The following is a 230,686-nucleotide window of genomic DNA, read 5'->3' as shown; positions in this document are numbered from 1 at the left end:
GGAGGCGGGGTCAACGCGCTGCGCGGGCACTCCAATATCCAGGGGTTAACCGATTTAGGCCTGCTTTCGACCAGCCTGCCGGGCTACCTGACGCTGCCGTCGGAACAGCAGGTTGATCTGCAAAGCTATCTCGCTGCCAATACGCCGAAGGCGACGCTGCCCGAACAGGTGAACTACTGGAGCAACTACCCGAAGTTCTTCGTCAGCCTGATGAAATCTTTCTATGGCGACGCGGCGCAAAAAGAGAACGACTGGGGCTTCCACTGGCTGCCGAAATGGGACCAGGCTTATGACGTTATCAAGTATTTCAATATGATGGATAACGGCAACGTCACGGGCTATATCTGTCAGGGATTCAATCCGGTGGCGTCCTTCCCGGACAAAAACAAGGTGGTCCGCAGCCTGAGCAAGCTGAAGTACATGGTGGTTATCGACCCGCTGGTGACCGAAACCTCGACCTTCTGGCAAAACCACGGCGAGTCGAACGATGTTGACCCGGCAGCGATTCAGACCGAGGTCTTCCGCCTGCCGTCCACCTGCTTTGCCGAAGAGGATGGTTCCATCGCCAACTCCGGGCGCTGGCTACAGTGGCACTGGAAGGGCCAGGACGCGCCGGGCGAAGCGCGCAACGACGGCGAAATTCTGGCCGGGATTTACCACCGCCTGCGCGAGATGTATCGCACCGAGGGCGGCAGAGGCGTCGAGCCGCTGCTGAAGATGGGGTGGCACTACAAGCAGCCGGATCGTCCGGAATCAGAAGAGGTCGCGAAAGAGAACAACGGCTACGCGCTGGCGGATCTCTACGACGCTAAAGGCGCGCCGCTGGCGAAGAAAGGCCAGCTGTTGAACAGCTTCGCGCTGCTGCGCGATGACGGTACCACCGCGTCGTCTTGTTGGATCTATACCGGCAGCTGGACCGAGCAGGGCAATCAGATGGCTAACCGCGATAACGCCGACCCGTCAGGTCTTGGCAATACGCTCGGCTGGGCATGGGCGTGGCCGCTCAACCGGCGGGTGCTGTACAACCGCGCGTCGGCGGATATGAACGGCAAGCCGTGGGATGCGAAGCGAATGCTGATCCAGTGGAACGGTAGCAAGTGGGTTGGCAACGATATTCCGGACTTCAATACCGCGCCTCCGGGCAGCAAAACCGGGCCGTTTATTATGCAGCCGGAAGGTCTGGGGCGTCTGTTTGCCCTGAATAAGCTGGCGGAAGGTCCGTTCCCGGAACACTACGAACCGATGGAAACGCCGCTTGGCACCAATCCGCTGCACCCGAGCGTGGTCTCCAGCCCGGTGGTACGTCTGTATGAAGAAGATGCCCTGCGTTTAGGTAAGAAGGACAAATTCCCGTACGTCGGCACCACCTATCGTCTGACCGAGCATTTTCATACCTGGACCAAGCATGCGCGGCTCAATGCGATTGCGCAGCCGGAGCAGTTTGTCGAAATCAGCGAAGGCCTGGCGAAAGCGAAAGGGATCGCCAATGGCGATCGGGTGACGGTCAGCAGCATGCGCGGCTTTATTCGCGCGGTGGCGGTGGTGACGCGTCGTCTGCAAACGCTCAACGTCAACGGTCAGCAGGTGGAAACCGTCGGTATTCCGCTGCACTGGGGTTTTGAAGGAGTGGCCCGCAAAGGTTACATCGCCAATACCCTGACGCCGAACGTCGGGGATTCCAACTCGCAGACGCCGGAGTATAAGGCGTTTCTGGTCAACATCGAGAAAGCGTAAGGAGCGAAGCAATGGCGATGGAAACCCAGGACATCATTAAACGCTCCGCCACCAATCCGATCACCCCCGCGCCGCGCGCGCGGGATTTTAAGGCGGAAGTGGCAAAGCTGATTGATGTCTCCTCCTGCGTAGGCTGCAAAGCCTGCCAGGTGGCCTGTTCCGAGTGGAACGATATCCGCGATGAAGTCGGGCACTGCGTCGGGGTTTACGACAATCCCGCCGATCTGAGCGCCAAATCCTGGACGGTAATGCGCTTTAGCGAAACCGAGCAGAACGGCAAGCTGGAGTGGCTGATTCGCAAAGACGGCTGTATGCACTGTGAGGATCCGGGCTGCCTGAAGGCGTGCCCGTCCGCCGGAGCGATTATTCAGTACGCAAACGGCATCGTCGACTTTCAGCAGGAAAACTGCATCGGCTGCGGCTACTGCATTGCCGGATGCCCTTTTAACGTCCCGCGCCTCAATAAAGAGGATAACCGGGTCTATAAGTGCACCCTGTGCGTCGATCGGGTCAGCGTTGGCCAGGAACCGGCCTGCGTGAAAACCTGCCCAACCGGCGCGATTCACTTCGGCAGCAAGCAAGAGATGCTGGAAGTGGCCAACGAGCGTGTGGAAAAACTGAAGAAACGCGGCTATTCCCATGCCGGGGTGTATAACCCGCCTGGCGTCGGCGGCACCCACGTGATGTACGTGCTGCATCATGCGGACCAGCCGGAGCTGTACCATAACCTGCCGAAGGAGCCGCAGATAGATACCTCGATAAATCTGTGGAAAGGCGCGCTGAAGCCGCTCTCCGCCGTTGGCTTTATCGCCACCTTTGCCGGGCTGATCTATCACTACATCGGGATTGGGCCGAACAAGGAAGCGGATGACGATGAGGAGGAGCATGATGAGTAAATCGAAAATGATTGTGCGCACGAAGTTTATTGACCGCGCCTGTCACTGGACGGTGGTCATCTGCTTTTTCCTGGTGGCGCTGTCGGGGATCTCGTTTTTCTTCCCGACGCTGCAGTGGCTGACCGAAACCTTCGGTACCCCGCAGATGGGGCGTATTCTGCATCCGTTCTTCGGGGTTCTGATTTTCGTGGCCCTGATGTTTATGTTCGTGCGCTTTGTCCACCATAATATTCCCGACAAACAGGATATTCCCTGGCTGAAAGGGATTATCGAGGTGCTTAAGGGCAATGAGCATAAAGTGGCGCGGGTAGGGAAATACAACGCTGGCCAGAAAATGATGTTCTGGACGATCATGAGCATGATATTTGTGCTGCTGGTCACCGGGGTGATTATCTGGCGGCCTTATTTTGCCCACTATTTCCCGATTCAGGTTATTCGCTATAGTCTGCTGATTCACGCAACGTCGGCCATTATTCTTATCCATGCGATTCTGATCCATATGTATATGGCATTCTGGGTTAAAGGATCGATTAAAGGCATGATTGAAGGTAAGGTGAGCCGACGCTGGGCGAAGAAGCATCATCCGCGCTGGTATCGCGACGTGGAGCGCCTGGAAGCGAAAAGGGAAAATCGCGAAGGGCTGAAGTAAGCCTTAACGTATTACCCGTTCCGGTTAATGCCGGAACGGGGGTTAATATCCTCAGGGGCATCAATTAGCTCACCTCTGACAGCGTTGAAAACATTGTCTCATCTATTTATGCCCGGGCGCGCGCTCTGACGGGCTCTCTTTTTCTGACGACAGATATTTCCCTTTTTCCCATTAAGTCAGTTGGGTCGCTGTTTCAACGTAGCGCTATTAACGTCATTATCCGTTGTCTCTATAAAAAACGCTATCATTCAGGCGGATTCTTGCGTATTTTGCGCGGCGGCTTCCACAGAAAAGAAAATTACTGAAATTAATATTGTGGGTTGTCTTTACGCAGCGATAAAGAGTAAGCTGTATACGGTTCAAGGAATTCCGGGTTATATTTGAGTAAAAAATGGAAGATGCTAAATTAATAAAAATCATGCATGAAAGTGGCTTTACAGATAAGCAGATCGACAAGTTAACGGCGAGATATAAGACGCTTTTATACTGTGCCGTTGACGAAGCGGCATCGCGCTTGCCCAGGGCAATATTTGTCCATGTATTCGTTCTTTTAATTATCGGGATCGGCATCCTGAAAGCGGTACATGAAGGGACCTGGCATCCTGCGCAGCTCATTATTTTCGCGCTACCGCTGGTCGTCGCCTGTGGAGTATCGCATCACTTCGCTCCGCTAAGTGAGGTATACAAAGCAGCAAAGGTGATGAAAAAGATCAAACATCAGCAGGTTCACTAATTCACTTGCGGATGAAGCGTTAACGGCGACTGACTGCCCGAGGCAATAAAATCATGAAAGCCATGCTTCGCTATTTTTTAAAGGATATTTATGACGGCATTCGCACTCACGTAATATTAATCTGCGCAATAGTACTTACAGGGCTTATTTACCGGGCTTTCGATTTTGACGTTTGGTTCACGCCTGTCGTTGTCATTGTTATATTGGTTGCCCATTGGGTATTAAGCCAATTCAGGATTTAATGATTGCTGTTTTTATGAACGTTCGATATGAAGTAATCACGCTGTTTTATGGATAAACAGGTTGCGGAAGGTTTTAAACTGGTTTACCGCCAGAGAATGCATAATAATGCGACCGGTAAAATCCATAACAAGTGATTAGATGTATGAAAAAGACTATTTTTTCGTTAGCGCTTGGCACTTTTGGTCTCGGAATGGCGGAATTTGGCATCATGGGGGTATTACCTGAAATTGCCCGTGATGTCGGCATATCCATTCCTGCCGCAGGCAACATGATTTCATATTATGCGTCCGGCGTCGTGATCGGCGCGCCGGTGATGGCGATATTCTCCAGCCGCTTTTCACTAAAATCAGTGATGCTGTTTCTCGTAGCGCTATGCATTATCGGCAACGCCATCTTCACGTTCTCCTCCAGCTACTCGATGCTGGCGCTGGGGCGCCTCATCTCCGGGTTTCCGCACGGCGCATTCTTTGGCGTGGGCGCGATCATTCTGTCGAAAATTGCGCCGCCAGGCAAGGTTACCGCAGCGGTGGCGGGGATGATCGCCGGGATGACCGTCGCCAACCTGCTGGGGGTACCGGGAGGAACCTGGCTTGGCCATCAGTTCAGCTGGCGCTATACCTTCCTGGCGATTGCGGTCTTTGACGTCGCGGTGCTGGTGTCCATCGCCTGGTGGGTGCCGACGTTATTTGATAAATCAACCACGCGCTTGCGCTCGCAATTTCATTTTTTAACCTCGCCTGCGCCGTGGTTAATTTTTGCCGCCACCCTGTTCGGCAATGCCGGCGTCTTCGCGTGGTTTAGCTATATTAAGCCGTTTATGATCAACGTCTCCGGCTTCGGTGAAAGCGCCATCATAATGATTATGATGCTGGTGGGTCTGGGGATGGTTCTGGGGAATTTATTTAGCGGTAAAGTTTCCGCACGCTACAGTCCGTTACGTATTGCCGCCGTGACGGATGGCGTTATCGTTTTGACCTTATTACTCCTGTTCCTGCTGGGTCAGAATAAAACCGCCTCACTAACCCTGGCGTTTATCTGCTGCGCGGCGCTGTTTGCCCTGTCGGCGCCGCTGCAAATCATGCTGCTGCAAAATGCCAAAGGCGGCGAGATGCTGGGCGCGGCGGGGGGCCAGATCGCCTTTAATCTTGGTAGCGCCATCGGGGCGCTGTTCGGCGGGATGATGATTACGGCCGGCCTTGGCTGGCGTTCTGTTGCCTTACCGGCCGCGCTGCTTTCGTTTCTTGCGCTCAGTTCACTGCTGATTTATGCCCGCTATCAGCAGCGTTCTGTCTGACGAAATCCGCAGGCGGCTAATCCTGCCACGGCTCCCCGAGGGTCAGCATTAACCGGTTGGCCCAGGCGAAGAAGGCTGCCGATTGCAGCAGATCCAGTTGGGCGAGGGTATCCAGCTGTTGCTGTTCGACGGCCGCAAGGTGGCTCGCGGCCAGGGCGGGAGGGGTAACGGAAATCGCTGCGGCAAAATCAATGAGCGCCTGCCAGCGCGGCGTCTGCCCATCGCTCAGCTTCTCTCCCGGGGTCACCGCCAGCAGGGTCTCTACCGCCGTTTCATCTTTCGCTAACTGCGCGGCCTTGCGAGCATGCACCGAGGCGCAATAAATACAACCGTTGATTTTACTCGCTACCGTCGCCGCCAGCTCGCGTTCGGCGCGCGGCAGGCCGCCGGGAGTATAAAAAATCCCTTTATCGGTTAACGTACGCTGCTCCAGCACCGGCTGGTTGCGCGCCAGCAGGCGGAAGTAGGGCGAGTCGCTGTGGCCGAATTTCGCCAGCAGCGCCTGCTCATCCGGGGTAAATTCCGCCAGCGGTTTAGCCGCCAGCCAGGGTTCCCAGTGCAGTTCATCGCGGGTGAAGCGCACCGGCGCGCGTTTACCGCTGAGGGTTTGCGGTGAGGTATGCCAGAATCCGGCTACGACCGGGGTCCCGGCAACCGGGGCGCTTTTACCGTTGAGCAGGCGTAGACCGTTCAGCAGACGACTCTGGAAGCTGACAAACGCAATCAGCTGGGCCAGCGTCACGATAGCGCGCGGGCTCCATCCGGCGCGGGTTAATACCTCCAGAGCCGAAGGCGTGGCTTCTACCGGCGCGAAGGTCAACAGCCGGGCAAAGGCCTGCGCCGGAACCAGCCGCGGCGAGGTCGGATCGGCAATCCCAAACCCGGCATAGTGGGCGGCCAGCGCATCGCTCTCATGCAGCTTCGCTACCCTGGCGGCAACGGCAAAACGTTCGTCGAGCGGAAAGTCGTTATCCTGCTGACCGAACAGCGCTTCATAGCTTCCCTGAGCATGATGGGTGGCTGCCTCGCGCACGGCTCTCGCCGCCGCTAAGGCGGAATCGGGGGCAATTTCTGCCAGTTCGGCCAATATATCCTGACTGAGCGTCATGGTGACTCCTTATCGTATCTGCGGGGCAATATGCTGAGCGATCAGTTCAATGGAACGAAGCGTGTCGCGGTGCGAGGGTTCAACGGAGTGCACCTGGAACGAAATATCGGTTACCCGCCGTAGGACGCTATCGCGCCCAAGCGAAGCGGCGACGTGCTGCGGGTCGCCAACGTGCGCGTCAAGCTGCGGCAAAAAATCAGTGACAGTGTCACCAATAATATGATGACCTGCGGCGCGATGCTGGGCCGCCTGCTGGCGCAGACCGGGTTCTGCGACCTGCAGCGCATACTGCTGGCTATCGGCGACAAAGGCCGTCCGCGAGGCGAGGATCCGTGGCTCGACGCCCGGCGGCAGCGCGGCGAGATAGGCGTCAATAATCGGATTCTGGATAGCGTCCAGCGGCAGCGTGGGCTGCCCTGAAGGACGCGGCTGGGTACGCGAAAGCATCAGGCCGTGTCCGGCCTGAGCCGCGCGCACCGCGCCCTCAACGGAAAAGGTGGCAATCCAGATACGCTCCGCCAACTGCGGTGCCTGGGGATAAAGATGATTATCCGGATGCGAAAGTGAATCTCCGCGCCAGGCGCTTTGAATCAGATGCAGGTGTTCGGCAAAGACTGCGCTGCGCTGGTCGATGGTCAATCCAAAGGGTAAAAACGAGGTCGGCGTGCCGCCAGACCCGAAGCCCACCTCCAGTCGTCCATCGGCGAGCAGATCCAGCACCGCCGCATCCTCGGCAACCCGCAGCGGGTTTTCCATCGGCAGGGTGATAATGGCGGTTCCCAGGCGAATGCGCTCCGTATGCGCTGCCGCGTGGGCGAGAAAGACCAGCGGCGACGGCAGGCCGCCTTCGTGCTCATGAAAATGGTGCTGAGCGACCCAGGCGCTGTCAAAACCCAGTCGTTCGGCGTGGCGAATTTGTTCGGTAGCCAGCCGATAGCGCTCACCTGGCGCGACGTGGTCCAGCAGGCGAGTGAAAAAACCCAGTCGTTTACGCGTCATGCGACCTCCTTGTTCGAGGGGGAAAAGTGGGGAATAGCGGCAATAAGCTCGCGGGTATACTCATGCTGCGGAGCGCTGAACAGTCGGCCGACATCGCCATGTTCAATAACCTGGCCCGCCCGCAGTACCGTCACGCTGTGGGCGATACGGCGAACCGTCGCCAAATCGTGGGTGATAAACAGATAGGTCAATCCCAGCTGTTGCTGCAGCTGCTGCAGCAAGGCGAGAATTTGCGCCTGGACGGTAACGTCCAGCGCCGAAGTCGCTTCATCGAGGACAAGGATCGTCGGTTCAAGGATTAGGGCGCGGGCGATAGCCACCCGCTGCCGCTGCCCGCCGGATAGCTCACGGGCGGTTCGCGACAGCAGCTCCGGAGCGAGCGCCACGCGAGCGGCGACCGTTTCGACGCGCTGGCGTCGTATTCCGGCGCTGAAGCGGTCGAAGTTCTTTAACGGCTCTTCAATGATTTCAAACAGCGTTTGCCGTGGATCAAGAGAGGCAAAGGGGTTCTGATAGACAAACTGAATTTTACGCCGTAGCTGGCGGAGCGCCTCCCGACTGAGATGCCCGGCATCAATACCATCGATGGCAATCTGGCCGCTATCCGCCTTTTCGAATCCCAGCAGGATCCGCGCAAGTGTCGTTTTGCCAGAACCGGACTCACCAACCAGCGCGTGCGTGCAGCCGCGCTTAACCTCAAAACTCACGGCGTCCAGCGCCTGCAAATGCGCCCGGCCTAATGAGAAGCGCTTGCTGATGTCGTCGACGCGAATCGCCGGCGTAGCCAGTACGCGACCGCCGGAGGGAGCCATGGTCAGCGTCGGGCCGTGAAGATCGCTGAGCAGCTGGCGAGTATAGGCATGCTGCGGCGTCCGTACCACATCGCGGGTCGCGCCTTGCTCCTGAATTTCGCCATGACGAAAGACCAGCAGGCGGTCGGCACGCTCGGCTGCCAGCGCCAGATCGTGAGTGACGAACAGCACCGCCGTGCCGGATTCCCGGCGCAGGGTATCCAGCAGATCGAGGATCCGCTTCTGTACCGTCACGTCAAGGGCGCTGGTTGGCTCATCAGCAATGATTAAATCCGGTTTCAGAGCGATGGCGATGGCAATCAGCACTCGCTGCTTCATGCCGCCTGAAAGCTGGTGCGGATATTGATCGAAGCGCTGCTCCGGGTGGCTCAGTCCAACCTTCGCCAGCAGCGCCAGTACCTGCGTTTTACGTTCCGCGGCGCTGCGTTTCTGATGGAGGCGCAGAATTTCACCTACCTGCGCGCCGATGGTTTTCACCGGATTGAGGGAGTTGCCTGGATCCTGGGGCACCAGGCTAATTCGCGCGCCGCGCAGGCCGTCGAGGCGTTTATCTGACCAGCCGCTAATATCTTCGCCGTTAATACTGATGCGCCCGCTGTCGCGCCGGGCATTCTCCGCCAGCAGACCCATTATCGCCTGGGCGGTAGTGGTTTTGCCCGAGCCGGATTCGCCGACGAACGCCAGCATTTCGCCGCGTTTTACCTGAAAACTGACGTTATGCACGACTTCACGCCATTCACTCTGCGAACGATAGCTGATGCGTAGGTTTTCTACGGTTAAAACATTCATCGGCGTTCTCCGCTAAATTGTCGGCTAATACGGTTGGCGGCAAGCACGACCGCAATCACCGCCATACCGGGAAGGGTCGTTAGCCACCAGGCGGTGGAGAGGTAGTTACGGCCTTCGGCGATCAGTAATCCCCACTCTGGTACCGGCGGCGGCGTGCCGTAGCCGAGAAAACTCAGGGTTGAGAGCGCCAGAACGGCCTGGCCGAACTGGAGCGTGGCGAAGGCCAGTACCGCGGTGAGCGAGTTGGGTAAAATATGCCGCCAGAAGACGGCAAAAAAGGTGCCGCCGCTGCCGTAGGCCGCTTCGACGTAATCGCTGCGCCGTACGCGTACGACTTCCGCGCGCGCCAGGCGGGCAAAGCTGGCTATTGCCGCCACCCCGACCGCGACGGCGGCGTTGAGGGTGCCGAAGCCGAGCAGAATAATGACCGTTAGGGACAGCAACAGGGATGGAATCGCCAGCAGTACGTCGACCAGCCGCATGACGATCGACTCCACGCGTCCCGCCAGCGCGCCGGCCAGCGTACCCAGCGCGGTTCCGATGATCAGGCCAATCGCCACTGCCGCCAGCGCAGCGGAGAGCGAATGGGCAGCGCCATAGACGATTCGACTCCACAGATCGCGACCAAGCTGGTCGGTGCCCAGCCAGTGACCCGCCTGGGGGGCCAGGCGCTGGGCGCCGGGGAAACCTTCCAACGGGTTATAAGCGGTAAACAGCTGCGGGACAACGGCCATCAGCGCAGCAACGATCATAATTGCCCAGGCCAGCAGCAGGCCGGGCTGGAAGCGTAGCGTGCGCCAGTCTGGCGAGCGGCGGCGGGCGGCGATTGCGTAATCAACCAGACTCATAGCGCACCTCCTTCAGCGGTTTTCAGGCGCGGGTCGAGCAGCGGCATCAGCAGGTCGACCAGCAGATTAATCAGGATAAAACCAAGGGCTGAGATCATCACCACCGCCTGCAGTACCGCGATATCCTGATTATTGACCGCCTGCTGCGTCAGCAGACCCAGCCCGCCGCGGCCAAACACGGTTTCAGTAATCAGAGCTCCGGCGATCAGTTCCCCTAGCAGCAGCCCGGCCATATTGAGCACCGGTAGTAGGGCATTGCCGGTAACGTGCCGCCACAGCACGCCGGTCTCGCTCATGCCTTTAGCACGAGCAACGGCCACAAACGGCAGCGCGGCGACCTGATCCAGACTGCGCATCAGAATCTGCGCCAGCGGAGCGGAAATCGGTACCGCGACGGCGACGACGGGCAGAATGAGTCCCTCAATCGGTCCCGGATTGATCACCGGTATCCAGCGCAGCTGAAAGGAGAAAAGCTGTATCAGGGCGATAGCGAGCCAGAACGTCGGCAGGGAGATAAACAGCACCGGCAGCGATTGCAGCGTATTGCTTAGCCAGCGCAGACCCGGCAGCCGTGAGGCGAAGGCGAGGGTAAAAGCCAGCGCCACCGCCAGCGCAAAGGCGGGGAGCGCGAGGCTTAGTGTCTGCGGCAGATTGCTGGCGATCAGCGCGCTCACCGGCAGTCCGGCCTGCAGCGAATAACCAAAATCCCCGCGCAGCATGGCGAAGAGGGTGTGGAGATACTGCTTCCACACCGGGCTATCGGCCCCCCAGGCGAGGCGCATTTCGGCGATCTGCTCAGGGCTGAGCCCCAGATCCGGATTCTGAAACTTGATCAGTACCGCATCGCCGGGCAGCACCTGTAAAAGGATGAAGGAGAGGGTAAATGCCGCCCATAGCACCAGTAAACCCTGGCCGGTTCGCCGCAGAAGATAATGGCTCATCGCAGGCTCCTCAGTGCTTTTCCAGCCACGCGCCATAGAACGACGGGCGGCCTACCGCTTCAAAACTGACGCCTTTCACCCACGGGGCGCCGGCGAAGACCTGCGGTTCTTCAAATATCGGGATCACGTAGGCATTATCCAGCAGATAGCGTTGGGCATCGCCGGTGAGCTGGAGCCGTTTTTGCGGTTCAACTTCGGCTGAAATCGCGCTCAGCAATGCGTTGAGCTTATCGTCGCGGAAGTCCTGTACTTTGTCGCTGGAGCCGCCTTTTTGCAGCAGCGCGTCGCGGTTAGTGGGGAAAAACATGCTTTTCACCACGTCGGGGTCGGCGCGGCCCACTTCCGACACGGTGAGCGGCGTTTTCAGCGGATCGAGGTTATCCAGCGTGCGGCTGCCGGCATCGCCGGCTTTGACCGCCAGCGCGACGCCGACCTGACGCCACTGCTGAGCGACAAGCTGCAAAACTTCTTTATTTTGCGGTTGCGGCAGAGATTCATAGACGGTTAAGGCCAGCCGCTGGCCATCTTTGACCCGAATACCATCGGCAGCCGGTTTCCAGCCTGCATCATCAAGCAGTTGTTTTGCTTTGGCCGGATCGAAAGCCAGCTTGTCGCTGAGGTTAACGTACCCGGCGGCGGTACTGGCGACGACGGAGGTCGCCTGCGGATAGTTGGCGGAGAACAGCGTTTCGACTATCTGCCTGGCGTCGGTGGCGTGCAGCAGCGCCTGACGAACGCGCAGGTCGGCAACCAGCGGATTATCCGGCCGGAAGCTCAGGCTATCGTTAACGCCGCGCGTGGGGGCAGCATAAATTTTAAAGCCCTGCCCGGTGGCCTGCTTTTCATCGTAGGCCTGTACCTGACGGATAAAGTCAGCCTGGCCCGCCAGCAGAGCGCCAATGCGCACGCCATCTTCAGGGGTAACGATGTAAGTGATGCCATCGAGATTAGCTGGCCCCTGCTGGGTGAGATTTTTCGGTCCCCATTGATAATCTTTGCGCGCGACCAGAGTGAGTTCGCGCCCCGGCTTTTCATCTTTTACCGTAAAAGGTCCGGAGCCAATAATATGGCGGGCATCGCCCAGCTCTTCAAAATTACGCGCCAGGGTACTGAGGGATACCAGCCCGGAGCCGATGGTGGCGGTGCCCTGCAGAAATCCCGGCGAGGGCTTTTTAAAGTAGAACTTTACCGTCAGCGGATCGATGACTTCGCTGCGATCGTAGTTATTAATGACCTCAGACACCGGCAGGCGGTGCGCTTTATCACCGAGGCCGTAGGTATCAAAGTTTTTGGCGACCGCCCTGGCGTCAAGCGGGGTGCCATCTGAGAAGGTCACCCCGGGGCGAAGCTTAAAGGTATATTCGGTTTTATCCGCGTTGGCGCTCCAGCTTTCGGCGATCCACGGCTCCACCTGCAGCGTTTTCGGGTTCTGCCAGGTGAGCTTATCGGTTATTTGATTAAGAATGCCGCCGTTGGGGTAGAAGCCACCGGCCGGTGGGTAAAGATTAGTATGCGGCTGCTGCTCCAGATAGATTAACGTACCGCCTTTAACCGGGGCGTCGGCGGCCCAGGCGGAAAACGCGCCGGTTAAAAATAGCGCCGCCAGCGCGGGCAGGCGAAAACGGATGTGCATGGTGAATTCCTTTGTTATCTCTTGTTTAGTCATCATCGGGCGCGCGTTTTAACAAAGGAAGTAAGGATTTGCGCTAAGCATTTGCGTAAAAAGCATTTATATCCTGCATACCACAGGCTGCGCATAGCGGGGAGAGCGTTGTTAATGAAGGTGGTAGCCGGTTCGATATTTATCGGCTGAACGATGATGAGCGTAAGAAAGGATTTCTGCCGGGCATCATGTAAATATGCGCAGCAGAGCTACGTGCATAAGGGGATAAATGGAACCTCTCCCGTAGCGAGAGAGGCGAGAAAATTAACGGCGGAAATCAATCACCATACGACCGCGAATTTGTCCCTGTTCCATCTCCTTAAAGATGGCGTTGATATCACCCAGCGGGCGCAGGGTGACCTTCGGTGCCACCTTACCCTCGGCGGCAAACTGGAAGGCTTCGGCCAGATCCTGGCGCGTACCCACCAGAGAACCAACCACCTCGATACCGTCCAGTACCAGGCGCGGAATATCCAGGCTCATGGCTTCCGGAGGCAGGCCGACGGCCACTACGCGTCCGCCGGCGCGAACCGCATCCACCGCAGAGTTAAACGCCGCTTTGGCGACCGCCGTCACGACTGCGGCATGGGCGCCGCCGGTTTTCTCGTGGATAATTTTGGCCGCGTCTTCGCTGCGGGAATTGATGGTCAGATCTGCGCCCATTTCTGCGGCCAGTTTCAGCTGTTCATCATTAACGTCAAGGGCGATGACCTTGGCGTTAAAAACGTTTTTCGCATATTGCAGGGCCAGGTTACCCAACCCGCCGAGGCCATAAATGGCGATCCACTGGCCGGGTTTGATATGGGAAACTTTTACCGCTTTATAGGTGGTGACCCCTGCGCAGGTGATGCTGCTGGCTGCCGCAGAATCAAGACCATCCGGCACTTTGACCGCGTAATCGGCAATGACGATACACTCTTCGGCCATCCCGCCATCAACGGTGTAGCCCGCATTTTTTACCGAACGGCACAGCGTTTCGTTACCGCTGTTACAATATTCACAGTGACCGCAGCCTTCGAAGAACCATGCGACGCTGGCGCGATCGCCCGGCTTGAGCGAGTGCACGCCAGGGCCGACCTGCTGCACCACGCCCACGCCTTCATGGCCCAGAATGACGCCGGTTTTATCGCCAAAATCGCCGTTCTTAACGTGCAGGTCGGTATGGCAGACGCCGCAGCAGTCCATTTTTAAAAGGGCTTCGCCGTGCTGTAATGGGCGAAGTGTTTTTTCCGTAACATTGACCTGATGATCTTGCGTGACGACGGCAGCTTTCATTCTGTTCTCCTTATTAAACATAAGCGTATTAACACAATATTTGTTTTTACGCATGTTAACCAATAGCTTAAATTGCCAATAAATCAAGGTAATAATAGATTTTTATGCTGGTTAAAGGTTCCTTTTGTTTGTTTTTCGAACAGTTTTTCTTATGTTTCTGCGCGTCATATTTATGTCACTTGCATGTCATGAAATTTTCATCCGCGATCTCTATCGTTCTGTTTTTCAATTTCTTATTAACGTAGAGCGACATGACAATGCATCTGGCGAAAACCCTCCTGGCCGCAGGCCTTCTGCTTTCTACCGCCGTTGAGGCGCAAAACGTGCTGGATTTTCCGCAGCCGAACAACAACCCTGAAGAGTTTTACGCCGTAACCGAAATCCCGGCAGGCGGCATTATCAAATACGAAACGGACGCCAAAACCGGCTTTCTTATCGCCGATCGTTTCCAGTCGATGCCGGTGGCCTATCCGGCTAACTACGGCTCGCTCACTCAATCGCTGGCAGGGGATGGCGATCCGCTGGACGTGGTGTTTTATACCCGCGCGCCGATGGCCCCGGGAACGCTGATTAAGCTGCGCGCGATTGGCGTGCTGAAGATGATTGATGGCGGCGAGAAGGACGACAAAATCATTGCCGTTCCGGCAAGTAAAATCGATCCAACCTACGATGACGTGATTAACATCAGCGATCTGCCGAAAATTGAGCAGGAGCGTCTGCAGGCTTTCTTCCGGGTTTACAAACAGCTGCCGGACGGACGCAAAAAAGTCGAGCTGGACGGCTTTAACGATGCCGCCGCCGCGAAACAGGAAATCAAAGCGGCATGGGAAGCGTGGAAAGAGAAAAATCCGCAATAAGTACAAAAGCGGGTAAAGCCGGCAAGCCTCTTTTTTCCCCGTAAGATGGGTATCGGCATGGTGTCACGCGCGAGTAAAGTGCAAGTATTCACCCCGTTCAGTTGAGGCCAGTTCAGGGAGGAGACAACACGGCGGCTTGACAGCACGCAGCGGAAAATGGTTGTATCATGCAACTATTGCTGAAAGAGCTGACCTCAGATGAACTCACCCGCGCTTGTTGATGAAATTCGTACCGCTTCCCGCCTGATGGTGCGTGAACTGGGCTTTATGAGCACCACGCTGGCCGCTACGGCGTACTCACCTTCGGCGGTACATACGCTTGTGGAAATTTCACTACGCGGCGCGATGACGGCCGCGCAGCTGGTGCAGATCCTGGGGCTGGAAAAGTCTAGCGTCAGCAGGATGCTTTCCCGTCTGCTTGCCGCCGGCGAACTTCAGGAAAAAACGTCCTCCCGCGACGGGCGGATTAAGCAGCTTGCGTTAACGGCGCAAGGTGCGGCTACGGTCGAAAAAATTAACGCCTACGGCGCTATGCGGGTAGTGGATGCGCTGGAACACCTGAGCGATGCGCAAAGACAGTGCGTCGCTCAGGGCCTCACAACCTGGGCCTGGGCGTTGGAAAAATGCCGCGACGTCGAGGCTACAGGCTCGAAAAAGACGATTGATATCGCTACCGGCTATCGGCCTGGAATGATTGGCCGCATAGCGCAAATGCACGGCGAGTATTATGCAAAACATTATCAGTTTGGTGCTTTTTTCGAGAGTAAAGTCGCCAGCGGGCTGGCGGAATTTTCAGCTCGTCTCGATAAACCGTGCAACCGTGTTTGGCTGGCCGTTCAGGGCGAGCAAATTGTCGGATCGGTAGCGATTGACGGCGAGGATCTGGGGAATAACCAGGCGCATCTGCGCTGGTTTATTCTCGACGATAGCTGCCGGGGTAGCGGCATTGGTCGGCGCCTGCTGAGCGAAGCCATGGCTTTTTGCGATAGCCGGGACTTTGCATCAGTACAGCTATGGACCTTCAGCGGCCTGCACGCCGCCCGCAGGCTGTATGAATCCTTTAGTTTCACGCTGGATAAAGAGTGGCAGGGCGAACAGTGGGGCAGGACGATGACCGAGCAGCAGTTTAGTCGAATCAAACCGCGACCGGCGACTCATGCTAAGTAAAACCCCGGCGCAGCGGGCTGCGCCGGGGAACAAACATTTAGCTTAGCAAAGCGTTGAGGGTGGCTATCTCCTTACGCCACTGCGCCTGCAGCTGCGGTTTTTGATGTTTTGGTTTACGGGCCAGATCGTCGGCCAGCAGTTGCTCAAGCGACACTAACCGTTCCAGCAGCGTATCATGGTCTTCCTCCGCTTCGCGGCGGTTCTCCGCCACGACCTCCGGGGCCGGACAACGAACGGCGGTGCGTAAAACCTCATACACCTCTTCGGCGCTGTGCCATTCGCTCAGCCCGCGCTCGTCAATAAGCCAGAAGCGATTGCAGCTATGGTTAATGAGTTCGCGGTCGTGGCTCACCAGCAGCAGTCCGCCTGGGTAGTCGCACAACGTTCTTGCCAGCGCTGTTTTGCCGTCCATATCCAGATGGTTGGTTGGCTCATCCAGAAGCAGCAGGCTATAGCAGGCCAGAGACAGGCCGACAAATAGCAGACGCGAACGCTCGCCGCCGCTTAAGGTGGCGACCTTTTGCCCGTGACGAGCCCAGCTAAATCCGGCTGAGATCAGCGCCCGCTTGCGCGCGTCCGCCGCCGGCTCAAAAGGCTCCAGCGCGTCGAGAAGCGTGTCGTCATCCGCAAGCTGATGCAGGGTCTGATCGTAATAACCCGGTTTCAGCCGCGGGTGCAGGCGTAAGCCGTCCTCCGCTGATTCCTGCTGCATATGTCGCCACAGTAGACGCAGCAGGGAGGATTTCCCGCCGCCGTTACGGCCCATTACCGCGACCCGATCGCCGCTTTTCAGACGAGCCAGACCCGCAGTAAACAGGACCGGCAGACCCGGCGCGGGCGGGACGGGAAGCTGATCCATCTCCAGCAGCCTGTCTGCCCGCAGCATGTCGCCGCGCAGCGTTAGCCGCCAGGGTGTTCCGGCGGTGAGATCGGTTTGGCTCTCCTTCAGGCGCTGAACCTGCTTTTCCATCTGCTTAGCTTTACGCGAGAGATCTTCGTTGTCATAGGTGCGCCCCCAGATAGCCAGTCGTTTGGCGCTGGCGGCGACCCGGTCAATCTCTTTTTGCTCGGCTTTATGGCGCAGCGCATCGCTGGCATCTCGCTCATCCAGCGCCTGACGGGCAGCGCTGCAGGGCAGGGAGAAGGCATGCAGGGTTTTGTCGCGCAGGATCCAACTCGCATTAGTTACAGCATCCAGTAAGATGTTGTCATGAGACACCAGAATGAAACTCCCCTGCCAGGTTTGCAAGAAGCTTTCCAGCCACAGGAGGGTCGGCAGGTCGAGGTGGTTTCCCGGTTCGTCCAACAGCAGGAGATCCGGTTGCTGAATCAGCGCCCTGGCAAGCAGCAGCCGGGTATGCTGACCGCCGCTCAGGGTTGATGCCCGCTGCCGGGCTTCATCGGCCGTAAAGCCCATCTCCGCCAGCAGCCGCTCCGCTTGCCAGCGCTGGTTCTCTCGCTCAAGGGCGGGAAGTTTTTCCAGGACCACCTGTAGCAGAGGTTGCGCTAACAGCGTATCGGGTAGATGCTGTTCCACCCGTGCCATCAGGCAGTGGCTGGCCAGCGCCACGCTGCCCCCATTCGGAATCATCGTGCCGTCCAGCACTCTAAGCAGGGTACTTTTTCCGCAGCCGTTATAGCCAATCAGGCCAATGCGGTCGCCTTTTTTGAGGGTAAAGGAGAGGTTTGTGAACAGCGGGCCAAACGCCGTATCAACATGGAGAGATTGTGCAGTTAGTAATGTACTCATGGTGAACTTACTCAAGAGTTACAGGCATGTTTATGCCTCGTCAAACATCGCTGACGATAACCCGGTAAGCCCGAGGGAAGGGATTCAGTCTTTGGTTTCTTCGCTCAAGCTGAAGTTATCGCAGCACGATACCGATAACGCTTGAGCAGGTGCGATCGCCAAATGCACGTGAAAAAAACATTTCACGGTACGACATGGGATCCTCCTTTTTTTATTCAGTAAGTTGATAGGTGCAGGCAGTGTAATGGGTGAAATCCGTTTTGGCTAGCGATCCGTTTACGCCGGGCACGCTTTTGCCACTAACATCCTGGGCGCTTGAACCCTATCAGGCTTAGCAGCGCTGCTTTGGCGCAACGCAAAAGCGATAACGCAGAAGAATTATTCATGGAATCAATATAACTTATGTAATCTCGCTCATTTCATAATCGATTCGACAGAAAAGAAGAATATTTCCGCTACCAATTGATATATATCATTATTTCTCTGCAAACTGTAATGGTTCAAAACCAATTATTTGTCATACCTATAGCTATTTATGCTTCAGATACAATGAATATCGGGTTTATATACTTTAAAAACCGGGTTCGCTGTTTTCATGCTGCTAAATAAATCTGTTTGCTTAGATTTTGATCATCAATAGCTAACGTTGAATAAGCCACGGCATGTGGTTTAATATTTGTTTCGTCTGTATAAGCCTGGCGAGATAATCTGACAGCAGGACTGATTATCCTCAATAAACGTTAGCCAGGCCGTTTCCTGAGATAACTATATCAATTGTCTGGTGCTTTATATCCTTATAAAGCGCTTTGGATTTTTATTCGCCGTGAGCCGGGTTTATGAAAATTTAATTATCACCGCTAAAAACTATTTATTAGCGTTTTTAATGCCGCATGCTACTTAACGTACAGCAACAGCCGCACAATATAGTTATTAAAAAATAAAAAGGTCACGCCTGTTAATTACTATCGAAATAGGGGGGGAGATGCGCATACTTGTCTTTGCGGATAAGGCTCTGCTGCGTCATCATTTGAAAGTACAGCTAACGCAGCAAGGGCATATCGTCGATGATGCACAAAACGTCAAGGAAGCGAATTACTATATCGTAGAGTATCCGCCTGACATCGCAATTATTGATCTGGACGCGACAAGTGAAGCGGGTCTGGCTCTGATCCGCGACTGGCGCGGCCAGGGGGTTTCTGTACCGATATTGGTTATGAGCGCAGGCGAGTGCTGGCAGGATTGCGTTAACGCCCTCAACGCCGGTGCGGACAACCACATCCGTAAGCCATTTCATATTGATATTATGGTTGCGCGTATCAATGCGCTTTTTCGCCGCAACTATGGATTGTCATCAGAATTAATCTCAATACCGCCATTTCTGCTAAATCTTTCGCGTCGGGAATTGTCGGTAAATGGTGTTACGTTAAATCTGACCGCTTTTGAATATATTATTATGGAAACATTAATCCGCAACTGCGGTAAAGTTACCAGCAAGGATGATCTTATGCGCCAGCTGTATGCAGAAGGAGAGCTATATTGCAGCAGTTCACTAATGGTCCTTATTGGGCGGATACGTAAAAAGATTCGGGCGTGTTATTCATCTGAGTCCATCGTGACGATTCGCCGGCAGGGCTATAGATTTGATATCAAAAAATAGCGAACCAGAGAATTATTTCCCAGGTAACCAGGAGCATTAACGCTCCCGGTTACGCTAGTGGTTATATTGACGTCCGGCGATAGTTGCGATATTCCGGCTGCCAGAAGTTATCGGCGATCGCCTGCAGCAGCGCTTCGGCGGAGGTTTTCACCGCCACGCCTTGCTCCTGGGCAATTTTACCCACCGCAAAAGCGATAGCGCGCGAAACGCTCTGGATATCTTTCAGTTCCGGCAGAACCGGACCTTCACCGTTATTCACCAGCGGCGAATGTTTCGCCAGCGTTTCGCTGGCGGCCATCAGCATCTCATCGGTCACGCGCGAAGCGCCTGAAGCGATAACCCCAAGGCCGATCCCCGGGAAGATATAGGAGTTGTTACACTGGGCGATGACGTACTGCTTGCCTTTGAGCGTTACCGGAGCGAACGGACTGCCGGTAGCGACCAGCGCTTCTCCGTCGGTCCAACTGAGGATATTTTGCGGCGTGGCTTCCACCCTTGAGGTCGGGTTTGACAGCGGCATCACGATTGGTCGTGGGCAATGCTTATGCATCTCGCGGATAATCTCTTCGGTGAACAGCCCAGGCTGCCCGGAGACGCCGATCAGGATATCCGGTTTTACATTTCGCACCACGTCAAGCAGCGACAGCATGTCACTGGTGGTGTCCCACTCTTGCAGGTGTTCGCGTTTCTGCACCAGTTTGCTCTGGAACGGCAGAAGATTTGGCATCGCATCCGTGAGCAGACCGAAACGGTCAACCATAAATACGCGTTTGCGGGCTTCTTCTTCGCTTAACCCTTCGCGCTGGATCTGGGCGACGATCTGCTCCGCGATACCGCAGCCTGCGGAACCGGCGCCGAGGAAGACAATTTTCTGCTCGCTCAGCTGACTGCCCGCGCCGCGGCTGGCGGCAATCAGCGTACCGACGGTGACCGAGGCGGTGCCCTGGATATCATCGTTGAAGGAGCAGATTTCGTGGCGATAGCGGTTAAGCAGCGGCATAGCGTTTTTCTGCGCGAAGTCTTCGAACTGCAGCAGCACATCCGGCCAGCGGGCTTTAATCGCCTGAATAACATCGTCAACAAACTGGTAATACTCATCGTCGGTAATACGCGGGTGGCGCCAGCCCATGTATAACGGATCGTCGAGCAGTTGCTGATTATTGGTGCCCACGTCAAGAACGACCGGCAGGGTGTAGGCCGGGCTGATCCCCCCGCAGGTGGTATACAGCGACAGTTTGCCGATAGGAATGCCCATTCCGCCGATGCCCTGGTCGCCGAGGCCGAGAATACGTTCGCCATCGGTCATCACGATAACCTTAACGTTATGGTTCGGTACGTTTTGCAGAATATCGTCGAGATTATTGCGGTTCTGGTAAGAGATAAACACGCCGCGGGCGCGACGATAGATCTCAGAGAAGCGTTCACAGGCGGCGCCGACGGTCGGGGTATAGATGACCGGCATCATTTCATCGAGGTGGTTGCCGACCAGACGGTAGAACAGGGTTTCGTTGGTATCCTGAATGTTGCGCAGGTAAATGTGCTTGTCGATCTCGGTTTTAAATCCCTGGTATTGGATCCACGCGCGTTCGGCCTGCTCTTCGATGGTTTCGACCACTTCCGGCAGCAGGCCCAGCAGATTAAAGCTGCTGCGCTCTTCCATGCTGAAGGCGCTGCCCTTATTGAGCAGCGGAAATTCAAGCAGCACGGGGCCGGCGTAAGGGATGTAAAGAGAGCGGTTTTTCTTATGAGTGAATTGCATCGCACTAACTCCTTGATAATCGCTTCAGCCCGGGCGCGGCGACAGGCGGGGGGCTGGCAGGGAATGGCAGCGGGCAGAGTATAAAGCAGAAGACATCAAAGGAGGGTAAACATGAGGGGGATAGTCTTAAAAAAACACCATCCTGGAGAAAGGACGGTGTTTTTATCATCACTTAGCTGAAAGATTAGCCACCGCGGCGCTTGCGGCCGGTGGCGCGAACATGGTTAACCGTGGTTTCCGCATCGCCTTCCAGCAGGACCTTTTTCTGCTGAGAAAGTTTGTAGTTCAGACCAAGAAGATGACGTGCCTGTTGGTTCGATTTCATTCTTACTCCTTTATCCTGTGTCGGTTTCAAGGACAAGCCCGACGACTGTCGGACGAAATTTAACCCTCAATACGCCGCTTATTTTTCACGCGGCGATCATTAGCGTGGCCCATTTTGCCGGGATTGGCAACATTGAGACGGCACAATCAGCCTCATTTTCAGAGTGGTCCGGGGTCACTCTGCTTCTGCGGATCGTGCCCGGTAAGGCGTTCGCCTTTCCGGGCCGACGGGCGGGTGGCGGGTTTACCCCCTGGATATAGCATTAACCTTCACCAGGCAGAAATCCCCGCGTAATACCCAGACTTACCACTTCATTTCGCCGGTATTCACTTTGGCGCTCAGCTCCAGCGAACTCTCTTCCGCGAGCCCCGGCCAGCGCTGTTTCATCGCCTTAATGACGACAGCGGAATCTTTATGCTCTTTGAGCGCCTGCTCAAACTGGGTCAAATAATCGCGAGTAAAAGTAATCGCCCGGTCACCGGCTGGCGGCGTGCCGAGATAATGGCCGGGGATCACCTGCTGCGGATGCAACGCGGCCATCTCGTCGAGCGTATTTATCCACTGCTGACGGCTTTCGACGCTCTGAGTGTCCGCCGTCCAGACGTGCATACCCCACGCCACGCCGGTACCGCCAAGAATGGCTTTATTCGCCGGGATCCACACATAGGCGGCATAATTTTGCGGCTGGCGGATCTCAACCTTTTCGCCGTCGATAGTGAAGGTATTAGCCGTCAGCTCCTGCGGGACATAAACCAGGGTCGGCGCGCCGTCCTTCATCTGCGGGCCCCAGTACGCCAGTTTGGCCTGCTTGGTGGCGTTAATGTGTTTAACCACTTCTGCGGTTGCCACCACTTTGGCTTCCGGGAACGCTTTGACCAGCGGCTGCAGGCCAAAATAGAAATCCGGATCGCCGGAAGTAATCACGATGCGGGTCAGTTTTTTACCGCTTTTCTGAATCATTTCAACCAGCTTCTCGCCATCCTTCACGCTGAACTGAGCGTCAAACAACACCGCTTCATGCGGGCCGGAGGCGAGGGTGGAGTTAACCGCGAAAATACCGTTCTCCTGCGGGTTATAGGTTTGCAACGTTAAAGGGGCTGCCAGAACTGAAGCGCTGAACAGCGTAGTGGCGATGGCAAGGGCAGATAATTTCATGTTCGTTTCTCTTCGTCAGGTGAATAAGCGCTATTTTACGGATTTCCTGATTTGCGAAAATTCCTGAAAAAAGAGATGCTGAGTTTCATAAAACGTGCAGATGGAATCAAGTTATGGATCGAGTCATTGCCGCGCAGGTCTATATGCGTATTTGTGAGCTGGGAAGCTTAAGCGCCGCTGCGCGGGCGCTGGGGATGTCGCGGCCGATGGTGAGCCGCTATCTTGAACAGATGGAGCAGTGGGCTGGCACCCGGCTGGTTCATCGCTCTACCCGCAAGCTGACGCTCACGGCTGCGGGGGAAAAGGTACTGCAAAAAACGCGCACCCTGACGCAGCTGTCGGATGAGATCGCCGGGCAGAGTGAACGAGCGATCCCCAGCGGAACGCTGCGCGTAGCCTGCGCTCATTTTACCGCGATGCAGCTGATTTCTCCGCTTTTGCCCGATTTTCTCGCCCGCTATCCGCAGCTGCGTCTTGAGCTGGATATCAACAATCATCCGGTAAGCCTGATAGGCGAAAGGATCGACGTGGCGATTCGGATCACCGACAATCCGGAGCCGGGAGCTATCGCCCGCCGTCTCGGCGTTTGCCGTTCGGTGCTGTGCGCGTCGCCGCGCTGGCTACAGCAGAATGGGCCGCTGCAAACGCCGGACGATCTCACTCGCCACAACTGCCTGCATTACAGCCATTTTGCCAGTCAGACCTGGCAGTTTAGCGACCCCAGCGGCGAAAGCGTGGCGGTGGCGGTTTCCGGCAACCTTAGCGCCGGGATCTCCTCGCTGTTGATGGAGGCGGCGGTAGCCGGCTGCGGCATCGCAATGCTGCCGGAGCTGGAGGCGCAGCGGGCGCTCAACAGCGGGGCGCTGAAACAGGTTTTACCGACCTGGCGGCCAAAAGCCTTAAACGTGTATGGGATTTATCTCTCGCGGGACTACCAGCCGAGCGCGCTGCCGCTGTTTCTTGAAGAGATTCAGCAAAAACTGGCGCAACCTAACGATATAGAAGGACCCTTGTGATGATTGTTATTCGCCCAATGCGCGATGAAGAGTACGCCGCGTACCTGAACTATTTTATTGCCGATTATGCGGCGGAGATCGCGACCAATTACGCGCTTTCTCCGGAGGCGGCATTGGCCCAGGCGCAGCGCGAAATTGCCGAGGATCTGCCCGATGGCGTCAATACTCACGGCCAGGCTTTACGCTGCTTATTCGATGAAATTGACGGTATAGAAAAGCGGGTTGGCTATCTCTGGTATAAGCCTGACGCAGAAATACGCTCCGCCTTTATCTGTGATTTTTATATTTTTCCGTCCTTGCAGGGGCAGGGATTGGGTAAACAAGCGATGGCGGCTTTTGAGCATGAATTAAAAAACCTGGGTATCCGCCAAATAAAACTGCGCGTCGCCGGCGATAATCCGCGCGCTCGCCGACTCTATGAAGTCACCGGGTTTCGCGTTACCGGCATCAATATGAGTAAAAATATCGCTGCGGATTGATCCTAAAATCGCCGCGTGCCGCCCAAATGCGTAAGGGAGTCTATACTTAACCCTTTCATGTCACAAAAGGAGCGATATCATGGCAATCCATAAGAAAGGTCAGGCGCATTGGGAAGGGGATCTAAAAAGCGGTAAAGGAACCGTCTCTACCGAGAGCGGCGCGCTGAACCAGCAGCCTTATGGTTTTAACACCCGGTTTGAGGGTGTGAAGGGGACTAACCCGGAAGAGCTTATCGGCGCCGCCCATGCCGCCTGTTTTTCCATGGCGCTATCGCTGATGCTGAGCGAAGAGGGCTACACCGCGACCTCCATTGATACCGTGGCAGTGGTAACGCTGGATAAATCCGGCGGCGGTTTCGCCATTACCCAGATCGCGCTACAGAGCAAAATCGTGCTGCCAGGCATTGAGGCCGACGCGTTTGACAGCATTATTCAGAAAGCAAAAGCCGGTTGTCCGGTTTCTCAGGTGTTGAATGCTGAGATAACCCTCGATTATCAGCTCAATTCCTGACCTCTCGGGTGCCCGCGTTCAGCGGGCGCTCTCCTTTAAAGCTGTTTCAGGACAATGCCCCCGCCGTTGATTAATGTTATCTTTCTTGCTCACGAATGAGAGCAGGTGGGTCATGATCAGCATACGCGGAACGATTGAAGCTCAGGTTCTGGGCTTAACCGGCATGGCGCTAAAAGAGATCGATTTTGAACATCCCAAAGGCGAACCGGGGCTTTTTGGGCCGCAGTCGGCTATCTGGCAGGTTCACGGCGATTTCACTTCCATGCTCTGCGGCGGGGTCAGCGCGCTGTTGTTACAAATGCTGCATCCGCTGGCCCTGGCGGGCGTCTGGGATCACTCAAATTTCCGTGAAGATATCTTTGGCCGCCTGCGCCGCACCAGCCAGTTTATTTCCGCCACCACCTTTGGCACCACCGCCGATGCCGAACGGTTGATTGCAAAAGTACAGGAGATCCATCTGCGGGTAGGCGGCCAGGACAAAGACGGCACGCCCTATCAGGCCAGCGATCCACACTTGCTGACCTGGGTACACGTCGCCGAATGCAGCAGCTTTATGGCCTCGCATCTGCGCTACAAGCGGACCGTGGTCAGCGCCGCGCGTCAGGAGCAATACTATGAGGAAGCGGCCGAAGTTGCCCGTCGCCTCGGGGCGCGGGATATCCCGCAGACGCCGCGGCAGATTGCTGATTACCTGCAGGATATGCGGCCGGCGCTGCGCTGCGATGAGCGAACCCAGGAAGTTGCCCACGTTCTGCTGTCGACCCGTCTGCCGGGCCTTATGAGCCGGCCGGTGGGGCGAATAATGATGCGCGCCGGAATTGACCTGCTGCCGCCGTGGGCGCAGGAGATGCTTAATTTGCCGATGAGTACGCTACAGCGGCACAGCGCGCGGTTTGCGGTTCACGGCGTCGCTCGCATACTGCGCGCCTCGGTGCGCAACGGCGCGTATCATTGCGCAATGCGCCGGATGAATCAGTTTTAATTTTGCCCCTTTGTTGAATACGCGAAAACATAGCCATGGCTATTATTGATATGGCTATGTTGTTTAAAAACAAACTATTCTCATTTATATATTTAAGGTAAGAAGAAATAATTAAACACTCTCTTAATGGCGGCGACTTATTCAGGAAAAATTAAGCCTGAACGCGTAGTCTGGCTCTTTTTCTTCGGGGAAGTGTCGGTAATGAAAATAAGTAACGATAAGCAGCGTTCCCAGGTTGCGCGTAAAACGACGCTGGTCAGCGTGATGGTCAATCTCTTTTTATCCAGTTTTCAGATACTGGCCGGGATATTCTCCGGCTCGCAGGGCTTAATCGCCGATGGTATTCACTCTCTTTCCGATTTGGTGGCCGATTTCGTTGTGCTGTTGGCCAATAAAAAAAGCGGCAAACCTTCGGATAGCGACCATCACTACGGGCACCGGCGCTATGAAAACGGCGCTTCACTGGTGATTGGCGCGCTGCTGTTACTGGTTGGTGCGGGTATGCTGTGGTCTGCTTGCGGCAAACTACTGCAACCGGAATCTATTCAGAGTGTGCATATTACCGCGCTGTGGGTGGCGCTCGCCGCGCTGACCGCCAAAGAGATTTTATTCCGCTATATGCTAAGGGCGGCTAAGCAAATCCAGTCCTCTATGCTAATTGCCAACGCCTGGCACGCCCGCTCGGACGCCGCGTCTTCGGTAGTCGTTGCGGTCGGCATCATCGGTAATCTGGCCGGTTACGCCTGGTTTGACCCGGTGGCCGCACTGGTTGTCGGCGCGCTGGTCACCCGCATGGGCTATACCTTTTCGTCTGACGCCCTCCATGACCTGATGGATCGGTCAGTGGATAGCGATAGCGAGCGGCAAATAATCGCCACTATCCTGGCAACGCCCGGCGTCGTGGCGCTGCACGACCTGAAAACCCGTCGTGCCGGGGATTTGATCCTGGTCGATGTGCATGTCGAAGTACCCGGGCATTTATCGGTAGCGGAGGGGCACGATATTGCGCTGCTGGTGCGGACCCGGGTGCTAAGCCACCATAACGTTCTGCATATGATGATTCATATTGACCCGTGTCGCGCAGAGAGCGACGCGATTGTCGCGTAAATTATTCCCCTGGATATTCGAGGGTTATGTCGGATTGCGGATAATATTGCCTGCGAAATAAAAAAGGACCATAATTCAGCGGCTATTCTTTCATCGCTGATAAATAGCCGGCTGACACAATGTCGTGTTTTTAAACAATATAAGAAACCAATCGGTTAATAGAAACGCTCTATAGCCTGAATAATTCAAGTTACAGGAAGACGGCGGCGCAGGGAGTCCCCAGAATCTGACTTCTGTCAGCGAATGGGGTGCGAGGAAAGCCAATGTCCAGGTAACTTGCCGTTTGACAGGGATATTAACCGTGCGAAATTTCAGGAAGTAATACAATGATTATCCGGCCAGAACAACACTGGTTCCTTCGCTTGTTTGACTGGCACGGCTCCGTGCTGTCTAAAATTGTTTTTCGCCTGCTGCTTAACGTAATGATGTCGATTATCGCCATCATTAGCTATCAATGGTATGAGCGGCTGGGGATCCATCTTACCGTCGCGCCGTTTAGCCTGCTGGGGATCGCCATCGCTATTTTCCTCGGATTTCGCAATAGCGCCGGATATAACCGCTTTGTTGAAGCGCGCAATTTATGGGGGACGGTGCTGATTGCCCAGAGAACGCTGGTGCGCCAGCTGAAAAATATTCTGCCGACGGAAAGCGCAGCCCATCAACGCCTGGTGAGCTATCTGGTGGCGTTTAGCTGGAGTCTGAAGCATCAGCTGCGTAAGACGGATCCGAGCGCTGATTTAGCACGTCTGCTGCCGCCGCACAGCGTGAAGGAAATTCTCGCCAGCTCGATGCCGACCAACCGTATTCTGCTGCTGGCAGGTGATGAGCTGGGGCGTCTGCGCGCAGAAGGGAAGATTGGCGATATCACCTTCAACCTGATGGACAATAAACTTGATGAGCTGGGCCACGCGCTGGGGGCTGCGAGCGGCTGGCCAGCACCCCGGTGCCCTTTGCCTATACGCTTATTTTGCAGCGCACGGTGTATCTGTTCTGCGCGCTGCTGCCGTTTGCGCTGGTCGGCGATCTTCACTATATGACGCCGTTCGTGTCGGTGTTTATCTCCTACACCTTCCTGTCGTGGGATTCGCTGGCGGAGGAACTGGAAGATCCGTTCGGTACCGCCGCTAACGATTTGCCGCTGAACGCGATGTGTAACAACATTGAGCGCAACCTGCTGGATATGACCGGACAGTATCCTTTACCCGATAAGCTTGAGCCGGATCGTTACTACAATCTGACCTGATTTTGTATGTTTATTATTCGTTAAATAAGTTAAATCTAACGCGTGATAGATAACATTGATTATACAGTAATGGCCCTGATTGTTATGCTTTCGTTAATAAAACGCCCGCTATTTTGACGGATAGCGGGTGATAAGACATCAGGCGGAATTTCACCTGCAATCCGCCGCCGAAAGCGCATCAGGAGTTAACATGAGTAATAGAAGACGCGTCGTTCCCGGCGTCCATCCCTATGATGGTCCGGCGGGCGGCTGGGGTGCCTTAAAAGCCACCGCGATCGCCGTGCGTACGCAAATGGACGCGCTCGATGCTCCCGCCACGCTGCTGCGGACCAATCAGCCGGATGGTTTTGATTGCCCTGGCTGCGCCTGGCCCGACAAAGAGCATAAATCGACGTTTCAGTTCTGCGAAAACGGCGCCAAAGCGGTGACCTGGGAAGCCACCAGTAAACGGGTCACGGCTGAGTTTCTCGCGGCTAACACCGTGACGTCGCTGCTGGCGAGGAGTGATTTCGAGCTGGAAGGCTACGGGCGATTAACTCAGCCTCTGGCCTATGATAAGGACAGCGATACCCTGCGTCCTGTCTCATGGGAAGCGGCGTTTGCCCGTATCGGCGCCATTCTCCGGACGCTGCAGCCTCATGAAGTCGAGTTCTATACCTCCGGACGCGCCTCTAACGAAGCGGCCTTCCTGTTCCAGCTGTTCGCCCGCGAATATGGCACCAACAACTTTCCGGACTGCTCCAATATGTGCCATGAGTCGACCAGCGTCGGCCTGCCGCAGTCCATCGGTATCGGTAAAGGGACGGTCTCACTTGATGATTTTGAAAAGACCGAGCTGGTGATTTCTATCGGCCACAATCCCGGAACCAACCATCCGCGCATGATGGGCACGCTGCACGAACTGGCGCGCCGGGGCGTGCCGATTATCGTCTTCAATCCGCTAAAAGAGCGGGCGCTGGAACGTTTCGCCGATCCGCAGAACGTCATTGAGATGGCGACCTACAGCTCAACCAACATTGCATCGACTTACTTCCAGGTCAAAGCGGGAGGCGACGCGGCGGCGCTTAAGGGCATCGCGAAGGCGCTGCTGCAGCTGGAAGCAGAGCAGGGCAAAGTGCTGGATCGGGCGTTTATCGATGAGCATACGCTGGGCTTTACCGACTTTGCGCAGGATCTACAGGCGACGCAGTGGCAGGATATCGAGCGCGAGTCGGGTTTAACGCGGGGCGATCTTGAACGGGTAGCGGCGGCCTATGCCAAATCTCACGCCACCATTATCACCTACGGCATGGGCATTACCCAGCATAATAAGGGCACCGCTAACGTCCGCCTGATAGCCGACCTGCTGTTGATGCGCGGCAATATCGGTAAGCCGGGTGCCGGAATCTGCCCGCTGCGCGGACACTCCAACGTGCAGGGTAACCGCACCGTCGGCATCACGGAAAAGCCGAGCCCCCAGTTTCTGGCCAACCTGCAGCGGGTGTTTAGTTTTACGCCGCCGCAGGAGCATGGTCATGATGCGGTAAAAGCGCTGCAGGCGATGATCGAGGGTGAATCGAAAGCGCTTCTCTGCCTGGGTGGTAACTTCGCGGTGGCTATGCCGGATAGCGAACGGGCTTTTCCGGCGATGCGGGGACTGGATTTGAGCGTGCATATTGGCACCAAGCTCAATCGTTCGCATCTTCTGGTGGCGAAAGAGACAATCATCCTGCCGTGTCTTGGGCGAACCGAACTCGATCTGCAGGAGACGGGACGGCAGTCGATCACCGTCGAAGATTCGATGTCGATGGTGCATGCATCGTCGGGCAAACTGAAACCCGGTTCGCCTGAACTGCGCTCGGAACCGGCGATTGTTGCCGGGATGGCCATGGCGACGCTGACGGAGAGCAAAATTAACTGGCTGGCGCTGGTCGCCGACTACGATCGGATCCGCGATCTGATTGAACAGACCATCCCCGGCTTTGACCACTACAATCAGCGCATTCGCCATCCCGGCGGCTTTCGCATGCCGCTGCCGCCGACGGAGCGTATCTGGCCCACGCCGACCGGCAAAGCGATGTTTTCCGTTTTCGACGGGGTGCACGAAAACCAGCAGGTAGAAGGGTATGAGGTGATGCGCCTGGTGACGCTGCGCAGCCACGATCAATACAACACCACCATCTATGCCATGGACGATCGCTATCGCGGCGTGTTTGGCCGTCGCGACGTGCTCTTTATGAACGAACAGGATATGGCTGAGCTGGGATTTGAACACGGCGACCGGGTGGATATCCGCTCCGCGCTGCCGGGCCACCATCAGCGGCTGGAAGATATCACGCTGGTTGCCTACAACATCGCCCCGGGCACCGTTGCGGCCTACTACCCTGAAGCTAACGTTCTGGTTCCTCTGGATTACCTTGATAAAGAGAGTGGAACGCCATCGTATAAATCGGCGCCCGTGCGCTTAACCTTGCGCTCGAAAGAGATTCGCGCGCTGACAGGGCTTCGCTAACCCTTTTTGCCCACGGCGATCGTCGCGTCGTGGGCAAAATCGCTACCTCTGCGCCAGAATGAGCTTAACCCCCAGCCCGACGAAACCGGCGGCAAAGCAGGCTCTCAGCCCCTGTAAAACCCCCGGACGCGTCAGCACGTATCCGCGCATCGCCGCAGAAAAGGCGCCGTAGAGCAGAAAAATCAGCAGCGTCATCAGCATAAACACAGCGCTCAGGATCAGCATTTCGCCGATCGGCGACGTCGAGTTGCGCTGGATAAACTGCGGCAGAAAGGCGAGAAAGAAGAGCGGTAGTTTGGGGTTGAGCAAATTGATCAGGATCGCGTGGCTGATGACCTGACGCGAGTTGCGTTGCTCGATGCCTGTCACGCTCAGGCTCCCGCGCTGGGTCAGGGTGGCCCACGCCAGATACAGCAGCCAGGCAACGCCGGCGTACTTAACCAGCTCGAATGCGCCTGGCGTACTGTGGAGGATGGCCGCCAGCCCGGTTATCGCCGCCAGCATATGTGGAATAATGCCCAGCGTGCAGCCGACGGCCGCGGCAAAACTCATGCGTCTGCCCGCCGTCAGGCCGGTGGCAATGGTGTAAAGCGTCCCGGTACCGGGAGCGATGACGACGATAAGCGACGTTAAGAGAAACTCAGGGCTGATAAATGCCATGATGTCTTCCTGTGGGAGAGAATCGAGGCCCTGAGTATTTCGCAAAGCGCCGCGCGGGTATTGAACAAAATTGCACAGTTTCAGCTAGCGGCTCGCCTGAACGATAGCCTGGTAGCTGCCCGGCGTGACGGCAAACTGTTTTTGAAATGCGCGGGTCAGGTGGCTTTGGTCGGCGAAACCGGCCATGAAGGCGGTATCGGCGAGGGAGTGACCCTCCATCAGCAGACAACGCGCCAGACGAACGCGGGACTGTATCAGATAGGCGTGCGGCGTGATGCCGGTCGCGCGCGCGAAGCCGCGGATCAGCTGAAAGCGGCTGAGACCGCAAAGCCTGGCAAGCGCCTCAAGAGAGATTTTCTCTTCGGGGGCATCATCGAGATATTGTCTGGCCAGCACGATGGCGGGGGAGCCGATTTTGCCCGGCCGCCTGGCGCAGAGATGAAATTGGCAAACCTGCATCAGGCAGAGCAGCAGCGCTTCTTCCACGGCGGCGTCATCCGGCGCGCTGGCAACGATCTCGCGAAACAGCCGCTGCATTTGCCCGCGCAGCATCGGGTCTCCGACTACCGGGCGCAGGAGGATCTCTTCAGCCTTCATCTCTCCCTGCAACTCGTCAACGAGACGCTCAGGATCGAGATAGACCATCTGCCAGCTGCGCGGGCCATCCAGCGGAATACCATCGTGCATCTCGCCCGGATTAACCATAATGATATCTCCGGCGACGGCCTCAATTTTGCCCAGATGGCTCCATGAATGCTGCGCGCCCTGAGTGAAAATCCCGATACCGAACTGGTCGTGGGAATGGCGCGGAAAGCGCTGATCCGTGACTAACGATATGGCTTCCAGGCCTGGCATGGCCAGCCGGTGCTGCTGAACGTAATGAAGGCGAGTTTTCAACGGTTTCTCCTGCCGGTGCATCCCATGAGTGTAGCCTCAGGCACGCAGGACGAGCAACGGTCGACCGGCGCTTGAATTTCATCAACGCTGAACATAACATTTAACTAACATTTTGCCTGCTGCACCGGCAGCAGATTGCGCAAACAGTGGATGATAATGGATATTAAACAGCTTAAGTACCTGATTGCGCTCGACAGAACACGACATTTTGGCCAGGCCGCAGCGGCGTGCCACATTACTCAGCCTACGTTATCAATGCGTATTCGAAATCTCGAAGAAGAGCTCAATTTAACCCTTATCCAGCGCGGACAGCGCTTTGAAGGATTTACCCCGGAGGGCGAGCGTATTCTGGCCTGGGCGCGAGCGCTGCTGGCGGCGCATGACGGGTTAGAAGCCGAGGCGGCTATCTGTCGGGGGCAGATGGTCGGCCAGCTAAGGGTGGGGATGGTGCCTTTAGCCAGCCTTAATCCGATGCAGTTGATAAAACCGCTGGCGGAGAACTATCCGGAGCTGCAGTTCAGCCTGCTGTCCATGACGTCGGAACAGATTATCGACGGCGTCAGCCGCAACCAGCTGGATTTAGGGATCTGCTACCTGCACCACGTCGATAGCCAACTGTTCAACGTGCTCTGGCTGCCGCATACGCGTATGGGGCTGCTGCATGATAAACGTCATTATCAGTTTACCGATGCGACGCCGGAGTGGGAGACGCTGGCCGCGCTGCCGCTGGGCTTTCTGACCAAGGGCATGTACTACCGAGAATCGATTGAAATGAGCTTTAAGGCCAAGGGACTGGCGCCAAAATACGTTTTTGAAAGCGATTCAACGTTTCAGATCATCCAGGCGGTGCAGGCCGGGATCTGCTGCGCGATTATGCCGCTGAATAACGGACTGGAAGCGTTAAGCGATAACCTGGAAATCAGGCCGATCGCCGAAACGGAGGTCGACTCGATGCTGGCGCTGATCATGCGCAACAAAGAGCCGGTGTCGTCGCTGGCGGAAAAATGCTTTGCCGATGCCCAGGCGATTTTTAGCGAACGCCAGCAGGATGAAGGCGCTTAGCCTGCCATCTGCCTCTGGATAAATTCAAGCCAGGCGCGCATTCTGGCGGGCATAAAATGGCGCTCCCGATAGAGGGCTGAAAGCTGTAACGGCGCCGGCGGTAACTCAAGCGTGACTTCCTGTAGCTCCCCGCGATTAATAAACGGGCGGCAGGGTTGTTCCCCCAGAATAGCGAATCCGACACCGGCAAGAGCGGCATGCAGCGCCATTTCGCCGCTGTTGACGCGATAGTGCCCGTTGACGTTAACCTTTTTAAAGCTCCCGTCCGCCGCGGCAAACTGCCAGGCTTGCCCCGCGAGGGCGCTGACGGTGGTTATACAGGGTAGCGAGGTTAATTGCTCGCTGTCTGTCGGCATACCCGTTCTGGCGATCAGCTGCGGAGAAGCGACCACGCAGCAGGGAAACGAAAAGAGCGGGCGCGCAATAACGCTGATGTCTTCCATTTTGCCGCGAGTGATGATCACCGCAATATCCACATCCTCTTTTAACACCTCCATGCCCGCCAGATTAGTCGTACAGCTCACGGTTATTTTTGGATAGCGCAGGGCAAATTGCGCCATTAGCGGCGCAAACAGCGAGGGGCCAATTTCGTTAGGGAGACACAGGCGTAGGAGCCCTTCGGGTTCAGCCTGCTGTTGCGTTAGCTCAGCTTCCGTAGCGGCTAGCTGCTCCAGCACGGGTCGCATACTGGCGAGCAGCGTCTGACCGGCAGAGGTCAGCTTCATATGTCGGGTACTGCGCTGTATCAAGCGCAGCTGAAGGCTCTGCTCAAGCTGGGATATCTGTCGGCTCACGTTCGATGAGGGCATCTGCAGCGCTTTTGCGCCGGCGCTAAACGAGCCATTTTCCGCCACGGTGACGAAGACCCGTAGGGCGTTGAGATCCAATCTTTTCACTCTCGATTATCCCAATTTTGATAACTAACAACCCCATTTTTACCGTCTTATGTCCGGTTTTACCAGACGCTAGACTCCCCGTATTACACAGTCAGGAGTGTTACATGCCCGGATATCTGGTACGAATAACGTTGATCATGGCTTTTGTTCAATTCATCAACGCGCTCGAATATATGATTTTTAATCCCTTATTTGCCTGGATGGCGGCGACGTTTCAGGTGCCGGTAAGCCAGGCGGGTTACGTCACCGGCATTTATACGCTGGCTTCCGTCATTGCGGGGGTCAGCGTCTGGCGATGGGTCGGTAACGTTAAACCGCAGCGCTTTTTGCTCTGCAACATGGCCCTGCTGGGAGGGTTAACGATAATGACGCTGACCACCACCAGTTTTAGCGGATTGTTGTTTTGGCGTTTTCTCGCCGGTCTGGTCGGCGGAACAACGATGGGGGTGGGCAGCAGTTTGCTGGTCAACATTATGCCAGCACACCTGCGTCCTCGGGCGTTGGCCTCAACGATTGCCGCATTCTCGCTGGTCAGCATCGTCGGCATGCCGACGATGTTATTTCTCAGTGAAAAAATCGGCTGGCAGATAGCCCCCGCGACGATCGGCGGACTCTGCCTGATTGCGTTGCCACTGATAAAACTCGCGCTGCCGGAACAGCCCGTTGCGGCGAACCGTCAGGCAGATTTGCGCTGGTCTTCATCGGTGCTGTTTTACGCCTCCGGCAACGCCCTCGCGCAGTTCAGTGCGATGTTAATCATTCCGCTGCTGGTTCCGTTACTGACGGCGAAAATGGGGGTCAGCGGCGATCAATTACCGTGGATCTTTTTCGCTGGCGGACTGGCGGGGCTGTGCGCCACTAAACTCACCGGCAAGCTATGCCAGCATTACAGCGGCTACTGCATCAGCCTGCTGGCCAGTCTGCTGTTTATACTGAGCCTGAGCATCGCTTTTACCTTCAACCACGGCGGCGGGCTGTTTATGGTGTTGTTTCTGGCGGCCGCCTACTGTCGCCTGGTGGCCTCATCGGCAGTGGCGATGCGTTTTCCAGAGGATGGCGCCAGGGCGGGGTTTACCCTTTTACAGAATACCCTGATGTCATTAAGTACGGCGGCGGCTTTTCTGCTTTCGTCATGGTTGTTATCGGTTGCCGGGAACGGCGTGCGGGCGATGAATGGGATATTGCTGCTCTGCGCCCTGAGCGCATTGCCGCTGCCGTGGCTACTACGGGTTCAGGAGAAAAAATTAGCCGCGCGCGCCGCCGGTTAAACCGGCGGCGGCAGTCATCAAATATTCTCCAGGCTAATCCCTCGGGTTTTTGGTCCAAAGATGCCTACTGAAAGCATCACCATCAGCATGCTGGCGACGATAAAGCTAATTACCCCGGGTGTACCGGCGTATTGCAGAATAATGCCGATCAAAATGCTGGTGATCGCCGTGGACAGGCGGCTAAAGGAGTAGCAAAAGCCGACCGCCCGCGCGCGAATATGGGTCGGGAAAACTTCGGCCTGGTAGGCGTGATAGCTAATGGTCAGCCAGGCGTTTGACCAGGTGATCATAAACCCGCAGATCACCAGCAGCACCGGACTGTTCTGAAGCGCAAACAGGGTACCAAATACCACCGTCATCAGCGCGGAAAACACAATTTGCCATTTGTTTTCAAAACGATGGACGAAGCGGGTACAAAACAGGCAGCCAATCGGATAGGCGAGGGTAATAAAAAACGCATACAGCAGGCTGTGGGTGATGCTCGCTCCCTGGCCGGAAAGCAGGGCCGGTAGCCAGTTGCCGAAGCCAAAGAAGCCGATGGCCTGGAAGAAGTTCATCACCATCAGCATAATCGTGCGTTTGCGGTACTGCGGCGCCCAGATCGCTTTAAAACTTCCCAGCCTGCGCGGATGATCCTGCGTCTGCACCTGATGGCGCGGCGAGGGAGAAACGCCGCAGCGCTGTTCCATTTCGCACATGACCTTATGGGCCTCATCATGGCGGCCCTTTTCCTCCAGCCAGCGCGCCGATTCCGGCAGCTTCTTGCGGATGACCCAGATGATCAATGAGCAGAGCGCGCCGAAGATAATCACCCAGCGCCAGCCGGTCAGGCCAAAAAGGGTAATCGGCACCAGCATCCACGACATCAGCGCCACGGCGGGAACCGATAAAAACTGAATAAAGAAGGCGAAAGCGAAGGCTTTATTGCGCAGATGCGTCGGCACCCATTCGCTTAAGTAAGTGTCGATGGTCACCAGCTCAATACCGAGACCGATGCCCACCAGAAAGCGGCAGAAGATAACCCCTTCAGCGCTGCTTTGCAGGGCCATCATCAGGGAAAACACGCCGTACCAGGCGAGGGCGAACATAAACGTCAGGCGGCGGCCCAGTTTGTCCGCCAGCGGCGCAAGCAGGCTGGCGCCGATAAACAGCCCCATAAAGGTGGACGAGGCGAAGGCGGCCTGGTCTGAAATCCCGAAAATACCCTGTTCGCCGGTATGGAAAATATTCTCTGCCAGCAGCCCGGTACTGATATAACCGGTCTGAAAAAGATCGTAGAGCTCGAAGAAACCGCCCAGCGCCAGAAGGGTGATAAAAGACCACAGGCCAACGGAGGCGGGCAGCGCATCAATGCGAGCGGTCAGGCTGGAGTGGGAGCGTCCCGGAGAGGCGAACGCGGCGTCGCCCAGGACCTGGGTGGTAGACATATTATTATTTTCCTTAGATGAAATGTTTGCCTGCTAATGTTATTTGATTGTTAATGGTTTTAAATTTTTAATCGCATCGGGGAAAAGGCATTTGCAGAATAAAATAATGTGAATATGGTTTGGTTGGCGTTGTATGCTGGTTTCTGCGTTTGACCCGCCCGCAGGTTGAAGGAATTCACCATCATGCCGCTAAGTTTTGACCAGGATTTCATTTAGGAAAACGAGAAATTGTTGCGCTGAGGTTATTCATCTACATTCAAAGCGAGTACTCCCACTCAGGAAAAAAATCATGTCCAGAAAGCAAGTTCTGCAAGCGGCGCTGGCGGCGGCGCTTTCGCTGACCATGATAGCGACGCCTGTTTTCGCCAATCCCGGTAACGGCAATGGCGGCGGTAATCATGGTAATAGCGGTAACCATGGGAATAACGGTAACAACGGCAATAGCGGTAAAAACAACGTTGATAAGGGCAACCTGGGTCATAAAGAAGGAAACCCGGGGCAGAGAAAAAATTACGGCAAACCCGATCATGTCTCTGCCGATATCAGCTTCTCCAGAGCGCGCTCGCTGGCGGTTAATTATGGCTTAACCGGCTATCAGTCGCTGCCGCCGGGAATCGCCAAAAATCTGGCTCGCGGAAAACCTCTGCCGCCGGGGATTGCCAAAAAAGCGGTTCCGGCATCGATGCTTAACGAACTGCCGTACTATCCTGGCTATGAATGGCGCGTGGTGGGCCAGGATTTGGTGCTAATCGCGCTGAGTACGGCGATCGTGACGTCGATAATTAATGGCGTCTTTGATTAGTAAATTAACCCCGGTTCGCGCCGGGGTTAAGGTTATCGTGGCGGGAGTTGCGCATTAAGGTCATTCTAAACAAATCGTCACTAAAGCGAGATTTTAACTTTACTCGAATAATTGAATGACTATAATGAGCACAAATTCACACAGGAGAAATATGTTGGACAGTCACCCTTACTTAAACATCAAGGCAAGCTGACGCTATTTTTTCTGCGCTGCTTGCCAACCGGCGGGCAGCAATCTCCTCATCCAGACGATTGCATCCCATAAAAAATAACGCAGCATGGCTGCGAGGATAATCGTCATGTTCATGTTTAAAAATACATTATTCCCTCCACCGTCAACACGACGTTAATCGCCTTCCGGGCGACAATTTGTCGTGTGCTTAATGAAGCACATAGTTAATTCTTCCAGCAAAAATGGAGGAAACTATGTTGATGTTTCCTTATATCGCAAATTTACTCGCCGCGATGCTGTTGGGCGCGCTGATTGGCGCTGAAAGACAGTGGCGTCAGCGTATGGCCGGCCTGCGCACCAACTCGCTGGTCGCCACCGGCGCGGCGGTTTTTATTCTGAGCTCCATTTCAACATCGCCGGACAGCCCCGGACGTATTGCCGCGCAGGTGGTATCCGGAATTGGTTTTCTCGGCGCCGGCGTCATCATGCGTGAAGGCATGAACGTGCGCGGCCTGAATACCGCCGCAACCCTGTGGTGCTCTGCGGCGATTGGTGTACTATGCGGTTTAGGCCAGTTCTGGCAAGCAGCGGCGGCAACGCTGATAATCCTCTGCGCCAATATTCTACTGCGCGAAGCGGCGCAGAGAATTAATCAGATCCCCGGCGCGACAGAAGAAGAGAAATGCTACGTTCTGAATATTGTCTGTCAAAGCGAATATGAAAACGCGATTCGTCAGCTATTGCTTAATATCAGTAAAGAGATGACGCTCAGCCTTCAGGGACTGGTGTCGACGGCAGCAAAAGAACAAGGGCATAAAGAAATCCGCATCGAACTGGTGGGAAATACCGACTGTCGAAAAGCGCGAGATCTCATTATGACAAGAATTGGCGGGGACGAAAAGATTACGTCAGTCCGCTGGTGCGTCGAGGGGAGTTAACTTCGTGACTATTTCACTCTGACAATCATTTGTCTAAGGAGGGAATGATGGATATTCCCAGGCGATTAAAGTAATAAGCGTTTAATAACGTAAAAATGAATTATGCATAAGTCATTTATGCAGGGATAACGACGTCTTAAATTTGAGGATTAATCATGACTGACATGAAAATAGAAAACCGGAAAATAAACCGGTCTGCGTCAGAAAATGATAAGCAGCATAAAAATAGCTTCGCCATTGAAACCGAGGCATTTAACAGCCCGGATCATACGCTGGCGCGGTTAAACAGCAGTCGCCACGGGCTCACCACCGAAGATGCCCTTGAACGACTGGATGAATACGGCCGCAATGAAGTGGCGCATGAGCAGGCGCCGCCGGCGTTGATCCAGCTTTTTCAGGCATTCAATAACCCGTTTATCTATGTCCTGATGGCGCTGGCCGCCGTCAGCTTCGTGACCGATTACTGGCTACCGCTGCGTAACGGCGAAGAGACCGATCTGACCGGGATCATCATTATCGTCACGATGGTTAGCCTGAGCGGGTTATTGCGTTTCTGGCAGGAGTTTCGCACCAACAAAGCGGCGCAGGCGCTGAAATCCATGGTCCGCACCACGGCGACGGTGCTGCGTCGCGGTCCCGGGAATATGGGGCCGGTGCAGGAAGAAATTGCCATTGAGGAGCTGGTGCCCGGGGATATCATCTTCCTGGCGGCGGGGGATCTGGTTCCGGCAGACGTCCGCCTGCTGGAATCCCGGGACCTGTTTGTCAGCCAGTCGATACTCAGCGGCGAGTCGCTGCCGGTTGAAAAGTATGACGTTCTGGCCAGCGTTTCCGGTAAAGGATGCGACAGGCTTCCCGAGCCGAACAAAGATAAAAGCCTGCTGGAGATGGGCAATATCTGTCTGATGGGCACTAACGTGACCAGCGGCAGGGCACAGGCGGTGGTGGTGGCCACCGGAAACCGTACCTGGTTTGGTTCGCTGGCGAAATCCATCGTCGGCACGCGTACTCAGACGGCGTTCGACCGCGGGGTAAACAGCGTCAGCTGGCTGCTGATCCGCTTTATGCTGGTGATGGTACCGATTGTGCTGCTGATTAACGGCTTCAGCAAAGGTGATTGGGTTGAAGCCTCGCTGTTCGCCCTGGCGGTAGCGGTTGGCCTGACGCCGGAAATGCTGCCGATGATCGTCAGCTCCAACCTGGCGAAAGGCGCTATCGCCATGTCGCGGCGCAAAGTGATCGTCAAGCGGCTGAACGCCATCCAGAACTTTGGCGCTATGGACGTGCTGTGTACCGATAAAACCGGTACGCTAACTCAGGACAATATCATCCTTGAGCATCACCTTGATGTCAGCGGTCATGAGAGCGACCGGGTGCTGACGCTGGCCTGGCTTAACAGCAGCAGCCAGAGCGGGGCGCGCAACCTGATGGACCGGGCGGTGCTGCGCTTTGGCGAGGGGCGGATTGCGCCAGCGACCAAAGAGCGTTTTGTCAAACTTGATGAACTGCCGTTTGATTTTGTCCGCCGTCGGGTCTCGGTGTCGGTGGAAGATGTCCGCCACGGTGACAAAAGCCTGATCTGCAAAGGCGCGGTCGAAGAGATGCTGATGGTCGCCACGCATCTTCGTGAAGGCGATAACGTTGTGGCGCTGGATGAAACCCGACGCGATCTGCTGTTAGCCAAAACGAAGGACTATAACGCCCAGGGCTTCCGCGTGCTGCTGGTCGCAACCCGCAAGCTGGATGACTCCGCGCTGACCACGCCGCTATGCACCGCCGATGAGCAGGGATTGACGGTTGAAGGGATGCTGACTTTCCTCGATCCGCCGAAAGAGAGCGCGGGAAAAGCCATTACCGCGCTGCGCGATAACGGCGTGGCGGTGAAAGTGCTGACCGGCGATAACCCGGTGGTTACGGCGCGTATTTGCCTGGAAGTGGGTATCGATGCCCACGGTATTCTGACCGGCGCCCAGATTGAAGCGATGACGGATCGCGACCTGGAGCGAGAAGTGGAAACGCGCTCGGTATTCGCGAAGCTGACGCCGCTGCAGAAGTCGCGCATCCTGAAAACGCTGCAGAAAAACGGCCACACCGTCGGTTTTCTCGGCGACGGCATCAACGATGCGCCAGCCCTGCGCGATGCGGACGTCGGCATTTCGGTTGACAGCGCGGCGGATATCGCCAAAGAGGCATCGGATATCATCCTGCTGGAAAAGGATCTGATGGTGCTGGAAGAAGGGGTGATCAAAGGACGTGAGACGTTCGGCAATATCATTAAGTACCTGAATATGACTGCCAGTTCTAACTTCGGCAACGTCTTCTCGGTACTGGTGGCCAGCGCGTTTATTCCGTTCCTGCCGATGCTGGCGATTCATCTGCTGATTCAGAACCTGATGTACGATCTCTCCCAGCTCTCGCTGCCGTGGGACAAAATGGACAAAGAGTTTCTGCGCAAGCCGCGCAAGTGGGATGCGAAGAATATCGGCCGTTTTATGCTGTGGATTGGCCCAACCTCGTCCATTTTTGATATCACCACCTTCGCGCTGATGTGGTACGTGTTTGCAGCAAATCACGTCGAAGCCCAGGCGCTGTTCCAGTCCGGGTGGTTTATTGAAGGACTGCTGTCGCAAACGCTGGTGGTGCATATGCTGAGAACGCAGAAAATTCCGTTTATCCAGAGCCGGGCGACCTTGCCGGTGCTGCTCACCACCGCGGTGATTATGGCTATCGGGATCTACATTCCGTTCTCGCCGCTGGGAGCGATGGTCGGACTGGAGCCGCTACCGCTGAGCTACTTCCCATGGCTGGTCGCGACGCTGCTCAGCTATTGCCTGGTAGCGCAGGGCATGAAGCGTTTCTATATCAAACGTTTCGGTCAGTGGTTCTGATGATAAGGAGGCGCAGAGATGAATCGTTCTCCGGACACCATCATCGCGCTGATATTTTTCCTGATGGGTTTGCTGGTGCTGCTGTTAGCAATCTGGCAAATCCTGTTCTGAAAGGGGGCGCGATGCGCAGAGGATCGCTGGATAAAGTCTTTATTCAGGTGGCGATTATTGCGGCCATCATTATTCTGCTGACAATCTGGATTAGATAAGAGGATTTTTGTCTCGTCTGTTTGTCGGGCAGCGGCTGACGTCTTGCCCGGCAAACCGTTCAGGTCAGATATTTTCCCTGGCCCGGTATAGCGCAAACTACCACCGGGCAATTTTACAGAGCTGCCCCTTATGCGATACGAGAAACAGGACGCTACTCCCGGAACTTCTCCGCAATACGCCGCTATTTCATCAAAGGTAATTCGGCAAGCATCTGCTTAAGGTTAATGGCGTCCCAAGGCAAATGTTCAGCCACGGTAACGCCGACGGGCGCCGCCAGCGCGATAGCCTGATTAACCAACCTGACCACCTCCGCCATTGTCAGTTTTCCTTCCGCTACATCGCCGAAATCATGTTCACCGCGTCCAGGTTTGGCAAAGAGCACCGAGCGGAATAGCTCGGGATTCAGCACATCGAGATCAAGATGGATTGCCAGATATTGAATATCTTCGCGCCTTATCCATTCATCCACCGTCTGAGCGCCTTCTCTCACTGCTTGCGGCTCGCAACAGGCAATAGCGTGGTCGGCAATAAACTGAGCTTCGTATTCCAGAGGACGATGAATCCCCGCAATCATGACTTTGTCTGGCGACAACGGAGTTTTAACGCTGCAGGTCAGTTCGCTATCACCGACCCCCATCAGAGCGCCAAGAACGTGCGCGTGGGAATGGGGATATTGAGCCGGGGTCATCACATCAGGGTGGGAGTCTATCCACAGAACGCCGAGTTTATCGCCATATTTTTCCAGCAACCAGGTGAAAGGGGCCAATGATACCAGACAGTCACCGCCGAGCGTGACGATAGTGTCCGGACGATATTCGGCGATTTCCTCGCGCGCGTGGCGCAATTGTTCGACAACCTGACTGCGCCCCACAATGCCACGCTCATTTTCCAACGATTCTGCGGTTGGCGGCTTGACAGGTATTTCAACAATCGCTCCAGGCGACGGCGGCGCGAGCCACGCGAGCAGATGAGCGCCAAAATAATAGGGCGCATTGTTGCCCCCTTGCCACTGCGGGAAGATAAGACGGAGATTACGGTTGATTGAATGCGTCATGGCGTCCTCATATGAATGACGAATATATATGAGACATTGCTGCCGGGAATTTCCAGCGTTACCTCAAGGCTCTACAAATGAAGCGCCGTAAGGAACGATGGAAACAGCTACGGGTCAATGTTTTATGAATGAACGTTCATTCACTTTAAATCACATCGTCACTCTCTGCAAGTAAACCGGCGCATCATCTAGCCAGTATGGCGTAAAAGAGGCTAGAATCGCCTATCGCTGGAGGAGACATAAATGTCTAAAGATTCAGAAACGTACCATAAACTGATCGTCGCGGCTGCGGCCTGTTTCTCTGAAAAGGGCTTTAACGGCACCAGCGTGCGGGAGATTGCTCAGCGGGCTGGGATCAGCCAGGGGGCGATGTACACTTATTTCAAAGGTAAAGATGAGCTGATTGAAGCCATTATTCTGGAGGAGCAGAAATCCGCGCTGGCAAAGCAGCAAGAATCGCAGAAGGGAACCTGCTTTGAACTGATTTGTCGTCTTGCCATTTCCTGTATCCAGGATGTCGGCTATCCCTCATCCCATTCGCTGTGGGTGGAGATTATTGCGGAGTCAGCCAGAAAAGAGAACCTGCGCGCGACGTTTGTCGCCAGCGATATCGTGATGCGTGAGGGCATTGGGCAGATTATTCGCCAGGGCATCGCTGCCGGGGAGTTCAGCAAGCAGGTCGATCCTGAAGAAGCCACGATGACCATTTTTGCGCTAATTGATGGTTTTATCGGACGTAAGGCTATGACGCCTTCATTCAACGTTGAAACGGAGATTCCCCGCTTTAGCGAAGTAATGGCGGCGATTTTACAGAAAACTCCCGGAACCAGCGACGAGAGATATGGGGGATTAAAGCCCCAGCGGGCGTGAAGCCTGCCGGGGTAATCTCTTACAGATCGAAGCGGTCGAGGTTCATCACTTTGGTCCATGCGGCGACAAAGTCACTAACGAACTTTTGCCGCGCATCGCTGCAGGCATACACTTCTGCCAGTGCACGCAGGACGGAGTTAGATCCAAAGACCAGGTCAACGCGGGTCGCGGTGTATTTCTCTTCGCCGCTCTTACGGTCGCGACCGATAAACAGCTCAGCGTGCTCATCAGCGGCTTTCCAGACGGTGCCCATATCGAGCAGATTGACGAAGAAATCATTGCTCAATACGCCCACGCGGTCGGTAAACACGCCGTGACGGCTGCCGTCGAAGTTAGCGCCCAGCACGCGCAGGCCGCCCACCAGTACCGTCATTTCCGGCGCCGTCAGCGTTAACTGCTGCGCCTTATCAATCAGCAGCGTTTCGGTGGAAATGCCGCCGCCAATGCGGCGATAGTTGCGGAAACCATCGGCCAGCGGCTGCAGCAGATCCATCGCTTCGACATCGGTCTGATCCTGGCGCGAATCGACGCGGCCTGGAGCAAAGGGGACGCTAACCTGAACGCCCGCCGCAGCGGCAGCCTGCTCAATGCCCACTACGCCAGCCAGAACGATAATATCGGCCAGCGAAGCTTTACCGGACGCCTGCTGAATCGCCTGCAGGGTCGGCAGCACGCGGGTTGCGATAGCGTTCACCGGCCAGGCATTCTGCGGTTCCAGCGCCAGACGTGCGCCGTTGGCGCCGCCGCGTTTATCGCCACCGCGGAAGGTGGAAGCCGACGCCCAGGCCACGGAAACCAGCTCGCTGACCGACAGACCAGCATCGGCAATAGCGGTTTTCAGCGCGGCGATGTCTTCTGCGCCCGGATTGTGGATCGCTGCCGGTAACGGGTCTTGCCAGATCAAATCTTCTTTCGGTACTTCCGGACCCATATAGCGGGATTTCGGCCCCATATCGCGATGGATCAGTTTAAACCACGCGCGGGCGAAAGCCTCGTTAAAGGCCTGCGGATCGTTAAGGAAGCGACGGCAAATTTTATCGAATTCCGGGTCAAAGCGCAGCGTCAGGTCAGTCACCAGCATGGTCGGCTTACGTTTTATCTCTGGATTAAAAGGATCAGGGATAATTTCGGGGCCGTCTTTCGCTTCGAACTGAATCGCGCCTGCCGGGCTACGGGTTTGTACCCATTCATATTTGTACAGGTTTTCTAAGAAGTAGTTGCTCCACTGAGTCGGCGTTTGCGTCCAGACAACCTCAAGACCAGAGGTGATGGCATCCGCGCCTGCGCCGCTATTGTAGCTGTTCGCCCAACCGAGACCCTGCGCTTCAATCGGCGCCGCTTCCGGCTCTGCGCCTACGTGGGTGGTCACCGCAGCACCGTGCGTTTTACCCAGCGTATGGCCACCGGCGATCAGCGCGACGATCTCTTCATCATTCATCGCCATATTACCGAAGGTAGCGCGAATCGCTGCGGCTGCGGAGAGCGGGTCGCCGCTGGCGTTGGGGCCTTCCGGGTTAACGTAAATCAGACCCATTTCAGTGGCGCCAATGGCCTGCTGATTCAGGCTTTCCGGATGGCGGTGAGCCAGCCATTCGGTTTCATTACCCCAGTCAACATCCAGATCCGGTTCCCAAACATCTTCGCGGCCGGCACCGAAGCCAAAAGTACGGAAGCCGGAATTTTCCAGCGCCACGTTGCCCGCCAGCATATAGAGGTCGGCCCAGGAGATTTTCTGACCGTATTTCTGTTTTATCGGCCACAGCAGGCGACGGGCCTTATCGAGGCTGACGTTATCCGGCCAGGAGTTGAGCGGAGCGAAACGCTGCTGACCGCGTCCGGCGCCGCCGCGACCGTCAACGGTGCGGTAGGTACCGGCGCCGTGCCATGCCATACGAATAAACAGCCCGATATAGCTGCCCCAGTCCGCTGGCCACCACTCCTGCGAGTCATTGAGCAGGGCATGCAGGTCGGCTTTCAGCGCTGAATAGTCGAGCTTTTTAAACTCTTCCCGATAGTTAAAGTTCTCCCCCAGCGGGTTAGAGCGATTGGAGTGCTGGTTCAGCAAATCGACGCGTAGCTGATTGGGCCACCAGTCGCGGTTGCCGGTACCACCGCCCGCGCTCTGCGTTGGCGTTGGCGTTTCGGCGTGAAAAGGGCATTTCCCTGCGGATGGGGTGTTCGATGGATCGTTTGACGTGCTCATATCAGGCTCCGTTTGCTTTTGTGAATGCCATTACGATATACACTGCTTCGAGTAAACGATATGTGAATAAAACTACGGATTTAATAGATAATTCCGTTCAATTGCTCTTGTAAAAACCGAACATATGTCATTGTTGAATGATTAGTTTTCGGTATTAACGCGAACACAATAATAGGAACCTCAGGGTAAAGGAATCGTTAAAACCGCTTCAGCGCCGGGGAAGACGCATTGTTTGCGTTACGACAATTTTCATGCGTAAAAAAGCTTAGCGCTGCCAGTATAAAGGCGTACCAAAAACGTCGACAAAATAGTCAATTACCGTCCGTACGTTTAGCGAAGGGTGGCGAGCGTGAGGATAAATCGCCGACACTGGCGAAGGCGTGCTGCTAATTGCGGCGGTGTAATGAGGCATCAAATGAATCAGTCTTCCCGCGCCAATGGCTTCGTTGACCATCCAGTCGGGAAAAAGTACTACCCCCATGCCGCCCAGCGCGGCGGTCAGCAACGCATCGGCGTTATTGGATGCCAGCTGCGGGGTTTGCGGATAGTGAACCCATTCGCCTTCCGCGAGGCGAAATAACCAGCGGTTAGGCCCGTTTGAACCGCTGTACACCAGCGTACTGTGCTGGCGAAGATCTTCCGGCCGCTGCGGAACACCGCGACGCTGCAGATAGCGCGGGGCGGCAACCAGATAGTGATGCTGCATCCCCAGCACTCTGGCATGAACGCTGGAGTCGGGCAGGCTACCGATGCGGAAAATAACATCGGTCGCCTCCCGGTGCGGATCGATAAAATCATCGGTCAGCGCCAGCTCAATTTGCATTTGTGGATAACGTTCGCTCAGACCCGGTAGCCATGGCGCAATATGGCGCTGGCCAAAGTAGACCGGGGCGTTGATTCGCACCAGCCCCCCAGGCTCAAGGCTCCGATCCTGCAGGTCGCGTCTGGCGGCGCTGAACTGTTCGCTGATGCCTCTGGCATGTTCGGCAAAAAGACGTCCGGCTTCGGTGGGCACCACTGCGCGGGTATTACGATAAAACAGCTGTTGGCCGAGGGAGTCTTCAAGCTGATGAATGACGCGCGACACCATGGACGGGGAAACGCCTTCCCGTCGCGCCACCACGGAAAAGCTCTGGCTGTCGTACACGGCGATGAACAGCTGTAGCGCCCGAAAATTCACATTACCCGCATCGCTCATTTATGCAATATCCGCAAAAGTGTTTCCCTGATTGTACCGTTTTTCACACTACTTCGCTGTTTTATGCTCTGCCGCCTGATTAATAAGCGGAATTTAATGATGCAGTTATTACTGATTTTTCTGGTGATTGCCGGCGGCATGGGTCTGTCCGTCGAAGCCGGGCTACTGGGACCGCTGGCCGGTCAGGTAGGGGATTTATGGGCGACGTTCAGTATATTTGGCGTCGGGAGCGCCCTCACGTTTTTGCTGATGCTGCTGTTTGGCCCGCGCCAGAGCCCCTCATTTTTCTCTTTACCCGGCTGGCAGCTCACCGGAGGCGTGCTGGGACCCATTTACGTCGTCATTTTAACCGTTGCCGTACCGGTGATCGGTATCGCTATGACCATGATCGGCATTCTTGCCGGCCAGGTCTGTAAAAGCCTGCTGATCGACCATTACGGTCTGTTCGGTTCGCCAAAACGTAAAATCGATGGGCGGCGGCTTATTGCTCTGCTGTTAATCGTTGTCGCCCTGGTTCTGATTGCCACAAGCTGAGGTTGTAAAATGAGTAGCATAATGATTTTGTTGGCGCTGGTCGGCGGCGCGATGCTGAGTATGCAGGCGGCGATCAACGGCCGTTTAGGCAGTCAGGTTGGCGTGTTTCGTAGCGCATTTCTCACCTTCGCCGTGGGAGGATTGATCACCGCGCTGCTGATTTTGTATTTCGAGCCTCACCAGACGATGACGCTGCTCGATGTGCCGAAATGGCAGCTGCTGGGGGCGTTTTGCGGTGTACCCTATATCGTGATTATGGTGCTGGCGGTTCAGCGTATCGGCACCGCGACGGCCACGGTAGCGGTGATTTTTGGCCAACTGGCCATGAGCCTGCTGATTGATAATTTCGGCTGGCTGGGAAATGACGCCATCGCTTTCTCCCCGGGCAGGCTGGGGGCGATCGTCTGTCTGGGGCTGGCGTTGTTCTTTATTTATCGCTCCAGTTCAGTAGCCGCAGCGGAAGATAAGCAGTAGAGAGACATCTGTTTTGCCCGGTAGCGATACGCTACCGGGCGCCCCCTGTCAGCCAGACGTCGGCCGTTATCAACTGCGAATGCATTTTCGCTTCGGGCATCATCGACAGTAGACCGGCCATCAGCATTTCTCCCGCCTCATGAAGCGCGCTAAGCGGCATTTCCGGCAGACTTTCAAGAATAAACCACATCCGCGGACTCTCTACGCTCAGGCGAGTGCGTACTCCCTGTCGCCAGTTCCAGCGTCGGCAGGTCACCCCTGCGTCATCGCACCAGACCACTTCACCCGCGTCGGGGTTTTCGAAGACGATCTTTCCCTCTTTGACGGTATCGAACGGCTCGCTGCCGTCGGCAATCTTCAGTTGCGGGACGCCAACGTAAGCCGCCAGGTTTTCCCCACCGACCGGCACGGCGTAGCGCAGGCTCACCGCATTATAGAGATCGACGATCGGATCGAGCGCTGCCATTTCGCCATCGCGCAGCACCCGCCTGCGCAAGGCTTCCGCCGAGCAGGGCGTGCGCTTAGGCTTTGCGCCAAAGGCGCGGAATACCTCGTTCCAGGCCTGCAAATGTGCTTCCGCCCACTGCGGCTCACCGGCGATAACCGCACGGCAGGCGGAATGGAGCGCTTCTGCACCAACCTGCGGCGCGCGTACGGGAGCAGAGATAACATCAATGCTCAGGGCGCGAAAGCCGGGAGCCAGCGCCGACACCTGTGGGCTGATTGACGGTAATACGTTATTCATTGGATAATCCTTTAACGACTATTTTAAAGCATGATATCGACCGATGACCAAAAAAGTCAATATAACGACCGGGGCGGGCGCTGATGCCGCCAGCATCAATGAAGCCGTTGCGGCGCGCATTAAGCGCTATCGGGCGGAAAAGAAGATCTCCCTCGACGAGCTATCAAGGCGCGCGGGCGTCAGCAAAGGGATGCTGGTAGACATTGAAGCCTGCCGGGCTAACCCGAGCATTGCGCTGTTATGCCGTCTGGCGTCAGCCATGGGCGTTGCGGTGGCCGATTTCGTCAATGTTGCCACCGCGCCGCCGGTAAAGGCGATCGCCGCAGGCGATATCCCCACGCTGTGGCAGGGTGAACAGGGCGGCCACGCGCGACTGCTGGCCGGAACCAGCGGTCCTGATATGGTGGAACTCTGGCAGTGGAGTCTTTATCCGGGCGAAATTTTTACTTCTCCAGGCCACGGAGAAGGGACCACGGAGCTGCTTTTTGTGACCGAGGGCGCCCTGACATTAACGGTGAACGACAGCCTCTATTTGATTCCCGCCGGTGATTCAGCCGTCGCACGTACCGACGCCCCGCATAGCTACGCTAACGCCGGCGAGACGGTGACGCGATTCACCATGACGGTCAGTGAAAAAGCGCGCTAGCCATTCGCCTCCGTCGATCTTACGATGGAGGTTATTTCAGTGACAGTGTCACTTTAAATCTCTAACATGCTGATACATTTCTGCCAAATCATTAGCAACCTTTCGGTAGGGCTCCCGCTGCGATAACGCTATTCTTCCCCGCTTTTCCTTTTTCAGGCCCTTTGTAACCCAGGTAAATGACCGCTAATGTCCCTTATGAGAGATGAAATTCGCGACCATTCAGCGGAAGAGATGTTATTTATCCGCCGTGCTGTCATTGCGTTTCTACTGGTGGTGGTCTGCTTTGCTGTCCTGATTGTTAACCTCTACCGCCTGCAGGTAGAGCAGCACGACTTTTATCAGACCCGTTCAAACCAGAACGACATTAAAATGCTGCCCATCGCGCCGAGCCGCGGGCTGATTTTCGACCGCAACGGCATCCCGCTGGTACAAAATATTACCCTCTACCGTTTACAGGTGATCCCGAGCAAAATCGCCGATATGACGGCGCTGCTGCAGCAGCTGACGCCGATTGTTGATTTAACCCCGCAGGATATCGCCGACTTCCGCGACGATATGCACCACACCAGCCGCTACAAAGAGGTGACCTTAAAATCGGACCTGAGCGATATTGAGGTGGCGCGTTTTGCCGTCAATGAGTTCCATTTTCCCGGCGTTACCGTAGAGAGCTACCAGCAGCGCGCTTATCCCTACGGCGCCGAGCTGGCGCACGTGGTTGGCTATGTCTCGAAGATCAACGACAGCGATTTGCAAAAGCTGGCCAAAGCCGGCGAAGAAGAGAACTACGCCGCCGACCATAATATCGGTAAGCAGGGCATCGAAGGCTACTATGAGAAAGCGCTGCACGGCACCACCGGTTATCAGGAGGTTGAGGTGGATAACCACGGGCGGGTGGTGCGTCTGCTAAAAGAGGTGCCACCGGTGGCCGGGAAGAACATCTACCTGACGCTGGATTTGCATCTGCAGCAGTATATCGAGTCGGTGCTGAAGGGGCAGCGCGCGGCGGTGGTCGCCGTCGATCCGCGCGACGGCGGCGTGCTGGCGATGGTTTCCAGCCCCAGCTATGACCCGAATCCCTTTGTCAGAGGCATTGGCTACCAGGCCTATCGTTCGCTGCTCGAAAACCCCGACCGTCCGCTGATTAACCGTGTCACCCAGGGGCTCTATCCGCCCGCGTCGACGGTGAAGCCCTACATGGCGCTGTCGGCGCTATCGGCGGGCGTAATCACGCCAACCACCTCCTTCTTCGGCGCGCCGACGTGGACGCTGCCGGGAACCCAGCGCCGCTACCGCGACTGGCTGAAGAGCGGCCACGGCATGCTTAACGTCACCAAAGCGATCGAAGAGTCGGCGGATACGTTTTTCTATCAGGTGGCGTTTGAGATGGGGATCGACCGTATTCACGAGTGGCTGAGCAAGTTCGGTTACGGTCAGTCTACCGGTATCGATCTTAACGAAGAGTATGCCGGGGTGCTACCGAGCCGGGAGTGGAAACAGCGGGTGCATAAAAAACCGTGGTATCAGGGGGATACCATTTCCGTCGGCATCGGCCAGGGCTACTGGATTGCCACGCCGATCCAGATGGTTAAAGCGCTGACGACCCTGATAAATAACGGCAAAGTGCAAAATCCGCATCTGCTTTACTCCATGAAGCAGGGGAATAGGGTCGAGCGCTATCAGCCACCGCAGAATCTGCCGCAGATTGGCGATCCGCATTCGCCATACTGGGACGTGGTGCGCAACGGTATGTACGGCATGGCGAACCTGCCAAACGGCACCGGCTATAAGCTGTTCCATTCCGCGCCGTACCAGATCGCCGCAAAATCGGGGACGTCCCAGGTCTTCAGCCTGAAGGAGAATCAGACCTACAACGCGAAGATGATCCCGGTGCGCCTGCGCGACCATATCTTCTACACCCTGTTTGCGCCGTATCAGCATCCGAAGGTGGCGATGGCGCTGATTCTGGAGAACGGCGGCGGCGATGGCGTAGTGGCAGGACCGACGGCACGCGCCATCCTCGACCATATCTTTGACCCGGCCAACGCGCCGGCTGAACAGGGTGCTGCGGCTGCGGTGCCGCAGGTGGAGAGCGCGGACGCGCAGTAGACGTTATTCGCCCGGAGCATAAGCGTTAGCGGATTGGTTATTTGCCGCCGCTGGCGCTTTTGCTCATAGTAGGGCTCTGTGTTGTTGTGAAAAAAGGCCCTCCGATGTCGTTAAGCCGAAATACGCTTCTTATTGTGCAGACCGGCACCCCGCCGGATGAAATCGCCTCCGACCACGGCGATCTTCCCTCCTGGTTTGCTCATTTACTGGCGCCGTGGCGCAATAAAATCAGCGTGGCGCGAGTGTTTGCCGGGGAGACGCTTCCCGCCCCGGATAACGCGACCGTCGCGGTGATTACCGGCTCATGGGATATGGTGACCGAACGCCTGCCGTGGAGCGAAATGACCGCGGCCTGGATCCGCGAGGCAATGGCAATAGAGATGCCGCTGTTCGGCGTCTGCTACGGGCATCAGCTGATGGCGCATGCGCTGGGCGGCGAGGTGGATTACCATCCTGCCGGGCGCGAGGCCGGAAGCAAAACCATTTCGCTGTCAGAAAGCGGGCGGGGGGATCGTCTTCTGGCCGATCATCCGGCGCCGTTCAGCGCGCATCTTACCCATATGCAAACGGTCACCCGATTACCGCCGGGGGCGACGGTGCTGGCCTCGTCGCAGCACGATCCGCACCAGATTGTGCGCTACGGCGCCCATGCCGTCTCCACCCAGTTCCACCCGGAAATCACGCCGGCGATTGCCCGCTCGCTGATCGCGTACCGTCAGGCGGCACTGCGCAACGAGGGTATTGACCCGGATAAGCTGAGCCTTGAGGTTGAGGAAAGCCCGGTGGCCTCGGCGATTTTGACCCGCTTTGTTGCCGGCTATCTGCCGCCGGATCGGGAAACGGCGTAACGTTAGCGCTGGTTTTCCTCAAGCCAGGCCGCTGTTTCTCGCAGGATTTCATCTGAAAACGCCGAATCAGCGGTCATTCGCGCCAGAATCAACGCCCCGACCATGGCAGACCAGTTGCCAATCGCCGCACGACGGCTATTTTCCGGGTTTTTCTCATTAATCGCTTCGCTGAGATAAGCTATCTGCTGCTGCAGTCGCGCGGTCATTTCATCGCGTGCGGATTCAGACTGGCGGATGGTCTCCGCCGCCAGCGCTGCCAGCGGGCAACCGCTGGCAAAATTATCCCGGTGCTCGGGTGAGAGATAACGTGCGATAAGCGATTCGACGTCGTTATCCGCCGCTTCGCTCTCTATCTTCAGTTCAGCAAGGGTTTGTGCGATCAGGTCATCCTTCGATTTAAAGTAGCCGTAAAATCCGCCGTGGGTCAGACCGGCTGATTTCATAATATCGGTGACCGTGACCGCGTCAAAACCGCGCTCACGAAACAACCGGCCGGCGGCGGTCAGGATTGTCTGCTTATTCTCTTCAACCTGTTTTCTGCTCACTCTCATGGCGCGTTCCTGCGATAAATTATTTATGATGACCATCATATAACAATATTTACAGCTTACCCAGCTCGTGCCATTATACATGACGACCATCATGTATAATTCAGGAGTGTCGTTATGAGTAGTCAATCAGCAGTACTGGTGACCGGGGCATCGACAGGTATTGGCGCAGTCTATGCCGAACGTTTTGCTCGCCGCGGTCATGACCTGGTACTCGTTGCGCGTCATCTCGAGCGGCTGACGGCGCTGGCCGAGCGGCTGCGCGGTGAAACCGGCGTTCAGGTCGACATCCTGCAGGCCGACTTAACTCAGGATAGCGACATTACCGCCCTCGAGCAGCGACTGCGGGAAGACGCACAAATTGGGATTCTGATTAACAATGCCGGCACGTCGATACCCGGCGATTTTCTTAACCAGAGCAGCGCCGATATCACTCGGCTGATTACCCTCAACGTTACTGCCGTGACCCGCCTGGCAAACGCTATCGCACCGCGTCTGACCCGGGCCGGAGCAGGGGCCATCGTCAATATTGCATCGGTGGTTGGGCTGGGCCCGGAAATGGGCCTGACCGTATACGGCGCGACAAAAGCGTTTGTGCTGTTTCTTTCGCAGGGGCTCGACGTTGAGCTAAGCGCGAAGGGCGTATACGTGCAGGCGGTTCTGCCTGCGGCCACCCGTACCGAAATCTGGCAGCATAGCGGTAAAGATGTCAACGCCATTCCCGGCGTTATGGAGGTGGAGAAACTGGTGGATGCCGCCCTGGTCGGTTTTGACCGCCGCGAATTGGTCACCATACCGCCGCTGCAGGACGAAACGAAGTGGCAAATGCTTAACGCGATGCGTCAGGCTATGCTGCCCGCTTTCGTGCAATCTGAGCCAGCGGCACGTTATCTCGCCTGATCGTTTGTTTGTCTCACCGTGTATCGGAAAGGAGAGTCGATACACGGTGCGACAACATCGCGCCATCGCACGTCCGGCGCAGATATAACGCCTCGGGGAAAGCGCCCGAAGTGGCAGAATTTCCCGGAGGCGATGCTGCTTATCTGTCCGGGCTATGCGTCCTCAGCAGTCTGCGGGGCTGTAGCCCGGGCAGACGCCTTGCGCCGCCCCCGGGAAATGACGTGACAACGTCACAAGATCAGGGCGAAACCCAATAAAAAAGCCGATAAGGTAAGTTATCGGCTTTCGTGGTCAATGCGAAAAGCTTACTGCGCCAGCAGCTCCTGGGCGGTGCGATCGACCAGGCTCAGTAGCACCTTCACGTCATCTAACGTGACGATCGGGTTCAGCAAGGTCAGCTTCAGGCAGGTAACGCCGTTGTGCTCGGTCACCCCGACGTTAGCGCGGCCGGAGGCCAGCAGCGCATCGCCTACCCGCTGGTTGAGCAGGGCGATGGCGGCGTCGTCACTGCCCGCCATTTGCTGCGGACGGGAACGGAACAGCACGCTCGCCAGCTGCGGCTGCATCACCAGTTCCAGCGTCGGCTGCGTTTCGACATAATCCGCTACGTTCAGCGCCATCGTCACGCCGTGATCGATGATTTCCGCATACTGCTTCTGGCCCAGCGCCTCAAGACCCATCCACAGCTTCAGCGCGTCGAAGCGGCGGGTGGTCTGCAGCGATTTGGACACCAGGTTCGGTACGCCATGCTCTTCATCGAACTCAGAGTTCAGATAGGCCGCCTGATAGCGCATCAGCTCGTAGTGACGGGCTTCTTTTAACAGAAACGCGCCGCAGCTGATGGTCTGGAAGAACTGCTTATGGAAATCCAGAGTGATGGAATCCACTAAGTCAATGCCGTCCAGACGATCGCGATACTTCTCAGACATCAGCAGCGCGCCGCCCCAGGCTGCGTCAACGTGCAGCCAGATCTGATGCTCTGCCGCGACAGCCGCGATTTCTCGCAGCGGGTCAATGGCCCCCGCGTCGGTAGTACCAGCGGTAGCGACAATCGCCATAATCTGCTCGCCGTTAGCCTGAGCCTCGGCGATTTTCGCTTTCAGGTCCGCCACGTCCATCCGCGCGAATTGGTCGGTTTTCACCAGCGTCACGGAACGGTAGCCGAGGCCCATCAGCGCCATATTCTTCTGCACCGAGAAGTGGGCGTTTTCAGAACACAGTACTTTGTAGCGACGAACATCGCCCGGCAGACCATCCTGCTGGATGGAGTGGCCCTGGCGGGCAAAGAAGGCATCGCGCGCCAGCATCAGGCCCATCATGTTGCTCTGGGTACCGCCGCTGGTGAACACGCCCGCATCGCCAGCGCCGTAGCCGACCTGCGCACGCAGCCATTCAATAAGCTTGATCTCAATGATGGTGGCTGACGGGCTTTGATCCCAGGAGTCCATGCTCTGGTTGGTGGCGTTAATCAGCACTTCCGCCGCCTGGCTAATCACCAGGCTCGGGCAGTGTAGATGCGCCACGCACTGCGGGTGATGTACCGACAGACTGTCTTTCAGGAAGTACTCGATCGCACGTTCAATCGCCGCCTGGTTGCCCAGACCCTGTTCGTTGAAATCAAGGGTGATGCGCTCACGCAGTTCGTCAACGCTTTTCCCCTGATACATTTCAGGCTGCTGCAACCACTGCGCGACAGCCTGGCTGGTCTGGGCGATCGCTTGCTGATAGGCATCAATACTCTGTGCGGAACCAGCAAGAATCGGATTCAACTTGGACATTGCGGTCACTTACTCCACTCAGACCGGTTTTACGCCGGCGGCCAGCAGGGCCTGTTCAAATTTGTCGAAGAAAATTTCCAGCTCAGCGTTGCTGATCAGCAGGGACGGCAGCAGACGCAGCACGCAGCCGTGGCGACCGCCGCGCTCGAGGATCACGCCCGCTTCGAAGCATTTCTTCTGCAGCAGGGCGGAGAGTTCGCCGTCCGCCGGGTAGCAGCCCATGTGATCCGGCGCTTCGTTCGGTTTAACGATCTCAATACCGATCATCAGGCCCAGACCGCGAACGTGGCCAATCACCGGATAGCGTTTCTGCATCTCGGCCAGCTTGCCCTTCAGCCATTCGCCCTGAGCGGCGGTTTTATCCGCAATGTTATTGTCCTTCAGGTGGCGCAGGGTGGTCAGGCCGGTCGCCATCGCCAGCTGGTTGCCGCGGAAGGTGCCGGTGTGGTGACCCGGTTCCCAGGCGTCGAACTGCTTTTTGATACCGAGAACGGCCAGCGGCAGACCGCCGCCGACGGCTTTCGACATCACGATAATGTCCGGCTCGATGCCCGCGTGTTCGAAGGCGAAGAATTTACCGGTACGTGCAAAGCCAGCCTGAACTTCATCGACGATCAGCAGAATGCCGTGTTCCTGAGTCACTTTACGGATGCGCTGCAGCCACTCGACCGGAGCCGGGTTCACGCCGCCTTCACCCTGAACGGCTTCAAGGATCACCGCCGCCGGTTTACGCACGCCGCTTTCAACGTCGTTGATCAGGTTTTCGAAGTAGTAGGTCAGCGCTTTTACGCCGGCTTCACCGCCGATACCCAGCGGGCAGCGGTACTGGTGCGGGTAAGGCATAAACTGCACTTCCGGCATCATGCCGTTAACCGCCGCTTTGGGCGACAGGTTACCGGTGACGGACAGCGCGCCGTGGGTCATCCCGTGGTAGCCGCCGGAGAAGCTGATCACGGAAGTACGGCCGGTGTATTTTTTCGCCAGCTTCAGCGCCGCTTCTACGGCGTCAGCGCCGGAGGGACCGGTGAACTGCAGGCAGTATTCTTTACCTTCGCCCGGCAGCAGGGAAAGCAGGTATTCAGAGAAGCGATCTTTTAACGGAGTGGTGAGATCGAGAGTATGTAACGGCAAGCCGCTGGTAATGACACTTTGGATGCTCTGCAGCACATCAGGGTGGTTGTGACCGAGAGCCAGAGTACCTGCGCCGGCAAGGCAGTCGAGATACTGTTTGTTATCCGCATCGGTCAGCCAGACGCCTTCCGCTTTAGTAATCGCAAGGGGCAGCTTGCGCGGGTAGCTCCTGACATTCGATTCGAATTCAGCCTGACGGGCCAAAAAGGTATCGTTGTTTGCATCTAATAAATCTGCGCCTAAAGTATCAATACGGACTTTATCCGTCATCATATCACTCCCACAACCAGCGTTACGGTTGAGCGCTGGTTGAATAAAATGGTGTAAGAAAATGAATCGCCATGCATTAAAGCGGGCACAATATATGGCTTTTTAGAACCGCGTTCAACGTTTTATTGATTAAGCTATATTTACGTTATTTTTACACTGCAAAATTAACGCATAAAGCATTGATAAAAAAGAAGTGTTTTAAAGGATGAAAGACCTTTAAAATTGTAATTATTAGTGAGGGATTCTCGCAATTTTTATTACTGCCGCCTGGCTATTGCTGGCGAAAGATTTCCGCCAGCAATGGTATGACTTAGTGCAGTTCAACCGCATAATTCGTTAAAGGTGTGACTTTTTTCACCAACTTGTTGTTATATAAAAACTGTTCATAAGCTTCATAACGAGGTTTATCCAGCGCTGCCGGATCGCTGGCAAACAGAGGAAGAGTTTTCAGCCAGGCCTGCTTGTTCAGCTCCGTGTTAAGTTCCGGATGCGCGGCGGCAAACGCCTGCCAGGTTTCCTGCGGATGAGCGCGAAGGTAAGCAACGCCTTTTTGCAGCGCTTTCAGGAACGTCCTGATTTTCGGTGCGTTGACGTCGTCCCGGTTGGCGACAATCACCAGCTCATCGTAGGCCGGGACGCCGTAATCCTCGACGTTCATCACCTGCGGATCTTTCCCCTGAAGCTGCAGTTCCAGCGCTTCGATATTACGATAGCCGCCAATCACCGCATCGACCTGTCCGGCCAGCAGGGCGCTGGTCAGCTGAAAGTTAACATTGATGAGCTTGATGCTTTTGGGATCGATTTTCGCGTGCTGTGCCATAGTGGCCAGCGTCGCCTGTTCGATTCCGCTTACCGAATACCCCACTTTTTTGCCCTGCAGATCGGCGGGAGATTTGATGCTTTTATCCAGCGCGATCACCGTGTTCAGCGGCGAATTAATCAGCGTGCCGACGCGGACCAGCGGCAGACCTTCATCGGCAAAAAAATGCACCTGCGGCTGGTAGGTAATCGCCAGGTCCGCCTGGCGGGCGGCGACTAATCGCGGCGGCAGCGCCGGGTCGGACGGTGGCACAATTTTAACGTCCAGCCCCGCCTCTTTAAAGGCGCCAATCTGTTCAGCCACCACGATCGGCGCGTGGTCGGGATTGATATACCAGTCCAGCACCAGGGTGAGTTTTTCATTGGCCAGCGCCTGCCCGCTGAACAGCGCGGCAAGCGTGATACCGGCATAAACACGTTTACGCATGGTTAGTCCTTTTATTTAAGAGCGTCATTCCGGCGTCCAGTTAATCAGCCGGTGTAAAAAAGCATCCACCGCCAGCCACAGCAGGACGGTCAGTAGCACCAGAATAAACAGGGCTGCAAAGCAGATATCGGTTTGTAGACGGGCATTGGCGTTAAGCATGACGTAGCCCAGTCCTTCGGCTGAACCGACCCATTCGCCGATAATCGCCCCGATGGGCGCGACGGCGGCCGCCATCCGCAGACCGGAACCGAGGGCCGGAAGGGCAGCCATCATGCGGATGTGGCGCAGCTGCGCGCCAAAAGAGGCGCCCATGGTGCGCGCGAGGTCAAGATAGTCCTGGTTAACCCGGCGCAGGCCGTCAAAAAACGCCGAGGTGACGGGAAAGAAGATCACCAGCACCGCCATCATAACCTTGGCGCTCATCCCGAAGCCGAACCACAGCACCAGCAGCGGGGCAAGGGCAAAGACCGGGATCGCCTGGCTGGTCAGCACCAACGGCATCAGCCAACGCTGAAGGCGCGGCGAAACAATCATGCACAGCGCCAGTATCACGCCGAGCAGAACGCCGAGCGCGAGACCGCTGAGGATCTCGCTTAATGTGATCAGCGTGTGCCCACCGAGGTAGGCGCGGTTGACCCACAGGGCGCTTGCCACCGCCGAAGGTGAAGGCAGCAGAAAGGCGGGAATGCCGCTGCGGGTCACCAGCCACCAAATCAGGAGCAGGCCGCAGAACACCACGGCGGCGCGAAACAGTTTTGCGCTCATTCGTTAGCCCTTATCAGCTGTTGCAGCAACTCCGCCTGACCGGCTAATAGCGCCGGATCGTCCGGCGCGCGCGGCGGTATGCCGGACAAGCGATGCGTGTCGTCAATCCCGCCGGGGGCCGGGGAAAGGACGAGCAGACGGTGGCTCAGACGGCAGGCTTCCATCGGATCGTGGGTGATCAGTACAACGGTCCGGTTCACCAATAGCCGGGCGGCCAGGGACTGAATACGCGTGCGGGTAATCGTGTCGAGCGCGGAAAAGGGCTCGTCCATCAGCACGATGGGCCGGTCTTCGTAGAGCGTACGCGCCAGCGCCGCACGCTGTCGCATGCCGCCGGAGAGAGCGGCAGGGCGGTCATCGGCGCAGTGTTCAAGCCCAACCTGCTGTAGCAGCGTGGTGACGCGCAGGTGATCGATGCGCTCCCCGCGCAGGCGCGCCCCCAGCGAGACGTTGTCGCGCACGCTTAGCCACGGGTAAAGCAGATCTTTTTGCCCCATCCACGCCAGGCGTCCGGCAATCGGCAGGCCATCGCTGGCGCGAACTTCGCCCCCAGAGGCTTTCGCCAGCCCGGAGATGATGCGCAGGAGGCTGGTTTTACCGGCGCCGCTGGCCCCCAGCAGCGAGCTCCACTGGCCGCCGGGAATAGAAAACGTCAAATTGTCGAAGATCGGTCGCAAACCAAAGCGCAGGCTCAGTCCGCGTACTTCGATGCCGGGAGCCATCACGCCTGGCGCTCCGCGAGGACGTTAAGGCCCATTTGCCAGAAGTTAGCCTCCAGGCGCGTAGCGGTCGTGAAAATGGCGCTGAGTTCGGCAAAACGCGCTTCGCCGCCGCGCTGCTGCCAGAGGGTTTCCAGCAGGTTTAAGGCTGCATTGACGCCGTTAAGGTAGCCCTCATCACCGTAGTTGCGGATCCACGAGGCATACGGGTTGGCAGTCAGCCGGGTCGCCGGGTCGTGCAGCAGACCGAGGCCGATTTCCGCATAGCCGGCCACGCAGGGCATCAGCGCCGCCAGTAGATCCAGCGCATCGCCGGCGTGGCCAATGTCCAGTACGTAGCGGGTATAATTTACCGTTTCAGCGGCTTCCTCTTCAGCCGCCATCGTCGCTTCATCCAGCCCCCATCCCGTACAGTAGCCGACGTGCAGCGGCAGTTCGTCGAGAATGGCGTTCATGGACGCGGCGGCAACGCGCATTTCCGCGAGGGTACGCAGCTTGCTCACCAGCAGCGCGTAGCTGCGGGCAAAGTGGATCAGGAACAGGTAGTCCTGCGTCAGATAGCGACGAAAAGCGGGTTCGGGAAGGGTGCCGTCGGCAAGCTGGCGCAGGAAGGGATGGGCGACGTAGCGCTGCCAGTCAGCACCGGCCTGCAGGCGCAGACGACCATAAATACCCTGAGTAAATGCGGGAAGAATCACAGGACCTCCTGATAATAGGGAGATCCGGGCGTGCTGAATGAAGTGTGAACAGGCAATGGCGCAAAACTGGCGGAAATGCCGACCCGTCCCTTCGCTGGCATGACCCAGATCAGGTTCAAAGGGTTCGGCTTACGCCATCTCAGCCCTCACGGGACACCCCTCGGTTTGGCACCTGTTATACGACATTCGCTTTTTGATTACAATGCTGTGAACTTGCCGAAAATTGGTGACACTGTCACGTTAAGACACTGCGATAAATGGCCGTTGTGCGTCATTTTGGCCCGGTGGCGGCTGGCGTCTTGCCGGGCGCAGAACGGCCCGATTCTCTTTGGCCGGGCAAGGCGTCAGCCGCCCCCCCGGCAAATATTATTTATGGATTAATGGAAATCGACCCAGCGGGCGCCACTGTCTGCTGAACGTACGCAGTTCTCAACCCAATGCACGCCGAGCGCACCGGCTTTGGCATCCGGGTACCAGAAGTTTTCCAGCAAAGCTGCGTCGCAACGATCGGTAGCATCCATGGCGATGGCGAAGCGGCGGTACAAATTCGACCAGGCCTCAAACAGCCCTTCGGGATGGCCACCGCCGATCCGGTCATCGTGCAGAGCCAGCGGGTCCAGATAGGGCATACCGCGTTCGAGAATGCGCACCGGCTCGCCCTGAATCTCATAGCGCAGCTGATTCGGCTGTTCATCCCACCACTCAAGGCTGGCTTTTTCTCCGACGATACGGACTTTCTGCCCGTGCATTGAGCCGCTGTTGACCGCCGAGCACCACATCGAACCCACGGCGCCGTTGTCGTACTCCATCAGCACATGCGCGTTATCCTCCAGCGGCGCGCGGCTTTTGACAAAGCTCTGGCGGGAGCACATCAGGCGAGTGATATTGAGCTTCGGCGCCATGGTCTCCGCCAGAAACAGCGGGTGAGTGGCGAGATCGCCCAGAACGTAGCTGGGGCCAACAAACTTCGGGTCCACTCGCCAGCGGGTACTGGGGTTTTCCTGCTCCACAGGCTGGTTATGAAAACCGTGGGCGAACTGCATATTGATAATGCGGATCTCGCCCAGCAGCCCCTGCTCAATCATCTGCCGCGCCTGCAGAATCAGCTGATGACCGGCGTAGCCGTAAGTCACGCCGACGATTTTGCGCTGTTTTTCGCTCAGGGCCACCAGCGCATCGGCCTCTTCGCCGGTAAAACAGAGCGGTTTTTCGCAGACCACATGCAATCCGGCCTCCAGCGCTGCGCGGCAAATGGCGTAGTGGGTATTGTTCGGCGTAGCGATGGAAACGGCTTCAATACCGTCCTCCCGCGCGGCCTCTTCGCGAAACAGCGTTTCGTAGTCGGGGTAACAGCGCCCGGCCTCCACGCCCAGCTGCTGGCCAAACTCACGCCCGCGCTGAGCGTCAATATCGAAGGCCCCTGCCAGCAGGGTAAACGTGCCGTCGCGCAGCGCCGCGGAGCGGTGAATATAACCAATCTGGCTGCTTCCGCCGCCGCCCACCATACCCCAGCGTAACGACCGGCCAACAGGTTTAATACCGTTAATCATGTTTCATCTCCCGATTAAAAACCAACCGAATGCAGGTAGCGCAGGCTTTCCGTGACCGCCTTAAGGCTGCCCTCGACGTTGCGCGGGTCGCGCTCTTGCTCAATGGTGATCCAGCCTTGATAGCCGCGTTTGTCGAGAAAGGCGCGCACCGCCGGATAATCAATGGCGCCGCTGCCGAGCGGACACATCACGCCCTCCGCGCAGGCAGAGAAGAAGTCGATACCGCGGGAAATTACGCTCCTGAATACCTGCGGATCGACATCTTTAAAGTGCAGGTAGTCAAGGCGTTCAAAATGGCGATCCAGCCAGCTGATGGGGTCCATACCCGAATAGAAGAGATGGCCGGTGTCGAGACACAATCCGGCAACATCATGGGGGATTTGCGCCGCGAGCAGGTCGATTTCGTCGGCAAACTCGATGCAGCCGCCGGCGTGAGGATGGATAACCGGACGAACGCCGTACTCCTGCCACGCCAGTTGGCTGATGGTAATAATATGGCCGATCATCCGCTGCCAGTCGGCGGGAGAGAGGCGGGGCGCCAGTTCGCTGTGTCCGGCGTATTTCGCCCGCAGCGGATTGCCAAAATCAATAATCACCAGATAAGGCGGCTGGAAGAGGTTGCCCGGCGTCTTTTCCGCCGATGGAACCTGCGACAGGTTGCGGCAAATGTTATGCGTCAGTGCGACAATGTTCGCAAAGTTCTCTTCGCTGACCAGATCGTCAAAGATCGTTCCGGCCACCAGCGACAGCCCCTGCTTATTCAGCGCGGCGCTGAGTTCATCGGCTCGGGTCGGCAGATAGCTCCACGGCCCCAGTTCAATACTTTTATAACCGGCCGTCGCCGCCTCTTCCAGCACCTTGGTCCACGGCGGCAGGTAAGGATTTTTGGGATCATCGACGCCCCAGCTGCACGGCGCGTTGGCAATATGTATGGTCATGATGGCTTCCTTTTCAGATGAGGAGAAAACATGACCAGTATTGAATGAAAATTTCATCTTCAACAATCATGAAATTTAAATTCTTTGATGGAATTCAAGGTTTATTTTGATGTCTTAATTGATAGTTTTTTATCAAATGTAGCGCTGAAGCGGAGCGCGGAGAATATACCCGCGCTTTCGCCGATCAGAGGTTTTCTTTGGTGAGTAAATCAAAAGGCTGCAGGGCGTTAATAAACGTCGCCTGCGGCTGGTGAGCGCACTGGACAAAGGCATCGACGGTCGCTGAGGCGAATTCGGCAAGCCGATGAGCCAGCATGAGATCGATTGTCCCGTCGATTAGCGCCAGCTCGCCGTGGTCTACCGGGCCATGACAAATCAGCGTGACCTGATGCTGACGCTGATGCGCATGCAGCGCGGCGATAATCCCTTCCACGCCGCCGCAGGGCGCGTAGATGGCCTCCAGATCGGGATAACGCTGCAGCATCTCCTCCGTCACCCGGCGGGCGATATCGGCGCGTTCGTGGCTGCGTACAGGCTCCAGCACCCGGTCGCCTTTGCCATGTTCGCGCAGGTAGGAACGGAAACTTATCTCGCAGCTTTCCTGACAAATAAATCGGTTATCGCCGACGATAATGCCGATTTCGCCGCTTCCATGACACAGCCTGTCCACCGCCCAACCGGCGGTGCGGCCCGCTTTCTGATTATCCAGCCCAATGTAGCCGGTGCGTTGCGGGATGCTCATATCGGAGAGCAGGGTAAAGACGCGCACGCCTTTATCAACGGCCTGAGCAACGGCATGGCGGATAAGCGGATTATCCAGCGCCACAATACCGATTGCGTCAACCTCTTCGCTGAGGCGGGCGATTGCGGCAACCATGTCGTCAATGGCGTTAATGTCATAATGCAGAAACACCGGCGCCTGTGCCGGACTATGCCAGGGCAATGCCGCCTGCTCAAGCGCCTGCGCCAGCTGATGGTAAAACGAGTGCGACTCCTGCAGCAGGATGAACCCCATTCTCAGCGGGATCGCCGACTGACCGGCTGCCAGCCGATACTGCGATTGTTCGAGCGCAAAGCCTAAGCGCCTGGCGGACTCAAGCACTTTACGTTCGGTGCTCTCTTTCACGGGAGTTCGTTTATTCAACACTCTGTCCACCGTCGCGATACCGACTCTGGCGTCTCTGGCTATATCCTTCATGGTGACTTTTTTCGCTGACATTGTTCTCTTCCTGTGAGGTGATTGATAAAAATCTATCATTATTGTGGCGGATAAAAAGCGAAGCCACTCAGGGTTTATGCAAATCAGCAAAATGACCCGCTTCATTGAGCTGGTATTCAGGCGCCAGGGTCTACACTAAGTGCATCCCCATTATGGAACAGGATGTCATGACTTATTCCCTCTCAAAAAAATTCCTTACCGCCACCTCTGCGCTGCTATTGCTTTCCATGAGCGCTGTTCCGGCTAGCGCCGCTACCGACAGCACCGATGCCGTCTCTCCGCTCAGCGCGGAGAACGGGTTAAGCGAAGCGGCTAAGCAATATTTTCTGCGTTATCCTTCCCACAGCGGCGTGAACGGTAAAACCGCGCGCGAAGATACCGCGGCGGTCTTTATTCCCTTTGGCGCCACGCCGGAAGGGGGATGGCCGGTGGTGGTCTGGGCTCACGGTACCGTTGGCGTGGCGAATCACTGCGCGCCGTCGTTAAACCCGCGCAGCGATCGCGATAAGCAGTATCTGAACACCTGGCTGTCGCTGGGCTATGCGGTAGTCGCGCCGGATTATGCCGGTCTGGGCTCGTCCGGGCTGCACCACTATCTGAACGCCCGCGGCGAAGCGTGGAGCGTACTTGACAGCGTTCGCGCCGCCCTGAAACAGTTTCCGCTCAAAAATGAACTTATTCTGGTAGGACAGTCGCAGGGGGCGCATGCCGCCTTCGCCAGCGCCGGCTATCAGCCGCAATATGCACCCGAGCTTAATATTCGCGCAACGGTGCTGACCGGTACGCCTTATTTTGAAAAAGGGACCACCGCAGCCGACATTCTTCCGCCGGCAGGCGGCAAAGCGCCGAGCGGCGGCGATCCGAAAATTCCGTATATTTTCTATATTTATCTTTCAGCTGCCGACAGCAACCCGCAGCTCAATCCCGCCGACTATTTCCAGGACAAAGCGCTACCGCTGCTGAAAGAGGCGAACCATTTATGCATTACACCGCTCAACGATGAGGTGATGAAGGCCGGTCTCAATGCGGCGAATGCCCTCAAACCGGGAGTGGATTCGCTGTTAAACGCCAGCGTAGAAACCATGCTCTACCCGACGCTAAAAATCGATCATCCGGTATTTATCGGTATAGGCAGCGTCGATATCAACGTTCCGACGGCGATGCAAAAACGCTTTGCGGATGCGGTTAAAAGCGCAGGAACCCGGGCGGACGTGCATATTTATGAGGGGCTGGATCATAGCGGAACGGTTAACCCGTCATTGCGCGACTCGGTGCCGTTTTTGATTAAGACGCTCAACGATAAGCGGTAATGGTGAGGGTCGATGAGCCGCCCTGAGCGATGGGGCGGTTCAGCGCAGGTATGACGTCGATTACCAGTATTTGGGGATCAGATAGCCATACATAACGACCGCGACAACAATCATCAGCGTAATAATTGCCCAGTCTGCTTTTAATGATTTTACTGCCTTCATAAGTTCCTCTTTTTTCTATGAATCACCGGGTAACGTTACCGCCGCCGCCCGCACCGAAAGGTGATGAAGATCACACAATAACATTTGTCGTACAAATAAAGTGTGTCGATTTTTAAATATTGTTAGCAATATTTTGTCCGCTCATTCGTCTACCTCTGCACAGGTTACTATTCACAAGCGTTATGAGGTAAACAAAGCATGAGAGATTTCGACAGGCGCGAGCAGCGCCATCAGCACCGTTTTGGTGACCACAGAATGGCAAAACCGCTTCTCATCGGCGCGGCATTAATCATCGTTCTCGGGCTGCTGGTCATGTCGCTATGGAATGCGCTACTGCCCGCTATCCTTGGGGTAAAGAGCATCGGCTTCTGGCAGGCGTTAGGTCTTCTGGCGCTGTCGCGGATCCTGTTTGGCGGTCTCGGTTTTCGCCCGGGAATGTTCGGTATGGGACAGGCGCGGCGTCGAATGCATGAACGCTGGATGAAGATGAGTCCCGAGCAGCGCGATGAGTTTGTACAGCGCTTTGGTCATCGCGGGCATCGTGGCCACTGCGGCTGGCGCGATCGTCGTAGCGAAAATGCGCCGCAGCAGGAGCCTGCGGTGAAAAATACGGATCCCGAGTGAGCGCAATGAAAAACGGCATCGCGACGCCATCGCGGCTGATTTCCGCTCTCGACGCCTGCCGGACGAAGCTGAAGGCGTTTATTCGCGCCCGGATCCCGCAAAGGGATGAGGCGGACGATATCCTGCAGGAAGTGACTTATCAGCTGATCCGCGTCGAGCAACCGGTGGAGAATATTGCCGCCTGGCTGTTCCGGGCCGCGCGAAACGAGATGACCGACAGGGCGAGAAAAAAGCGTGAGCTGCCGCTGGCAGGCGATTTCAGCGAGGAAGAAGAGGGTGGCTTTCCCGAGGATGAGCTGGCCGAGACGCTGTTTGGCGTTGCGCAAACGCCGGAGGAGGCGTATCTGAAAACGCTGCTCTGGGAGGCAGTAAACCAGGCGCTCGCGGAACTGCCGCCCGCCCAGCGCGAAGCATTCGAGAAAACCGAACTGCAGGGCTACAGCTATCGGGAGCTGGCCGAAGAGACCGGCGCAAGCGAGCAGGCGCTGCTGTCGCGTAAGCATAAAGCGGTACTTTACCTGCGAACCCGCTTGCGCGCGCTGTATGACGATCTGCTCGCCGATTAGTCTTTCTTCGGCCTCTGGCGCGGGGCCGAAGACCTGGTCTTTATCCGCTTAGCAGAATAAGGGCGGCGACAGGCCTGAAAGTGGCTGCGTAAACCTGGATTATGGCCCGTAGCCCCAGGCCTTGAGAAAGACGGTAATCGCGCATTCCGCGAGCTGTTCCAGCTTCTCCGGCTCCACCGCTTTTTGCGCAATTAAGGCCCCCGGCAGCGGATAGCCCATAATCGCGCCGAGAAACGCCGTTGCTTCGAGCTCCGGATCGCTGATGGTCAGCAAACCTTCGTTTTTTTTCTGCGCCAGTATCTCGCTCAGTGCCTGCAAAACGCGCCCTGAGGGGCGCTGTTCGAGCGTGACGTAGAGTTCGGGCTTTTGCACCAGCACCTGGATCAGCAGGCGTTGAAAGTGAATATTCTCCGGCGCATAAAAGTGCGCTTGCACCACTTTCGCAAACCCGCGCAGCAGCGCGGGAAAATCCTGCTGACGCTCCTGCAAAAGCTGGCGCAGAGGCGGCTGCATGGTGTCATTGAGAAACGCAAATGTCTCCAGCAGCAGCGCGTCTTTACCGCCGGGGAAATGACTGTAGAGCGTCGGCCGCGAGGTTCCCGCTTCGGCGGCAATCGTATCCAGCGACACATCAAGCCCGTGCCTGAGAAACAGCTCGCGGGCGGTTTGTAAAATGCGTGGGCGGGCTTTCATTGGCCGCCCGCGTTGATTTCCCATCAATTGAGTCCTTACCGTTTGCGCCCTTTAAGGCGCATCATTCCTTGCTGTACCAGCAGGAAAAAGAGTGGAACGAAGAGCAAGGTCAGCAGCGTCCCGGTGAGCATACCGCCGATCACCGCGGTGCCAATCTCCCGTTGGCTGGAAGCGCCGGCACCGGTAGAGAGTACCAGAGGGATAACGCCGACAACAAATGCAAGTGAGGTCATAATGATGGGGCGTAAGCGCAGACGAGCGCCCTCCAGCGCCGCGTCGGATAAGGTTTTTCCTTGCTGAAACTGCGCCAGCGCGAATTCAACGATCAGAATCGCATTTTTGGCGGAAAGCCCCATGGTCGTCAGCATACCGACCTGGAAGTAGATATCGTTTTCATATCCGGCGAGCAGCGACGCGCTTACGGCCCCCAGAATCCCCAACGGCACGATCAGCAGTACGGCGACCGGAATCGACCAGCTTTCATACAAGGCGGCCAGACACAAAAACATAAAGGCCAGCGACGCCAGATATACCCATAGCGTTTGCACTGAAGAGGCCTGCTCCTGCCAGGACAAACCGCTCCATTGCAGATCAAACCCGCTCAGCGTGCCCACCAGTTCGGCCATTTCCGCCATCGCCGAACCGGAGCTGACGCCCGATGCCGCATTGCCCTGGAACTGCACGGCTGACAGTCCGTTAAAACGCTGAAGCATCTGCGGCCCGGTGGTCCAGCGCCAGGATGAGAAGCTGTCGAAGGAGGCCATGTTGTTGCTGTCGCCGCGGACAAACCAGGCGGATAAGTTTTCCGGCGTCGAACGCCAGGCTGCGTCTCCCTGCATGTACACGCGCTTGACGCGCCCGCGATCGATAAAGTCGTTAATGTACACGCCGCCCCAGGCCGCAGAGAGAGTGCTGTTTATCGCGGCCTGATCCAACCCCTGGGCCTGCGCTTTCTGTCTGTCAACATCGACCTGCAGCTGCGCCTTCTCCTCCAGGCTGTTAATGCGCACCGCATCCAGTTCTGGCTGTTGTCTGGCGGCAGCGAGCAGGGTGTTTTGCGCCTCGATGAGCGACGGGCTGCCGTTTTGCGCGCTATCCTGTAGCCAGAGTTCAAAGCCGCTCGACTGCCCGAGCCCGCGCACGGTGGGTGGCGACATCACGCTGATGCTGGCCAGCCGGGAGGTTTTAACAAAGTACTGGTTCGCCCGGGCAATGATCGCCTGAGCGCTGTTCTGTTCTCCGGGACGCGCATCCCAGTGCTTGAGTTCGGCGAAGGCCATGCCGACGTTCTGCCCGCTGCCGGCGTTATTTCTGCCGGTAACCATAAAGATGACGTTGAGGTTATTCTCTTCCTCGCTCATGAAAAAGCGGCTAATTTCCGCGCCGACCTCTTCGGTCATCGACATCGGCGAGCCGGAGGGAAGCGTAAACTGAACCATCACCGCGCCCTGATCCTCTTCCGGAAGAAAGCCGCCAGCCAGTTTCTGATACTGCCAGAGCATCAAAAACGTCAGCGCCAGGGCCAGCAATACAAAGCGGAAGGGGCGGACCGCTATCCGCCGGAGAATCGCCAGGTAACGATTCTGAGTGGCGGCGACGCCGCGGTTGAAACCGGAGAAGAACGGCCCTTTTTTAAGATGGCCGGGTTTGAGCAGATGGGCGCACAGCGTCGGCGTCAGGGTCAGTGCGACCAGCGCGGAAAGCACCATCGCCGAAACGATAGTCACGCTGAACTGCCGGTAGATAATCCCCACCGAGCCGCCGAAAAACGCCATCGGGATAAAAACCGCCGAGAGTACCAGCGCGATGCCAATCAGCGCGCCGGTTATCTCATTCATTGAGCGCAGCGTGGCTTCAAGCGGGGTAAGATCCTCTTCCACCATCAGGCGTTCAACGTTCTCCACCACCACGATAGCGTCATCAACCAGCAGACCGATTGCCAGCACCATCGCGAAGAGGGTGAGCGTATTGATGCTGTAGCCCAGCAGGCTAAGGATGCCGAAGGTACCGAGCAGGACGACCGGCACCGTGAGGGTCGGGATCAGCGTTGCCCGCCAGCTCTGGAGAAAGAGATACATGACCGCCACCACAAAAAGAATCGCCTCAATCAGCGTGCGCACTACGCTTTCGATAGAGACCGTCACGAACGGCGTGCTGTCGCGCGGATAAGCGGCGACAACGCCCTGCGGAAAGCGGGGCGTCAGGCGTTCGACTTCTGTCCGGATCTTCTCCGCCGTCTCCAGCGCGTTGGCCCCGGAGGCCAGCTGAATTGAGATTCCGGCTGAGGGGAAACCGTTGAGCGTGGTTTGGTTTTGATAGTTTTCCGCGCCGATCTCCACCCGGGCGACATCGCGCAGATAGACCACCGAGCCGTCGCTGTTGGTGCGCAGAATAATGTTTTCAAACTGTTCGGGATGCTCAAGGCGGGACTGCGCGGTGACCGTCGCGTTCAGATACTGCCCCTCCAGCGTAGGCAGTGAACCAATTTCGCCGCTGGTGACCTGAGAATTCTGCGCCTCGACGGCGGCCTGCACATCGGAGGGCATCAAACCGTAGCTGGTCAGCTGCAGCGGATTGAGCCAGATGCGCATCGCGTACTGGGCGCCGAAAACGGTCGTTTCCCCCACGCCTTCCACCCGGCTCAGCGGCTCCTGCAGGGAGCTAACGAGAAAGTCGCTGATATCAAGGCTGGTTAGCGTTCGAGTTTGATCGTACAGGGCCACCACCATCAGGCTGTCACCCTGTGACTTGGTTACCGTAAGGCCTTGCTGCTGCACCTCTTGAGGCAAACGCGTAATGGCCTGATTAACGGCATTTTGTACCTGCACCTGCGCCATATCGGGATCAATGCGTTGATCGAAACTGAGACTAATACGCGCCTGGCCTGCTGAACTGCTGCTGGAGGAAAAATAGAGCAGGCCGTCGATGCCTTTAATCTGCTGCTCCAGCACCTGGGTCACGCTGTCTTCAACGGTTTCAGCCGAGGCGCCGGGGTAGTTGGCGGTGACGTTGACGCCGGGAGGAGCAATATCCGGATATTGTTCAACGGGCAGGGTCAGCAGGGCGAAAGCGCCGGTCGCCATAATACAGATGGCGATGACGGCGGCAAAAACCGGGCGAAACACAAAAAAGCGAGCCAGCATCGTTATGCACCTACGGTCAGTTGAGGGATTCTTGAAGCGCAAACACGGCCAGCGGTTCGCTTAGCCCGGAAGATGGGGGAAATACCGGCGTGGGTGGAGCCGGTAGCGCCGCATCCAGCGCCCTCGACAGAAAAAAGCGGCTGATTTCAGAACATGCAGTCGTACGCTGGTATTCACCCCATAGAAAGTCATAGGTCTGAATGCTGAAAATATTCTGCTGCAGTAAAAAATGCAGATAGCGTTGGCGCTGCTCCGCCTGCTGGCTAACGAGCAGGGCGTGACATAGCCTGGCCTGAGCCGGCTCATCTACACGTGAACATGCCGCCTGAATCTGCTGATCCTGCGTAGCCAGACTCAGCAATGCGGCCTTCGCTACGCAGGAAAGAAATGATAATCCAATGAAACAAAACAGCTTTGCCCATCTTCCTTCGTTGAACATCCGCCTAACCCCGTCAGTTTATTTACTTTACAGTAAAGTAAATAAACTATTTAAACAAGTACCCATCTGTACGAGGCGAAAATGGGTAAAGCGGCGGGAATGATGAGCAGAGGAGCTCTGCTCAGGCTCAGAACATGCCGTTGCCGCTGGCGGTTTTCTGCGGAACGTTCTGGGTCACGTCCCAGTGCTCAACGATTTTATGCTGTTCATCAACGCGGAAGATATCGATAATCGCCCGCGTCACTCCCGGCTCGCGACCGGTTACCTCCACGTGGAGGATCACATGATCGCCGTCGACAAAGGCCTGCTTGATAACGCTGCGCGAGTCGGGATATTTACTCTTCAGGAAGGCGATAAACTGCTGAAAGCCTTCAACGCCGTCTTTCGCCATCGGGTTATGCTGTATGTAGCGGTCTCCGAGATAGGGCCTGGCGGCGGCAAAGTCCTTGTCATTTAACGCTTTGTTATAAAAATCAATGACGTTCTTCTTATTCAGCTGTTCGCTTTCACTGTTGCCCGCAAAAACAGCGGGCGACAGGGCGCAAAACAGGGAAAAGGCGATGAGCGATTTTTTCAACATACATCCTCCGGCGGTGATTGTAGTAACAGGCATCTGGCCTGTCAGGGGGAATCAGCCTCCCCAGCGGCCTTTGAGGTAGTTAACGGCCTGCTGGGTCTGCGGCTGATTAAGGTAATTCTCTCTGAACAGAATAGTGCCCTGAATTTGCGGCATGGATTCATTCAGATCAAGCTGCTTTTTCAGCTCCGGCACGCCGCCGCTAATCATCCAGTCAGGCTCGCTCTTTGACGGTTCGCCAACTTTGTACAGCGCCACGCCAATATAAAGCCGGGTGTGGGTAGGCTTCACCACCTCAGCCCACCACTTTGCCAGCACATCGTAGCGCGCGGCGTCGCGGGCGAAGGGCCAGTAAATTTGCGGCGCGATATAGTCCAGCCATCCCTGCTGAACCCACAGGCGGGTATCCGCGTAAGACTCATCGTAGGCCGCCGCGCCGCGGGTATCGGACCCGGACGGATCGTGAGAGCGATTGCGCCAGACGCCCGCCGGGCTGACGCCAAATTCTACGGCGGGGTTCAGCTGCTTGATAGTGCGGGAAACCTGCTCAATCAGCAGCTGGGTATTGTGCCGCCGCCAGTCCGCTTTGGCAGCAAAGCCCTGGCCATACTGCTGGAACGTCCGATTGTCGTTCAGCTTCGACCCCGGCGTTTCGGTATAGAAGTAATCATCGAACTGGACGCCGTCTACCGGATAGCGCTCTACGACCTCTGCCACGATGCTGGTGATCCAGTCGCGCACTTCCGGGATCCCCGGGTCGAGAACGAAACGGTCTCCGGAGGTACGGATCCAATCCGGATGCAGGACATAGACGCTGGCGGGAAACTGCGAAAGGGTACCGTTAAGCTCGGTGACGGTTTTGGGGCGAGTATTGACCGAGACGCGATAGGGGTTGAACCATGCATGAACGCGCATGCCGCGCTTATGGGCTTCATCCAGCATAAACTTTAACGGATCGTAGCCCGGGTCCTCGCCGATTTTACCGGTCAGCATATCGGACCACGGCAGGATCTTCGACGGCCAGAGCGCGGTGCCATCAGGTTTCACCTGGAAAAAAACGGTATTGATACCGAGGCTTTTTAAATTATCCAGCTTGGCAATCAGCGCCTGCTGCTGCAGGGCGATGCGGCGATCGGCGGTAATGCCGCCGTTCACGGATTCCAGCGGCGGCCAGTCGAGGCGCGAGACGGTTGTCAGCCAGACGCCGCGCACCGGCTCGTGGCTTTTGGGTAACGTCGGCTGCTTTGTTGCGGGCGGCAGCGGCGTGACAAGAGAAACGGGCGGTTTACTGCCGCAGTGCGACAGCAGCAGCGCTGCAGCGATAGCTACGGCGGATGCTTTTACTTTTTTCAGGATGCTATTACGGGAGTGAATCGTCATATTTGCCAGCATTTCTGGTCAGCGCACAAAGAAGTCATTTTCGTATTATTCTACTTTAAGTCAATAATTTAGCCATAGACAGCGCCGCTTTTGCCTCAGCAAATTTCGCAGCCAGTCGTCTGCGCCATCACGCAACGGCTGGCCATGATATATCATTGATATGCATTAAAACTTGATCGGTTCAGGGCGAGTTTAAAAAGGATTTGTTAAAATCTGGCCAAACAATTGACCGCCGGCCCCCGATGGCGAGTCTAACTGGATTAGCATAATGAACTACTCATCGTCACGCCATCGTCTGTGGATAATCCTATTTCTCATGGCATTAATCAGTCTTGGCACCGGTCTTTGCTACTGGCAGATGCAAAAAAAGGTGGATAAGGATATCCAGTCGCGGCTGCAGCAGGCGATAGCCAGCCTTGATGTGACCGTTTCCCACGCCGAACAGGCCGCCGACCTGGCGGAACCTTTTATGGGAAAAAATTGCAATGAGAACGTCCTGACGGAGCTGCGCACGCTGGTGGCGACCATTCCCGACGTGCGCTCGGTAAATTTAGGGCGGGATAACGAGATCTACTGCACTTCAGTTTTTGGCGGACGCAAATTTCAGTTTGATAGAACTCAATATACCCAAGGATCGTTGCAGTTATTCCAGGGGAACGATATTACGCCGTCTCATCCGTTAATGGTGTATAGCGAACAGGACGACCGGGGGAATACCACGCTGATAGGTATTGATGGCTATTATTTATACAATATTTTATCCGTTCTGGATGGCGATGCTCATCTGTATCTTCAGGTTGGTAATCGGGTAATGAACCGCAAAGGGGAAGTCACCACGACGCCGAAGATCAAAATTCCCGTGCGTCTGACCTCTGAGCAATTTAATTATTCGGTCATTGCCGATCGCGGCTTTGCCTCCGGCGCAGTCGCATTTATCCGCTATGAACAGCATACCCTCATCGCCATTCTTCTCGCCTCCTTGCTGCTCGCCTTTTTGTTCAGAAACTATCTCCGCTATCGGCAGACGATTGAGTACCAGCTGAGGAAGGCGATCGAGCTGAAGCAGCTCAAACCGTATATTCAGCCGATAATTAACGATGAGGACGGCGCCATTATCGGCGGCGAGGTGCTGGTACGCTGGGAACATCCCAAACAGGGATTTATTGCGCCGGATAAATTTATCTCCGTTGCGGAACAGACCGGTTTGATTAAAGACGTGACGGCGATTTGCTTTGCGGAAGTAAGCCGACAGCTCCGTCGCCAGCAGTCCCTGCTCCCTAAAGGACTCTTTATTTGCTTTAACACCAGCTCGGTTAACTTTCAGGATGACGAAATAGTCCAACTCTGCCAGACGTTTATCCAGGAGCTGAAAGAGGCGGAAGTTCGGCTCGTCCTTGAGATAACCGAGCGGGAGTCGATTGAAAATACGCTGCAAACCTCGGAGGTGACGGATAAGCTGCGGCGCATCGGGATTCAGTTTTCGCTGGATGATTTCGGTACCGGTTACGCAAACTACAGCTACATCCAGCAGTTTAATCCTGAGATTATAAAAATCGATAAGGTGTTTACCTTCAATATCGTCACCAATAATGCTTCCGCGCTGGTGGTCAAGAATATGGTGAATCTGGCGAAGAAGTTTAACTGTCAGATTATCGCCGAAGGCGTGGAGGATAAGGAGCAGCTTACAATGCTCAGGAATATGGGCATCGCTATTTACCAAGGCTACTACTTCTCACAACCGGTGCCGGTTGGCGAGTTTATCAAAATGCTGCCACGTTCATTTCGCTAGTCAGTAAAGGGCTGGTTTGTTCGATCACAAACAGGAAATTAAAAGGTGATCGACTCGGCAAAACCGAATCGTAATTTCCTGTTTCACCTGAAAATTTGTCATCATTGAGGAACAACTCAACAACACGGAGGTTGTCTTGTTCGAATCTCACCTGAATATTTTTATCCGCGCGGTTTTCGTTGAAAATATGGCGCTCAATTTTTTCCTTGGCATGTGTACTTTTCTCGCTATTTCCAAAAAGATCGATGTCGCATTTCGGCTCGGGATCACCGTGACGGCGCTGCTAGCCATTGCGACGCCCATTAACAACCTGATTTATCATCACCTACTGAAAGAAAATGCTCTGATTGAAGGCGTGGATCTCAGTTTTCTCGATTTCATCACGTTTATCGGCGTCCTTGCGGCGCTGGTGCAGATCCTGGAGATGGTGATCGACAAATATTTCCATGCGTTAAACCATGCTTTAGGGCCGTTTCTGCCGCTGTTGACCATCCACTGCGCCATTTTTGGCGCGACCATATTTATGGTGCAGCGTGAATACAGCTTCCTTGAGTCGCTGACTTATGGCACCGGATGCGGTATTGGCTGGACGCTGGCGATTGTGGCGCTGGCTGGCATTCGCGAAAAGCTGAAATATGCCAATATGCCGAAAGGGTTACGCGGATTAGGCAGCGTGTTCATTACCGCTGGACTCATGTCGCTGGGCTTTATGTCGTTCGCCGGTATTTCCCTGTAAACAGAAGTCGGGAACCATGAGAGAGAGCGTCTGGCCTGAAGTCGTTTTATCGAATTTCTGCCGTACACCTTTGGGCGCGCACGGCAGAAGAGGGCGCTGGCGGGCGATGAGCGCGCGTCGCGGGTTCATCGCACCGGGCTTGCTGGCGGATTTCAGGGGTAGTTGAAAGCCTCTGGATGGTTTTCCAGGCTGCCGCTCAGGGCTGCAAAGAGTACCGTTTTCCCATCGATGGATAATGGATCGCTAACGTTAAGCCAGGTCAGCTTTTCCTGGGATGTCTTGTCGTCAACGGTGGAAAAAACTCCGGACATTTGTCTGGATTTTTCCGACCACAGCACCGCGAGCCGCTCCGCAGCGCAATCGTGAGGTTTGCAGACGCTGAGCACCTGATAAACATCCTCGCCAAGCTTTACCGTACGCGCGGGCGTGGTCGTGCCGCCTGAACTGACCCAACCGGGCAGGTGATGTCCTTTGAGCATCTGATTGAACGCGGCGGGCTCCTTTTTGGCGAGGCTGTTCAGCGTAATATCGTCCTGTGCCATAGCGTTTGCTGACGTCGCCAGAATAGCCAGCGCGGTTAACATTTTAAGCATAATAATACTCCTGTGATCTTTCCGATTCCGTTTAACGCCTGTTAATCATGGCTCTGGTTGGCGGTGAATGCAAATTTGCTCAGCTGGCTTCTCTATATTCCGCAAATGGTCGGAAAGTGGTGATTTCATTTCTTATGGTTTTGTAAAAAAGAATGTCACTATAGAATGCGAATTACTTATAAAGCATATAAAACCGGCAGTGATTATTACTATCGCGAGCTTTTATTCAACATTTTCGTGCCGTTGGTTGAATCACCATTAAGATAACGCGTCAATAATGGCTCAATCACTGTGCTTATTCGCTTGACCGCTAACGTATAATAGAATTCAGACTATTCTGCTGTTATTTTTCGGTAAATTATTGACGGTGTCATTTCACAAAAGAAAATTTGATCACCGGCATCGCGCTTGTTAAAGTTCGCGCCACTTTTCAGGAGGGTATGATGAAAAAGACTCAATTCATTATCGCGTGTTCTTTAATTATGGCTTCAGGCTCTGCCCTGGCAATGGGTTTTACCGCTGAGCAGGGGAAAAACTTTACCAATCTTAATATGGAAATCGGTAAGAGTTCTTCCGGCCTGTATGCGGAAAGTAACTGGATTAAAAATACTCAGGACGGAAGTCAACTTGGCGGCGTCGGCGTTGGCTACAATCTTGCGCTGGGTCCGCTCACGGCGAATATTGGCACAAAAGCCGTATATCTCGGGCCGAAGAAAGGGGACAACGGCGTCGCCTTCCCGATTGGCGGCGGCATCGATCTGGCGCTGACTGACAGTATCCATCTGTACGGCGAAGGATATTCCGCGCCGGAAGGGTTAACTAACAGCGTTAAAAATTACGTCGAAGCGAATGGCGGAATTAGCTGGACGCCGCTGACGCCGCTGACTATCAAGGCTGGCTATCGTCACGCGAGCGTTGATGGAAAAGATGGCCGCCCGGGACATACCATCATTGATGGCGCTTACGTAGGCGCTGGCGTGACTTTCTGATATGACGGTCGGGAGCGTAGGCTCCCGACATATTACTGAGTGATGAGAAAAATCTCAAAAGGCGCTTTCAGATGCTTAGCTGTTTTTGGTCTGTACCCAAAAAGCGTGAATGAGCCCTGGAATGTAGCCGAGGATCGTCAAAATAATATTGAGAATAAACGCCCAGCCAAACCCTTTTCCCAGCAATACTCCCAGCGGGGGTAGAATAATAGTTAAGACAATTCGCCAGAAACCCATAATATCTCCCTGTGTTGTTAGCTAACCTATTACTATTTTAGTGGCTGACGGTATTTTTGCAAATTTTAGCTTTTTAAATCATAAGCCTGCTAACTTTTCTGAGTTTCAAATACTACATATTTAATAAATTTAAAAGCGCTAATTTATGCCAGATATCTATATGGGATTATTCCAGGTTATTGCTTAAATTATGTTCTTCAAAGCTCAGTGGAAAATTTGTACGGAAGAGGGGGGATTACGCGCAATGATAGCCTGCCGGGTGGGGTAAATTGCGCTACACTGCCCGTCCAGGGGATAAGATATTGACGGCGGGGTTACATGGACAACATCGTTCTTCAAAAGGTCATCGCCATCTTTTTGATGGTTTGGTGGGGTTGGGATATTCTGAAAAGAAAAAAGAAAAAGCAGAACCCCGATCCCCTTATTGCGCAGGCAAACGCTGCGGAGCGCTATCAATGGCGCTACTTGCGTTGGGGATGGCGACTCTTGCAATTCGCCTGTGGCGGGTATTTGCTGATAATGATGGTCACCTTTCTTTTACGCTAGCGCTGGCAGGTGAAAAGAGAGCCGCTACCGCGGCTCTTTTGCTGACCAGGCACGTATCCGGAGGAGTTGCGCGCTGGCGCTCAACCTGGGCTACCGAACTGCAGACGGCCTGGACCCGCCCGAGTCCCTGTCGCCCGGCTAAGCGTAACGCTAGCCGGGAACAGGCCGCGCCAGCTCTTTTAGGCTACGCCGGTACCGCCATCTGAGCACCAGACCTGACCCGAAGCGTAGGAGCAGGCGTCGGAAGCCAGAAGGACGTAAAGCGGCGCAATCTCAACCGGCTGTCCCGGTCGGCCAAGCGGCGTATCCTCACCAAATTTTTGCACCTTCTCCTGCGGCTGGCCGCCGCTCGACTGCAACGGTGTCCAGTAAGGGCCAGGGGCAACGGCGTTAACGCGAATACCGCGCGGGCCAAGCTGCTGCGCCAGGGATTTAGTAAACGCCACGTTGCAGGCTTTGGTCTGGGCGTAATCCAGCAGAATCTCGCTGGGTTTAAACGCCTGAACGGAAGAGGTATTGATGATAACCGCCCCCGCAGACAGGTGACGAAGGGCGGCTTTGGTTATCCAGAACGGCGCATAGACGTTGGTTTTAAAGGTGGCATCAAACGCAGCGGTGCTCAGCTGTTCAATGGATTCGCAATACTGCTGTCTGCCGGCATTGTTCACCAGAATATCCAGCCCGCCCAGCTCGGCTACCGCTTTTTCAACCAGGGTGTCGCAAAAAGATTCAACCCGAATATCGCCGGGAATGGCGACAGCTTTTCGTCCCTCGGCCTGAATCAGCGCGATAACGGCAGCCGCGTCCGACTCTTCTTCCGGCAGGTAGCCGATGGCGACATCCGCGCCTTCACGCGCATAGGCGATAGCGACAGCGCGGCCAATACCTGAATCACCGCCGGTAATAAGCGCTTTTTTTCCCGCGAGCTTCCCGGAGCCGATATAGCTGGTCTCACCATGGTCGGGAAGGGGCTTCATTTCAGATGCCAGCCCCGGAGCCTGCTGCGGCTGCTCAACAAACGGCGGAAGAGGATAATGTAGCGATGAATTATTTCCTGTTGTCATACCGGCCTCCTGATAAATGAAATTTAAGATTAGCCAATCGTTGTGATTGAGCGAGCAAAAAGCGTAAACCAGGAATAATTAACTTTGTAAAACCAGGAATTATTTACCTGACATTAGTTCAACATGTAATACCAGAACAGCGCAATTTCATCTTTTTCCGCTAAAGCGTTGTAGAGATATCGATCGTATCCTCCGAGAGTAAAACCATAATTTCGATAGAAGAGGCAGGCGGGCACGTTAACGTTCTGCGTCTCAAGCTTTAATCCCGCAGCGTTCATACTGCGCGCCCAGATATGGGCGGCGGCCATGAGCTTGTTGGCCGCGCCGGCTCTGCGATGTGAGCTTTCAATGGCAATATAATCGACGGAAATAAACCTGTTCCAGCTCAGGGATGCGGTGATAAAACCGGCCACCTGTCCCGCTTCGGTTTCGGCAATCAGGAATATTGCATCCGGATTAATACAGTGGTTTTCCAGCGTCTGGATATCCAGCTCATAGGTTTTATTATAAGCGCAGGGAAGTGTCTCAATTTTCAGATCATTATTGATGAAAGGGCCTCTGGCAACCTGGCTGACCGTGAAGGAAAAATCACAATATTCGAGGCGAGCAAGGTCAGAATTTAATCCTTTACGAATCTGCATAGCATTCCTTATTTTTTAGCGATTTATTAATGATAGACAACGTCGTTAAAAATAACAGTCAGGCCATCAACAGCGCATTCGTCCAAACCTGGGCTAATCTTATATTTCATGCTGCATTTCCTGCAGGTCGTTTGAGGACATTGAATGGAATCCATATCGTTTAAAAAGCATTGGGGGGCGGAATTCATTTCCGCGGATATTGTCCGCTTTCGCGTCTGGGCCGAAGGTCAAAAGTCGATGACGCTTAGCCTGAGAGACCGGGATATTGCGATGGAAGCCGTGGGAAATGGCTGGTTCCAGATCGATGTCCCTGGCGTTAAGCACGGGGATGAATATCAGCTTCGTTTAGCCGACGGCCGCCTCATTCCCGACCCGGCCACCCGCGCGCAGCGCGATGATGTCAATGGCCCCTCAGTAGTGATCGATCCCCGACGCTATCAACCGGTTAACCGTGACTGGAAAGGGCGTCCCTGGGAAGAAACCGTGATATATGAACTTCATCCGGGCACCTTTACGCCAGAAGGCACCTTTGTCGCCGCTATCGAAAAGCTCCCCTGGCTGGCAGAGTTGGGGATCACCCAGATAGAGGTTATGCCGGTGTCTCAGTTTGGTGGTTCGCGCGGCTGGGGCTACGACGGGGTACTACTTTATGCCCCGCACTCAGCTTATGGTACCCCGGCGGATTTTCACGCCTTCATCGATGCCGCTCACGGGTTAGGGCTTTCGGTGGTTCTCGATATCGTGCTGAACCATTTTGGTCCGGAAGGCAACTATCTCTCTTTGCTGTCGCCGGGCTTTTTTCATCAGGACCGAATGACCCCCTGGGGTAATGCCATCGCCTATGAAAACGAGGCCGTGCGTCAGTATATTACCGATGCGCCGCTGTTCTGGCTTACCGAGTATCAACTTGATGGGCTGCGCTTTGATGCTATTGACCAGATTGAAGATCGCTCCGCCCGGCACGTGCTGATAGAAATAGCCGAGAATATCCGCGCGGCTATACCCGACCGCCATATTCACCTGACGACGGAAGATAGCCGTAACGTGATTTTCCTCCACCCGCGCGATGAAAACGGGCACACACCGCTGTTTACCGCTGAATGGAATGATGACTTCCATAATGCCGCGCACGTTTTCACGACCGGTGAAACCCATGCGTATTATCAGGATTTTGCGCATCAGCCGGCAAAGAATGTCGCTCGGGCGCTGGCGGAAGGATTTGTCTATCAGGGGGAGGTCTCTCCACAAACCGGGCAACCTCGCGGCGTCTCCTGCGCCGTTCAGCCACCGCAGTTCTTTGTCGACTTTATTCAGAATCACGATCAGACCGGGAACCGAGCCCACGGCGAAAGGCTTATCTCCCTGGCCGGCGCTGAGAAAACGCGCGTGCTGCTTGCCGCATTGCTTCTCTCTCCCCACATTCCCTTACTGTTTATGGGCGAAGAGTATGGGGAAACCCATCCTTTTCTATTTTTTACCGATTTTCAGGGTGCTCTCGCCAAAGCGGTAAGAGAAGGGCGGGCAAAAGAGTTTGCCGGACACGCAGGGCATGATGCCTCCGTTCCGGATCCGAACGATCCTCAAACCTTTATCCGCTCTAAGCTCGACTGGCAGAAGGCGGCAAGCGAGGAGGGGAAATCCTGGCTGCGCTTTACCCGCAACCTTATCTTACTGCGCCATCGCTATATCGTCCCGCTGCTCGCGGCAGGGGGCGCCGTGGAAGGCAGGATCCTGCACGCGGCGGCGCATGCGCTGGCGGTGAGCTGGCGCTTCCCCGACGGGACGCTCTCCGTGGCGCTGAATATCGGCGCGGACCCCGTGACGATGCCGGAGATACCGGGAGAGGTCATTTTTAGCTGGCCGGAGCGGCAGGAAGCGTTAACGCCAAACAGCATTGTTGTCCGTTTTGCACATGGAGAAGCTTCATCATGATCCCGTCCGCAACCTACCGTATTCAATTCCGTAATGGTATGACCTTCGATCGCGCGGCGGCGCTGGCCCCGTATCTGAAAGCGCTGGGTATTAGCCATCTTTACGCGTCGCCGATATTTACGGCGACCACCGGCTCCACCCATGGCTATGATATTACCGATCCAAACGAAATCGACCCGGCTATTGGCGGGCGCGAAGGGTTTGACCGGCTGGTAAAGGCGCTGCGGAGCGCACAAATTGGCCTGATTCTGGATATTGTCCCCAACCATATGGCGACCTCTCTGGAGAATCGCTGGTGGCGGGACGTCATTGAACAGGGTAAGCACAGCGCCTGGGCCAATTATTTCGATATTGACTGGACGCGTCCCGTTACGCTGCCGTTTCTGGGGGATACCTTTGAGGCAGAACTGGAGAGCGGGGCGCTTGAGCTTAAGCGCGATCCTGAAACGGGGAAACCGGCGTTCGTCTATTACGATCAGGCCTGGCCGCTGAATCCTGAAAGTCTGGCAACAGGTGAGCAACTACTAACCTCGCCGGATCGCGACGCGATTGTGGCGCTGCACGAGGCGCAAAGCTGGCGGCTGATGTCGTGGCGTGAAGCGCCCAGACAGCTCTCCTGGCGGCGCTTTTTCGAAATTACGGGCCTGATTGGCGTCAGGGTCGAAGAACAGGCGGTATTCGACGATACCCACCGTCTTATTCTTGAACTGGTACATGCCGGTATCGTCGATGGTCTGCGCATCGATCATATCGATGGGCTTGCCGACCCATTAGGGTATTTGCAGCGTCTGCGCCAGGCCGCCGGGCCAGAATGCTACATTACGGTGGAAAAAATTCTTGCGAAAGGCGAGCAGCTTCCCGCTGATTGGCCCGTCTCCGGCACCACCGGATATGAGTTTATCGCTTCGTTGGCTGAAGTGCTGGTGGATGACAATAATCTCGACCAGCTGCAGCAGGTGCATGACGAAGCGCTCGGCGGCGCGGTAGATCGTCACCAGGCGCTGCGTGAGGCGAAAGGGCTGATGGCGGATCGCAACTTTGAGGGCGAATTTACCACTTTGTTGAGGCTGGCCATCGAACTGGCGCAGCGTAATAGCATGGAGGTTGAAAGCGAAGCGCTGCGCCACGCATTACGTGAACTGCTGCTGGCCTTTCCGGTATATCGCACCTACGGTACCGCTGAGGGGATGAGCGCCGAGGATATTACGCTATTAAACCGGGTCGTCGATCGGGTTAACGCTCGGGAAAACCGCCCCGATCCCAGGGCCCTTGAGGTCATTATCGCTATCCTGACCGGCAATTTACAAACAAGTAGCCTCGATGCCGCCTCGCTTTTCAGGACCCGTTTTCAACAGCTGACTGGGCCGTTAATGGCTAAATCGGTCGAGGATACGCTGTTCTTCCGCCATAACCTCGATCTGGCGCTGAATGAAGTCGGCGCGGATCCCACGCCGCGCGCTTTCTCGCTTTCTCGTTTCCATCAGGAGATGCGTATTCGCCTTGCTCGCCAGCCCGACGCGCTGCTGGGCACTTCGACGCACGACACTAAACGCGGGGAGGATGCGCGCGCCCGTCTGTATACCTTAACGGAAGCTCCGCAGCTGTGGGCGACCAATCTTGCGCGCTGGCGTCAGATGAATCAAACCCTGGTGCGTTTTTTGAACGACGGTACGGCGCCGAACGCGGCAGATACGTGGATGATCTATCAGGCGCTCGCCGGCGTGTGGCCTGCAACGTTGCTGCCTGACGATAGCGCAGGGCTGAAAGCCCTCGAAGAACGTTTTCTCGCTTTTATGGAAAAAGCGCTGCGCGAGGCTAAGCAAAGAACCGATTGGATCGACAGCAATGAAAGCTATGAAAACGTCGTACTGAACTATGTTCAACAGCTGTTTTCTGCTGATAACGCGCTGTTTCTCAATGATTTTCACACCTCCCTGCAGCCTTTTGTCCGAGCCGGTCTGGTGAACAGCCTTAGCCAGACGGTCATCAAACTGACCGCGCCCGGGGTACCGGATATTTATCAGGGGAGCGAGGCGCTGAACTTTAGCCTCGTCGATCCGGATAACCGCCGTGAACCTGACTTCGCCGCCCTGGCACAACATCTTGATAGCGGAAGCGCGGAACTGTTTCATCATGAAAGCGCATGGCGAGACGGACGGTTGAAGCAATACGTCACCGCTTCGTTTCTCAGATTAAGGCAGCAGCATTCCGCGCTCTTTCATTATGGTGACTGGGTACCATTAAAAGTCGCGGGTGAAAGAGCAGATAATTTTATCGCCTACGCGCGTATCAAAGACGAGGAAGCCCTCATCGTGGTGGTTCCTCGGCTGGTGTTTGACGTGGCGGCGCACGGGTTGGTCGAGTCATCGGCGCAACTGTGGGGCGAGACGGCAGTATCGCTCCCGGAAGATCTGGCCGGAAGGCGTTATTGCGATGCATTAACCGGTGAAAGCCGTCTGGTAGAAGAGACGCTCGATCTGGCGTCAGCAACCGGGTGGTTATTGACACTTATTAGTGAAAAGGAACGTGGGGAATAACAATGTCAAAGGAAAATGCTTTTATCATACGGCCAGGCCACGGCCAGCAGTTGGGGGCTAATTTCGACGGGAAGGGGGTGAACTTCGCACTGTTTTCAGCGCATGCTGAACGCGTTGAGCTGTGCTTATTCGATCCTTCCGGTAAAACCGAAATAGCCCGGCTTGAACTGCCTGAATATACAGATGAGATCTGGCACGGCTATGTACCCGATCTGCAGCCCGGCGCATTGTACGGTTATCGGGTTTACGGACCTTACGATCCGGAAAACGGTCATCGCTTTAATCCCAATAAATTGCTTATCGATCCCTACGCGCGGGAGCTGGAAGGCGATGTTGAGTGGAACGATGCGCATTTCGGCTACGAGTTGGGCCATGAGGAGAGCGACCTGAGCTTTGATAGTCGCGATAGCGCGCCCTATACGCCAAAATGTAAGGTTATCGACCCGGATGCCTTCGACTGGCAGGGGGAAAACCGTCCCAATGTACCCTGGCCGAAGACGGTTATCTACGAAACCCATGTCAAAGGTTTTACCCGGCTTAATCCGGCGCTTCCTCAGGAGCTGCGCGGTACATTTGAGGGGCTTGGGCATCAGGCTTCCGTCAATTATATTAAAAGTCTGGGCATTACTTCCGTCGAACTGCTCCCCGTACACTGGTTTCCCGATGACCAGCATCTGCTCGATCGGGGGCTGAAAAACTTCTGGGGTTACAATACGCTAGGCTTCTTTGCTCCCGCTTCCCGCTATTATGGCCCTGAAGGTATAGCGGGCTTTCGCAACATGGTGCGCGCTTTTCATGATGCCGGTATCGAAGTGATCCTTGACGTGGTGTATAACCACACCGCGGAAGGCAATGAGCTGGGCCCGACGCTCTCATTTAAAGGTATCGATAATTTCTCTTATTACCGGACGATGCCGGATCAACATCGTTATTACATTAATGATACCGGGACCGGGAATACGGTGAATACATCGCATCCCCGGGTGCTGCAGATGGTTATGGATTCGCTACGGTACTGGGCGCAATCGATGCACGTTGACGGCTTTCGTTTCGACCTCGGGACTATTCTTGGACGCGAGCCAGAAGGCTTCGATCCGCGAGGCGGTTTTTTCGATGCGGTAACCCAGGATCCGGTTTTATCGAAGCTTAAATTGATTGGTGAGCCGTGGGATATTGGCCCCGGCGGCTATCAGGTCGGCGGTTTCCCGCCTGGCTGGGGCGAGTGGAACGACAAATATCGTGATACGGTGCGGGAATACTGGAAGGGAGATAACGTTTCCAACGACTTTGCCGCCCGCTTACTGGGCTCGGGCGATCTGTACGATTTACGCGGTCGTCGTCCGTGGTCCAGCGTCAATTTTATTACCGCCCATGACGGCTTTACGTTGAACGATCTGGTTTCATATAACGAGAAGCATAATGAAGCCAACGGTGAGGACAATAACGACGGGCACAACGATAACCGTTCCTGCAACTATGGCGAAGAAGGCCCAACGGAAAATCAGGATATTATTGCCGTCCGTGAACGCCAGAAACGTAATTTTCTGGCAACGTTATTTTTCTCCCACGGTACGCCGATGCTGCTGGCCGGCGATGAGTTTGGTCGTTCGCAGCAGGGCAATAATAACGGCTACTGCCAGGACAGCGAGATTTCATGGTTCAACTGGGAAGCGCAGTCTGAGCGGGATCGTGCATTACGAGACTTCACCCAGCATCTGATTGCACTGCGCGCGGAGCAACCGCTTTTACGTCGTGAAAGCTGGCGCGACGGGTTGGAAATACGCTGGTTTAACGCCGGCGGCGGTTTGCAGCAATCAGAGCAATGGGATGAGGGTTCGACCTTAGGCCTTGCCATCAGTCGACCCGATCTTGAGAAGGAGGAGGGCATCTGGCATGACGTGCTGATGCTGTTCAATCCCTTTGAAGGCGATGTTCCGTTCCAGATCCCGCAGTTTGGCGAAGGCGGCTGGGTTCTCGAGTTGTCGACCGCAGAGGAAAAAACAGAGGGCGCGATTATTACCGAGACGATTGATTTTGTTCTCGCCGGGCGCAGTATTGCGCTATTCAGACGGCCTTAGCCTACAAGACAACCCGGCGCAGATGGCCGGGTTTTTGTCATGTTGAAAAAGAGGTAATAATGTTCGATCCCGTAAACCTGCAATTGTTTGAGTTAATTTGCCACCTGGAAGTTAGCCTGCATCAGGCATCAACACGCCGCAGCGCGCAGCTTTTGCAGCAGTTGTTGCATGACGAATTTCTGGAGATAGGCCGTAGCGGAGAACGTTACGATAAAACGCAGACCGTAGCAGCATTAATTAACGAGGACGTGGAGGCCATCAACGCTTACAGCTTTCAGTTGGCTTTACTAACCAAAGATTGCGCGTTGCTTACGTACCGCAGCGAGGTTATCGATTCAGACGGACGCGCTGCTAAAAAAACGCTTCGTTCGTCAATCTGGCAGAGGAGCCATATTTGTGCAAATCATCAGGAATGCTGGCAGCTCAGATTTCACCAGGGGACGCCAGTGAAAGAAGTTCAGGAAGAAGAGCAGGCGAGCAAGACGGCGAATTAAGAACCAGGTGTGCAGGCGTTAAGCTTCGAAAAGTCCATTTAACATAATATACATTATGCGCACTAATGATGTAACGGCTCAATGCTAATGTCTATTTGTGGCCCATCCATCATCAGGAATGTCCAGGCTATAGTTCTCAGACCTGTATGGCTGGTCAACAACTCACTTCACTTTTCCTGATGAAGAGTTTTCTGTGGCTATACATGACGCCGGGATGTTCACAGTGAAAGAAATCAACCGCCTAAAAATCCTTCATGATGTCATCGACCGCGGCCCCGGACTTCTGAACTTAGCTTTGACAAATATGTGTCAGCCAGATTATGCGGTTGTGACCAGAACTCAGGTTAACCCGCCAGGGATTCTGCTAACGTATCGTCTGCATATTGCCGTGCTCTCATGCCAACATCCTTTCTGAATTTCTTAGACATGGCCACCTGGCTTCACCGCAAGTCTTGCTATCATGATTCCTGCCACCAGGATAACGCTGGATTAATCCTGGGATTGCCACGGTGTTCACCGTCATTTTTTGGCGATACTGAAAATGGATACTATACTTAAAATGAAAAAGCTTTCGATGAGCTTTATTTAAAGGAGATTAGATAATGAAAAAGGTATTAGCTGCATTAGCGTTATCCGCGTTTGCATTTGGCGCCTCAGCCTCTCAGTTGATTACGAAACAAGAAGTTGACCATTTTAAACTGACCCATGTAGGCAGTATCTCTGTAGGACCTTCCGGCGGTCAATTCTCTTCTCCCTCTGACTTGCACGATCAGCTTTCAAAATTAGCTGATGAAAAAGGTGGCAAGTTCTATGTGATTACCGCGGCTCGTGAGCATGGTCCAAACTTTGAAGCAACTGCTGAAGTTTATAAATAACGATCCTGATAAATTTCATCAGAGCTTAATATAGCATCTGTTATATTTAACAGCCTGTTTCTCCTCGCACAGGCTGTTTGCTTATTTTTCTATCAGCTACGGTAAATCCCATTTTCATCAGTTTATCGGGTAACCACCCTGCTCCCGGGCTTCCGCCATTACAGAGGCAGACATCAGGTTGTGTGGCCGGGCTGTCAGTCGGCTTAGATCGCTCTTTTAACGAAAAACATCGTTTTTTGTATCAGATACGGTGTAAAGCATATAACAGATGAAAACAGCACAGAAAAAAACAACGTTGCTCCCTGGAGAGGAATACTGCGCGGGATTAGCCAGGTGTAGACTGCAACAAATAAAGAATGCCAGACATGACAGTAAAGCAGAACATCAAAAGCGATGACTGAAATCACATAAATAGCCAGGGAATGTTTTCCCGGGTACTCGAGCAAGGTGAGATCTATTACGGCCATTCTTTTCACTAATAGATAAAGCCAAATTGCAATGCCGACACAAATTAAGAGAAATGATGATGTCCAGAGCTTCTTAACAATCGGTATCGAAAAATAGTAAGCCAGAAAAAAACCCGTTATTATACAAACCATTCCATAGCAGAACCCCCGGGCGTCACTGATTTTATTTATTTGCTCTCCGAAGATAACGCCTGACAAAGTGGTGATAAGGGCGCCGAGCGTGCTCAATACGCCTTCTGAGTCCCCAGATCTGCCAGTGTCAGTATTATAATAATTAGCATGCGCGCCAAGCAGTAAATCATCTACGACATCAGAAATATTTGCGTATTGATTATAATCTCCCCATACCATTAAAATGGCTGACCACGCAAGTATGAGCGCCAGGCATAGAGCAGTTAGCTTTTTATTGCTGATAAAGTGATAAATTAAGCCTGTCACTCCATAGCAAATACCGATGCGTTGCAGCACCCCCATGATTTTGAAATGCTCCTGATCGTACAAAACAAAGACAATTGCTTTCAGAAATATTCCTGTCAGGACTAGAACCGTTGACCTTATAAACAGGCCTCGCAGCGTGATTTTTTTAAGACGATTTGACAGCGTCAGAGAAATACCCACAATAAAAAGAAACGTAGGAAACACGGTATCCGCCAACGATAACCCCGCCCATTCTGAGTGGATTAACGCAGAGTTCGTTATCCTCAAGTCTACTGGGCTATTAACAACCAGCATCAGAAAGACTGTGAGTCCCCTCATACGATCAATATCTTGATTACGCGTGATTTTCATACGTGAACTTTTTAAAGTGGGCTGATTTTGTATTATTTTTTACAAACACTAATGTCGATTATGCCTGGAACGTCAATGCCGGCATTAATTAAATTACACACACCCGGACCGGGATCAACAATCAGTGCTGCAATATCATCATCTGCAATAGCGGAAACGGTAAACATAGATAGTAAAAACGCAAAAATTGACAGTTTAAACATTTTAACCTCTCAAAATATGGGATGTTTATTCGCTATGTTGTTGACTCCATCGCTGCGTCAACGTTTTAAAACTAGCAGTTAATTAAAATACTGCAACAGCGAGTAAGAATATTTAAACCATTAAGACCTTATTTTGCCTCGGGTTAAAAACCTCAATACTTTGAGCAATAAGGAATTCGATACAATCGACAAGAACATTTGAATCTAACAAAACAAAAAAAATGACATTTTTGATAATAATCAGCGCCAGAATGCCCTGAAGGAGTCGCGGCACTTCCCTGCTCCACGCCCTTCGTGTTCATAAAGTCGGTGTAAATCATATCACCTCCGGCGATCTCTGCTCCCATTTCTATTCGGATAATGAAAAAAGATAGCCACAGCACTTCTTAAGTAACTGAAAACCTCATAACTGCTAACGACCTGATGACATACGCGAAAAACAATGTCGCCACTCTCGCAAAAGAGACATTATCCACTTTATTTACAAAGTAACATGTTAAATAATCAGTTAAGAATTAATACGCAGTAGAGGAATTAAGATGCGTTTCAGTACCATGCCCGACAGTGAAATTATTTCTGAACTGTGCCGAAGAATTAAAGAAACGCGTATACAGCTGGGATTGTCACAGATTGAGCTGGCCGAACGCGCCCAGGTCGGTGCGGCAACCATTAAGCGCGTTGAATTGGGCGAGTCGGTGACCCTCAGTACGCTTATTGGCATTTTGCGCGGTCTGGATCGTCTGCATCAGCTGGAGTCGATTTTATTCGATTCGCACATGCGCACCTTTAAGGCGCAGCTCAATGCCGAGACCCCTTCCCGTATCCGTATTCGCAAAAAAACGCCTCAGGCAAAAGAGAAATTGCCCACTGCTACGCCGCCTGGCGAGGCTAATGCCACCATTAACGAGTGGTACACCTCATCGGCTTCGAACAGCGTGGTATGGTCTTTCACACCGCCGGACGCGGAGAAAAAAAGCTAAGGGACTTCAGAAGACGGCCGGCAAGTTTCGCGGCCAGAGAAAGAGGAAACCGCCTGCAGCGCGCACAGGCGGTTTTATACAAAATCAGGATTCACATACCGCGACTTTTATTGCCAGACCGCCCCGGGCGGTTTCACGGTATTTGGCATTCATGTCTTTGCCTGTCTCAAACATCGTTTCGATGACTTTATCCAGTGAGACTTTTGGATCGCTGGTCCGGTACATCGCCATGCTGGCCGAGTTAATCGCCTTCACTGCCGCAATCGCGTTACGCTCGATACAGGGCACCTGGACCTGCCCGGCCACCGGATCGCAGGTCAGGCCGAGGTTATGCTCCATGCCGATCTCCGCGGCAATGCACACCTTCTCCGGACTGCCGCCCAGCAGTTCGGCCAGACCGGCAGAGGCCATTGAGCAGGCCACGCCCACTTCTCCCTGGCAACCAACTTCTGCTCCGGAAATCGAGGCATTCATCTTGTACAGAATGCCAATGGCGCCCGCCGTCAGGTAATAGCGCATATAGATTTCCGGCGTCACCTCTTTGATAAAACGATCGTAATAGGCCAGTACCGCCGGAACAATGCCGCAGGCGCCGTTAGTCGGCGCGGTAACCACTCGCCCGCCCGCCGCGTTCTCCTCTCCCACCGCCATCGCGAACATATTGACCCAATCCATGGCGCTCAGTGGCGTAATCGACTGGCTCTGGGGCGCCAGCACGCGGTGCAGCGCAGAAGCACGGCGCGGTACTTTCAGCGGCCCCGGCAAGATGCCTTCCGTATTCATACCCCGGTTAATGGCGTTTCTCATGGTCTCCCAGATTTTCGCCATATTTTGCTCCACGCTCTCTCTGCCGTGGCGAGCGATCTCATTTTTCATCATCACGGCAGAAATCGACAGGCAGTTGTCATGACAGTGCGCCAGCAGATTACGTGCGGAATAGAACGGGAACGGAATATCGACTTCGGCATCCTGATTCTTACCAAAGTTTTCCTCCGTCACGATAAAACCGCCGCCGATGGAATAATAGGTCTGGAAATGGGCAATTTTGCCGTCGCAAAACGCCGTAATGCTCATGCCGTTTTCATGCAGCGGCAGAAATTCATTGTGAAAACGCATGCATTCCGCCACCGGGAACTGAATTTCTCGCTGGCCTTCTTCTATAAACAGACGATGCATGGTGTTCACATCACGAATAATACCGGGGATGGCGTCGATATCCACGGTATCCGGTAAATATCCCGATAGTCCGAGAATGATGGCGATATCGGTGTGGTGACCTTTACCCGTTAATGACAGTGAACCATACACATCCACTACCAGACGATTCACTTTTTGCAGCAGGCCCTTTTCCTGCAGGGTATCAACAAAATGTTTTCCCGCTTTCATCGGCCCGACGGTATGTGAGCTGGACGGCCCGATGCTGATTTTGAAAATATCGAAAACGCTAATCATGTGGCACCCATGCGGTTACATAGCAAAACGGATGCGCCGCCTGTGGCAGGCGGCGCTGAACACTTAGCTAAACAGAGAGAAGAAAATGGCGGAGATGGCAATTAACCCCATGACAACCACAAACGCATTGCTGATATGACCGCTGTACTTGCGCATGGCCGGGACTTTGTTAATGGCATACATTGGCATCAGGAACAAAATCATCGCGATAACCGGACCGCCCAGGGTCTCAATCATGCCCAGGATGCTTGGGTTCAGGGTAGCGACAAGCCAGGTCGTCACCAGCATAAACAGCGCGGTAATCTTGTTCAGCTTGTTGATTTCGATGGATTTACCTTTTCCGCGCAGAGATTTAATCACCATGCCGTTGAAACCTTCACGCGCCCCGAGGTAGTGGCCAAGGAAGGATTTGGTAATCGCGATCATGGCGATAATCGGCGCCATCCAGGCAATCACCGGCGCGTTGAAGTGGTTCGCCAGGTAGGAAAGAATGGAGATATTCTGAGCCTTCGCTTCCGCCAGGTTTTCCGGTGAGAGGCTTAGTACGCAGCTGAACACGAAGAACATCACGGTCAGCACCATCATGATGTGGGCGAAGCCCAGGATACGCGAGCACTTGCGCTCAGCGTCCTGACCATATTCTTCCCGCTTTGCCACCGCAAAGGAGGAGATAATTGGCGAATGGTTAAAGGAGAACACCATGACCGGGATTGCCAGCCACAGGGTCATCCACAGACCGTTCCCCGTTGCGGAGGCGCTGCTCAGCGACAGCGTATCCAGTACCGCGCCGTTCCATTGCGGTATCAAATACAGCGCCAGCACCATCAGCGCAAAGACGAATGGAAACACCAGCACGCTCATGGCTTTAACAATCATTTTTTCGCCAAAGCGGACGATTCCCATCATGCCGACAATGAGAATCAGCGACAAAATGGCGCGCGGCGGAGACACCAGACCAAGCTGGTGAGTAATAAAGCTATCGACCGTGTTAGTAATAGCCACGCTGTAGACCAGCAGAATCGGATAAATAGCGAAGAAGTACAGCAGCGTGATGAGCTTGCCGGCGCCCGTACCGAAATGCTCTTCCACAACTTCGGTAATATCTTCCCCCGGGTTTTTGCCCGACAGAACAAAACGAGTTAAACCACGGTGGGCAAAAAACGTCATCGGAAATGCAAGAATAGCCATGATGATTAACGGAATTAAACCGCCGACCCCGGCGTTAATTGGCAAAAAAAGCACCCCTGCGCCAATCGCAGTACCGTACAGACCCAGCATCCAGACGGTATCACTCTTTCTCCAGCCGCTGCTCTCGCGAGCGACGAGGGTATTTTGAACGGTTTCCATAATATGGCCTCAGTAATATAAAGTAGCGTCAGATTTATTTGACGCTGATTCAGGTAATAAAAACGTGGTGTTTATTTGGCTATTTTATGAAATGCAACTATGCTAATTCACTAACCGCGATCACATAACCTGATTTATTGCAGTGACTTTTAACGTATCAAAATTAACCCCGAGAATTCATTATTTTTTTAAGGTATCATTTTTAATACGTTATTATTTTTTCGTATGCTCTTAACTGCCGTTTCTTTATATACCCAGAACCTTGAGGTAACAAACAATATTTGTCATACGATTAATAAAAAATTAAAGAAATTATTTCCCGACATGAAAATTCACCGCGGGTAACGGTCCTGTTTTTGCGCAGAGGACATGACCGCATCGTCACCTCCTCCCCTTAAACTGCCCTACACCCCTTTGTAATGCTCTTTACTCAGGCCATACTTCTTCATTCTGAGATAGAGTTTTTTACGCGGTATAAGCAGATACTCCGCCACCTCATTGATACGTCCCTGGTGGATATTCAGCGCTTCAGTGATAATCTGCCGCTCGACGTCCTCAACCCGCCGATCCAGCGGCGTCGGTTCGCCGACAAGCATCTGCGGATTCACCGTTTCCGCGAGCGGTAATACCCCCACCGCAAACAGCTCGGCGGCGTTCGCCAGTTCGCGAACGTTATTTGGCCACACTCGCCGCATCATCCCCTTCAACAGACCGGCATCCACCTCCGGGACGGGATGATTCAGCCGTTGACAGGTTTTTTGCAAATAGTGATGAAACAGCGGCTCGATATCATCAGGTCGCTTTGACAGAGGCTGGCAGCCAATTTGCGTCATCGCGAAGCAGTAATAGAGTTCCGCCACTATCTGGCTGCTGGCGGCCAGTTCCACCAGCGAAGCATTACCGATACCAATCAGGCGAAAAGGCCGTTTCTCATGACTCTGCAGCTGTACCAGATGATGCTGTTGCCCGTGAGTCAGATGCTCCAGGTGACTTAAGACCAGCGTCCCGCCCTGGGCTTGCGCGATCAGTTCATTCAGCGTGTGGGCGTTAGCCGTATTTAGTTCGCAGGAGATAAACGGACCGTCGGCGTGACGCCCTAACTGGTGCAGGTAACGCGCGCCGGTCATGCGGCCGGTTCCCGGCTCGCCGTAAAGCCATACCGCAATATCCGTCTCTGCCAGCTGCTGAAGGCGCTGGCGATACCGATCCGTCCATTGGCTACGGCCAATAAGCTCAACCTGTAATTTTTGCTGACAATACTGGCGACGGGCGATCACCGATTGCCTCTGACGCAGCGCGGCATCCACCAGCGTGAGCAGCTTGCCCGGATCGATCGGCTTTTGCAGGAAATCCCAGGCCCCTTTTTTCACCGCCTCCACCGCCATCGGCACATCGCCGTGACCGGTGATAAGCAGAATCGGCAGCAGATCGTCATCCTGATGAAACAACGTCATTAAATCGATTCCGGAGCAGCCGGGCATGCAGACATCGCTTAAAACAATGCCGGGCCAGTCCTTCGGCACCCGCTCCCGCGCATCAAAAGGATTATTACAGGCACTGACGTGATACCCCGCTTGCTCAAGCAGCTGCGTATAGGCATCCAGCACATCGGCATCATCATCAATCAGCAGAATCGAACAGTTATTACTCAACATCTTTTACATCCGTCAAATTGAATTCCAGCACCACGCAGGCACTGCGCGTATACGTCGACGCCAGGCGCAACGCCCCTTCCATTTGCGTCATCAGCGAAACACATATCGAAAGCCCTATTCCCAGTCCCACGGCTTTGCTGGTAGTGAATGGCTTTAACAGCGAAGGGAGTAAGGCCGCAGGCCAGCCGGGGCCGTTATCGGCAATCAACACGCACAGCCTTTCGCCCTGGATTTGCCAGCTCACGGTGATTTGCGCTGCGTGCGGGCAAGCATCAAGGGCATTTGACAGCACGTTCACCAGCACCTGATGAACACGCACTTCGTCTCCCAGGATCCAGACGGTGTCATCCGGTATCAGCAGCGTCCCCTGCTGAGGTTTATGTCGCATCGCCAGCAATTCCCACGCCACGGTAAATGTCTGGCGCAAATCGACCGGGTGCAGCGCTGTTTCCAGTTCTGCGCGGCGGGTAAACTGGCGCAGGGAGCGGATAATCGCGTCAATGCGGTTGATCAGCCCTTCCGCTTTGCTTAACGTCGTCCGCGCCTGCTCCGTCTGTCCCTGCTCGATTGCCCTTCCTGCGGTAAAAAGATACATCGACAGCGCATTCAACGGCTGATTGATCTCATGCGCCAGGGTGGTCATCGTCTGCCCCACCACCGCCAGTTTAGCAGTCTGGATCAGCTCGTCCTGAGTGGCACGCAGATCGGCCTCAATCGCTTTCCGCTCGCCTATCTCCTGTTCAAGCTGCTGTTTTTGCGCATTAAGCTGACCCAGGGTATGGCGAAGCAAACCGGCAATACGTCCCAGCTCGTCGCGCCCGTAAACCGGAATGGTCGCCTCGGTCTGGCCCAGACCAATCTGCACCACCGCCTGATTCAGCGCGGTAAAGCGTTTCACCAGCCGCGAGCGAATAAAATAATGGTTCAGCCCCCACGCCAGCAGCAGCGCCAGCAGCGTCGCCACCAGGATTAACCCGCCGCTGACCCGGACAATCTGCCCCATACGCTGATTAAACATCTGCATCTGCTGGTGACTGCTGCCAAGCTGGGCTTCCAGCAGCGTTCTGAAGCGTCCCAGTGTTGCTTCTCTGGCCCGGCTGGCTTCCACGAGCGCTTTTTGCGCGGTAACGTAGTCGCGCATAGTGTCCGGCATCTTATTTTTCACCATGCCAATTTCCAGCAGCTCATCGATCGTTTGTCGCAGGGTAATGGTGCTCGGCCAGTCATCCAGCGCACGAATATTTTCATCCGACGTTTTCTTCAGGTTTTCAAGATAGCGGATATGCGTCTCCACCAGCATACCGTCATCATTACCGGATTTCAGTTCATTGAGCCTGTCGCGCAGGTCGTCAACGATCTGATTTTCAATACGAGCCAGCGTATAGACCTGCTGTTGTTCATTCTGCACTTCCCGGGAGCGTTTCAGGTACTGCGCCGCATCCCCCTGTCGGGCTTCAATCTGATCGAGCAGCGTTCCCTGTTGCCAGGTAAAATCCTGCACCAGCGAATTCAGCTCGGTGGTGAAATCATCGTGCAGCCAGTCGATCCGCGCCGAAAGCTCTCCCACCTTTTCGCGAACCAGAAACATGTTGTAGAGCACGCGATCCAGTTCCGCCAGCAGCGCGCGGCTGTCCTGCAATATCACCGCCAGCTGCTGGCGTTCTGCCGGCGACAACCCCTGGCTCAGCCGCTCTATTTTATCCAGATGCTGGATAATCTGGTTGCGCAGCTGCAACCGTACCGTGGTATTCGGCGCCAGCAGAAATTCGTTGAGCTGATCGACCACCAGGTTGAGATTACCTTCAATCAGAAAAGCCGAATGGATGCGCGGAAAATACTCATCCAGCGAATAGCGGATCTGCGAACTTTGCTCATGCCATGAATAGAGGCTGACGCTGCTGACAATCAGCGTCAGCAGCGCCCCCATCAGAAAAGCCCCGCGTAGGCTGCTACTGATACTGATTTGCCGCAGACGTTGCAGCATGGACCTGCCCATCATTTCAGTTCTTCCAGTTTATTAATCGCCTGCCGCTGATTGTTGAGAAACCAGAGCTGCCACTCCATCATCTGCTGTTCCGCGAAGCTCTTATTGTCGAACTGAGCCAGCCAGGCTTCATCCTCGCTGCTCGCCGGATCGACCGGCACACGGGTCAGCAACGCGCGTATCTCGGGCAGCGGACGCTTGAGACGGGCCTCCGCGCTATGCAGCGCTCGCCAGGCATCTTTTAGCTGGGCAAGACGAAAGCTGATCGCCGTATCGAACATCCGTTGAACCAGACGCTGGCGTTTGAGGATCAGCCGATAGTTCAATGGCGGTTGATTCATCAGCACCGCCTGCTGCGCCGCCCGCGGATTGCCCGCCGCCAGCGGCGTTACCGGGTATTTCCCGGTATTAGCATCGGCGAGGATCGCCTGGCCCTCCGGGCTTAACAGATAGCGAATAAACCGCCGCGCCTCGCTGGCGTGCTGACTGTTTTTAAGTACCGCGACATAGGTCGGCGAAACCGCCGACTGCGGGAAATAGGTAAAAGCCAGGTGCGGATCGTTCAGCAGCAGATTGGCGTAGTTATCAATCACCGGACCGGCCACGCCCAGGCCGCTTTTAATCTTATCCGCCACCCCAAAGCTGCGGGATGAAATGGTCACGAGGTTTCCGGCACTCGTCAACAGCGTTTCCCATCCCTTAATCCAGCCCTTTTGTTGCAGCAGCGACTCCACCATCAGATGGTTGGTATCCGAACGCGACGGACTGCTCATCAGCAGCGCCCCCTGATAGCGGGGATCGGTCAGGTCATCCCAGTCCGCTGGCGCAGGCAGATGCCGTGTCATCAGCGCCGAGCGATTAATCAGCAAACCGAACCCGGAAATCGCCACGGCCACGGAGGTGGAGCGGATAGATTCCGGCACCAGATGTTGGCTGACTGCCGGCGCACCGCTGAACGGCGCCAGTTTTTGATGCTCCTGAAGATGCTGCAGCAGCATCGGCGACGAGGTCAGGATCAGATCGACATTTTCGGCATTTGCCGTATCAAGCAGCTGTTCCAGCGAGGCGCTGGTACGGTTGAGCGTCCTGATCATCACTGACCCCGGCTCCGTCTGCCAGCGATCGATAATCCACACGGTGGCGCTGGGAGAAAATGTCGTCGCCATCACCAGCTCATTGCTTTGCGCCGCACAGGGTCTCAGCCAGGCGGTCAGCAGCATCAGCGCGAGCATTTTGCTCACTATCCCGCCCCGACGAAGAGACATGTTTGTGATCCCGTTCATAAATATTGAAATACCGTAAAAATAGCGTTGAGACAAAACTTACCCGTTTATGAAATCTGGCGAATTAATCACCGCGACCGGCAAAATAGTCAAACGGGCGTCCGGGAATATCAGGAAAGATTACCAGATAATGATTGGGGAATTTGCTGGTATCCGCACAAGCCTGACATAAAATCAGCGCAAAATTATTTCCGCAGGCTCTCGCTCATTCAATATGAGTCAAAAGTAACCTATCAATTCATTATTTTGAGTCAGTTTTGACTCATTTCGACGATTTGTATTTTATAGCCGCTTATTTCACCCTTCAGGTCGAATACTCCTGATGTTCACATCAATATAAAATACAGGTGACGACATGTTATCATTATTAAAAAAAGGGCCGTCGGCGAATAAAGTTCCTGCTGAGAAAATTCAGGCAACTTATGGTCGATACCGCATGCAGGCGCTGCTAAGCGTATTTCTGGGATATCTGGCGTACTATATTGTGCGCAATAACTTCACATTATCCACGCCCTATCTGAAAGAGCAGTTAGACCTTAGCGCCACGCAGATCGGTTTGCTCAGCAGCTGTATGCTGATAGCGTACGGTATCAGTAAAGGCGTGATGAGCAGCCTTGCGGATAAAGCCAGCCCGAAAGTGTTTATGGCCTGCGGTCTCGTACTGTGCGCAATCGTCAACGTCGGGTTAGGATTCAGTACCGCATTCTGGATCTTCGCTGCGCTGGTTGTCCTGAACGGCCTTTTTCAGGGGATGGGGGTCGGTCCCTCTTTTATTACCATCGCTAACTGGTTCCCGCGTCGGGAGCGTGGCCGCGTAGGGGCTTTCTGGAATATTTCCCATAACGTCGGCGGCGGGATTGTCGCCCCGATCGTCGGCGCCGCATTTGCGATTCTCGGTACCGAGCACTGGCAGAGCGCCAGCTACATTGTGCCGGCCTGCGTGGCGGTGGTATTCGCCATCAGCGTACTGGTGCTGGGTAAAGGTTCGCCGCGCGAGGAAGGCCTGCCTTCGCTGGAAGAGATGATGCCGGAAGAAAAAGTGGTGCTGAAGACCAAACATACTCAGCAAGCGCCGGAGAACATGAGCGCGTTCCAGATCTTCTGCACCTACGTCCTGCGCAACAAAAACGCCTGGTATGTCTCCTTCGTCGATGTCTTTGTCTACATGGTGCGTTTCGGCATGATCAGCTGGCTGCCTATCTATCTGCTGACGGTGAAACATTTTTCTAAAGAGCAGATGAGCGTCGCCTTCCTGTTTTTTGAGTGGGCAGCGATTCCTTCTACCCTACTGGCCGGGTGGCTTTCCGACAAGCTGTTCAAAGGGCGCCGGATGCCGTTAGCCATGATCTGCATGGCGCTAATCTTCATCTGTCTGATCGGCTACTGGAAAAGCGAATCTCTGCTGATGGTCACGGTATTCGCGGCGATTGTGGGCTGCCTGATTTACGTCCCGCAGTTTCTGGCCTCGGTTCAGACCATGGAGATCGTCCCCAGCTTTGCCGTTGGTTCAGCCGTGGGTCTGCGCGGATTTATGAGCTATATCTTTGGCGCCTCGTTAGGCACCAGCCTGTTTGGCGTGATGGTCGATAAAATGGGCTGGCACGGCGGGTTCTATCTGCTGATGGGCGGGATCGTCTGCTGCATCCTGTTCTGCTACCTCTCTCATCGCGGCGCGCTGGAGCTTGAGCAACAGCGTAAAATCACCGAGCAGGAAGAGGCCCGTCTGGCGCTGGCTGACGCACAGTAAGCGCCTGATAACGTAGAAAGAAAGTGCCAGCCTGCTGGCACTTTTGGCCTTACGCAGAGTTTGCCGTCGTTAGGCAGACACCCTTAAATAGGGCGCAATGCTCGCTAATTTTTCCCGGGTTTCCGTCAGTTCGCGTTCCGGCGTCGATTGCGCAATGATCCCCGCCCCCGCCTGTATCCAGCAGCGCTGGCTGTCCTGAAATACGGATCGCAGGACTAACGCCGCATCAAAGCGCGTGTCCTCCAGCAGCAGCACCGCCCCGGAATAGAGCTCCCGCGGCGTCTTCTCAATTTGCATAATCGCGCTCAGGGCCGCATTCTTGGGGATACCCGAGGCGGTAATCGACGGAAACAGCACGGTAAATGCATCCCAGGCATCCTTACTTTCCGCAAGCTGACCGCTGACGCAAGATCCCAGATGCTGAACGCTACCGCGCTGGCGAACCGACATCAAATCTTCAACCACCACGCTGCCCGGCTGGCAGACCACCGCCAGTTCAGCGATCGCCTCCTTCACCGACAGGATGTGCTCCAGCACCTCTTTACCGTCATGCAGCAGCTCGGTCTCTTTCTCCTTATTCTGCTGCGGATCCCCCATGCGATCGCGGGTACCCGCAAGGGGTTCAGTGACGACTTTGCTTCCGCTGACCGACATCACCAGCTCCGGGCTAAACCCCAGCGCTTCTCGCCCCTGCTGGCGAAACATAAACGAACGGGTGGGCGTATTGGCCTGCCGCCCGCATAATAGCGTGGAGGGCATATCAATATGCGATGGCAAGGCAATAGCCCGCGAGACAATCGCTTTGACATATTCACCGCGGCGGATCGCCGAAACCACGCGCGCCACCTGCTCCTGATAGGCCTCACCGTTGTCAGCGGTATCCACAGTCACGGTGTTACACGGCGTCGCCGTACCGGCTGCTTTTACCCACTCGCACAGACGTCGGCATTCGCTGGCGGTGTCGGCAGAAACGGTGACATTTCCCTGTTCAAAAATCAGTTCCTCACGGGGAACGGTTAACGTCAGCAATGGCCACTCGCCAGCGTGATAGGCTATCCCACGGGTATGCGCCGCAAAGTTAAACCCGACCTGGCCATATACCCGACGCCCTTTCACCTGAGGATGGGCCATAAAACGACGCGCGCAGTCGGTAATGGAATCCACCGCCCATTGCTGCTCTCCGTCCGCATTGATGAAGGTCGCCCGCGTGCCGTCAGCATTAATGATCAACCGTGCCAGGCATCCTTTACCGATATACCAACACGGTTGCCGCTCATAGACATAGCACTCTTCATCGGCGAACTGGCGTAAGACGCCACAAATCGTCGGCAGCCGCCGTTCCTCTGGGAGCGCCAGATGTAAAAATTCACTGATTTTCATCCCTTACCTCTCTGTGTTATTCCCGGATCCTTCAATTGCGTTTGTCGAATGCAGCCGGGCAGAAGCAATCCACGCTGCCAGCAACGTGAATGCGCCGCCAAACATAAAGCAGGCCGCATAGCCAAAATGCTGCGCAATTACGCCGCCAACCACGCCGGCCAGAATGGCGATGGCGGCATCAGTACATTGAAAGAGCGTAAAATCGACGCCAGCCTGCAGAGGCGATGAAAGCGTCATCAGCGTGGCGTAAAGACAGACCAGGGCGCAGGCTAGCGAAATGGATTGCAGGATGATCAGCCCCTGGAGTAACGGCAGCCGCAAATGTCCCGGCGCCAGCAGCAACGTCGTTACTATTGCCAGCAGCACGACGCCCTGGAGGCCATAAGCCGCAAGCAGCGCTCTGCCGGGGGAGGTGTATTTCATCAGCACCCCGCCCGCCAGCGTTCCTGCGATACCAGCCGCGATATTGCCAGCGCTGAATAGCGCGCCGAGTGCCGACATGCTCAACCCCTGATCCAGCAGCAGCGGCGCCAGAAGAGGCAACACGAACCGCATCCCGGTATTCAGCATCAGCACCAACAGTAAACCCAGCCGCGCCTGTCGCCTTTTAAGCGCATAACCCAACGCCGGAACATGCGGTACAGACGTGATGCGCATGGGTTCGGCAATGCGCCACAGGGGAACGGATAAGACCAGGATCAGCGCCGCCATGATCAGCATGGCCACCGGCCAGTCGAATGCCGCCGCTAGCATCAGGAAGACGCCGCCGCCGCACATCATTCCCAGATAGCTGCCGCCGACCTGGACGCTGTTTCCCCAGCCGTAACCTGCGCGACTGAGCTGATCGACACAAAAGCCGTCGCTGGCAATATCGATGGTGGCGGCAATCGTACCCGCGAGTAAAAACAGCGCAAACAACGCGGCGATTTGCGTGTCGGGAAATCCCCCAGTTCGCCCGACCGCGCCGGTCGCAGCGGCAACCGTCAGGATCGCCGCCAACCCAACCTGACCCCGGAGGATTAACAGGCGGGAACGACGCTCCGGGCGATCGGGCGGCAGGCGCCAGCGCTCAATCCACGGCGCCCAGATAAACTTCAGCGCCCAGGGCAACATAAACAGCGTTGTCGCGCCGGCAAGGGCCAGCGAGCCGCCGGCGGCGCGCACCAGCGCAGGCAGGGACTGCATAGAGAGCGCCGAGACTAGGCTCTGCGTCACATAGATCCCGGCAATGGCAAAAATCACCCGTCCGGTCGTTAACGGTTTCACCAGCGACTGAACATCACTCATGCAGTCGCTCCTCAGATGCGTCAACCTCTGCATCACGCCAGACGCGCGCGGCCATTTGCGCCTGCCACAGCGCTTGGTAACGTCCCTGACGGGAGAGCAGCTGCGCATGCGTGCCCTGTTCAACCACTTCTCCCTCTTCCATCACCAGGATGTTTCCGGCCCCGGCGATGGTTGACAGGCGATGGGCGATGATAATTACCGTCCGGTTGTGAACCAGATGATCAATAGCTTTCTGTACCGCCAGTTCGCTATCAATATCCAGCGCGGCGGTCGGCTCATCGAGAATGACGATCGGCGCATCTTTCAATAAGGCCCTGGCAATGGAAATTCGCTGGCGCTCGCCGCCCGAGAGCTGCCCGCCCATCTCGCCCATTGGCGTCAGCCAGCCTTGCGGAAGACGGGAAATGAATTCAAGACACTGCGCCGCGCGGGCGGCCTCTTCCACCTCCTGCTGCGTGGCCTGCGGGCGGGCAATAAGGAGATTCGCCAGCAGCGTGTCATCAAACAGCCAGACATCCTGAAACACGACGGAAATCAAGCTATTGAGCTGTTCCGCCGTCAGATGACGAATATCGACGCCACCGATAGAAATCTCTCCCTGCTGCGGATCGGCATAGCGCATTAACAGTTTGCTGACCGTGGTTTTACCGGCGCCTGAGGCACCCACCAGCGCGCTCATACTGGCGGCCGGAAAGGTCAAAGAGAGGTTGTTGAGCGCGGGATCGCCGCTGTCATCATAGCGGTAGCAAATGGTGTCAAAGCGGATATCGTAACGCTCCGGCATCTCGCCGCGTTCTGCGACGGGAAGCGGCGGGATCGCCATAAACTGCTCAATACGCTGCAGGGCGCTGGCGATCAGTTCCACCACCGAGGTATAGCTGATAAACATCGCCATCGGTTCCGAGAAACGCATTATCATCGCAGCGGCGGCTATCAAAAAGGCAAGGTTCAGGGTTCCCGTTACTACCCAGACCACCCCGGCTAACACGACCACCTGCAGGCCCAGCTCCACGACGCCGGCGATCAGCATCGTCGCGCCGGCGCTCTGGCGATGCGTGCGGCTCTGCAAGCTTTCCAGCGCATTAAAATGCGCCAGCAACGCCCGGCTTTTTTCGCCATCGCTGCCGCAGGTACGCAAAACCATCATCCCTTGAGCAAATTCAACGATATCCCCGCTCAGCCGCTGGTGCGCTTCGCCCAGGGTCTGCATTTGTCGGCGCATCGCCGGCCGGCGCCAGTAATAAAACGGCACCAGCATGGGAAAGATCAGCAACATCACCAGCCCCAGCCGCCAGTCGATCCACAACGTTGCCAGCGATGCGGTCAGCGGAGTGACGATGGTTAAAAGCAAAATATTGGCTATCGCAATCACATAGTTGAGATTTTCATCCACGCTGCCCAGCAACAAGGCGTTCGTTTCGCCCGCTCTGCCGCGCTGGAGTCTTTCCAGCGGCACGCGGCGTAGCTGTTCGCCCAGGCGCAGGCGCAGTTCATGGGTGGCCTGCGCCAGATGACCACGGTATTCAAAGCCCAGCCCATACCAGCGTAGCGCCAGCGCCGCGAACGCCGCAGCGCTGAAAGCCAAAGCCCAGGTGAGAAGCGGCGATGCTTCACCACGTAATAGCGCATCAACGATCGGATAGAGGCAGGCAAAGGCAATCCCCTGCATCAATGCCGCCAGCAGCAGCGCAATCATACTGCGCCGCAGCATCCCTGCCTGACTGCCAACGCTGGAGATAAGCTGGCGCCAGATGACGCGCCAGGCCAGGTTATCCGCGGGATTAATGGCTTTCATTTTCCGCCTCCTCTGGTTGTGTTCTCCCCGGCATCCATTGCTGCGCCTGCTGATAGCGCAGCCACAGCTGCTGATACAAGCCGCCCTGGGCCAACAGTTGCCGGTGGCTCCCGCGTTCCCGGAGCCGCCCGTCGGAAAACAGCAGGATCATATCGGCGTGAGTCACCATGGAGAGCCGATGCGCGACCATGATGACCGTCCGGCCGCGCATGGCCGCCGCGAGGGCTTTGATCAGCGCCGCTTCGTTTTCCGGATCGGCAAACGCCGTCGCCTCATCGAGCACAAGAATGGGGCGATCCTGCAACAGCGCCCGGGCGATGGTGATGCGCTGCCGCTGACCGCCGGAGAGAAAGACGCCGCGCTCCCCGACGCGGGTGCTGTACCCCTCCGGCAACGCGCTGATAAATTCATGGGCCTGCGCCACTCTGGCCGCCGATATTACCGCTTCCAGCGGCGTATCCGGCGCGCCCAGACGAATGTTATTGGCGATGGTATCGGCAAAAAGGAAGTTGTCCTGGAATACAAACGAGATTTGCTGCATCAAGGTGTCCGTCTGCATATCGCGCAGATCCACGCCGCCGATGCGAATATGACCTTGATCGGGATCGGCATAACGCAGCAGGAGTCGCGCCACGGTGCTTTTCCCGGCGCCGCTCGGCCCGACCAGCGCCACTATTTTTCCGGCAGGTACATGAAAGCTCACCTCCTGCAGCGCCGCGCCTGCGCGCGCTTGTGGATAGTGAAAACTCACCTGCTCAAAGGTAATGCTCGCATCGTTCGGCTGCCGATCGACAAGCGGACGGGAGAGTTCCGGCATCGCGAGAACCTGATAAATACGCTGAATGCTTAAACGCGTTTGCGCGACCAGGTTATTGAGCATCATCATGGGCATCACCGCTTCCGCCATCCCGCTGCCCAACAGTAAAACGGCCACCCAGGCGATAAAATCGAGGCTGCCCGCCTGCATCAGGCCGTATCCGCACCAGATCAGAACGAATAAGGTCGGCAGCGGATTGAGGATCGAGAATGAAAAACGCGCTGAAAAGCCGGCTTTGCGATACCAGATTTTGAGCACATCGACCCACTCCTCAAGGGCATGCTGATAGCGCAAAAAGCTGGTGCTGCCGCTATCAAACGTTCTGACCACCGGCATGGCCTGCACGAACTCAATCACCGCGGCGCTGACCTGCTCGCGCGCCTGATGATAACGCTGAGCCATCTCTCCCGAGCGCTGGCGGGCGAGAGTAAGTATCAGTGAACCCAATGCCAGCACACCCAGAGTGGCAATGGCCAGTCGCCAGTCCAGCCAGAACAGGATAGCGGCGGTCGCCAGGGGCATGACTATCGCGCGAGCGTACAGCGGCGTGCTGTCAGCAACGAAAATGTGTAACGACTTCACATCATCCAGCATCACCTTCGCCATCGCACCGCTGCCCATTTGCTGTAACGCGCCCGGGGCAAGCTGCACGGCTTTCTGCGCTAATCTGCTGCGCAGAATATTCTCCAGATGAAACGCCGCATAATGCGAGGTGTTAAATGCCTGCAGGCGCAGGACAAAAGTCAGCGCCACGCAGCCAAATAGCCCTCCCAACGACCAGAGTGGAATAACGTCGGGCGAGACGCGAAGATCGCGCAGGCTCCATGCCAGAAAAAGCAGCGCCGCAAGGCTGGTGATGGCCGCCAGACCCGCCAGCGCCATCGCCAGAATGACCTTCCGGCGAACCGGGGTTATCACCTGCCAGAGCGGAAACCGGGACAGAGATTCAGTATTGGATGATTGAGATGACATGGGAGTGGCTGAATTTCCTGATGAATTTTTAAGGACGCCAAAAACGCTATTACAGGGTGGCGTTCTGAGAATTAATGTGAATAATAACCATTATCAATTACTCATCTACCCCATTCGGTTCTATTTTTACCCGCATTGGTTTAAGCCACAGGGAGATAACCCGGTCATGACGGAGTCACCACAAACGCAATCTGCAATCTCAATTCATCAGTTGGTGGTCGGGAAACCCGCTAACGACGGTACTATCCCGGCCCAGTGTGAACTGCTGCGCTGTTCGTTGCAGGAAGGGATGGATATTTTGCTCTGGAGAGGCCATTTTGCGCAGCCTGAGACGTTACAGCTTCACGATGATCTGGGCAGGATTAACTTCTCGTGCATCCTCGAGGGCACCTCGCGTTTTGCCATCCAGGGGCTCAGACGCCACACCGAGTGGGAGCTGGCCCGCAATCGCCATTACATTACCCACACGCCAGATTGCCGCGGCAGCGCCTCCTACGGCGGCCGATTCGAGAGCATCACCCTCTCCTTCAGCCCTGAAACCCTCGCGCTGTGGGTACCGGATATCAGTACAGTCATTAAAAATAAGATCGACTCCCACTGCTGTTGCCAGCAGCAGCGCTGCAATGCGGAAACCCATTTAACGGCCCAGGCTTTGCGTCATGCGCTAATGCGGATGCACGGCGGATTCAGCCATGAACAAAAGCCTTCGACCCTCTGGCTACAGGGACAGAGTCTGGTGATGCTAAGCCTGGTCCTGGATGAGCACCGCGAAGACGCCAGCTGCTTCTCCTGCCACTTCAACCCGGTGGAGCGCCAGAAACTGCTGCGGGCAAAGGATCTGCTGCTGGCCGATTTGACGCAGGCGCCGGGCGTTGCTGAGCTGGCGAGAGAGTCCGGTTTGAGCGTGCTGAAAATTAAGCGTGGCTTCCGCGTTCTGTTTAACAACAGCGTCTATGGCCTGTTTCAGGCTGAACGCATGCAGGAGGCACGAAGAAGGCTGGCCAATGGCAATACCTCCGTTATGACGGTAGCCGCCGATCTGGGCTATGCCAACGCCAGCCACTTCTCTGCCGCTTTCCAGAAACAGTTTGGCGTCACCCCTTCCAGCTTTAAACGCGTCATCTGATCGCCGATTGACCCCTCCCCGTCAGCGGCCCGGAACCCCCCTCCGGGCCTCAGTGCTTTCCTCCAGTGATTAACCCGAAACGGGCATAAATAGACCCGTTTCGGGTAGCACTCAATTGTTAATAATTATTATTCTCATGTAAGGAGTATTTTCCGCTAAGACGTGCCATCAGGAGGAAGAATGATTTCTGGCGCACCATCTCAGAAACCGCGGTTACCGGACAACGGCAACGCGGCTGATTATCAACAATTACGCGAGCGGCTCACGCAGGAGCTAAATTTAACGCCGCAGCAGCTACATGAAGCGTGCAATTTGATCCAGGCGGGCCTGGATTCAATCAGATTGATGAGATGGTTAGACTGGTTTCGTAAAAGGGGCTACCGCGTGACCCTGCGCGAACTGTATGCCGCCCCCACGCTGGGCGGGTGGCGCCAGCTGATGCGCAGCCGTTCGCCGGAGAAACCGGCGGAGGAAACGGCGGAGGAAACGGCATCCGGTGAAAGCGTCTGGCCGACCATGACCGAGGGTACCCCCTTCCCTCTGACGCCGGTCCAGCATGCCTACCTGACGGGGCGAATGCCTGGACAGCCCCTCGGCGGCGTGGGCTGCCATCTGTATCAGGAGTTTGCCGGCTATTCTCTGACGGCGGAAAAGCTGGAACAGGCCATCGCGATCCTGATGCAGCGCCACCCGATGCTGCATATCGCCTTTCGCACCGACGGACAGCAGGTCTGGTTAAAGCAACCTTACTGGAACGGCGTGACAGTTCATGATTTGCGCCAGAACGACGCCGCCAGCCGCCAGGTCTATCTGGAAGCCCTGCGCCAGCGCCTGAGCCACCGCCTTTTACGCGTGGAGATCGGCGAAACGTTTGATTTTCAGCTGACGCTGTTGCCCGATAATCGCCACTGCCTCCATGTCAATATTGACCTGCTGATTATGGATGCCTCCAGCTTTACGCTCTTCTTCGATGAGCTTAATGCTCTGCTGGCGGGCGAATCGCTGCCGGCTATCGACCCCCGCTATGATTTCCGCTCCTATTTGCTGCACCAGCAGCTGGTGCATCAACCGCTGCGAGACGAAGCCCGCGCGTACTGGCTGGCGAAAGCGCCTGCGCTTCCTCCTGCGCCGCTCTTGCCGCTGGCCTGCGACCCCGCCGCGCTACGTGAAGTCCGTAATACCCGACGCCGCATGATTGTCCCGGCCAAACAGTGGCATGCGTTCAGCCAACGGGCCGGTGAGTACGGCGTCACCCCGACAATGGCGCTGGCAACCTGTTTTTCCGCCGTCCTGGCTCGCTGGAGCGGCCTGACGCGGCTGCTGCTCAACGTAACGTTATTCGACCGCCAACCGCTGCACCCGGCGGTTAGCGCTATGCTTGCCGACTTCACCAATATTCTGCTGCTGGATACCGCCTGCGACGGCGATACCGTCAGCGGCCTCGCGCAGAAGAATCAGCTGACCTTTACCGAAGACTGGGAGCATCGTCACTGGTCCGGCGTCGAACTCCTCCGGGAGCTCAAACGCCAGCAGCGCTATCCCCACGGGGCCCCGGTGGTATTTACCAGCAATCTGGGGCGCTCTCTTTACAGCAGCCGCGCGGAACCGCCTTTGGGCGAGCCGGACTGGGGCATCTCGCAGACGCCGCAGGTGTGGATAGATCATCTGGCCTTCGAACATCAAGGCGAGGTCTGGCTGCAATGGGACAGCAATGACGCCCTGTTCCCTCCGGCATTAGTAGCGACGTTGTTCGCGGCCTACTGCCAGCTGATTAACCAGCTCTGCGAAGATGACAGCGCATGGCAAAAACCGTTCCCGGATACCCTGCCCGCCAGGCAGCGCGCGATTCGCCAGCGGGTCAACGCGACCGACGCGCCCATTCCCGCAGGACTGCTGCATGAAGGCATTTTCCGCATCGCCCTCCAGCAGCCGGAGGCGCTGGCGGTCACAGATGCTCATTATCAGTGGAACTACCGTGAACTGACGGACTTTGCCCGCCGTTGCGCCGGCAGGTTAATCGCGTGCGGGGTGCAGCCGGGCGACAATGTGGCGATCGGCATGTCAAAAGGCGCGGGACAGCTGGTTGCGGTGCTGGCCGTGCTGCTGGCCGGGGCGGTCTACGTTCCGGTTTCGCTGGACCAGCCCGCCGCGCGGCGCAAGAAAATCTATGCTGACGCCAGCGTTCGGCTGGTGCTGATTTGCCAGCACGACGCCAGCGCGTGGTCAGACGATATTCCCCTGCTTGCCTGGCAGCAGGCCATTGAGGATGAACCGATCGGCAACCCGGTGGTTCGCGCACCGACACAACCGGCCTACATTCTCTACACCTCCGGTTCTACCGGCACACCGAAAGGCGTGGTCATTTCTCACCGGGGAGCGCTCAACACCTGTTGCGATATCAATAACCGCTATCAGGTAGGTCCAGGCGACAGGGTGCTGGCGCTGTCCGGCCTGCATTTTGATTTATCGGTATATGACATTTTTGGCGTCCTGAGCGCCGGCGGCGCGCTGGTTATGGTGATGGAAGAGCAAAGGCGCGATCCCCGCGCGTGGTGTGAACTGATCCAACGCCATCAGGTCACGCTCTGGAACAGCGTCCCGGCGCTATTCGATATGCTGCTGACCTGGTGCGAGGGTTTTGCCGATGCTGCGCCGGCAAATCTGCGCGCGGTAATGCTTTCCGGCGACTGGATCGGTCTCGATCTTCCCGCCCGCTTTCGGGCCTATCGGCCGCAAGGGCAGTTTATCGCTATGGGCGGCGCCACCGAGGCGTCTATCTGGTCTAACGTCTGCGAGGTCAGAGAGGTTCCTGAGCACTGGCGAGCCATCCCCTACGGTTTTCCGCTGGCTAACCAGCGCTACCGGGTAGTCGATGAGCGGGGCCGGGACTGCCCCGACTGGGTGCCCGGCGAATTGTGGATTGGCGGCCTCGGGGTCGCTGAAGGCTATTTCAACGATCCCCTACGCAGCGAGCAGCAGTTTTTGACGCAATCGGGCGAGCGCTGGTATCGCACCGGCGATCTCGGCTGCTACTGGCCAGACGGTACCTTAGAGTTCCTCGGCCGCCGCGATAAGCAGGTCAAGGTCGGGGGATATCGCATCGAGCTGGGCGAAATTGAGAGCGCGCTCGGCCAGGTGGCGGGCGTGAAACAAGCCACCGTTCAGGCGATCGGGGAGAAAGAGAAGACCCTGGCGGCCTGGGTTGTTCCCCAGGGGGAGGCTTTTTGCGTTCCCCATCATCGCGATCCGTTGCTGCCGCAGGAATGGCGTACCCTGGCAGGAACGCTGCCCTGCTGCGCCTGCCCGCCAGAAATCTCCGCCGCTCAGGTCGCTGATTTTCTGCAGTATCGTCTGTTAAAACTGCATCCGGGCCACGCCTCTGACGTCGATCCGCTCTCCCTGATCGATTCGCTCGTTATCCAGCCGCGCTGGCAGGCCGTGGTGGAACGCTGGTTAGCCTTTCTTGCGGCTCAACAGCGGCTGCAGCCCGCCGCCGAGGGTTATCAGGTCTGCGCGGCAGAAGCGCCGGAAAAGCGCCATCCTTCGTTCAGCGGGCATGACCTCACCTTAATGCAGATTCTTCGCGGCACGCGCCACGAACTGTCATTACTGAACGATGCGCGGTGGTCGCCGGAAAGTCTGGCTTTCGACCATCCGGCCAGCGCCTTGTATATCGAGGAGCTGGCGACAATGTGCCAACAGCTTTCCCGACGGTTACAGCGCCCGGTACGCCTGCTGGAGGTGGGTGTCCGCACCGCCCGCGCCGCAGAGTGCCTGTTATCCCGCCTCAACGCTGGCGAGGTTGAGTATGTCGGGCTTGAACATAGCCAGGAGCTGCTGCTGAGCGCCAGACAGCGGCTTGCCCCATGGCCTGATGCCCGTCTGGCCCTCTGGAATGCAGAGACGCTGGCGGCGCACGCGCATTCGGCGGACATTGTCTGGCTGAATAATGCCCTGCATCGTCTGCTGCCAGAAGATCCCGGACTCCTTACGACCTTACAACGGCTCGCCGTCCCCGGAGCGCTGCTCTACGTCATGGAGTTTCGCCAGTTGACGCCGTCTGCCCTGCTCAGCACGCTTCTGTTAACCGCTGGACAACCGGAGGCTTTACTGCATAACAGCGCAGCGTGGGCAACAATATTCAGCGCCGCCGACTTCAGCTGTCAGCATGGCGATGAAATCGGCGGATTACAACGCTTCCTCGTCCAGTGCCCGGCCAGCCAGATGCGCCGGGACCCGCGTAAACTACAGGCCGCCCTTGCCGAACGCTTGCCCGGGTGGATGGTGCCGCAACGGATCCACTTCCTTGACGCTTTCCCGCTGACCGCGAACGGGAAAATTGACTATCAGGCGCTGACCCGTCGCCATACCCCTGAGGCGGAAACATCGGCCGAAGCGGATTTACCTCAGGGCGATACGGAAACATGCGTGGCCGCCATCTGGCAGCAGCTGTTGTCGATCGGCACCGTCACCCGGGAGACCGACTTTTTCCAGCAAGGCGGCGACAGCCTGCTGGCCACCCGGCTGACCGGACAGCTCCATCAGGCGGGTTATACCGCGCAATTAAGCGATCTGTTTAATCATCCCCGACTGGCGGATTTTGCCGCTACCCTGCGTAAAACCGACCTCCCGGTCGAACAGCCATTCACCCACTATCCTGAAGATCGCTACCAGCCTTTCGCGCTTACCGACGTGCAGCAGGCCTACCTGGTCGGACGGCAGCCGGGGTTTGCCCTGGGCGGCGTAGGCTCCCACTTCTTCGTTGAATTTGAGGTTGCCGATCTGGATATCCGCCGGCTGGAGAGGGTCTGGAATCGTTTAATCGTCCGCCACGATATGCTGCGCGCCGTTGTTCACGATGGACAGCTGCAGGTTCTCGAACAGACTCCCCCCTGGATCATACCCGCGCACGTTTGCCCAACGCCAGACGAGGCGCTGCGGCTACGTGAAAAACTGGCGCATCAGGTACTCAACCCCGAAATCTGGCCGGTATTCGATCTCCAGGTCGGATACGTCGACGGGATGCCCGCCCGACTCTGGCTGTGCCTGGATAACCTGTTGCTTGACGGGCTAAGCATGCAGATCCTGCTGGCGGAGCTGGAACACGGCTATCGCTATCCGCAACAGCTGCCGCCGCCGCTCCCCGTCACTTTCAGGGATTATCTGCAGCAACCCGCGCTGCGGGCGCCAGACCCAGACTCCCTGGCCTGGTGGGAGACTCAGCTGGACGATATCCCTCCGGCGCCGGCGCTGCCGCTTCGCTGCTTGCCTCAGGACGTTGCGACGCCGCGCTTTGCGCGCCTGAACGGGGCCATGGACAGCGCGCGCTGGCGCCGATTGAAACAGCGGGCGGCTGAAGCCCACCTTACCCCGTCGGCCTTACTCTTATCGGTATGGTCAACGGTGCTCTCGGCATGGAGCGCGCGGCCTGACTTCACGCTTAACCTGACGCTTTTCGACCGCCGTCCGGTGCATCCGCAAATCAACCAGATTCTGGGCGACTTCACCTCGCTGATGCTGCTGAGCTGGCGGCCTGGCGACAACTGGCTGCACAGCGCGCAGCGACTGCAGCAGCGCCTGAGCCAGAGCCTCAATTATCGCGATGTATCCGCCATCCGCGTGATGCGTCAGCTGGCGCAACGGCAAAATCTGCCCGCCGTGACCATGCCGGTCGTCTTCACCAGCGCGCTCGGCTTCGCGCAGGATAATTTCCTCGCCCGGCGCAATTTACTCAAACCGGTCTGGGGTATCTCGCAGACGCCGCAGGTCTGGCTCGATCACCAGGTTTATGAGTCCGAAGGTGAATTGCGCTTTAACTGGGATTTTGTCGCCGCCCTGTTTCCTGCCGAACAGGTGGAGCGGCAGTTTGCCCAGTATGGCGAATTGCTCAATCGGATGGCCGAGGAAGAGAGCTGCTGGCAGCTGCCGCTCGCCGCGCTGGCTCCCCCCGTTAAACTCGCGGAACCAAGCCCCGCGCCCGCTCCGCGCGGCTGCCCTGAGCGCCCGGTGTCCGGCGTGGCGGCGGACGAGAGCACTGTCCGTCTGATTTGCGACGCCTTTCGCGAGGTGGTGGGCGAATCGATTATGCCCGCGGATAACTTTTTTGAGGCGGGCGCCACGTCGCTAAATCTGGTGCAGCTGCACATTTTGTTACAACGTCACGAATTTTCCACGCTGACGCTGCTTGATCTCTTTACCCACTCCTCTCCAGCCGCTCTGGCCGAATACCTTACCGGCGTCGCGATGGAGGAGAAAGCCACACGCTCTCGCCCGGTTCGCCGACGCCAGCGGCGGATTTAGCGCGAACCAAACTGATTTTTTCCGGGACGCCGTCGCGCAAGCGCGGCGTGCCATTGACTTTGTGACTCTTAGGAAACGAGACCGATTATGGATAACTTGCGCTTCTCTTCTGCGCCGACAGCAGATTCCATTGATGCATCGATCGCTGAACGCTACCCGGACTGCGAACCTGTCGCGGTGATCGGCTACGCCTGCCATTTTCCTGAAGCGCCCGATGGCGAAACGTTCTGGCAAAACTTGCTGGAAGGCCGTGAATGCAGCAGGCGCTTTACCCGCGAGGCGCTGCTGGCCGCCGGTCTGGATGCCGCGGTGATTGACGATCCTCATTACGTCAATATCGGGACGGTTTTAGACAACGCCGACTGCTTCGACGCCGCCCTGTTTGGCTACTCGCGGCAAGAAGCCGAATCTATCGATCCGCAGCAGCGGCTGTTTTTGCAGGCGGTCTGGCATGCGCTGGAGCATGCCGGCTATGCCCCCGGCGCCGTCCCCCACAAGACCGGCGTTTTCGCCTCTTCCCGGATGAGCACCTATCCCGGCCGCGAAGCCCTGAACGTCACGGAAGTCGCGCAGGTCAAGGGTCTGCAGTCGCTGATGGGTAATGATAAGGACTATATTGCCACCCGCGCCGCGTATAAGCTCAATCTGCACGGCCCGGCGCTATCGGTACAGACCGCCTGCTCCAGTTCGCTGGTTGCGGTGCATCTGGCCTGCGAAAGCTTGCGCGCGGGGGAGTCCGATATGGCGGTGGCCGGCGGCGTGGCGCTCTCTTTCCCCCAGCAGGCGGGCTACCGCTACCAGCCCGGGATGATTTTCTCTCCCGATGGCCACTGTCGCCCTTTTGACGCCTCGGCAGAAGGCACCTGGGCCGGCAACGGTCTCGGCTGCGTGGTACTGCGCCGCCTGAGAGATGCGCTGCTGTCAGAGGATCCGATTATTGCCGTGATCCTCTCCAGCGCGGTCAACAACGACGGTAGCCGAAAAGTGGGTTATACCGCGCCGTCGGTGGCAGGACAGCAAGCGGTCATCGAAGAGGCGTTAATGCTGGCGGCGATCGATGACAGACAGATTGGCTACATTGAAACCCACGGTACCGGCACGCCGCTGGGAGACGCGATTGAAATTGAAGCGCTGCGCAACGTTTATGCGCCCCGCCCGCCGCATCAGCGCTGCGCGCTCGGTTCGGTGAAAAGCAATGTTGGCCATCTGGATACGGCGGCCGGGATTGCCGGGCTGCTGAAAACCATCCTCGCGGTCAACCGCGGACAAATTCCGCCGATGCTAAATTTTGCCACGCCAAACCCGGCGCTCAAGCTCGACGAAAGCCCGTTCACCGTGCCGGTGACGGCCCAGGCGTGGCAGGACGAAATACGCTACGCGGGCGTCTCCTCCTTTGGCATTGGCGGCACAAACTGCCACATGATCGTCGCCTCGCTGCCCGATGAGCTCAAATTACCGTTGCCTGGTGCGGATGACGGTAGCAGGAGCACCGCGCTGCTGCTCAGCGCCGCCAGCGACACCGCGTTGCGGCAGCTGGCTACGGACTATGCTCGGGCGCTGAGGGAAAACGCGGATGCCAGTAATCTGGCCTTCACGGCTTTGCACGCCCGCCGTCTCGATCTCCCCTTTCGTCTGGCGACGGCATTAAATGATGATACCGCCGCTGCCCTTAGCGCCTGGGCTGGAGAACAGGCCGGGGCGCCGGTTTATAGCGGCCACGGCGTCAGCGGTAAGCAGGTGTGGCTGTTTACCGGGCAGGGCTCGCACTGGCGGACCATGGGCCACGCCATGTGCCAGCGTTCGAAGGTGTTTGCCGACACGCTGGAACGCTGTTTTTCCGCCTGTCGTGAAATGCTCACGCCCTCCCTGCGCGACGCGATGTTTAATCCCGACTCGGCGCAGCTGGAGGAGATGACCTGGGCGCAGCCGGCCATCGTTGCCTTTGAAATCGCCATGGCGGCGCACTGGCGCGCCGAGGGATTGCAGCCGGATTACGCCATCGGTCACTCGGTGGGCGAATTTGCCGCCGCCGTGGTCTGCGGACACTATACGATTGAACAGGTTATGCCGCTGGTTTGCCGCCGCGGGGCGCTGATGCAGCTGTGCGCAAACGGCGCGATGGTGGCGGTGTTCGCGCAAGAAGAGGCGCTGATGCCGCTGGCCCGCCAGTATGATCTGGATCTGGCGGCCAACAACGGCCCCCGGCATACGGTCTTTTCCGGGCCGGAAGCCCGTATTGCGGAATTTTGCGCCGCGCTTTCGCAGCGTGATATCAGCTATCGTCGCCTGAGCGTTTCCGGCGCGGCGCACTCCGCCTTACTGGAGCCGATACTCGATCGTTTTCAGGACGCCTGCGCCGGGCTGCACGCAGAGCCCGGGCAGCTACAGCTTATTTCCACCCTCACCGCCGGGGCCATAGATGCGTCGACGCTCAATCAGGCGGATTACTGGCGCCGCCATATGCGCCAGCCGGTGCGCTTTATCCAGAGTATTCAGGCGGCGCACAAGCTCGGCGCCCGCGTTTTTGTAGAGATGGGACCCGATGCCCAGCTGATTGCCTCCGGACAGCGCGAATACCGGGATAACGCTTACTGGATAGCCAGCGCCCGCCGTAACCAGGAGGCGAGCGCTGTCCTGAATCAGGCGCTGCTCCAGCTGTACGCCGCTGGCGTCACCCTGCCGTGGGCAGACTTACTGGCGGGCAATGGGCAACGTATCTCTGCGCCACGCTATCCGTTCGCGACCGAGCGTTACTGGAAAGAGCACGTTTCCAACGTCTGCGAGCCTGACGACGTCGCGCTGTCCGCCGGCGCTGAGGTGGCGAGTCGCGCCGCGGCAGCGCTCGATCTCCCCCGGCTGGAAGCGCTTAAACGCTGCGCCACGCGGCTACACGCCATCTATGTCGATCGGCTGGTACAACGCTGTGCGGACGATGCCATTGCCAGCGGCGTCGACGCCATGACCATTATGCGCCGAGGCCGTCTGCTGCCGCGCTACCAGCAGCTGCTTCAACGCCTGCTGAATAACTGCGTGGCCGACGGCGACTACCGCTACGCTGACGGGCGTTATTTCCGCGCCCGCCCGATTGAACATGAGCAGAGGGAAGCTCTGCTGGCGGAGCTTGCTGGCTATTGTGAAGGTTTTCAGGCTATTCCTGAGACCATCGCCCGCGCCGGCGAGCGGCTGTATGAAATGATGAGCGGCGAGGAAGAGCCGGTGGCGATCATCTTCCCGCAGGGCGCCTCCGACGGCGTGGAGGTCCTCTATCAGGAGTTCAGCTTTGGCCGCTATTTCAACCAAATCGCCGCCGGTATCTTACGCGGTCTCGTCCAGACGCGTCAGCCCCAGCGCCCTTTACGAATCCTGGAAGTCGGCGGCGGTACCGGCGGCACCACCGCGTGGCTGCTGCCGGAACTCAACGGCGTTCCGGCGCTGGAGTACCACTTCACCGATATCTCCGCCCTGTTTACCCGCCGCGCCCAGCAGAAATTCGCCGACTATGGCTTTGTGCACTACCACGAACTGGATCTCGAAAAAGAGGCGCAGTCCCAGGGGTTCCGGGCAAACTCATACGATCTGATCGTGGCGGCGAACGTGATCCACGCCACCCGCCATATTGGCCGCACGCTCGATAATCTGCGCCCTCTGCTCAAACCGGGCGGGCGCCTGCTGATGCGCGAAATCACCCAGCCAATGCGTCTGTTTGATTTCGTTTTTGGCCCGCTGGTGCTTCCGCTCCAGGATATCGACGCCCGCGAAGGCGAGCTCTTCCTCACCCCCCAACAGTGGCAGCAGCAGTGTCGCCGCGCCGGATTCAGCAAAGTGGCGTGGCTACCGCAGGAGGGTAGCCCGACCGCCGGTATGAGCGAACATATCATTCTCGCCACGCTGCCCGGTCAGGAGATATCCTCGTCATCAGCATCCGCGCTGGGGCAGACGTTGCCGGATAACGCTGATGATCTCGCCGACTGGTCCGATTGCGCGGGTCAGCCGGAACGGTTTAACGCCCGCTGGCAGGAGGCCTGGCGGCGGCTCTCAGCGCGGCACGGCGACGATTCCCCCGTGGAACCGCCCCAGGTCATCCCCCCGCAGTGGCTGGGGGAGGTGCGCTTAAGCTGGCGAAACGCCGCCTTTTCCCGCGGCGAGATGCGCGTGGAAGCCCGTCATCCCGATGGCGAGTGGCTGCCGCTGGCTCCCGCCGCGCCTGTTCCTGCGCCGCAGACGCATTATCAATGGCGCTGGACGCCCTTCAGCGCCACCAGCGATGGCCGCCCACTGGCATTTCGCTTCAGCGCCGGTACGCTTGCGCACGAAAATGAGCTGGCGCAATGCGGTATCCTTCACGATCCGCAGGCCGCTTCGGTGCTCATGATTGTCGAGGAGAGCGAACAGACGCTGGCGTTAGCGAAACAAGTGAAGGAAGCCCTGACCACCGGCGCCGGAGGATTGATTGCGATCACTCGCCGCGCGTGGCAGGTTGAGGAGAATGAGGCGCTCGCCGCGTCTCATCACGCTCTGTGGGCTTTGCTTCGCGTCGCGGCCAATGAACAGCCGGAACGCTTGATTGCCGCCATCGATCTGGCCGAAAACACGCCATGGGAAACGCTGCGTCAGGGATTAAGCGCCGTCTCCCTTTCTCAGCGCTGGCTCGCCGCAAGGGGCAACGACCTCTGGCTCCCCTCCCTGGCGCCGAATCCAGGGCGCGCCGCCGATCTTCCGGCAAATGTCTTCGCTGGCGATACCCGCTGGCATCTGGTGACCGGCGCGTTTGGCGGATTGGGCCGCCTTGCCGTTAACTGGCTCAAAGAAAAAGGGGCGCAACGTATTGCCCTGCTGGCGCCGCGCGTGGATGCCTCCTGGCCGGGCGACATCGAGGGCGTGCAAATCCGCGTCTGCCGTTGTGATGTTGGCAACGCCCGACAGCTGACCAGGGTTCTCGATAAGCTGGCGGGCGATGGCGGCATTGCCGGGGCGATCCACGCCGCAGGCGTATTGGCTGATGGGCCGCTGCAGGAGCTGGACGATCGCCACCTGGCCGCGGTTTTCGCGGTGAAAGCGCAGGCGGCAGACCAGCTGCGGCAAATCCTGAGCGACCACAACGCACGCTATCTTATTCTTTACTCCTCCGCAGCCGCCGCCCTCGGCGCGCCGGGTCAGAGCGCCCATGCGCTGGCCTGCGGCTATCTGGACGGGCTGGCGCGGCAACATACTTCTGATGATACTCCGAAGACGATAACCATTGCCTGGGGCGCCTGGGGGGAAAGCGGTCGGGCGGCCACGCCGGAAATGCTGGCGACGCTGGCCAGCCGCGGCATGGGCGCGTTAAGCAATGCCGAAGGCTGCTGGCATCTGGAACAGGCGGTGATGCGCGGTGCCCCATGGCGGCTGGCGATGCGTGTTTTCAGCGACAACATGCCTCCGCTACAACAGGCCCTGTTCCATAGCGGGTCCGCAGAAAAAGCCGCAGTGCCGGTCAGCCCTCCTGCGGATGACAACGTCTTTATCGGCAACCTGAGCGATGAAACGGCGGTAATGACATGGCTGAAAAAACGCATCGCGGTTCAGTTACGGCTAAGCGATCCGGCATCGCTGCAGGCAAATCAGGATCTGTTGCCGCTGGGCATGGATTCGCTGCTCTTCCTTGAGCTCAGTAGCGATATTCAGCACTACCTGGGCGTGCGCATCAATGCGGAACGGGCGTGGCAGGATCTGTCGCCGCGCGGGCTCACGCAGCTTATCTGTTCTATTCCAGAGAAGACGTCTGCCGCTTCGCAGCCGGAAGCGTTACGGCACGACGCCGATGAGCGTTATGCCCCCTTCCCTCTGACGCCGATTCAGCACGCCTACTGGCTGGGAAGAACCCATCTTATTGGTTATGGCGGCGTTGCCTGTCACGTGCTGTTTGAGTGGGATAAACGCCACGATGAACTCGACCTCTCCCTACTGGAGAAAGCATGGAACCAGCTTATTGCCCGTCACGATATGCTGCGAATGGTGGTGGATGCCGACGGCCAACAGCGCGTTCTGGCGACAACCCCGACGTATCGCATCCCGCGCGACGATCTGCGCGCGCTCTCCCCGCAGGAGCAGCGCCTGGCGCTGGAAAAACGGCGGCAGGAACTGAGCTATCGCGTTTTACCCGCCGACCAGTGGCCTCTTTTTGAACTGGTGGTCAGCGAAATCGACGATTGTCGCTATCGCCTGCACATGAACCTCGATCTTCTGCAGTTCGATGTGCAGAGTTTTAAAGTCATGATGGACGATCTGGCGCAGGCCTGGCGCGGAGAGACGCTGGCGCCGCTCGATATCACCTTCCGCGATTATGTGATGGCTGAACAGGCGCGCCGGCAGACGGCGGCATGGCACGATGCCTGGGAGTTCTGGCAGGAAAAACTGCCGCAATTACCCCTGGCGCCGGAACTGCCGGTGGTGGAGACGCCGCCGGAAACTCCACACTTCACCACGTTCACCTCAACGATCGGCAAGCCTGCGTGGCAGGCCGTTAAGCAGCGCTGGCAGCAGCAAGGGCTCACCCCTTCTGCCGCGCTGCTCACGCTGTTTGCCGCCACCCTCGAGCGCTGGAGCCGCACCGCTGAATTTACCCTGAACCTGACTTTCTTTAATCGCCAGCCGGTTCATCCGCAAATTAACCAGTTGATTGGTGATTTTACCTCCGTCACGCTGGTCGATTTTAACTTCACCGCGCCGGCGACGCTGCAAGAGCAGATGCAACGAACCCAGCAGCGCCTGTGGCAGAACATGGCGCACAGCGAAATGAACGGCGTCGAGGTGATCCGCGAGCTGGGGCGCCTGCGCGGATCGCAGCATCAACCGCTGATGCCGGTGGTGTTTACCAGCATGCTGGGAATGACGCTGGAAGGCATGGCTATCGATCGGGCGATGAGTCGCCTGTTCGGTGAACCCTGCTATGTGTTCACGCAAACGCCACAGGTCTGGCTGGATCATCAGGTCATGGAGAGCGATGGCGAGTTAACGTTTAGCTGGTACTGCATGGATAACGTGCTGGAGCCGGGCACAGCGCAAGCCATGTTTACAGACTATTGCGCCATCCTGCAGGCCGCTATTGCCAGCCCTGAAAGCCTGCAGACGATGGCCTGCGGTATTGCCGAACAGAACCCGCGCCGCCGCTGGCCGCTCAACGCGCAGACGGACTACGATTTGCGGGATATTGAGCAGGCGACGCTGGACTATCCCGGTATCCAGCGGGCCAGAGTGGAACTAAGCGAAAATGGCGCGTTAACGCTGGATATCGTCATGGCCGAGGGGCCGTTGCCCTCCGCGCTCGCCCCGGCTGAGCGCGATCTCGCCTCGCTGGCGCTGCCGTTGCCTGAGCAGGCGCAACTTGATGAACTGGACGCGACCTGGCGCTGGCTGGAGGCGCGTGCGCTACGAGGGATCGCCGACACGCTGACTCGCCATGGTTTATTCACCTCGCCGGAGAGCGCCCATCGCTTTAGCGAAATTGTACAGGCGCTGGCCGCGCAGGGGGCCCGGCGACGGCTGCTGCGCCAGTGGCTACAGTGTTTGACGGAAAGAGAATGGTTGGCCCGCGAGGGGGATAGCTGGCGCAGCCGCATGGCGTTCAGCGAGATCCCCGGGCCGCAGGATGCCTGCCCGCCAACCCAATGGAGTCAGGCGCTGGCGCAGTATCTGGACGCCTCTATTTCCCGCCACGACGACCTTTTCTCCGGGCAGTGTTCGCCGCTGGAACTGCTGTTCAATGAGCCGTTGCGCGTAACCGACGCGCTGTATCGCGAAAACCCCGCCAGCGCCTGTCTGAATCGCTATACCGCACAGATTGCCGCCCTGTGCGGCGCAGAACGCATCCTTGAGGTGGGCGCCGGAACCGCAGCCACCGCGGAGCCGGTGCTGAAGGCCACGCAAAGCACGCGACGTTCATACCATTTCACCGATGTCTCCACGCAGTTCCTCAACGATGCCCGGAGCCGTTTCCACGATCAATCGCGGGTTTCTTACGCCTTATTCGACATTAACCAGCCGCTGGATTTCGCCGCCCATCCGGCAGAAGGATACGACCTGATTATTGCCGTCAATGTGCTTCACGACGCCAGTCATATCGTTCAGACGTTGCGCCGATTAAAGCTGCTGCTGAAAACCGGCGGACGTTTGCTGATCGTCGAGGCGACGGAGCGAAACAGCGTATTCCAGCTGGCGAGCGTCGGCTTTATCGAGGGATTGAGCGGATACCGTGATTTCCGCCGCCGGGATGAGAAACCCATGCTCGCCCGTTCGGCGTGGCAGGAAGTGCTTGTGCAAGCCGGGTTTGTCAACGAGCTGGCGTGGCCGACGCAGGAATCCTCGCCTCTGCGCCAGCATCTGCTGGTAGCGCGTTCGCCTGGCGTGAATCGACCGGATAAAGCAGCCGTAAGACGCTATCTGCAGCAGCGTTTTGGCTCCGGCCTGCCCGCATTACGGATTCGCCAACAAGAAGCGTTACTTGCGCCGCTGCGTACCCCGTCCGTTGCGCAGATTGCCCCAGCCGAATCGACCCCGGTCGCCGGGGGCGATCCGACGCTGGAAAAACAGGTCGCTGAACTCTGGCAATCGCTGCTTTCTCGCCCCGTGGCCAGACATCACGACTTTTTTGCGCTGGGCGGCGACAGTCTGATGGCGACAAGGATGGTCGCGCAGCTGAACCGCAGAGGAATTGCCAGCGCCAGCCTTCAGGATCTGTTCACCCATTCAACGCTCAGCGACTTCTGCGCCCATCTGCAGGCCTGTTCGTCGGCAGAGGACAATCCTGTGCTCATTTGCCACGGCGCGGGTGATGAAACGTTGTTTGTTTTCCACGCTTCCGACGGCGATATCAGCGCCTGGCTGCCGCTTGCCCGGGCGCTGGACAGGCGCGTATTCGGCCTGCAGGCAAAATCGCCGCAGCGTTTTGCCACGCTTGATCGGATGATCGATGAGTATGTCGCATCCATCCGTCGCCAGCAGCCACACGGCCCCTATGTGCTGGCGGGATGGTCGTACGGCGCTTTTCTTGCAGCTGGCGCCGCGCAGCGTCTGTACGCCAAAGGCGAGCAGGTACGGCTGGCGTTAATCGATCCCGTGTGTCGACAGGATTTTCGTTGCGCCAACCGGACGGCCCTGCTGCGGCTGTTAGCCGAAGGGAATACGCCGCTGGCGCTGCCGGAACATTTTGACCGGCTGACGCCCGCCCGCCAGCTTGCCGTCTTCATCGACCTTGCCAGAACGGCGGGAATGGTGCTGCAAAACCTGACGCGGCAAGCGGCAGAAACGTGGATCGACAACATCGCGCATCTGCTGCGTTTACTGGCCGGGCATACGCCGGGCGAAGCCGTTGCGCTTCCCTGCCTCATCCTGCATGCCGTAATGAGACCCGCGCGCTGGACGTCAGCGGAGACCGAATGGCGGGCCTGGATGGACCGCGCCGACAGCTATGCGATTAAAGCCAGTCACTGGCAAATCATGCTGGAGCCCCCCCACGTTCAGGCTTGCGCGCAGCATATCCAGCGCTGGCTTGGCGCAACCTCAACGCAACCGGAGAACACCTTATGATGCCGTCCACCTTCGACAAACAACGCGTACTGATTGTGGGCGCCAAATTCGGCGAAATGTACCTTAACGCCTTTATGCAGCCCCAGGAGGGGCTCGAACTGGTTGGCCTGCTGGCCCAGGGAAGCCCGCGCGCAAAAGAGCTGGCCCAGGCGTTTGGTATCCCGCTGTATACCTCGCTCGAACAGATCAAGGAGATGCCGGATATCGCCTGTATCGTCGTGCGCTCGACCGTCGCCGGCGGGAGCGGAACGCAGCTTGCCCGGCACTTTTTAACTCACGGCGCGCACGTTATTCAGGAGCATCCCCTCCACCCGGATGATGTCCGTTCATTACAAGCGCTGGCGCAGGAACAGGGGCGTTGCTATTGGGTCAATACGTTTTATCCGCACGCGCTTGCCGGTCGCGTGTGGCTCAGGGACGCGGAGCAGTTACGTCGCTGTCTGGATCGGGGGCCGTCGATTGTCCATGCCACCACCAGCCGGCAGTTGCTCTACTCCACTCTCGATTTATTGCTGCTGGCTCTGGGCGTGGATGCCGCCAGCGTGGCGTGCGAAGTGGTCGGCAGCTTCAGCGACTTTCACTGTCTGAGACTCTACTGGCCGGAGGGAGAGGCTTGCCTGCTGCTTCAGCGCTATCTCGATCCTGACGATCCGGATATGCACAGCCTGATTATGCACCGTCTGCTGCTGGGATGGCCGGAAGGACATCTTTCGCTGGAGGCGAGCTACGGCCCCGTCATCTGGTCATCCAGCCTGTTTGTCGCCGAACATCAGGAGAATGCTCACAGCCTCTACCGCAGGCCGGAGATCCTGCGCGACCCGCCGGGTCAGACGCGCAGCCCGGCGCCCCTGAGCTGGCGTGATTGCTGTGAAACCGCCGGGCCTGAGGGCGTCGGAAGATTACTCCATCAGCTGCGCAGCCATCTGGCGGGCGAAAATGCGCCTGCCGCCTGCCACAGCGCTCATCAGCTGGCGGTGTCGTACCTATGGCAGCAGATTTTACGCGCGACCGGCAATGCCGAGATCCGCCATCTGAAGCCGCCGCGTCATGAACGGTTAACGGCTTTCTACCGCCACGATGAGGAGTCCCGATAATGCAATCTGCCATGTGTACTCCGTTATGGCCCGCCCGCAGCGCCAGTACGGCGCATCTGGTGATGTGCCCCTTCGCGGGCGGCAGCAGTAGCGCGTTTCGCTGCTGGCGAGAGCAGCCTATGGCGGACATCGCGCTTTCCCTGGTAACCTGGCCGGGACGCGATCGCCTGCGCCATCTGACGCCGCTCAACAGCATTATGCCGCTGGCGGTACGGCTGGCGAACGAACTGCAACAGAGCGTATCTCCTGAGGCGCCGCTGCTGCTCGCCGGGCACAGTATGGGCGCGCAGGTGGCGTTTGAAACCTGTCGCCTTCTGGAGCAACGAGGACATGCGCCGCATGGCCTGATTATTTCGGGGTGCCATGCTCCTCATCTCCATTCCGAACGCCGACTCAGCCATCGCGATGATGCCGACTTTATCGCTGAGCTGATAGATATTGGCGGATGTTCGCCTGAGCTGCGGGAAAACGAGGAGTTAATATCGCTGTTTCTTCCCCTCCTGCGCGCCGATTTTTACGCCACCGAGCATTATCACTACGATTCGCCCGATCGCGCCTCGCCGCTGCGCACGCCTGCGCTGCTCATATGCGGCAGCCGCGACCGCGAAGCCTCCCGGCAGCAGGTCGACGCCTGGCGTCAGTGGCTGACCCACGTTACCGGGCCGGTCACAATCGACGGCGATCACTTCTATCCCATTCAGCAATCCCGCGCCTTCTTTACGCAGATTGTCCGCCATTTTCCCGACGCATTTTCGACGCTGACCGCTGTGCAAAAACAGTCCAGTACTTCTGAAAGGTGACGCATGCACGCTTCTTTTAACACTCTGATTGAACAGTATCCCTTACCTATTGCCGCACAGCTGCGCTGCTGGGCGGCGCGTTATTCCACGCAAACAGCGCTCGTTGATGACGGGGGCGCGCTAAGCTACAGCGAGCTTGATGTCCGGGTCGACCAGCTTGCCGCAGGGTTAGACTCGCTGGGGTTGCGTTCAGGACAGCATGTGATTGTGCAGCTTCCAAACGGCAACGCCTTCGTGATCCTGTTGTTCGCCTTGTTAAGACTCGGCGCGATCCCCGTTCTGGCGATGCCCTCCCAGCGGGAGCTGGATATCGACGCGCTGATCGCGCTGGCGCAACCCGTCGCTTATTTTATTCACGGGGAAAACCATGCAGGGCTGGCCCGCCAGATGATGCATAAACACGCCTGCTTGCGTCATGTTCTGACCATCGAACAATGCGCAGATGACGAGTTTACGCCGCTGTTCTCGCTGCACGGAGAGCTTCAGGCGTGGCGGCAGCCCGAGGTTTCCGCCACCGCGCTGCTGCTGCTTTCAGGCGGCACCACCGGGACGCCAAAGCTTATTCCGCGACGGCACGCCGACTATAGCTATAACTTCAGCGCCTCTGCCGAACTGTGCGGCATCAACGCCCAAAGCGTATATCTCGCCGTCCTTCCCGTGGCGCATAATTTTCCGCTGGCCTGTCCCGGTATTCTGGGAACGCTTGCCTGCGGCGGGAAGGTGGTGCTGACCAACAGCGCCAGCTGCGATGAGGTGATGCCATTAATCGCCGAATGCCGGGCGACGCACGTCGCGCTGGTGCCGGCCCTGGCGCAGCTCTGGGCGCAGGCCAGAGAGTGGGAAGAGAGCGATCTCTCTTCGCTGCGCGTCATTCAGGTGGGCGGCGCCCGCCTCGATCCGACGCTGGCAGAGCAGATCATCGCCACCTTTAACTGCACCCTGCAGCAGGTATTCGGCATGGCGGAGGGGCTGCTTTGCTTTACCCGTCTCAACGATCCGCTGGTCAGCGTTCTCCATAGCCAGGGGCGCCCGCTATCTCCCCTGGATGAAATTCGCGTCGTTGACGAAGAAGAGAACGACGTTGCGCCTGGCGAAACCGGACAGTTATTAACGCGCGGCCCTTACACGATTTCTGGCTATTATCGCGCTCCCGAGCACAATGCCCGGGCCTTTACCGCGCAAGGATTTTACCGTACGGGCGATAATGTCAGGCGCGATGAGGCGGGAAACCTGTACGTTGAGGGACGCATAAAAGAGCAGATCAACCGCGCCGGAGAGAAAATTGCCGCGGCGGAAGTGGAAGCGGCGCTGATGCGTCTGGAGGCGGTAAAGGATTGCGCCGTGGTTGCCGCGCCGGACACGCTGCTTGGCGAGCGAATTTGCGCGTTTATCATCGCGCAGCAGACGCCATTTGACTATCAACAGTTGCGTCACCAGCTAACCCGGCTGGGGCTCAGCGCGTGGAAAATTCCGGACCAAATTGAGTTTCTGACCCACTGGCCGCTCACCGCCGTCGGCAAGGTAGATAAAAAACGCCTGACGGCGCTCGCCACCGAGCGTTGTCGCCAGACGTCACAATAAGCGCAACCCTACCCGAAACAGGTGGAAATAAACCCGTTTCGGGTAGCAGCACAATTAGAAATAGTTATCATTTTCAATTCACCGTTGTGGCTATTTTTGGCGTTTCGCCGTTTTACAGGGACTCATAACAATGAAAATGACACGGTTTTACCCTCTGATTGTGGGAGGGTTTCTGCTCCCGGGCATGGCTCATGCCCAGACTGCACAGCAAGACGAAACCACGCTGGTGGTCACCGCCAGTAAACAGTCTTCCCGCTCGGCATCAGCCAATAACGTCTCTTCTACCGTTATCAGCGCGACGGAGTTAAGCGACGCAGGCGTTACCGCCAGCGACAAACTCCCCCGAGTGTTGCCCGGACTCAATATTGAAAATAGCGGCAATATGCTTTTTTCAACGATCTCGCTTCGCGGCATCTCTTCTGCCCAGGACTTCTATAACCCTGCCGTCACCCTGTATGTCGACGGGGTTCCCCAGCTATCTACTAACACCATCCAGGCGCTAACCGATGTGCAAAGCGTGGAGCTGCTGCGGGGTCCCCAGGGAACCTTGTATGGCAAAAGCGCTCAGGGCGGGATTATCAACATCGTCACGCAGCAGCCGGACAGTACCCCGCGCGGCTATATTGAAGGCGGCGTCAGCAGCCGCGACAGCTATCGTAGCAAGTTCAACCTGAGCGGCCCTCTTCAGGATGGTCTGCTCTATGGCAGCGTAACGCTGTTACGCCAGGTTGATGACGGCGAGATGATTAACCCTGCGACGGGAAGCGATGATTTAGGCGGCACCCGCGCCAGCATAGGGAATGTGAAACTGCGTCTGGCGCCGGACGACCAGCCCTGGGAAATGGGATTTGCCGCCTCGCGCGAATGTACTCGCGCGACACAGGATGCCTATGTGGCATGGAATGATATTAAGAGCCGTAAACTGTCGATCGACCCGGGGTCGCCGGACCCGTATATGCGGCGCTGCACTGACAGCCAGACGCTCAGCGGGAAATACAGCACTGAGGACTGGGTTTTCAATCTGATCGGCGCCTGGCAGCAGCAGAATTATTCACGCACTTTTCCTTCCGGCTCGTTGATCGTCAATATGCCCCAACGCTGGAATCAGGATGTGCAGGAGCTACGCGCCGCGACTCTCGGCGAGACGCGGACCGTGGATATGGTGTTCGGATTGTACCGGCAGAATACCCGGGAGAAGCTAAATTCAGCCTACGATATGCCGACCATGCCCTATTTAAGCAGCACCGGCTACACTACCGCCGAAACGCTGGCCGCCTACAGCGATCTGACCTGGCATTTAACCGATCGTTTTGACATCGGCGGCGGCGCGCGTTTCTCACATGATAAAGCCAGCACGCAGTATCACGGCAGTATGCTCGGTAACCCCTTTGGCGATCGTGGTAAAAGCACTGATGACCACGTGCTCGGACAGCTCTCCGCAGGCTATATGCTGACCGACGACTGGCGGGTGTATACCCGCGTAGCGCAGGGATATAAACCTTCCGGATATAATATCGTGCCTACCGCAGGCCTTGATGCCAGGCCGTTCAGCGCGGAAAAATCCATCAACTACGAAATTGGCACCCGCTACGAGACCGCCGACGTCACGCTGCAAGCCGCGACGTTTTATACCCACACCAAAGATATGCAGCTCTACTCTGGTCCGGTCGGGATGCAGACCTTAAGCAACGCGGGGAGAGCCGACGCCACCGGCGTTGAGCTTGAGGCAAAATGGCGGTTTGCGCCCGGCTGGTCATGGGACATCAATGGCAACATGATCCGTTCCGAATTCACCAATGACAGTGAGCTGTATCACGGCAATCGGGTGCCGTTTGTTCCGCGTTACGGCGCGGGAAGCAGCGTGAACGGCATGATTGATACCCGTTATGGGGCGCTAATGCCCCGACTGGCGGTGAATCTGGTGGGACCGCATTATTTCGATGGCGATAACCAGCTGCGGCAAGGGACTTACGCCACCCTCGACAGCAGCCTGGGCTGGCAGGCGACTGAACGGATGAATATTTCCGTCTATGTCGATAATCTGTTAGATCGCCGTTACCGTACCTACGGCTATATGAACGGCAGCAGCGCTGTCGCGCAGGTCAATATGGGCCGCACCGTGGGGATCAATACGCGCATTGATTTCTTCTGACAATCGATAGGGGGGGCGATTAGCGCATCCCCTTCACCGCTGACTCACCGCTGGGTTTGACCGCCTCCGGTCGGGAGCATAAGCTGCAGAACAGGATAGCGTTCCAGCCAGCGTTTTTCCGCCACGCGCTGGCGGAAAATATTCAGCTTATCGCCCTCAAATTCCGGCGTTGGCCGCAGGCGACGTTCAAACAGATCGTCGAGTCCGTAAGGCGCAATGACCTCAATAAGGCCAGAGCGCCCTATTCTGACCGCGATGGCCGTCGCCGTCTCAGGCCAGTAGCTAAGCGCATTCTCCGTTGAATGATAAGGTTGATTACCGTTACGCTGGTGCATTCTGGCCTGATTCTTCACCGACCAGTTAAAGGCGGGCGACCGTTGGCAAAGCCCCGCTTCCAGCGCGTTATCGTGGGCAGCACTGCAGCTTTTCGGATCGAACCAGACAACATCCACATCACCCGAAACCGGCCTTTGACCGTATCCGTGCAGATGATCCCAAACCGCATCTCTGACCAGGCCGGCACCGATCCAGCCATCGTTGAGTTCGAGCGCCTGAACGGCATAAAGCGCCTCCATTCTGAGCGGGTCGCTGAATAATAATCTCTGTAATTCGTCCTGATATTTCATTCTTCGCCTGGTGCCGTCTGATTGCCTGGCGACAAATCTGCCTGATGGCAGAGTGGTTATCAACCTTCCGATTATCTTGTATGATGGCGAACAATTATCGTCTCACTTTTAAAGGTGGCCAGGTGCTTGATCTAAAGCTAAGAGAAGTGAATAACAATCTGTCCGCCAAAGAGCGTCTTGTCGCCGACTATATTCTGGCGAATAAGCCGCTGCTAAAAAGCATGAGCATTCAGACCCTGGCCAAAGCGAATGATGTCAGCACCACAACCATCCTGCGTCTCTGCCACAAACTCGGCTATCAGGGTTTCAGCGATCTTAAAATTGATCTGATCACCTCTTCTGGTCATCCCCAGCACGACAAGGTTTTACAGGAGGATATCAATCTTGATGACTCTGTAGAGAGCGTCAATCATAAAATCCAGCTGATTGAAAAATCCTCCATTGATGAGACCCATGCCATCGTGAATATCGAACAGCTAGAGCTGGCGATAGCGCTGATCAGGAAGAGTAATAAGATCGTGATTTACGGTGCCGGCAGCAGCGGACTCGTCGGTAAAGAGCTGGAGTATCAGCTCATCAAAATAAAGAAAGACGTGAGCTGTCACGCGGATTACAGTATTCAGTACAGCATCGTCAATACGCTGGATGAGCATGACCTGGTGATTATTCTCTCCCATTCCGGCGAAAACCTGGAAAGCGTTAAGCTGCTGACCATGGCTCAGCAGCTGGGCGTTCCGTCAATTGCTATCACCAAAATGGGGCAAAGCCGCATCTCTGCTCTCGCTACCGTTCTGTTACACACCATCACCAGCGAAAGCGTATCTCGCCTGATCCCTATCCGTTCAAAAATGTCGCAGCTCTCGGTTATCAATATGCTGGTGACGAATCTCTTTATTCAGCAATACGACGATCGCCTGCTGAAACAAACCCAAAACCGCGCCCAGCGTTTCTACAATCAGAATCACAAATCCTGACGAATAACGCGCTCCAGCATCCTGCCCTTGCCGTGCCTGCGGCGCCGTAAACCCAACACGGCGCTGAATAACTGAAGAGTGATCACCCTCGCAGAATGAATAAATGGGACTTCTGTCCTGTGTATTCCCTCACCTTAAAGTAATACTATTACTAACATCGAAACAATAAATAGTAACAATGTCACTCAACGTCAGCCCGGGAGAACGTATGCAAACTGAAATTCCTGTCATTCTGGTCAGCCACGGTCCTTTTGCCCAGGGGGCGCTTTCCTGTGCGGAAATGCTTATCGGTGAACAGCGCAACGTGTCGGTGATTTCGCTGCAGCCTGAGGCCAATATCAGCGATGTGCGCGCCACGCTGCTCGAGACCTATCTCTCGGTCAATAAGGGAAACGGCGTGGTGATACTGGTCGATATGATGGGCGGTTCGCCATGCAACCTGGCGAGCGAGCTCTTTTTGACCTATCCGGACATCCTGCTGTTCTGCGGGTTCAATATCCCGACGCTGCTGGAAGTGCTCAGCAATCGTGATTTACCGCGCGATGAGATTGCAACAATTATTGAAGACGTTTTCCCGGGTAGCTGTTTTAACGTCGGAAAAACGTTACACGCTGAATACACACAATCGACCGATCTGTAGGGGAAATAAATATGCCGATTAATCTCGCAAGAATTGATGATCGTCTGATTCACGGCCAGGTTATTACCACGTGGGTAAAAAACCACGATATCGAGCAAGTGCTCATCATCAACGATAAAGTCGCTGGCGACAAAATCCAGCAATCGGTTTTAACCATGTCCGCGCCGCCCGAATTAAAGGTACAGGTATTCGGCGTGCAGAAATTTATCGAAATCCTGCAAAAAACGGAAATTAAAAGACGCACCATGCTGCTGTTCACTAACAGTATTGATGTAAACACGCTCGTTGAAAACGGGGTGAAAATCGACAAACTCAACGTCGGCGGCATGCGAATGCAGGAAGGCAGAAAGAGTCTTTCCCGCGCCGTCGCGGTAACGCCGGAAGAAGAACAGGCCTTTAAATCGCTAATAGCCAGGAATATACCGGTGGAAATACAGATGGTGCCCAAAGATCCGGTAGTTGATCTGCAAACGTTAATTTAACGCCAGCGCGTATGACGCCTTTTAAAACAGGGAATACTCTATGTTAATTGAAGCTTTTCTGGTCGCCATCTGGGCAGGGATCTGCTCACTGGACGACGTCGGGCCGCAGATGCTGCGTCGCCCGCTTCTGACGGGAACCGTTGCTGGAATTATTATGGGCGATACGGTTCAGGGGCTGGCGATCGCCGCCACGCTGGAGCTGATGTGGATGGGGATCGGCAACGTCGGGGCCTATTCCGCGCCCGACATTATTGCCGGATCAATCATCGGCGTCGCTCTGGGCATTTCCTCCAAAGGCGGTATCGCTGCGGGCATCGCCCTCGCCGTCCCGGTGTCGATACTCTGCCAACAGCTTCTTATCATCTGGCGCTCTTTCGCCAGTTTCCTGAACGTATGGGCGGAGAAGTCCATTCAGGAGGGTGACTATGGTAAGCTGCTGAAAGTCCATTATTTCTCTACGCCGCTGTGGTTTCTGATCCGCGCCGTCCCCTGCTTCCTGGCCGTCTATTTTGGCGGGGACCTGGTGGGTCGGATTCTGGCCGCCATCCCGGAAAGTATTCTGACCGGTATGGGCGTTGCCGCCAAAATGATCCCGGCCATCGGCGTCTGTATCCTCCTCTTAATGCTGCTGAAAGGCCGGATGTGGTTCTTCTTCCTGCTTGGCTTCATGCTCACCACCTATCTGAAGCTGCCGATCATTCCCATTACCTTTATCGCTCTGGCTTTTGCCGTGCTCTATGACATGGCCTACAGCAATGGTCAGAAGGCCGAGAGTTCACCTGCGGAAAAAGAGCAGCAGTCCACTACCGACACTGAAGAAGGATATGACTTATGAGCGATATCGCCTCTTATCGGGTGGCCGAAACCGCAACCCAGGACAAAAAACTGACTAAGCAGGATCTAAACCGTATTTTCTGGAATATCCAGTCAATGTCCTTTTCCTATAACTATGAGAAGTTACAAACCATCGGCTTTGCGCACTGCATGATCCCGGTGCTTGAGCGACTCTACGCTGATGCCGATAAAGCAACGCGCATTAAAGCCATGAAGCGCCACCTTGAGTTTTACAACTCACAGGTGAATACCGGCGCGCTGATCCTTGGCGTCACCGCCGCGCTGGAGGAAAAAACCTCGGAAGAAGAAAAAGAAGCCGTGGTGTCGGTAAAAGCCGGGCTGATGGGACCCTTTGCCGGTCTCGGGGATAGCTTACTCAAATTTACCTGGCTGCCAATCTGCGGCAGTATCGGGGCGGCCTTTGCGCTTCAGGGCAATATTATTGGCCCTCTTCTGATGTTCATCCTGTTTAATATCGTTAACGTCGGCTCAAAATATTTCTTTATCCACTATGGCTATAACAAGGGCGTAGACTTAATCGAGCAGTCGAAAAACTCGAACATTATCCAGCGTATCTCCAACATCGCCAACGTGGTCGGCGTGATGGTGCTGGGGTCGTTAATAGCGACAACCGTGAAAATATCAACTCCGCTGGTTATTGCGGTTGGCGAGCAGTCGATAAAAGTGCAGGAGATGTTCGATAAAGTTATTCCTAACTTGCTGACCCTGCTATTTGCGCTGGGTATCTTTTTCCTCGTCAAAAAATTTAAGGGCAAACATACCGTCGCGCTCATCATCGGCATGATGTGCATCGGCGTCATTTGTTCGATGTTGGGAATTTTAAATTAAGGGAAGATGTATGAATGAAACACCGCAGTTTTCCGTTATTCGTCATAATCATACGCAGCTTGAAATTCATTTTTCCAAAGCATTGGATAACGCCACGCTCTACTGGACGCGAGACCGCGATATTCACACCGCCGAGCGTAACTTGATTACCGATCGTATCTCAGGTCCGGTATATTTTGATGACCCTTTGCAGGCGCGGCAGCGTATCTATTTTATCGTGGAACATGCGCAAAGTTCATGGTTGTTTGGCGAAAGAACCCTGCCGATATCCGGTATAAATAATTTCAGGGATATCGGAGGGTATCGCGGTGCAGGCGGCAAAAGGGTTAAATGGGGCCTGCTCTATCGCTCCAACCATCTGTATAATTTGACGCCGCAGGCTCAGGCCTACCTGGAAGGCCTGGAGGTAAAAACCATTATCGATTACCGCAGCGCCAACGAAATCGCGAAAAGCCCCAACGGCTTTATCGGTGAAAATAAGACCTTCCACCTGGATGCCACGGCGCAAACCGCAGAGCTGGCGGCCCAGTTTGCCGCCGAACCCAGCAATGAGGATCGCGCGCTGATCGAGAGCGTTATACGCGATATACCGGCGGAACTGATTAATGGTCAGGGAGGCCAGGTCATTGAGCAGTACAGGCATTTTGTACTCAGCGACAAGTCAAAAAAAGCCTTTAAGGCGATGATTAACGTCCTGCTTGACCCGGGCAATGCGCCGAATATTCAGCATTGTCGTGGGGGCAAAGATCGCACCGGCTATGGCGCTTTATTGATACTCTCCATGCTTGGCGTTTCTGAACAGGATATTATCGCCGACTACATGCTGACCGGCGCAAACCGCCTGGCGCGAAATAATGTGAAGATGACCGCCTATCGACAAATTACCGATAATCAGGATGTACTCGATTACTTACTTACCCTGATCGATACCCGGGAGGCATTTATCGTTGAAGCACTGAACACCATGAAGGCACTCTCCGGCAGCGTTAATGCTTATATTAAAAAAGAGCTTGGCTTTACCGACGCTGACTTTATTAAAATGCAGGAAAACTATTTACAGTAGTCCCTCGCGCTAACTGGAAAAACTGGTAGAAATAAGCCTCCAGTTCAGGCTGGAGGCCTGGTTGTGTCTGTCAGTTAACCATCATGAACAGGACGCTGCCGCCGGGTCCACAATCGGTTTATTCACCATAAAGAAGTAAACCAGCGAAGCCATAAAAGCGATGACCGAAGAGGCCACCAGCGCCAGGGTAAATGAGCCGGTATTATCCAGAATCATTCCGGTAATAATTGGTGCAAACGACCCTCCGATAAAACCGCCGAAGTTCTGAATGCCGCTCACCGAGGTTATCAGCCGTGACGGTACCGACACCAGGATCAGTCCCCATGCCGAGGTACCGGCAAAGTGAATGGAGAAGAGCGCCATACTAATGCAGGCGACCGCCATAAACGTACTGTCAGTATAAGCGGCGGGGAGCGTAAAGCCGGCAGCGCAAAGCAGGCCAAGGCAGATCATCCATTTACGGCTCTTCATTTTATCCGCGCCGCGCTTCATCACCCAGTCGGCTACGGCGCCGTTAACCAGCATACCGGCAGCGCCAAACAGGAACGGAATAGCCGCTACCCAACCGGTTTTTTCCAGGCTCAGGCCGCGGGACATTTCGAGATAAGAAGGCAGCCAGGTGAGGAATAACCAAACCATGTAGCCGACGCCGTTGAAACCGATGATCATTCCCCACATCGATTTTTGCTTAAACAGACCGGCCCAGTCCTTCAGGGTCACTTTTTCCTTACTGGAAGGAGGCGTCTCCTCTTCCAGGTGCGCGATGTCTTCCGCCGACAGGCCGGCATCTTCCCGGTTGCGATAGAACATAAACCAGAGGATAGAAAGAATAATACCGCTCACCCCGATGATGATGAACATCATGCGCCAGCCGAAAGCCAGCATCATGGCGATCAGCAGCGGCGGCGCCAGCGCCTGCGCCAGAGTTGATGACATATTCACAATCCCCATCGGCACGCCGCGCTGACGGATGTTATACCAGTCATTAACGACTTTTACGCCGGTAGGCAGGTGCGGCGACTCCCCTATGCCGAGAACGATACGGGCGACAATCATCTGGCTGAAGGAGCCGACAAACCCCAGCGCGGTCTGAGCTGCGGACCACAGGAAGATACCAAAGCCATACACCTTTTTAACGCCGAACCGTTCCATCACCATGCCAATCGGCAGCTGGCACAGCGCATAGCCAAAGGAGAATACCGAGAGCAACAATCCCATTTCCGTTGCCGTCAACCCCATCTCTTCACGGATAGTGGTATTGGCAATCGAAAGTGAGGTTCTGTCGAGGAAGTTAATAATACCCGCCACGAGCAAAAACAATAATGCCATGATTTGCAAACGCTTCAGGCGAGAGCTTGCTTGACTGGACATATATTATCCTTTTGTAATGTTAACCACGGCAGCATTCTGCACGGCGCAGAATAATGCCGTCACAGGGACCCGGATATATTCCCGGAGGAAAGATAAATGTTAAATACTAAATAAGTTTAATCTTTAATTTCAAAAATAAGTTCAATTTCAACGGGCGTATTAAAAGGCAGCGTGTTGGTACCAATTGCTGAACGCGCATGTTTACCCGCTTCACCAAATATTGCGATCAGTAAATCCGAAGCGCTATTCATCACCAACGGCTGGTCTTTGAAAACGTCGGTGCTCTGTACGAAACCGAGCATTTTAACGCAGCCAGCCACGCGATTGAGATCGCCCAGATAGCTTTTCAGGGACGAGAGAATATTGATAATGCACTGGCGCGCAGCAGCCTGCCCCTGCTCTATCGTGAGTTCCCTGCCGAGGGTTCCTTGATAAAGTAATTCCCCGTTGACCCGACAGTCATTACCTGACGAGTACAATAAATTTCCCGTCTGTTTAATGGGCACATAAGAAAATTTAGGCGGTACAGGCGCGCTGAGCACTATACCCAATTCGGTTAATCGCTGTTCAATATTCATGGTAATTCCCTGATATTTATTTGAGTAAAGATAATGCCAGTGCGGTATATATTTGCGCGGCCTGATGCAGCTCTTCGATTTTGACATATTCATCTTTGACGTGCGCCTGAGCTAAATCACCGGGGCCGAGAATGATGGTCGGGATCTGGCAGCCTACGGAGAAGAACGGCGCTTCACAGGTGGCGTCGAAAATCGTTTTTTTGGCCGCGCCGGTGAGCGCTTCTACCGTCTGAAAAGCGGCTTCCACCAGCGGATGCGTCTCTGCAATAGACGAGGCCGGAATATACAGATAGTTTTCGAGGTCGTAGTCGTGCTGCGGTTTTAGTCCTGAGTCGCTAAGCGATCTTTGCAGGCTTTCGTTAATTTCATTACGTCTTTCTTCCGGCAGCACCCTGCGGTCGATTTCAATAACGCACGATTGCGGGACAATATTCGGCGCGCTGCCGCCGGTAATGGTGGTCACCAGCATAGAGGCGTTGCCCAGTAAATCGTGATGCTTTTGCTTCACCCGCTGACACTCTGCCAGCACCCCCGGCAGGAGCCGCGCCATTTTGTCGATGGCGCTGTCCGGATTGCGCGTCTTTGCCGCATGACCGGCGGTGCCGTGCGTGGTCAAGCGGGTTCGGCTCACCCCTTTATGCGCCACGCAGATCTCCAGCGAGGTCGGCTCACCGATAACGGCGTAATCTGCCTCGACGCCCTGCGCCACAAAATGTTCCATCCCCAGGTTGATGCGCTCTTCATCAACGTTGAACAGTAAAACAATTTCACCGTTGAACGCGTACTGCCGTCGCTGAATCAGGATCGCCGCGTACATCATTGCCGCAACGCCGGATTTCATATCTGCCGCCCCGCGGCCAATAATACGGTCACCATCAATGACGGCGGCAAAGGGTTCCACCGACCACCCTGCGCCGCATGGCACCACGTCAGAGTGTCCGTTGAGGATCAGCCGCTTGCCTGGCCGCTGCCCTTTGAGTCGGGCAATCACGTTCGGCCGCTCTGCTACCGCCTCCTGTACTTCAACGTCAATGCCTTCGCCGCGTAATACATCAGCAATGAACAGCGCGACCGCTTTTTCATTGCCCGGCGGGTTTTCCGACGGGTGCTGTATCAGGCTGCACAGGAGCGTAGTCAACTCCTGCCGTTCATCGGCAGTTAATTCAATATCGGTCATAATAATATTCTCAGTTAATTAATAACTTTTGCCGCGGGCGTCGATAGTTATCGTTTCGCTCAATATTCCGTTACGGAAGGCATATATTTCATCGACAAGATTTGCGACCACGCAGCAGTGGTTGGGAATAATATGCAGCCGATCGCCAATAGCGAGCGATACTTTTTCCGGGTCATAGCGCAGATAGCCGTGTTCTTCATTAAGCTTAACCAGCGCGACGTCCGGATGTTCCTGAATCAATCCGTAAGAACCGGGCGTCGCGGAAAGATCGGAGGTCAGCGATTTTGTACCGGCATCCAGCGTGGCGTAGCCCGGCAGCGGGATACTGACAACCGTCGCACAAATGGTCAACGCGCAGTCGGCGGCGGTGTAAATCCCGCCGTTAATCGCGTTCATATCGCCAAAAATAAAATTTCCGGCGCGGGATTCGGTTATTCCGCTGAGCTCATCGGCATAAAAAGAAGAGAGCGTTGAGCCGCCGGATAAAACGTCAATATGAAAACCATGCGCATTAAGAAGATCCCGACTGGTCATCAGCAGAGCGGCTTCTTCGCGCGCCGCGCGACGGATATCCTGCTCATTGTGGTATTGATAAATAGTCCCGGCATAGGTAAATACCCCGCGCACCCTTAACCCCGGAAGCGCCGCCACCTCACGGGCGAACGTCAGCAATTGATCCGGCTGTACTCCTTCGCGGTGGGCACCGAAATCAATGGCAATATCGATGTCAAACGTCAGGCCATGCCTCAGCGCAGCGCGTGAGAGCCCCTGCGCGCCCGCCAGGCTGTCGACAATGGTTCGCATGGTAATCTTGCGCGCCAGTTCAGCATAGCGCTCACATTTGTCATCACCAATCAGCGGATAGGCCAGCAGAATTGAGGTAATTCCGCCCGCAGCCATCACTTCCGCTTCAGATAGCTTAGCGCAGGTAATTCCACTCGCCCCTAGCGCCTGCTCGAGTTGAGCCAGGCGTACAGATTTATGGGTTTTAATATGCGGCCAGTGTTGAATATTATGACGAGCCAGTCCGGAGGTCATGGCGATAATATTCCTCTGCATAATATCCATATCCAGCGCAACATAAGGTGTGGTTAACATTTTTCCTCCTGACGGCTAGCCGTCACTTGTTGGGTTTTCCCCTCTGACCTCTCCCAGGTAGGCATAGAGGGTATATTTCGAAATGTTCAGAAATTCGCAGATTTTTTCTCCGGACTTTTTAATAAGGAAAACGCCCTTGTCATCGAAAAATTTAATCGCGTTGAGTTTATCCTGCTTAGACATATTGGCGACGGGGACATCAATAATTCCCATACACTCGGCAATCAGGTAATCAAGTAGTTCATTGACGTCTTTAACAAATACCTCATTAACGTCCTCTTTTTTAGCGGCGCTACTATCCGAATGACCGGCCAGTTTACTGAGCGTTTTTTCCGCCTGTAAAATATCGCTAATGTCGAGGTTGATACAAAGTGCGCCTATAACCTGTTTATTGCTGTTACGTATGTAAATGGAGGTGGAGCGTAGCGTTTTACCCTCACGGGTGCGCGTAACGTAGTTATGCCTGTCGCCGTTGACATCCGTTCCCCGCAGCACTTCCAGCCCCAGATTGCTGCTGGGATCGCCCACTTTCCGGCCGGTGACATGCCCATTAATAATCGCGATAATACTGCTTTCCAGCCCCTGGGAGTGGTCGTGCAGGACCACTTCACAGTTGTCACCGAACTGATTTGCTATCCCTTCCATCATCGGAATGAAGACGTCTAAATTCTGCTGTATGTTTTCCATGTCGACCTGAATTTATGTTAGACAACCAAACTTTTTGTTATGTATACCTGCATCAGCAGAAATTCAGCAATATGAATCTGAACAAAAAGTGATCGACAACACACTTATTTCTGACTTTTTGTTTGGAGAGAGGTCTGAATCATACTTTTTGTCTGGTGGTCAGGAGGGTAACGGATCGTGCGGGTCAGGAGCCCTGCGGCTCCTGTGCTATTTTTCGTACGTCAGGATAACCGGCAGTAAAGGACATGCCTGTTCGTGCAAAAAAATCTGGCCTGAATATAAACAACTCGCTATTCTGAAATGCTTTGTATTTTTTGTGAACAGGAAAAAGTATGCTAAGTACGTTACCCGATTTACACAGAAGTTTTGCAGAGCAACTCAAGCTTAAGTTTCAGTCTGACTCGCGGATTCACTCCCTTCTCGCTGGCGGCTCGATTATTCATGGCGGATTTGATCAATACTCCGATCTCGATTTTATCGTTGTCGTAGACCCTGGCTATTATGACGAAGTCATGGCGCAGCGTAGGGAGCTCGCCGGAACATTAGGCCATCTGTTACATGCTTTCACTGGGGAACATGTCGGAGAACCCCGCCTGCTTATATGCCTGTATGGACCTGAACTCCTCCATGTCGATCTAAAATTTGTCACCCTGGAAATGCTCACTCAACGCGTTGAGGAGCCAGCAGTATTATTTACTCGTGATAACACGGCTCTGGAGCGACAACGGGTAAAATCCAGCGCTCGCTGGCCCAACATGACGCCGGAGTGGTTTGAGTCGCGAGCCTGGATCTGGCTTCACTATGCAGTGGTTAAGCTGGGAAGAGGCGAACTGTTCGAAGCGATAGGTATGCTGGCATTCTTTCGAGAGCAGGTTCTGGGACCTATGCTGTATCGTCGGGCAAATCTACCGCAACGTGGGGTTCGCCGCATTGAATTCCACAGCATTGATCCTGACGGCCTGCTGACCTCCACGCTGGCAACGCACGATCGTGACTCCGTCAGCGTTGCCATCAGAATGGCTGTTGAAGCTTATATCAAGCTGCGAGCTGATGCTCTGCCTGAAAATATCGCAGACGACGCGACACGTTGGGCGGTCCTTGCCATGCTGAAAAAGGTTTCTGACCAGGGTTAAATTTATCCTTCCGGTCGCTTACACGGCCGGAGTAAAGGTATACCGCACAATTTTGGCGGCTTCCCCCCCCCAGAGCGCGGCGCTGGCGGATGCCTTTACCCGTTATGGCCGTAAAGCCGCAGTAATCACTCGTGGCGGCAAGATGGCCGGCAATGTCACGATCTGGGATTTACCGACCCAACCCGCGAAGTCGGCAATACCTGGCTGGACAGGGTCTCCGTCGCGGCGATGCGTCAGGGGCTGCCGGCAAGGATTGAGCGGGTGTAAACATCCCCGGTACGTAAACAGCGTACCGGGATCCTGACAACCATGATTAGTTATAAACCACCATCATCACGCCCGAACCGTTAAAGGTGCCGGTTGAGGTAGGCGTTCCAGCCAGCGTACCTCTTAACCGTAGCGAGGACTGAGATCCAGAGTAGGTCGTATTCCCCGGCGCCGAGTTAGTTGTCCCAAGCCCCAGATTTGCGCGCATGCCGTTACTGAGCGGGATGTAAGTATTGCCTGTTTGTAGCTTTAACACATAGCTAACCGAGGAAGAGGTGCAGGAAACGCCCACCGTACTATCAGCCGTTTTGCCCACTGCCTGGTCAAGCATTAGCGTACCGAAACTTAGCGTCACCTGCGGTACGGTCATAGCACACCATTCGTTTAGTGGTGGTGCCGTCATGCAGTTTATACCGCTACCGGCACCTGGGGGATAAACAAGGTCGGAAAAATCAAAGTTGCCATTGGCTTCACGAATTGTGTATCCAAAACAGACGGTAGAAGAGCCCCCAACGACACCATAATTTCGGATGGAAATCTGATTCCTGACGCTCCCGACGCTCGCGTTAAGGACTTCTCGCCAGGTTCCCTTATACGGGACGCCGGGCGGAGGATAACTAGTGGCAACATCAGAGGTACCCCAAAAGTAGCCATCCGCAGTCAGCGCATTTGCAACCAAAAGTCCGCCATGACTACCTAAGTTCGCTGGTGTGTCCAGGCTGACGCTACCTGAACTCACGGTAATATCGCCTGTGGTGATAATCCACTCAGTACCCGAACCGAAAGCCACCAATCTTACTGCAGTGATTGTTTTCCACCGATAGTTTTCACCGTACACGGGAACAGAGATCGGCACGGTTATAGCAGCCGCAAAGGCGGCCAGAAATAGCTTTTTCTTCACCTGCACTCTCCTGTGCATAAATAGAGTTACTGATATTCGGCTCGCAGGGTCGCGGTGGCGTTAAATAATCCTTCCACCAATTCCACCCCATCACGCTGAACAAGGAGGGCTTCAATAGTCGGCAACGTCACGCTATTGATGTTAATGGCCTCGCCCAGTTTAAACGGCTGGCCGTTCTGGAAGATTTTCACGCCAAGATTGGCCTGTTCTGCGGTCACCACGGTGGCGTTATCGGCGTCAAACCCGGCCGGATTACCGCGTACGCTGAGCCGCAACTGCCAGGCCAGACTGCTCTCTTCACACTTCAAGGTCAGCGGGACGGTTTCACGATATCTTCCCTCCGCAACTTTTTTTATGCGGACATCATTGAAGTTGATATATACCGGGCCATCTTCGCTTATTGAGCAAGACGGAGGCGTGACCAGGGTGCCGATAAATTCAAGGTTTTCCGGGTCTGCCGCCTGAAGTGATGAGGTCCCTGTCATCATCAATGCGGCCAGAAGAAATGGTGCATATCCAATCAATCTCATTATGTTGATTCCCTGTGCCATTACTGATACTCCACGACCAGCGAGGCCATAACCCTGAATGCCCCGCCGCTCAGGGTTATCCCGCTTTGCTTAATGGGGACAGCGTAAAGCCTGGGGATATTGGGATCGGTAAAATTCAGCCAGGAGCCGAGGTTAAGACGGGAATCACCATTGTAGAGAGCGATGCCTAACCCGCTTTTCCCTCCCGCCAGCGCGGTACTGTCAAAACTTGCCGGGGTACCCGTAATGCGCACTTTCTGTTTCGACGATACCGCCATTGAACAATCTAAATCGAAGTCAATCGGCTTGCGGTACTGCGTCCCGTCGATACGGGTGGTCATCACCTCGTTGCCAAAGTTGACGGTGATAACATTATTGTTATTCACCACACACGGCGGGGCTTCTATCAGCGTGCCGCTAAAGTTGACCGTTGCGTCGGCCAGCACGCTACCACTAATACACACCGTAAGAAGAAGCAGTAGCTTACGCAGGTTTACAGGGCTCATAATATCTCTCTCCTCTTACGTCACTGGTAGTCAATGACCATGGTGCCTGTGCCGGAAAACGGACCTGCGGTGAGCGTAGCGTTGTTTTGCGCTACGGGTACGGCCCATAGCCTGGGTTTATTGGCTGTGCCATTGAAGTTGACATAGCTGCCGGGCGTCATAACCGTGGTGCCTGCGCTTCCGCTGTAAAGCTGTATACCCAGCCCCCCTTTGCTGGTCAGGAGAAGCCCGGAGCCAAAACTCGCCAGCGAGCCTCGAATCGTCAGCTTGAGGGCATTGCTGTTCAGATCAGTACAGGTCAGACCGTACTGGATCTCTTTCTTATAATTCACCCCGTCTACCAGCCGAGTAATGAGGTCATCACCAAACTTCACGTCTACGGTATCGTTACCGTCAATAACGCACTGCGGTCCATCGATCAGGGTGCCGTTGATGGTGATAGTGGTGGTGTCTCCTTCAGCGGCGCTCGCCTGTCCGCCAGCAAGAAGCAGTGCGGCTCCAGCCATCATCAGGTGCATCCGGATTATCGTTAAGCGTTGGCGTGTCATATTAACCTTCCTTTGGTTGTGCCACCTTCCCGGCGCGGCAGGCGATGCCAGTGCAGGTAAACGGCAGTAACCGTGCGCTGCCATAATCATTGATAAACATCAGCGTCGGCGTCGTGCCCATCCGGGATGCGGATAACGGCAGCTGCGCTTTGCCCTTTGGCGAAACCATGACAGGCTCAAAATCATCCAGCGCCTTACCGTGCAGGCTGCCGCGCGCTTCGACAAACGAAAAATGATAGGGCGTAGGATTCTCAACCTCATAGCGGTCCCCCTTGCGGGTAAGGGTCAGCGTTTCAGCCCCCGGCACCACGTCGAGAAGCGGATCGACCTTGAGGGCCTTGGGCCGCCAGAAAACTTTCATCCGGGTCTGCATTGCCAGCGTCAAAACGTTAGGCTTATCGGATTTTGGTGGGATCTCGCGTAAGTTAAGCCAGAAGACGCTTTCTCTATCGGTAGGCAGAGACGGTGTTTCGGCGACCTGCTGGACGCGGATCATCGTTCGACCATCAGGCTCAATACGTTGTACGGGCGGTAAAATCATCAGCGGGCCGTTTATTTTTTCTTCTTTCTCGTTTTCCATCCACCCTTGGGCGAGATAAGGATCCTGCGTATTATTATTTTTCACGCTCAATCCAACAGATTTCTCCCCTTCATTGAAAATAACCCGGGAGCGCTCTACGGATAATGCCGCCTGAGCCAAATGCTGGCTTCCGGTAAACAAGATAATCCCCAGAAAAGTCATTAATTTAAGTTTCATACTTTCACCTGTCGTATAACTTACAGGACCAGAGTTATTTCCTCTCTGACGGCAGAGAGTCAAATCCATTTCATCTTGCAGATAATTTACATTTTAGGCATGTCTGGATATATGAATTTGTAAGGGAGAGAGCCACTTTCAGAAATGGATCGATGAACATTCCTAAATTTGCATCTCGCCCACCCTTCAAATTCAGCCTACGTCACAGCCTTATTAGCTATGCCAGCTGTTCAACACAGCAATTAACTTGCCAGTTTCCAGCGCAGAGTATGGCTTCTACCCTTCCCGGTTTTGATGCTAATCACTTTACCGCTTGTTTCCATCTGGCATAATAAATAACGCATGCTGTAGATACTGATATCCATCTCGTTGGCTATTTCTCGAGTTGTTAACCATACTTCATCATCCAGCTCGCTTTTTCTTAACCGTTTATTGACCAATCGCTTAATACTTTGCAAAGCTCGCTCTTTATCATCCAGCTGTCTCTCCAAATTACCGGACAACGTTGTTTTCCATATTAGCTGGTCTTCATCCGCATCACGCTCGTGATTATTAACAACCTCAGTATATTTATCAGAAACGGATTTTTTACCTAGCCACATAACGAAATCGCTATAGCGGGTGATATTGACTTTACGCATAATCGAGCGTCGATAACTGCTAAGCGCCTTAATACTACAGCCCATTCTGCGAGAAATTTCATCGTGGCCTAATCCCTGGCTCAAATAGCCTAGCATTAGCTGTTCCCGCCATGTCAACTGGTAGGGGCCAGGACATTTGCTACAGTTTGGTTTACGTAAGTCCGGAGGGCCACACATGAGATCGGCAAAAAACAGCATGAACAATTTTCTCCGGATAGTGGTTACCGAATTTCTCATCGCGATGACTGAACTGACAACCGGGCAATGAAAATTTTTGTCGTAATGTTCACTACGTGGATAAACGCTTAGCCACTTTTTATTGAGAAGCTTAAACTTATAGTCATTGTGGGTGCGAAACTGTTGACAATCGACCCAGTCAAACGCTTTTTCTCCAGGTGATTGGACCTGCACGATGAGATCGGCTTCGCGCGATTTTCTGACTAAGGATACAGTAATTTTTCCGCTAAACTCATCCTCAAACAGCTCCTCCAGGAGAAAGATTATTCCCTGAGAAAAATAACTGTTCTCAGTTGCCACATAAACTGGCAAATATGTACCACTGGTATCACTCATCATATTGCTCTCTTATCTGGAAGTTGTCATCTCTACAAAAATAAACATTAAAAAAGATTATACAGTTATTACCCGACTAACTCTGACGCCTCTACTCGCAATATTTTAAAAGTAACGTAAATTTTTCTATAACCTATTTACATAGTCTGTCGTTCAATTACACGTATGCGCCAATGTTCAATATAATTACCGCGTTCTTGTGGAACACCATATTCATCAACTTTAACGGCTAACTCTGCTTCACCGTACAGACGGATATCTTTCACTACTTTCCGAAGCCATCCAGGGAGGTCGGAAAATTTTTCTTGTAATACCAGGCCAGTTATATCTGTGTCCGCAATCACGGTACCATCAGACAGACGACGATTGACCGAAATGGTTAGCGCCGCTTCAGAGTGCTCATCCTCGAACAGCGGCTCGCCTGCATGGATGACTTTATACCAGGCCTGTTCACCCGCACTCTGCGTCCCTTCCTCTTGAATAAATTGCGCCAGCCATGCGCTATCCCGCGCTTCCTTTTGTTGCCTGAACTTGTGCATCGCTTCTTCTACTCGCTGATTGGCGCGTTTAAGGTGGCGCTCAAAATCCTCCTGCGACAATCGGCGTTCGCCGCGTATCGTTTCCGTAATGCCGGCCAGAAAGACTTCCTTATCAATATGTATCTGTTGTTCATCCCGTTGTTCGAGTACCGCCAAAATGTCATAACCCATCGCCATCCCGGCCGCAAAATCCGCCAGTTCACCGTCAGTTGCTGGCAGTGCGGGATAGTGCGCTTCCTTAAGGCTCGACTGTAATTTTCTGGTTAATACTTGCCACTGCGCATTTTTTTCTTCCAGTTGGGTAGCGCGCGCAGTAAGCGCCTGGAGCTCATTCTCTTGAGTGACATTTTTTTCCTCTGCCGCAGCCAGTTGCTCATAAGTTGCCTGGAGAGCCATGACCTGCTCCGCCAATGTACTATCTGACTGTTGTACTTCGCGGCGAAGCAGAATGAGTTCATTCTTCAATCTCTGTACCTCTTTACGGGCTAACTGGAGGTTTTTACGTAAATCGATCTCTGCCGGGCTAAGCGACATATGTTGTATCAAAGCCTTAATCCAGCCCCCTAAAACGTGCGGTTCCGGTAAAGCGCTATTTTTCGTGACACCAGCGGCTGAGGTGACGTTGTCACCCGAAGCCGTTCGGGCCTTCTTAGCTGTCGGTTCCGTCGGCCTGTTAGCCGGTGATTGCATTCGCTTGTCAGCGCCAACAGCCGGCGGCGCGATTGTTTTTCTGATGACTGCTGGAGGCTGAGCTGTCGATTTCTCCTTATCAGGCAGAGAACGCTTTACAGCAGATTTTTGACGCGTAGCAGAGGATTTTTCTTCCTCCGTCTGGGGCTGAGACGGGGATGTGATGGCTTTGTTTTCGTCCTTGCGTGACGTCCATTCACGGGCATAATTCAACACATCTGCCTGCGAAGATGAAATCGAAATGATACTCATAATCAGGACCAAAACATTCCCTGCTCTACGACCCATTAGATACTCTCACCAGTTGGCTTCGCTGCCAGGCTATTGAGCATTTCGGCTCGGATCTCCGAGCATAATTTTACCGCCTGAAACTTATACAAAGCATCAATAGCATTACGTGTTTCAGGATTAACGGAACCTCTTACATTGGTATAACCGGAAGCGCCGAGCATCACTCGCTCAAAGCGTGATTTGAGATCGACATGCTTAATATGATTAATCGACTCCAGTGCCTGAAGCTCTTTTTCGCACTGGACCATATCCAGCTCTCCGTCTGAGGTCACTGGGGGCTCTACGGACTCCATGGACGAAGTCACCTGAGAAGGAATTTTTTTTCCAACGCAACCCGTTAAAAATGTACCTGCAATGATCGCGGCTATGCACCCTAATCTAAACATTATTTCATGTACTCCATGTGTATTTCTTTTTTAATTATCTTTCCTCCTGAAATAAAGCACAGGAGGCCAGCAGATATTTGCAGAAGATATCCCAATAGTTAATTTCACCATTAATAAACAGCAGCCAAAAGACGTTAATCAGCTGACATTTGAGGTAAATCCGAAATAGATTATCAACTCGGGCTAATCATATTCCAGAAGAAAAGTGGTGACGCACTCAAAGTCCCCTTCTCTGACCAGACTGTGTACTGGTGCAGAAATAAAGGCCTGAAAATTTAAAAAGGTGTCTCCTGATCTCAATGCTGCCGGTCGCATAGGTACATTCGGTTTAACCGGTACACCATTCTCATCTTCCACCGCAATGGCAATGCCGCTCGCTGTTCCGCTAACCGCAAATAGTCCTGGCTGAGCGCTATCTTCGATTCCCATAAAGGTTACGGTAACCGTATCGCCAAGCGAGAGATCGCACTCCGTCAACCAGATGGAAAAACGCTCACGTTCACTGCGGGGATATTTCATAAATGTCTTAGAAGGCACGTTACGAAAATCGACAATCTGATCTTCCGAGTCAACGTGCAATTCGCAGGGATCGGCAATCAAATTCCCGGAGAAATAGACGTCAGTATCAGCATGCGTGACCGATACGCCAGCCAGCAAAAGCATGAGAGGAAAGCTTGCCAGGCTAAGTACGCGCACTTTGTTTTTTTGCATTATTCGTACTCCAGGCCGATATTCACCACGCTGCGCCATTCATTAGCCAGCAACGGAACGGGAAGACGCCATAGCTGAGCCTGCAACACCAAATCGTTGCGTCCGGGGTAGAGAATCTGCGGCCGACTCTGAATCGCGGGTCGCAGGAGCTCTCCCTTTCGGTCGCTGAGGCGCAGCGCAACGCCTTCGACTCCACCGTGCACCCGGAAAAAGCGGTCATCCATCGGTTCTGCTTCCCCATAGATAGTCATTCTTACCGCAGACTGTCCGTTTAACATCGTGGCACCGCGCATCTGTTGGCGATCGCGCATAAACTGATACTCTCCCGGACAGCGATCTAATTTGATGTACACCTGTACTGATGGCGTCACGCTCCCCGGCCGTTCCAGCCCCCAGGCAATGGTACTGCCCAAATCGATCTCTTGTTCAGCCGACTCAGGCAGCAACGCGCAAGGTGACGCAACAAGCGTTCCGCTAGCGCGTATCCCACCATTCAGGCCATCGGTGTCCCAGTTTGCGGCGCTCGCCGCAGAAACGATTCCAGCCGTCAAAAGCCACAATATGAGGGTGGTTCGACCAAATCCTTTTTTCATCAGGCTTCTCCTGTGTACAGCTCCGGCATCCATCAGGTAGCCGGGGTTTCTGCAGCTCGGCAAATGTTACCGCTGCAGCTAAACGGCAGGGTTGGCTTACCGCCGAAGTCGTTAATCGTGGTGACGTGCGGCGTGGTATAGTGCGAACTATTGACCATCGCGGTGGACTTAGGCGGCACCATCACCGTTTGAAATCCGCTAGCCACCGCCACTTTCGGCGCAGCGGTAATACCAATTACCGTCATGTAATAGGGTGTCGGATTTTCTATCCGATAACCGCCGTTGACTTTATGCAGCACCAGCTGGTTATCCCAGCGGCTATACTTCTCCGGCAGGATGGCTTTGGGACGATAGAACAGTTTAATTTTGGTGTGTAACGCCAGCTGCATCACGTTGGGTCGCTCGCTTTTTGGTGGTACCTCGCGCACGTTGAAATAAAAAATGCTCTCTCTGTCCTGAGGTAACATCGCGGCATCCGGCATGGCGTTGATACGCATCATGCTTTTACCTTTAGCTTCAAGACGCTGCAGCGGCGGGACGACAACAAGAGGGCCGCTGATTTTTTTCCCGTGCTCATCTTCAATCCATCCCTGCGCCAGGTACGGCATTGATGTGCTGTCGTTAGTAATACTCAGGGAAATGCTCTTTTCCGAACCGGGAAAAATGGCCCGAGTCCTGTCCAGCGCGATCGCAGCCCCGGCTTCGTTTACCAGACCCGCGGCCAGACTTCCCAGCACTATCGTCATCGCTATCTTTTTGCTTTTCATTACATCACCATTGACTTTCTCAGCCGCGAGTGACCGGCTTGCACGGCAGCAATAGTTGCTGTGCAGGGATAACCCGTGGCAGTACGACTTCACACTGAGCGGAACCACTCCAGTGCACGGTTAAGCGTTCATCCGGATTCACACCGGTCAACCAGGCCAGTCCACTGTCGCTGACCATACCCAGTTCGCGATCTTTTGCATTGTGTACCGTGGCGCCGAAAGGCGGATGGCGTCCATCTTCCTGGCTAAGGATTGCCACGACCTTAGAACCCTTCAGCACATCAAAGCGACGGAAACCGATAGCGCCTTCAGTCAGGGCGAGCTCTACAACCGGCGTTCCGCCAGACTCGACATCATCCGGCAGACGATTAACGTCAATCTCAGCCCTGGTTCGATAATAATTTGGCACTCCAGGGATAACCGCGATGCCAAAAGCATTGGTATAGCCCTGTAAGCCCACCGGAACACCGCTTACTCCCTCCGTACTGACCATCAAACGCGTCCCCCCCTGCACCCCACCGGAGTGTAGGGCCACGCCTTCAGCGGTGGCGGTCATCCCACCGCTGGCGGAAATACCAAAGGAGGTGTACTGGCTTTGCGCCCAGTTAAAGTTGGTGGTGACATCCGCTATATTGCCGGGATGAGAATAGTAGCCACTCATCTGGCTACGCGTTCCCTCACCGCCCCCGACGCTGTTGCCGGCGTTGATGCTGTAATAGTCGTTGTTATCCAGCCTTTGGCTCCAGCTGGCATTTTGTGTATAACGGTCGCGGCTTATGCTGCCGTTATAACCCACGGTTCCCGAACCAAACGGCATCGTCAGTGAGATATAGGCGCTGTCGTCCTTGCGGCCATTGAACTCACTGCGAGCGGCGTTGAGGGACAACGACAGATGTCGCCAGTCGCCGAGGTCAAAATACTTATTCAACGATACGCTGTAGCGATCGGTCGCCGGGCGGTTCCAGTAAGTCTGATGCGACCAGTTGATGTGCGTTGACAAACGCAGGTCGGCAAAGTTTTTGGTCGCCTGGATGGTATAAAGCTCTTTGCTGTTCCCGACGTAGCCATCCCGATAGCGCATATCCAGATATTCACCCATGGTGAGATAGTTGCGCTCGGAAAAACGGTAACCGGCAAACGTGACTTCACTGTTGATTTCATCAAACCGTTTGGAATAGCTCAGGCGCCAGGACCGACCTTGCCTACTTTTATCAGCCGGGAAACGAGCACTGGCATGAGTAACGTCAGCAGAGAGCGTCCCGTAGGCGTTCATATCACGACCGGCGCCAAGCGCCAGGCTGTTGTAGTCCTGAGAAATAATGCCGCCGCCGTACAGCGACCACGCGTTGGTAAGGCCCCATGAGAGTTCGCCTGTGGCAAAGTAGGGTCCTTGAGTGCTGTGGTTATAATCGCGCGGACGACCGGTGGTCATTTTATAACGTAGCTGGCCGGGACGCGTCAGATAAGGGACCTGAGCCGTTTCAACCGCAAATGTCTGTACGGAGCCATCCTGCTCTTCAACCCGCACATCCAGGCGTCCGGTTAGCGCGCTGTTTAGTTCCTGAATACGAAACGGGCCAGCGGCAACCGTCGTTTCATGGATGACTCTGCCCTGTTGGCTGACCGTCACTTTGGCATTGGTGCGAGCGATACCGGATACTTCAGGCGCGTAGCCTCGAAGCTTAGGTGGCAGCTGGCTTTCATCGCTTGCCAGCGACAAACCGGTATAGCGCCATGAGTCAAAGAGATCGGAAGAGAGATAGTCTTCACCGACGGTGAGTTTTGACATCATTCCAGGTAATGCGCGATAGGCGTAAAAACGGCTCCAGTCAAAATTACGTGAATTTTTATCCGAACGTCCGGTGGTATTGTAATAGCTCCCCTGGTAATCCCCTCTAAGACGCCAGGGTCCCAAATTGACGCCCGTCGTACCGCTGATGCTGGCGCTCTGGCTCTGATTCCCCTGACGCGGCCAGGTGACATTGGTATTCAGGTTATAGTCAACCAACATCCCGGGGATACCCTCTTCCCAGCGGGAAATCGGTAACCAGGAAGCATCCTGATATTCCAGCCAGGCTTGAGGCACCGCGATTTGCAGGGATGACTCTGACAGATCGCCGCGCAGGACGACGCCTTCAAGAGCGGAAAAATCAGCGCAACGCCCCTCGTCGAGCCACTTAATCATTTTAAACGCGTCTTCCCGCAGACCGAGAAGCTCTACCTGTGCAGGCGTCAGACAGGTTTCTACAACCACTCCATCGTCACGGGTTCTTTCAATAAAAGAAATTTCCTGGTCAGAAATACTGTGCTCGTTTAAGCGCATGCTGAGCGTGTAGGTTCCGGGCATAATATAACCGGCGCGGGAAAAACGCGACAAGTCGATATTTTCCCGGTCTTCCGAGTCCAGAATATCTATATTAAACTCTACCGCCACTACCGGTGATGTAGAACCAAAAATGGCAATAACAATGTAAATACCCAGTCGTCGCAGGTAAAAAGCTGGTGGTCTGCTTTTTTTCATTTTTTAAAATCCATTTATTGCCTGGTAGAATTCACCGGTGGGAGATGTCAATTCCGGAAATAATTTAGATGAGCAGTTCATCTATTTTTATCATTCATTTTTTCCGTTATTGATAGGTCACCATGAAACGAATGATTCCGTACCAGTCGCCTTCCGACAGCGTTTTGCTGCCGCGTACTAACGATAATAAGTAACGTAACTCATTGTTTTCATTTTGTATCATTACGGCAGGCATCGGTATTCCGTCGCGAGCCACATCGCCAGCCTGATTGTGAATACGCAGTCCAAGCCCCTGGGCCTCGCCATTGACTTTAAAAATGTCCGGGCGAAATACCTCAGTTTCCCCGCTAAAGGTGATATTTACGCTTTGCCATAAGCCACCGCGGCTCCGTTCCAGTGAGCAATTCACCAGTCGTACTGCGAAGGGTTTGATGACCGCCTTGCCTTGTTCATTAAGATCGTTATACGAAATCACGCCGAATGGAATTTCCTGCCAGGCATCGTTGGTATGAATGGAACAGGCCGACTCCTGAATTTGACCATTCATCGTGACCAGTCCCCGCCCCTGATCGGACGCCAGAGACAACGGTGATATGCCTAATAACCCACTCAAGATCAGATAACGCGATATTTTTACCATGACTGTGCTCCTGAATATCGGGCTGCAAACGCAGCCCGAATAAAGCTACATGAGAACAGGACTCACCTTATTCATAAGCCAGGGTAAAGTTGGTTACCGCTTCAAAATCACCCGGAGTGACGTTGGTAACAGTAGAGATTTTTTCAAGGTAAGCGCTAAAGCTTAGGGTATTGTTGCCAATGCCCAGGCCGCGGCCGCTGGTAGGTACCAATAATTTCACAGGTTGACCAGAACCATCTTCAATACGTACGCCAGCCCCCGCAGCCTGACCGGAAATAGCCAGCATGCTCATATCTCCCGGAACATTACCGCCAGCAAAGGTCACTTTGACGGTGTTATACATCGGGTCACCGTTTGAATCCTTCTCGAAGGAGCAGTTTTCCAGCTCAATGTCGAACGGACGAGGAGTAGAGATACCGCCATTATCCAAATGCGTATTGGAGATCTGACCCAGTTCGATACGCTGATCGCCGTAGCCATTTTTAATAGAGCATGGAGCATCAATAATAGAACCCCAGAAGGTGACCTTGCCGCTTCCCTGATCGGCCTGAGCTGCGAAAGAGGCGACACCCATAGTGAGAACAACAGCAGATGCAATTTTGCTAATTTTCATAATACATTCCGTTATATTAAAAGTTACTGGATAACCATCCTGAAAAATAACTCGCAAAGATAACTACGGCTGTTTCTGGTGGCCAAAGTGTTGCTATATCTTGTTGAGTTATGTTTATTCCTGACAGCGAAGTCATACTAACTTGAAAACCCTTCCAGTCAAATATATGCACCTACTTAAACGAACATTACGAGCTAATAATTTTATAAAAAAAATAATTTACAGGATAATATCTCGCTATCCCCCTTTAACACGACAATGTGTGTAAAAATATTACTAATAATTAAAAAAAAACTTATCGCAACCTTCAACAGAAGTGCACCGGTAATCAAAGCGATTAAAAAAACATTAATTTTCAATGAATTGCCTGATCTGAAAAGGCGCTAAAAACATTAGGAGTTATCCATAGGAAAATTCCTAATGCATATTTCTGGCGGGAAAGTTTTAAAACTGAAAAATCCTATAAAATAGTAGGATTTCTTTATTGGAAGCAGCGCAGAGAAGCAATATTTTACCATTTGGTCAAAAAGCCTTTTGCGGCCGAAGTAACCTTATAGGTATGTCGGCAATACGATCATGATCCACAGCAATATCTTATGCGGTATCTTGCCGGGTCAGATGAAAGAGGAAAAAGATTTGCCCTCTTCACTGCAGCAAATGAGCATGCATCCCCGGCAGGGAGATAGGGCAAGTGGGATTTAACATCATATCCCTACACGTAGAGGTGTTATTTTTTCGGTTACTTGTTATTCTGCTGAATTGTTGTCCAGGTGATTATCATTCAGCGTAGTTATTTATCAGACGCTGCCCTGGCGCTTGCCGACTCACCCTCCAGAGCAAAAACACGGAGAGCGGCAAATCCATTATTCGCACCTGCCCTGCAGGTGTTTTTTCCACAGGGAGATTTACCGTGAGATTTGCATCAGTACCTTTCAATCAAAATCAGGTGGGATGGCCGCTTAATGAAGAAGATCTTTATCGCCAGCCCTCGCTGAGCGGCGACATTAAAGCTGACTGGGTGGTTATCGGTTCCGGCTATGCCGGGGTAAGCTTTGCCCGCAGGCTGGCCAGCATCAACCCGCAGCTGAGCATCGTGCTCATTGACGCAGAATGCGCCGCGACCAGCTCCTCGGCGCGGAATTCCGGCTTTATTATCGGCCTGCCGCATAATATCGGCAGCTCTACCGCCGAGTTGAAAAAGGCGCAGGACTATCGCGCTCTGCTGCAGGAGGGGATCCGCCAGCTCGATGACACGGTGACCAAACACCAGATCGATTGCGAATGGGAAAACGTCGGGAAATACCACTGCCAGATAGATCCGTCCAGCGAAGCCATTATGCAGGAGTACGTGGATAACCTGCAGCTGATGCAGGAACCTTACAGCCTGCTGAACGGCGAAGAGCTGTATCAAAAGCTGGGAACTCGCCTTTACAGCAAAGGGATTTACACTCCCGGCTGCATTCTGGTGAATCCGGCAAAACTGATCGCGGGCCTCGCGCGCCATCTGCCGGATAATGTCACCGTGTTTCACCAGACCCCGGCGCTGGCTCTTCACCAGGAAAACGGCGGCGTCAGGGTGACGACCCTGCAGGGCACCATCCGCGCCGACCAGGCGATGCTCGCCACCAATGCGCTCTCCCGCGAGCTCTCGCCAACCGTGAGCCGCCAGGCGTCGATGGCGACCTACGCCAGCATTACTGCCCCGCTTACGCCCGATCAGCGCCAGCGTCTGCCGGCGATGGAGAGCTGGGGATTAACCCCGGTCAATGCGATCGCCGGGGCCACCCTACGCTATACCCACGATTATCGTTTTCTTGTCCGCCAGCATGTCGATCCGGCATTGCGCGGCGTGATTACCGCCGGACAAACCGCTAACGCCGCAAGACAGCATCTGGCGCTGTTCCATACGGCCTATCCGCAGCTGCAGGATGTTCCTCTGGAGCGAACCTGGTCCGGGACCATCAGCGTCACCCGCAACGGCGCGCCGGTCTGGGGGCGTCTTGCGCCGCGGATCTGGACTGCGGGGGGCTGTAACGGCGCCGGCGTATCAAAACAGACCATCGCCGGGACGCTGCTTGCCGATCTGGCGATGGGCCAGGACAACCCGCTGATCGCCGCGATGCAGTCGCTCGGCCAGGCCAACTTTATGCCGCCCTCCCCGTTCCTGGATATTGGGGTGGCGGGCGCGTTATGGAAAGAGCGTTATATGGGACGTAAAGAGATGCCCGTATAGTCACTACGGGCGGGTGACTGACAGGTTTCACCGCGCAGGCGTGAAACCTGTTACTCAGGCTAATCCGGAATCACTTCATCTTTTCGCAGGGTCAGCACCTCAAACCCCTCGGCGGTGACGGCGACGGTATGCTCCCACTGGGCAGACAGTTTTTTATCGCGAGTGACCACCGTCCAGCCGTCTTTCCTGGTTTTTATTCGGCTATCGCCCTGATTAACCATCGGTTCAATGGTAAACACCATCCCCTCCTTGAGCACGGCGCCGGTGCCGGGTTTGCCGTAATGCAGCACCTGCGGATCTTCATGCATCTCTCTGCCAACGCCGTGGCCGCAGTACTCCCTGACCACGCTGTAGCCATTACCTTCAACATAAGTCTGGATCGCATGGCCGATATCGCCCAGCGTCGCCCCCGGTCTGACAACCTTAATGCCCTTCCACATAGCTTCATAGGTTTTCTGCACTAGCCGACGGGCCAGCGGTGAAACCTCGCCAATCAGATACATTTTGCTGGAATCGGCAATCATCCCCTCTTTCTCCAGCGTAATATCCACGTTCACGATCGTGCCGGATTTCAGCAGCTCGCTTTCCTTTGGCATGCCGTGACAAACGACTTCATTGATCGAAGTATTGAGCACATAGGGAAAATCGTACTGCCCTTTGCTGGCCGGACGCGAATGCAGGTCGTTGACGATAAAATCCTCCACCCGATTGTTGATGGCCATGGTGGAGACGCCGGGCTGAATAAAGCTATCCAACATGTCGAAGACCGAGGCCAGCAGTTTGCCGGCATGGCGCTGGCTGGCGAGCTCCTGCGTGGTTTTAATGGGAATTGATAGCATTGATCACCTCCAGCAACCGGTCAGAGCCGGACTTGAGCATCATCAGCTTGATTTGCTGATGGTTAAGTTCGGGATAGAGCTCGCTCATCATCCCCAGACGGATCCAGTACTCCGCCTGGGCGTTGACCGAACGCGACATCGCCTTACTGGCGTCACGAATATCGTCGTGCAGCAGATCTGAAATTTTTACAATACCCATCTATACGTACCATAACGATTTATATATGTTTCGTATATTACGCCTGCGGAAGCAAGCGTCCAGTTTTTTCTGCCTCGGCCCCTTTTGCCGTTGCCGACAGCGATCGTGTTGACTGAAAAGAGCAGCATGATGCGCGGCGAAAGCCACACCCAGCCGTGTTGCATGAAAGAACGGCAGAGGAATAAGTGTAAGCAGATTAGGTTTTTTATTTGGTCTTCGAAAATTCTCTTATTACTTTCTCTAACCCCTGATTAAATATTCTTATTACGATATCAATTCCATTTATTTTTGATGACCTGAACTTAAGAGTGCGATATAAAACCACGCAAGATTTAACTTTTTTATAACAGAGCAAAGGCTAAGTAAATGAAACAGGTCGGCATTATTGGTTGGCGTGGCATGGTAGGTTCTGTATTGCTTCAACGCATGGTTGAAGAAAACGATTTCCGTGATATCGCTGCACATTTTTTTAGTACCTCCAGCGCGGGGGCCGTTGGCCCAACTATATATGGCGAGAGTTATATCCTTAAAGATGCGAATTCAGTCAGTGAACTCGCCGATATGGATATTATTATCACCTGCCAGGGCGGCGATTATACTAAAGCCATTTATCCCGCACTTATTACGCATGGCTGGCAGGGTTATTGGATCGATGCGGCATCGGCGCTTCGCATGGATGAAAAAGCCTGTATCATTCTCGATCCGGTTAACCGTACCCATATCGATCGGTCAATCCAACAAGGGCTAAAACTTTTTGTCGGCGGTAATTGTTCGATTACCCTCAGCTTGATGGGGCTCGCCGGCTTGCTCAAGGCTGACCTGATCGAATGGATGAGCGTGATGACCTATCAATCTGCATCCGGCGCTGGCGCTAAACATGTCAGAGAATTAATCGCGCAAAGCGCCTGGGTGAGCAATCATTTGTCGGCAGAGGAATTGACCAGCTCCGGCTCAGTCCTTCCTTTAGTCAATAAAGTCAGCGAACTGATTAACAGCGCGGGCATGCCCGTCCAACACTTCGGCGCTCCCCTAATGGGAAGCATCATTCCCTGGATTGATGCCGATTTAGGCGACGGCAATAGCCGCGAAGAGTGGAAAGGCGAAGCAGAAACCAACAAAATTCTGGGCTTGCCCCGCGGAACTATTCCCGTGAACGGTTTATGCATTCGGGTTGGCGTCATTCGCTGCCATAGCGCAGCGATTACTTTAAAATTAAAGCGTGAAGTCAGCGAAGCTGAATTTGCTGAATTAGTGGGTAATGCCCATCCCTGGGTTAACTATGTCCCCAATAATAAAAACGACAGCGTCAGCAAATTAACCCCAGCCTATATCAGTGGCTCGCTGCAGGTAGGCATAGGCCGTTATAAAAAAATGGCCCTGAATAATGAACCTGTATATTCGGTACTCACCGTTGGGGATCAGCTTTTATGGGGAGCGGCGGAGCCTTTGCGTCGTATGTTAAATATCTTGCTTAATCGCGTTTAATTCTTCTGCGGCAGGCGTTTTAATACCAGAATGGTGGTCAGGGAAATATATTTAAATATCGGTTCCACCACCGCGGCATCCTGTGCCCCGGCCTGTCGCCGTCAAACCCACAGCGAGGCTCTGCTTTCACCACAGTTCCGGCAACAAGGCCAGCGCGTCAGCCACCAGCGTGCGCCTGTCGTTGCCGGGCTTCCAGATGGTCACCATCGTTTGGCCGATCCCCTGATTACCCACTTCGGTCGGCAATTTTTTGACGTTTTTCCACCGCGCCGCATTCATGTGCGTCGGCAAAAATCCCCAGCCGCAGCCCTGTTCAAGCAGGGCGCGCAGCATCTCCTGTTCGTTGGTAAAAATGGTGCGCCCTGAAATCTGCAGACGGCGGGCCACGGGCTCGTCAGTATCCGGGTGCATAATCACCTGCGGTGCCAGCGAAAGTTCCAGCAGAGAAAGCGGTTGTTTAGCGGCGGGAAAAAGCGCTTCGGAGGCGTAAAAATCCATCTCGATTGACCCCAGGGCGCGCCACTCCATAGCGTCGCCCACGCTGCGATGTCGCGCCTGGCAGATACCCAGGTCGGCCAATCCACTCGCCAGCAGCCTTTCCGCCTCGTCACGCGAGGCGTTAATCAGGCTCAGACGAACGTTGCGCCGGGCCATGGCGCCAATCAGCGCCTGTAACAACGTTCTGGGGGTAAAGGGATCGTAGGCCAGCGTAATATCCTGCGTGGCGCTATTCGGCACTTCTTTGGCAAAGGCTTCAAAGGCTTTGACCTGGCGCATCAGCAGGTGCGCCTGACGCTGCAGCTGTTCCCCCTCCGGCGTCAGCTGCAAGCTGCGACCTTCACGCAGAAACAACGCATACCCCAGACCATCTTCAAGGAACTCAATCAAATCGCGAAGCGTCGTGCGGTCCTTGCCCAGCTGGCGCGCCGCTTTCGCCAGGCTTTTGCACTCAACCACAGCGGTGAAGGCTTCAAGTTGGGCAAAAGAATACATCAGGGTCGGCATTGTGCTCTCCACTCGGTTATTCGGGGGGATTTTCCCCCATGAGGCGCTTTTTATTATAGGCCGCATTTTTTTAAGCTAAACGCCTTCCTGAGCTGAACGAGAAAAAATATGAAAAACAAAGTGGTTAATCGTCGCCTGCTGTCCAGTGTTGTCATCACCCTCTGCAGCGGCCTGCTGGCCCCCATCGCGCAGGCCGCCTGCCCCGGGACCGAACTTAGCGCGTGCCCTGCTCCCTTTGATGCACAGCTTCCGGATACCCATAAAATGCTCACCTGGAGCCAGACCGACCGGGTAATCGGCTTTCGTAACGACTACCGCAATTACGCAGGCGATGTGTTTCATCACGGTCATGCCGTACCGTTGCAGGCTGCAGCGAAACGGTTAACTCACGCCAGCTATCAAGTTAATGGCCACACCTGGACCCTGCAGGATTATCTGCAGCGCCAGAACGTCAGCGGCATGCTGGTGCTGAAAAATGGCAAAGTTGCCTGGAAATATCTGGCGGAAGGCAATACCGACACCACCCTCTGGACCTCGCGCTCGGTGGGCAAGTCCGTGGTATCCACGCTGGTGGGCGTGGCGATTAAACAGGGCAAAATTCACTCGCTCGACGATCTTGTCACCCAGTATGAACCCGACCTGAAAGGCACCGCCTGGGAAGGCGTGACGCTGAGGCAGCTGATTAGCCACACCTCCGGGGTGGCGTGGAATGAAGACTATACTAATCCGCAATCGGACTTCGCCCGGCTTACCGAGTGTGAAGCCAGACCCGGCGCCTATGACTGCGTACGTCAGCTGGTGTCCGGCCTGCGTCGGGCGCATCCGGCCGGAGAGAACTGGTCTTACTCCTCCGGCGGCGCCTGGCTACTGGGTGATGTCCTGGAACGCGCCACCGGTATGACGCTGGCGGCGTATCTGGAGAAAAGTATCTGGCAACCCTACGGTATGGCGAGCGATGGCGTGTGGCATGCCTATACAAAAGGTGAGCACGACGTGGGCGCGCATGGCTTTAACGCCACGCTAGAAGATTGGGGGCGCTTCGGTGAGTTCATCCTGCATAACGGCGTGTTGCCGAACGGCGAGCAGATCTTGCCGGAAAACTGGGTTGCCGAATCATCAAACTGGACCCGGGCGACAGGTTCAGTATCCGCGGCACATCCAAACGGTCTCTACGGCTACCAGTGGTGGAACAATGAAGTGCCGGTCAATGCCAGCAACGTTGAGCCCGCTCCGCAGGCATCCCTTCAACATTCGCTGTGGGCGCTGGGGATATTTGGTCAGATGATTATGGTCAATCAGGCGGAAAACCTGGTCATCGTGCAGTGGTCGACCTGGCCGCAGGCTGAACCCTCCTTCAGCGCCCAACCGCTAGAGGCGTCGCTGATGTTTAGCGCGATAGCGAAGGCGTTACGCTAATGCCGGTTTAAAACCGTCGCTCTTTTGCAGACCATGAGCGAAGTGAGCTCAACCATTTTTAAACGATTGGAAGCCAGCCTGCCAACGGCAAAGCTGGCTATCATCTGCCTGTCGCTGGGGTGGCGAGCCGGTAATATAAGGCGGATCAGCGCCCTTTCTCGATCGTGCAGTTCCACTGCTGACTCACGCTACTCTGGCTGGTGGCGATCTGTAGCGACAGGCTGGCGTCCAGAGTATGGGTGACGCTGTATTCAAGGACCACGTCATCAAGATCGCGCGCGACGCGCTCAATGCGAAACAGAGGACGCCCGGGTTCAATATTCAGCAATCCCGCCGTGCGGATATCGCAGCACACCGGCGTATAGCGTTCGGTCGCGTTAGCCGGCGAGTAGCCGAATGTTTCCCGCAGCTGTTTATAGAGCGATCGGCTGCCGTCCACGTGACTCAGGTCGTTATAAATTCGGCCGTTAAGCCAGGTCAGCACGTGGCCGACCGGCCGCTCACCCTGCACGAGTAACCGCTCCAGACGCATCAGTTGGCTACCCAAATCGAGCCCCATCTGTTCCGCTACGTGGCGGTCGGCCATGGTTGAAATCAGCGACAGCACCTCCACTTCTATCGCGCCGGGAGCAGCAAAGGTGGTCAGTACGTCCGGCAGGTCGGTGTAGTATTTTTGCAGCGCATCGCGGTTGATAAAAGTGCCTTTTCCCTGCTCGCGATAAACCATACCGATGCTGGCCAGCGAATCTATCGCCTGTTTAATCGTGCCGCGCGCCACCTTGAACTCCCCGGCAAGCAGCAGCTCGCCCGGGAGTTTATCGTCATAGGTAAAAGAGAGGATCCGCTGCAGGATAACGTCTTTTATTCTTAAATAGAGAGGGAGTCCATCCGACTCATACATACTTGCGCTCCAACTCAGAGATAGTGTATCTGGCTCCTGTATGCGCTCAGTATATCCTGATTTATCTCCTGATTACCGTCTATGTTTGCGCTGGCGAGAACCGGCGGCGTGCGCGCATTTTCCAGCATAATTTCGCAAATACGCAGTACCAGGCTGTTGGCGATGGCCGCCCCCATGATGGTGGAGAGCGGCGCCACTTTCTGCGCCAGCCCCGGCAGGCTCACCGCCGCATCGCCATACTCGCAGTGGTTATCAAGGGTGATATCGGCAATGTCTACCAGCAGTTTACCGCTGGAGTGGCGGGAAGAGACTCGTGCCGCCGTCGCCAGGCTGGTAATTGCGATAACCCTGGCTCCGCAGGTTTTTGCCGCCAGCGCGACATCGATCGTAATCGCATTTCGCCCCGACACTGAGTGAATCAGCAGAATATCGTCGGCCCTCAGCGGCGACTGTTCAACCAGCACGCGGCCAAGATTTTCCACATTTTCCACCGCGCTGGTAAGGGTTAACGGCCTGACGTTAAGCATCAGCGCAGGGGTAAAAAGCGGGTTGATGATGGCCAGACCGCCTGCCCGATAGCTCATCTCCTCCGCCAGAATACCGGCGTGGCTGGCGCCAAAGACGAAGATATTGCGCTGCGCCAGAACGCTGTGGGCCATCATTTCTGCCGCCCGGTTCAGCTCATCGGCGCGCTGTTCGAGCAACCCCAGCTTCTGGCGGATCTGACTGTAATACTGTTTCAGTGCCTGGCTCATAGACTTCCTCCTGATATCAGAACGTCAGCAAGCGGGTCAAAAGATGGATTAGCGGCGCGAGGACAAACATATCGCTATCGCCCGCCCACAGCGCCGTATCCGGGATCGTGTTGTTGATTAAGCCGGTCACGCAGAAATATTGCCCCCAGGCGACCACCGTTGAGGTGATAAATCCCGCCAGCAGCGCGCCTTTATAGCCGCCGGTGATATTGCCGAAGACCCCTGCCGTACCGGCATGGAAGAAAATGACGATCATGCTGGGAATAAATACGTAGCCGGTATAGCGGCCGATCAGGGTCAGCCACAGCAGCGATCCCACAAAGGCGCCGACGAACCCCAGCACCACCGCATTTGGCGCAAAGTTGAACAGAATCGGGCAGTCCAGCGCAGGTTTGGCCCCCGGAACCAGCCGCGAGCCGATGCCGTTAAACGCGGGCACCATTTCACCAATAAACATCCGCACCCCGAGCAGCACCACGGCGATGCCCCCGGTGAACATCAGCGATTGTTTAAGGGCATAGATGTAGAAGCTCAGGTCGCCGGATTGTGCAAGAATCTCCGCCGCTTTCGGGGTGCCTTTGATTTGCAGAATAAAGGTGCCGATAAAAAACAGCAGCGCCATGGTTAACGCGGTCACCACGTTGGAATCGCGCAGAAAACCGAGCTTTTTAGGAACTTTGATATCTTCGGAACTGATTTTATTACGGGCGAAGATCTGGCCGAAAATGGCCCCCAGCAGCGCGACCGAGGCGGAAGTATGCCCCAGCGCCACGTTATCGTTGCCGGTAATTTTCCGTACCCATGGCTGAACCAGCGCGGGCTGCAAGGTCCAGTACAGTCCCATGATAACCGTCAGCATGAGCGTCAGCTGTAGCGCAGAAATAGCGGGCTCGGTGTTCACCATCACCCCGGCAAATATCATGGTGGTCCAGAACATCATGTGTCCGGTCAAATAGATATATTTAAAGCACGTCAGCCTGGCCAGCAGTAGATTGATAGCGAAACCGCCGGCAATGGCGATCGTCACGCTGCTTCCGTAGCGTTCGCTAAAGCGCGCCTGACCGATAATATTGGTCAGATTCATCGAGCTGAGGCCGAAAACTTCGGTCCAGATCGGCTGAAAGATCAGTAGCGCGGAAACGATAATCCCGGCCCCCGCGCCGATGATCAGAAAACCCAGAATGCCTTTCAGGGTGCCGGACACAATGTCTGCCAGCGATTTTTTCTGCAAAACCAGTCCCAGCAGCACGATCAGGCCAATTAAAATCGACGCCTCACCAAATATGTTGATGGTGATCCAGCGCAGGACGCCAAGAAACTCGCTCATGTTGGCTCTCCCGCGCGCAGAATGTGCGCCTGGGTCAGCGCCGCGGTGATTTCTGCGTTATCAATGTAGTTGTTTACTACCACCACCGGGCAGGAAAGATGCTTCAGGTTGTCCACCAGTTCGGCATTGGTGATGACGACATCGGCGTTGGCCGAAGCGGCGGATGAGACATCCATATGTTCCACGGAGGCCTGAATCCCGTGCTGCTTTAATACCGCCTCAACGTTCATTTTTAAAATCAGGCTCGAGCCCATACCTAAACCACAGACTGTCAGAATTTTCATCGCTATTCACTCCGTGTTAATTACAGCTATAAACGCTGTGAGCCGCTGGCCAACAGCCGATAAAGTTGTTCCGGATCGTCTGAATGCATCAGGGTATGCAGATTATTTTCATCGCTGAGCACGGTGACGATATGCTGGATAAGGTGGATATGCGCGTCGCTGCTGGTAGCCGAAAGGCCCAGAACCACCCGCACAGGGTCGTTTTCCGCATGACCAAACGCCAGCGGTTCGCGCAGCCGGATCGCGCTAATTTGCGCTTTGATCGCTCCCTGTTCCGGACGGGCATGCGGCAGGGCCAGACCAGGGGCGATGACAAAATAAGGGCCCAGCTCGCGATAGCTGGCGATCATCGCCTGGACGTATTGCGGACTGCAGGCCCCCGCGCGGCACAGCGCGTTCCCCGCCTCGCGAATAGCCTCCTCCGGGGTAGCGGCCGGGCAGTCAACGGTTATCGACTGACGTTCAATCATCACGGGCTCCTTGCGTTAAGTGGTGGCGAATGGAGGCCAGGGTGGTCGCCAGCGCCCGGGCAACAAACGCGCGCCCTTTCTCTTCGCTCGCAAGGGTGGGGTCCCCCAGCACCGCATAAGCAGAAAACTCGGTCCAGCGCATCGGCTGATAGCGAAAATTCTGCGGGAATTCGGGATAGTGCGCGCGCGCCTCCGCCATGTTGACGAACTCCGGCGCCAGCGCCAGCATCAGCGAGGTTTCGACCTCGTCGGCATGCATATATCCCGGATAAGCCACCGCCGAGGTTTGTCGTTTTTTTACCTCTTCATCCATACCTGCCCAGCTGTAGCTAAGCAGCGTGATGCCCTGCTCTTTAAGCTGGCGGGAAGCGGCTTTAATCGCGTCAAAGTTGCCGTAATGCGAGTTGATCACCGCCGTGGTGGTAATACCGTAGCTGGCCATGTTTTCCGCCAGCGCCACCAGCAGCGACGTCAGCCGTTCATTACCGATATCAATCGCGCCCGCATGCCCGCGCAGCGACCAGACCTGGCTATAGGAGATAACCGGCAGGCTCAGCGCGCACTCGCCCAACTGCTCATCAAGCCGCGCGCAAAACCGCTCGGCCAGCAGGTTATCGGTATCCAGCGGCAGGTGGTCGCCGTGCGGTTCGACCGCGCCAAGGGGCAGTAAGGCTATCCGCGCCTTTTGTAGCGCCCGCCTGGCCTCGCGCTCATTTAAATGGTGCAGCTTCATGACGCCTCCTCAGGCAAAAGCGAGGTAACGCGCCGGGTTTTCGATGAAGAAATCATGCAGCAACGCTTCGCCGTCAAACCCCGCCTCCCGGGCCTCTTCCATGAATCTTGGCCGCCAGTCGCTGAGGATGAACTTCAGCCCCAGTCCCCCTTTGCCGTAATGCGCGCTCATGGATTTACGGGCAAAATCACCGCCGATCAAAATCTGCTTTTGATAACCGCGCTGGCAGAGCGCCAGGATGGCCTGGGTGCGAATGTGCTCAGGGTGATATTTAATGCGGCTGATACCGTCAAATGAGAGAAACGCCCCGGTGTTGGCGATCTGACGGTGCAGCCAGGGGTCAGGATTGCGATCCATATGGGCAAAACATAAGCGGGACAAATCCAGTCCCCATTTTTTAAAGATCCGCGCCTGTTCGAGTCCCATCGTCCCCATTTCCGTATGGCTGTGCATCGGCGCCCCGGTACGCTGCTGGGCGCGAACGATAACCTCCATGGTTTTGTATTCCAGAGGGGAAATGGCGTTATAGCCGGTGCCACATTTCACTACGCCGGCCCGATGCGCGGTGCCTTCGATTCCCTCGGTGACCTCGCGGCAAACGTGTTCAACCAGTTCGTCGACGTCAGAACGCTCAATCCACTCGGCAAAAGTTTGCGCTGTGCCCGGTCGCCGACTACTCCACAGAAACCCTTTGTTAAAACCCGCGGTGGCAATAATGTGCAGCTGCTGGCGCTGCGCCATGGCCGCGACAGCAGCGGCCTGACGACCATAATCCGGCGCGGTGGCGTCGTAGATGGCATTGCCTCCCGCCTGGCGGAAGTCGCTTAATTCACGCTCAGAAGCCTGTGGATCGTCGAGCAAGAGGTCGTCATCCTGACGCTCGGCCCAATAGGGCGGAATACAGTAGATATGGTCGTGGCTGTAGGTTACGCCCAGCTGATTAGCGGAAATATCCCCGTTTAACGTTCGAATGATGGCCATGTTTCTTACTCTCCGGAACGGATAAAAAGGTGCCTTCAACATAGGCGCGACCCACTTGACCAGTCAAGTGATCAAGTTCGCATCAATCATATTAAATTCTTATCTGTGAGGTGGGTCGACATTAACATTTATGTGACGTTGTCACGTAAATAGATTCGGGCTAAAAAACCGTTACTCATGGAAAAATATAGGTGTTTCGGGTGAGGCGATTAAATTTATGTTCCATTAATTCAATTGGATACGCACCTATTAAACCAATACATTTCAGACTAATAATCAATATCTTTGATTAAAATGTTTAATTGAATGAATCGATAAAGAGAGTATTGTTAAAAACAATGATGAGCGGAGATAAATAAATGTTACGAGATTTTTTGAAGGTAGAAAAAGAGGATCGACTGGTGGAACAGCAGGACGCCAGCAGCGATAACGGCAATTCAACGGACGTCACCGAATGGATAATTGTGAGCAAAAATGGCGATAAAAAAGGCCGGGTGGCGTTATTCAATCAATTTTCCACCCGTCGTTCGTATTGCGTGAATTATCGCATTACCCAGTTTGATAATAGCGGCAAAGTTGTCGTAGACCGGCTGGCAGAATCTCTCTAATCACGGGAAACGCAACACACCGGCGTTTTGGTCACCTGTCACCAGAGCTCGCAGAACAATAACCGATTAGTGCCGCCGCCCGCGCCTTTATCCGGGACCGTCGCTGGCGGCGGCCAGCAGCGGCACAATCACATCGCTTAACGGCGTGGCAATGTGGTAAATACGGCCGTAACGCTGCACGACCCCGTTACGAATATCCCACTCCAGCGGTAGACCAGCCTCACGGTCGGTGAGTATAGAAGTACTTAAGTCCGGAGGCGCGCGATGAAATCCCGCGACGATCTCCTGCGCCACGCTCTCGTCCAGCCTGGCGCCTGCGGCGCGAGCAACCTTCAGCCCCTCCTGCAGATAAGCAAAAGCCAGCGCGGTGATATCTTCGCGCGCAAACATGCCTGCCCGCCGTCCCGCCAGTACCATCAGGCCCGCAACCGCGTTTTGCAGCAGTTTACGCCACGCCACGGAGAGAAAATCGTCGCTAATATCCACTGCGCAGCGCGTGTCCCGTAGCGCATACTGGACCCGTTCAGCCCCCTGCGCATCGGGCAGCGTCAGGCGCGGTTTCGCCCGCAGCCAGACCGATGCTTCCGGTTCGCGCTGCGCGGGGAACCAGACGACCGACGGCAGTACCGTCGCTTCCGCGACATGAGGCGCGAAAAGCGCTCGTTGTTCAACGCCATTTTGCAGCACGCAAACCACCGTTTGCGCATGGCATAGCGCTTTAAGCCACGGCGCAATAGCGGCAATTTGCGTTGCTTTTACCGCCACAAAAAGCAGATCGAACGGCGCAACGACCGAAGACGGTTCAGTGACGACTGGCCCCGGAACCACAATCGTTCCGCCATCGAAACGTAGCGATAGCTGCGGGTGAGCGCGCCGGCCGCATACCAGAGGCGTTCGACCCACCTCGTGCAGCGCGGCGGCGATGGTGGTGCCAATTGCGCCGGGACCAATCAACGCAACGGTGGGTTCTTCAACATTCATCTATGCCTCCAGGCCGCCTCCGGCCCCTGAGATTTCATGGCTACATAACATAAACGCGACTTCGTTCGCATTACCATTTTATTCATATGGGTAATCTGAATGTGTGTGTCGTCGTACACACTTTCTCCATTAACAAGGAAGGTACATGTTTCCAGAATACAGAGAGCTGATTTCTCGATTGAAAACCACGCACCCGCGCTTTCAGTCGCTATTCGAAAAACATAACGCACTCGATCACGACATTTCCCGGATAGAAGGAGTCGATGGCAAAGGATACAGTCTCGAGCTCGTACAGATGAAGAAAGAAAAACTTATGTTGAAGGATGAAATGCTCAAAATCCTCCAGCATGAAAGCCTGATGTAGACGATAAGGCCGCCGCCATGGCGGCCTTCTTATACCGCCTGACTACGAGCGAATAAACGCCAGCAGATCGGCGTTAATCACATCGGCGTGGGAGGTATGCATGCCGTGCGGAAAGCCGGGATAAATTTTCAGCTGGCTGTTCGGCAGCAGCTTATCCTGCAGTATCGCCGCGTTTTGATAAGGCACCACCTGATCGTCATCGCCCTGCATCACCAGCACCGGCAGCGTAATGGCTTTTAAATCTTCGGTCTGGTCGGTTTCAGAGAAGGCTTTAATCCCCTCATAATGCGCTTTTGCGCTACCGGTCATGCCCTGCCGCCACCAGTTCTGAATAGTGCCCTGGGACACCTCCGCGCCCTCGCGGTTAAAGCCATAAAATGGGCCGGACGCCACGTCGAGATAAAACTGCGAGCGATTGGCAGCCAGCGCCTGGCGAAAACCATCGAAGACTTCAATTGGCGTACCGCCAGGATTGCTCTCCGTTTTGACCATCAAGGGCGGAACCGAACTGATCAGCACCGCTTTGGCAACGCGCCCCTGCGGTTGTCCATACTTCGCCACGTAGCGCGCGACCTGCCCGCCGCCGGTAGAGTGCCCGACATGAACGGCGTTATGCAGATCCAGATGCTCCGCCACCGCGGAGGCATCGGCGGCATAATGATCCATATCGTGACCGTCACTCACCTGATCTGAACGACCGTGACCGCGTCGGTCAATCGCAATCACCCGGAAGCCTTCTGCCAGGAAGAAAAGCATCTGGTTATCCCAATCATCGGCGCTTAATGGCCAGCCGTGATGAAATACGATGGGCTGCGCCTCTTTCGGGCCCCAGTCCTTAAAGTAAATGTTGACGCCGTCTTTGGTGGTCACAAATGCCATGTTACAAACTCCTCTGAAGAGAAAACAAGGCTGCGGGCCTGACGCCTGCAGTTGGTCGGGTGTAAAGGTCGGATGCTCAGCCTTAACGAGCGTGTCTCGTCAGGTTTGAAAGTGATGCGCAGAAAAAGTGTAGATGATTTTTGCGATGCCGGAGATGCGAAAAGAATTCAACAAATGGGCTGTAGAAAGCCCATTAAATAAAGTCGTCAGGGTCATTTAACGCTGGATAAACTTAGTAACGCCTGATGGTCACCGTTGCCGCGCCGGGCTGGTCGAGCGAGGCCAGTCCCTCTTCCACCCGCCCGAGCTTTATCAGACCGGGCGAGTGGCGAAAGTCTTCGCGAAAAATAGCCAGGTTGCCCCACGGCGCGTAATAGGCCATATCGCCGCGTCGCGGAGTCATTGATTCGCCAGCATCCACATCGCGCAGCTTCTCCGGCAGCCAGGCGATCTTTTCCGTAGAACCATAATCCTCAAGCTTCACCGTCATTGGCAGCTGCGCCACAAACGCACTAGCCGCAGCGCTCTCGTCCAGCAAGCCGACGACCGTGACGCCCTTAAATACAAACTCAATCTTCACCGCGTTCTCCCTGGCGGCGGCGGATGCCGCGCCCGTCATCATGATCAAAATGGATAGCACCGCACCGAGCGTTTTCAGCATCCGCTCACCCTTCCAGACCGCGAGCGCGCAGGACTTCCCCCACCACCGCTACTGCCGAAAAGGCGTTTGGCCAGCCGGCATAGAACGCGGCATGAGCAACAATCTCCCCCGCCTCATGCGCGGTTAGGCCGTTATCCATCGCCCGGTTAAGGTGGTAGCCAATTTGCGCGCTTTGCCCGGCGGCGATAAGCGCGCTGACCGTCACCAGACTACGATCGCGCGGTTTCAGCCCCGGCCGCTGCCACAGGTCGAGAAACAGCGGTTGAGCGGTAAACTTCACCAGCCCGGGCGAAATTGCGCCGAAGTTGTGCTCCACCATTGTCGAGCGCTGATTTTCCGCTGCCTGATTAAGCGCCAGCAGCTCGGGGGATGCCGAAGCCAGCTGCTCGCGGCGGATACCGCGGGCGGCAAAGATATCTTTCGTGACCGCAACGGCGGCCATCGCGTTAGGCCAGCCGGAATAAAAAGCCAGATGCGTGATGATCTCGGAAATTTCGACCGGCGTGACGGCGTTATCCAGGGCAACATCAACATACTGTTTTAGCTCGGCGGGCTGGTTACGCGCGATCAGAATCGCCACCGTCACGATGCTGCGATCGCGACGCGAGAGTTCACTTCGCTGCCAGAGATCGTCTATCAGCACCTCGCTGCCGAAGCGGACAAGCGCGGGCGCGACGGACTGGACATCCTCAGCGGACAGTACGGTTGGGCTAAGTGGAACCATTTTTTCACCTCTCTTTTCTTCTGCCTGGACAGGCGCGCCCAGCATCAACGACATTGCCGCAGCGGCAATAAAAGCTTTCATCCTGTACTCCTTCCCGGCACGTTAATTCTTCAGCCTTTCCACCAGTTGACGCTGGTACTCAGGCAGTTGACTGCGGCTGGCGCTCTGAAAAACCAGCGGAGGAAGCCAGGTCATTCCCGCATGCAGAGCGCTGGCCTTCATCGGCGTGAAGACGTCGGCGAGGCTGACGCCAGTTCGCCCGGATTCGCCGTATGTCGATTCTCCTCCCGCGGCGGTCGTAACAATCAGCATCTCTTTACCCTGCCATACGCCCGGCCCCACGCTGCCCCAGGTATCGTTCAGCCAGGCCTTCATCATTGGCGTGATGTTGAACCAGTGGGTCGGGAAGATAAACACGACGCGCGAGTGTTCCCGCATCAATCGACGCTCGGCATCGGCATTGATATTGCGGCTGTCATAGCCGTAAAGCGTCTCAAGATTGCGTACGGTCACGCCGGGCACGCTTTGCGCTGCGGCTTCAAGACCTTTCGTCAACACCGATTGCTCAGGGTAAGGATGAGAGACGATAACCAGCGTTTTAACCTCGGCGGCATGGCTGACGCGGTTATGACTAAACAGAACGATGGCGATGGCCACAAACCACAGCAGACCGGCGAAATTGCGGGGCGAATATGTCATTGAGCTCTCCTTCTCTTTTGCCACAGGTTAAGCCGCGCAAAAAGAAGGAGCCAGCCCTCGCTATCGAATGGGGCTGTGAGCCATTTTCATCAATCAGGCTACAAACCGAGCGGCTGCAGTTCACGGACCAGCGCGATCAGCAGGCGCAATCCGGTAGGGATCTGGTGTCGGCTGGAGTAATAGATATAGAATCCCGGCCCGTAAGAGGCCCAGTCGGTGAGCACCAGACGCAGGCGCCCCTCGCTGACGTGCTGCTTAATCAGCGGCTCCGGCAGGTACATCAGGCCGAATCCTTGAAGGATGGCCACCACGCCCGTCTCCGCCAGATCGACGGTTAACAGCGGCGGCACTTTGATCGTCAGCTGCTCTTCACCGCGCTCAAACTCCCATTTATAAATCCGATTGTTTCCCAGACGGTTGCTGACGCAGCGGTGGTGCTGAAGATCGTTGGGGTGCAGGGGCTCGCCGAAGCGGGCAAGATAATCGGGCGACGCGGCGACGACCCAGCGCACATCGGCGGAGAGGCGCTGCGCCACCATATCTTCCGGTACGGTTCCGCCATAGCGGATACCGGCGTCAAAACGCGCTTCAGTGACATCAACAATGCGGTTACTGGCCACGATATCCAGCTCAATATCGGGATAGCGTTCGGCAAAAACGGGCAGAATCGGCGCCAGCAGCAGCGTGGCTGCCTCGACGGCGACGTTGAGCCGAATATGTCCCGCAGGCGAGTCGCGAAACTGGTTGAGCTGTTCAATCGCGCCATCGATGGCGGCCACCGGCTCGCTCACCGCGCTGGCCAGACTCTCGCCTGCCGCCGTCAGGGTTACGCTTTTGGTCGTACGGTTCAGCAGACGCACGCCCAGCCGCGCCTCAAACCCCTTCAGGGCATGGCTCAGCGTCGAGGCGCTTACGCCGAGCTCGACGGCGGCCTTACTAAAACTGCGATGACGAGCGATGGCGCAAAAATAGACCAGGTCGGCCATATCGGAACGGTTTACATTCATACGTTCTCGCTAACCAGATAGAAAATAAGCTGAAAAAACAACGTTACCTTGATTTGATGGCGTAAAGCAATCTGGCGTAACGCCAGCCCTGGCCGGAAAAGCGGCCTCCATTGATTCTGGGCGTCAATCATTATGCCATTGACATTGACCTATCAAACTAGTTTACTAGTACAAGATAAATTTCAGGATAGCGAATAATGCAACGCGTAATCATCATGAATCTGCACGGCTGGTGGCGTACTTCCCGATAACGGGCAGTATCGTCACGTCTGCAGTTTGCACACCGATACCCGGCCCGCTAAAACGCGGGCTTTTTTTCGCCCGGATTTTACGCATGGGACGCATCTGCCGGAGTGCAAGCAGCCGGGAGCCGCTGCGCAGACCCGATTTCACTTCATGTGCAGCGTCCTTTCCGGGGGCAGACCCCGAATCATCAGACACTGCACATACAACAAGGAGCAATAATGAGTCCCTTACTTAACCCCTACTTTGGCGAATTCGGCGGTACGTACGTTCCGCAGATCCTCATCCCCGCGCTACGCCAGCTGGAGGAGGCGTTTGTTAGCGCACGTGAAGATGCGCGCTTTCAGGCGGAATTAACCCATCTATTGAAAAACTACGCCGGTCGCCCGACGGCGCTAACGCGCTGCCGTAACCTGACGCAGGGTACGCGCACTACCCTGTATCTCAAACGTGAAGATCTGCTGCACGGCGGCGCGCATAAGACTAATCAGGTGCTCGGCCAGGCGCTGCTGGCAAAACGGATGGGCAAAACCGAAATTATTGCCGAAACCGGCGCCGGTCAGCACGGCGTGGCCTCGGCGCTGGCCAGCGCGCTGCTGGGCCTGAAATGCCGCATCTACATGGGGGCGAAAGATATTGAACGTCAGTCGCCAAACGTCTTTCGTATGCGCCTCATGGGGGCCGAAGTGATCCCGGTGCACAGCGGCTCAGCCACCCTGAAAGATGCTTCGAATGAAGCGCTGCGCGACTGGTCCGGGAGCTATGAGACCGCCCACTTTATGCTGGGCACCGCCGCTGGCCCGCATCCTTTCCCGACAATCGTACGCGAATTTCAGCGCATCATCGGCGAAGAGACCAAAGCGCAGATCCTCGAAAAAGAGGGGCGCCTGCCGGATGCGGTTATCGCCTGCGTTGGCGGAGGTTCCAACGCCATCGGCATGTTCGCTGACTTTATCGATACGCCCCAGGTCGGACTGATTGGCGTTGAGCCCGCTGGCCTGGGTATCGAGACCGGGGAACACGGCGCGCCGTTGAAACACGGGCGGACCGGCATCTATTTCGGCATGAAAACGCCGCTGATGCAAACCGATGACGGCCAGATCAAAGAGTCCTGCTCTATTTCCGCCGGCCTCGATTTCCCGGCCGTCGGGCCGCAGCATGCCTATCTGAACAGTATTGGCCGCGCGGAATACGTTTCGGTCACCGACGATGAAGCGCTGGCGGCATTTAAAACCCTGAGCCGTTCTGAAGGCATTATTCCGGCACTTGAGTCATCCCACGCCCTCGCGCATGCCTTAAGAATGATGCGCGACAATCCGCAACAAGAGCAGCTGCTGGTGGTGAACCTTTCCGGCCGCGGCGATAAGGACATCTTTACCGTGCACGACATTCTGCAAGCGCGAGGAGAAATGTGATGAAACGCTATAACGATATGTTTTCGCGACTGCAAACTCGGGGAGAAGGCGCGTTCATTCCCTTCGTGATGCTCGGCGACCCGCAGCCGGATCTGTCGCTGCAAATTATCGATGCACTGATCGAGGGCGGAGCCGATGCGCTGGAACTGGGGATTCCCTTCTCCGATCCGCTGGCCGACGGCCCGACAATACAAAATGCCGCCCTGCGCGCGTTTGCAGCCAACGTCACCCCTGCGCGCTGCTTTGACATGCTGGCCGCCATTCGCGCCAGGTATCCGGCGCTGCCCATCGGTCTGCTGATGTACGCAAACCTGGTGTATAACCGGGGAATCGAGACGTTTTATGCCACCTGCGCCCGCGCGGGCGTCGATTCTGTACTGGTAGCAGACGTCCCGTTCGAAGAGTCGGCGCCGTTCCGCGAGGCCGCGATGCGCCATGATATTGCGCCCGTGTTTATCTGCCCACCCAATGCGGACGATGAGCTGCTGCGACACATTGCCGCTCACGGCCGCGGTTACACCTACCTGCTGTCGCGCGCGGGCGTAACCGGCGCGGAAAAACGCGCCGCGCTGCCGCTGGAACATCTGGTCTCTAAGCTTGGTGACTATCAGGCGCCACCGCCGATTCAGGGGTTTGGTATTTCAACCCCGGAACAGGTGGCGGATGCCATGAAAGCGGGAGCCGCCGGGGCTATTTCCGGCTCAGCAATAGTGAAAATCATCGAACAACACCAGGACGATCGGGAGGCGATGCTCTGTCAGTTGAAGGCTTTCGCCCGCAACCTGAAAACAGCCACCGTCAGGCCAACATAGCGTGGGGTTAATGCGGCAAAATGCCGGTGGTGATGAATATCCATCACCGGCAATATCGTCTGGCCGCTAAGGGATATGCAGGGTAACGTAAAAAGGGAGCTTGCTGCTCTGGCCTGAGTGCTGCAAAATTTAGCCCGTTTCCCCAGACACCATCATTCGGCCACCTGACAATCCTGTTTTTATCCGACCGAGGCGCATTTATGTTACCTGAGTGTGATAAAGCCATCATCCTGCTGCATGAAATCTATGGCATTAATGCGCATATTCAGCGAACCGCCGCGACCTGGCGCAGCCGCGGCTTCGATGTCTACACGCCAGCGCTTTTTCCCCACTCTGCGCCGTTCGCCTATGAGCAGCAGGAGCAAGCCTGGCGTCACTTTAACGATAACGTCGGATTCGACACCACCGCCATTGAGTCGCTGCTGGCCGAGCTGAAAACAAAATATGGCATGCTAATCCTCATCGGCTATAGCGTGGGCGCCACCTTAGCCTGGCTGGCCGCCAGAAGCGGTTTCTGCAACGCCGCGATTTGCCACTACGGCTCGCGGATCCGCCACTACAGCGACGTTGCGCCGCCCTGCCCGACGCTGGTGATTCTCGCCAGCGAGGAACCGGCGTTCGATCCCCGGGTAATGCAAGATCAGCTGGAGAACGTCCCCTCCGTGACCTGCCGGATGTTCAATGCGCAGCACGGCTTTTGCGACGCTGACAGTCCGGCGTGGGATCCGCGCCTTACGCAGCAGGCAGACGAAGATACGCTGCAGTTTTTAACGCTTATTCAGCAAAGACAGGAGGCCTGATGCAACAGGTATTTCAATGGATTAACGAACCCGCAACATGGTCGGAAGAGGACGGCTCACTTAGCGTCGTAACCGATGAGGAAACCGACTTCTGGCGCGAAACCTGGTATGGGTTTGAGCGCTTCTCCGGGCATATCTATGCCACGGAAGCCGCGGGGGATTTCACCTTTCAGGTGCGGGTGCGCGCAGATTTCAGCACCCTGTATGACCAGGCGGGGATTATGTTAATGCAGGACGCCCGGCACTGGCTTAAGGCCGGTATCGAGTACAACGACGGCGCGCCCGCCATCGGTAGCGTACTGACGCTGGGAACTTCAGACTGGGCCACCGGCATTTTTCCAGGCAACCCCGCCGAGTTCTGGCTGCGCCTGACCCGTCGGGGCGAAGCGCTGCGCCTGCAGTACTCAACGGATGGCCACCAGTGGCCGCTACTGCGGCTGTGCCCTTTTCCGACCGGCGCCGCGAAAGTGGGCATCATGTGCTGTACGCCGCAGCGCAGCGGCCTGCGGGTTAATTTCGACGAAATATCGCTGCTGCCGCCCAACGATAAAGATTTGCACGATTTAAGCTGAGGGGAGCCCCCAGGGCGGACGCTTTCGCTGAATAATCGCGACGAAGGTATGATTTCTGGCTGCCGGGACTGCATGACTTCTCACCTTGCTGCTAGATTGGCAACAACTTGCAGGCGAAAAGGAGGAGGCGTCATGTTTTCCTATATTATGCTCGGCACTAACGATCTGCCGCGCGCCATTCGTTTTTACGATCCTTTGATGGAGATGCTGGGGCAGCCGCAAAGCGGCCGAAGCGATCAAGGCGCATCGTGGGGGACATTCAGCGGAAACAGCACCATCGGGCTGTGCGTTGGCCAACCGTTTAATCAGCAGCAGGCAACAACCGGCAACGGCGTTATGGTGGCTCTGAACGCACGTTCGGTTGAGCATATTCAGCAGCTGCATCAGCTGGCGCTCAGTCTGGGAGGAAGCGATGAAGGCGCTCCGGGACATCGCCCGCAGTACGGTGAAGGCTTCCACAGCGCCTACGTCAGAGATCCGGACGGCAATAAGCTGGCGTTTGTTTATTACGCAAACGCCGACTGAGGCCGCTGGCCGGCAAATTCAGGCAGGGTTGTCCATTGCGAAACCCTGTCCGTCTCTGAGCGGCGCGCCGGATGCGGTTAGCCTGATGAGACGACCGCAGCCCACTACGATGCAGAATGCGGCTTTGTCCGCATCAGCCCTCGGTAAACATTCCCGACGTAAAGGTCGCCCTCATGGCTTCGATCTCTTCCTGGCGGGCCGCGTTTAAGGCAGACAGCATATTGCAGGTAAAATCCAGAAAACCAACGCCGTTGGCGGTGACCAGGTTGCCGTCGCGCACCGATGGCACGTTTTTGTACCGTGAGGCGCCGCGATAGGCTGACCCCGCCCTGCTCTGCAGGTATGCCAGGCCGTTGGAGGTATGGTCAACATCATTAAGAAAACCGTGTGCGCCGAGGAATGCCGAAGCATCGCATATTGCGCCGACGACGATCTGCCGCGCCTGCGCTTGCTGAACCAGAGGCACAACCCGCTGAGCCTCCTCTCCCCACCAGTTCATTCCCCCCACCAGCACCAGAGCAGCGTAGTCATCAGGTATCGTCTGGAAGGTATAATCCGGCAGACAGCGCACCCCGCCAATTGACCTCACGGGCCCCTCATCCGCAGCTACGGTCCTGACTTCGTAGCGCGGCTCCCATACGCCAAACCCCCGGCGCAGGCCGGGTGCCAGCAGCGAAAACTCCCAGTCGGCATACTCCTGGATGAGGACAAACAGCACTTCTTTACGCGTATCCATAGACAGGGTTTTCTCCTTTTTTAAACAGCATTTGCCATCGCAATATCCGGCGAGTCGATCGACACTGGTCGCCGCGCCGTCGCCAGAAACTGTATAAATGCACAGTAAGAAAGGCAAGGTTATTTTTCCACCGTGGACAACCGGGCTCCATTTTTGCGAGTCAGCTCCCCGGATAGCAATCTATCCGGGGAAACGGGCTATCATCTCCTGAGATCTGAGCCGGTATTTAATGAAATTCGCCTGCGCGCCAGAAGAAGTTCCTTCACGATATAAAGCCTGTGTCCTTCTGGCCGTATCCTCGGCGAACGTAGCTCTTTCAGCGTAATTCCGGCGATATCGCCCGCCGCCAGACATTTGCGGATCGCGCTGCCGCTAAGGCCGAGCTGTCTACGTAGCACCGCCAGTAAGCTGACCTGAAAAGCGCGCTCGACGTAGACGTTGACGCTGACCTGAGCAGCACGGACAAGGCTGATTCGCCAGCCTTCCCGTACGACGAATTCAGGCGAACCCGCTAACAACGCGCTATTGCGCCGCAGAACCTGCAAATCGTGAGAGTAGTCCTCTGCAGCAGATTTATCATTTGCCATGAGTCGCTCATAGAGGTGTGGATCTATTTTACTGACGGGTAAACGAGAGAACAGGCTGATGTTCCAGGTGTATGCGCAGCGGACGCACTTATAGATACTCCAGACATCGAGCTGTTTTTTTTGCGAATTGATCCGGAAGGCTCCGGATGGCGTGAATTTCTGCTGCCCATGGCAGGCGGGACAGCGTTTGCTTAGCAGCTGGTAGCCCGCAGGGCTGACGTTCCATGTGACTTTCATGGTGAACCTTTTTTTAACCCATACAAAAGCGGATCCGTCGATAACGGACCGTGATATTTGCAATGTGAAAAATATTTAGAGAATACTTTTCAGTGGGTTAAAAAAAGATTTCCAACGCGACTACCCTGTCTGACCGCTAATGAAGAGGCCAAGAATACCAAAGCGGCTGGCGGGTCAAATATGCATTAAATCAATAAATTCATAGAAATCATTCACAAACAACGTTATTTACCTTCTGTTCACAAAACGAGAAGCGGCTCACTGATCAAACAAACCTAAACGTTTATGTTTACTATCATAAACGTTTAGGTACAGACAATAACCGTTTATATCGCAGGTAATTTCTTAAAAGCAGAGAGCGAAAAATGCGTAAAGCAACGATGCGGGATGTGAGCGAAGCGACGGGATTTTCCATGTTTACCGTTTCGCGCGCGCTAAACGGTGGCGATGGCGTCGCTGACGACAGCCGGGAGCTGATTTTAAAAGTGGCGCGAGAGCTCGGCTACGTACCCAACCGCGCGGCCCAGGCGCTACGCCGTTCGAGCAGAGACTCGGTGGCGGTGATCACCGCCCATGCGTCGAACTCTTACTATCTCAACCTGATGTCCGGTATTCAGCAGATGCTGCAGCCTTCGCAGTGGACCGTGGTGCTTGGCGATATTGCGGTCAACGGCATCTACGACCGCGCGCAGGAAGATCGGATGATTAACCGCCTGATCGAGTCACGGATGGCCGGGATCATTTCGACCGTGACGCTGCAGCCGGAAAGCCTGACTCTGCTGGCGAAATGGGACATCCCGGTCGTCTTCGTTGATTCTCCGCCCCGCGGCGAGCACAACTTTCCCAGCGTCACGACCGACAATTACCATGCCAGCCTGCTGGTGGGAAACCATCTGGCGCAGCACGGCTATAAAAACTGGCTGCTCCTTATCTACCCGGACCGCTGGACCACGCGTTTTGAACGCGAGCGCGGGATACGCGAGGCCGCCGAGCGGTGCGGCGCTACGCTTGAAGTTGTCGAAACGGAAAACGACGCGCAGTCGGCTGCTGACAAACTGAGCCAGTACCTCGACCACCAGAAAGCGCTGCCGGATGCCCTTATTGCCGGTAACAACCCTATTCTGCTGGGTTCGCTCAAACAGCTCCAGCAGCGCCAGATAGCCATTCCAGAGGATATGGCCCTGATTGCCTACGACGAATTCGACTGGGCGCCGCTATTAAATCCGCCGCTGACGGTGCTCAATGAAAATAGCGAAGAGATTGGCAGACAGTCGGCTGAAATGCTTATCCAGTTAATTAACCCGGAAGGGAAAGGAGAAATCAACACCCAACGTAAAGTTCCCGCCGAGCTGGTTATTCGCCAGTCCTGCGGCTGTAAAAAAACGCATAACAATTAAAAGACATTATAGAGATTGCTGACAACGTTTCGCCCGAACGGACTTGCCCGACGCCGCTTCGCGCGCGCGGGCCTGAGAAACGGCTGTCGCGGTTTTGCCAGGCCCGCTAAGGCGCCGCAGGATAACAGCGGCAAAGCGTTCGCAACGCGTTTGCCAGCCCTCTCTAATCATTTTGATGATTTAAATAACGGCTGAATAATCGGCCGCCAGTAAAAAAACAACATCAGGGGATTATTTCTGAGGCTTCCCCACACCTGGCCGTACGTCATACCACACGATAATGAAAGGAACAGAATATGACCAAACTTCGTAAAGCATTTCTGGCTGTCGCGGTTACTGCGGTAATCACCACCATGACAGGATTTATCCCCGCCGCCAGCGCCGCGCCGCAGGAGGGCAAAAAAATATCCCACATCGGCTTAATGGTGCAGGACATGTCCAACCCCTTCTTCTCGGCAATGGAAAGGAACGCAAAGCAGGCCGCGGCAAAAATCGGCGCAACCCTTAACGTACAAGATGCGCAGGTCGATCTGGCAAACCAGAACACGCAGATTGACGCCTTTATTCAGCAGAAAGTGGATCTGATCATTATTTCCGCCGTCGATGAGTCCGGCATCGAGCCGGCCATTCAGCGGGCAAAAGCCGCCGGAATTATCGTTATCGCGGTCGATACGCCCGCCAGGGGCGCTGACGCGGCGATCATGACCAATGCCATCCAGGCCGGCGAAACCTCCTGCGAATATCTGTTCAGCCAGATGGGCGGCAAAGGCAAAGTGCTGCTGGTGGACGGCACGCCGATTCAAACCATTATTGACCGCATCAAAGGCTGTAAAAACGTCGCGCAAAAATATCCGGATATCAAAATCGTCGGGCAGCAGGCATCGCGCAACGACCGCGCTTCAGGACTGATGGTCACCACCGATATGCTCACCGCCAATCCGGATGTCTCCGGTATTTTCGGTATGAACGATCCTTCGGCGCTCGGCGCGGTGCTGGCCGTTGAGCAGGCCGGCAAAGCCGGTGCGATTAAAGTCACCGGCGTAGACGGCAGCCCGGAAGCGGTTGAAGAACTCAAGCGCAGCGGCTCACCGTTTATCGGCACCGCCACGCAAAACCCGGGCGAAATGGTGCGCCAGGCCATCTCGCTTGCTCAGGATATGGTTGACGGCAAGCCTATTGCGTCCCCGACCGTATTGATCCCCAGCGTGCTGGTCACGCGCGACAACGTAGATAGCTATCCGGGCTGGTAATCACATCATCACTCAAGAGGCAAAAACGGGATGACGATTGGGTTCATCCCGGAGGGCAAAGACAATGGCCGACATCACTTCACCCCCCTTGCTCAGGCTGGAAGGGATTTCAAAACGCTACGGCGCGACCCTCGCGCTGAACAACGTACGCTTTGATTTATTCGCCGGAGAGGTCCATGCCCTGATGGGGGAAAACGGCGCGGGTAAATCCACGCTGATGAAGATCCTCTCCGGAAACGAGCAGCGCGATAGCGGCGCGATCTATATCAACGGGCAGGAGATTGATATTCGCACGCCAAGAGATGCGCGCAAATATGGCATCGCCATCATCCATCAGGAGCTGAATACGGTTCCCGATATGACGGTGGCGGAAAATCTGTTTCTCGGCCAGGAACCGACCTCTTTCGCCGGTATTCTCGATCGCAAACGGATGCTCCGGGAGGCCCGGGAGAAGCTGGACCGGATTAACGCGGACATCGACCCGCAGGCGCCGCTCGGCTCGTTGAGCATCGGACGTCAGCAAATGGTCGAGATCGCCCGCGCCGTCAGTGAAAACGCAAAAGTACTGGTGCTTGATGAGCCGACCGCCGCCCTGTCGCGGGCGGAGACCCTCCAGCTTTACCGGCTGATCGAGCAGATGCGTCAGGATGGGGTCGGGATGGTCTACATCTCGCACCGCATGGAAGAGGTATGGCAGCTGGCAAACCGGGTCACGGTGTTCAGGGACGGCACGTGGATCGGCACGGAAACCCTGAGCAGCGTCTCGACCACCGATATCGTACGCATGATGGTCGGCCGGCAAATCGTCGATCTCTATCAGCACGAACCGCGTACGCCCGGCAAAGTACTGCTGGAGGTCGCGGATCTGGCGGGTAGCGCAACCGGCCCGGTCTCCTTTGAGGTCAAAGCGGGCGAAGTCGTCAGCATGTCCGGGCTGGTTGGCTCTGGCCGAACCGAAGTGGCCCGCCTGTTATTCGGCGCCGACCCTCGCACCCAGGGAAGCGTACGTATTAACGGCAAGGTAAGCCAGCCGTCAGATCCCACCGCCGCCATTGCCGACGGAATCGGGATGGTGACCGAGGACCGCAAAACCCAGGGCCTGTTTCTGGGCCATTCGGTTGAGCACAACATTGATATCAGCTCGCTGGAGAACTTTGTCGCCAGCGGCGTGGTTAAACGCAAAACCATCCGCGCCGCCGTCCTTGAGCAGATGCGCCGGTTACGGCTGCGGGAAAATGCGGTCGAACTGCCCGTCAGCGCCCTGTCCGGCGGAAACCAGCAGAAAGCGGCGCTGGCGCGCTGGCTGCTGCGCGATTCGAGGCTGCTTATCCTCGATGAACCGACCCGCGGCGTGGATATCGGCGCCAAAAGGGAAATTTACGAACTGATCGACAAACTCGCCCGCGCCGGGAAAGCCATTCTGGTGATCTCCTCCGATTTACCGGAGGCCATCGGCATCAGCGACCGCGTGCTGGTTATGCGCGGCGGCCGAATCGTTCACCAGTTACCCTCATATTCAGCAACGGAAGAAGAAGTGATGCTGCACGCAACAGGAACCTTTACCAGTCAATCCGGAGAATGCCATGGACAACAATAAACCTGTGACGGAACTGCCGGTCAAAGCGCCGTTTGATTTTGCGAAATGGTGGGATCGGGTGGGGATCTTAATCGTTCTGCTGGTGCTGCTGATCCTGATGTCGACCTTTGCGCCAAACTTTAACCGCGTCGATAATCTGCTGAATATCGCCCGCTCGATTTCCGTCAACGCTATTCTGGCGGCGGGCATGACTTTCGTCATTTTAACCAGCGGAATTGATTTGTCCGTCGGGTCTATCGTCGCCGTCTCCGGCGTGATCTCGGTGGTTGCGGCGATGGCCGGGATCCCTGCGCCGCTGGCGATTCTGGCCGGCGTGGGCGTGGGCGCGCTCTGTGGTCTGCTGAACGGCGTGCTCACCGCCTATCTCGCTCTTGCGCCCTTTATCGTCACTCTCGGCACAATGACCTTCCTGCGCGGGATGGCCTACACCATTACCGAAGGGCAACCTATTGTATCGAGTAGCCTGAGCTTCCGCGAGCTGGGGAATGGCTATCTCGCCGGCATCCCTGTTCCGGTCATTATTATGCTGGTGGTTTATCTGCTGGCGTGGTTCATTCTTGAGCGCACGCGGTTCGGTCGTCATATCTATGCCGTCGGCGGCAACGCCCAGGCCGCGCGCCTGGCCGGCGTCCGGGTAAAACGCGTACTGGCGGCGGTTTATATGATTGCCGGCGTCTGCGCGGGTCTGGCGGGCATTATCTTCGCCGCCCGGGTCATTTCCGCCCAGCCTACGGCGGGTACGGGATATGAACTGGACGCCATTGCGGCGGTAGTGCTGGGCGGCACCAGCCTCGCCGGAGGACGCGGGCGAATTATCGGCACCCTGATTGGATCGATAATTCTCGGCGTGCTCAGCACCGGCCTGATTCTGCTGAGCGTCCCCTTTTTCACCCAGCTATTGATTAAAGGCATCGTCATCATTCTTGCCGTGGCGATTGACGGACTGAAGCAGCATCCGGAACTGTTTACCTTCTGGCGGAAAAAAGAGATCGCCCGTACCCGCTAGCTTTCCCTGACGCTTTGTTTATCCGCCGCGCTGGCGGCGGGTCTTCGCATGCTTAAATTTTAATGGAGTCTACGCCCATGACATATCACATTACGCTGACGGATCCGATGAACGGTACCCGGGATCGCGAACCGATTACGTTTACTCTCCCGGAGAAACTGCAGGAGCCCCTGTGGTGGGCAATCACCAGCGAGGACCAGCGGATCCTTTGCCAGCGCCTCACTCATGAGTCGACGCAAAACAGTACCGCCTTTATCGCTACGGTAAGCTTCAGCGGCACGCTCCGGATGAGGCTTGAGCGGCCGCTAACGGCGGCTGAAGTCGGTGAAGTCGCTGGTATCCACCGCCTGCCTGGCCGGGAGAAAGACTGTTTTGTCCGCCTCAATACCGGCTGCTTCGATCTGGAAATGTGTCGGGGAACCGCCCAGGGCGTGGGTTCATCCAAGTGGGGGCTGCGCCATTTTCGCTGTTTGCAGGACAACGTCGAGCTGCTTCCTTCCGGGAATAACGCCATCGGCGGTTTTTACGGTCCGTTCTTTACCCCGGAAAATGGGCTGATTAACCCGCCGGAACATACCCTCGTTGATATTGAAATTGTTGAGGAAGGCCCGGTCTATCATCACTATCGCATGCACGGCACGATCCCCGATGGGTTATTAGCGGAGCTACGCGGTAAGCACTTCACCATCGACTGGAAGTTCAGCTGGAATACCCCGTGGTTTCAGCGGCGCTACGGGGTGGATGACTTTTCGACGGTCATCAACGGGCGTTCGGTGACCAACAAGATCACCGTCGGCGACGAGTTTGAAAGCGGTCCGGGAAAACTGCTGTTTGACCGCTTCGCGGCCTACGGCGGTACCCGCTATCGCGCAGGCGACCCCTACGCCGAAGAGCTGGTCGCCATGGTGGCTCATACCGTTACCACCTCTGAAAACCAGAGCCCGAAATTTGCCGAATTCCGCGAACAGCTCGCCGATATGGCCTCCGCTCACTGGGATCTTTACTGGCGAATGTTCTGCCGCTGGGAAAACGTGCTGGATGAAGCTGAAATCCGCGAAAGGCTTGGCGTTGTGCGCGCCCGGGCGCACGTTCGCGCCGACCTGAATGAACGGGAATGGCGCCTGACTGATTCTCCCGTCAACGTTTCCGCCGTGCCGGATGAAACCGTGTTCCCGGGACCAGCCAGTAAAACCGTCGAGTACGATTCAGCGAGCGGCCGGGCGATGATCTGGTGGACCTCCCGCCCCTCCGGCGCGTTTCAGATAGTCCAGCGCCGTCAGTCCGGTTGGGTGAACTGGGGCAGCAACGGGGAAAACGAGTGTCCGGAGCTCCCGGTCGGGGTCGATATCAAGACCGCCTGCGGGATATTCGCTGACAACTGGATGCAGGTAGCCGACGGCCTGGAAACGCCGCCGCAGGTCGCGGTGAGCCAGGAGGAAAAGCCATGATCCTTTGCTGCGGAGAAGCCCTGATCGATATGCTGCCCTGCCGGAGCCGTGAAAATGCTCCCGCCTTTACGCCCTGCGTCGGCGGCGCGGCGTTCAATACCGCCATCGCCCTGGGGCGCCAGGGGATGGCGGTCGCGCTGTTTTCCGGTTTATCGGACGATTTTATGGGTGACATGCTGCGCCACACGCTTGACGCCTCCGGCGTGGATTATTCGCCCTCAACCCGCGCGCCGCTACCGACCACGCTGGCCTTTGTCAGGCTGGAAGGCGGACAGGCGCGCTATACCTTTTACGATGAGAATAGCGCCGGCAGAATGCTGACTGAAAGCGACCTGCCGACGCTCGGTGATGACGTATCTGCCGTCCTGTTCGGCTGCATCAGCCTGATAGCCGAACCGTGCGGCAGCGTTTATGAAGCGCTGATGGTAAGAGAGGCGCCGCGCCGGGTGATGTTCCTCGACCCCAATATTCGTGAAATCTTCATCCAGGACCGGCAGAAACACCTGGCGCGCATGATGCGGATGATTGCTCTGGCGGATATCGTCAAGCTTTCCGATGAGGACCTCGCGTGGTTTGCCGAACCCGGCGAAGAACACGCGGTCATACGCCGTTGGCTTGCTCTGGGACCAAAGCTTATCGTGGTCACCCGCGGGGCTGACGGCGCCGATGCCTGGACCGCTAATTTCCATCTTCATGTTCCAGGGATTCGCGTAACGGTTGCCGATACCGTCGGCGCCGGGGATACGGTCAATGCCGGTATTCTCGCCAGCCTTTCGCAGGCCGGACTCCTTGAGAAGCCCAAATTAGTGACACTGTCACGAGAACAGGTGCGCCGCGCGGTCGATCTCGGTATGCGCGCCGCCGCGGTGACGGTCTCCAGGCCGGGGGCTAACCCGCCGTGGGACCATGAGCTCTGAAGACGGAGGACGCCAACCCTTGTAAACCCCAGGCGACCGGATGATGGTCTGAAAATAGCGTTTATGGATGGACCATCATCTTTATTTATTGTGGATATGATTTATGTCCCAATTATTGAATGAAAGCTAAACCAGCTTCATTTAATCATGGGTTATTACCTACTAATCCATTAATATCAGACAATTAGATCGTGATCTATTTTCTGCCGATCTCGCTGACAGACATCAGGGACAGAACGTCAATAATGAAAAATACTCCATGGCTCGTGCGCTTACGTAATACCTCTATTCCGGAGCATAAGCTTCGTCCCGCGAAATGGCTGGCGCTGATTGCCCTGCTGCTGCTGCTGGCGCAGCTGATGGTCGAATCCCTGTTGCTCACTGAATAGAATCAGGGCACGCCTTCCCCAACGGAAAGTAGCGCTGATTGGCCACCACGAATTTTCTGTTTTTCCCTGCCAGAGCCGCGTCGCGATAGCGTTCGCCCGGCAGCAGATACAGCTGCGTGGCGCGTTCATCACTCCCCGCGCATCCCTGGTGAACAATCACCCGAAAAAACGTATTTCCGCTATTGTAAATCTCCCCCTGGCGTTCATCTATCTGCCACTCCAGGCGCTGCTGACGCGGCCTGACGACCAGAATAGTGCTCATCGCTACCACCGGCAGCACATCCATCTTTTGCGGCGTCGTCCTGAAAGGTATCAGCGTCACCGGCGTCTCTTTGAATACCACGCGATAATAGCGCTCCTGATTATCTTCAGGGCCTTTGTAATAGAGACGGAAATATTCACTGCTTCCCGGCGGTAAATGGAAGCGCAGCGGGGCGTAGAGCAGTTCGCCCTGATTAGGCAGAACCGGTTCATTCCCCGCGCCGGGTTTGGCAATTTTCCACGCCGCGATGGAGTACATATTATTACGCGGCGTGTCGTTATACAGCGGCTGCGAGATAAAGGCCCGGTCGGAGGGTATCTCATACACGACGGCATTAAAAAACGCCCCTGCCGCCGCCAGCGGCGACGCGGCCAGCAGCATAGCAGCGGCTTTCATTAATCTGCCTCTCACTCGACGCCCAGCCATTTGGCAGTCACTCTGACCTCGCCGCTGGCGTTCACCGTTCCCATCCAGTCGCTGCCGTCGAGAGTGCGTCTGGAGCGCGGATCGTCCATCGGAAACAGCAACTGCAGGCGGGTGGTGAAATAGTAGCCGTCATCAATTGCCGCATTCCACGGCGTTTGCGTCCAGCGCGCAGCGGTCATATCGATCTCCGCATCGATGCAGCTATTGCGGCTGGTGCGGGTTTCTCCGGTGGATGCCGTCCAGGAGAGAAAGGCCGGGATCGGCACCTGCCAGCCGCCCTCTTGCGACGTAAACAGGCAGTATGAGACACCATCAATAGAGGTGCCTTCGCCGATCACCTGAGCCGTCACCGCGTCCGCCATACGCTCGGAGGAGACGGTTACCTGATATTCAAAGCCGATCGGCGTCGGGTCGCCGATATTGCCCGACTCTTTCGGCGCAGCATTGCCGTCCGTGGACACAATACTGATCCCATACTCTTTCGGCAGAATATTGATCATACTCGACGCCGTAAACTGATAGAACCCGGACTGCGCGGTGTTACTGTTATCAAAGAAGAAGGTAAACAAATCGTCGTTATTGGTAATGCTAATTCCGCGCTGGATCAAGTTCTGGAAAAAGGTTTTCGAGAGGAACACATAAACGTACTGGCCTTCGGGGGTAAAGACGTTGCTATAGGTAGTGGAAGCGCTCCAGTTATACCAGGTGGATCCATTGCCGCTATATTTGATGGTTTTAGACGCCGGACTAAAGCCCAGCCTGGCGGTATCGACCAACATTTCAAATGACAGAGAAGAGGTCACCCGCTTGGTTTGACGATAGCGATACGACACCATTTTACAGGTCATTCCGCTTTCGCCGCCGACGATACTGACCTCGCAGTGCTCGCTACCGATATTGACGCTGGGCGTGCCGTCGCTGGCAATCCAGATTTCCGCCAGCGCGCCGGTGCTGTTCAGCGTTAAATGCCCGACTTTAGTGGCATTGATGGTGTAATAACGCCATGTCGCGCCCGAAGCGAGATCCCGACAGCGCTGGCCGGATGCCGCATCGTAATTAGTTTTGGTGTAACAAAGATTGAGCACAAAAGCATCGCTCTCGCCAGGCTGACGGTTGCGCAGATATTCATACATTGCCGGAGAGAACGTGGCGTAGCCGGTGCCGCCATTGTTCAAAGAGCTTCCGGACATCGTATGATAAAAACCTTCACTATCAATAACCTCGCCGGAAATATAGCCCTGCGACGGGCAGTCGGCGCCGGTGGTCATACAGCGAATGCCGATAAACGGCGAATTCACCGGCGAGTCCGACAACCACATATCGTAGTAGTAGGATCGATAGCTCCAGCTGACGTAGCCCATATAGCCCAGACTGCGCTGCTTCGTCGAGTAGCGGGTCCAGACGTTTGCGCCGGAAAAGCGCGGGTCCAGGCTGCCGGGGGTAACGAAATATTCGTTATCGACATGGTTTTCAATAAACATATAGTCATTTTTCCCCGAGCCGCTGCTGCTGGCTTTCACCGCCAGGCTCTGGAATGACGTGGTCGCCAGGCAAGCGCCCAGCGCCAGGCCGCAAATCAGTTTACCAGGTGTCACGCTGCCCCTCCCCCTGTACCGCCATACGCATCTGCGCCTCGCACTGCAGGTCCCCCATCCACACCGCGCCGCGCGCTTCCTGCAGATTCAGCTCCAGCTCGCAGCGCTGTCCGTTTTTTTCGACCAGAGTGATGGTCGGATAGCGTTTATCAACATCCATGGCGAATTCTCCCTGTCCATCGGTGCGCCCTTTGCCGATGTGATTATGAATATCGAGGTGGGCGGCGACGGTGCCGTTATCGCGCCGAATGCGGCCAAACACCGTAACCAGCTGTTTTATCTCCGGACGAATAACGTCCACATTACCGGGATACAGCACCGCCTGATGGCTTCTGCCGCTGACGATATCCACGCTATCGGCGCTGCGTTTGTCATTCATCAGCTCCACGCTGTAGCGCCCATAGGCGGGCAGCGGAATAAAGTTTTTCTGGCCGCTGAGCGGGTAATGCTGGCCGTTAATTTTGGCAGTCATAGTGGCGTTGTCGCGGAAATCGGTATGGATCAGCACCCCCGATGTATGGCTTCCTTTGGCCGGAACAACATCTTTTCCGGTCCAGGCGACGCTGCCCAGGGTACTGAAATTGAGGTTGGTACTGTTATCCGAAGCATGGGTGGCGGATAGCGTGCCGCTGCTGTATTTAGTGTCGTAGCTGGCAAAACCATTGATCGCCCGTTTATCGCTGCGGTAGCTCTCGCTCTCTTTGCTTTTTAACCGCCGGGAAGCTGAGATGCCCGCCTGAGTGATGGCGCTATCGGCGAAGCGTTTTCTGAGCGCCATATTCGCCAGCATATTGCCGTTTTCGCTGGAAACCCCGGCGCTGAACCACGCCGCCAGCGGCAACGAAAAATCGAGGTTAATGTATTTATCCCGCGTAGTGTCCTGGTTGCGCTGATAGTGGTAATTCTGCACCCCGGTTCTCAGAGTAACGGTACCGTAGCGCCCCGACGCCAGCGTCTGCGAGTAATCAAGGTTGTTATAACGCGTTTTGTTACTGTAGTTTTCCGTACGGCTGAAGGTCAATGTGCCGAGGTAGGGCGTCAGCGATTGCAGCGGCAGCGTTGTCCCCCAGGTAAAGTAATCCCCTTTGCGCAGCGGTAAGTGATTGCCAATATGCGTAAATTCTCGCGAACCCCAAAGTGAACCATAGCCCGCAGGCAGACTCAGATTGAGGGTGGTGATGCTTTTCCTGCTGCCGTCGTTGGCCAGCAAAACCTGTTGATTAACCCGCAGACGTTCGTTGAACAACACATCCACTTCGCTTTCGTTTACGGCGTTACTGTCGAAACCGTATAGCGTGGTTTTAAACCCAGTCCCGGCGAGCCAGGGCAGCGTGACCGCCGCCGCGCCGCCGCTAAGCCAGGTTTCCTGCTTCCCCTCGCGCCGGGCATGTTGTGGTCGATAGTCGGTTTTATGGTATTCGAGCATTCCGCCGAATACTTGCCACGACCAGCGCTCGGTGACGCTCGAGCGACGGGCGTAGGTTTTGTTAATCTGTTCCGTGCGGCTGCTGGCCACTTTGCCGTTGATCACAACCTGCACCTCAACCTGATATATGCCGAACGGCAGCGTTGCGGTATTGACTTCGTAGCTGCCCATCGCAAAGTTCTGAATGCTCAGTAATTTGCCATCGCGCAGAATATGCACTTCGCCCGCCGCCGGTAAAAAGACGGTAATCGGCGTCAGGGACAGGGCGGTATCTTCAAGGCGCGAGTTGCTTTTATTGCCATAGCTCACGCCGTAGATGCGGCTGGAATTCAGCGCGCTCATGCTGGCGATGGATTGTAGATTCCAGGTATCGACCATTCCCAACGCCAGGCGTTGGCCTGCCATATCGCGCTCATACATCGCCCGGTAGAGGTTACCGCTGCTGTCGCCAGAGCCGATACCGTAGATAGAGCCGTTGATATTCACGTGGTGCTCGCGAAATGCCGCGGTGTTATCCAGCGTCAGGTAGCTGCTGGTGCCGTCGTAGCCGTTATAACGGTGATGATAAGTACCAAAGGTATAATTGAGCACGTTCGACGGCGCACCGGCGGTTGAGTCGCCCAAAACGCTGTGCCTGGCAAGCGTCGTCGCCGCCAGCGCGCTGCGATCGACGGTCATTTCAAGGTAAAATGCCCGGACGTCGAAAGTGATCTGCGCCGCGCCGGAGAGACGCAGCGTCATATCCGCAGAAAATTGTTGGTCCTGCAGACCATTGACAATCTCCTCTACCGGCGCAGATAGCGACAGGTTATCCGGCGTGGAGAGCAGCGTCAGTTCGCGGATCGTCAGCGCCCCGTCCTTGGTCGCAATCAGCGCATCGGCGATTTTTTGCCGACTGCGCGACGGCAGCTCCGCCTCTTTGTAGCGGATAAAAACCGGTACCCGCATCCCCTGCTTAAGCGCATCAGCAAAAACGGGCGGAATAACATAATCCCCCACCCGCAGCAGCGTCGCTCTGCCCGCGCTTTCGTTGGCTGAAGCATCGACGGTACAGACGAGACATATTCCCGGCAGCAGCATTCCTTTTCTGAATAACCATCCTGACATCTGTAATTCTCTATTTGACGTGAATATATTTACCTTCGTGCCAGATACCGATTCGCGTCTGTTTATTCGCGACCTGCGTATGCGTTATTTTTGCGCTAAGTCCGGGCATGACGTAATAACGTTCACGGCAGCCCTCACCTTTGTTTTTTTCAGGATCTTTACAGGGCCCATAGGAAATAACCCGGAAGGTCACATTGCCGGTATTCGTCACCGTATCGCCGCGATGCTGATAGTTAAATTCCGCCTTGCGCGGCGCCACCACCAGAATGGTGTTAATTTGCGCTGAGGTTGTCGCCATACCGTGACGTGAATTACTGCTGGCCTGATGATCGCTCACCGGTTCATCCAGCCACGATAGCCGGTAATAGCGCTCTTTATCATCTTCAGGACCATGATAAATAAAGCGGAAATGTTCTCTGGCGCCGGCGGGAAGAATCACGTTTGCCGGGGTAGAAAGCAACTCGCCGGGCTGTTCCATCGGAATAATTTTGCCCCCTGCCATCGGCGTAGAGAGGCGGTGGGCGCTGACGCTAACAAATCGCGCCGAGTCGCTGGCGTTATCGATCTCTTTCGCCAGCATCTGGTCATTGGCGAACATAATGGAAGTCACTTCCCCAACGCCAATCGCTGCCGCGCTAGCGCTGATTAACAGCGGCAGAAATAAAAATGGGTATAATTTTTTCATCATTAAAATAAAGGAGGGCCACCCCTCCTTATTGGCAAATTTAAAGGCGATATTAGCTCTGAGACAGCGTCCACTCGGCGGTAAACTGCACCTTCACATCGCCGCTCCAGTAGCCGTCGGCAAGGGAAGCGAAAGGCGTCGCGGTGGTACCATTTGAGGTAGCGGAATCGACGGTAAACAGGAAGGCGCTCTGCGTGCTGGTGCGGTTATCTTTATCAGCATATCCCGCGATCAGCGCTTCCAGGCCTGCGGTAATATTATTGTTAATATCCATCATTTTCACCGGCGTGGATTTGGACAGCTTCTCACCGTTCCATGCCACGCCAATTTCCAGCGTTGAGTTATCCGTAGCGCGGGTCAGCGTGTTGGTCACCAGTTGAGAGGTTAAAACGAAATCGGACGCGTTCTCCTGCCCCTGAATGGTAATATCAAACGCCCCATCCTGTGAATTAAACGCTTTCAGACCTTCGGCATATTCAAAAGAGACGGAACGCAGCGGCGTAACGACCAACAGGCTGGTGGTATCTTTTGTTGCAGAAGCATCCCAGCTTGCCGTTGCGGAAGCCGTTACGTCCGCAGCCATGGCGCCGGAGCAAAAAAGAATGGACGTCGCGCATGCTGCCAGAAGAGACTTTTTCATTATATATCCTTAATAAACATTTCCAGATGTAGTGCTTTGGCGTTGCCGCCACAGAGATATTTTGCCCCGAGAGCAAAATAAGATTAATTACGGGCTATTAAAACGACGCTGCAGCGCTGAAGACATTCGACAAACGCCGAGCTAAATGTATATTGAAATTTCAATGCGGCGAAGTATAAATTCCCGACAGGCAGCTGTCTATTGCTGTCAAAAATAAGAATAATCGTCATTACATTCAGTAAAAGGAAACTGAGAGGATGATCTGTCGTGGTTTTAAAATAATCTCTTTAAGACTTTTCTCCTGACCATTGGCGAATCATCGCAGACCCCAGGATAAAACACGGCGTCGACCAACAGAAACAGCGCACAGGGATCGTTTTTAATCTGAGTTCAGTAGAAAAAAATGAAGGAATAGCCGAATGATGAATCAGGTAAACATTTCCCGGTGTAAATATATCCCCTGAAAGTTTCCTCCAGCAGGTTCTCATCATAAATATCGCTGGTTAAGAACAGTACAACAACCCATTCGCCAGTACCGATAAGTTTAAACTCAACCCGGATTTGTGACAGGCATCTCAGTTTATCAACAATGGCTAGACAGAAAGAACTCAGACATGCTAGTAATTAATTCAAGCAAGGGAACGGATTTAAATTAAACACCATTTAAACCCCACCCATAAGGCTGAAAAAATTAATTGATAATGGTTTGGGTAGCTGAACGATTATCAAAAGGGTAAGTGAATCGAAGGCCCTCAGAGACGAAAGTCTCTGAGGGCCTTTTTGTTTTTTTTCTATCTCAGGAGTCAAAAATGTCTAAAGAACGTCGTCTCTCTCGCATTTTCGCAAAAGATGGTAAATCAGTCACTCTGGCGCTGGATGGCTACTATTTTTCGACCAAAACTAATGGTATTGATAATACGATAAACCAGCTCCCGGCCCTCGTCGACAGCGGTCTGGACTGCGCGCTGGTGACCTGGGGCATGTTGAAAAATTTCCGTGAAGTTTTCAATTGCGTCCCCGTTGTATTACGCGTCGATAGCACAGTGAGTATTTTTGACAATACCGTTCCCGATACCACCCCCGTATTTTCCATTGAGGACGCGCTGAAAGTGGCGGCGGAAGGCGTGGTGTGCATGACTTTTCCCGGCGCGTTCAATGAGGAGAAAACGCATATCATGGCGATGCAGCTGGCGCAGGCCGCCGACCGCTGGAACGTACCGCTGATCGTGGAATCCCTGCCGTACGGCTATCCCGTCACTAGCGACGACTCCAACAATCCGGCCGTTATCGCCGCCTCTGCCCGCATTGCCGTTGAACTGGGGGCTGACGTGATCAAAACCCGCTTCACCGGCACCGAGGACGACCGGCTTATCGTCGAAGCGGCCGGCGTGCCGGTGCTGGCGCTGGGCGGGCCGAAAACCGGGATTGACGGTTATTTTAAATTTGTTCATCACTGCATGCAGGTTGGTGCAAAAGGCGTGGCGGTGGGTCGCAATATCACTCAGGACCCACAGCCGGCAAAAGTAGTAGCAGGTCTGAATGCCATCATCCATGAAAATGCGACAGCGGAAGATGCCTACAGCCTCTATATGGCTAAATAACATCGGATATTAATATGTTCTTAAATAACACCATCATTCCTTCAATCAGAAAATATAAACATTTTGAACAGGCGCTGGCCTGCGCATCAGAATACGTACTGTTATCCGAAGCGAATATTGGCAATCTGCAATCGTTGATCGGTAAATGTCATCAGAGTGGCAAGAAAGTGCTTATTCACCTCGAGCTACTGGGTGGTTTTAAACCTGACCAGGCGGGTATTAGTTTGCTCAAAAATTACTACAAGGTTGATGGTGTTATTTCGTCCAATCTCTCGGCCCTACGCTATGCCAAAAAAGAGGGATTGTTAACTATCTTTCGGGTACTGCTCATCGACTCGCGCTCGCTGGATCACTCCATCGATATTGTTAAGCATAACCCGCCAGATGCTATTGAAATCTTACCTGCTGAATATGCCTGCCAGTGTCTGGAATTGATTAGCCGGAATTTAAAAGGCTTTGATGTGATATTCATCGCCGGAGGCTTTGTTAAGCGGAAATACCTTGTAGATAAAATTTTCCATGCCGGATTTAAAGGCATTACCACCAGCGAACCCGGTTTATGGTAACTCATAAGGAGTCCACGCGAATGAAACAACACTATGTCATGGGCATTGATAACGGCGGCACCGTTACAAAAGCGGCGATTTACGATCGCGCCGGCAACGTGGTGGCCAGCGCGTCGAAATCAACGCAAATGCTGACCCCGAAGGAATTTCATACCGAGCGGGATATCAACGAACTCTGGGCGGCTAACGTCGAAGTCATTAAAAAAGCCATCGCGCAGTCGGGTATCGACGCCAGCCAAATCAAAGGCGTGGCGGTAACCGGTCACGGCAACGGGCTTTATATGGTGGATGAAACCGGTGCCCCGGTGCGCAACGGAATTATCTCCACCGATAGCCGGGCTAAGGCCTGGGTAGAAAAGTGGTACCGCGACCCGACGTTTGTTAGCGATATTTTGCCCAAAACTATGCAGTCTATCTGGGCCGGGCAGCCCGTCGCCCTCCTCGCCTGGCTGAAAGAGAACGAGCCTGAAACGCTGTGTAAAGCGCGCTACATTTTCATGGTCAAAGATCTGATTCGTTTTTATCTGACCGGCGAAGCTTTTCTCGAACTTACCGATATCTCAGGAACCAACCTGATCAACGTTCGCGACCGCGACTATGACGCCTCGCTGCTGGCCTGGTGGGGACTCGGCGATCTGCGCGATAAGCTTCCGCCCATCAAACTCTCCACCGATTGCTGCGGCTACATTACCGAAGACGTCGCGCAGCTCACCGGATTGTGTGCCGGAACGCCGGTCTCGGGCGGGGTGTTTGATATCTCGGCGTCATCTGTCGCATCCGGTATCAATACCCTGGATAAGCTGGCAATTATTACCGGAACATGGAGCATTAACGAATACGTGACCGACCATCCGGTTATTGACCAGGATCTCTTTATGACCTCGATTTATCCGATTGAGGGCAAATGGTTGATTACCGAGGCAAGCCCCACCTCCGCCAGTAATTTGGAGTGGTTTATCAATAACTTTATGGAGAGCGATCGCACCGCCGCCGCTGCGCAGGGATCGTCAGTCTACGATCTGTGCAATGAGCTGGTCTCCACAACCACGCCCGCGGAGAGCCACCTGCTGTTCTTCCCGTTTGTCTTCGGTTCCAACACCATCCCGGACGCCTCTGCGGGGTTTATCGGCCTGAATAGTTTCCACAAAAAAGCGCATTTTTTACGCGCGATATATGAAGGGGTTGCTTTCAGCCACCTGTATCACACCGAACGGTTACGCAATATTAACCCGCAGCTCAGCCGCACCATTCGGATTGCGGGCGGCGTGACTAACTCAGCGGTCTGGCTGCAGATATTCGCCGACATTTTCCAGTCCACCCTGGAGATTGTCGACGTGAAAGAGCACGGCACGCTGGGCACCGCGATGACCGCCGCGGTGATGGTTGGCTGGTTTGATGACGTCTTTGCCGCCTCAAATGAGATGGTTCACGTTTCGCGAACGGTTACGCCGGACCCGGACAGCAACAAGGTCTATCAGGATAAGTATCAGCTTTACAAAAACCTGCTATCGGAAATGCAGTCTCCGTGGAAAAGCTGCAGTAACTACATCACGCATTAAGTGAGGAAAGTATGGATCTGAATTTACACCACCGCACGGCTATCGTTACCGGAGGCGCTACGGGCCTCGGCAAAGAGTTTGTCCTTTCACTCGCCCGAGAAGGGGTCAACATCTGCTTCACCTATATGCGTGATGAGGAGCGCCCGGAACAGCTGATCGCTACGGTAAAAAGTAGCGCCAGCGTCGAAATTATTGCGGTGAAAACCGATCTTTCCGACGAGCATAGCCGGGAGAATCTGTTCGCGACCTGCCTCGAACGCCTGGGGAACGCCGATATTCTGGTCAATAACGCCGGGATCTGGCTGAGCGGTTACGTCACTGAAATCACCCAGCAGGAGTGGGATAGCGTGATGAACGTCAACCTGAAGGCGGTGTTCCACCTGAGCCAGCTGTTTGTCAACCACTGCCTGGCGAAAGATCAGGCCGGCAGTATTCTGAATATCACGTCTCAGGCGGCCTTCCACGGTTCAACCACCGGTCATGCTCATTACGCGGCCAGTAAGGCGGGTCTGGTGGCCTTCTCAATCTCGCTGGCGCGCGAGGTGGCGAAGCAGAAAATCAATGTCAACAACATCGCCGTCGGCATCATGGATACCGCGATGATCCGTAAAAACATTGAACAGAATCCTGACTATTACGTCAGCCGTATACCGGTAGGCCGGGTGGCCCAACCGCACGAAATTGCCGACATCGGCGTCTTCATGGTCTCCCCGAAAACCCGCTATATGACGGGAGCGACTCTGGATGTCACCGGCGGTATGTTGATGCGTTAATTTATGGAGAATGATTATGAAATGTCTGGCAATTGCCGATCTGTTTATCAATGCAGCGATGATGGACGCGGGTCTGAAAGCGCTCAAAGATAAAGGTATTGCAGTGGAAGTACGCGAATGGTCGCACGAGTCAATTGAAAAACTGCAGGAGGATAATTTACTGGTTGAACAGCAAGGTTCTGAGGCGCTGGCGCTGCCTGCCGCTCTGCTTCAGGGTGCTGAGGAGACGGAGATCCTGATAGTCCAGTTCGCCCCGGTTAACGCGGCGGTATTCGACAAGCTGCCAAAGCTTAAATACGTCGGGGTGCTGCGCGGCGGCATTGAAAACGTTAATCAGGCGGAGGCAAAAGCGCGCGGAATTGAGGTGATGAACACGCCGGGGCGTAACGCCCGCAGCGTGGCGGAATTTACCGTCGGGATGATTCTGGCGGAAATGCGCAATATCGCCCGCTCACACGATGCGCTGCGCGATAAGTTCTGGCGCAAAGAGAGTCCTAACCACCGGGCCATTCCTGAACTGGGCGGCAAAGTGGTAGGTCTGGTCGGGCTGGGGCATATCGCGCAGCTGGTGGCTGGCTTCCTGCGCGGTTTCGGCAGCGAGATTATCTTTTACGATAAGTACGTCCCCGGCCATGAAAGTTATGAAAAGGTGGATACTCTCGACGAACTGGTGCGCCGTGCGGATGTGATTTCGCTGCATGCCCGTATGACCCCGGAAACGGAAAACCTGATCAACGCCCATCATTTTGAATTAATGAAGGAGAGCGCCATCATCGTCAACACGGCGCGCTCCGGATTAATTAATGAAGGCGATCTGATCGCCGCGCTTCGGGCGGGTAAAATCATGGGCGCTGCCCTCGACACTTTTGATGACGAGCCGCTGCCGGACGATAGCGCGTTTTATTCGCTGAATAACGTCACGATAACGCCGCATATTGCCGGCAGTACCATTGATGCCTTCAGCAATTCGCCGAAGATTTTTTCAGAAATATTGCTGAAGCAACTCGGTTAAATATTAAAAGAGCCGCTTAAGGTTTTTGCTACGGCCCATTGGGCACGGGTTCGCTCGCGCCCAATTCGGCCGCCTTTTAAGGAAATATTATGGATATTATCAACAGCATTATTAGCCTGGGGGCATCAGTGATGATGCCAGTAATATTCTTTATTATCGCACTGTGCTTTGGGGTTAAAATCGGCACCGCATTTAAAGCCGGGATGCTGGTAGGCATCGGCTTTGAAGGGGTGGGACTGGTGATCGGCCTGCTATTAACCAACCTCGGGCCGGCATCGCAGGCCATGGTAGAGCGTATCGGCCTGCACCTGACGGTGGTCGATACCGGCTGGCCGACCGCCTCGACTATCGGCTGGGGCTCGCCGCTGATGCTGCCGGTAGTGGTGGGATTTATCGTTATCAATATTGCCATGCTGCTGCTGAAATTAACCAAAACGGTAAATATCGATATATTCAACTACTGGATTTTCCTGATTATGGGTTCAGTCGTCTATGCCGGTACCGGTAACTACTGGCTCTCCGTCGGCATTACTTTCGGCATATTTATCTTAACGCTACTGGCAGCGGATTTAACCGCACCCTATCTGCAAAAAAACTATAATCTGCAAGGGATATCATTTCCCCATCTTACCTGTATAACCTATGTGCCGTTTGGTATTGCCTGTAACTATATTATTGATAAGATCCCGCTGATCAATAAAATTAATTTCGACCCGGAAAGCATTAATAAAAAATTCGGCGTCTTCGGGGAGCCACTCACTCTGGGCTTCGTGCTGGGGCTGCTGCTGGCCTTCCTGGCCGGGTACGATGTCTCGGCGGCGGTATCGCTGGCGATTAAAGTTTCCGCCGCCATGCTGTTGCTACCGAAAATGATCGAAATTTTAGTGCAGGGCCTGCTGATCGTGCGCGATGCCGCGGAAGCGAAGCTGAAGGCGAAATTCCCCAACCGCGACTTCTATATCGGCATGGATACCGCACTGCTTATTGGCGAACCTTCGGTGCTGGCAACCGGCCTGCTGCTGATCCCTATGGCGGTGGTGCTGGCGATTATTCTGCCAGGCAACCGCGTGCTGCCGTTTGTCGATCTGGCCTCCCTGATGTTCCTGCTGGCGATGGTAACGCCGTTTTGCAAACGTAATATGTTCCGCATGTTTATCACCGGCACGCTGGTAGTCACCTGCATTTTGTACGTCGGAACGGATATTTCGCGGGAATACACCCAGGCGGCGGTCAACTCTAATATTCCTGTGCCGGAGGGGATGGCGGAAATTACCAATATCGTTGGCGGAGCCACCACGCCGGTGGGCTGGCTGGCGGTGAAATTCGGCGAGTTTTTCACTACCGCGCCGTAAATTCCCTCTCTTCTCACTCTGCCCGGCGCGGGAAACGGCGCCGGGCTTTTTATTATCGCCCGCTCGCCACCATAAAAAATGCCTGCCAGGAGGGTAAGCTGGCAGGCATGGCTGATAAAAGGCTGAATTTTAGAACTGGTAAGTTATGCCCACGGCAACGATGTTATCGGTGCTGATGCTGGCATCTTTAGTGAACCTGGTGTCATCCAGCAGGTTGATTTTATAGTCCACGTAGGTAGACATGTTCTTGTTGAAGTAGTAAGTCGCGCCTACATCAACGTATTCAACCAGATCCTGGTCGCCATAGCGGCCCAGATCTTTGCCTTTTGATTTCAGGTAGGCGATGGACGGACGCAGGCCGAAATCAAACTGATACTGAGCAACCACTTCAAAGTTCTGCGCGGTGTTGGCGATATAGCCTTTACCGAACTTAGTCATGTTGCGGGTTTCCGCATAGGTGGTCGCCAGGTAGATGTTATTGGCATCGTACTTCAGACCGGCCGCCCACACTTCCGCTTTTTCGCCACGGGCGTAGAAGTCTGGATTGACGCGACCTTCCCTGACCTGCGCATCGGTACGATCGGATGCCGCGTAGGCCGCACCTGCGCTAAATCCTTCGTACTCATAGGTCGAGGCCATACCCCAGCCGTCGCCATGCTGTTTCGCCAGATCGCGGTCGTTGCCCTCTTCTTTACCCTGGTACTGTACGGCGATATTCAGACCGTCAACCAGACCGAAGAAACCGTTGTTACGGTAAGTGGCAACGCCGGTGGTACGCGCGGTGGCGAAGACATCGGTCTGGGTCCAGGTATCACCGCCGAACTCCGGCAGCATATCGGTCCAGGCGCCGATATCATAGGCAACGCCGTAGTTACGACCGTAGTCCAGAGAACCAAATTCGCCAAACTTCAGGCCAGCAAACGCAAGGCGCGTTTTGTCGCCGGAGTTGTCGCCTTCAACGTTATTGGCGCTGAAGTTATATTCCCACTGGCCGTAGCCGATCAGCTGGTCGTTGATCTGCGTTTCACCTTTGAAGCCCAGACGGGCATAGGTCTGATCGCCATCTTCTGACTTATCGCTGGAGAAATAATGCAGGCCGGTCACTTTCCCATAGAGGTCGAGTTTGTTTCCGTCCTTGTTATACACCTCAGCTGCCTGCACGGTTCCTGCAGCAAGAAGTGTAGAGACGGCCACTGTTAGTAATTTTAATTTCATATTATTTCGTCCCTAACTATTAATAGAATATCAAATCTCAGATACCTTCTGAGCGAGACCATTATGCGATAATTCGCAAAGAGACTTGAAATTAAAAGTTCCGAATTTTTATACCAAATACAATAACTGTGACGAAAACGGTGGTTGTTAATTGACACACATCAATTAACCCCGTTCTGAGCCCGCAATTATTCTAAATCACACCTTGTACAACCCCTGGAATCAGCAGATTTAACCAAAATAAATAATTTCTCATAGGGAAATTCTAATGATAAGAATAATTAAAGATTTCAATTTGTTAAAAACCATATAAATCATAATGTTATGAATAATTATTTCTTCAGAAAATCCTTAATCATAAACATCCTGATTCGCCAGATCGTGTTTTCAAAGGTATATTCTGATTTTCGCATTCAGAATTAATTCCAGTATCAAGATAAGCCCTGGCGTTATTGAAAGTTCTTTACAAAATCCACATTCATTATAGCCCGGCGGTTTAAGATTTGTTTAGAAATTGTGTGAAACGGATAGCGACGACTCTATTTTCAAGGGATGAAGGTGATGATGAATAAATTTAGTCCGGCGAATTGCCCGCAGACGTATGTCAATCAAAATATGATGGGGCCAAATGTATTAAGGCTGGTTGAAGAGCTTAGCCGCTCCCTGGAACTGTGGCCTGGAATGCGTATTCTCGATCTGGGCTGTGGGACAGGGTTATCTTCGATGTATCTGGCGACGGAATTCGGCGTGGAGGTGGTCGCGGCGGATCTGTGGGTTCGCGCCGACGATAACGCCCGGCGTTTTGCGGCAGCGGGCATGGACAATAAAATCACCCCGATCAATCTTGATATCAGCACCCTGCCGGGACTGGGTATTTTTGCCCGCGACGCCTTTGATGCCGTGGTCAGTATCAATGCCTGGCACTATTTTGCAAGCGATGCCCTGTTCTTTGACCAGCGCATTGCGCCTTATGTCAAAGGCGGCGGAACGGTGGCTATTGTCATCCCGGGTCTGCGCAGCAGCGACGCTGAAACGCGACCTGAAATCCATGCGCTCATTGCTAGCGGCATCGCCCTTTTTACCACCGACCGCTGGCGCGCAATCTGGTCCGGGAGCCAGCATCTTGCGGTCAATCACTGCCGTCATATGGCATCCGGCCGTCAGGCGTGGCTAGAGTGGCAAAAGTGCGATAATGATTTTGCCGCTACCGATGCCGCCATGAGAAGTGATGAGCTGGGTCAGCAGCTGCGCTTTATGCAAATCATTGGCCGGGTAAACAAATAAACCTGTAGCCTGGCATCGACGCTCGCCCAGCCGGAGAGTGGGCGCCGGAAGCGATGGCACGGTGATAGAACGGCGCACTGAAACCAGGAGGTTGACGGTAATTAACAGGATTAGCCTGCGCGCAGTATCATCGCGGGCAATTAGTCTGGGGTGAATTTATCAATCAGCGAAAAAGCGTGTAAATAATTAGACAGCGCCAACAGCGCATGAAATGAGTTAAAACCGAATTTATCAATTAATCTTCTTTTATAGTTGCTGTAGGCTTTAGGTGAGATGCCGAGCAGTTCCGGATAGTCTTTTGCCAGCACGTTAAATTTCATAATAAAAATATACTGGAATTCTCTTTCCGTTAGGGTGATGTCCTCACCGACAGGGATACCGTCAGTGACTCTGGCGATAATACTGGCTATGTGCGCGGTGCGCCTTTTGTTGATCAAGCAAATGATATTGCCTTCCACCTTGAAACACACAAAATTCTTTTTCATTTCAAAGCTGTTTATCAAAAAATGAAACTGCGCATGGCTGCTGGATGAGTATCTGGTTAAGCACAGATCGACGAGATTCGCCTTTCTGACCGCTTTTATATCATTTATTTTCAGACGCATGGCTTTTTTAAAAAAATGATTATGGCTGAAAATAGTTAACATTCCGTTCCCTCACGAAAGTGCAATCATCCTTTATAGAAATGCGTATAATACGCGCCATGGGAATATACCCATGAGTGAAGCGGGTGAATTATAGGTTTGATTAATATTTATTGTCCAGACGAGCAAATTTCAGATAAATCCCCGTAAAATTTACCCTGTTGACATTTCTCGCCCCCGACGACGGCAACCATACCTCCCTTTTCTTTAGGATTTTTCTCATTAAACGTCAGTTGCAAAGAAATGAACAGGACAACATTCTGCCATGCAGTATATATTCAACCAATTACATTGGAGAAAACGCTTTATAAACAGATAAATTCGGTTATCAAGGTGTTGCACGTACCGCGACGTGACGGCGAGATCGAACTTCTGAGGGTTTGTTTGCCATTCGTTTAGGTGGCAGCAGATGAAAATGCCGGGCTTGCGGCCCGGCGCTGATAAAGATTATGCCCGGCTCCGGGCCAGCAGAATAATAATAAACAGTCCGCCGATGCCGGCCGTAATGACCCCAATAGGCAGCTCCTGCGGGGCCAGCAGCGTCCTGCTGACAATATCGCCGCCGCACAGCAGTACAGCTCCCCACACGCCGCATAAAGGCAGCAACCGCAGATGCTTAACCCCGGAAAAGTAGCGGCACATATGCGGCACCATCAGCCCGATAAAGCCGATCACTCCGGTTAAGGCCACCAGCAGCGATGTCGCCAGCGCGCAGCAGAAAAACACCTCCATCCGCAGGCGGCTGACGTTGATGCCCAGCGACTGCGCGGTCTGTTCTCCGGCCAACAGGCCATCCAGCGATCGCCAGCGTAACAGGATAAAAGCGCAGAGAAATAGCAGACTGAATACGGCATAAGGTAAATTATCCCACCGCGCCAGGCCGAGGCCGCCCAGCGACCAGAACAGCACTGAACTGGCGGCCCGCTGGTCGCCGGAGAAAATCAGATAGCTGGTCAGCGCGCCGAATAAAAAGGAGATAGCCAGCCCGCAAATGACTAAATGCTCGGCGCCGCGCTGCTTTTTAAAATGAAACAGCAGCATCACCGCCACCGCAGAGCAGATCCCGCCGACGAATGCCGACACCGGCAGCGTCAGCGCCCCTAGCCGCTCGCCGAACCGGGTAATCACCAGCACCGCCCCCGCTGATGCCCCGGAGGAGAGCCCGAACAGGAAAGGATCGGCCAGATCGTTGCGCGTGGTGGTCTGTAAAAGGCCGCCTACCATCGCCAGCACCGCCCCGGTCAGCACCGACAGCAGCGTTCGCGGCACGCGCAAATCAATGACGATACGGGCCATCATGTCCGAAACTGGCACATCAAGCAGCCGTAAAGCCCCCAGAACCTGCGTCAGCGATAGCGGTACGCTGCCTTTCGCCACGCTGAGTAGCATCAACCCGGCTAACACCGGTAGCGCGCCCCACGCGGCCCAGTAGTAACGATATGGCGTTGAACTCATTGGTTAGCCGCTGGATACATCGCATGGGCCAGCTTTTCGGCCGCTTTAATATTCGCCGGACCGGGCGTCAGTTCAGCATACTGCAGCTTCAGATAACGCTGATGTTTCACCGCCGGGGTCTGCTTCATTAACGGATGATTTTCGAGGAAGCGGCGCAGCGCGTCGGCGCCGCTGCCGGTCTGATAGTCGAGAAGAATAATAAAGTCGGGTTCCGCCGTCGCGACGCTTTCCCATGAGGTGGTGCCCCAGCTTATTTCGAGGCCATCCATGACGTTTTGACCTCCGGCTGCTTCGATAATCGCGGTCGGCATAGCATAGCGCCCGCTGGTAAAGGGCTTGTCTTCGCCGGAATCATAAACAAACACCTTCAACGGCAGCACGCCCTGCGGCGGCCTGGGCAGCGCATTGAGCGTTTTTTTCCAGCCGTCGACCAGCGCCTGCGCTTCCCGCTGTTTGCCGAAAATTTTGCCCAGCGTCAGCTCATCGTTATACAGCAGGTCCATGCTGGCTTTTCGTTTGTCCTTAGCGGTAAACACGCAGCTCTCACTCAGAACAAAGGTCTTGATACCGTATTTAGCCAGCACGGAAGGGGTGACTTCTCCGCCCACTTTCATGCCGTAATTCCAGCCCGCGAAAAAGAAGTCCGGATTAGCCGCCAGCAGCGTTTCCAGCGAGGGATACTTCGGCGCCAGCTCAGGAATCGCCCCCATCTGCTGTTTAAATTGCGGCGTCATTTTGTACCATCCGCTAATCCCGGTTAAACCCACGATACGGTCCTGTAAACCGAGAGCAAAAGCCATTTCAGACATATTTAGATCGTGTATGACCGCCCTTTTCGGCGCCTGGGTAAAGGTTACGGGCGTTCCGCAACTCTCAATGGTGACAGGAAAATCTCCTGCGTTCGCCGCTGTAATAGAAAAAACCGCCATCATGCCGGCAAGCCATTTATTCATTCTTCGTCATCCTCAAAATTGATTACGCATAGCCTGGAACTTCAAAAATCCGCAGCGCCTTCCCGGTCTCAGGATGCGGCACGGTAAAGCTGGTTAAGCCGAAGACGGGATAGAGCTGTTCCGAAATAAGGACGCGCTCGGGCACATCCCAGGCTGCGGCGCGCCCCTGCGATAAAAGCAAAACCCGGTCGGCAAAGGACTCCACCAGCGAAAGGTCGTGCAATACCGCGACGACCGTGATCCCCTGGTTTTTAACTAAAGAAAGAAGCTCAACCCGACCCGGGGGATCGAGATGGTTGGTAGGCTCGTCGAGCAACACCAGTTCTGGCGACTGGGCCAGTACCCGCGCCAGCGCGGCGCGCTGCCTCTCACCGCCGGATAATGCCGATAGCGAGCGCGTTCGCAGCCTCTGTAGTCCCGTATCATTAATCGCCCGGGTCACGATGATGTCATGGTCACGACGCGACATCTCCCTGGCGTGGGGGATCCGCCCGAGGGCGACATAATCCTCAAGCGCCAGCCGCATATCCGGGGCATCATTCTGCGCAAGGACCGCGATCTGCCGGGCACGCTGCTGGCGGGTTAACGCTGAAACCGAGCGGCCATTCAAGCGAATTTCGCCCTCCCGCGTCGTCAGCTGCTGGTCTATCGCCCGTAATAAGGAGGTTTTGCCGCTGCCGTTAGGCCCAATCACCGCCAGGCACTCTCCTTTTCTGGCGTGGAAATGAATATCCGTAAGAAGCGCGCCGCCGCCAGGACGCGGTAGCGATGCAATATTGACGCTAAGCACCGCTTCACTGGCCCTACTCCCGTTTGTCAAACGCCTCTCCATTAGCCTCTTCTCCTGCTCTCTGCCGAGCGGCCTGGCAAAATGCGCTCGCAATCAATTATTCTTACCCGCATAGATGATAATCATTATCATTTAAAAAGAAAGGTTAATAGTCACATATTTTATAATGCTTTATTTGTTATAATATAACATATCAATTATTGCCGGGCGTTGGCAACCCGCGATCGATAATACTGCCCGGGAGAGGCGTTAGGTTCTGGCGGAGTTGTATTCAGGCCGACACTGTGTTCTATTGCCAGCCCACTCGGCGGTTTTGAAAGGAAACTTCAGGATGAAAACGGTAGAGTTTTTGCTTTATACCCTTAAACCCGGTACCGGGAATGATTTTCACCGCATAATGCAGGAGCAAAGCGCCCCCCGCCATCGCGCCGCCGGGATGGATATCGTCTCCTTTGGCAATTCGGTGGAAGACAACGACGCTTATTACCTGATTCGGGCTTATGACGACCTGGCGCATTTAAACGCTTCCCAGGAGCGCTTTTACAGTAGCTCCGCGTGGCGCGAAGGCCCACGTCAGGCCATCATCGACATGATTGCCGTAAGCGTAAAATCGGTTATGGTTCTAAGCGCCAGCGCGGTTGATGGCCTGCGAAACGGCTGACCGGCACAGGGACTGACGCGGGGCGACAAGTAAAGGGCTTTGTTGCTGTCGGAGAAGGTGACGGTTCTCAGTCAATGCGGAGACCGCCCCTGATCCTGTCGCTGAATTTAGATCTGATTGAGCGAGGCAAGAAAGCCCTGCGGCGTATTGTCACCCAGTTTCTTTTGCGCCCGTCCCTGGTTCCACAGCGTGCACAGCCGCTGCAGCGTTGCGTCAGGCTCATCCAGCGCCGGGATAATATTGGCCAATCGTTCGCTAAGCTGTACCGCCCCGCGCTCCTCCGCGATCACCGTTGTGCATGACAAATCCGCGCGTATCGGTTCGAAGCCCTTATGAGCATAAGTCTCAAGACATTGTATCTGCGCCGGACAGGCTTCCAGCGCCTGGTTCAGCCAGCTATCCACCAGCGCGGGCGAAATGCCGGAATAGATACGACCAAAGCACCAGCCGCTGATCGGCTCCTGCGCCCACAGCAGATGATGCTCGCCGCCATCGTCCATCGACAGCGCGAGCTGCCGGTAATGCAGCGTCAGGGTATCCGGCCTCATCCCCGCTTTTAACGCTTTCTTTCCCTGCAGCGCGGCGTTTTTCCGCCCCTCATGGGCCGGGCGAAGATAGCGGTTTAGCGTGGCCCGTGAAAGGGTGATACCCAGCCCTTCATTCACCATAAACAGCAGCTCGTCCAGAGGCGCACGCAGTATATCGCGCAGGGCGTTAATCAGCGCCTCCTGCTCTTGTCTCAACACTTTGTGTATCAGATGTGGCGTGGTGTGATTATCTGAAATCTGGCTGCGGTTGCGCCAGCGACGAACCGTAGTGATTGATATACCCAGTTCCTGCGCCAGTTCGCGGTCGCTTTTCGTCGACTCCTGGAGATATTTTCGCGTTCTTGGGGTGGTGGTGGCGTTGGCATGCAGCTTGATTTCCATACAATCCTCGACGGAAAATATAACTAATCATATGAGATATATATAGTTACAGAGAAGACATTGTGAACCGCTTCACCTTTCAGCCCACCGCTTTCTCGCATAATCCGCCATAGATAACACACACAGCCCCTGTCGATCTTGTACGGAGTTCACAATGAACAATGTTCTGGGATTTCTTGAAGCAAAACTGATGCCTCTGGCGGCGAAAACTGCCCAGCAGCGTCATCTCGGCGCTATTCGTGGCGCCTATGTTTCATTCATGCCTTTTATTATTGTCGGTTCAATTCTGCTGGTGATCTCGTCGTTTCCTAATCAGAGCTATCAGCAGTTTATGGCCAGCACCTTCGGCGCCAGCTGGAGTGCGATAATTGAAATCCCGTTCAATGCGGTATTTTCCACGATGTCGCTGTTTATCAGCTTCCTGGTGGCCTACCGCCTGGCGGAGCACTACGGGGATGACCGTATCTCCTGCGGCATCCTGTCGCTGGTGGGATTTTTGATCCTCACCCCCTTTATTAAAGTCGCTGAAAACGGCGGTATCACGGTGATCCCCGTTGAATGGATCGGTACCAAAGGTTTGTTCGTCGCCATGATCGGTTCGCTGCTGTGGACCGAACTCTTCTGCTGGTTAAAGCGCAAGAAGCTGGTGATTAAGATGCCTGACGGGGTTCCACCCGCCGTGCAGGAGTCTTTCGCCGCCCTGATCCCGGCCCTGCTGGTGATGATTCTGATCCTGGCGATTCGCATCGGGTTTGAACACACGCACTACGCCACTATTCACCAGTTCATTTATGAGGTCGTCGCCTCGCCGGTTCGCCATTACGGTACCTCCTATTTCGGCGCGCTGATGACCGTATTCAGCATCACTATTCTGTGGTCCGTCGGCATCAACTCCGGTTCAATGATCAACGGCATTATTCGTCCTTTGTGGATGGAAAATCAGACCGATAACATCGCCGCGATTCAGGCTGGCGTGACCCCGCCGCACATTATCACCGAGCAGTTCTTCGATATGATCTGGATGGGCGGCGCGGGCGCAACGCTGTCGCTGGTGATCGCCATGCTGATTTTCGCCCGCAGTAAAAATATGCGCGAGGTCGCCCGCCTCGGGGCCGGCGCTTCCATCTTTAATATCAACGAACCCATCCTCTTCGGCCTGCCGGTGATCATGAACCCGATCATGCTGATCCCCTTTAACCTCGTGCCGCTGGTGCTGGTCACGGTGCAGTACGCGGCGATGAAAATCGGCGCGGTGGCCGTCACCACCGGGGTGTTTATTCCCTGGACGCTGCCGCCGGTGATCAGCGGGTTTATCGTGACCGGACATCTTAGCGGCAGCGTAATGCAGATCCTCAATTTGCTGATTGGCGCCATGCTATATCTGCCTTTCATGCGTATCGTCGATAAGCAGTATCGCGCGGCGGAGACAACCTCCCGTACCGAAACGGACAACACGCTTGCTAAACAGGAGTAAACCAATGTGGGGAATGATTGCCACCTGGCGAATGGCGCTGGAAGGGGTAACGGAAGCCGCGACGGCGCTGGCAGCCGGCGCTGATACCGCCAGCGCCGTGGTCGATGCGGTGGCGGCGGTAGAAGATTTTCCGCTCTACAAATCGGTAGGCTACGGCGGGCTACCGACGGAAAACGGCGAGGTTGAGCTGGATGCCGCCTTTATGCATGGCGATACCCTCGCCTTCGGTGCGGTCGGCAACCTGGTGGATATTGCCAACCCGGTCAAAGTGGCCCACGCCCTCAGCCGCCAGCGCTATAACAGTCTGCTGGTTGGCCAGGGCGCCAGAGAGTGGGCCATCAGTCAGGGATTCGCCGCCAAATCCATGCTGACCGAGCGGGCCATGCAGCACTACCGGAAACGCTGTCGCGAAACGCTGGATAAAGGCCTAAGCCCTTACGACGGCCACGATACCGTGGGCATTATCGGCCTCGACAAACAGGGCTCCATGAGCGTTGCCACCTCGACCAGCGGCCTGTTTATGAAAAAGCGCGGGCGGCTCGGTGATTCTCCGATTATCGGCTCCGGTTTCTACTGCGACAGCGAAATCGGCGCCGCTACGGCGACCGGCGTCGGTGAAGATCTGATGAAAGGCTGTACCAGCTACGAGATTGTCCGGCGAATGGCTCAGGGCATGACGCCGCAGGAGGCGGCGGACTCGGTAGTCTGCGAGCTGGAAGACAAACTGATGTCGCGCTTTGGCCGTGCGGGCGATCTCTCGGTGGTGTGCATGAACCGCGGCGGCGAATTCGGCGCGGCCACCAATATAAAAACTTTCTCCTTTGTCGTCGCCACCGCGACGCAGCCGCTCACCGTATTCTGCGCCGAACGCGTGCAGGAGAAAACCCATTACCGTCCGGTGGACGACGAATGGATGCAGGCCTATGCCGCACGCATTCGCGCCCCCATCGAGGAGTAACCATGCTGGATTATCGCTTAATCAATCAACTGGATAGCGACTGTAACGGCGCGCACCTGGTGACCTGGCCGGGCAGCACGCTGTTAAAACAGGCCCCGCTCAACGACAGCACTCTGCTCACAGAAATGGCGGCGCAGGCCGCCCGCGGCGAGGTGGCTGACACCCGCTTCGGCTGTTCGCCCTTCGCGCGCATCACTCTTATCCCGCAGGCGCACTGGCAGGATGCGCTTAACGACGGGCTGAGCGAGGCGCTGCGGCCGCTATGTAAAAAGCCGGTGAGCGAATCGCTTATCCTTGATTGTTCGCTGGGAAAGACCGCCGGCGCGTTAACCAAAGCGCTGCGCGAACTATTTAATCTCGACTGGCAGCTTGCTGATTTAGGTCTGCATCAGAATACAGCCGTCAGGCCACGCCTGCGTCAGCTGGTCCTCTACGCCTTACCTGAACAGCGGTCGACGCTGGATGCCCTCGCCCATCGTCAACGGGCCACGGCGCACGGTATGCTCGCCGCGCGGCGGCTGGCGGATCTGCCTTCGGAGCAGTGTACGCCGCAATACGTGGTGGAAGAAGCCCGTCGTCTGTGCGCCGATATTCCTGCTCTGCGCTGCGAAGTTCTCGATGAAAAAGCGATTGTCGATCAGGGGCTCGGCCTGCTGCATGCGGTGGGTAAAGGTTCCGAACGCCCGCCGCGCCTGCTGGCGATTCATTATGAGGGCGTCAGCGAGGGCCCGGTTCGCTGCTACGTCGGTAAAGGCATCACCTTTGATACCGGCGGGCTGTGGCTCAAGGAAGGCGCCGGAATGTACACCATGAAGTACGATATGTGCGGTGCAGCCAACGTTCTTGGCCTGATGCTGAGCATCGCCGAGCTGGCGCTACCGGTGCGGGTAATGGGGGTACTGGCGCTGGCGGAAAACGCGATTGGTCCCGGCGCCATGCAGCCGGGCAGCGTCGCCCGGGCCTGCAATGGCCTGACGGTAGAGATCAATAATACCGATGCCGAGGGCCGTCTGGTGCTTTCCGACGCCATTGCCTGGGCCAGCCAGCGGTATCCGCAGGCGCGCTATATTATTGATATTGCGACCCTCACCGGCGCGGTGGTTAAGGCGCTGGGCTATGATTTGAGCGGTTTGATGACCCAAAGCGACACGCTACGAGCGGCGTTGACCGAGGCGGGGTTAAAGAGCGGAGATGAGGTCTGGTCACTGCCGCTGGATAGCAGGCTGAAGAAACAGACCGCAAGCGCAATCGCCGACCTGTGCAACACGCCGGGCAATAACGCAGCGATCAGCGCTTCGGCTGCCTGGCTTTTGCAGCATTTCTGTCCGCCGGAGATCCCGTGGGCCCATCTGGACGTCAGCGGTACAGCGCTGTGGCGAGAAGGTGGTAAAAGCGTCGCTTCCGGTCGGCCTGTTCCGCTGCTGGTGCAGCATCTGCTCGACGATATCGGAGAGAGTTAACCCCTCCCCGGAGGCGATGCTGCGTATCTGTCCGGGCCACGCGTCCTCAGCAGTCAGCGATCCTGTAGCCCGGCTAAGCGCAGCGCAAGCCGGGAAGAAGCCGCAGCAATACCACGTCACCGCACATTCCCCGGGTTGCGGCGCAAACGCCTTACCCGGGCTACTCGTTCTCAGCAATATGCGGGCCGGTAGCCCGGGCAGGCGCTTTGCGCCGCCCCCGGGAAAAGAGCGCAGAGTGGCAGAATTTCCCGGAGGCGATGCTGCACATCTGTCCGGGCTGCAAAATCCGCAGGCTCCCTGGCCCGGGAAAGGCCCTACTCTTCGCTCGCCACCGGTTTTACTCTCACCGCAAACAGCACAATCACCATCGCGCTGACCAACAACAAACCGCTGCCAACAAAAACCCCGCTGGCGCCGTTAAGATCGAACACCGCCCCGCCGCCGGCGGCACCGGCGCTAATCGCCAGCTGGATAGAAGCCACCAGCAGACCCCCCGCGCTTTCCGCCTCATCCGGCACCGTGGTGGCAAGCCAGGTAGACCAGCCCACCGGCACCAGGCCAAAGGCGAAGCCCCACATTGCCACCAGCAGACCGTCCAGCAGCGCGAAGTGGCCGAACGTCACCATCATCAGCGCCAGCACGCTCATCGCCAGCGGTACCAGCGCCAGCGTCATGCGCAGGCTTCTGGCCAACAGATGTCCGGCAATCGACGTGCCGATAAAGTTCGCCACACCAAAACCGAGCAGGATCAGGGAAACCCCTTCGACGCTGGCCTGCGCCACGGTTTCGAGGAACGGACGCAGATAGGTAAAGAAGGCGAAGTGGCCGCTAAAAATCAGGATTGTCGCCAGCATTCCGCCAACCATGCCCGGACGGCGCAGCACTTTAACCAGGGTGGCAAAGCTGCCCGCGCTCTCCGGCCGCATGGAAGGCAGAACCCACAGTTGCCAGAGCAGCGCAACCACGCTCGGCAGCGCACAGATAAGAAATACGTTGCGCCAGCCGATCAGCGCGCCGAAATAGCTGCCCAGCGGCGCGGCAACCACCGTCGCTATGGAAACGGCGGAAAAGATAATCGCCAGCGCTTTCGGCACCATCGCCGCCGGAACCAGACGCATGGTGGTCGCAGTCGACATCGACCAGAAGCCGCCGATGGCGATCCCCAGCAGCAGACGTCCCAGCAGCAAAAACTCCAGCGAACCGGCGAAGGCCACCATCATGCTGGAGATAATTTGCAAAACGGAGAAGAACATCAGCACCCAGCGGCGGTCAATATTTCGCGTCGCGGTGGTGATCAGCAGCCCGGTAACTAACGCCACCAGCGCCGTCGCGGTCACCGCCTGCCCCGCCATGCCTTCGCTAACGCCCAGGCTTGCCGCCATCGGCGTCAACAAACTGGCAGGAAGAAACTCGGCGACAATCAGGCCAAATACTCCCAGCGCCAGCGCATAAACGGCGCGCCACGCGGGCCTGGCGTTGGCCAGGCTCTCTTCAGCTGCAATGCAGGAACTCATAAACATCTCTCCAGAACAATTAACATTTTGTTAAGGTTAGGCGGTTCTGTTCGGACGATCTATGATACATACTCTGTGATTATTGATAATTCGTCCGGGAATGATGTTATGACTCAGCACGCCCTCGATCTCACCAGCGAACTTCTGCGCGGCATGCGCCTTTCCGGCGTCAACTACAGCCGCATCGAAACCTCGCGCCCTTTTGGCGTCGAATTCGGCTTCGTACCTGGTAAAGCGCAGTTCCACTTTATCAGCCGGGGACCGGTACTGCTGCGCATGGTCAGCGGCCAGCGCCTGATGCTGCAGAGCGGCGATGCGCTGTTTATTCCTAACGGCGATGGTCACGTGCTGCTCTCCGATGACCAGGCAACGGTGGTTAACGTGTCCAGACTGCCCAGCGAACCGGTTTGCGACTCGGTAAGCTGCGTCAAAAACGCCTGCGACGACGCGAAAAGCGACAGCGCCATTATCTTCAGCGCCTGTATGGACTTTGAGCTGGGCGGCATGCAGCCGTTAGTCAAAGCTATGCCCGAAGTGATGCTGGTCAGCAGCCTGCTGACCAGCCGTCCGGAGATCCCGCCGATGCTGGCAGCCATGGAACGCGAAAGCCTCACTCGACAGGCGGGCTACGCCGGTATTCTGGCGCGGCTGGCCGATGTGGTCGCCGCGCTGATTGTCCGCGGCTGGGTGGAGTGCGGCTGCGGCAACGCCACCGGCTGGGTACAGGTGCTGCGCGATCCTAAACTGGCTAAAGCCATTTACGTTATGCATCAGCAGCCGGGCATTAACTGGAAAGTCGAGGATCTGGCACGCGAAGCGGGAATTTCGCGTTCGGTATTTGCTGAACGCTTCCTCTCCGCCACCGGCACCACGCCCGCCCGCTATCTTACCGAGCTGCGTATGCGCCTCGCGGTGCAGTACATTTCCCATGAGGGTCAGGCGCTGGAAAAAGTGGCCTTCAGGCTGGGGTACAGTTCTCATGCCGCCTTCAGCCGCGCCTTTAAACGCATTATCGGAAAGGCGCCGGGCGCGCTGCGCGATCCGTCGCGGGAAGAAGGATTTTAGCACTGTCCCAGTTCACGGGTGCGCCTGACCGCCGCCAGTACGCTGCGCTGAAGCCCCGCAGCAAAATCGCTGTTGTTCAGCTCATACAGACCGTGGATCCCGACTCCCGCCGGGGAATTGTTGATATCCAGAAGCTGGCGCGGATGCTTCTGGCTTTGGCGCAGCATCTCGACCGCGCCGAGCAGGTTTTCCAGCACCACCTCCGTTGCCTGGGGTCGAGGCAGTCCCGCCAGTACGCCGGCATCGGTAAGGGACTCAATAAAGTAGTAAATATAGTTAGGTCCCGCGACGCCAAAGCCGGTAAAGATATCGATCAACCGCTCAGGCAGATACAGCACTTTGCCAAAGCCGCGCAGAAACGGCTCGATCTCAGCCGCGCTGGCGTGGGCGTTTAAGGTCACGCCGCTATAGCCAAATCCGGTATCGGTCAGGGTATTGGGGATCGCCCTGGCAATCGGCGTTGCCGCACCAAACAGGGAGGCCAGCTTTTCCAGGGTCACCCCCGCGATCAGAGATACCACCGTTGTCGAGCCGTTTAGCTGCGCACGCACGCGGTTCGCCACCCCCGCCAGATCGTCCTGCGGACGGATCCCCAGCACCAGCAAAGAGGCCTCGTTTACACCACCGTCGCCCGACAGCCGATAACGGGCGCGCAGAGCCTCGACTCGCGTGCTGTCGATATCCTCGAGCGAGATCGCGTCCGCCCGCAGCGCACCGTGGCTTAATGACGCGCGAATAATCGCCTCCGCCATCTGTCCGGCGCCAATAAAATGGATCCTGGCCATGAGTATTACTCCTTATTCAAAAAGATATTCACCGTTGCCAACGCGAAAGCGTCGGCCTTTGAGCGCCGGGTCGGCAACGCGAAACCCCAGTTCAGTCAGTTGATTCGCCGCGCCCTGGCGGAAAAGAAACTCTCGACCGCTCACCGCCAGCCCCTGCCGCCTTGCGGGGTAAAACCAAACAGCTGCTGCCAGCGGTCGCGCACCGCCTGAGGATGCTGTATGGTGAAAACCGCGCGCTGCAGTTCAATCTCCCCCTGCGGATGGAGCGCAGCGCCACCCGATACAGCGCTTCATTATCCGGCAGCAATCGTGACGCATCCCGGGAGAGTAAAAACGTCTCCGCGGCGGAAAGCAGCTCTGTATCATCGGCAATCGCCAGAAATTCGATCCAGGTCAGACCGAAATAGTTCAGCACATTTCAGGTCCCCCAGCCCGGGTGGCGCCCACCGGCCACCGCGTTGAGCTTTTGCCCGCATAACACCTGAACCGCCGCTTCCGGCTGATTAACAAACTGGACCGCGTGGCCCCACGTTAAGGTTGCCATTCGCCCTCCCGCTCCTCTGCCTGATAAAAACGCAGCCGACAGGCGGCATCGCCGCGAGCCAGCGCGGTCTGCACCTCTAAATGCAGCCACGGAAACGCGTCGGTTAGCGCACGATCGCCTTCCATGCAGATATCGCACAGCGTCTCAATTTCGCTGGCGCCTCGCCCCTGCTGCCGCCAGCAGTTGACATAGGGACAGTAGTGAAACAGGACGATAAATTCGGCCCGGCTGGCGCTAACGGGCTCCATCTCATAAACCTGAGATTCCAGACCGCGGGTAAACAGCCCGGCAAACTCCTGCAAATCTTTTCGATCGCGCATTTGCGCGCGCAGCTTATGCCCGATATCGCGGCCATAGTGGCGTATTGCTTCACGGACAGAATCATCCGCGATATCGCGCTGTCGGCTTTCGTCCAACAGGTAACCGATCGTTGCCGCGCGTTTTTCAGTAATGGCGCGCAGCGCCAGGGTCACCTCATCGTTTAAGGTGGCGGCTTTATGCGCCGGTTCCGAGCTTATTTGCGTCATGCGCTTATTCCCAGTCGGTATTCACTTTCACGTCGCTGGCGCCCGGCAGGGCATATACATCTTCGGCGTACCATTTCCGCGAGAGGTCAGCGAGCGTGCCGTCCTTTTTCAGGGCAACCAGCTGCACGTCAATCGCTTTGATTAGCTGCGGATCGGTATTTTTTTTATACAAATAGACGTTAGGAAACAGGCCGACGGAATCCGAAGCTTTCAGATTAAGATTTAGCGCCTTATTTAACGCCAGCAGCGCGCCAATAGGATAAATCGCCGCATCGTATTCCCCGGAGGCTACCGCTTTAAAGATATCGGCGGCAGACTGCTCGCCGTTGGGCTGCAGATTAATTTGTTGGCCTGGATGTTTTTTATTGTAGTTTTCAATCACCGTATAACGGGCGTCGGAGGTATGAATCGGCACCAGTTTTTTCTTACCGCTGGCGAGATCGCCAAGGTTATGAATATCGTTCTCATCGTTACGTACAATCAGGCGTAAATCGCTGATCCCGGTCGGCTCGCCGGAGTGGTCGTATTTTTCCGCCCGCTCTTTGGTGAGATAAAAGTGATCCGCCGCGAGGGTATAGGCGCCAGTCGATAGGCCGACGATCATCGCATCGCGAGAGACCGCATTAAAATGAAACGTATAGTCCGTTAACCGCTGGTCCAGCACCTTTAACAGGTCGCCATCGTAACCGGTAATATTGTTGTTATCGTCAACAAAGCTAAAGGGAAAACCGTTAGCATTGACGACAACCTCAACCGTTTTCGCGTTTGGGCTTTTTTCAACCGCCTGCGCGGCGTCCATTCCCATTGCCAACACCAGCGCACTCACCAGTAAAATTTTATTTTTCAAAATACCTTCCCCAAAATGATAACCGTGGAACACTCTTTTCTGCGTTGCCTTGCCAGCGGACGCTCAGAAACCTTTCTGCCCTGCGCAATGCTCTGGCAATCGCCAGGCACAGCACGATATAAATCACCAGCACGACGCAGTAGGCTTCGACAAAATGAAACCCGCGCGCGGCGGCGATATTGGCTTTCGCCATCAGATCAACAACGGTGATGGTGTAAACCAGCGAAGTGTCTTTAATCAGATCGATCAGCACGCTGGTAAAGTTCGGCAGCGCGGATACCGCCGCCTGTGGAAAAATAATGCGTCGGAACTGCGTGAACCCGCTCAGCCCAATTGACCATGCAGCCTCGCGCTGCCCCTTATCAACCGCGTTCCATCCCGCGCGAAAGGTTTCGGCGAAATACGCGCTGAAGATCAGCGATAACGCGGTGACCGCCGCCGCCAGCGGCGAAAGTTTATAGCGGTACATCGTGTCCTGCGGGCCGCCGAACAGCCCGGCGGCAATCCACGGCCAGACGTAAAAAAAGAAATACAGCATCACCAGGACCGGGACCGAACGGCCAAAGGAGAGGAAAACCTTCGCCAGCCATTGAACGCCGGGTACCTGACGAATAATCGTCCACGCCAGCGCTGCGCCCAGCAAAGTGGAAAACAGTAAGGATAATAACGTTATCGTCAGGGTGACCGGCAGCGCGCTTAAAATAAACGTAAAATTGTCCCGAATGAACGCCAGGCTAAACATGTTAATTTATCACTCCAGCAGGAACTGATATTTCTTTTCAATACGAGTGGTAAAATAGAGAATAATACTATTTAGCACCCAGTAGACGATAATAACGCTAATAAATGCCGCGACTTGTTTAGCCCCGTAGCTATTTTGCGAAATCTTTTGTGCGCGACCAAAAATATCCACAATGCCAATAATATTGACCAGCGAGGTCATTTTCACGAGATTAATTAAAAGATTGCCAAAGACGGGAATAGCAATAATAAGTCCCTGGGGGAAAATAATCCGTCGTATTCCCTTATGCCAGGGAATATTCAGGCTGATAATGGCCTCTTTCTGGCCGCTATCCACCGCGCGCCACGCTGAACGCATCATTTCTGCAAAGTAGGGACTGATGCTGACCGAGATAGACAGCACCGCAAAGGTGGTATCGCTAATCCACAGCGGCGGCAGCGCTAGCGCGGTCAAAATTAATTTGCCGCCGAAGAAAAACAGCAGGATCAGCAGCGCCAGAGGCGCGCCGCGCAGAATGTCGGTATACCCCTTTGCCGCCGCGCTAAGCGGCTTAAAGCGGCTAAACTGCAGCAGCACAATCAGCAGCGCGATCGTCAAACCAAGCAGCAGCGACGCCAGCGTTATGCCGAGGGTCACGGGTAAATTTTCCAGCAGTTTCGGCACTATTCCGGCGATATCCTGCCAGCTAAACAGCGGGTTATTGTTCATCATCAGCCTCAGGCATGATAGTGCAGTTGCGCAAGAAACGCCCGGGTTCGGCCCTGCTGCGCTGCGCCAAATATCTGTTCCGCCGGGCCCTGTTCAACGATTTCACCGTTTTCCATAAATACCACCCGGGAAGCGACCTGACGGGCGAACGCCATTTCGTGGGTCACGATGATCATCGTCTGGCCCGCGGCGGCAATGGTCTGAATAAGCTCCAGCACTTCACCGACTTTTTCCGGATCCAGCGCGGAGGTCGGCTCATCCAGCAGCAGAACGGCGGGGTTAATCGCCAGCGCCCGCGCAATACCGATACGCTGCTTTTGGCCGCCGGAGAGACTGTGCGGATAGTGGTCTTTTTTATGCAGTAACCCCACCTGCTTTAAGAGTCGTTCAGCAATAGCCAGCGCCTCCTGCCGCGGGCGCTTTTTAGCGTATATCAGGCCTTCGGTAATATTTTGCAGTGCGGTGAGATTATGAAAAAGATTCCACGATTGAAAAACCATAGCGGTTTTTGAGCGTAGTTTTTCAATCTCCTTTTTTCCCGCTTTTGCGCAATCCAGCGCCACATCATCTATTCTTATTTGCCCGCTATCGGCAGGTTCTAAGAAATTAAGTGTACGTAATAGCGTGGTTTTCCCTGAGCCGCTGGGGCCAATAATACAAATAATCTCGCCGGAATGAATACTGAGGGATACCTCTTTTAGCACTCTTTCACCGGAGAAGCTTTTACTGATCTTATTGAGCGTTATCATAATGAGATATTCGTGAATAATGATTATTTGCCGCACACCGGCAATTATTGCTGTACAAAAACTATATTGCCGCCGTTCAGATGATAGCAAACAAGAAAATCATCTATCGAAAGTCAAAAAATAACTTTTTATATATTTGTTATGACAATGAGGCTGGATTGTAATCAAACTTTATTAGCAAAACAGGATAGCGTTAACCGATAATTTTTATTCAGATTTATTGAACAATGATAACAAATTGTTTCGATTTTAATCATCTCGTCGCCGTCCTATCATTTATCACATCGGGGCAACAACGCTCCAACACTGACAAAACGCTTAAGGAATACGACCATGAAATCCATCAAAACTTTCGTTGCAGTTGCCGCACTCTCTATGATCTCTTTCGGTACTTTTGCGCAGAGCATTAGCGCCAGCGCTTCCACACTGGACCGCGCAGAAGCCAAAATTGCCGCTCAGGCCGCAGAGCAAGGCGCGTCTTACAAAATCACCAGCGCTCAATTCAATAACCGCGTGCATATGACCGCTGAGCTGACGAAATAAAATTTGAAACATTGCCGGGCCGCCGGAAGACACAGGCGACAGCGACAACACGATGAAATAAGGAACAAAATATGAAAAATATCGGCGTAGTCACCGCACTGCTGTTAGCCGCTACCCTTTCGTCCGGCGCGATGGCCGCAGAGAATAGCTTTGCGCGCCCGGAGGCAGGTTCAAATATCGATACATCTGTGCAGCAGAATCATATTGATGTCAGCCATGCCTTTGATAAAGAGAGCCTGACCGCAGGCAATCTTCAGTAAAACACAGCACAGGGCGCGCGCGGAATTATCCGCTGCGCGCCTTACTTTTTCTGCCAGTGTGCCCACGGATTATCCGCCGGCGCTTCCGCTTTTGCCGTATCGGTATCGGACAGCGAATCGATATACAGCGCTTCCACTTCTTTGCGCGCCCACGGCGTGCGGCGTAAAAACTTCAGACTCGATTTAATGCTCGGATCGCTTTTAAAGCAGTTAATGTTGATGCGTTTCGCCAGTTCGGCCCAGCCATATTGCGCGACCAGCGCGTTTAACAGCGCCTCCAGCGTGATGCCGTGCAGAGGATCGTTTGGATGCTGCATTGCGTCTTGTTACCTGATTTAAAAATTTTGCTCACCATACTGTCTCCCGACGCTATACGCAACCTGCCTTATCGCCCCTTATCCAGAATTCGCAAAAGCACAGAACCCTCCACGGTCATAAATTAGAAAAGAACGTTATTGGTTGAATATTTTCGCTTAAGGCAAGCTGGCCTCAACCACCCGACTGAGGAATCGATCATGCGCTGTTGTTGTCCCCGAACCCTGAACCTGAATCGACGAAAACACCTGAATACCGCCTTCGGAGAAGACAATGAACGCGACAACCTTACCGATACTGGATCTTGCCCGCTACGCGGACCCCGCTGAAAAAGCGGCGTTTCTCGCCGACCTGCGCCACGCCGCCCGCGATATCGGCTTCTTTTATCTGATCAACCACGGCGTTGATGAGTCGCTGCAGCAGGCCGTGCAGCAGCAATCCCGCGCCTTTTTTGCCCTGCCCGACGATCAAAAGCAGAGGGTGGCAATGATTCACTCTCCGCATTTTCGCGGCTACAACCGCGCCGCTTCTGAATTAACCCGCGGTCAACCCGACTGGCGCGAGCAGTTCGATATCGGCGCCGAGCGCCCGGCCCTGCAGCTTAGCGAACGCGCCCCGCGCTGGCAGCGTCTGCAGGGGCCGAATCTCTGGCCAGAGGCGTTGCCCTCGCTCAAACCCACATTACTGACCTGGCAACGGGAAATGACCCAGGTTGGGATCACCCTGCTGCGCGCCTTCGCCGAAGCGCTGCGCCTGCCGCAGGATGCCTTCGATGGCCTGTATGGTGATAAGCCCAATGAACATATCAAGCTGATCCGCTATCCCGGCCAGCAGGAGACCCAGAGCGCCCAGGGCGTTGGCGCGCATAAGGACTCCGGCTTTCTCAGCTTCCTGCTGCAGGATGAGCAGAAAGGATTGCAGGTCGAAGTCTCTCCTGACCGCTGGATTGACGCGACCCCGCTGGCGGGCAGCTTTGTGGTGAATATCGGCGAGCTGCTGGAGCTGGCGACCAACGGCTATCTGCGGGCAACGGTGCACCGGGTCGTTTCGCCGCCCGCCGACCAGCAGCGGCTGTCGATCGCTTTCTTCCTCGGTGCCCAGCTGGATGCCGTGGTCCCCGTCTACACCCTGCCCGATGAGCTGGCCCGCGAAGCCCTCGGACCGGATAGCGACCCGCAAAACCCGCTGCTGCGCGAGGTGGGCTGGAATTACCTGAAAGGGCGTCTGCGCTCGCATCCTGATGTCGCCGAGCGCTACTACCAGGATGTTTTTCGCGAACGCGCCGAGCAATTGATCGTTTAAACATAACAACAAACACAAGGAATAAGATGATGAAATATGCCGCATTTAAACTGGCAGGGGTTGCACTGTCTCTCTCTCTGGCCTGGACTTCCGCTCAGGCCGCCGCGCTGCGCGTTGCCGCCGACCCGGTGCCGCACGCCGAAATTCTTAACTATATTAAAAAGATCGATCCCAGCCTCGACCTGAAAATCGTCGAACTCACCAGCGGCGTAAACGCCAACGAGCTGTTGGCTAACGGCGACGTCGACGCCAACTACTTCCAGCACGTCCCCTATCTGAAAGATCAGGAAAAAGCGCTGGGCAAAACCTTCGCCGTCGCGGCGACCGTCCATATTGAGCCGCTGGGGATCTATTCGCGCAAGCATAAAGATTTTAAATCGCTGCCCGAGAACGCCACCGTGGCGGTACCGAATAACACCACTAACCTGAGCCGCGCGCTATTCCTGCTGCAAAATCAGGGTTTGATTAAGCTGGCGGCAAAATTCACCGACCCGGCGACCACCCTGGCAACGCCGAAAGATATCGTGGAAAACCCGAAGCACCTGAAAATCCTTGAGATTGAATCACCGCAGATCCCGCGGTCGCTGGATGACGTTGACCTGGCGGTGATAAACGGCAACTACGCGCTGGAAGCCGGGCTGGTACCGGCCAAAGACGCGCTGGGCCTGGAGAGCGCCACCAACAACCCGTACGCTAATATTCTGGTGACAACGCCGGCGCTGGCGAACGATCCGCGCATCAAGGCGCTGGCCAAAGACCTCACCTCGCCGCAGGTCGCTGAATTTATTCGTAAGCAGTATAACGGCTCGGTGATCCCGGTTGCCCCTCAGTCATGATTGAGATTGTCGGGCTGAGTAAAACCTATGCCGGAACAGGCCGACCGGCGCTAAACGATGTCTCTCTGCATGTGCCGGGCGGTGCCGTTTACGGCATCCTTGGCCGCAGCGGTGCGGGCAAAAGTACGCTGATACGCTGCCTGAATTTGCTGGAGCGGCCCACGGCGGGCCGCATTATTGTGAACGGGAATGATATTACCCGGATGGATAAAAGCGCGCTGCGCGAATACCGGCTGCGCACCGGCATGATCTTCCAGCACTTTAATTTACTTCACGCCCGCAGCGTCGCTGACAACGTCGCGGTGCCGCTGGAGATAGCCAAAGTGCCGAAAGCGGCCCGCCAGTCTCGCGTGGCGGAACTGCTGGAGCTGGTCGGGCTGGCGGATAAAGCCGCCGCCTTCCCGTCTCAGCTTTCCGGCGGGCAAAAGCAGCGCGTGGGGATCGCCCGCGCGCTGGCCGCACGGCCGGATGTGCTGCTGTGCGATGAGGCCACCAGCGCCCTTGACCCCGAGACCACGGCCTCAGTGCTCAACCTGCTGGCGGACATCAATCAGAAGCTGAACCTCACCATCGTGCTGATCACCCACGAGCTGGAAGTGGTGAAAACCCTCTGCGACCACGCGGCGCTGCTGGAGCACGGTGAGATTATTGAAAGCGGCAGAATTGCCGATTTGCTGGTGGCGCCATGGTCGCGGCTAAGGCAGTCGCTGCTGCACGACCCGCAGGCGGAGCGGGACTTCCTCGCTCGCCACGGTTTACACGGGAGGCCCTTATGCGGAGTAGCATGAGTTGGGAAGATCTCTGGCCGCTGTTGCTTCAGGGCACGCTGGATACCGTTTATATGGTTAGCCTGGCAGCGCTGTTTACCGTGCTGCTCGGGCTGCCAACCGGCGTGCTGCTGTTTATTTCACGCCGCAACGGGCTGGCGCCGATGCCGAAGCTCAACGCCATCCTGGGCGCGATTATCAACTTTGGTCGTTCGCTGCCGTTTATCGTGCTGCTGATCGCGCTGATTCCGTTCACCCGGTTGATTATCGGCACCACCCTCGGCAGTACCGCCGCGGTGGTTCCGGTCACCATTGGCGCCTTTCCGTTCTTTGCGCGGCTGACTGAAAATGCGCTGGATGAAGTGGACTACGGGCGTATCGAAGCGATTTTATCGATGGGCGGCAATATCTGGCACGTCATCTTTAAATCGCTGCTGCCGGAAGCGCTGCCGACCCTGCTGGCAGGCATCACGCTGACCATCGTCATGCTGATAGGCTTCTCTTCGATGGCGGGCGTGATTGGCGGCGGCGGACTGGGCGATCTGGCTATCCGTTACGGCTATCAGCGCTTTAATAACGAGGTGATGGTCGGCACGGTGCTCATTCTGGTCGCGCTGGTACAGGGGGTGCAGATGGCCGGCGACCGTCTGGTTCGCGGCCTCGCCCACCGCCGTTAACGATGAGCGGATGGCCGCGCGCCATCCGCGATTAAAACCCGCTTTCGCTCACCAGCTTTCGTATCAGCTCCCCTGCCGGCAGCTCGCGAATCAGGCTAACGCCCTGTCCGGCCCAGTGGGCGCCGAATTGACGATTTCCCTGCGCTTTTGCCGCCGATGCCAGCGCTTTACCGGCATCATAAGCTACGGGATAAGCCGGAACGAGATGCGGATCGTTTATTTCACGCCAGCCGTTAACCAGACATCTTGCCGGACGTCCGGAGATCGCCGAGGTTAAAACCGTTTGCCCATCAGGCGTGCCTTTGATGGCCTCACGATAGCCGGCATCCGTGGACGATTCCGGGCAGAGCAGAAACGCCGTTCCCAGCTGCGCGCCGTCTGCGCCCAGGTTCATTACGCAGTTGATTCCTGCGCCGTCCATGATGCCGCCTGCCGCAATAACCGGTAGATCAGTATGCCGTCTCATCGCCTGAATCAGGGTAAAGGTGCTCATCTGTCCGTCTGGCCCCAGGGGGTCAAAGATGCCGCGATGGCCGCCAGCCTCGTAGCCCTGGGCAACCACCATATCGACTCCCTGCGCCTCGGCCAGCAGCGCCTCTGCCACGCTGGTCGCACTCGCCAGGGTAACGATACCCTTATCCCGCAGTCGGCGAAGCGTTTCACGATCCGGCACGCCAAAATGGAAGCTCACCGCCGCCGGGGCAAGATCGAGCAGCAGCTCGGCCATTCGCGGCTGCTGATTAAAACTGAGGTAGATTTCCGCCAGCGTCTCCGGCGGATGGCTGGCGAAGCGGGCAAATTCCGGGCGCAGCCGAGCCAGCCACCCGGCTTCACGCTGCCGATCCCTTACCGCTGGTGCGTGGCAAAACAGGTTGACGTTAAACGGACGGCTGGTTAAGCGACGGGTCTGGTTAATCAGCGCCTCAGCCTGCTCTATGGTTGACGACCCCAGCCCCAGCGAGCCGAGCGCGCCGGCGCCGCTGACCGCTGCCGCCAGTTCCGGCGTCGACACGCCAGCCATCGGCGCCTGAATAATGGGATAATCAATAGCAAGCTGCTGCGTCAGCCGGTTTTTCATGGTTTGCCCTGTTAAATTTGTGCATTCGGGCCATTAAAATCTCTTTTAGAGATGATAAGATCAACATTATTTTCAATTTAAGAATAAAAATATGAACCACACCACATTAGAGATTTTTAAAACGGTGGCGGAAGAGCGCAGCGTGACTCGCGCGGCAAAACTGTTGGGACGGGCGCAGTCCAATATCACCACCCGCATTCACCAGTTGGAAGAGGAGCTGGGCGTTGAGCTGTTTGCTCGCGGCAATAAAAGGATGCTTCTGTCCCCCGCCGGCGAGCATTTTTTGGGCTACGCGCTGAGAATCCTCAGCCTGGCCGAGGAGGCCAGACAGGCGCTGCACCCGGCGACGCCGGGCGGTAATCTGCGCATGGGGGCGATGGACGCCACCGCCGCAAGCCGCCTGCCGCAGCTGCTTCCCCGCTTTCATGCTCAGTGCCCGGAGGTCAAACTGACCCTTAAGACCCAGCCAACCCGGCAACTTGCTCAACAAGTACTGGACGCCGAGCTCGATTGCGCGCTGGTGAGTCTGCCGCAGGGAGCGCCTCCGCCTGACGACCTGGAATTTGTCCCGATCTTTCAAGAACAGCTGGTGCTGGTGCTTCAGGCTCACCCGCAACCTTTTCGTTTTGCCGCCTTTGCGGAGGGTTGTACCTACCGGGCGATGGGGGAAGCGTTTCTGGCGCAATCAGAGGAGGCGGAGATCGAGATCCAGGATGTCGGCTCCTACCACGCGATGCTCGCCTGCGTTGCCTCCGGCGGCTATGCCGGCATCGTGCCGCAGAGCGTGCTTGAGACCCTGACGCTGCCCGAAGCCAGCCAGCTGCAACCGGTTGGCCAGGCGATCACCCAGCTTATCTGGCGCAAAGGCTACGCCTCCCCGGCCTTTGAGAAGATGCGCCAGCTCCTTGAATCAGCTTCCGACCTTTGAGGCTCGCCGCGCCCCCGCTGCCACCAGCGCAGCGGCAGCCAGCAGCGCTATAGCCGCCGCGCTGAGCGAAGGATTAAACGACCCGCTGCGGTCATACAGCGCCCCGGCAACCAGCGGGCCGACAATTTGCCCGATGCCGTAGGTTGCGGTCATAGCGGCAATCATATTGAACGAAACCAGATGATTCAGCCGCCGCCCCTGGGACAGCGCGATGGTCACGGTGCCCAAAAAGGTGCACCCCACCAGCAGCGCGCTCAATATGCAAAACGGCAACGTATGACTCCACGCCGGAAGGATCACGCCAACGGCCTGGATCAGCAAATTAAGGGTAAACGCGCGGCGGTAGCCAAGCCTGATGACCAGCCGATGCCAGAGAAAACAGGAGGGGACGGCGGCAAGACCGAAGATGGCCCAGATCTGCACCGGATCGATAGCGTTCAGCGAACCGCTGAGAAACAGCGGGAGATAGGTGGCGGTAATAATGTAGCCGAAGCCGGCCAGGCCATAAATCAGTAGCAGTTTCCATGCCTCGCGCACCGCCCCCTCGGCCTGCTCATGCTGTGCGGTTGCTGCGGGTTGATAAGCGATAAGGTAGTCTGCGGGGCTCAGCAATAGACGCAGCGCGAGGATAAAAAGCACGCCGGCGCTTAGCGCGCACATCAGCCAGATCTGCTGGCTGGAGAGCGCCAGCGCCTTCCCCAGGGAGATAAATTCCGCCGACAAAAATATGCCCATTCCGACGCCCGAAAAAAGCACCGGCGCACCGTTTGGGTGCTTCATATGCTGGAGCAGCCAGAGTGAGGCGGCAATCAGCGTCACCGCGCTTAATAATCCGGCAATACCGCGAACCGCGATAATCGGCAGCGGAGAAACTAAAACCGCCAGTAAAGCCAGGCACAGTAGCGTCAATAGCGCGGAAAGCAGGCTTAGCCATCTGGCGTCCGTGGGTCTGGCTTTCGCCAGCAGCAGCGCCCCCGCCAGATAACCGGCATAGTTTGCCGAAGCGGCGAGATTACCTTCGCGTAGCGTCAGTACCTGTTCATTAAGCATCAGCGGCAGGATCCCGGTATAGGCAAACCGGCCATAGCCCATACCGACGATCAGTACCACCGATCCGGCCAGCGCCAGCAGAAAGGCCTTCCACTCCGGCCTGAGTTGAATAACGTTCACCCACTCCCCTCCATTATTATTCTCAAAAAGAGAATAATTTTTAATATTATTCTCTTTTCATTATGATTGCGGTTAACCCGACGCGCAAGCAACGCCACGCGACAGCGCGCGGCCTCCAGGAGAAGAAATTTACGGCAAAGGTCGGTGGATGCTTCGGTGAGCAACGAAATGTGGGAGCGAGAAGCTGGGCATCCCTGCCCGGCAGGATTTAGCGGTGGCTAAAAGCCAGCCTGGCAGCAAACAGCACAAAGAGGCCGCCGGTCGCGCGATCCATCCACCGAATGAACAGCGGCGTTTTTGATAGCCGAGCGGCAGAGCGGCTGGTCACAATCAGCGTTAATGACCAGATTGTGCCGATCGCCACATGAATGGCGACCAGCAGGAACGTCCAGGCGATGGGCGAGTGCCCTGCCGGAATAAACTGCGGCAGGAAAGAGACGTAAAAGATCCCCATTTTCGGATTGAGCACATTCCCCATCATCCCTTTTACAAACCAGTTACTTGCCGGGGCCGCCGCCCTGTCCTGATGAACCAAATGACGACGCGGCTTGAGAATTAACTGAATGCCCAGCCAGCATAAATAGACGGCCCCGCACCATTTGAGCAGGTCATACGCCAGTTCCGATGCCGCCAGCAGCGCCCCAAGACCGAAGGCGACCGCAGCTCCCCAGATAAAACATCCCGTATCAATACCCAACGCCGCCTGAAAGGCTTTTTTTCCGCCTTCAACGGTCGCGGTTCGTAAAATTAGCGCGGTATCCAGGCCTGGGGTAAGGGTGAGCAACAGGGCAGCAAAAGAGTAAGCAAACAGGGAATCTGCAACGGACATTTTCTCTCTCCGAAAGCGAAGATTCTAGATAAAACATATTCCAGTGGCAAGCGAAGAATCCCCAATCCTGACGTGCAGTTTTTCAACCATGACGGTAGTCATAGATTAATTTTTGCTAATCCGCGCTTACGTTAAAAAAATGGGGTCGGCGCCTGCTCATATAGGTAATCCACCAGAGAAACCAACGCCGATTTGGAATACTCATCTTTTGCGTAAAAGTATAAACTTTTCGCCGCAGATTCTTTTCATTAATGTTAAGTTCATTTGCAGCCATTCGATAATTGCTTGTTTTACATAACATACTGAAAATTCTTCGCTCATCTTCTTTTAAATTATTAAGAAAGTAGCAAAATTCACACCTGTCTTGAGAGCGATACTCTCGATATAAATTAAGTTTCTTAATGATAGTTGCCAGAGAATCCTTAAGGCTAATATGGCGTTTGAGAAACATATTTTCCGCCGGAGGCGAGACGCCTACAACGATATATTTGCGGGTTAAATGGCAATAGCATTCTGACTGCAAATGCATTGCTGGCAGATAGATAAAAGATCTACCGCGATAATATTTATCAAGTTCTCGCTCCAAAGCTTTAAGGCCGTTCAGCGCCAGCGGACTCACTTCCCTTTCTTGCTGCATAATACCTTCCTGAAAAATGCTTTTATTTATACTGAACGGTATACAGAAGTTTACTGTTCGCCTGCCCGGCACTAACATTGCTATCAGTCTGGATATAACGAGCATAGAGCGGAATGTTAATCGTATTGGCTCCGGCTTTATTTTCCCCAGTCCATGCCAGAGAGGACCATGCCTGTTCCGACCGGGTACGGGATATCTGTACGCCAAGACCGGTGGCGCCACCGCTGTCCAGCGCCATGATGCCTCGCGAGCTGTCAACAAAACCATTAACGGACTCCAGAGATACGGAATAATAATTATCAGGTCTGGTGGTCGTAGTGATATTGCCCGTTATATAAGAATCCGCAACATTGCTGTAAGCATTGCGAAAAGTCGCATCACAGGTCAGTACAATACTGGCATCCACCCACGGCGTCGTTGAGTTACCGGTGAAATCGCCGGTGGTATATTCTCCCAACCAGATATCTTTATCCTGAGCACTACAGCTGGGTACAACATAACTTACAGTGCCTCTGAAAGCCATTTTAGTAATTTGCACCGCGCTGCTGTTGAATGCACCGCTGCTGGATTCTGTTGCGTAGAAACTCACCACCGGCAGCGTCGAGGCATCTAAGACGCCGCTAATCGTAGAGTTATTTAACTTAATTAGGTTCATGTTAACTTCAGGCACCAGGACAATATCTGCGCCAGTTGAACCTACCTCCATGCCGCTTGAATTACTACGAGTATAATATACCCCCAGGCCGTTAATATTAGTTTTATACACCGGCGAACCATTAACAAATACGCCGGTAGTACCGGAGGTATTTTCTATTTTATGGACCCAGTAAATCGTGCCCGTAGCGCAACGTACCGCTGCGGCATCAAAATATTTCCGCACACTCAATAAAACATTATTGTTATGTACATTAGGAGAGATCCGATTAATTGGCAACGAATACGTTTGCAGCGCAGCAGGTGCTGGCGTACTGGTTATAGTGCAGGCCGCTTGAGCATTGGGGGTGACAAAAAATAAGACGACCAGCCCCGAGAACACCCCAGCCGGGAGGCTATTTTTTTTGATAATTTTGCACATAATCACTTATTCCCTTTAGGCTATTCACAACGTAGAGAGAGCTGTTCCAGTGTCTCCGCTTGTCCGTTGCTCAGAACATAAGCCAGGCGGCAAGATTGTTCGCCAGCACGAACCGTTAACACCCCGCGGACCTGCTCGACCCGCGCGTAGATTTGCCCGCCCTGGCCTACATAACCCACCGTACGTCCCGAAGCGTCATGAACTTCCGTTCCGAAAGGCAGTGGATGGGCGGCACCTGTCACGGTAATTAATAGCGGATATCCCTGACGGGCCTGATAGCTGATCTTCACTACCGCGCCATCACGCGGGGCAACTCTTTGAGATGTGTTATCCAGCTCTACGCCCCGAGTTGTTCCTTTCGGGTCAAGATGGATATCGTTCAGCTGATACGGACTGAGATACGGCACTGCTGCATAGCCCCGTTTGTCAACCTGGATACCGCTATAGCCATTGACGCCAGCGCCCTCAGCGCCTTTAGCCTCTACCAGTGCGAAGGTGTCTCCCTGAAAGGGGCTCAGCGTCAGACCGCCGCTGTGGCCTATCACGGTCCCGCTTACGCCGCCCGAAACGCTGCGGTAATGTCGACCGCTGCCGAACGCCGCATTCAGCGAAGCGAAATTGGCCAGGTACTGCGCGCTCGCCGCCGCGCTGCTGCCGTTACCCTGACTGCTCGTCGTGCCAGACAGGCCGTAGCTGAAGCGGCTATCTTCGCCAAAAGAGCCATTTATACCGGTTCGCAGACTCTGCTCACCGTGACGAGTATGGTCATAGCTAAGGCGCCCCGTTACGGCCTGTCGGCTACTGCCTGGCGTGAAACTGAGATTCACGGAAAGCGTGTCCTGGGAACGTCCGTAGGCGCTCCAGCTGCGTCCGGCGTTAACCCCGTAGCTGAATCGGCCATAATTGTTGCTGTAGCCAAACTGATACTGCTTGTCTACATCTTTGGCGTTCCAGTAGTTCTGCACCGATGAACTCAGGTAAAACTGCCCCCACCCACCCGGCAATCCCTGGCTTGCCGTAAGCGTATAGCGGCTTTTATTACGCCGTATACTATCGGCATGGTTCCCCAGGGTAATCGCTTCACGCGTCTGCATGGCGGTCAAATAGTCCATATATCCGCTGGTCGAAAAACGGTAGGCGGCCAGGGAAAAATGACTGGCCGTTTCGGTGATATTTTTGCTATAGCTGAGCCGGTAGCTCTCGCCACTGCGTATTTCGTCATCCTGGCCCCGCTTACCCAATTCCGTACGAGCGAGGGTGGCATCGGCGCTCACTGCACCTAAGGGGGTCGCAATGCCGATACCGCCCTGACCCGCCCGGTAACGCTCGCTGGCCTGCATTCCGCCGTAAACCGTTAGCCAGTTGGTCACGCCCTGCTGCCAGGTCATCTGCCAGAGTGAAGGGTCGGCGGGCAACGAACGATAGTTCAGTTCACCTATTGAGAGTTCATAACGGGACTGGCCCGGACGTAATAGCTGCGTAACGGAAGCAAATGGCACCTGAAAATGCTGTTCGCTGCCGTCGGCTTCGTAAACGGTGACGTCAAGATCCCCGCCATAGCCGGTAGGATAAAGATCATCAATGACAAACGCCCCCGGACTGACGGTTGTTTCATAAATCAGGTTACCGCTTTGGCGGACAGCAATCCGAGCGCTCGTACGGGCAATGCCCCGAATTTCCGGCGCGTAGCCGCGACGGGAGAGCGGCTCCATGCGCTCATCGCTCTCCAGCTTTAGTCCGCTTAGAGGCAGCGTGTCAAAAAGCTGCCCCGAGGTGTTGATCTGGCCGACAGAAATCCGGCCCTTTAAAGCAGGGAGATCCCGCTGAATATAGGTATTCTGTGTTTGATAATGGCCGCCAGCGTGATTATCCCGGCTCCAGTTGCCGTTATGGCGCAGGTACCAGCTACCAATATTGATGCCGCCGTTGAGACTGGCATAAAGGCTGTCATGGTTATAGCCGTTGTTCTCACTGCTATATGCGCTAAGGTTGTAGCCCAATAGCGCGGCGGGAATACCGCTATCCCACAATGCGGGCGGTACCGCGTCGCGCGCGCTGCGCTGTTCCCAGACCTGCGGCACCTGAATATTGAGCGTTTGCGCATTACTGTCACTCATCACCGTCGCCCCAGGAATCAGCGCCGTCAGGTCTGTACAGACATCAGCACCGCTGTCCCAGGCGCTATCGGGCAGCATCTCGTGGCGAAGCGGAAGCTGCGTAATCAGCTCAGGCGTCAGGCAGGGCGTGGTACCATGTCCTTCTGCGACGTAACGGACATCCTGATTCACTACCGGCTTTTCGTTAAACCATATCCGCAGCCGATGCGTTCCCTCAGACAGGCTCGCGCCATGGCTAAAACGCGATAAATCCGGCGCTGGACCGGTGCCCAGTCTCAGGAATGAAGGATCAAAATGAATCTCAGCGTTTTCTTTAGCCCTGACGTTTAGCGCAAGGGCAGATAATACGGAAACGGACAGCAGCGCCGCTTTACCGGGGAGTGCGATTCCCTGCATGATGACTTCTCCAGGACAGACAAATAGCGAGTGGACTACTTAACGGTAAAATTCTGCGAACGAATGGCGCCGTAATCATCAATCCATTCAGCCTGTACCTGGCTTCCTCGTGAGGCCTTCACGTGGGGAAAAACACGATCGCTGAACGGGTCCACCATATCCACATCCGCAGTTTTTCCTGCCACGGTGAGGGTGGCGAGGGAAATAAAATAGGGCGTTGGATTGATGGCTTTCAGCCCCTGTTCCGTGGCGGCCCAGCTCAGCGCCTGAGGCGCTCTCGCTGCGCCCTCTTTCAGCGAAGCGGGACGCCAGAAGAATTTAATTCGTGAACGCACCGCCAGCTGCAGATAGTTTTCATTTTTGATCTCGCTACCGGGGCGCCCGGGGATTTCCAGCACGTTGAGCCAGTACAGGGATTCACGATCCTGCGGCAGCGCTGAGGTTGTCAGGCTGCTAATGCGCAAGGCCTGGGCCTTGCCAGAGTCAAGACGATTGATCGGCGGCGTCAGAATAAAGGGGGTGGTGATAGTATCAGGTGTAGCCTCACTATCGCCGGTATCCAGCCAGCTTTGCACTGTGAGTTCAACCGATGGATGCAACACACTTATTGAACCGCTCTGCGGGTGATTCATAGTCTAGCGTTTTTCTCGGCCTTTCG

207 protein-coding genes, 2 pseudogenes, 1 riboswitch and 1 other annotated feature (1 of these 211 cut by a window edge) are annotated in these 230,686 nt (G+C 55.4%); of the genes and pseudogenes, 93 read left to right on the top strand and 116 right to left on the bottom strand.

What is annotated here, in order from left to right; genetic code table 11:
- The 5 genes from fdnG to araJ all read left to right on the top strand — a co-directional run.
- Positions 1–1,734: the 3' portion of a formate dehydrogenase-N subunit alpha gene (fdnG, locus tag ABLV11_RS02645; protein ID WP_348855156.1), read on the top strand. It extends 1,314 nt beyond the left edge of the window; only the last 1,734 of its 3,048 coding nucleotides appear in the window; its start codon lies beyond the left edge, outside the window; its stop codon occupies positions 1,732–1,734.
- Between the two features lie 11 nt (positions 1,735–1,745).
- Positions 1,746–2,630: a formate dehydrogenase subunit beta gene (gene fdxH / locus ABLV11_RS02640; RefSeq protein ID WP_004101920.1), complete on the top strand. Its 885-nt coding sequence runs from the start codon at positions 1,746–1,748 to the stop codon at positions 2,628–2,630.
- The gene (gene fdnI / locus ABLV11_RS02635; protein ID WP_004101923.1) at positions 2,623–3,279 is read left to right on the top strand and encodes a formate dehydrogenase-N subunit gamma; all 657 of its coding nucleotides are present in this window, start codon (positions 2,623–2,625) and stop codon (positions 3,277–3,279) included. The genes fdxH and fdnI overlap by 8 nt, the downstream gene beginning before the upstream one ends.
- A gap of 391 nt (positions 3,280–3,670) precedes the next feature.
- Positions 3,671–4,012 carry a hypothetical protein gene (locus ABLV11_RS02630; RefSeq protein WP_004112879.1) on the top strand — a complete coding sequence of 114 codons (342 nt, stop codon included), beginning with the start codon at positions 3,671–3,673 and terminating at the stop codon, positions 4,010–4,012.
- Between the two features lie 385 nt (positions 4,013–4,397).
- Complete coding sequence (gene araJ / locus ABLV11_RS02625) at positions 4,398–5,549, top strand: MFS transporter AraJ (protein WP_126489098.1); 1,152 nt, start codon at positions 4,398–4,400, stop codon at positions 5,547–5,549.
- Between the two features lie 16 nt (positions 5,550–5,565).
- Here araJ and ABLV11_RS02620 read toward each other — a convergent pair whose 3' ends face one another.
- The 7 genes from ABLV11_RS02620 to adhP all read right to left on the bottom strand — a co-directional run bounded on the left by ABLV11_RS02620 (position 5,566) and on the right by adhP (position 13,984).
- Positions 5,566–6,657 carry an alkylhydroperoxidase domain protein gene (locus ABLV11_RS02620; protein WP_126489099.1) on the bottom strand — a complete coding sequence of 364 codons (1,092 nt, stop codon included), beginning with the start codon at positions 6,655–6,657 and terminating at the stop codon, positions 5,566–5,568.
- Between the two features lie 9 nt (positions 6,658–6,666).
- Positions 6,667–7,656, bottom strand: coding sequence for a putative FMN-dependent luciferase-like monooxygenase (locus ABLV11_RS02615; protein WP_016807814.1), 990 nt, complete (start codon positions 7,654–7,656; stop codon positions 6,667–6,669).
- Complete coding sequence (locus ABLV11_RS02610) at positions 7,653–9,257, bottom strand: ABC transporter ATP-binding protein (RefSeq protein ID WP_348855153.1); 1,605 nt, start codon at positions 9,255–9,257, stop codon at positions 7,653–7,655. Before ABLV11_RS02610 ends, ABLV11_RS02615 begins: the two co-directional genes overlap by 4 nt.
- Positions 9,254–10,105 (bottom strand): ABC transporter permease, encoded by an 852-nt coding sequence (locus tag ABLV11_RS02605; protein ID WP_004101938.1) that lies wholly within the window; start codon positions 10,103–10,105, stop codon positions 9,254–9,256. The genes ABLV11_RS02610 and ABLV11_RS02605 overlap by 4 nt, the downstream gene beginning before the upstream one ends.
- The gene (locus tag ABLV11_RS02600) at positions 10,102–11,046 is read right to left on the bottom strand and encodes an ABC transporter permease (protein WP_134882709.1); all 945 of its coding nucleotides are present in this window, start codon (positions 11,044–11,046) and stop codon (positions 10,102–10,104) included. The genes ABLV11_RS02605 and ABLV11_RS02600 overlap by 4 nt, the downstream gene beginning before the upstream one ends.
- A 10-nt stretch (positions 11,047–11,056) precedes the next feature.
- Positions 11,057–12,679 carry a TIGR04028 family ABC transporter substrate-binding protein gene (locus tag ABLV11_RS02595; protein WP_004112896.1) on the bottom strand — a complete coding sequence of 541 codons (1,623 nt, stop codon included), beginning with the start codon at positions 12,677–12,679 and terminating at the stop codon, positions 11,057–11,059.
- Positions 12,680–12,973: 294 nt separating this feature from the next.
- The gene (gene adhP / locus ABLV11_RS02590) at positions 12,974–13,984 is read right to left on the bottom strand and encodes an alcohol dehydrogenase AdhP (RefSeq protein ID WP_163528879.1); all 1,011 of its coding nucleotides are present in this window, start codon (positions 13,982–13,984) and stop codon (positions 12,974–12,976) included.
- 257 nt (positions 13,985–14,241) lie between these two features.
- On the opposite strand from adhP, the gene ABLV11_RS02585 reads away from it, so the two are divergent.
- Positions 14,242–14,841, top strand: a complete 600-nt coding sequence (locus ABLV11_RS02585; RefSeq protein WP_004101946.1) for an inorganic diphosphatase — start codon at positions 14,242–14,244, stop codon at positions 14,839–14,841.
- A 198-nt stretch (positions 14,842–15,039) separates the two neighbouring features.
- The gene (locus tag ABLV11_RS02580) at positions 15,040–16,008 is read left to right on the top strand and encodes a helix-turn-helix domain-containing GNAT family N-acetyltransferase (protein ID WP_148407641.1); all 969 of its coding nucleotides are present in this window, start codon (positions 15,040–15,042) and stop codon (positions 16,006–16,008) included.
- A gap of 37 nt (positions 16,009–16,045) precedes the next feature.
- On the opposite strand, the gene ABLV11_RS02575 is transcribed toward ABLV11_RS02580, so the two are convergent.
- A complete protein-coding gene (locus ABLV11_RS02575) occupies positions 16,046–17,758 on the bottom strand; it encodes an ABC-F family ATP-binding cassette domain-containing protein (RefSeq protein WP_163528882.1) in 1,713 nt (570 codons plus the stop codon).
- A 982-nt stretch (positions 17,759–18,740) separates the two neighbouring features.
- Between ABLV11_RS02575 and ABLV11_RS02570 the strand changes: the two genes are divergently transcribed.
- Positions 18,741–19,415, top strand: a complete 675-nt coding sequence (locus ABLV11_RS02570; protein ID WP_016807809.1) for a response regulator — start codon at positions 18,741–18,743, stop codon at positions 19,413–19,415.
- A gap of 61 nt (positions 19,416–19,476) precedes the next feature.
- Here ABLV11_RS02570 and ABLV11_RS02565 read toward each other — a convergent pair whose 3' ends face one another.
- The 3 genes from ABLV11_RS02565 to ABLV11_RS02555 form a co-directional block, all read right to left on the bottom strand.
- The gene (locus ABLV11_RS02565) at positions 19,477–21,174 is read right to left on the bottom strand and encodes an NAD-dependent malic enzyme (RefSeq protein WP_224329701.1); all 1,698 of its coding nucleotides are present in this window, start codon (positions 21,172–21,174) and stop codon (positions 19,477–19,479) included.
- A gap of 184 nt (positions 21,175–21,358) precedes the next feature.
- Positions 21,359–21,499 (bottom strand): stationary-phase-induced ribosome-associated protein, encoded by a 141-nt coding sequence (sra, locus tag ABLV11_RS02560; protein ID WP_004101955.1) that lies wholly within the window; start codon positions 21,497–21,499, stop codon positions 21,359–21,361.
- Between the two features lie 303 nt (positions 21,500–21,802).
- Positions 21,803–22,654, bottom strand: coding sequence for a Vmh family MBL fold metallo-hydrolase (locus ABLV11_RS02555; RefSeq protein WP_201520599.1), 852 nt, complete (start codon positions 22,652–22,654; stop codon positions 21,803–21,805).
- A gap of 113 nt (positions 22,655–22,767) precedes the next feature.
- Here ABLV11_RS02555 and ABLV11_RS02550 point away from each other — a divergent pair, with 113 nt between their 5' ends.
- The 7 genes and pseudogenes from ABLV11_RS02550 (at position 22,768) to ABLV11_RS02520 (ending at position 30,483) form a co-directional block, all read left to right on the top strand.
- The gene (locus ABLV11_RS02550; protein WP_126489104.1) at positions 22,768–23,670 is read left to right on the top strand and encodes a LysR family transcriptional regulator; all 903 of its coding nucleotides are present in this window, start codon (positions 22,768–22,770) and stop codon (positions 23,668–23,670) included.
- Complete coding sequence (locus ABLV11_RS02545; RefSeq protein WP_032728230.1) at positions 23,670–24,149, top strand: GNAT family N-acetyltransferase; 480 nt, start codon at positions 23,670–23,672, stop codon at positions 24,147–24,149. Before ABLV11_RS02550 ends, ABLV11_RS02545 begins: the two co-directional genes overlap by 1 nt.
- Positions 24,150–24,228: 79 nt before the next feature.
- Positions 24,229–24,660 (top strand): OsmC family protein, encoded by a 432-nt coding sequence (locus tag ABLV11_RS02540; RefSeq protein WP_004101962.1) that lies wholly within the window; start codon positions 24,229–24,231, stop codon positions 24,658–24,660.
- A 112-nt stretch (positions 24,661–24,772) separates the two neighbouring features.
- Positions 24,773–25,642 carry an oxygenase MpaB family protein gene (locus ABLV11_RS02535; protein ID WP_105890267.1) on the top strand — a complete coding sequence of 290 codons (870 nt, stop codon included), beginning with the start codon at positions 24,773–24,775 and terminating at the stop codon, positions 25,640–25,642.
- 201 nt (positions 25,643–25,843) lie between these two features.
- A complete protein-coding gene (locus tag ABLV11_RS02530; protein WP_064344721.1) occupies positions 25,844–26,749 on the top strand; it encodes a cation diffusion facilitator family transporter in 906 nt (301 codons plus the stop codon).
- 326 nt (positions 26,750–27,075) lie between these two features.
- Positions 27,076–27,992 (top strand): annotated as a pseudogene (locus tag ABLV11_RS02525) (bestrophin family ion channel).
- A 190-nt stretch (positions 27,993–28,182) separates the two neighbouring features.
- Entirely contained in the window at positions 28,183–30,483 is a 2,301-nt protein-coding gene (locus ABLV11_RS02520; RefSeq protein WP_126489105.1) for an FdhF/YdeP family oxidoreductase, read from the top strand.
- Positions 30,484–30,525: 42 nt separating this feature from the next.
- On the opposite strand, the gene ABLV11_RS02515 is transcribed toward ABLV11_RS02520, so the two are convergent.
- Together ABLV11_RS02515 and ABLV11_RS02510 are read right to left on the bottom strand one after the other, a co-directional pair.
- Positions 30,526–31,143, bottom strand: a complete 618-nt coding sequence (locus ABLV11_RS02515; protein WP_004101976.1) for a LysE family translocator — start codon at positions 31,141–31,143, stop codon at positions 30,526–30,528.
- An 84-nt stretch (positions 31,144–31,227) separates the two neighbouring features.
- Positions 31,228–32,040: an AraC family transcriptional regulator gene (locus tag ABLV11_RS02510; protein WP_126489106.1), complete on the bottom strand. Its 813-nt coding sequence runs from the start codon at positions 32,038–32,040 to the stop codon at positions 31,228–31,230.
- A 156-nt stretch (positions 32,041–32,196) separates the two neighbouring features.
- Here ABLV11_RS02510 and ABLV11_RS02505 point away from each other — a divergent pair, with 156 nt between their 5' ends.
- A complete protein-coding gene (locus ABLV11_RS02505) occupies positions 32,197–33,102 on the top strand; it encodes a LysR family transcriptional regulator (RefSeq protein WP_004101980.1) in 906 nt (301 codons plus the stop codon).
- On the opposite strand, the gene ABLV11_RS02500 is transcribed toward ABLV11_RS02505, so the two are convergent.
- Entirely contained in the window at positions 33,099–33,998 is a 900-nt protein-coding gene (locus ABLV11_RS02500; protein WP_049095759.1) for a LysR family transcriptional regulator, read from the bottom strand. The genes ABLV11_RS02505 and ABLV11_RS02500 overlap by 4 nt on opposite strands.
- A 104-nt stretch (positions 33,999–34,102) precedes the next feature.
- On the opposite strand from ABLV11_RS02500, the gene ABLV11_RS02495 reads away from it, so the two are divergent.
- Positions 34,103–35,266 (top strand): MFS transporter, encoded by a 1,164-nt coding sequence (locus ABLV11_RS02495; RefSeq protein ID WP_049095758.1) that lies wholly within the window; start codon positions 34,103–34,105, stop codon positions 35,264–35,266.
- 17 nt (positions 35,267–35,283) lie between these two features.
- On the opposite strand, the gene ABLV11_RS02490 is transcribed toward ABLV11_RS02495, so the two are convergent.
- On the bottom strand, positions 35,284–36,693 hold the full coding sequence (locus ABLV11_RS02490; protein ID WP_126489107.1) for an MFS transporter: 1,410 nt from the start codon (positions 36,691–36,693) through the stop codon (positions 35,284–35,286).
- Positions 36,694–36,982: 289 nt separating this feature from the next.
- Between ABLV11_RS02490 and ABLV11_RS02485 the strand changes: the two genes are divergently transcribed.
- The 5 genes from ABLV11_RS02485 to mgtU all read left to right on the top strand — a co-directional run bounded on the left by ABLV11_RS02485 (position 36,983) and on the right by mgtU (position 41,701).
- The gene (locus ABLV11_RS02485) at positions 36,983–37,495 is read left to right on the top strand and encodes an anti-virulence regulator CigR family protein (RefSeq protein WP_070557596.1); all 513 of its coding nucleotides are present in this window, start codon (positions 36,983–36,985) and stop codon (positions 37,493–37,495) included.
- A 413-nt stretch (positions 37,496–37,908) separates the two neighbouring features.
- The gene (locus ABLV11_RS02480) at positions 37,909–38,604 is read left to right on the top strand and encodes an MgtC family protein (RefSeq protein ID WP_094298938.1); all 696 of its coding nucleotides are present in this window, start codon (positions 37,909–37,911) and stop codon (positions 38,602–38,604) included.
- A gap of 155 nt (positions 38,605–38,759) precedes the next feature.
- The gene (gene mgtA / locus ABLV11_RS02475; RefSeq protein WP_126489108.1) at positions 38,760–41,492 is read left to right on the top strand and encodes a magnesium-translocating P-type ATPase; all 2,733 of its coding nucleotides are present in this window, start codon (positions 38,760–38,762) and stop codon (positions 41,490–41,492) included.
- Positions 41,493–41,510: 18 nt separating this feature from the next.
- Entirely contained in the window at positions 41,511–41,603 is a 93-nt protein-coding gene (gene mgtR / locus ABLV11_RS02470; protein WP_004101989.1) for a protein MgtR, read from the top strand.
- An 11-nt stretch (positions 41,604–41,614) separates the two neighbouring features.
- A complete protein-coding gene (gene mgtU, locus ABLV11_RS02465) occupies positions 41,615–41,701 on the top strand; it encodes a magnesium transporter protection protein MgtU (RefSeq protein ID WP_251009858.1) in 87 nt (28 codons plus the stop codon).
- Between the two features lie 182 nt (positions 41,702–41,883).
- Here the strand turns inward: mgtU and ABLV11_RS02460 are convergent, their stop codons facing one another.
- Positions 41,884–42,756 carry an arginase family protein gene (locus ABLV11_RS02460; RefSeq protein ID WP_004112940.1) on the bottom strand — a complete coding sequence of 291 codons (873 nt, stop codon included), beginning with the start codon at positions 42,754–42,756 and terminating at the stop codon, positions 41,884–41,886.
- Positions 42,757–42,999: 243 nt separating this feature from the next.
- On the opposite strand from ABLV11_RS02460, the gene ABLV11_RS02455 reads away from it, so the two are divergent.
- The gene (locus ABLV11_RS02455) at positions 43,000–43,626 is read left to right on the top strand and encodes a TetR/AcrR family transcriptional regulator (protein WP_064372091.1); all 627 of its coding nucleotides are present in this window, start codon (positions 43,000–43,002) and stop codon (positions 43,624–43,626) included.
- Positions 43,627–43,645: 19 nt separating this feature from the next.
- Here the strand turns inward: ABLV11_RS02455 and katG are convergent, their stop codons facing one another.
- Both katG and ABLV11_RS02445 read right to left on the bottom strand, forming a co-directional pair.
- A complete protein-coding gene (gene katG, locus ABLV11_RS02450; RefSeq protein WP_126489109.1) occupies positions 43,646–45,829 on the bottom strand; it encodes a catalase/peroxidase HPI in 2,184 nt (727 codons plus the stop codon).
- A 265-nt stretch (positions 45,830–46,094) separates the two neighbouring features.
- The gene (locus tag ABLV11_RS02445) at positions 46,095–47,027 is read right to left on the bottom strand and encodes a LysR family transcriptional regulator (RefSeq protein ID WP_004101991.1); all 933 of its coding nucleotides are present in this window, start codon (positions 47,025–47,027) and stop codon (positions 46,095–46,097) included.
- Positions 47,028–47,126: 99 nt separating this feature from the next.
- On the opposite strand from ABLV11_RS02445, the gene ABLV11_RS02440 reads away from it, so the two are divergent.
- On the top strand, positions 47,127–47,561 hold the full coding sequence (locus tag ABLV11_RS02440) for a DMT family transporter (RefSeq protein ID WP_016809042.1): 435 nt from the start codon (positions 47,127–47,129) through the stop codon (positions 47,559–47,561).
- A 9-nt stretch (positions 47,562–47,570) separates the two neighbouring features.
- Positions 47,571–48,035, top strand: a complete 465-nt coding sequence (locus tag ABLV11_RS02435; protein ID WP_004101994.1) for a DMT family transporter — start codon at positions 47,571–47,573, stop codon at positions 48,033–48,035.
- A gap of 31 nt (positions 48,036–48,066) precedes the next feature.
- On the opposite strand, the gene ABLV11_RS02430 is transcribed toward ABLV11_RS02435, so the two are convergent.
- Entirely contained in the window at positions 48,067–48,780 is a 714-nt protein-coding gene (locus tag ABLV11_RS02430; protein ID WP_032728240.1) for a B3/4 domain-containing protein, read from the bottom strand.
- A gap of 43 nt (positions 48,781–48,823) precedes the next feature.
- Here ABLV11_RS02430 and ABLV11_RS02425 point away from each other — a divergent pair, with 43 nt between their 5' ends.
- The 3 genes from ABLV11_RS02425 (at position 48,824) to ABLV11_RS02415 (ending at position 52,380) form a co-directional block, all read left to right on the top strand.
- Positions 48,824–49,426: an XRE family transcriptional regulator gene (locus tag ABLV11_RS02425; protein ID WP_064396013.1), complete on the top strand. Its 603-nt coding sequence runs from the start codon at positions 48,824–48,826 to the stop codon at positions 49,424–49,426.
- Between the two features lie 186 nt (positions 49,427–49,612).
- A complete protein-coding gene (gene mrdA, locus ABLV11_RS02420) occupies positions 49,613–51,532 on the top strand; it encodes a penicillin-binding protein 2 (RefSeq protein WP_172598511.1) in 1,920 nt (639 codons plus the stop codon).
- Between the two features lie 104 nt (positions 51,533–51,636).
- Positions 51,637–52,380 carry a glutamine amidotransferase gene (locus ABLV11_RS02415; protein WP_023320937.1) on the top strand — a complete coding sequence of 248 codons (744 nt, stop codon included), beginning with the start codon at positions 51,637–51,639 and terminating at the stop codon, positions 52,378–52,380.
- Positions 52,381–52,382: 2 nt separating this feature from the next.
- Here ABLV11_RS02415 and ABLV11_RS02410 read toward each other — a convergent pair whose 3' ends face one another.
- Positions 52,383–52,931: a TetR/AcrR family transcriptional regulator gene (locus ABLV11_RS02410; RefSeq protein WP_126489110.1), complete on the bottom strand. Its 549-nt coding sequence runs from the start codon at positions 52,929–52,931 to the stop codon at positions 52,383–52,385.
- Between the two features lie 114 nt (positions 52,932–53,045).
- Here ABLV11_RS02410 and ABLV11_RS02405 point away from each other — a divergent pair, with 114 nt between their 5' ends.
- Positions 53,046–53,828 (top strand): SDR family oxidoreductase, encoded by a 783-nt coding sequence (locus tag ABLV11_RS02405; RefSeq protein ID WP_032728243.1) that lies wholly within the window; start codon positions 53,046–53,048, stop codon positions 53,826–53,828.
- 305 nt (positions 53,829–54,133) lie between these two features.
- Here ABLV11_RS02405 and ABLV11_RS02400 read toward each other — a convergent pair whose 3' ends face one another.
- The 9 genes from ABLV11_RS02400 to ABLV11_RS02360 form a co-directional block, all read right to left on the bottom strand.
- Positions 54,134–55,615 (bottom strand): aspartate aminotransferase family protein, encoded by a 1,482-nt coding sequence (locus ABLV11_RS02400; protein WP_160886463.1) that lies wholly within the window; start codon positions 55,613–55,615, stop codon positions 54,134–54,136.
- A 9-nt stretch (positions 55,616–55,624) separates the two neighbouring features.
- A complete protein-coding gene (locus ABLV11_RS02395; RefSeq protein WP_017145898.1) occupies positions 55,625–57,010 on the bottom strand; it encodes a diaminobutyrate--2-oxoglutarate transaminase in 1,386 nt (461 codons plus the stop codon).
- A 307-nt stretch (positions 57,011–57,317) separates the two neighbouring features.
- The gene (locus tag ABLV11_RS02390; RefSeq protein ID WP_032728245.1) at positions 57,318–58,253 is read right to left on the bottom strand and encodes an ABC transporter substrate-binding protein; all 936 of its coding nucleotides are present in this window, start codon (positions 58,251–58,253) and stop codon (positions 57,318–57,320) included.
- A gap of 24 nt (positions 58,254–58,277) precedes the next feature.
- The gene (locus ABLV11_RS02385) at positions 58,278–59,018 is read right to left on the bottom strand and encodes an ABC transporter permease (RefSeq protein WP_032728247.1); all 741 of its coding nucleotides are present in this window, start codon (positions 59,016–59,018) and stop codon (positions 58,278–58,280) included.
- On the bottom strand, positions 59,015–59,743 hold the full coding sequence (locus ABLV11_RS02380; protein WP_032726092.1) for an ABC transporter ATP-binding protein: 729 nt from the start codon (positions 59,741–59,743) through the stop codon (positions 59,015–59,017). The genes ABLV11_RS02385 and ABLV11_RS02380 overlap by 4 nt, the downstream gene beginning before the upstream one ends.
- A complete protein-coding gene (locus ABLV11_RS02375; protein ID WP_004102013.1) occupies positions 59,740–60,435 on the bottom strand; it encodes a TenA family protein in 696 nt (231 codons plus the stop codon). Before ABLV11_RS02375 ends, ABLV11_RS02380 begins: the two co-directional genes overlap by 4 nt.
- A gap of 69 nt (positions 60,436–60,504) precedes the next feature.
- Positions 60,505–60,606: riboswitch (TPP riboswitch) on the bottom strand.
- A 206-nt stretch (positions 60,607–60,812) separates the two neighbouring features.
- On the bottom strand, positions 60,813–61,985 hold the full coding sequence (locus ABLV11_RS02370; RefSeq protein WP_126489111.1) for a Gfo/Idh/MocA family oxidoreductase: 1,173 nt from the start codon (positions 61,983–61,985) through the stop codon (positions 60,813–60,815).
- Positions 61,986–61,999: 14 nt separating this feature from the next.
- Complete coding sequence (locus ABLV11_RS02365) at positions 62,000–62,923, bottom strand: TIM barrel protein (RefSeq protein ID WP_023320944.1); 924 nt, start codon at positions 62,921–62,923, stop codon at positions 62,000–62,002.
- Positions 62,924–63,107: 184 nt separating this feature from the next.
- Entirely contained in the window at positions 63,108–64,142 is a 1,035-nt protein-coding gene (locus tag ABLV11_RS02360) for a LacI family DNA-binding transcriptional regulator (protein ID WP_016809028.1), read from the bottom strand.
- A 167-nt stretch (positions 64,143–64,309) separates the two neighbouring features.
- On the opposite strand from ABLV11_RS02360, the gene ABLV11_RS02355 reads away from it, so the two are divergent.
- Entirely contained in the window at positions 64,310–65,452 is a 1,143-nt protein-coding gene (locus ABLV11_RS02355; protein ID WP_004102018.1) for an alpha/beta hydrolase, read from the top strand.
- A gap of 60 nt (positions 65,453–65,512) precedes the next feature.
- Here the strand turns inward: ABLV11_RS02355 and ykgR are convergent, their stop codons facing one another.
- Complete coding sequence (gene ykgR, locus ABLV11_RS02350) at positions 65,513–65,614, bottom strand: small membrane protein YkgR (protein WP_004102022.1); 102 nt, start codon at positions 65,612–65,614, stop codon at positions 65,513–65,515.
- Positions 65,615–65,812: 198 nt separating this feature from the next.
- Between ykgR and ABLV11_RS02345 the strand changes: the two genes are divergently transcribed.
- Both ABLV11_RS02345 and ABLV11_RS02340 read left to right on the top strand, forming a co-directional pair.
- Positions 65,813–66,238, top strand: coding sequence for a hypothetical protein (locus tag ABLV11_RS02345; protein WP_024274166.1), 426 nt, complete (start codon positions 65,813–65,815; stop codon positions 66,236–66,238).
- 5 nt (positions 66,239–66,243) lie between these two features.
- Entirely contained in the window at positions 66,244–66,804 is a 561-nt protein-coding gene (locus ABLV11_RS02340) for an RNA polymerase sigma factor (protein ID WP_004102026.1), read from the top strand.
- Positions 66,805–66,903: 99 nt separating this feature from the next.
- Here ABLV11_RS02340 and ABLV11_RS02335 read toward each other — a convergent pair whose 3' ends face one another.
- From ABLV11_RS02335 to ABLV11_RS02315, 5 genes are all read right to left on the bottom strand, one after another.
- Positions 66,904–67,521, bottom strand: a complete 618-nt coding sequence (locus ABLV11_RS02335) for a TetR/AcrR family transcriptional regulator (RefSeq protein ID WP_004112966.1) — start codon at positions 67,519–67,521, stop codon at positions 66,904–66,906.
- A gap of 11 nt (positions 67,522–67,532) precedes the next feature.
- Entirely contained in the window at positions 67,533–70,640 is a 3,108-nt protein-coding gene (locus tag ABLV11_RS02330; protein ID WP_348855149.1) for a multidrug efflux RND transporter permease subunit, read from the bottom strand.
- A 16-nt stretch (positions 70,641–70,656) separates the two neighbouring features.
- Positions 70,657–71,001, bottom strand: a complete 345-nt coding sequence (locus tag ABLV11_RS02325) for a hypothetical protein (protein WP_224250500.1) — start codon at positions 70,999–71,001, stop codon at positions 70,657–70,659.
- Positions 71,002–71,206: 205 nt separating this feature from the next.
- The gene (locus ABLV11_RS02320; RefSeq protein WP_004102035.1) at positions 71,207–71,659 is read right to left on the bottom strand and encodes a nuclear transport factor 2 family protein; all 453 of its coding nucleotides are present in this window, start codon (positions 71,657–71,659) and stop codon (positions 71,207–71,209) included.
- Positions 71,660–71,710: 51 nt separating this feature from the next.
- Entirely contained in the window at positions 71,711–73,036 is a 1,326-nt protein-coding gene (locus ABLV11_RS02315; RefSeq protein WP_070557711.1) for a glycoside hydrolase family 10 protein, read from the bottom strand.
- 268 nt (positions 73,037–73,304) lie between these two features.
- Between ABLV11_RS02315 and ABLV11_RS02310 the strand changes: the two genes are divergently transcribed.
- Together ABLV11_RS02310 and nqrE are read left to right on the top strand one after the other, a co-directional pair.
- Complete coding sequence (locus ABLV11_RS02310; protein WP_047719838.1) at positions 73,305–74,825, top strand: cyclic diguanylate phosphodiesterase; 1,521 nt, start codon at positions 73,305–73,307, stop codon at positions 74,823–74,825.
- Between the two features lie 136 nt (positions 74,826–74,961).
- Complete coding sequence (gene nqrE, locus ABLV11_RS02305; RefSeq protein ID WP_004102040.1) at positions 74,962–75,561, top strand: NADH:ubiquinone reductase (Na(+)-transporting) subunit E; 600 nt, start codon at positions 74,962–74,964, stop codon at positions 75,559–75,561.
- A 152-nt stretch (positions 75,562–75,713) separates the two neighbouring features.
- On the opposite strand, the gene ivy is transcribed toward nqrE, so the two are convergent.
- Positions 75,714–76,154 (bottom strand): Ivy family C-type lysozyme inhibitor, encoded by a 441-nt coding sequence (gene ivy / locus ABLV11_RS02300; protein ID WP_064395993.1) that lies wholly within the window; start codon positions 76,152–76,154, stop codon positions 75,714–75,716.
- A gap of 443 nt (positions 76,155–76,597) precedes the next feature.
- Here ivy and ABLV11_RS02295 point away from each other — a divergent pair, with 443 nt between their 5' ends.
- Positions 76,598–77,143: a YfaZ family outer membrane protein gene (locus ABLV11_RS02295; RefSeq protein ID WP_016809021.1), complete on the top strand. Its 546-nt coding sequence runs from the start codon at positions 76,598–76,600 to the stop codon at positions 77,141–77,143.
- A 75-nt stretch (positions 77,144–77,218) separates the two neighbouring features.
- Here the strand turns inward: ABLV11_RS02295 and ABLV11_RS02290 are convergent, their stop codons facing one another.
- The gene (locus ABLV11_RS02290; protein ID WP_004102047.1) at positions 77,219–77,380 is read right to left on the bottom strand and encodes a YqaE/Pmp3 family membrane protein; all 162 of its coding nucleotides are present in this window, start codon (positions 77,378–77,380) and stop codon (positions 77,219–77,221) included.
- A gap of 318 nt (positions 77,381–77,698) precedes the next feature.
- On the opposite strand from ABLV11_RS02290, the gene ABLV11_RS02285 reads away from it, so the two are divergent.
- The gene (locus tag ABLV11_RS02285; RefSeq protein WP_016809020.1) at positions 77,699–77,926 is read left to right on the top strand and encodes a hypothetical protein; all 228 of its coding nucleotides are present in this window, start codon (positions 77,699–77,701) and stop codon (positions 77,924–77,926) included.
- A 179-nt stretch (positions 77,927–78,105) separates the two neighbouring features.
- Here ABLV11_RS02285 and ABLV11_RS02280 read toward each other — a convergent pair whose 3' ends face one another.
- Positions 78,106–78,990: an SDR family oxidoreductase gene (locus ABLV11_RS02280; RefSeq protein WP_004102064.1), complete on the bottom strand. Its 885-nt coding sequence runs from the start codon at positions 78,988–78,990 to the stop codon at positions 78,106–78,108.
- A 113-nt stretch (positions 78,991–79,103) separates the two neighbouring features.
- Entirely contained in the window at positions 79,104–79,631 is a 528-nt protein-coding gene (locus ABLV11_RS02275; RefSeq protein WP_004112983.1) for a GNAT family N-acetyltransferase, read from the bottom strand.
- Between the two features lie 144 nt (positions 79,632–79,775).
- Here ABLV11_RS02275 and treZ point away from each other — a divergent pair, with 144 nt between their 5' ends.
- From treZ to ABLV11_RS02250, 5 genes are all read left to right on the top strand, one after another.
- The gene (gene treZ / locus ABLV11_RS02270) at positions 79,776–81,563 is read left to right on the top strand and encodes a malto-oligosyltrehalose trehalohydrolase (RefSeq protein WP_224329706.1); all 1,788 of its coding nucleotides are present in this window, start codon (positions 79,776–79,778) and stop codon (positions 81,561–81,563) included.
- Complete coding sequence (treY, locus tag ABLV11_RS02265; RefSeq protein ID WP_224329707.1) at positions 81,560–84,100, top strand: malto-oligosyltrehalose synthase; 2,541 nt, start codon at positions 81,560–81,562, stop codon at positions 84,098–84,100. The genes treZ and treY overlap by 4 nt, the downstream gene beginning before the upstream one ends.
- 2 nt (positions 84,101–84,102) lie before the next feature.
- The gene (gene glgX / locus ABLV11_RS02260) at positions 84,103–86,178 is read left to right on the top strand and encodes a glycogen debranching protein GlgX (protein WP_348855148.1); all 2,076 of its coding nucleotides are present in this window, start codon (positions 84,103–84,105) and stop codon (positions 86,176–86,178) included.
- Positions 86,179–86,237: 59 nt separating this feature from the next.
- The gene (locus tag ABLV11_RS02255) at positions 86,238–86,672 is read left to right on the top strand and encodes a nuclear transport factor 2 family protein (RefSeq protein WP_195605757.1); all 435 of its coding nucleotides are present in this window, start codon (positions 86,238–86,240) and stop codon (positions 86,670–86,672) included.
- 602 nt (positions 86,673–87,274) lie between these two features.
- A complete protein-coding gene (locus ABLV11_RS02250) occupies positions 87,275–87,547 on the top strand; it encodes a DUF1471 domain-containing protein (protein ID WP_004113093.1) in 273 nt (90 codons plus the stop codon).
- Between the two features lie 203 nt (positions 87,548–87,750).
- On the opposite strand, the gene ABLV11_RS02245 is transcribed toward ABLV11_RS02250, so the two are convergent.
- Both ABLV11_RS02245 and ABLV11_RS02240 read right to left on the bottom strand, forming a co-directional pair.
- Positions 87,751–88,803 carry a heparan-alpha-glucosaminide N-acetyltransferase domain-containing protein gene (locus ABLV11_RS02245; protein ID WP_151386447.1) on the bottom strand — a complete coding sequence of 351 codons (1,053 nt, stop codon included), beginning with the start codon at positions 88,801–88,803 and terminating at the stop codon, positions 87,751–87,753.
- A gap of 32 nt (positions 88,804–88,835) precedes the next feature.
- The gene (locus tag ABLV11_RS02240; RefSeq protein WP_023320953.1) at positions 88,836–89,006 is read right to left on the bottom strand and encodes a hypothetical protein; all 171 of its coding nucleotides are present in this window, start codon (positions 89,004–89,006) and stop codon (positions 88,836–88,838) included.
- Between the two features lie 539 nt (positions 89,007–89,545).
- On the opposite strand from ABLV11_RS02240, the gene ABLV11_RS02235 reads away from it, so the two are divergent.
- Complete coding sequence (locus ABLV11_RS02235; RefSeq protein WP_004102076.1) at positions 89,546–89,986, top strand: helix-turn-helix transcriptional regulator; 441 nt, start codon at positions 89,546–89,548, stop codon at positions 89,984–89,986.
- Between the two features lie 84 nt (positions 89,987–90,070).
- Here ABLV11_RS02235 and ABLV11_RS02230 read toward each other — a convergent pair whose 3' ends face one another.
- The 5 genes from ABLV11_RS02230 to pgtC all read right to left on the bottom strand — a co-directional run bounded on the left by ABLV11_RS02230 (position 90,071) and on the right by pgtC (position 97,656).
- On the bottom strand, positions 90,071–91,438 hold the full coding sequence (locus ABLV11_RS02230; RefSeq protein ID WP_004102078.1) for an L-serine ammonia-lyase: 1,368 nt from the start codon (positions 91,436–91,438) through the stop codon (positions 90,071–90,073).
- Between the two features lie 63 nt (positions 91,439–91,501).
- The gene (locus ABLV11_RS02225) at positions 91,502–92,785 is read right to left on the bottom strand and encodes an HAAAP family serine/threonine permease (RefSeq protein WP_004102080.1); all 1,284 of its coding nucleotides are present in this window, start codon (positions 92,783–92,785) and stop codon (positions 91,502–91,504) included.
- 404 nt (positions 92,786–93,189) lie between these two features.
- Entirely contained in the window at positions 93,190–94,440 is a 1,251-nt protein-coding gene (gene pgtA, locus ABLV11_RS02220) for a two-component system response regulator PgtA (protein ID WP_064355593.1), read from the bottom strand.
- On the bottom strand, positions 94,430–96,439 hold the full coding sequence (gene pgtB / locus ABLV11_RS02215; protein WP_064395978.1) for a two-component system sensor histidine kinase PgtB: 2,010 nt from the start codon (positions 96,437–96,439) through the stop codon (positions 94,430–94,432). The genes pgtA and pgtB overlap by 11 nt, the downstream gene beginning before the upstream one ends.
- Positions 96,436–97,656, bottom strand: a complete 1,221-nt coding sequence (gene pgtC, locus ABLV11_RS02210; protein WP_016808960.1) for a phosphoglycerate transport regulator PgtC — start codon at positions 97,654–97,656, stop codon at positions 96,436–96,438. Before pgtC ends, pgtB begins: the two co-directional genes overlap by 4 nt.
- 406 nt (positions 97,657–98,062) lie before the next feature.
- On the opposite strand from pgtC, the gene pgtP reads away from it, so the two are divergent.
- Positions 98,063–99,454, top strand: coding sequence for a phosphoglycerate transporter PgtP (pgtP, locus tag ABLV11_RS02205; RefSeq protein WP_004113099.1), 1,392 nt, complete (start codon positions 98,063–98,065; stop codon positions 99,452–99,454).
- A gap of 69 nt (positions 99,455–99,523) precedes the next feature.
- Here pgtP and ABLV11_RS02200 read toward each other — a convergent pair whose 3' ends face one another.
- The 4 genes from ABLV11_RS02200 to ybtP are packed head-to-tail and all read right to left on the bottom strand — an operon-like array spanning position 99,524 to position 105,615.
- Positions 99,524–100,834 (bottom strand): salicylate synthase, encoded by a 1,311-nt coding sequence (locus ABLV11_RS02200; RefSeq protein ID WP_348855147.1) that lies wholly within the window; start codon positions 100,832–100,834, stop codon positions 99,524–99,526.
- Between the two features lie 3 nt (positions 100,835–100,837).
- Positions 100,838–102,121 carry an MFS transporter gene (locus tag ABLV11_RS02195; RefSeq protein ID WP_348855145.1) on the bottom strand — a complete coding sequence of 428 codons (1,284 nt, stop codon included), beginning with the start codon at positions 102,119–102,121 and terminating at the stop codon, positions 100,838–100,840.
- Positions 102,114–103,916 (bottom strand): yersiniabactin ABC transporter ATP-binding/permease protein YbtQ, encoded by a 1,803-nt coding sequence (ybtQ, locus tag ABLV11_RS02190; RefSeq protein ID WP_004113102.1) that lies wholly within the window; start codon positions 103,914–103,916, stop codon positions 102,114–102,116. The genes ABLV11_RS02195 and ybtQ overlap by 8 nt, the downstream gene beginning before the upstream one ends.
- Positions 103,903–105,615: a yersiniabactin ABC transporter ATP-binding/permease protein YbtP gene (ybtP, locus tag ABLV11_RS02185; RefSeq protein WP_049592173.1), complete on the bottom strand. Its 1,713-nt coding sequence runs from the start codon at positions 105,613–105,615 to the stop codon at positions 103,903–103,905. The genes ybtQ and ybtP overlap by 14 nt, the downstream gene beginning before the upstream one ends.
- 256 nt (positions 105,616–105,871) lie before the next feature.
- Here ybtP and ybtA point away from each other — a divergent pair, with 256 nt between their 5' ends.
- The 7 genes from ybtA to ABLV11_RS02150 all read left to right on the top strand — a co-directional run bounded on the left by ybtA (position 105,872) and on the right by ABLV11_RS02150 (position 128,322).
- Positions 105,872–106,831: a yersiniabactin transcriptional regulator YbtA gene (gene ybtA, locus ABLV11_RS02180; RefSeq protein ID WP_023329710.1), complete on the top strand. Its 960-nt coding sequence runs from the start codon at positions 105,872–105,874 to the stop codon at positions 106,829–106,831.
- A gap of 180 nt (positions 106,832–107,011) precedes the next feature.
- Positions 107,012–113,131, top strand: a complete 6,120-nt coding sequence (locus tag ABLV11_RS02175; RefSeq protein ID WP_148407634.1) for a non-ribosomal peptide synthetase — start codon at positions 107,012–107,014, stop codon at positions 113,129–113,131.
- Between the two features lie 87 nt (positions 113,132–113,218).
- Positions 113,219–122,695, top strand: coding sequence for a yersiniabactin polyketide synthase HMWP1 (gene irp1 / locus ABLV11_RS02170; protein ID WP_348855143.1), 9,477 nt, complete (start codon positions 113,219–113,221; stop codon positions 122,693–122,695).
- A complete protein-coding gene (locus tag ABLV11_RS02165; protein ID WP_049127563.1) occupies positions 122,692–123,789 on the top strand; it encodes a Gfo/Idh/MocA family oxidoreductase in 1,098 nt (365 codons plus the stop codon). The genes irp1 and ABLV11_RS02165 overlap by 4 nt, the downstream gene beginning before the upstream one ends.
- Entirely contained in the window at positions 123,786–124,589 is an 804-nt protein-coding gene (locus ABLV11_RS02160) for an alpha/beta fold hydrolase (protein WP_017145874.1), read from the top strand. Before ABLV11_RS02165 ends, ABLV11_RS02160 begins: the two co-directional genes overlap by 4 nt.
- A 3-nt stretch (positions 124,590–124,592) precedes the next feature.
- Entirely contained in the window at positions 124,593–126,170 is a 1,578-nt protein-coding gene (locus tag ABLV11_RS02155) for an AMP-binding protein (protein WP_023329713.1), read from the top strand.
- A gap of 130 nt (positions 126,171–126,300) precedes the next feature.
- The gene (locus ABLV11_RS02150) at positions 126,301–128,322 is read left to right on the top strand and encodes a TonB-dependent receptor (RefSeq protein WP_348855142.1); all 2,022 of its coding nucleotides are present in this window, start codon (positions 126,301–126,303) and stop codon (positions 128,320–128,322) included.
- Positions 128,323–128,366: 44 nt separating this feature from the next.
- Here the strand turns inward: ABLV11_RS02150 and ABLV11_RS02145 are convergent, their stop codons facing one another.
- A complete protein-coding gene (locus ABLV11_RS02145) occupies positions 128,367–128,948 on the bottom strand; it encodes a nucleotidyltransferase family protein (protein WP_032746056.1) in 582 nt (193 codons plus the stop codon).
- 122 nt (positions 128,949–129,070) lie between these two features.
- Here ABLV11_RS02145 and ABLV11_RS02140 point away from each other — a divergent pair, with 122 nt between their 5' ends.
- The 6 genes from ABLV11_RS02140 to ABLV11_RS02115 all read left to right on the top strand — a co-directional run bounded on the left by ABLV11_RS02140 (position 129,071) and on the right by ABLV11_RS02115 (position 133,790).
- Positions 129,071–129,922, top strand: a complete 852-nt coding sequence (locus ABLV11_RS02140; RefSeq protein ID WP_032704848.1) for a MurR/RpiR family transcriptional regulator — start codon at positions 129,071–129,073, stop codon at positions 129,920–129,922.
- A 208-nt stretch (positions 129,923–130,130) separates the two neighbouring features.
- Entirely contained in the window at positions 130,131–130,562 is a 432-nt protein-coding gene (locus ABLV11_RS02135) for a PTS sugar transporter subunit IIA (protein WP_004102113.1), read from the top strand.
- A gap of 11 nt (positions 130,563–130,573) precedes the next feature.
- The gene (locus tag ABLV11_RS02130; RefSeq protein WP_004102114.1) at positions 130,574–131,044 is read left to right on the top strand and encodes a PTS sugar transporter subunit IIB; all 471 of its coding nucleotides are present in this window, start codon (positions 130,574–130,576) and stop codon (positions 131,042–131,044) included.
- Between the two features lie 40 nt (positions 131,045–131,084).
- The gene (locus tag ABLV11_RS02125) at positions 131,085–131,879 is read left to right on the top strand and encodes a PTS sugar transporter subunit IIC (RefSeq protein ID WP_004113116.1); all 795 of its coding nucleotides are present in this window, start codon (positions 131,085–131,087) and stop codon (positions 131,877–131,879) included.
- Positions 131,876–132,727: a PTS system mannose/fructose/sorbose family transporter subunit IID gene (locus ABLV11_RS02120; protein ID WP_004113118.1), complete on the top strand. Its 852-nt coding sequence runs from the start codon at positions 131,876–131,878 to the stop codon at positions 132,725–132,727. The genes ABLV11_RS02125 and ABLV11_RS02120 overlap by 4 nt, the downstream gene beginning before the upstream one ends.
- A gap of 10 nt (positions 132,728–132,737) precedes the next feature.
- The gene (locus ABLV11_RS02115) at positions 132,738–133,790 is read left to right on the top strand and encodes a tyrosine-protein phosphatase (RefSeq protein ID WP_230185973.1); all 1,053 of its coding nucleotides are present in this window, start codon (positions 132,738–132,740) and stop codon (positions 133,788–133,790) included.
- 81 nt (positions 133,791–133,871) lie between these two features.
- Here ABLV11_RS02115 and ABLV11_RS02110 read toward each other — a convergent pair whose 3' ends face one another.
- The 5 genes from ABLV11_RS02110 to ABLV11_RS02090 form a co-directional block, all read right to left on the bottom strand.
- Positions 133,872–135,161: an MFS transporter gene (locus ABLV11_RS02110; protein ID WP_004102118.1), complete on the bottom strand. Its 1,290-nt coding sequence runs from the start codon at positions 135,159–135,161 to the stop codon at positions 133,872–133,874.
- A 116-nt stretch (positions 135,162–135,277) separates the two neighbouring features.
- Positions 135,278–135,739 (bottom strand): RidA family protein, encoded by a 462-nt coding sequence (locus ABLV11_RS02105; RefSeq protein ID WP_053064891.1) that lies wholly within the window; start codon positions 135,737–135,739, stop codon positions 135,278–135,280.
- Positions 135,740–135,755: 16 nt separating this feature from the next.
- Positions 135,756–136,916 (bottom strand): M20 family metallopeptidase, encoded by a 1,161-nt coding sequence (locus ABLV11_RS02100; RefSeq protein ID WP_148407630.1) that lies wholly within the window; start codon positions 136,914–136,916, stop codon positions 135,756–135,758.
- An 18-nt stretch (positions 136,917–136,934) separates the two neighbouring features.
- Positions 136,935–138,014, bottom strand: coding sequence for an alanine racemase (locus ABLV11_RS02095; RefSeq protein WP_004102121.1), 1,080 nt, complete (start codon positions 138,012–138,014; stop codon positions 136,935–136,937).
- Between the two features lie 15 nt (positions 138,015–138,029).
- Complete coding sequence (locus ABLV11_RS02090) at positions 138,030–138,701, bottom strand: helix-turn-helix transcriptional regulator (protein WP_017145864.1); 672 nt, start codon at positions 138,699–138,701, stop codon at positions 138,030–138,032.
- Between the two features lie 332 nt (positions 138,702–139,033).
- On the opposite strand from ABLV11_RS02090, the gene ABLV11_RS02085 reads away from it, so the two are divergent.
- Entirely contained in the window at positions 139,034–139,834 is an 801-nt protein-coding gene (locus ABLV11_RS02085; protein ID WP_017145863.1) for a hypothetical protein, read from the top strand.
- 313 nt (positions 139,835–140,147) lie between these two features.
- Here the strand turns inward: ABLV11_RS02085 and ABLV11_RS02080 are convergent, their stop codons facing one another.
- The 14 genes from ABLV11_RS02080 to ABLV11_RS02015 all read right to left on the bottom strand — a co-directional run bounded on the left by ABLV11_RS02080 (position 140,148) and on the right by ABLV11_RS02015 (position 152,308).
- Complete coding sequence (locus ABLV11_RS02080) at positions 140,148–141,002, bottom strand: hypothetical protein (RefSeq protein ID WP_004102124.1); 855 nt, start codon at positions 141,000–141,002, stop codon at positions 140,148–140,150.
- A gap of 26 nt (positions 141,003–141,028) precedes the next feature.
- Positions 141,029–141,532 (bottom strand): fimbrial protein, encoded by a 504-nt coding sequence (locus tag ABLV11_RS02075; RefSeq protein ID WP_227628165.1) that lies wholly within the window; start codon positions 141,530–141,532, stop codon positions 141,029–141,031.
- Positions 141,533–141,552: 20 nt separating this feature from the next.
- The gene (locus ABLV11_RS02070) at positions 141,553–142,038 is read right to left on the bottom strand and encodes a fimbrial protein (protein WP_348855141.1); all 486 of its coding nucleotides are present in this window, start codon (positions 142,036–142,038) and stop codon (positions 141,553–141,555) included.
- Between the two features lie 20 nt (positions 142,039–142,058).
- A complete protein-coding gene (locus ABLV11_RS02065) occupies positions 142,059–142,586 on the bottom strand; it encodes a spore coat protein U domain-containing protein (RefSeq protein WP_024274192.1) in 528 nt (175 codons plus the stop codon).
- A 1-nt stretch (position 142,587) separates the two neighbouring features.
- Positions 142,588–143,343 (bottom strand): fimbria/pilus periplasmic chaperone, encoded by a 756-nt coding sequence (locus ABLV11_RS02060; protein WP_017145859.1) that lies wholly within the window; start codon positions 143,341–143,343, stop codon positions 142,588–142,590.
- Between the two features lie 242 nt (positions 143,344–143,585).
- Positions 143,586–144,560, bottom strand: coding sequence for a LuxR C-terminal-related transcriptional regulator (locus ABLV11_RS02055; protein ID WP_200794641.1), 975 nt, complete (start codon positions 144,558–144,560; stop codon positions 143,586–143,588).
- Positions 144,561–144,694: 134 nt separating this feature from the next.
- A complete protein-coding gene (locus tag ABLV11_RS02050) occupies positions 144,695–146,038 on the bottom strand; it encodes an FKBP-type peptidyl-prolyl cis-trans isomerase N-terminal domain-containing protein (RefSeq protein WP_224250496.1) in 1,344 nt (447 codons plus the stop codon).
- Between the two features lie 35 nt (positions 146,039–146,073).
- Positions 146,074–146,325, bottom strand: a complete 252-nt coding sequence (locus ABLV11_RS02045; protein WP_348855139.1) for a hypothetical protein — start codon at positions 146,323–146,325, stop codon at positions 146,074–146,076.
- A gap of 321 nt (positions 146,326–146,646) precedes the next feature.
- Positions 146,647–147,174 carry a fimbrial protein gene (locus ABLV11_RS02040; protein WP_064371248.1) on the bottom strand — a complete coding sequence of 176 codons (528 nt, stop codon included), beginning with the start codon at positions 147,172–147,174 and terminating at the stop codon, positions 146,647–146,649.
- The gene (locus ABLV11_RS02035) at positions 147,174–147,767 is read right to left on the bottom strand and encodes a type 1 fimbrial protein (protein ID WP_047719821.1); all 594 of its coding nucleotides are present in this window, start codon (positions 147,765–147,767) and stop codon (positions 147,174–147,176) included. The genes ABLV11_RS02040 and ABLV11_RS02035 overlap by 1 nt, the downstream gene beginning before the upstream one ends.
- A 32-nt stretch (positions 147,768–147,799) precedes the next feature.
- Entirely contained in the window at positions 147,800–148,534 is a 735-nt protein-coding gene (locus ABLV11_RS02030) for a fimbria/pilus periplasmic chaperone (RefSeq protein WP_032704671.1), read from the bottom strand.
- 19 nt (positions 148,535–148,553) lie between these two features.
- Positions 148,554–151,055: a PapC/FimD family outer membrane usher protein gene (locus ABLV11_RS02025; protein ID WP_017145852.1), complete on the bottom strand. Its 2,502-nt coding sequence runs from the start codon at positions 151,053–151,055 to the stop codon at positions 148,554–148,556.
- A 106-nt stretch (positions 151,056–151,161) separates the two neighbouring features.
- Positions 151,162–151,695 (bottom strand): fimbrial protein, encoded by a 534-nt coding sequence (locus ABLV11_RS02020; RefSeq protein ID WP_004102152.1) that lies wholly within the window; start codon positions 151,693–151,695, stop codon positions 151,162–151,164.
- Positions 151,696–151,762: 67 nt separating this feature from the next.
- Positions 151,763–152,308 (bottom strand): fimbrial protein, encoded by a 546-nt coding sequence (locus ABLV11_RS02015; RefSeq protein WP_004102154.1) that lies wholly within the window; start codon positions 152,306–152,308, stop codon positions 151,763–151,765.
- Between the two features lie 910 nt (positions 152,309–153,218).
- Between ABLV11_RS02015 and ABLV11_RS02010 the strand changes: the two genes are divergently transcribed.
- Positions 153,219–154,541 carry an FAD-binding oxidoreductase gene (locus ABLV11_RS02010; RefSeq protein ID WP_163528932.1) on the top strand — a complete coding sequence of 441 codons (1,323 nt, stop codon included), beginning with the start codon at positions 153,219–153,221 and terminating at the stop codon, positions 154,539–154,541.
- A gap of 59 nt (positions 154,542–154,600) precedes the next feature.
- On the opposite strand, the gene map is transcribed toward ABLV11_RS02010, so the two are convergent.
- Positions 154,601–155,380, bottom strand: coding sequence for a type I methionyl aminopeptidase (gene map / locus ABLV11_RS02005; RefSeq protein ID WP_004102158.1), 780 nt, complete (start codon positions 155,378–155,380; stop codon positions 154,601–154,603).
- Positions 155,361–155,579: a ParD-like family protein gene (locus ABLV11_RS02000; RefSeq protein ID WP_004102160.1), complete on the bottom strand. Its 219-nt coding sequence runs from the start codon at positions 155,577–155,579 to the stop codon at positions 155,361–155,363. Before ABLV11_RS02000 ends, map begins: the two co-directional genes overlap by 20 nt.
- 366 nt (positions 155,580–155,945) lie before the next feature.
- Between ABLV11_RS02000 and asd the strand changes: the two genes are divergently transcribed.
- The gene (gene asd, locus ABLV11_RS01995) at positions 155,946–157,064 is read left to right on the top strand and encodes an aspartate-semialdehyde dehydrogenase (protein WP_348855138.1); all 1,119 of its coding nucleotides are present in this window, start codon (positions 155,946–155,948) and stop codon (positions 157,062–157,064) included.
- Between the two features lie 126 nt (positions 157,065–157,190).
- Here asd and ABLV11_RS01990 read toward each other — a convergent pair whose 3' ends face one another.
- Positions 157,191–158,069 carry a LysR family transcriptional regulator gene (locus tag ABLV11_RS01990; RefSeq protein WP_064344351.1) on the bottom strand — a complete coding sequence of 293 codons (879 nt, stop codon included), beginning with the start codon at positions 158,067–158,069 and terminating at the stop codon, positions 157,191–157,193.
- A 108-nt stretch (positions 158,070–158,177) separates the two neighbouring features.
- Here ABLV11_RS01990 and ABLV11_RS01985 point away from each other — a divergent pair, with 108 nt between their 5' ends.
- Positions 158,178–159,485: a serine hydrolase gene (locus tag ABLV11_RS01985; protein WP_163528939.1), complete on the top strand. Its 1,308-nt coding sequence runs from the start codon at positions 158,178–158,180 to the stop codon at positions 159,483–159,485.
- Positions 159,486–159,630: 145 nt separating this feature from the next.
- Here ABLV11_RS01985 and ABLV11_RS01980 read toward each other — a convergent pair whose 3' ends face one another.
- The 7 genes from ABLV11_RS01980 to ABLV11_RS01950 are packed head-to-tail and all read right to left on the bottom strand — an operon-like array spanning position 159,631 to position 164,936.
- Positions 159,631–160,386: a GntR family transcriptional regulator gene (locus ABLV11_RS01980; RefSeq protein ID WP_004102164.1), complete on the bottom strand. Its 756-nt coding sequence runs from the start codon at positions 160,384–160,386 to the stop codon at positions 159,631–159,633.
- A gap of 14 nt (positions 160,387–160,400) precedes the next feature.
- Positions 160,401–161,141, bottom strand: coding sequence for an SIS domain-containing protein (locus ABLV11_RS01975; RefSeq protein WP_049593112.1), 741 nt, complete (start codon positions 161,139–161,141; stop codon positions 160,401–160,403).
- 16 nt (positions 161,142–161,157) lie between these two features.
- Positions 161,158–162,468 carry a PTS ascorbate transporter subunit IIC gene (locus ABLV11_RS01970; RefSeq protein ID WP_163528941.1) on the bottom strand — a complete coding sequence of 437 codons (1,311 nt, stop codon included), beginning with the start codon at positions 162,466–162,468 and terminating at the stop codon, positions 161,158–161,160.
- On the bottom strand, positions 162,465–162,752 hold the full coding sequence (locus ABLV11_RS01965; RefSeq protein WP_004102167.1) for a PTS sugar transporter subunit IIB: 288 nt from the start codon (positions 162,750–162,752) through the stop codon (positions 162,465–162,467). The genes ABLV11_RS01970 and ABLV11_RS01965 overlap by 4 nt, the downstream gene beginning before the upstream one ends.
- A gap of 26 nt (positions 162,753–162,778) precedes the next feature.
- A complete protein-coding gene (locus tag ABLV11_RS01960) occupies positions 162,779–163,222 on the bottom strand; it encodes a PTS sugar transporter subunit IIA (protein WP_004102169.1) in 444 nt (147 codons plus the stop codon).
- Positions 163,215–163,955, bottom strand: a complete 741-nt coding sequence (locus tag ABLV11_RS01955; RefSeq protein ID WP_017145845.1) for a creatininase family protein — start codon at positions 163,953–163,955, stop codon at positions 163,215–163,217. Before ABLV11_RS01955 ends, ABLV11_RS01960 begins: the two co-directional genes overlap by 8 nt.
- Before the next feature lie 9 nt (positions 163,956–163,964).
- Complete coding sequence (locus tag ABLV11_RS01950) at positions 163,965–164,936, bottom strand: phosphotriesterase (RefSeq protein ID WP_195605778.1); 972 nt, start codon at positions 164,934–164,936, stop codon at positions 163,965–163,967.
- Between the two features lie 359 nt (positions 164,937–165,295).
- On the opposite strand from ABLV11_RS01950, the gene ABLV11_RS01945 reads away from it, so the two are divergent.
- Complete coding sequence (locus tag ABLV11_RS01945) at positions 165,296–165,544, top strand: hypothetical protein (RefSeq protein WP_004102175.1); 249 nt, start codon at positions 165,296–165,298, stop codon at positions 165,542–165,544.
- An 87-nt stretch (positions 165,545–165,631) separates the two neighbouring features.
- On the opposite strand, the gene ABLV11_RS01940 is transcribed toward ABLV11_RS01945, so the two are convergent.
- The gene (locus tag ABLV11_RS01940; RefSeq protein ID WP_004113159.1) at positions 165,632–166,525 is read right to left on the bottom strand and encodes an oxidoreductase; all 894 of its coding nucleotides are present in this window, start codon (positions 166,523–166,525) and stop codon (positions 165,632–165,634) included.
- A gap of 145 nt (positions 166,526–166,670) precedes the next feature.
- On the opposite strand from ABLV11_RS01940, the gene ABLV11_RS01935 reads away from it, so the two are divergent.
- Positions 166,671–166,889 carry a YdcH family protein gene (locus ABLV11_RS01935; protein ID WP_004102179.1) on the top strand — a complete coding sequence of 73 codons (219 nt, stop codon included), beginning with the start codon at positions 166,671–166,673 and terminating at the stop codon, positions 166,887–166,889.
- Positions 166,890–166,931: 42 nt separating this feature from the next.
- Here the strand turns inward: ABLV11_RS01935 and ABLV11_RS01930 are convergent, their stop codons facing one another.
- From ABLV11_RS01930 to ABLV11_RS01910, 5 genes are all read right to left on the bottom strand, one after another.
- Entirely contained in the window at positions 166,932–167,768 is an 837-nt protein-coding gene (locus ABLV11_RS01930) for an alpha/beta hydrolase (RefSeq protein ID WP_004102181.1), read from the bottom strand.
- Positions 167,769–168,000: 232 nt separating this feature from the next.
- Positions 168,001–168,429 carry a cyclophilin-like fold protein gene (locus tag ABLV11_RS01925; RefSeq protein ID WP_017145844.1) on the bottom strand — a complete coding sequence of 143 codons (429 nt, stop codon included), beginning with the start codon at positions 168,427–168,429 and terminating at the stop codon, positions 168,001–168,003.
- Between the two features lie 4 nt (positions 168,430–168,433).
- Complete coding sequence (locus tag ABLV11_RS01920) at positions 168,434–169,234, bottom strand: carboxymuconolactone decarboxylase family protein (RefSeq protein WP_265811609.1); 801 nt, start codon at positions 169,232–169,234, stop codon at positions 168,434–168,436.
- A gap of 21 nt (positions 169,235–169,255) precedes the next feature.
- Positions 169,256–169,852, bottom strand: coding sequence for an NAD(P)H-dependent oxidoreductase (locus ABLV11_RS01915; protein ID WP_201505970.1), 597 nt, complete (start codon positions 169,850–169,852; stop codon positions 169,256–169,258).
- Between the two features lie 98 nt (positions 169,853–169,950).
- Positions 169,951–170,859: a LysR family transcriptional regulator gene (locus ABLV11_RS01910; RefSeq protein ID WP_023329733.1), complete on the bottom strand. Its 909-nt coding sequence runs from the start codon at positions 170,857–170,859 to the stop codon at positions 169,951–169,953.
- A gap of 224 nt (positions 170,860–171,083) precedes the next feature.
- Positions 171,084–171,178 (top strand) — a sequence feature (Trp leader region).
- Positions 171,179–171,323: 145 nt separating this feature from the next.
- Between ABLV11_RS01910 and trpB the strand changes: the two genes are divergently transcribed.
- The 5 genes from trpB to ABLV11_RS01885 all read left to right on the top strand — a co-directional run bounded on the left by trpB (position 171,324) and on the right by ABLV11_RS01885 (position 175,226).
- Positions 171,324–172,517 (top strand): tryptophan synthase subunit beta, encoded by a 1,194-nt coding sequence (gene trpB / locus ABLV11_RS01905; RefSeq protein ID WP_004113168.1) that lies wholly within the window; start codon positions 171,324–171,326, stop codon positions 172,515–172,517.
- Positions 172,517–173,329 (top strand): tryptophan synthase subunit alpha, encoded by an 813-nt coding sequence (gene trpA, locus ABLV11_RS01900; protein WP_004102196.1) that lies wholly within the window; start codon positions 172,517–172,519, stop codon positions 173,327–173,329. The genes trpB and trpA overlap by 1 nt, the downstream gene beginning before the upstream one ends.
- Before the next feature lie 200 nt (positions 173,330–173,529).
- On the top strand, positions 173,530–174,129 hold the full coding sequence (locus ABLV11_RS01895; RefSeq protein ID WP_017145840.1) for a dienelactone hydrolase family protein: 600 nt from the start codon (positions 173,530–173,532) through the stop codon (positions 174,127–174,129).
- Positions 174,129–174,701 carry a DUF1349 domain-containing protein gene (locus tag ABLV11_RS01890; protein WP_064372133.1) on the top strand — a complete coding sequence of 191 codons (573 nt, stop codon included), beginning with the start codon at positions 174,129–174,131 and terminating at the stop codon, positions 174,699–174,701. Before ABLV11_RS01895 ends, ABLV11_RS01890 begins: the two co-directional genes overlap by 1 nt.
- 132 nt (positions 174,702–174,833) lie before the next feature.
- Positions 174,834–175,226, top strand: a complete 393-nt coding sequence (locus tag ABLV11_RS01885) for a VOC family protein (RefSeq protein ID WP_004102202.1) — start codon at positions 174,834–174,836, stop codon at positions 175,224–175,226.
- 133 nt (positions 175,227–175,359) lie between these two features.
- Here the strand turns inward: ABLV11_RS01885 and ABLV11_RS01880 are convergent, their stop codons facing one another.
- The gene (locus ABLV11_RS01880; RefSeq protein ID WP_004102204.1) at positions 175,360–175,962 is read right to left on the bottom strand and encodes a DJ-1/PfpI family protein; all 603 of its coding nucleotides are present in this window, start codon (positions 175,960–175,962) and stop codon (positions 175,360–175,362) included.
- A gap of 200 nt (positions 175,963–176,162) precedes the next feature.
- Positions 176,163–176,786 carry a DUF1062 domain-containing protein gene (locus ABLV11_RS01875; protein ID WP_004102205.1) on the bottom strand — a complete coding sequence of 208 codons (624 nt, stop codon included), beginning with the start codon at positions 176,784–176,786 and terminating at the stop codon, positions 176,163–176,165.
- A gap of 365 nt (positions 176,787–177,151) precedes the next feature.
- Between ABLV11_RS01875 and ABLV11_RS01870 the strand changes: the two genes are divergently transcribed.
- From ABLV11_RS01870 to ABLV11_RS01840, 7 genes are all read left to right on the top strand, one after another.
- On the top strand, positions 177,152–178,183 hold the full coding sequence (locus tag ABLV11_RS01870; RefSeq protein WP_024274202.1) for a LacI family DNA-binding transcriptional regulator: 1,032 nt from the start codon (positions 177,152–177,154) through the stop codon (positions 178,181–178,183).
- Positions 178,184–178,479: 296 nt separating this feature from the next.
- A complete protein-coding gene (locus ABLV11_RS01865; protein ID WP_004102208.1) occupies positions 178,480–179,433 on the top strand; it encodes an ABC transporter substrate-binding protein in 954 nt (317 codons plus the stop codon).
- A gap of 64 nt (positions 179,434–179,497) precedes the next feature.
- Positions 179,498–181,030, top strand: coding sequence for a sugar ABC transporter ATP-binding protein (locus ABLV11_RS01860; RefSeq protein WP_032728295.1), 1,533 nt, complete (start codon positions 179,498–179,500; stop codon positions 181,028–181,030).
- Entirely contained in the window at positions 181,017–182,036 is a 1,020-nt protein-coding gene (locus ABLV11_RS01855; RefSeq protein ID WP_004113181.1) for a ribose ABC transporter permease, read from the top strand. Before ABLV11_RS01860 ends, ABLV11_RS01855 begins: the two co-directional genes overlap by 14 nt.
- 77 nt (positions 182,037–182,113) lie before the next feature.
- Positions 182,114–183,484, top strand: coding sequence for a hypothetical protein (locus ABLV11_RS01850; protein ID WP_109220798.1), 1,371 nt, complete (start codon positions 182,114–182,116; stop codon positions 183,482–183,484).
- Positions 183,481–184,401 (top strand): carbohydrate kinase, encoded by a 921-nt coding sequence (locus tag ABLV11_RS01845; protein ID WP_004113185.1) that lies wholly within the window; start codon positions 183,481–183,483, stop codon positions 184,399–184,401. Before ABLV11_RS01850 ends, ABLV11_RS01845 begins: the two co-directional genes overlap by 4 nt.
- A gap of 245 nt (positions 184,402–184,646) precedes the next feature.
- Positions 184,647–184,790, top strand: a complete 144-nt coding sequence (locus ABLV11_RS01840; RefSeq protein WP_004102219.1) for a hypothetical protein — start codon at positions 184,647–184,649, stop codon at positions 184,788–184,790.
- On the opposite strand, the gene ABLV11_RS01835 is transcribed toward ABLV11_RS01840, so the two are convergent.
- Genes ABLV11_RS01835 through ABLV11_RS01815 form a run of 5 tightly spaced genes read right to left on the bottom strand, consistent with a single transcriptional unit; the run spans position 184,780 to position 190,931 of the window.
- Positions 184,780–185,448 carry a molecular chaperone gene (locus tag ABLV11_RS01835; protein ID WP_163528949.1) on the bottom strand — a complete coding sequence of 223 codons (669 nt, stop codon included), beginning with the start codon at positions 185,446–185,448 and terminating at the stop codon, positions 184,780–184,782. The genes ABLV11_RS01840 and ABLV11_RS01835 overlap by 11 nt on opposite strands.
- An 11-nt stretch (positions 185,449–185,459) precedes the next feature.
- Entirely contained in the window at positions 185,460–187,058 is a 1,599-nt protein-coding gene (locus ABLV11_RS01830; protein ID WP_348855167.1) for a fimbrial protein, read from the bottom strand.
- Between the two features lies 1 nt (position 187,059).
- A complete protein-coding gene (locus ABLV11_RS01825; protein WP_142478482.1) occupies positions 187,060–189,606 on the bottom strand; it encodes a TcfC E-set like domain-containing protein in 2,547 nt (848 codons plus the stop codon).
- A 10-nt stretch (positions 189,607–189,616) separates the two neighbouring features.
- Positions 189,617–190,294, bottom strand: a complete 678-nt coding sequence (locus ABLV11_RS01820; protein ID WP_004113188.1) for a hypothetical protein — start codon at positions 190,292–190,294, stop codon at positions 189,617–189,619.
- A 49-nt stretch (positions 190,295–190,343) separates the two neighbouring features.
- The gene (locus ABLV11_RS01815; RefSeq protein WP_004113189.1) at positions 190,344–190,931 is read right to left on the bottom strand and encodes a common pilus major fimbrillin subunit EcpA; all 588 of its coding nucleotides are present in this window, start codon (positions 190,929–190,931) and stop codon (positions 190,344–190,346) included.
- 809 nt (positions 190,932–191,740) lie between these two features.
- On the opposite strand from ABLV11_RS01815, the gene ABLV11_RS01810 reads away from it, so the two are divergent.
- From ABLV11_RS01810 to ABLV11_RS01785, 6 genes are all read left to right on the top strand, one after another.
- Entirely contained in the window at positions 191,741–192,532 is a 792-nt protein-coding gene (locus ABLV11_RS01810) for a phospho-2-dehydro-3-deoxyheptonate aldolase (protein WP_004102230.1), read from the top strand.
- Positions 192,533–192,546: 14 nt separating this feature from the next.
- Positions 192,547–193,098: a glycerol-3-phosphate responsive antiterminator gene (locus ABLV11_RS01805; protein ID WP_348855135.1), complete on the top strand. Its 552-nt coding sequence runs from the start codon at positions 192,547–192,549 to the stop codon at positions 193,096–193,098.
- Positions 193,099–193,118: 20 nt separating this feature from the next.
- Positions 193,119–194,657, top strand: a complete 1,539-nt coding sequence (locus ABLV11_RS01800) for an FGGY-family carbohydrate kinase (protein WP_049593101.1) — start codon at positions 193,119–193,121, stop codon at positions 194,655–194,657.
- Between the two features lie 11 nt (positions 194,658–194,668).
- A complete protein-coding gene (locus tag ABLV11_RS01795; RefSeq protein ID WP_004102236.1) occupies positions 194,669–195,430 on the top strand; it encodes an SDR family oxidoreductase in 762 nt (253 codons plus the stop codon).
- A 16-nt stretch (positions 195,431–195,446) separates the two neighbouring features.
- Complete coding sequence (locus ABLV11_RS01790; protein WP_064344369.1) at positions 195,447–196,442, top strand: 2-hydroxyacid dehydrogenase; 996 nt, start codon at positions 195,447–195,449, stop codon at positions 196,440–196,442.
- 89 nt (positions 196,443–196,531) lie between these two features.
- Entirely contained in the window at positions 196,532–197,794 is a 1,263-nt protein-coding gene (locus ABLV11_RS01785) for a PTS transporter subunit IIC (RefSeq protein ID WP_004113196.1), read from the top strand.
- Positions 197,795–197,923: 129 nt separating this feature from the next.
- Here ABLV11_RS01785 and ompC read toward each other — a convergent pair whose 3' ends face one another.
- Complete coding sequence (ompC, locus tag ABLV11_RS01780; protein ID WP_017145831.1) at positions 197,924–199,009, bottom strand: porin OmpC; 1,086 nt, start codon at positions 199,007–199,009, stop codon at positions 197,924–197,926.
- A 561-nt stretch (positions 199,010–199,570) separates the two neighbouring features.
- Here ompC and ABLV11_RS01775 point away from each other — a divergent pair.
- Positions 199,571–200,293 carry a methyltransferase domain-containing protein gene (locus tag ABLV11_RS01775; protein WP_126489145.1) on the top strand — a complete coding sequence of 241 codons (723 nt, stop codon included), beginning with the start codon at positions 199,571–199,573 and terminating at the stop codon, positions 200,291–200,293.
- Positions 200,294–200,433: 140 nt separating this feature from the next.
- Here the strand turns inward: ABLV11_RS01775 and ABLV11_RS01770 are convergent, their stop codons facing one another.
- The 4 genes from ABLV11_RS01770 to ABLV11_RS01755 all read right to left on the bottom strand — a co-directional run bounded on the left by ABLV11_RS01770 (position 200,434) and on the right by ABLV11_RS01755 (position 204,177).
- Positions 200,434–200,940 carry a hypothetical protein gene (locus tag ABLV11_RS01770; protein ID WP_004102245.1) on the bottom strand — a complete coding sequence of 169 codons (507 nt, stop codon included), beginning with the start codon at positions 200,938–200,940 and terminating at the stop codon, positions 200,434–200,436.
- 444 nt (positions 200,941–201,384) lie between these two features.
- A complete protein-coding gene (locus ABLV11_RS01765) occupies positions 201,385–202,392 on the bottom strand; it encodes an iron ABC transporter permease (protein WP_348855133.1) in 1,008 nt (335 codons plus the stop codon).
- On the bottom strand, positions 202,389–203,345 hold the full coding sequence (locus ABLV11_RS01760; RefSeq protein WP_348855132.1) for an ABC transporter substrate-binding protein: 957 nt from the start codon (positions 203,343–203,345) through the stop codon (positions 202,389–202,391). Before ABLV11_RS01760 ends, ABLV11_RS01765 begins: the two co-directional genes overlap by 4 nt.
- Before the next feature lie 22 nt (positions 203,346–203,367).
- Positions 203,368–204,177 (bottom strand): ABC transporter ATP-binding protein, encoded by an 810-nt coding sequence (locus ABLV11_RS01755; RefSeq protein ID WP_004102250.1) that lies wholly within the window; start codon positions 204,175–204,177, stop codon positions 203,368–203,370.
- Between the two features lie 289 nt (positions 204,178–204,466).
- Between ABLV11_RS01755 and ABLV11_RS01750 the strand changes: the two genes are divergently transcribed.
- Complete coding sequence (locus ABLV11_RS01750; RefSeq protein ID WP_064355667.1) at positions 204,467–204,796, top strand: NIPSNAP family protein; 330 nt, start codon at positions 204,467–204,469, stop codon at positions 204,794–204,796.
- Positions 204,797–204,903: 107 nt separating this feature from the next.
- On the opposite strand, the gene ABLV11_RS01745 is transcribed toward ABLV11_RS01750, so the two are convergent.
- Positions 204,904–205,725 (bottom strand): XRE family transcriptional regulator, encoded by an 822-nt coding sequence (locus ABLV11_RS01745; protein ID WP_202861897.1) that lies wholly within the window; start codon positions 205,723–205,725, stop codon positions 204,904–204,906.
- 154 nt (positions 205,726–205,879) lie between these two features.
- On the opposite strand from ABLV11_RS01745, the gene celB reads away from it, so the two are divergent.
- Genes celB through ABLV11_RS01730 form a run of 3 tightly spaced genes read left to right on the top strand, consistent with a single transcriptional unit; the run spans position 205,880 to position 209,617 of the window.
- Positions 205,880–207,199: a PTS cellobiose transporter subunit IIC gene (gene celB, locus ABLV11_RS01740; RefSeq protein ID WP_004102253.1), complete on the top strand. Its 1,320-nt coding sequence runs from the start codon at positions 205,880–205,882 to the stop codon at positions 207,197–207,199.
- A gap of 4 nt (positions 207,200–207,203) precedes the next feature.
- The gene (locus tag ABLV11_RS01735) at positions 207,204–208,157 is read left to right on the top strand and encodes a N(4)-(beta-N-acetylglucosaminyl)-L-asparaginase (RefSeq protein WP_024274210.1); all 954 of its coding nucleotides are present in this window, start codon (positions 207,204–207,206) and stop codon (positions 208,155–208,157) included.
- A 2-nt stretch (positions 208,158–208,159) separates the two neighbouring features.
- On the top strand, positions 208,160–209,617 hold the full coding sequence (locus ABLV11_RS01730) for a leucyl aminopeptidase family protein (protein ID WP_023329744.1): 1,458 nt from the start codon (positions 208,160–208,162) through the stop codon (positions 209,615–209,617).
- A 314-nt stretch (positions 209,618–209,931) separates the two neighbouring features.
- Here ABLV11_RS01730 and ABLV11_RS01725 read toward each other — a convergent pair whose 3' ends face one another.
- Positions 209,932–211,131 carry an MFS transporter gene (locus tag ABLV11_RS01725; RefSeq protein ID WP_004102256.1) on the bottom strand — a complete coding sequence of 400 codons (1,200 nt, stop codon included), beginning with the start codon at positions 211,129–211,131 and terminating at the stop codon, positions 209,932–209,934.
- Between the two features lie 108 nt (positions 211,132–211,239).
- On the opposite strand from ABLV11_RS01725, the gene ABLV11_RS01720 reads away from it, so the two are divergent.
- A complete protein-coding gene (locus ABLV11_RS01720; protein WP_126489151.1) occupies positions 211,240–212,196 on the top strand; it encodes an AraC family transcriptional regulator in 957 nt (318 codons plus the stop codon).
- On the opposite strand, the gene ABLV11_RS01715 is transcribed toward ABLV11_RS01720, so the two are convergent.
- The 8 genes and pseudogenes from ABLV11_RS01715 to ABLV11_RS01680 all read right to left on the bottom strand — a co-directional run bounded on the left by ABLV11_RS01715 (position 212,193) and on the right by ABLV11_RS01680 (position 217,098).
- Positions 212,193–212,981, bottom strand: coding sequence for a pyrroline-5-carboxylate reductase dimerization domain-containing protein (locus ABLV11_RS01715; protein ID WP_049128608.1), 789 nt, complete (start codon positions 212,979–212,981; stop codon positions 212,193–212,195). The genes ABLV11_RS01720 and ABLV11_RS01715 overlap by 4 nt on opposite strands.
- A gap of 12 nt (positions 212,982–212,993) precedes the next feature.
- Positions 212,994–213,396, bottom strand: a pseudogene (locus tag ABLV11_RS01710) (hypothetical protein).
- Between the two features lie 3 nt (positions 213,397–213,399).
- Positions 213,400–213,525 (bottom strand): VOC family protein, encoded by a 126-nt coding sequence (locus ABLV11_RS01705; protein WP_224330173.1) that lies wholly within the window; start codon positions 213,523–213,525, stop codon positions 213,400–213,402.
- Positions 213,513–214,052 carry an L-2-amino-thiazoline-4-carboxylic acid hydrolase gene (locus tag ABLV11_RS01700; RefSeq protein ID WP_224330172.1) on the bottom strand — a complete coding sequence of 180 codons (540 nt, stop codon included), beginning with the start codon at positions 214,050–214,052 and terminating at the stop codon, positions 213,513–213,515. The genes ABLV11_RS01705 and ABLV11_RS01700 overlap by 13 nt, the downstream gene beginning before the upstream one ends.
- Positions 214,053–214,056: 4 nt before the next feature.
- Positions 214,057–214,899 (bottom strand): transporter substrate-binding domain-containing protein, encoded by an 843-nt coding sequence (locus ABLV11_RS01695; RefSeq protein WP_163528960.1) that lies wholly within the window; start codon positions 214,897–214,899, stop codon positions 214,057–214,059.
- Positions 214,889–215,641, bottom strand: coding sequence for an amino acid ABC transporter permease (locus ABLV11_RS01690; RefSeq protein WP_004102262.1), 753 nt, complete (start codon positions 215,639–215,641; stop codon positions 214,889–214,891). Before ABLV11_RS01690 ends, ABLV11_RS01695 begins: the two co-directional genes overlap by 11 nt.
- A 9-nt stretch (positions 215,642–215,650) precedes the next feature.
- The gene (locus ABLV11_RS01685; protein WP_064355683.1) at positions 215,651–216,349 is read right to left on the bottom strand and encodes an ABC transporter permease subunit; all 699 of its coding nucleotides are present in this window, start codon (positions 216,347–216,349) and stop codon (positions 215,651–215,653) included.
- Between the two features lie 8 nt (positions 216,350–216,357).
- A complete protein-coding gene (locus tag ABLV11_RS01680; RefSeq protein ID WP_004102264.1) occupies positions 216,358–217,098 on the bottom strand; it encodes an amino acid ABC transporter ATP-binding protein in 741 nt (246 codons plus the stop codon).
- A gap of 333 nt (positions 217,099–217,431) precedes the next feature.
- On the opposite strand from ABLV11_RS01680, the gene ABLV11_RS01675 reads away from it, so the two are divergent.
- Together ABLV11_RS01675 and ABLV11_RS01670 are read left to right on the top strand one after the other, a co-directional pair.
- Complete coding sequence (locus tag ABLV11_RS01675) at positions 217,432–217,641, top strand: YdgH/BhsA/McbA-like domain containing protein (RefSeq protein ID WP_004102265.1); 210 nt, start codon at positions 217,432–217,434, stop codon at positions 217,639–217,641.
- A 71-nt stretch (positions 217,642–217,712) separates the two neighbouring features.
- A complete protein-coding gene (locus ABLV11_RS01670) occupies positions 217,713–217,901 on the top strand; it encodes a hypothetical protein (RefSeq protein WP_004113223.1) in 189 nt (62 codons plus the stop codon).
- 41 nt (positions 217,902–217,942) lie between these two features.
- Here the strand turns inward: ABLV11_RS01670 and ABLV11_RS01665 are convergent, their stop codons facing one another.
- On the bottom strand, positions 217,943–218,218 hold the full coding sequence (locus ABLV11_RS01665) for a VF530 family protein (RefSeq protein ID WP_004102267.1): 276 nt from the start codon (positions 218,216–218,218) through the stop codon (positions 217,943–217,945).
- 271 nt (positions 218,219–218,489) lie between these two features.
- Between ABLV11_RS01665 and ABLV11_RS01660 the strand changes: the two genes are divergently transcribed.
- The 4 genes from ABLV11_RS01660 to ABLV11_RS01645 are packed head-to-tail and all read left to right on the top strand — an operon-like array spanning position 218,490 to position 221,798.
- Positions 218,490–219,518: an isopenicillin N synthase family oxygenase gene (locus ABLV11_RS01660; RefSeq protein WP_016807426.1), complete on the top strand. Its 1,029-nt coding sequence runs from the start codon at positions 218,490–218,492 to the stop codon at positions 219,516–219,518.
- A gap of 29 nt (positions 219,519–219,547) precedes the next feature.
- Positions 219,548–220,354, top strand: coding sequence for a MetQ/NlpA family ABC transporter substrate-binding protein (locus tag ABLV11_RS01655; protein WP_004134110.1), 807 nt, complete (start codon positions 219,548–219,550; stop codon positions 220,352–220,354).
- Positions 220,351–221,142 carry an ATP-binding cassette domain-containing protein gene (locus ABLV11_RS01650; protein ID WP_004102270.1) on the top strand — a complete coding sequence of 264 codons (792 nt, stop codon included), beginning with the start codon at positions 220,351–220,353 and terminating at the stop codon, positions 221,140–221,142. Before ABLV11_RS01655 ends, ABLV11_RS01650 begins: the two co-directional genes overlap by 4 nt.
- Entirely contained in the window at positions 221,139–221,798 is a 660-nt protein-coding gene (locus ABLV11_RS01645; RefSeq protein ID WP_181554191.1) for a methionine ABC transporter permease, read from the top strand. The genes ABLV11_RS01650 and ABLV11_RS01645 overlap by 4 nt, the downstream gene beginning before the upstream one ends.
- Positions 221,799–221,829: 31 nt before the next feature.
- Here the strand turns inward: ABLV11_RS01645 and ABLV11_RS01640 are convergent, their stop codons facing one another.
- Positions 221,830–222,876 carry a nitronate monooxygenase gene (locus ABLV11_RS01640; RefSeq protein WP_142447958.1) on the bottom strand — a complete coding sequence of 349 codons (1,047 nt, stop codon included), beginning with the start codon at positions 222,874–222,876 and terminating at the stop codon, positions 221,830–221,832.
- 91 nt (positions 222,877–222,967) lie between these two features.
- On the opposite strand from ABLV11_RS01640, the gene ABLV11_RS01635 reads away from it, so the two are divergent.
- Positions 222,968–223,804 (top strand): LysR substrate-binding domain-containing protein, encoded by an 837-nt coding sequence (locus tag ABLV11_RS01635; protein WP_004113229.1) that lies wholly within the window; start codon positions 222,968–222,970, stop codon positions 223,802–223,804.
- Here the strand turns inward: ABLV11_RS01635 and ABLV11_RS01630 are convergent.
- The 6 genes from ABLV11_RS01630 to ABLV11_RS01605 all read right to left on the bottom strand — a co-directional run bounded on the left by ABLV11_RS01630 (position 223,787) and on the right by ABLV11_RS01605 (position 230,603).
- Positions 223,787–224,974 (bottom strand): YbfB/YjiJ family MFS transporter, encoded by a 1,188-nt coding sequence (locus ABLV11_RS01630; RefSeq protein ID WP_224330636.1) that lies wholly within the window; start codon positions 224,972–224,974, stop codon positions 223,787–223,789. The genes ABLV11_RS01635 and ABLV11_RS01630 overlap by 18 nt on opposite strands.
- 208 nt (positions 224,975–225,182) lie before the next feature.
- On the bottom strand, positions 225,183–225,803 hold the full coding sequence (locus ABLV11_RS01625) for a LysE family translocator (protein ID WP_004102275.1): 621 nt from the start codon (positions 225,801–225,803) through the stop codon (positions 225,183–225,185).
- Positions 225,804–225,918: 115 nt separating this feature from the next.
- Positions 225,919–226,440, bottom strand: coding sequence for a hypothetical protein (locus ABLV11_RS01620; protein ID WP_004113233.1), 522 nt, complete (start codon positions 226,438–226,440; stop codon positions 225,919–225,921).
- A gap of 22 nt (positions 226,441–226,462) precedes the next feature.
- Positions 226,463–227,515 (bottom strand): hypothetical protein, encoded by a 1,053-nt coding sequence (locus ABLV11_RS01615; protein WP_224330635.1) that lies wholly within the window; start codon positions 227,513–227,515, stop codon positions 226,463–226,465.
- A 20-nt stretch (positions 227,516–227,535) separates the two neighbouring features.
- Positions 227,536–230,028, bottom strand: coding sequence for a fimbria/pilus outer membrane usher protein (locus ABLV11_RS01610; RefSeq protein WP_142478479.1), 2,493 nt, complete (start codon positions 230,026–230,028; stop codon positions 227,536–227,538).
- Positions 230,029–230,063: 35 nt separating this feature from the next.
- Positions 230,064–230,603, bottom strand: coding sequence for a fimbria/pilus periplasmic chaperone (locus ABLV11_RS01605; RefSeq protein WP_348855131.1), 540 nt, complete (start codon positions 230,601–230,603; stop codon positions 230,064–230,066).
- Positions 230,604–230,686 lie beyond the last annotated feature (83 nt).

Source organism: Klebsiella sp. GW_Kp181 (genome assembly GCF_040062315.1).
Taxonomy (GTDB): Bacteria; Pseudomonadota; Gammaproteobacteria; order Enterobacterales; family Enterobacteriaceae; genus Klebsiella; species Klebsiella oxytoca.
This window is presented reverse-complemented; position numbering and strand designations above follow the sequence as displayed.

Bases quoted from the DNA above. Each gene is read 5' to 3' on its own strand.
- ABLV11_RS02360 (WP_016809028.1), bottom strand. From the start codon at position 64,142: ATGTCAGCGAAAAAAGTCACCATGAAGGATATAGCCAGAGACGCCAGA.
- map (WP_004102158.1), bottom strand. From the start codon at position 155,380: ATGCTATCAATTCCCATTAAAACCACGCAGGAGCTCGCCAGCCAGCGC.
- ABLV11_RS02460 (WP_004112940.1), bottom strand. From the start codon at position 42,756: ATGACGCATTCAATCAACCGTAATCTCCGTCTTATCTTCCCGCAGTGG.
- trpB (WP_004113168.1), top strand. From the start codon at position 171,324: ATGAGTCCCTTACTTAACCCCTACTTTGGCGAATTCGGCGGTACGTAC.
- ABLV11_RS01970 (WP_163528941.1), bottom strand. From the start codon at position 162,468: ATGAGCGAGTTTCTTGGCGTCCTGCGCTGGATCACCATCAACATATTT.
- ABLV11_RS02050 (WP_224250496.1), bottom strand. From the start codon at position 146,038: ATGAGTATCATTTCGATTTCATCTTCGCAGGCAGATGTGTTGAATTAT.
- ABLV11_RS02555 (WP_201520599.1), bottom strand. From the start codon at position 22,654: ATGAAATTATCTGCCCTTGCCATCGCCACTACGCTGTTCAGCGCTTCA.
- ABLV11_RS01855 (WP_004113181.1), top strand. From the start codon at position 181,017: ATGGACAACAATAAACCTGTGACGGAACTGCCGGTCAAAGCGCCGTTT.
- ABLV11_RS02250 (WP_004113093.1), top strand. From the start codon at position 87,275: ATGAAAAAGGTATTAGCTGCATTAGCGTTATCCGCGTTTGCATTTGGC.
- ABLV11_RS02445 (WP_004101991.1), bottom strand. From the start codon at position 47,027: ATGAGCGATGCGGGTAATGTGAATTTTCGGGCGCTACAGCTGTTCATC.
- ABLV11_RS02570 (WP_016807809.1), top strand. From the start codon at position 18,741: ATGCGCATACTTGTCTTTGCGGATAAGGCTCTGCTGCGTCATCATTTG.
- ABLV11_RS01935 (WP_004102179.1), top strand. From the start codon at position 166,671: ATGTTTCCAGAATACAGAGAGCTGATTTCTCGATTGAAAACCACGCAC.
- ABLV11_RS02055 (WP_200794641.1), bottom strand. From the start codon at position 144,560: ATGATGAGTGATACCAGTGGTACATATTTGCCAGTTTATGTGGCAACT.
- ABLV11_RS01805 (WP_348855135.1), top strand. From the start codon at position 192,547: ATGTTCTTAAATAACACCATCATTCCTTCAATCAGAAAATATAAACAT.
- ABLV11_RS01910 (WP_023329733.1), bottom strand. From the start codon at position 170,859: ATGAATGTAAACCGTTCCGATATGGCCGACCTGGTCTATTTTTGCGCC.
- ABLV11_RS02115 (WP_230185973.1), top strand. From the start codon at position 132,738: ATGAATGAAACACCGCAGTTTTCCGTTATTCGTCATAATCATACGCAG.
- ABLV11_RS01655 (WP_004134110.1), top strand. From the start codon at position 219,548: ATGAAATATGCCGCATTTAAACTGGCAGGGGTTGCACTGTCTCTCTCT.
- mrdA (WP_172598511.1), top strand. From the start codon at position 49,613: ATGTCCCTTATGAGAGATGAAATTCGCGACCATTCAGCGGAAGAGATG.
- ABLV11_RS02615 (WP_016807814.1), bottom strand. From the start codon at position 7,656: ATGACGCGTAAACGACTGGGTTTTTTCACTCGCCTGCTGGACCACGTC.
- ABLV11_RS01950 (WP_195605778.1), bottom strand. From the start codon at position 164,936: ATGGCCATCATTCGAACGTTAAACGGGGATATTTCCGCTAATCAGCTG.
- ABLV11_RS02030 (WP_032704671.1), bottom strand. From the start codon at position 148,534: ATGAAAAGCAAAAAGATAGCGATGACGATAGTGCTGGGAAGTCTGGCC.
- ABLV11_RS01930 (WP_004102181.1), bottom strand. From the start codon at position 167,768: ATGGCATTTGTGACCACCAAAGACGGCGTCAACATTTACTTTAAGGAC.
- ABLV11_RS01615 (WP_224330635.1), bottom strand. From the start codon at position 227,515: ATGTGCAAAATTATCAAAAAAAATAGCCTCCCGGCTGGGGTGTTCTCG.
- ABLV11_RS02490 (WP_126489107.1), bottom strand. From the start codon at position 36,693: ATGTCTACCACCCAGGTCCTGGGCGACGCCGCGTTCGCCTCTCCGGGA.
- ABLV11_RS01800 (WP_049593101.1), top strand. From the start codon at position 193,119: ATGAAACAACACTATGTCATGGGCATTGATAACGGCGGCACCGTTACA.
- ABLV11_RS01960 (WP_004102169.1), bottom strand. From the start codon at position 163,222: ATGATTGAACGTCAGTCGATAACCGTTGACTGCCCGGCCGCTACCCCG.
- ABLV11_RS02230 (WP_004102078.1), bottom strand. From the start codon at position 91,438: ATGATTAGCGTTTTCGATATTTTCAAAATCAGCATCGGGCCGTCCAGC.
- ABLV11_RS01815 (WP_004113189.1), bottom strand. From the start codon at position 190,931: ATGAAAAAGTCTCTTCTGGCAGCATGCGCGACGTCCATTCTTTTTTGC.
- ABLV11_RS02295 (WP_016809021.1), top strand. From the start codon at position 76,598: ATGAAAAAGACTCAATTCATTATCGCGTGTTCTTTAATTATGGCTTCA.
- ABLV11_RS02240 (WP_023320953.1), bottom strand. From the start codon at position 89,006: ATGTTTAAACTGTCAATTTTTGCGTTTTTACTATCTATGTTTACCGTT.
- ABLV11_RS02165 (WP_049127563.1), top strand. From the start codon at position 122,692: ATGATGCCGTCCACCTTCGACAAACAACGCGTACTGATTGTGGGCGCC.
- ABLV11_RS01650 (WP_004102270.1), top strand. From the start codon at position 220,351: ATGATTGAGATTGTCGGGCTGAGTAAAACCTATGCCGGAACAGGCCGA.
- ABLV11_RS02530 (WP_064344721.1), top strand. From the start codon at position 25,844: ATGAAAATAAGTAACGATAAGCAGCGTTCCCAGGTTGCGCGTAAAACG.
- ykgR (WP_004102022.1), bottom strand. From the start codon at position 65,614: ATGAAGGCAGTAAAATCATTAAAAGCAGACTGGGCAATTATTACGCTG.
- ABLV11_RS01620 (WP_004113233.1), bottom strand. From the start codon at position 226,440: ATGCAGCAAGAAAGGGAAGTGAGTCCGCTGGCGCTGAACGGCCTTAAA.
- ABLV11_RS01955 (WP_017145845.1), bottom strand. From the start codon at position 163,955: ATGAAGCTGCACCATTTAAATGAGCGCGAGGCCAGGCGGGCGCTACAA.
- ABLV11_RS02110 (WP_004102118.1), bottom strand. From the start codon at position 135,161: ATGTCCAGTCAAGCAAGCTCTCGCCTGAAGCGTTTGCAAATCATGGCA.
- ABLV11_RS01745 (WP_202861897.1), bottom strand. From the start codon at position 205,725: ATGGAAATCAAGCTGCATGCCAACGCCACCACCACCCCAAGAACGCGA.
- mgtR (WP_004101989.1), top strand. From the start codon at position 41,511: ATGAATCGTTCTCCGGACACCATCATCGCGCTGATATTTTTCCTGATG.
- ABLV11_RS02440 (WP_016809042.1), top strand. From the start codon at position 47,127: ATGCAGTTATTACTGATTTTTCTGGTGATTGCCGGCGGCATGGGTCTG.
- ABLV11_RS01985 (WP_163528939.1), top strand. From the start codon at position 158,178: ATGAAAAACAAAGTGGTTAATCGTCGCCTGCTGTCCAGTGTTGTCATC.
- ABLV11_RS02365 (WP_023320944.1), bottom strand. From the start codon at position 62,923: ATGACCATACATATTGCCAACGCGCCGTGCAGCTGGGGCGTCGATGAT.
- trpA (WP_004102196.1), top strand. From the start codon at position 172,517: ATGAAACGCTATAACGATATGTTTTCGCGACTGCAAACTCGGGGAGAA.
- ABLV11_RS01725 (WP_004102256.1), bottom strand. From the start codon at position 211,131: ATGAGTTCCTGCATTGCAGCTGAAGAGAGCCTGGCCAACGCCAGGCCC.
- mgtU (WP_251009858.1), top strand. From the start codon at position 41,615: ATGCGCAGAGGATCGCTGGATAAAGTCTTTATTCAGGTGGCGATTATT.
- ABLV11_RS02130 (WP_004102114.1), top strand. From the start codon at position 130,574: ATGCCGATTAATCTCGCAAGAATTGATGATCGTCTGATTCACGGCCAG.
- ABLV11_RS01785 (WP_004113196.1), top strand. From the start codon at position 196,532: ATGGATATTATCAACAGCATTATTAGCCTGGGGGCATCAGTGATGATG.
- ABLV11_RS01845 (WP_004113185.1), top strand. From the start codon at position 183,481: ATGATCCTTTGCTGCGGAGAAGCCCTGATCGATATGCTGCCCTGCCGG.
- ABLV11_RS02585 (WP_004101946.1), top strand. From the start codon at position 14,242: ATGCATCTGGCGAAAACCCTCCTGGCCGCAGGCCTTCTGCTTTCTACC.
- ABLV11_RS01980 (WP_004102164.1), bottom strand. From the start codon at position 160,386: ATGTATGAGTCGGATGGACTCCCTCTCTATTTAAGAATAAAAGACGTT.
- ABLV11_RS02355 (WP_004102018.1), top strand. From the start codon at position 64,310: ATGACTTATTCCCTCTCAAAAAAATTCCTTACCGCCACCTCTGCGCTG.
- ABLV11_RS01765 (WP_348855133.1), bottom strand. From the start codon at position 202,392: ATGAGTTCAACGCCATATCGTTACTACTGGGCCGCGTGGGGCGCGCTA.
- ABLV11_RS01730 (WP_023329744.1), top strand. From the start codon at position 208,160: ATGCTGGATTATCGCTTAATCAATCAACTGGATAGCGACTGTAACGGC.
- ABLV11_RS02195 (WP_348855145.1), bottom strand. From the start codon at position 102,121: ATGAGTGATGTTCAGTCGCTGGTGAAACCGTTAACGACCGGACGGGTG.
- ABLV11_RS02060 (WP_017145859.1), bottom strand. From the start codon at position 143,343: ATGAAACTTAAATTAATGACTTTTCTGGGGATTATCTTGTTTACCGGA.
- ABLV11_RS02395 (WP_017145898.1), bottom strand. From the start codon at position 57,010: ATGATGACGGATAAAGTCCGTATTGATACTTTAGGCGCAGATTTATTA.
- ABLV11_RS01990 (WP_064344351.1), bottom strand. From the start codon at position 158,069: ATGCCGACCCTGATGTATTCTTTTGCCCAACTTGAAGCCTTCACCGCT.
- ABLV11_RS01975 (WP_049593112.1), bottom strand. From the start codon at position 161,141: ATGAGCCAGGCACTGAAACAGTATTACAGTCAGATCCGCCAGAAGCTG.
- ABLV11_RS01895 (WP_017145840.1), top strand. From the start codon at position 173,530: ATGTTACCTGAGTGTGATAAAGCCATCATCCTGCTGCATGAAATCTAT.
- ABLV11_RS02435 (WP_004101994.1), top strand. From the start codon at position 47,571: ATGAGTAGCATAATGATTTTGTTGGCGCTGGTCGGCGGCGCGATGCTG.
- ABLV11_RS02600 (WP_134882709.1), bottom strand. From the start codon at position 11,046: ATGAGCCATTATCTTCTGCGGCGAACCGGCCAGGGTTTACTGGTGCTA.
- ABLV11_RS01640 (WP_142447958.1), bottom strand. From the start codon at position 222,876: ATGAAAAACCGGCTGACGCAGCAGCTTGCTATTGATTATCCCATTATT.
- ABLV11_RS02335 (WP_004112966.1), bottom strand. From the start codon at position 67,521: ATGGGAAATCAACGCGGGCGGCCAATGAAAGCCCGCCCACGCATTTTA.
- ABLV11_RS02105 (WP_053064891.1), bottom strand. From the start codon at position 135,739: ATGAATATTGAACAGCGATTAACCGAATTGGGTATAGTGCTCAGCGCG.
- ABLV11_RS02550 (WP_126489104.1), top strand. From the start codon at position 22,768: ATGGATCGAGTCATTGCCGCGCAGGTCTATATGCGTATTTGTGAGCTG.
- ABLV11_RS02390 (WP_032728245.1), bottom strand. From the start codon at position 58,253: ATGCGTAAACGTGTTTATGCCGGTATCACGCTTGCCGCGCTGTTCAGC.
- ABLV11_RS02235 (WP_004102076.1), top strand. From the start codon at position 89,546: ATGCGTTTCAGTACCATGCCCGACAGTGAAATTATTTCTGAACTGTGC.
- ABLV11_RS02340 (WP_004102026.1), top strand. From the start codon at position 66,244: ATGAAAAACGGCATCGCGACGCCATCGCGGCTGATTTCCGCTCTCGAC.
- ABLV11_RS01860 (WP_032728295.1), top strand. From the start codon at position 179,498: ATGGCCGACATCACTTCACCCCCCTTGCTCAGGCTGGAAGGGATTTCA.
- pgtA (WP_064355593.1), bottom strand. From the start codon at position 94,440: ATGTTGAGTAATAACTGTTCGATTCTGCTGATTGATGATGATGCCGAT.
- fdnI (WP_004101923.1), top strand. From the start codon at position 2,623: ATGAGTAAATCGAAAATGATTGTGCGCACGAAGTTTATTGACCGCGCC.
- ABLV11_RS02385 (WP_032728247.1), bottom strand. From the start codon at position 59,018: ATGAGCGCAAAACTGTTTCGCGCCGCCGTGGTGTTCTGCGGCCTGCTC.
- ABLV11_RS02285 (WP_016809020.1), top strand. From the start codon at position 77,699: ATGGACAACATCGTTCTTCAAAAGGTCATCGCCATCTTTTTGATGGTT.
- ABLV11_RS01840 (WP_004102219.1), top strand. From the start codon at position 184,647: ATGAAAAATACTCCATGGCTCGTGCGCTTACGTAATACCTCTATTCCG.
- ABLV11_RS02630 (WP_004112879.1), top strand. From the start codon at position 3,671: ATGGAAGATGCTAAATTAATAAAAATCATGCATGAAAGTGGCTTTACA.
- ABLV11_RS01790 (WP_064344369.1), top strand. From the start codon at position 195,447: ATGAAATGTCTGGCAATTGCCGATCTGTTTATCAATGCAGCGATGATG.
- ABLV11_RS01610 (WP_142478479.1), bottom strand. From the start codon at position 230,028: ATGCAGGGAATCGCACTCCCCGGTAAAGCGGCGCTGCTGTCCGTTTCC.
- ABLV11_RS02345 (WP_024274166.1), top strand. From the start codon at position 65,813: ATGAGAGATTTCGACAGGCGCGAGCAGCGCCATCAGCACCGTTTTGGT.
- ompC (WP_017145831.1), bottom strand. From the start codon at position 199,009: ATGAAATTAAAATTACTAACAGTGGCCGTCTCTACACTTCTTGCTGCA.
- ABLV11_RS02535 (WP_105890267.1), top strand. From the start codon at position 24,773: ATGATCAGCATACGCGGAACGATTGAAGCTCAGGTTCTGGGCTTAACC.
- mgtA (WP_126489108.1), top strand. From the start codon at position 38,760: ATGACTGACATGAAAATAGAAAACCGGAAAATAAACCGGTCTGCGTCA.
- ABLV11_RS01875 (WP_004102205.1), bottom strand. From the start codon at position 176,786: ATGAAAGTCACATGGAACGTCAGCCCTGCGGGCTACCAGCTGCTAAGC.
- ABLV11_RS02020 (WP_004102152.1), bottom strand. From the start codon at position 151,695: ATGGTAAAAATATCGCGTTATCTGATCTTGAGTGGGTTATTAGGCATA.
- ABLV11_RS02245 (WP_151386447.1), bottom strand. From the start codon at position 88,803: ATGAAAATCACGCGTAATCAAGATATTGATCGTATGAGGGGACTCACA.
- ABLV11_RS01635 (WP_004113229.1), top strand. From the start codon at position 222,968: ATGAACCACACCACATTAGAGATTTTTAAAACGGTGGCGGAAGAGCGC.
- ABLV11_RS01870 (WP_024274202.1), top strand. From the start codon at position 177,152: ATGCGTAAAGCAACGATGCGGGATGTGAGCGAAGCGACGGGATTTTCC.
- pgtP (WP_004113099.1), top strand. From the start codon at position 98,063: ATGTTATCATTATTAAAAAAAGGGCCGTCGGCGAATAAAGTTCCTGCT.
- ABLV11_RS02090 (WP_017145864.1), bottom strand. From the start codon at position 138,701: ATGGAAAACATACAGCAGAATTTAGACGTCTTCATTCCGATGATGGAA.
- fdxH (WP_004101920.1), top strand. From the start codon at position 1,746: ATGGCGATGGAAACCCAGGACATCATTAAACGCTCCGCCACCAATCCG.
- irp1 (WP_348855143.1), top strand. From the start codon at position 113,219: ATGGATAACTTGCGCTTCTCTTCTGCGCCGACAGCAGATTCCATTGAT.
- treZ (WP_224329706.1), top strand. From the start codon at position 79,776: ATGGAATCCATATCGTTTAAAAAGCATTGGGGGGCGGAATTCATTTCC.
- ABLV11_RS02370 (WP_126489111.1), bottom strand. From the start codon at position 61,985: ATGATTAACGGTATTAAACCTGTTGGCCGGTCGTTACGCTGGGGTATG.
- ABLV11_RS01795 (WP_004102236.1), top strand. From the start codon at position 194,669: ATGGATCTGAATTTACACCACCGCACGGCTATCGTTACCGGAGGCGCT.
- ABLV11_RS01720 (WP_126489151.1), top strand. From the start codon at position 211,240: ATGACTCAGCACGCCCTCGATCTCACCAGCGAACTTCTGCGCGGCATG.
- glgX (WP_348855148.1), top strand. From the start codon at position 84,103: ATGTCAAAGGAAAATGCTTTTATCATACGGCCAGGCCACGGCCAGCAG.
- ABLV11_RS02255 (WP_195605757.1), top strand. From the start codon at position 86,238: ATGTTCGATCCCGTAAACCTGCAATTGTTTGAGTTAATTTGCCACCTG.
- ABLV11_RS02100 (WP_148407630.1), bottom strand. From the start codon at position 136,916: ATGACCGATATTGAATTAACTGCCGATGAACGGCAGGAGTTGACTACG.
- ABLV11_RS01750 (WP_064355667.1), top strand. From the start codon at position 204,467: ATGAAAACGGTAGAGTTTTTGCTTTATACCCTTAAACCCGGTACCGGG.
- ybtA (WP_023329710.1), top strand. From the start codon at position 105,872: ATGACGGAGTCACCACAAACGCAATCTGCAATCTCAATTCATCAGTTG.
- ABLV11_RS02455 (WP_064372091.1), top strand. From the start codon at position 43,000: ATGTCTAAAGATTCAGAAACGTACCATAAACTGATCGTCGCGGCTGCG.
- ABLV11_RS02145 (WP_032746056.1), bottom strand. From the start codon at position 128,948: ATGAAATATCAGGACGAATTACAGAGATTATTATTCAGCGACCCGCTC.
- ABLV11_RS01685 (WP_064355683.1), bottom strand. From the start codon at position 216,349: ATGAACAATAACCCGCTGTTTAGCTGGCAGGATATCGCCGGAATAGTG.
- ABLV11_RS01775 (WP_126489145.1), top strand. From the start codon at position 199,571: ATGATGAATAAATTTAGTCCGGCGAATTGCCCGCAGACGTATGTCAAT.
- ABLV11_RS01755 (WP_004102250.1), bottom strand. From the start codon at position 204,177: ATGGAGAGGCGTTTGACAAACGGGAGTAGGGCCAGTGAAGCGGTGCTT.
- ABLV11_RS01675 (WP_004102265.1), top strand. From the start codon at position 217,432: ATGAAATCCATCAAAACTTTCGTTGCAGTTGCCGCACTCTCTATGATC.
- ABLV11_RS02225 (WP_004102080.1), bottom strand. From the start codon at position 92,785: ATGGAAACCGTTCAAAATACCCTCGTCGCTCGCGAGAGCAGCGGCTGG.
- ABLV11_RS02405 (WP_032728243.1), top strand. From the start codon at position 53,046: ATGAGTAGTCAATCAGCAGTACTGGTGACCGGGGCATCGACAGGTATT.
- ABLV11_RS01880 (WP_004102204.1), bottom strand. From the start codon at position 175,962: ATGGATACGCGTAAAGAAGTGCTGTTTGTCCTCATCCAGGAGTATGCC.
- ABLV11_RS01940 (WP_004113159.1), bottom strand. From the start codon at position 166,525: ATGAATGTTGAAGAACCCACCGTTGCGTTGATTGGTCCCGGCGCAATT.
- ABLV11_RS01715 (WP_049128608.1), bottom strand. From the start codon at position 212,981: ATGGCCAGGATCCATTTTATTGGCGCCGGACAGATGGCGGAGGCGATT.
- ABLV11_RS01915 (WP_201505970.1), bottom strand. From the start codon at position 169,852: ATGACATATTCGCCCCGCAATTTCGCCGGTCTGCTGTGGTTTGTGGCC.
- ABLV11_RS02415 (WP_023320937.1), top strand. From the start codon at position 51,637: ATGTCGTTAAGCCGAAATACGCTTCTTATTGTGCAGACCGGCACCCCG.
- ABLV11_RS02320 (WP_004102035.1), bottom strand. From the start codon at position 71,659: ATGTTGAAAAAATCGCTCATCGCCTTTTCCCTGTTTTGCGCCCTGTCG.
- ABLV11_RS02000 (WP_004102160.1), bottom strand. From the start codon at position 155,579: ATGGGTATTGTAAAAATTTCAGATCTGCTGCACGACGATATTCGTGAC.
- ABLV11_RS02085 (WP_017145863.1), top strand. From the start codon at position 139,034: ATGCTAAGTACGTTACCCGATTTACACAGAAGTTTTGCAGAGCAACTC.
- celB (WP_004102253.1), top strand. From the start codon at position 205,880: ATGAACAATGTTCTGGGATTTCTTGAAGCAAAACTGATGCCTCTGGCG.
- ABLV11_RS01965 (WP_004102167.1), bottom strand. From the start codon at position 162,752: ATGAAAATTCTGACAGTCTGTGGTTTAGGTATGGGCTCGAGCCTGATT.
- ABLV11_RS02430 (WP_032728240.1), bottom strand. From the start codon at position 48,780: ATGAATAACGTATTACCGTCAATCAGCCCACAGGTGTCGGCGCTGGCT.
- ABLV11_RS02610 (WP_348855153.1), bottom strand. From the start codon at position 9,257: ATGAATGTTTTAACCGTAGAAAACCTACGCATCAGCTATCGTTCGCAG.
- ABLV11_RS01810 (WP_004102230.1), top strand. From the start codon at position 191,741: ATGTCTAAAGAACGTCGTCTCTCTCGCATTTTCGCAAAAGATGGTAAA.
- treY (WP_224329707.1), top strand. From the start codon at position 81,560: ATGATCCCGTCCGCAACCTACCGTATTCAATTCCGTAATGGTATGACC.
- ABLV11_RS02595 (WP_004112896.1), bottom strand. From the start codon at position 12,679: ATGCACATCCGTTTTCGCCTGCCCGCGCTGGCGGCGCTATTTTTAACC.
- ABLV11_RS02045 (WP_348855139.1), bottom strand. From the start codon at position 146,325: ATGGTCCAGTGCGAAAAAGAGCTTCAGGCACTGGAGTCGATTAATCAT.
- ABLV11_RS02290 (WP_004102047.1), bottom strand. From the start codon at position 77,380: ATGGGTTTCTGGCGAATTGTCTTAACTATTATTCTACCCCCGCTGGGA.
- ABLV11_RS02620 (WP_126489099.1), bottom strand. From the start codon at position 6,657: ATGACGCTCAGTCAGGATATATTGGCCGAACTGGCAGAAATTGCCCCC.
- ABLV11_RS02575 (WP_163528882.1), bottom strand. From the start codon at position 17,758: ATGAGTACATTACTAACTGCACAATCTCTCCATGTTGATACGGCGTTT.
- ivy (WP_064395993.1), bottom strand. From the start codon at position 76,154: ATGCTTAAAATGTTAACCGCGCTGGCTATTCTGGCGACGTCAGCAAAC.
- ABLV11_RS01770 (WP_004102245.1), bottom strand. From the start codon at position 200,940: ATGTTAACTATTTTCAGCCATAATCATTTTTTTAAAAAAGCCATGCGT.
- ABLV11_RS02150 (WP_348855142.1), top strand. From the start codon at position 126,301: ATGAAAATGACACGGTTTTACCCTCTGATTGTGGGAGGGTTTCTGCTC.
- ABLV11_RS02480 (WP_094298938.1), top strand. From the start codon at position 37,909: ATGGAGGAAACTATGTTGATGTTTCCTTATATCGCAAATTTACTCGCC.
- pgtB (WP_064395978.1), bottom strand. From the start codon at position 96,439: ATGATGGGCAGGTCCATGCTGCAACGTCTGCGGCAAATCAGTATCAGT.
- ABLV11_RS02515 (WP_004101976.1), bottom strand. From the start codon at position 31,143: ATGGCATTTATCAGCCCTGAGTTTCTCTTAACGTCGCTTATCGTCGTC.
- ABLV11_RS02135 (WP_004102113.1), top strand. From the start codon at position 130,131: ATGCAAACTGAAATTCCTGTCATTCTGGTCAGCCACGGTCCTTTTGCC.
- ABLV11_RS01920 (WP_265811609.1), bottom strand. From the start codon at position 169,234: ATGAAAGCTTTTATTGCCGCTGCGGCAATGTCGTTGATGCTGGGCGCG.
- ABLV11_RS01705 (WP_224330173.1), bottom strand. From the start codon at position 213,525: ATGGCAACCTTAACGTGGGGCCACGCGGTCCAGTTTGTTAATCAGCCG.
- ABLV11_RS01760 (WP_348855132.1), bottom strand. From the start codon at position 203,345: ATGAATAAATGGCTTGCCGGCATGATGGCGGTTTTTTCTATTACAGCG.
- pgtC (WP_016808960.1), bottom strand. From the start codon at position 97,656: ATGCTCGCGCTGATGCTGCTGACCGCCTGGCTGAGACCCTGTGCGGCG.
- ABLV11_RS02310 (WP_047719838.1), top strand. From the start codon at position 73,305: ATGAACTACTCATCGTCACGCCATCGTCTGTGGATAATCCTATTTCTC.
- ABLV11_RS02505 (WP_004101980.1), top strand. From the start codon at position 32,197: ATGGATATTAAACAGCTTAAGTACCTGATTGCGCTCGACAGAACACGA.
- ABLV11_RS01735 (WP_024274210.1), top strand. From the start codon at position 207,204: ATGTGGGGAATGATTGCCACCTGGCGAATGGCGCTGGAAGGGGTAACG.
- asd (WP_348855138.1), top strand. From the start codon at position 155,946: ATGAAACAGGTCGGCATTATTGGTTGGCGTGGCATGGTAGGTTCTGTA.
- ABLV11_RS02580 (WP_148407641.1), top strand. From the start codon at position 15,040: ATGAACTCACCCGCGCTTGTTGATGAAATTCGTACCGCTTCCCGCCTG.
- ABLV11_RS01660 (WP_016807426.1), top strand. From the start codon at position 218,490: ATGAACGCGACAACCTTACCGATACTGGATCTTGCCCGCTACGCGGAC.
- ABLV11_RS02040 (WP_064371248.1), bottom strand. From the start codon at position 147,174: ATGCAAAAAAACAAAGTGCGCGTACTTAGCCTGGCAAGCTTTCCTCTC.
- ABLV11_RS01700 (WP_224330172.1), bottom strand. From the start codon at position 214,052: ATGACGCAAATAAGCTCGGAACCGGCGCATAAAGCCGCCACCTTAAAC.
- ABLV11_RS02065 (WP_024274192.1), bottom strand. From the start codon at position 142,586: ATGACACGCCAACGCTTAACGATAATCCGGATGCACCTGATGATGGCT.
- ABLV11_RS01820 (WP_004113188.1), bottom strand. From the start codon at position 190,294: ATGATGAAAAAATTATACCCATTTTTATTTCTGCCGCTGTTAATCAGC.
- ABLV11_RS01680 (WP_004102264.1), bottom strand. From the start codon at position 217,098: ATGATAACGCTCAATAAGATCAGTAAAAGCTTCTCCGGTGAAAGAGTG.
- ybtP (WP_049592173.1), bottom strand. From the start codon at position 105,615: ATGGCGCTGGCGGGTCTGGCGGCCATCACCAGCCTTGCGGCGCTGCTT.
- ABLV11_RS02605 (WP_004101938.1), bottom strand. From the start codon at position 10,105: ATGAGTCTGGTTGATTACGCAATCGCCGCCCGCCGCCGCTCGCCAGAC.
- ABLV11_RS01850 (WP_109220798.1), top strand. From the start codon at position 182,114: ATGACATATCACATTACGCTGACGGATCCGATGAACGGTACCCGGGAT.
- ABLV11_RS02485 (WP_070557596.1), top strand. From the start codon at position 36,983: ATGTCCAGAAAGCAAGTTCTGCAAGCGGCGCTGGCGGCGGCGCTTTCG.
- ABLV11_RS02275 (WP_004112983.1), bottom strand. From the start codon at position 79,631: ATGCAGATTCGTAAAGGATTAAATTCTGACCTTGCTCGCCTCGAATAT.
- ABLV11_RS02280 (WP_004102064.1), bottom strand. From the start codon at position 78,990: ATGACAACAGGAAATAATTCATCGCTACATTATCCTCTTCCGCCGTTT.
- ABLV11_RS02175 (WP_148407634.1), top strand. From the start codon at position 107,012: ATGATTTCTGGCGCACCATCTCAGAAACCGCGGTTACCGGACAACGGC.
- ABLV11_RS02540 (WP_004101962.1), top strand. From the start codon at position 24,229: ATGGCAATCCATAAGAAAGGTCAGGCGCATTGGGAAGGGGATCTAAAA.
- ABLV11_RS01925 (WP_017145844.1), bottom strand. From the start codon at position 168,429: ATGCTGAAAACGCTCGGTGCGGTGCTATCCATTTTGATCATGATGACG.
- ABLV11_RS01670 (WP_004113223.1), top strand. From the start codon at position 217,713: ATGAAAAATATCGGCGTAGTCACCGCACTGCTGTTAGCCGCTACCCTT.
- ABLV11_RS02095 (WP_004102121.1), bottom strand. From the start codon at position 138,014: ATGTTAACCACACCTTATGTTGCGCTGGATATGGATATTATGCAGAGG.
- ABLV11_RS01945 (WP_004102175.1), top strand. From the start codon at position 165,296: ATGTTACGAGATTTTTTGAAGGTAGAAAAAGAGGATCGACTGGTGGAA.
- ABLV11_RS01625 (WP_004102275.1), bottom strand. From the start codon at position 225,803: ATGTCCGTTGCAGATTCCCTGTTTGCTTACTCTTTTGCTGCCCTGTTG.
- ABLV11_RS02155 (WP_023329713.1), top strand. From the start codon at position 124,593: ATGCACGCTTCTTTTAACACTCTGATTGAACAGTATCCCTTACCTATT.
- ABLV11_RS02330 (WP_348855149.1), bottom strand. From the start codon at position 70,640: ATGCTGGCTCGCTTTTTTGTGTTTCGCCCGGTTTTTGCCGCCGTCATC.
- ABLV11_RS02035 (WP_047719821.1), bottom strand. From the start codon at position 147,767: ATGAAAAAAGGATTTGGTCGAACCACCCTCATATTGTGGCTTTTGACG.
- ABLV11_RS02425 (WP_064396013.1), top strand. From the start codon at position 48,824: ATGACCAAAAAAGTCAATATAACGACCGGGGCGGGCGCTGATGCCGCC.
- ABLV11_RS02120 (WP_004113118.1), top strand. From the start codon at position 131,876: ATGAGCGATATCGCCTCTTATCGGGTGGCCGAAACCGCAACCCAGGAC.
- ABLV11_RS02200 (WP_348855147.1), bottom strand. From the start codon at position 100,834: ATGAAAATCAGTGAATTTTTACATCTGGCGCTCCCAGAGGAACGGCGG.
- ABLV11_RS02520 (WP_126489105.1), top strand. From the start codon at position 28,183: ATGAGTAATAGAAGACGCGTCGTTCCCGGCGTCCATCCCTATGATGGT.
- adhP (WP_163528879.1), bottom strand. From the start codon at position 13,984: ATGAAAGCTGCCGTCGTCACGCAAGATCATCAGGTCAATGTTACGGAA.
- araJ (WP_126489098.1), top strand. From the start codon at position 4,398: ATGAAAAAGACTATTTTTTCGTTAGCGCTTGGCACTTTTGGTCTCGGA.
- ABLV11_RS01865 (WP_004102208.1), top strand. From the start codon at position 178,480: ATGACCAAACTTCGTAAAGCATTTCTGGCTGTCGCGGTTACTGCGGTA.
- ybtQ (WP_004113102.1), bottom strand. From the start codon at position 103,916: ATGAAAGCCATTAATCCCGCGGATAACCTGGCCTGGCGCGTCATCTGG.
- ABLV11_RS01885 (WP_004102202.1), top strand. From the start codon at position 174,834: ATGTTTTCCTATATTATGCTCGGCACTAACGATCTGCCGCGCGCCATT.
- ABLV11_RS01645 (WP_181554191.1), top strand. From the start codon at position 221,139: ATGAGTTGGGAAGATCTCTGGCCGCTGTTGCTTCAGGGCACGCTGGAT.
- ABLV11_RS02565 (WP_224329701.1), bottom strand. From the start codon at position 21,174: ATGCAATTCACTCATAAGAAAAACCGCTCTCTTTACATCCCTTACGCC.
- ABLV11_RS01665 (WP_004102267.1), bottom strand. From the start codon at position 218,218: ATGCAGCATCCAAACGATCCTCTGCACGGCATCACGCTGGAGGCGCTG.
- ABLV11_RS02545 (WP_032728230.1), top strand. From the start codon at position 23,670: ATGATTGTTATTCGCCCAATGCGCGATGAAGAGTACGCCGCGTACCTG.
- ABLV11_RS02315 (WP_070557711.1), bottom strand. From the start codon at position 73,036: ATGACGATTCACTCCCGTAATAGCATCCTGAAAAAAGTAAAAGCATCC.
- ABLV11_RS02025 (WP_017145852.1), bottom strand. From the start codon at position 151,055: ATGAAAAAAAGCAGACCACCAGCTTTTTACCTGCGACGACTGGGTATT.
- ABLV11_RS02495 (WP_049095758.1), top strand. From the start codon at position 34,103: ATGCCCGGATATCTGGTACGAATAACGTTGATCATGGCTTTTGTTCAA.
- ABLV11_RS02075 (WP_227628165.1), bottom strand. From the start codon at position 141,532: ATGAGATTGATTGGATATGCACCATTTCTTCTGGCCGCATTGATGATG.
- ABLV11_RS01835 (WP_163528949.1), bottom strand. From the start codon at position 185,448: ATGAAAGCCGCTGCTATGCTGCTGGCCGCGTCGCCGCTGGCGGCGGCA.
- ABLV11_RS01890 (WP_064372133.1), top strand. From the start codon at position 174,129: ATGCAACAGGTATTTCAATGGATTAACGAACCCGCAACATGGTCGGAA.
- ABLV11_RS01690 (WP_004102262.1), bottom strand. From the start codon at position 215,641: ATGTTTAGCCTGGCGTTCATTCGGGACAATTTTACGTTTATTTTAAGC.
- katG (WP_126489109.1), bottom strand. From the start codon at position 45,829: ATGAGCACGTCAAACGATCCATCGAACACCCCATCCGCAGGGAAATGC.
- ABLV11_RS01825 (WP_142478482.1), bottom strand. From the start codon at position 189,606: ATGTCAGGATGGTTATTCAGAAAAGGAATGCTGCTGCCGGGAATATGT.
- sra (WP_004101955.1), bottom strand. From the start codon at position 21,499: ATGAAATCGAACCAACAGGCACGTCATCTTCTTGGTCTGAACTACAAA.
- ABLV11_RS02015 (WP_004102154.1), bottom strand. From the start codon at position 152,308: ATGAAAATTAGCAAAATTGCATCTGCTGTTGTTCTCACTATGGGTGTC.
- ABLV11_RS02125 (WP_004113116.1), top strand. From the start codon at position 131,085: ATGTTAATTGAAGCTTTTCTGGTCGCCATCTGGGCAGGGATCTGCTCA.
- ABLV11_RS02070 (WP_348855141.1), bottom strand. From the start codon at position 142,038: ATGAGCCCTGTAAACCTGCGTAAGCTACTGCTTCTTCTTACGGTGTGT.
- ABLV11_RS02410 (WP_126489110.1), bottom strand. From the start codon at position 52,931: ATGAGAGTGAGCAGAAAACAGGTTGAAGAGAATAAGCAGACAATCCTG.